Raw genomic sequence first — 225,633 nt, 5'->3', positions numbered from 1 at the left:
TGGCACGTGCTGGAGCAGGACCGCGTGATGCTCGAAGAGATGGAAGCCGACGCCAACCAGCACGAGAACCTGTACCAGCACGACCTGGGCATCGTTCGCCTGCGCCGCCACATGCGCAATCTGGCGCAGGCGCAGCTGGCGGAAGCCGGTGCGAGCGCCGTAGCTGCCTGACAGGGGAGAGAGCTTCGCCATGTCTTCTCCAACGCTCAACGCCCTGGTGCACACCATGCGCTACGAGGCCGACGGCATCGTGAGCGTCGAATTCCGGCCGGCCACGCCAGCGGTGGATTTCCCCGCCTTCGAGGCCGGCTCACATATCGACCTGCACCTGCCCAACGGGCTGGTGCGCAGCTACTCGCTGTGCAACCCGTCGAGCGACCGCCAGCGCTACGTGGTGGGCGTGCTCAACGACCGCAAGAGCCGCGGCGGCTCGCGCTACGTGCACCAGCAGCTGCGCGTGGGCATGACGCTGCCCATCTCGGCTCCGCGCAACAACTTCCGGCTGGAAGAGGGCGCCGAACGCTCGGTGCTCGTGGCTGGCGGCATCGGCGTCACGCCCATCTGGTGCATGCTGCAGCGGCTGGTGGCCATCGGCAAGCCGGTGGAGATCGTCTATTGCGCACGCACCCGCAAGGAAGCGGCCTTCTGCGATGCCATCGAGGCATTGGCGAAGGAGAAGTCGGTGCAGCTCACCTGGCACTTCGACGACGAGAAGGGTGCGCCGCCCAACCTCGTCGAGCTGCTGTCGGGCAAGGGCGCCGCCAGCCACTACTACTGCTGCGGGCCCACGCCGATGCTCGATGCCTTCGAGAAGAGCTGCGAGCAGCTGGGCTACGCCAACGCGCACATCGAGCGCTTCGCCGCCGTACAGGTGGAGGCAGGCGCCGCCGCGCAGGCCTGCGTGGTGGAGTGCGCGAAGAGCGGAAAGAGCGTGGAAGTGCCGGCAGGCAAGTCGATCCTCGACAGCCTGATCGATGCGGGCCTCAACCCCGACCACAGCTGCAAGGAAGGCGTCTGCGGCGCCTGCGAGACGGCCGTGCTCGAAGGCGAGGTCGACCACCATGACGGCATCCTCACCAAGATCGAACGTGCGTCGAACAAGACCATGATGATCTGCGTCTCGCGCTGCAAGGGCGCGCGGCTGGTGCTGGACATCTGAACAGGGCCCCAGGCCGACAGAAGAAAACCAACCGAGACAAATCAATGAAAAAGTACCTGATCGCGCTGGCTGCGGCCAGCGGGGCTGGCGGAGCGCTGGCCCAATCTTCCCTCACGCTCTTCGGCGTGGTCGATGCGGCCGTCACCTACACCAAGGGCAGCGGCCCCGGTTCGGCCCACAAGACGCAGCTGACCAACAGCGGCAACATGTTCAGCCGCCTCGGTTTTCGGGGCACGGAAGACCTGGGCGGTGGCTACTCGGCCAACTTCTGGCTGGAGATGGGCCTGCAGAACGACAGCGGCACGGGCTTTCCGTCGAACACGAACAACCAGGCCAGCGGCAACGGACCGGCGGGCGTGCTGAGCTTCAACCGTCGCTCCACCGTGAGCCTCGCGGGACCGTTCGGCGAGGTGCGGCTTGGGCGCGACTATGTGCCGGCCTTCTGGAACACGGCCATCTTCGATCCCTTCGGCACGGGTGGCGGCATCGGCGCCAACCAGATCTACTTCTCTGGCCTGGGCGGCCTCGTCGCACCCACGGGCACGCGTGCGTCGAACAGCATCGGCTATCTGCTGCCGGCCAACCTCGGCGGCTTCTACGAGCAGGTGATGTACGCGATGGGCGAGAACGACTCGAACTCCGTGCTGCCCGGCACGCGTGTGTCGAACAGGCACGACGGCGACCACACCGGCGCACGCCTGGGCTACCAGAGCGGCGGACTCAACATCGCGCTGGCCACGGGCCGCACGCGCTACGCAAGCGGCGACCTGCGCGTGACCAACCTCGGTGCCTCCTACACCTTCGATGCCTCGCTCATGAACCTCAAGCTCACGAGCGAGCTGTACAAGGAGTCGAAGGGCACGACCGATGCCAAGGGCGTTCTGGTCGGCTTCCAGCTGCCCATCGGGCCCGGAGAGATCAAGGCCTCGTACGCGCGCTACCGGCTCGAGCCGGCCGGCGCGGTGCTGAAGCCCACTTCGTCGAAGCTGGCCATCGGCTACGTGCACAACCTCTCGAAGCGCACGGCGCTGTACGCCACCATCGCGCGCATCAGCAACAGCAACGGTGCATCGCAGGCCCTCTCGGGCGCGATCACCGCGCCGAACCGTGCCTCCAGCGGCACCGAGTTCGGCATGCGCCACATGTTCTAGGCGCACGCCTTCATCACCTTCACCCCGGCAGGACTGGCCATGCAGAGCAGCAGCAACAACAACAGCGGCAAGAGCTTTCGTTGGTACGGCGTCATCACGCTGTTCGTGATCGTCGCCATCTCCTACGTGGACCGCATCAACATCGCGGTGCTCATCACCGACGCGGCCTTCCTGAACCACGTGGGCCTCGCCGCCACCGATCGCGTGAGCCAGGGCTTCCTGGCGACGGCCTTCATGCTGGGCTACGGCGTGTCTGCCTTCGTGCTCACGCCGTTCTGCTCCGCGCTCTTCGGCGTGCGGCGCAGCCTGGTCTACGGGCTGATCCTCTGGGGCGTGGTGACCTGGGCCTCGCCGATGTTCGACAGCTACGGCATGCTGCTGGCGTCGCGCGTGCTGCTGGGCGTGTCGGAGGGGCCGCTCTTCTCGCTGGCCTCCGCGTACATCAAGGCGCATTTCCGAAGCGACGAGAACGGCAAGCCCAACGCCTTCGTCAACATGGGCACGGGGCTGGGGCTTGCCATCGGCTATCCGCTGGTGGGCTGGCTGCTCACGCAGTTCGCGTGGGACAGCTCGTTTCACGTGCTCGGCGTGCTCAACATCGTGCTGGGCATTCCGCTGGTGCTGGCCTTCGTGCGCATGCCGCCGGGGCATGCCGACGGCGTGAAGCCGTCCTCGTTCGGCGAAGCGATGGCGCGCGTGGGCGGCATCGTGAAGGGCGCGCTGCAGACGCGGCACCTGTTCGTGGTCACGCTGCTCACCTCGGCCGCGCTGGCCTATCTCTGGGGCAGCAGCAACTGGCTGCCGACCTACCTGCGCGAGGCGCGCGGCTTCTCGATGCGCGAGATGGGCTGGCTGGCATCGCTGCCGCAATACGCCACCGTGCTCGCGGTGTTCGTGGGCGGCGTGCTCATCGACAAGGTGGGGCGCGAACGCGTGCCCTTCATCTTCATGGGTGCGAGCGTGGGCGTGGCGCTGTCGGTGCTCATGGCCATCAATGCGCGTGACCCGTATGTGGCGGCGTGCTGCCTGGTCGCGGCCAACTTCTTCTGGGGACTGCAGAGCCCGGCCATCCCGAGCACGGTGCAGTACTGCTCGCGGCCCGAGCACACGGCAAGTGCGTTCGGCGTGACCAACGGCGTGGGCAGCCTCGTGGCGGGCTTCATGCCCGCGCTGATGGGCGGCGTGATCGGCGCGATGTCGCATGGGGCAGGTGCGGGCCCCACGGCAGCGGCTTCGTCGGCCTCGGGTTTCTTCGCGGGCTTTGCGCTGCTGATCGGCACGCAGGTCGTCGTGTTCGGCTGCGGCTTCATGCTGTGGCTGCGCGACCGCTCGCGCAGCGCGCACACAGTCTCTGGTTCACAGCTTTCATAGGCTTTTCGAAGGCTTGTACCTTCGTACTGTCGTGGTCGGGTCACAGTGCGGCGACCCGATTTCCGTCATCTGCGTGAGCAGGTGTTTCGGCGGCGGAACCATCTTCGTATTGCATGGCGTGCGTTGCATGCCATGACGCCATTCGGCCTATCGCGCGCGAACATTTTGAGAAAGAAAAGTTCCGCGATTCGTTGAGCACGCAGCGGCCATCAGCTACAACTGCGTGACATCAATGGACGAGGGAATGCGCGTGAAATCAACGACAAGAGCCGCAGCAAGTCTTGCCATCGCCAATACGGCCAGCACTGTTTCCGCTTCGAGGAAGTGCGTCGCGCCGACGATGCGCATGCACTGACGAAGGCCTTCGCGCTACAAGCCCGCCTCCGCACCCATCACCCCGCGATTGCCGGGAATGGAACCTCTTACGCCACGAATCCTGGGACCGCCGCTTCGCGAGCGGTGTGACCCTGCATGACTGTGTGGTCCTGACGAACGCCTGAGTTCGCCGGGAGGGCACCGTGTTGCCCGTTTCTTCCGATTCCCCCGTTGTTCATCTCACTCATCACCGCGCGCGTCATGCGCATCGCAGGCTATCCGCCGGCGCATGCGGGGCGGCGCATGTTTCTTCTTACCAAGAGTACTCAGAGGCGATCATGAAAAGATTCAATACACCCGTGGTCAATCATCTTGCCATCACCGCAGTGACCCTTGCCGTTCTCACGGCTTGCGGCGGCGGCGGAGACAGTGGTGGCGCTTCGTTGGGCGGTGCAGGCGTTGGCCTCAGCGCACCTTCGGACCAGGTCGTTTCCGCTCCCGTGTCCGATCCCTCCGCCAAGGCACCGGACGACGGAGTGCCCAACTCGGCGAACAACGCGGTCGCCGCCGTCGACCGTTCTGCCAGGCCGATGGAACTGCCCGACACCGTCTGGCCCAGCAACTACAAGCTGTGGTTCCGTCCCGATGCCGCGCTCAAGACCTTCGTGGGCCGCGGCGACGTGGAGATAGAAGTGCTCAAGCCGGTCGACGCCATCGTCGTCGCGGCGCATAACCTGAACTTCGCGAAGGGCCGCACCACGCTGCGCAAGGTGTCGAATCCTTCCGAGGCGATACCGCTGATTCCCACGCCGCAGACGCTGGGCGACTTCGTGCAGCTGCGACTGAACGACGGCCAGATCGCGAAGGGCAAGTACCTGCTGCACATGGAGTGGGACGGCAAGATCCAGTTCTCCGACGCAGAGTACTGCCCGCCGGCCGAGGTGGCACGCAACCCGTTCTGCTCGGCTGCCACCGGCATCTTCAAGGTCGGCCTCTCCACGCCCGAAGGCGTGAGCAGCGATGCCATCGTGACGCAGGGCGAAACCAACTACGCGCGGCAGTGGTTTCCGGGCTGGGACGAGCCGGCCTTCCGCCATACCTTCGAGATCTCCGCCGAAGTGCCGGGCGACTGGAAGACGGTGTCCAACGGCGCGCAGATCGAGGCGACGAAGCTGCCCGACGGCTACCAGCGCGTGGCTTTCGAGAGGACGCCCTCGATGCCGATGTACCTGACCTTCTTCGGCGGCGGCAAGTTCGACATCCTGGCCGACAAGTTCAAGAACCCGCTCGACGGCAGCGAGATGCCGCTGCGCTGGTTCACGCCACCGGGCCGCTCCGACTGGGCCAAGTTCGCGATGGAGTGGACCAAGGTGTCGATGGACTACTACTACAACTACACCGGCATTCCGCTGCCGTTCAAGAAGTTCGACACCGTCGCCGCCAACGACAGCTACGACAACAAGCCCAACACCGGCTTCGGCGGCATGGAGAACTGGGGCTCGATCTTCGAGTTCGCCGACTCGGTGCTCACCAAGCCGGGCGACACGCCCACGCTGTACTCGGTGACGGTGGTGACGCACGAAGTGGCGCACCAGTGGTTCGGTGACCTGGTCACGCTCGACTGGTGGGACAACGTGTGGCTCAACGAGTCGTTCGCGCGCTGGTTCGAAAGGCGCACCACGATCAAGTTCCACCCCGAGTACTACAGCTTCTCCGACTACGTGCTGGACAAGCACAACGTGATCGTGGCCGACCTGAAGAACACGGCCGTGCCGGTGCAGCGCAACCTCAACGACGCGGGATCGTTCGGCTTCATCAGCCCGTCGATCTTCGTCTACAACAAGGGCAGCCACGTGCTGGAGACCATCCAGAACTACATCGGCGAGGAGGCGATGCAGAAGGGCCTACGCATCTACCTGAAGGACTACGCCTACGGCAACGTCACGCCCTCGCGCCTGTGGAGTTCGCTGGAGAAGGCCAGCAACGGCAAGAAGGTGAGCGAGATCGGCGACAGCCTGATCCGCCAGACCGGCATTCCGCTGCTCACGGTGGACGCGCAGTGCGCGGGCAACAGCACCTACGTGAACATCACGCAGGAGTCGTTCCCCAACCAGAACCTGTATCCGGCCTCGACGTGGACCATTCCCGTGACGCTGGCCTACGGCGACTCGATGGAGCAGCGCAAGACCTTCGTGATGTCGAACAACAGCACGCAGCTCGAACTGCCGGGATGCACGGCCGTGCTGGCCGGCCCGACCGGGCAGGACTACTACGTGAGCAACTACAGCGCCCAGTCGTGGAGCGCGCTGCTGGCCAAGGCGCAGAACTTCGCGGGCAACAAGCCGCTGCTGCTGAACATCGAGCGCGACGCGTTCCGCCTGCTGGGCGTGGGCCGCATCACGCAGGCGCAGTACGACCAGATCAAGGGCGTGCTGAACCTGCCCGCGCCGCTGCTGGCCAAGACGCAGGTGAGCGAGCAGAAGATGGCGGCGGTGGCCACCGGTGCGGAGAAGGAGGAGTACCCGCATGCGCTGCGCTTCCAGGGCAGCCTGAAGCTGCGCGACAACGAGAAGCGCTGAACCGCGTTGCCTGAAACCGGCGCGCGCCGCCCGCACCGCGGGCGGTGCGCGCCCTCTGGACAAGGACAGTCATGAACACAGCATTGAAATGGATGGCCGCCGGGGCAGCGGCCCTGCTGCTGGCCGGCTGCGGAGCGGACAGCGGCAGCAGCAGCAGCGCACCCGAGGCCGAGCTGGTCGGCACCTACGCCGTGAAGCAGAACGGCGCGCTCAAGGAACTCATCAGGATCGAGAAGCAGGGCGACGGCTACGTGATGCGCGACAAGGTACGCACGGCCGAATGGAGCGAGCCCAAGATGACGATGAAGCCCGTGACGCGCGAGCACTGGACCCGCATCACCACGGACAAGGAGAACACCGCCTTCGTCGGCGTGGCGAGCGAGCAGCTCGGCATCTTCAAGGTGCCGGCCGGCTGGCAGAAGAACGGCTTCAAGACCTCGACCGGGTACTTCCTGTTCTATTCGCGCGGGCCGGTGGAGGCGTACAAGCTCTGAGGGCTCGCTCAGGCGGCGGGCGCCACGCTCGCGCCTTCGATGCGGTGGCGCTTCAGCGCATCGGCCACGAAGCCGCTGGCCTTCATCTCCTCGACGAAGGCCGCGAGCAGCGCCTGCGCTTCGGCACCCCTGCTGGCGGGCGTGCCCATGGCCTGCTGGATGACCATGAAGCGCCCCGGCAGCACGCGCACGCCGGGCGCGCGCCGTGCCTCGCCTTCGAGCATCTGGCGGATGCCGGCTGCCACTTCGACTTCGCCGGCACGCAAGGCCGCCAGCGCAGGTGCCGCGCCCTGGAGTCGCACGATCTCGGCCGCCTTGATCTCGCGCGTGAGGAACAGGTCGTAGGCGCTGCCGGAGCCCACGGAGATGCGATTGCCTTGGGCATCGACCTGTGCGTTGTCCTGGAACGCCGAGGCATCAGGCACGAGGTAGCTGCCCTCGATCAGCACGTAGGGCGCGGTGAACAGCAGCCCCTCGCTGCGCGCCGGGTCGATGGCGAAGAAGCCGATGTCGGCCTTCTCGTTCTTCACCGCGTCGACCGAGGCGGCGGCCTTCTCGAACACCACCAGCTCGATGCCCACGCCGAGCCGCCGCGCGAACTCGCGCGCCAGGTCGACGGATACGCCAACGGGCTCGCCGGTGGCCGCGTCCTTGTTGGCCAGGATCGGGTTGCCCAGGTTGATCGAGGCGCGCAGCGTGCCGCCTGGCGCGAAAGTTGAAACGAGGGCGGGCGTGATCGTCGGCTGCTGTGTCATGGCGTTGCGGCATCGATGGATGGAGATGCCGCCAGTTTACGGGGAGCCCCTCAGGACCCGGCCGGCGTCACGATGCCTAGCGAACCCAGCGGCCCGAGCGGCAGCCGCACCGTGACGCGCAGGCCCGGCCCCGTGCCGGTGTCGCCGAGCGCGATCGCGCCGCCGTGCGCATCGACCACCGAGCGCACGATGGCCAGCCCGAGGCCGCTGCCCGTTTGCGTCTGGTCGGGGTCGCGGAAGAAGCGATCGAAAACGCGCTCGCGCAGCGCCGGCATGATGCCCGGCCCCTGGTCGCATACCGTCAGCACCGCCAGGTCGCCGTCGCGCCGGATGCCCACGCTCACCACCGAGCCGACGGGGCTGTACTTGGTGGCGTTGTCGATCAGGTTGTCGATCATCGAGACCAGGCTGTCGCGGTCGCCCATGATCTCGACGGGTTCGTCGTCCACCAGCTCGATCTCGACCTCGCGCACGTGGGCGAGGGCCGAGAGCGCCGCCAGCCGTTCCTGCACCAGGTCGTCGAGCCGCAGTGCGTGCGGCGCCGAAGCCTGGGCGTTGCTGCGCATGAGCCGCAGCAGCTGGCCCACGAGGCGCTCCGCGCGCGCGTTGCTGCTGAGCACGCGTGCGAAGAGTTCGTCCTGCCGCTCGGTCGGGATGTGCTCGACGAGCAGCGACTGCAGCGCCTCGACGTTGACTCGCATCGCCGCGATGGGCGTGCGCAGCTCGTGCGCCGCATCGGCGATGAAGCTCTGCTCGCGCGCGATGCTGGCGCGCAGCCGCTGCATCAGCGCGTTGAAGTTCCTCACCAGTGGCCGCAGCTCGTCGTGGCGCGGCAGCGTGGACACGGGCGCGAGGTCGTGCGGGCCGCGCGAGGCGATCTCGTTGGCCACCTTGCGCCACGGCCGCAGCGCGAGCCGGATCGACAGCCATGCGGGCAGCAGCAGGAAGGGAATGCTGATCACCAGCGGCAGGATGTAGTAGCCGCGCGACTGGAAGGTGAGCCACATCTGCACGGTGCCGGGCGTGACCAGCGTGACGCGCGTCTTGCCCGTGGGCGACTCGATGGTGCGGGCGCGCCAGCTCTTGCCGTCGGCCTCCACCGTCTCGCCGATGTCGGGGCGGGTGTTGGCGATGCCCGCCGGCAGGCCGCTCGAGCGGTAGACCTCGCGGCCGTTCTGCCAGACGATGACGCTCGGCGACATGTAGGCATCGTCGCCGTTGCCGAAGCCGTTGCGCAGGGCGATGTCCATCGCGCGCAGGCTCTCGTACTGCCTGGCGGGCTGGTCGGTGAGATTGCGCGCGACCACCAGCATGCTGCGCTGCGTGGAGTCGATGACGGACAGGTCGTCGGTGAATGCCGAGCCCAGCAGCAACCCGACTGCCAGGCTCCACAGCAGCGTCATCATCGCGATCTGCGCGAACATGAGGCGGCGCACCAGCGAAGGCCGCCGGACGCGGCGCCAGCCGCTGCGCAGCAGCCTGGCGGGTGCCGACGCGATGGCCGCGACCAGCTCGCTCATGCACGCTCCAGCGGCTGCTGGGCCGCGAAGTAGATCACGTAGCCGATTCCGCGCACGGTGCGGATGTAGCCGTCGCCGATCTTGCGGCGCAGGTTCGAGACATGCACGTCGAGCACGTTGCTGCCCGGGCCCTGGGCGTGCGCTGTGCCCTGGGAGCCGGCCAGCACGAGCTGCTCGAGCGCGCGCCGCGCCACCACGCGGTCGGCCCGCCGCACCAGCAGGCTCAGCAGCCGGAATTCGCTGCGCGACAACGCGACGGGCATGCCGTCGACGCGCACGCGCTGGGTCGGCTCGTGCAGCCAGAGGCCGCGGATCTCGAAGGTCGCGCCGTCGCCGCCGTAGCTGCGCCGGGCGAGCGCCCGCACGCGCGAGAGCAGCTCGGCCAGCGCGAAGGGCTTGACCATGTAGTCGTCGGCGCCGCTGTCCAGGCCCTGCAGGCGGTCGTTCAGGCCGTCGCGCGCGCTGAGGATCAGCACCGGCAGCCGCGTGCCGTCGCGCCGCAGCCGTTCGAGCACCGCGAGGCCGTCGCCGTCGGGCAAGCCCAGGTCGAGCAGCAGCAGGTCGCAGCCTTCGGCCTCGAGGATGCGCAGCGCCTCCTCGACGCGGCGCACCCACACCACCTCCATCCCCTGGGTCTGCAAGGCGACGCGAATGCCGGTGGCGAGATCGAAATCGTCTTCGGCCAGCAGGATCTTCATGGCGGGCAATCTACCCGGCGAAGCTGAAGGAATCCCAAAGAAACGGGGGCGCCGGCGCGGAGGACGGCAGGTGGCAAGGCGACGGATTTTTCAGCAGACCTTCATCTATGCGCCGCACCATGCGGGGTGTCCGTCAGACATCGTCAAGAAGAAGAGAGATACCGATGAGCCTTTTCGAAGCGCGCCTCTTCGCCGGGAACTTCCGTTCGCCGCAAGCCCATTCCTCGCTGCTGGCTTCGTATGCGCATGTGCTCGCGCGATGGCCGGTGCCGCACGAAAGCCGCTACGTGGAAACGCGCTACGGCCGTGCGCACGTGCTGGCCTCGGGGCCGGCCTATGCGCCGCCCGTGGTGCTGCTGCACGGCGGGGGCGGCAACGCCACCACCTGGGTCCACAACATCGAACGGCTCGCGGGTTCGCTGCAGGTCTATGCGGTGGACATCATCGGCGACGCCGGCCGCACCGAAGGGAAGCGGCCCCTGACGGAAGACACGTACTGCAACTGGCTCGAGGACGTGCTGATCGGCATCGGCCGGCCCAAGGTGGGGCTGTGCGGTGCCTCCTTCGGCGCATGGCTCGCGGCGGCGTACACGCGCCAGACGATGCGGCGGGTTTCCAAGGTCGCGCTGCTGGCGCCGCCGAATCTCGAGTCGCTGCGCATCGGCACCGTGCTGCGCGCCGGGCTTGCGGCGGCGTTCCCGAGCGAGCGGCAGGTGCGCGCCTTCCACGCGCTGGTGTCGTCGCCGATGGCGCCCGAGCCGCCGCCGTGGGCCATGGACGACCTGCTCGTGCGCTGGCGCTGCCAGCGCGGCAGTCCCCGCCCACCGGGCCGCATGACCGACGCCGACCTTCGCGCGCTGCCGAAGGGCTCCCTGCTGATGCTCGGCGAGGACGAGGTGCTGTACGACCCGATGCGCGCCCGCGCCCGGGTGAACGCCCTGGCGCCGCATGTGCGCGTCGAGCTCCTGCCCGATGCGGGCCACACGATCGCCTTCGACCAGGCGGAGAAGGTCGGCGATGCGCTGGTCGAGTTCTTCCGGCGCGACGGCTGGACGCTCTGACGGTGCGCGGTCAACGCGCCGTCAGCGGCTCCAGCCCGGTCTTGGCGATGGTGGGCGCGGCTGCGGGCGAGTTGAGGTAGCGGATCAGCTGCCGCGCCGCGTCGGGCTGCTTCGAGGCGGTGGCGATGCCGGCGGAGAACACCGTCACGCGCTGCACCTCGGCCGGCAGCGGGCCGATGTAGTCGATGCCCGCGATGGGCAGCAGCTCGCTCACCTGCTGCAGGCCGAGTGCCGCGTCGCCGCGCGCCACCACCGAGCCGACGCGCTCGCTCAGGATGCGCTTGCTCTTGGGCTTGACCTGGTCCTCGATGCCGAGCTTCTTGAGCAGCTCGGTCTCGTAGTAAGTGCCGCTCGCGCTGGCCGAGTAGGCGATGGAGGGCGCGGCGATCAGCGTGCGCTTCAGCGCATCGACCGTGCTGATGTCGGGCTTGGGAGCGCCCTTGCGCACCGCGAAGCCGATGGCCGAGCGCACCAGGTCGACCTGGCTGCCGGGCACCACCTTGCCCTGCGCCACCAGCGCATCGAGGGCGGGGCGCGCGAGGATCACCACGTCGGCCGGCTCGTTGCGCGCGAGGCGGCTGGGAATGGAATCGTCGGCGTTGCCCATCGAGGCGCCGTAGGCCGTCTTCACGCTGCGGCCGCTGCTGCGTTCGAACTCGGGGCGAAGGTCGTTGTAGGCGGCGGTGAAGCCGCCGGAGGTCATGACGTGGATGTCGGCGCCGCCCGCGGGCCTGGCGCTGCCGCCGAGGCTGCCGCAGCCGGCGAGTGCGAGGGCCGCGACCAGGGGGAGGGCCGCGCGGCGGGTGAGGGTGCGAAAAGAGGAAAGGGGCTTCGTCACGATGTCTCCAGGAGGAAGAGGGTTGCGGCGTGGTTGCCGTCTGCCTCTGTCATCGTAGAAGCCGGGGCTGTCATTCGGCCTTCAGCGAATTCGGGGTTATCACTGAGCCGCGGGCTCGTCGGGAGTGCTTTTGCCTGCGTCCGTAGCGGGGAGCCGCCCGCGCCTCGCCAGCCCTTCGCGCAGCAGGAACTCGACCTGCGCGTTGGCGCTTCGCAGTTCCTGCGCGGCGAGGCGCTCGATCTCGGCCCAGAGGGCCGGATCGATGCGCAGGGGATAGGCTTTCTTGCCGGGACTGGCCATCGGGTGGGTACGGATCTGAGGGCGTGTACGGCTCGCGCCTCAGGTGTAGAGCGTACCGGTGTTCACCACGGGCTGCGTCTCGCGGTCGGAGCACAGCACCACCAGCAGGTTCGACACCATCGAAGCCTTGCGCTCGTCGTCGAGCACCACGAGGTTGCGCTCCGACAGCCCCTTGAGCGCCGCCTCGACCATGCCGACCGCGCCCGCCACGATCTGGTGCCGCGCGCTCACGATGGCCACGGCCTGCTGGCGGCGCAGCATCACCTGCGCGATCTCGGGAGCGTAGGCGAGGTGGGTGAGCTTTGCATCGAGCACTTCGACGCCCGCGCTGGCGAAGCGCTGGTTCAGCTCGGCCTTGAGCGCGTCGGCCACCGTGTCGAGCCCGGCGCGCAGCGTGGTTTTTTCGCTCGGCAGGTCGTCGCCGCTGTCGTAGGCGTAGAGGGTGGCGAGGTGGCGGATGGCGGCTTCGGCCTGGATGGCGACGAACTTGTTGTAGTCGTCGATCTCGAACACCGCCTGCGCCGTGTCGTAGACCCGCCAGACCACCGCCGCGCCGATCTCCACCGGGTTGCCGCGCTTGTCGTTCACCTTCAGCGGCGGCGTGTTGAGGTTGCGCGCGCGCAGGGAGATCTTCTGGCCGCTTTGCAGAGGGTTGGTCCAGCGCAGGCCCTCGGAGCGGTCGGTGCCCTGGTATTCGCCGAAGAGCGTGAGGATGATGCCCTCGTTGGGCTGCAGCATGTAGAGACCCGGGACCAGCACCAGGCCGACCACGATCAGCAGGATGCTCATGGGCAGCGGCATCAGGCGCTGCACCATCGCCCAGACGCCGACTGCAATGAGCAGCAGCGCCACCGCGGACACGCCGTAGCCGTTGATGGACCGGTAGGGGCGCTCCTTGCGGACCGGGCGGGAATTGGCGGGGGATTTTTCTTGCACGGGGTCCTCCTAAAAAGTGATATCACTCTAATATCTTTTTGAGGCCAGTCAAGATGTTTTCGATTTCCCGACGACCGCTCCGGATTTCCGTCGTCGCCGCGCTGGCGGCGAGCCTGCTCGGAGCCGCGCCGGCCGGCGCCACCTCGTGCGCCGGCCGCATCTCTTTCCTCGATGCGGTCGCGGAGGCACGGGGCGAGCCACGCGCCCGCGTGCTCCGGGCGAGGGTGGTGCCCTTCGACCTGGGCGTGCCGAACTACACGCCACCGCCGGACTCCTTCATGTTCGAGCCGGTCGAGTTCCTCGATGGCAGGCCCGCCGGCAAGGCCGCGGGCCGCTTCATCGGCAACGGCGTGCTGCACTACATGCTCAACGCGGCGCCGCCGGGCCGCATTGAGCCGCTGCCGCAGGGCTCCGAATGGATCGTGCTGGCGTGGGACAACGGCGAGGGCACGCTGAACGTCGGCCCCTGCGGCTCTATCCTCGAAGTCCGGGGCAGCGCGGTGCATGGCTTCATCCGGGGCGCGCCGACCAGCATCGACACGTCGCAGACCATGCCGCTGCGCGAGCTTCGCCGTTCGCTGCCGGCGCCAAGGTAAATACAGTTCGCTTTACCCCCGCTTTACGGGTTCGCAACGCAAGCGACAGCCGCTGCGCCTGAAATGCGCGGTGGCCCTTCGGAGGGCCGGCACCGAAGGACTCCAGCCATGGCGATGAACCGCTCCCTGCAACGCCTCGCGCTCGCCGCGGCCCTTGTCGCCGTGAGCGGCCACGGATTCGCGCAGTTCGGTGGAGGCGGCGGGGGCATGGGCGGCGGCCGACGAGGCGCGCGGCCCGACAGCTCCACCAGCCCGCGCTCCGGCGACGGCCTCAACACGCCGGCCACCGCGTCGGCCAAGGTCCGCGACAAGCTCTACGACCTGCGCGTGCAGCTCATGATCACGCCCGAGCAATCGCCGTTGTGGGACCGCTTCTCGGATGCCGTATGGGACATCGCCAGCCGCACCGGCATGGCCGCCGCGCCGCCAGCGGACGACCTGAGCGCGGTGCAGTTCGCGCAGCAACGCGCGGCGCAGGCGCAAGATCGCGCCCGGCGCATGCAGGCGGTGAGCGACTCGCTGTCGAAGCTCTACGACGCGATGACGCCCGAGCAGCGCCACACGGCCGACCAGAACCTGCCGGCCGTCATCCCTTGAGACTTCGCGGTCAGTCGACGAGATCGAAGCAGCAGCCCGCGTAGTAGGGCTTGTCGCCGCCCTCGACGAAGGGCACCTCGATGGGCTTGCCCTCGTTGCGCCACACGTCGCGCTTCCTGTAGCCGGAGCGCGCGAGGTCGGCCAGCAGCTCGTCGTGGTGCTGGATGCGGTAGGGGCACACCGCGATGCCGATGCTGTTGAGCGTGTAGATCGTGCGCTCGGGGTGCACGGCCGTGGTGTTCATCACGATGCGCCGGGGCTTCACCGACAGCGAGGAAAGGATCGCGTCCATGCGCACCGGCAGGTACTGCAGGCTGCCCGACACGTACAGCACGTCGCAGCCGCTCGCATCGCGGTAATCGGTGGTGAAGCTCAGCTGCTCGGTCGCCTCGCGCTTGACGGCCATCGCGCGGCCGCTCTCGACCACGCCGGGCACGTCGCACACCGTCCAGCGCAGCGTGTCGGGGTAGCTCAGCACGCGGCGGAAGGCGTAGTACTTGATGCCGACGTGCCCGCCCAGGTCGAACACGCGCGTCATGCCCGCATCGATGGAGCGGCCCAGCCAGAAGAGGCCGGGGTAGTCGTAGAAATAGATCTGCGGGCTGTAGAGCTCGCCTGCGTCGGCGTTGGCATAGCCCACGGCCTTGCTGGAGGGCGCTCCGGCCTCGGCCGCGGCGAAGCTCTCGAACGAGCCCATGAACAGGTTCTCGTCCGTGTTGTTCAGGAACTTGCGCTTGTAGGCACTTTCGCGCGGCGGAAACTGCAGAAGGCTGGACAGCATTTCTTTCTCCGGTGGCTGGCCCATTCTGGGCGCAACCGGCGCTTTCGGGCGCTATAGCCCAGTGCCGTTGGGGCAGTTACCCCATGGGGGTTACATACCGCTGGCCAGCGCCGCCGCCGCCGCGCGCGTTTCCACGCCCAGCTTCTCGAAGATGTGCTCCAGATGCTTGTTCACCGTGCGCGGGCTGGTGCCCAGGATCTCTCCGATGTCGCGGTTCGTCTTGCCCTTGGCGAGCCACGACAGCACCTCGGTCTCGCGCGGCGTGAGGGCCGCGTCGGCCAGCCGGGCGGCCGGGCCTTCGCGCTGGATGGCGAAGAGCAGCATCGTCTCGCCGAGCGCCGCCGCGCCCAGATTGCGCACCGACAGCCGCATGCCCGTCGCTGTTCCGACGGCGATGGCCGCACCCGGCGAGAGCGCTGCTTCGAGCGACGCCGGCAGCAGGCCCGGCGCCACCGGCTCTTCGAGCGCGTGCAGCCACAGCGCGGCCTGCGGCGAGCGCCACGCGACGCGCCCGCGCGTGTCGACGAACACCACGCCCATGCCGGCCACGTCCACCGCGTCGCGGGCCATGCGGGTGATGCGCGCGTTGCGCGCGTGCGTGTGCAGCCGCGCCAGCACCTCCTGCGCGCGGATCGGCTTCACCACGTAGTCGACGCCGCCGCACTCGAAGCCTTCGACCACGTGCGTGGTTTCCGAAAGCCCCGTCATGAAAAGCACCGGGATGTGCGCCCACGCAGGGTTGGCCTTGATGCGCCTGCAGGTCTCGAAGCCCGAGAGGCCCGGCATCAGGCCGTCGAGCAGGATCGCGTCGGGCACAACCAGCTCGAGCCGCTGCAGTGCGGCCTCGCCGTCGGCCGCCACCAGCACGGTGTAGCCGCTGGCCTCCAGCGTGTCGCACAGCATGCCGAGGCTGCTCGGGGCGTCGTCCACCACCAGCACGACGGGGCGTTCGGACGATGACGATTCAGGAGGCGAGGGTGTCTGCATCTTCGGCGAGTGCGTTGCGGAGTTTGTCGAGCTCGAATCGCGCGACCATGCCGCGCAGCCATGTGCAGGTCGAGGCCGCCGCGGGCGATGCGGCGGCCAGCCGGTCGAGCGTGGTGTGCAGGCCGCGCACGTGGCCCATCTGCGCGAGGCGCATGAGTTCGGCGCGTTCGTCTTCGGAAAGGGCGAACTGGAGCGGGCGCGGCTGCGCTCCCTGTTCGTCGTTCTCGGTTGGTCCCATGGCGTCACCCGCCGCGAGCCATTCGAGGCCCAGGTGCCGCTCCAGCGTTGCGATCAGCTCCGACTCGATCACCGGCTTGCCCACGAAGGCCTGGCAGCCCGCCGCGCGCAGCCGCTCGCCCTGGTTCTCGAACATGTTGGCCGAGACGATGATGATCGGGATGTCCCCGAAGCCCGAGGCGCGCACCGACGCGGCCGTCTGCCAGCCGTCCATGTCGTCCATCGTCAGGTCGAGCAGGATGGCCGAGGGCAGCTCCTCGCGCAGGCTGTCGAGGCACTCGGTGCCGCTCGCGGCCTCGCGCACCTCGAAGCCCAGCGGTGCGAGCATGCCGGCGAGCATCTGGCGCTGCACGGGCTGGTCGTCCACCACCAGCAGCGTGCGGCGCGCGCCGATGTAGCCCGACACCGGCTGCCGCAGCGCGCCGGCCTTGCCGGCCTGCGGGCCGGGGTCGGCCACCTCGCGCAGGTACACGCGCACGCTGAAGGTGCTGCCCTGCGACGAGGTCGACGCCAGCTTGAGCTCGCCGCCCATCAGCGAGGTGAGCAGCCCGGTGATGGTCAGGCCCAGCCCCGTGCCCGGCTCGCCGCGACGGCGGCCCGCGGCGCCGCGCTCGAAGGGCAGGAAGATTCGCTGGTGGTCCTGCGGCGCCACGCCGATGCCGGTGTCGACCACGTCGAAGCGCAGCACCTCGCGGCGAGCATCCACGTGCAGCGTGACGGTGCCGCTGTCGGTGAAGCGCACCGCGTTCGTCAGCAGGTTGATGAGGATCTGCCGTAGCCACTTCGCATCGGCATGCACCCAAGGCGGCGGCCGCCCCGCGTGCGTGTAGACGAAGGCCAGGCCCTTGTTCTCGGCCTGGGGGCGGACCATGTGCACGAGCTGGTCGAGAAAGGCCGGCAGCGCCAGCGGCGCGGGTTCCAGCTGCAGCCGCCCGGCCTCGATGCGCGCCAGGTCGAGCAGGCCGTCGATCAGGCCCAGCATGTGCTCGCCGCTGCGGTGGATGGTCTGCACCGCCTCTCGCGGCGGCGTCACCGCATCGCCCTTGAGCAGGATCTGCGAGTAGCCCAGGATGCTGTTGAGCGGCGTGCGCAGCTCGTGCGTCATGCCGGCCACGTAGCGGGTCTTGGCCTGGTTGGCGGCTTCGGCGGCTTCCTTGGCGGTCTGCAACGCGGCGTCGGTGCGGCGGTGTGCCTCGATCTCCAGCGCCAGCAGGTTGTTGTGGCGGTTCGATTCCTCCTGCGCCATCTGGCGGCTCTCGCTGCCCAGCACCACCCACCACGCGGCCACCGCGGCCACCACGGAAAGCAGCGCGAACACCTTCAGGAAGGCCGTGGCCATGACCGGATCGCTGGTGCCCGCCAGCGCCTCCTGCGCATAGACCACGCCCACCACGGTGGCCAGCAGCGCGATGAGCGACGTGGCCACCAGCAGGTAGTGCGCCACGCGGAAGTTGAGCCGCGCCGACAGGGCAGGCGGCAGCAGCGCCTGCAGCCAGCCGCTCATCTGCTCGGCGGCGCGTGAGTCGGTCTTGCAGCGGTCGTGGCAGCGCGACTCGAGCGTGCAGCACAGCGAGCAGATCGGCGCGCTGTAGGCCGGGCAGTGCGCCATGTCCTCCGACTCGAAGCTGTTGTCGCACACCGAGCACTTCACGCCCTGGCCCGGCTTCCAGCGCTCGATGTCGTTGCGCGCGAGGTAGTAGCGCCCGCGCGTGCGCCACGCGAGCAGCGGCGACAACGCCATGGCCGTCGCCAGCGCGATGAAGGGCGAGAAGGCTCTGGCCCAGTGCCCCAGCGCGCCCGAGTAGGCGAGCATGGCCAGCGCCGCCGCCACCAGCATCGACACCAGACCCACCGGGTTGATGTCGTACAGGTGCGCGCGCTTGAACTCGATGGTGCGCGGGCTCCAGCCCAGCGGCTTGTTGATGACCAGGTCGGCCACCAGCGCGCCGACCCAGGCGATGGCGATGTTGCTGTAGAAGCCCAGCACGTGCTCCAGCGCGGCGAACACGCCCAGCGCCATGAGCAATATCGCGATGACCACGTTGAACACCAGCCACACGACGCGCCCCGGGTGGCTGTGCGTGAGCCGCGCGAAGAAGTTCGACCACGCCAGCGAACCCGCGTAGGCGTTCGTCAGGTTGATCTTCATCTGCGACACCAGCACGAACAGCACCGTGATGCCCAGCACCCAGGCCGGATCGCGCAGCACGTACGAGAAGCCCGTGAGATACATCTGCGTGGGCTCGATCGCATGGTTGCCCGGAATCTCGTGCTGCAGCGCCAGGAAGGCGAGGAACGCGCCGCCCATCATCTTCAGCATGCCCGGCACGATCCAGCCCGGCCCCGCGACCAGCACGGCCGTCCACCAGCGCACGCGGTTGGCGGCCGTCTTCTCGGGCAGGAAGCGCAGGTAGTCGACCTGCTCGCCGATCTGCACCACCAGCGAGAAGGCCACGGTGGCGGCGGCGCCGAACATCAGCGGGTCGAAGCCGCTGCTGTCGGAAGTGCGGCCGACCAGCCCGGTGAAGTCGGCGTACAGCTCGGGCTTCTTCACCAGCACCGCGATGAAGGGACAGACGAACAGCACGATCCAGATCGGCTGCGTCCACAGCTGCAGCCCCGAGATGAGCGTGATGCCCCGCGCCACCAGCGGGATGATGACGATCGACGACACCATGTACAGCAGCCACAGCGGCCAGTCGAGGTACATCTGCAGCGCCAGCGCGAGGATGGCCGCCTCCAGCGCGAAGAAGATGAAGGTGAAGCTCGCGTAGATCAGCGATGTGAGCGTGGAGCCCAGGTAGCCGAAGCCCGCGCCGCGCGTGAGCAGGTCCATGTCCACGCCGTGGCGCGCCGCGTAGTACGAGATCGGCAGGCCCGTGAGGAAGGTGATGAGCCCGACCACGAGGATGGCCCACAGCGCGTTCGAGAAGCCGTAGCTCAGCGCGATGGCCCCGCCGATGGCCTCCAGCGCCAGGAAAGAGGTGGCGCCGAAGGCCGCGTTGGCCACGCGGAACTCCGACCACTTGCGGAAGCTGCGCGGCGTGTAGCGCAGCGCGTAGTCCTCCAGCGTCTCGTTCGCGACCCAGGCGTTGTAGTCGCGGCGGATGCGAAAGATCTTCTGTCCGGAGACGGATTGCATGGCGGGTTCTCGCGGCGGCGGTGGCATGGGGCGGGTACAGCAAGAAGCGCTCCCTGTGCCCCTTTCGTGATGACTTCGGCCGATGTCTGGCTCGCGAGTCTGCAGGCAGGGCGGACCTCCGCCGCTACGTTGAATGACGTATTCGCGCAAACCCGAGTGATTTCTAAAGTTCCAGCCATGGTGCTCGGGGCACCGTCCGATGCACTGCGATGGTGCGCGGCCTTCCTTTCCAACAACCTGCCTGGAGTTTCCTGATGTCGCGTGATTCCGATCTTTCCCTCGATGCCCTGGCATTGCGCCGCCGCCGCCTGCTGCAGGGCGCCGCCGCGCTGCCCGTGATGGGCCTGAGCGGCCTGAGCTTCGGCCAGGGCCAGTTCCCCACGGCCAAGGTCAACACGACGAAACTCGCCGTGACCGACACCGAGGTGACGGTGGGCCAGCTGCACTCGTCCACCGGCACCATGGCCATCTCGGAGACCGGCTCCATCCAGGCCGAGCAGCTCGCCATCGACCAGATCAACGCCATGGGCGGCATCCTGGGCCGCAAGATCAAGGTCATCAAGGAAGACGGCGCCTCCGATTGGCCGACCTTCGCCGAGAAGTCGAAGAAGCTGCTGGTCAACGACAAGGTCGCGGCCGTGTTCGGCTGCTGGACCAGCGCCTCGCGCAAGGCCGTGCTGCCGGTGTTCGAGAAGGAGAACGGCCTGCTGTACTACCCGACCTTCTACGAAGGCCTGGAGCAGAGCAAGAACGTGATCTACACCGGCCAGGAGGCAACGCAGCAGATCATCTGGGGCCTGGACTGGGGCGCGAAGGAGAAGAAGGCCAAGACCTTCTTCCTGGTGGGCTCCGACTACATCTGGCCGCGCACCTCGATGAAGATCGCGCGCAAGCACATCGAGAACTTCCAGAAGGGTTCGGTCAAGGGCGAGGAGTACTACCCGCTGGGCCACACCAACTTCAACTCGCTGATCAACAAGATCAAGGTGGCCAAGCCTGACTGCATCTTTGCGGCGGTGGTCGGCGGCTCGAACGTGGCCTTCTACAAGCAGCTGAAGGCCGCGGGCATCACGGGCGACAAGCAGTTCCTGCTGACGCTGGCCGTAACCGAAGACGAGATGACCGGCGTGGGCGGCGAGAACTTCGCGGGCTTCTACTCGTCGATGAAGTACTTCCAGACGCTGGACAACGCGAACAACAAGAAGTTCGTGGAAGCCTTCAAGGCCAAGTACGGCAAGGACGCCGTCATCGGCGACGTGACGCAGGCGGGCTACCTCGGCCCCTGGCTGTGGAAGGCAGCGGTGGAGAAGGCCGGCAGCTTCGACGTCGACAAGGTCGTGGCCGGCTCGCCGGGCATCGAGCTGAAGACGGCGCCCGAGGGCTACGTGAAGCTCGACGCCAACCACCACCTGTGGAGCAAGGCGCGCATCGGGCAGGGGCAGGCGGACGGCACCTTCAAGGTGGTTGCCGAATCGGCCGAGCTCATCAAGCCGGATCCGTTCCCGAAGGGCTACCAGTAAGCCTGCTTTGCTCCCTCCCCCGCTGGGGGAGGGCAGGGGTGGGGGCAAGCGGCGCTACCACTGGGCATGCCCTGCCTGCCCCCATCCCAACCTTCCCCCAGAGGGGGAAGGAGCCAACACCACAACCCCGGAACAACTAGCCATGACTCTGTCGGACATGCTGAACATCGGCCTCATGCAGGGCTTCGCGGGGCTGAGCCTCTTCGCGGTGCTGCTGCTGATGGGGCTGGGCCTGGCGATCATCTTCGGCCAGATGGGCGTGATCAACATGGCGCATGGCGAGTTCATGACCATCGGCGCCTACTCGATCTACCTGGCCGCGCGCGTCACCGAGAGCCTCGCGCCCGAGTTCATGCCGTACTACTTCCCGATCGCCATCGCGCTGGCCTTCGTCTTCGCCTTCATCGTCGGCTGGATCGTGGAGTGGGTGCTGATACGCCATCTCTACAAGCGCCCGCTCGACACGCTGCTGGCCACCTGGGGCGTGAGCCTGGGGCTGCAGCAGATCTTCCGCACCTTCATCGGCCCGAAGGAAGTGAGCCCGACGCTGCCCGAATGGCTCATGGGCTCGTGGACGCCGCACGAGGGCCTGGACATTCCGATCAACGGCCTGTTCGTGCTGGCGCTCACCGCGCTGGTCACGGGCGGCGTGCTGATCGCGCTGCACAAGAGCCGCTGGGGCCTCAGGGTGCGCGCCACCGTGGCCAACCGCACCATGGCCAACGCCACCGGCATCGACACGAAGAAGACCGACCGCCTGACCTTCGCCATCGGCTGCGGCATCGCAGGCGTGGCGGGCGCGGCCTTCACCACCATCGGCTCGACCGGGCCGACCTCGGGCTCGCTCTACATCGTCGACGCCTTCCTGGTCGTCACTTTCGGCGGCGCGGCCAGCCTCTTCGGCACGGTGGTCTCGGCCTTCGGCATTGCGCAGACGCAGTCGGTGTCCGAGTTCTTCATGACCGGGTCGATGGCCAAGGTGCTCACGCTGTCGCTGATCGTGCTGATCCTGATGATGCGACCGCAAGGCCTGTTCGCAGTGAAAGTGCGACGTTGAACCCGATTCCTCTTTGGAGAACGTTCCGATGAATTTCATCAAGGCCTCGATCCAGCGCTACCAGCTCGGAAGCCTCCTGCTGCTGGTGCTGCTGCTCGCGGTGGTGCTGCCGCTGTCGCTCGACATCTTCCGCCTCAACCTCGTGGGCAAGTACCTCACCTATGCCTTCGTGGCAGTGGGTCTCGTCATGGTGTGGGGCTATGGCGGCGTGCTGAGCCTGGGGCAGGGCGTGTTCTTCGGCATCGGCGGGTACGCGATGGCGATGTTCCTCAAGCTCGAAGCCTCCGACCCGGTGTCGACCAAGATCCAGACCACGCCCGGCATCCCGGACTTCATGGACTGGAACCAGATCACCGAGCTGCCCACGCTGTGGCTGCCCTTCAAGAGCCTGCCGCTGAGCCTGGCGCTGGTGGTGCTGGCGCCGATGGCGCTGGCCTGGCTCGTCAGCTTCGCGATGTTCAAGCGCCGCGTGGGCGGGGTGTATTTCGCGATCATCACGCAGGCGGTGGCGCTGATCTGCACGGTGCTCATCATCGGCCAGCAGGGCTACACCGGCGGCGTGAACGGCATGACCGACCTGAAGACCCTGCTGGGCTGGGACACCCGCACCGACAGCGCCAAGTACATCCTCTACTACGTCTGCGTCGGCCTGCTGGTGGGCAGCATCCTGCTGTGCCGCTGGGTCCAGACCAGCAAGCTCGGCACGCTGCTGCTGGCGATGCGCGACAAGGAAGACCGCGTGCGCTTCTCGGGCTACGACGTGTCGAACTTCAAGGTCTTCATCTTCTGCCTGGCGGCCGGGCTCTCGGGCATCGGCGGCGCGATGTTCGCACTGCAGGTGGGCTTCATGTCGCCGAGCTTCGTGGGCATCGTGCCGTCCATCGAGATGGTGATCTTCTGCGCGGTCGGCGGGCGCATGAGCCTGGTGGGCGCGGTGTACGGCGCGCTGCTGGTGAATGCGGGCAAGACGCTGTTCTCGGAGAGCTTTCCGGATCTGTGGCTGTTCCTGATGGCCGGCCTCTTCATCGGCGTGACGATGGCCTTCCCGATGGGGCTTGCCGGCGTGTGGGAAGAAAAGATCCGCCCGTGGTGGAAGTCGCGTCGCCAGGCGCTGCGCGAAGCCGCGGTGAAGCCGCCGGTTATTCCTGCGCCCGCGCCGTCCACCGCATCGACCACGCCCGAACCGACGCTGCCCGAAGGCGTCGGCAGCCAGCGCGCCTGACCGGAGCCAGCATCCATGAGCAACACCGACTTCGCGCTCGCCGTGGAAGACCTCACCGTCTCCTTCGACGGCTTCAAGGCCATCGACGACCTGACGCTCTACATCGACCGCAACGAGCTGCGAGTGATCATCGGCCCCAACGGCGCGGGCAAGACCACGCTGCTCGACCTGATCTGCGGCAAGACGCGCGCCAGCGCCGGCAGCATCAAGTTCAGGAACACCGAGCTCACGAAGATGGCCGAGCACAAGCGCGTGCGGCTGGGCATCGGTCGCAAGTTCCAGACGCCTTCCATCTACGAGAACCTCAGCGTGTTCCAGAACCTGGAGGTGTCGTTTCCCAAGGGGCGCTCGGTGTTCGGCGCGCTGGCCTTCAAGTGCGACGACGAGGTCAAGTCCAGGGTGCAGGCGGTGGCCGAAGAGATCGGCCTTGCCGATCGCCTCGACACCGAGGCCGGCCTGCTGAGCCATGGCCAGAAGCAGTGGCTCGAGATCGGCATGCTGCTGATGCAGGAGCCCGAACTGCTGATGCTCGACGAGCCCATCGCCGGCATGAGCGCGCGCGAGCGCGAGCTCACGGCCGACCTGCTCAAGCGCATCTGCCAGAACCGCGCCGTGATCGTCATCGAGCACGACATGGCCTTCGTGAAGCAGATCGCGCACAAGGTCACGGTGATGCACCAGGGAAAGATCCTGGCCGAAGGGCCGATGGAGAAGGTGCAGGCCGATCCGAAGGTCATCGACGTCTACCTGGGGCACTGACATGAGCAACATCAATCTCAAGGTCGAGGACCTTCACGTCGCCTACGGCCAGAGCGAGGCCCTGCACGGCATCTCGTTCGATGGCCATGCCAACGAGACCGTGGCCATCATGGGCCGCAACGGCATGGGCAAGACCACGCTGTTCAAGAGCCTGATGGGCGTGCTGCCGCTCAAGAGCGGGCGCATCGAGGTGGCGGGGCAGGACGTGTCGCGCGACGAGAGCTTCCGCCGCGTGGCCAAGGGCATCGCCTACGTGCCCCAGGGCCGGATGATCTTCCCGACGCTGACGGTGGAGGAGAACATCCAGACCGGACTGGAGAACTCGAAGACCCGCCGCATCCCGGAGGAAATCTACGCGCTGTTCCCCGTGCTGTGGGACATGAAGAACCGCAAGGGCGGCAACCTCTCCGGCGGGCAACAGCAGCAGCTGGCCATTGCGCGCGCGCTCGTCACCGACCCCAAGGTGCTGCTGCTGGACGAGCCCACCGAGGGCATCCAGCCTTCGATCATCAAGGACATCGCCAAGGCACTCAACGAGATCCGCAAGCTGCGCGGCATCACCATCGTCGTGTCCGAGCAGGTGCTGAGCTTCGCGATGGACGTGGCCGACCGGCTCTTCGTGATCGAGGGCGGGCGCCTGGTGCACGAGACCGCGCGCGACAAGACCGACGTAGATCACATCAAGGCCTATCTCTCCGTTTAACCACAACCCAACCAGGAGCCACTGCAAATGACGGACACGCTGATCAAGGTCGACCTGACCAAGCCGCCCACCGAGAACGAGATGATCCACAACCGCTGGCATCCGGACATCCCGATGGCCTGCTGGGTCAACCCGGGCGACGACTTCATCCTCGAGACCTTCGACTGGACCGGCGGCTTCATAAAGAACAACGACAGCGCCGACGACGTGCGCGACATCGACCTGAGCACCGTGCACTACCTCTCGGGCCCCGTTGGTGTGAAGGGCGCGGAGCCCGGCGACCTGCTGGTGGTCGACCTGCTCGACATCGGCGCCAAGCAGGACAGCCTCTGGGGCTTCAACGGCTTCTTCTCGAAGAAGAACGGCGGCGGCTTCCTCACCGATCATTTCCCCGAGGCGCAGAAATCGATCTGGGACTTCAAGGGCATGTTCACCAGCTCGCGCCATGTGCCGGGCGTGAACTTCGCGGGCCTCATCCACCCGGGGCTGATCGGCTGCCTGCCCGACAAACCCATGCTCGACATGTGGAACGAGCGCGAAAAGGCGCTCATCGCCACCGACCCCGATCGCGTGCCCGGCCTGGCCAACCCGCCTTTCGCGGGCACGGCCCACATGGGCAAGATGACCGGTGAGGCGAGGGCGAAGGCCGCCGCCGAGGGTGCGCGCACCGTGCCTCCGCGCGAGCACGGCGGCAACTGCGACATCAAGGACCTGTCGCGCGGCTCGAAGGTGTTCTTCCCGGTGTACGTCGACGGCGCGGGCCTGAGCGTGGGCGACCTGCACTTCAGCCAGGGCGACGGCGAGATCACCTTCTGCGGCGCCATCGAGATGGCCGGCTGGGTGCACATGAAGGTGTCGCTCATCAAGGGCGGCATGGCCAAGTACGGCATCAAGAACCCGATCTTCAAGCCCAGCCCCATCACGCCGCAGTACAACGACTACCTGATCTTCGAGGGCATCTCGGTGGACGAGAGCGGCAAGCAGCACTACCTCGACGTGAACGTGGCCTATCGCCAGGCCTGCCTGAACGCCATCGAGTACCTGAAGAAATTCGGCTACTCGGGCGCACAGGCCTATTCGATTTTGGGCACGGCACCCGTGCAGGGCCACATCAGCGGCGTGGTCGACGTGCCGAACTCGTGCGCCACGCTGTGGCTGCCCACGGGCATCTTCGACTTCGACATCAACCCGAGTGCGGCGGGCCCGATGAAGATGATCGACGGCAGCATCAGCATGCCGCTGTCTCCCGACCTGCGTTGAAAGGCGGCAAGGCATGCCCACCTACGACTACGCATGCGGGCATTGCGGCGGCTTCGAAGCGCTGCGGCCTTCGGGCCTGCGCGACGAGCCCGCCGCCTGCCCCGACTGCGGAAGTGCTTCGCCGCGCGTGCTGTCGGCCGCGCCGCGTCTCGCCTTGATGGCCTCCGGCACGCGCCGCGCGATGGAGACCAACGAACGCTCGCGGCACGAGCCCGTGAGCTCTCGCGACTACGCGCGGCTCAGGCATCCTGCGGGCTGCGGATGCTGCGGTTCGGGCAAGCGCGGCGCGACGGTGACGGCGGCCAACGGGGCCAAGGCCGCGCCTTCGAGGCGGCCGTGGATGATCAGCCACTGAGGCTGCCTGCTGGGGCCAACCCCCATTGACGGGTTTCTTTTCAAGGCCCTGATTGTTTCAATCCCGTGAACGCCGCGGTTCATTTTGTGGGCGTTTTTCGGGGCTGATCAGGATCAAACTTCTCCTCACCAACCAACCGATTGCCCTGAAGGAGATTGAAATGAATGCCTCGAAGATCCTCGCCGCTGCTGCCCTCTCGCTCCTGGCTGCCGCCGGAGCCCAAGCAGAAACCTACGACGGCGTGCACGTCGTGAACTCTTCGGTGACCCGCGCTGAAGTCGCTCCGCAAGCCGCTGCCGCCGCTCGCGCCGGCAACGAATACAGCGAAGCCTCTGGCGCCGGTGCACAGACCTTCACGTCGACCGCCAACCGCGCGACCGTGCAGGCCGAAGCCGTTGCCAAGGCACACGACCCGCTCGCCAGCCTCGACCGCCGCGCGTTCTACCGCGACGAAGTGCCAGCCGCCTACAAGAAGCCCAGCGTGTCGTTCACGCGCCAGGCTGGCCTGTAAGCAGTTCCGGCAAGCCGATGCATGCTTGTCGGCTGACATTGGGCGAATGAAGAAGGGGCCTGAGGGCCCTTTCTTCGCGTCCGCATCGCTGTCGGTGCAAGGACCTACAGCGTTTCACCTTCCTTGAGCACGCCCGCATTGCGCAGCGCGGAGTCCAGCCATCTGGCCGCCGTGTTGCCTTGCTTGATGGCTTCGATGCGCGCGTCCTCGTCCTCCACCTTCTTCTGCGCCGCCTGAAGAAGCGCTTCCACCTTCTCCCGCTCGACGACGACCACGCCGTCCGCATCGCCGACGACGAGATCGCCGGGGCGCACGGCCACTCCGCCGACCGACACCGGATGCCCGATGCGGCCCGAGGCCAGCTTGGTCGGGCCGTTGGGATTGGTGCCCACCGAGAAGACCGGGAAGCCCATCTCGTCGATCTCCACGCTGTCTCGCACCGCGCCGTCGATCACTACGCCGGCGATGCCGACCTGGCGGCAGGCGTTCATCATGATCGTCCCCATGAGCGCCGCGCTCTGGTCGCCCTTGCCGTCGATCACGAGCACGTCGCCGGGCTTCGCGAGCGCGATGGCGGCGTGGATCATCAGGTTGTCGCCCGGCCGCACTTCCACCGTGAGCGCGCTGCCCGCCAGCTTCATCCGGTGGCGCAGGGCCTGGATGCGGCCGTGCAGGGCGCCGCGGCGACCCGCCACGTCGGCGAGGATGGCCGGCTGGAAGGCCGAAGCCTGCCGGACGAGATCGGAAGAGACGCGCTCGAAGTCGCGAACGATGTCTGGAAGCTGGTTCATGTTCATGTTCTGGTTTCCGCTCATTCGGCCTTGACGTCCGCGTCCTTCACCACGCGGCCCCACTTGCGCTTGTCCGCCGCCAGGAAGGCGCGGAACTGCTCCGGCGTGCTGCCCACGGGCTCGAGGCCGTCGGCCGCGAGCCGCTTGGAGATCTCGGGCATCGCGAGCACCTTGGCGATTTCGCGCTGGATGCGCTCGACCACCGCCGGCGGCGTGTTCTTCGCGGCGCAGATGCCGGCCCAGGTCACGGGGTCGAAGTCGGGCACGCCGGCTTCGGTCACGGTCGGGATTTCCGGAAAGGCCGCCAGCCGGCGCGGGCTGGCCACCGCCAGCGCGCGCAGCTTGCCCGAGCGGGCGTACTGCATCGAGCTCACGGGCTGGTCGAAGATCATCGTGACCTGGCCCGCGATGAGGTCCGTCATGGCCTGGCCCGTGCCCTTGTAGGCCACGTGCACGATGTCGATGCCCGCGCGGCTCTTCAGCATCTCGCCCGCGAGGTGTCCGCCGGTGGCGGTGCCTGAGGAGGCGAAGTTGATCTCGCCCGGCTTCTGCTTCGCGTAGGCGATGAGCTCCTTCACGCTCTTCACCGGCAGGCTCGAGTTGACCAGCAGCATGTAGGGCGCATTGACGATCTGCGTGACCGGCACGATGTCCTTCTCGGAGTCGAAGGGCATGCTCTTGAGCACGTGCGGCTGGATCGACAGCGTGCCCGTGGTGCACATCAGCAGTGTGTGGCCGTCGGCGGGCGCGGCGAGCATGGCCGATGCCGCGATGTTGCCGCCGGCGCCCGGCCGGTTGTCGATCAGCACCTGCTGCCCGAGCCCTTCGGCCAGCTTCGGCGCGATCAGGCGCGCCACCACGTCGTTGGAGCCACCCGGCGAGAAGCCCACGAGGATCTTCACCGGCTTCGACGGAAAGGAGTCGGCGGCCCAGGCGTGGGTGGCGCCGAGCCAGACGGTGCCCGCGGCGAGTGCCGGCAGCAGCTTGAGAAGGGAGCGGAGTTTCATTGCAGTTCCTGGAGTTCCTGGTCGAAGGCTTGGCCCGAGAGCTCCTCGCGTGCCCGCGCGATGCGCCGGCAGCCTTCCAGCAGCTGTTCGGTGCTGGCGGCGAAGGAGAGGCGGAAATGAGTCGGCACGCCGTAGGCGCTGCCCTGAAGCGCGGCGAGGTCCTGCGAGTCGAGCAGGTGCATCACCCAGTCGTCGCTGTTCTTGATCGCGGCGCCCTTGCGGTTGCGCAGCCCGAAGAGCGCGCTGCACGAGGCGAAGATGTAGAACGCCCCGTCGGGCACGTCGCAGCGAATGCCGTCGATGGCGTTGAGCGCCGCGACCACCGTGTCGCGGCGCTTCTGGTATTCGCGCCGGTTGGTGGCGATGGTGTCCTGCGGCCCGGTGAGCGCCGCGATGGCGGCGGCTTGCGCGATCGAGTTCGGGCCGGAGGTGCTCTGCGACTGGAGCTTGACCATGGCCTTGATCAGCGCGGAAGGCCCCGCGCCGTAGCCGATGCGCCAGCCTGTCATCGCATAGGCCTTCGAGACGCCGTTCACCGTCAGCGTGCGGTCCTTGAGGTCGGGCGCCGCCTCGGCCATGGTGGCGAATTCGGTGTCGCCGTAGATCAGGTGCTCGTAGATGTCGTCGGTCAGCACCCAGACGTGCGGATGGCGGCGCAGCACTTCGGCCAGCGCCTGGAGCTCGGCGCGCGTGTAGGTCGCGCCGCTCGGGTTGTTCGGCGAGTTGAGCATCAGCCAGCGCGTCCTGGGGGTGATGGCGCGTTCCAGGTCGGCGGGCTGCAGCTTGAAGCCCGATGTGGCGGGGCAGTCGACGAAGACCGGAACGCCGCCTGCCAGCAGCGCGATGTCGGGGTAGGACACCCAGTAGGGCGCCGGCACGATGACCTCGTCGCCCGCAGCCACGGTACACATGAGCGCATTGAAGATCACCTGCTTGGCACCCGTGCCGACGATAATCTCGCCCGGCGCGTAGGCCAGCCCGTTCTCGGTCAGGAACTTGCCGGAGATGGCTTCCTTGAGCGCGGGCGTGCCGCCCACGTCGGTGTAGCGGGTCTGGCCGGCGGACATGGCGCGGATGGCGGCCTCCTTGATGTGCTCGGGCGTCTCGAAGTCGGGCTCGCCGGCGGTCAGGCCGAGGATGTCGCGGCCCGCGGCGCGCAGCTCGCGGGCCCGCTGGCCGGCCATGGAGCTGGGAGACGGTTTGATTCGGTTCAGGCGTGGTGCGATGTGAAGCATGCACGCAGTATCAAAGTGCGTGCCTCGCAGGACAAACGAGAAATCGGACCGGCGCGGTATTCCTTTTTTTCCTGGCGACCCATGGGCGTACATTCCGCTGGCATGAACTTCACCTTCAAGCAGCTGGAAGCCTTTCTCTTCAGCGCCAAGCTCCAGAGCTTCAGCGCCGCGGCGGTGAAGCTGCACACCACGCAGTCGGCCATTTCCAAGCGGCTGGCCGAACTCGAGGATTCGCTCGGCGGCCCCTTGCTGCATCGCACCTCGCACGGGCTGGAACTGGCCCACGCCGGCCGAGAGCTGTTGCCGCTGGCGGAAGAGGCTTTGCGGCTGTGGCAGCGCATCGAGCACGACATCAGTGTCGACAAGACGCTGCGTGGCACCTTCAGGGTGGGCGTGACGGAGCTGATCGCGATGACCTGGCTCACGCGCCTGATCCAGCTGCTGCAGAAGCTGCATCCCGAAGTGACGCTCGAGCCGGTGGTGGACGCGGGGCTCACGCTCTTCGAGCGGCTGGAAGCCAACAAGCTCGACCTGACCATCATGCCGGGCATCTTCTGGGGGCAGGCCTTCGAATCGGTGAAGGTGGGGCAGGTGGACCAGGCCTGGATCGCGAGCCCGCGCCTTTCCATTCCCAACCGCGCATTGAAGCCGCACGAGTTCGCCGACTACCCGGTGATCGAGCAGCCCGCCGGCGCCTCGAAGAACAGGTTCTACGAAGCCTGGCGCGCGGAGCACGGCTTCCGCTTCGGCAAGGTCATGCTGACGAACAGCACCACCGTGCTGCGCGAACTCACGATCAGCGGCTTCGGCATCAGCCAGCAGGCGCTGGACTACGTGCGCCCCGACATCCGAAGCGGCCTGCTGCGCATCGTCAGGAGCGACCCGATGCCGCCGCCGCTGGTCTACAGCGCCGTCTACCGGCGCGACAGCTCCAGCCCGGCGCTGGCGCGCATCGTCGAGCTGGCCGTGAAGACATGCGACTTCACCCTGCGGGCGAGCCAGCACGAGGTGGCGCCTCCGGCTCCGCCCAGAGGCTCGGGCTCGACGGTGCGGCAACGCGCAGTGCGCCAGGGCGTGGTGAAGAAGCCCGCGAGGAAGACGCGGCGCTAGCTTTCCTGCTGGCTATTGGAAAATATACGCATTGAGTATATATTCGCGGCTCATGAACATGCCGCAGCAAGTACTTCTCCGCGACGCGATGCGTCAACTCAACATGACGCGCGACGCTTTCGCGGAGCGCATCGGCAGCCGGAGGAGGGCGCTCGACGCCTGGCTTCTCCCCGACGAATCCAATGAATTCAGGGCCATGCCCGAGGTCGCGCGGCGCTTCGTGAGCGAAATCCTAGCTTCGGACGGTCGGCGCAGTGAATATACGCAAAGCGCACATGAAGGCGCCCTGCGAAAATCGATGGCGGTCGAAGGCTCGCACCACCTGCTGTCGGTCAGCCAGTTCAACCGCGACGCCATCGACGAGCTGTTCCAGCTGGCCGACGTGATGCAGCCCATCGCGCGCCGCCGCAAGGTCAGCCGCGTGCTCGAGGGGGCGGTGCTGGCCAACCTGTTCTTCGAGGCCAGCACGCGCACGCGCGTGAGCTTCGGCGCCGCGTTCTGCCGGCTGGGCGGCTCGGTGTGCGACACCACGGGCTTCACCTTCTCGTCGATGGCCAAGGGCGAATCGATCTACGACACCAGCCGCGTGATCAGCGGGTACGTCGACGCCATCGTGGTGCGGCACCCGGAGCGGGGCTCGGTGGCGGAGTTCGCGCGTGCCACCAACGTGCCCGTCATCAACGGCGGCGACGGGCCGGGCGAGCACCCGAGCCAGGCGCTGCTCGACCTGTACACCATCCAGCGCGAGTTCTCGCGGCTGGGCAAGCTGGTCGACGGCGCGCACATCGCGATGGTCGGCGACCTGAAGTACGGGCGCACGGTGCACTCGCTCATCAAGCTGCTGGCGCTGTACAAGGGAATGAAGTTCACGCTGATCTCGCCGCCTTCGCTGGCCATGCCGGCGGAGATCGTCGAGGCCGTGAGCCGCAACGGCCATGTGGTCGAGACCGCTGCCACGCCGGCGCAGGGCCTGGCCGGCGCCGACATCATCTACGCCACGCGCATCCAGAAGGAGCGCTTCGCGAACGACGAAGTGCTGGAAGGCTTCGACAACGCCTTCGAAATCAACCGCGCGCTCGTCGAATCGGCCTGCAAGCCCGACGTGGTCGTGATGCATCCGCTGCCGCGCGACAGCCGCCCCGGCTCGCACGACCTCGGCGTCGACCTGAACAACGACCCGCGCCTGGCCATCTTCCGCCAGACCGACAACGGCATCCCGGTGCGCATGGCGATCTTCGCCACGCTGCTGGGCGTGGACAAGCTGGTGAGCCGCTCGATGCGCGACGCGGCCTGGACGCCGCCCTCGCACATCGGGCCGGACGACAGCGTCTTCCACGGCCTCGACTGATCGAGGCCGCCGCTCGCGCGAGCCTCAGGCGTGCGCGAGGATGTTGACCAGCTTGCCGAACGGATCGCGCACGTAGAAGCGGCGCACGCCCCAGGGCTCGTCGGCCGGTCCGTATTCGATGGCGAAGCCCGCGGCCTTCATGCGCTCGAAGGCTTCGTCCACATCGTCGACCTCGATGGACAGCTCGGGCACCGGCGTGCCGGAGCCGCCTTCGGATGCGAAGCTGAGCTGCACCGTCATGCCGGCCTGCGAGCCGTAGGTCTGGATCCAGCCGTGGTCCATCAGCAGGTCGAGGCCGAGGATGTCCTTGTAGAAGACGGCGGCGCGCGCAGGCTCCGGCGTGGCGAAGTTGGCGACGAGGCGTTTGACTTTCATGGGGGGGTATTCCTGATCCTGAAGGTGCGGGCATGGCCGTTGCACTCGGCGTGCAGCAGGTCGCCCTCGATGCGGATGCCCGTCCATCTGTCGACGTGGCCGTCCGAGCCGGCGATCTCGATACCGTGCGGGGACACCACGCGCCAGCTGAAGACAGGCCCGGCCACCGGTCCGTTCTTCATGCCGATGGTGGCGACGACGCTGCCGCCCGTGCGGAAGCAGTAGGTTCCGATGTCGGTGTCGGAGACGAGGTCCAAGGTGCGATCGAGGGGGAGCGGGGTGGCGGTCATGCGTGAGTTCTGCGTCCGTTCTACGTGTGGGCCGGAGCCTGTGGCGCCAATTGTGCGAACCCGGGCACGCGCTGACAACGAATGGATGTCGAAGGTACAGGCGGCCGATGGTCCGAGGCGTTCGCGAAGATTCTTCTGGGTGTTGTGCTCGCCTGGTTCGCGTCGACGAACCCTAGATGAAATCCAGCCACTCCCTTGCCTTGCGGGTTCCATAGGCAATTGCAGCATCGATGTCGTCGAAGTGCCATTCAGGGGCAGCCCGGCCATTGGGTGTGACCAGCGACAGGAACGCTGCTTGCGACCTTTCCGACGTGACGACCACCACGGGAAACGGCGGCTCGCCAGGATCGCTGCCCGAGTCCCGGAACTGAGCGATGTCGTCGAAGACCTGCAGCAGCGTGTTGCCCCATCGGTAGGTCATGGCGCGAAAGTCGAGAATCACGCAATCGGCATCGAACGCCTTGAGACCATGCAGGGCGCTGGTGGCGATGTAGGCGCCGTGGCCATTGCCGAGGCTGCCATCGGGGTACTCGCCGTCGAAGGAAACGACGAGCACCGTCCGGTGGTCGGTCTCTGTCCGGTCGACCAGGAAGAAGCGGCAGCTGAGGCCTTTGGGAACAGGCGGTGTTGCTTCGACCAGGGTGAACTGCTTCATCTTTCGCTGTCTTTCATGTCTTGCTTGCGTTTGAGGCGGTAACGGCGCTGGCCTTGTCCCGGAAGTCACGCCGGTACCTGACGAAGCCCTTCTTCCTCGAACCCGTGAAGCCACACTGCTCGAAGAAGCGATGTGCTTCGTCGCGCTCCATGGCGCTCTGCAGCATGCTCTTGGAGCATCCGAGATCCGAGCATGGCAAGCCGCCGAATATAGAGCCGCCGTGTCTTGTTCGATCTCATGCCAAACCGCCACCGAGCCCGGGTAAGCTCGCGGCCCATGAAGCGCAACAGCACTCCCAGATCGACCGGCGGCAAGGCTTCTGCAGCCGGTGGCAAGACCTCCGCGGCCCCGGCGGCAGCTCCCGTTCCCGTGGCGCCCGGCGTCCCTGTATCCGCCGTGCTGGCGCGCATCCAGACGCTGTGGTCATCGCTCGGGCCGGTGGGCCAGCGCATCGCCGACTTCATCGTGAAGAACCCGCGCGAGGTGGTGCACATGTCGGTCAGCGAGGTGGCCGAGCGCACGGGGTCGAGCGAGGGCAGCATCGTCGGGCTGTGCAAGAACCTCGGCGCCACGGGCTTCCAGCAGATCAAGATCGCGCTGGCGCAGGAGCTGGTGCGGCCGGTGCAGTTCATCCACGAAGACCTCGATCCGCAGGACAACGCCACGGCGGTCATCCGCAAGATCTTCCAGAGCAACGTGCAGACGCTGCACGACACCGAGGCCACGATCGATGCGAAGGCGATGGAGCGGGCGGTGAAGCTGTTTCGCGAGGCCGAGCGCATCGAGATCTACGGCATCGGCAGCTCGGCCACCATCGCCGAGGACGCGCACTACCGCATGCTGCGCATCGGCCTGAACGCCAAGGTGGTGGTCGACTCGCACGTGCAGGCCATCAGCGCCTCGCTGACCGATGCGAAGACGGCGGTGCTGACCATCTCGCACTCGGGCAGCACGCACGAGACCGTCACGGCCACGCGGCTCGCGAAGGAGGCGGGCGCGTCCACGGTGTGCATCACCAACTTCGGCAAGTCGCCGATCCAGGCCTTCGCCGACGTGCTGCTGTTCACGATGGCGCGTGAGACCAGCTTCCGCACCGAGGCGATGACCAGCCGGCTCGCGCAGCTGGCGATCATCGACGTGCTGATCGCCTGCCTCGCTCTGTCGGACTACGACACCTCGGTGCGCACGCTGCGCCAGACCTTCGACGTGCTCTCGCTCAAGCGGTACTGAGGCGGCACCGCCACGGCCGCCGGCCTGGCGACGAGCCCGGCCACCGACGGCGCGGCGGCACCGGGGGCGTGTCCCACGATCACGCACGCCATGCCCAGCCGCGCGGCGCCTTCGCCGTCGGTGAGCGGGTTGTCGCCGACCACCACCGTGTCCTGCGCCCGGGCGCCCAGGCAGCGCAGTCCTTCCTCGAACAGCAGCGGTGCCGGCTTGCCGATCACGCGCCATGGCTGCACCCCGCTGGCCGCGACCACGGCCGCGAGCAGCGCGCCGGTCTCGGGCACCACGCGGCCCTGCGGGCCGGGGTGCGTGGCGTCGGCGTTGGTCACGACCAGCCGCGCGCCGCGCAGCAGCTCGTTCACGACGAGCGCGAGGCGCGCGTGGCTGAAATGCATGTCCAGCGCGAGCAGCACGAAGTCGGCGCCGGCCTGCACCAGCCTGCAGCCCTGCGCGAGCGCATGGCGCTGCAGGGCGGGGCTCGCGGCCATCATCACGCGGGCCCCGGGGGGCTCGCGCGCCAGTTGCCGCACGGCGAGTTCGCCAGCCAGCACGATGCGCGCCGGCGGCACGTTCAGGCCCAGGCGGCGCAGCCGTTGCGCGAGGCCGCGCGCGGTGTGCGTGGAGTTGTTGGACACGATGGCGTAGCGCCCCTCGAAATGCGCGAGCAAGGCAGCAGCGCCGTCGATCGCCTCCTGCTGGCGCACCAGGGTGCCGTCGAGGTCGACGAGCAGGTGGCGGGCGCGAGCGAGTTGCGGGTCGATGCCGTCGGGTTTCGCGGTCTCTTGTGTGTTGTGGTCCGTGCTCATGGCGGCGCATTGTATTGAATATTGCTCAGTGAAATTTTGAATTTGGAATGAGCAAATTTCACTGACTTGTCATCTTGGATTCCTAGAGTTCCGGGCATCGCCTCGACAACATCGTCCCGAACGAAGGAATCCCTCCATGAAGAAGCTCCTGGCCATCGCGGCCGCCGCCATCTCGCTGTCCGCAGCGCTGTCTTTTCCCTCGCACGCCCAGGCCGTGGCCGACGGCTCGCGCGAGCGTCCGCTGCGCGTGCTGCTGATTCCGGCCGACGGCGGCACCGAGTCGGGCACCAAGGCCGACTACGCACCGGTGTTCAACGCCATCACGCGCACCACCGGCCTGAACTTCGACCTGAAGGTGGGCCAGTCGTACGGCGCCGTGGTCGAGGGCATGTGCAACCAGTTGGCCGACATCGCCTTCTTCGGCCCCGTGTCGTACGTGCAGGCCCACAAGCGCGGCTGCGCGCAGCTGCTGGCCGTGGGCGTGGAGAAGGGGGCTTCGGTGTACTACGCCGGCATGTTCGCCAAGGCCAATGCCCCGATCGCCGGCATCAACGACGTGAAGGGCAAGCGCGTGGCCTTCGGTGACGTCAACTCGGCCTCGAGCTTCACCTTCCAGGTCGCGATGCTGATGGACGCGGGCATGGACCCCGCGAAGGACCTCTCCGCCATCCGCATGACCGGCAGCCACGCCAGCAGCCTGGCCGCGCTGGTGCAGGACCAGGTCGACGTGGCCTCGCTCTCGTTCGATTCGTTCGAGAAGGCCGTGAAGCAGGGGGCCGTCGATCCGAAGACGGTGAAGGTCGTCGCGAAGAGCATGGCCATTCCGTACCCGCCGCTCGCGCTCAACTCGAAGCTGCCCGAGCCGCTGAAGGCGAAGCTCAAGGACGCCTTCGCCACCGTGAACAAGGCACCCGGCGTCACGCCCGACATGATCCGCGGCTACGGCGGCGGCAAGATCGACGGCTACGACACGAAGTTCTCGGAAGACGAGTTCAATGTCGCCGCCGAGAAGCTGGGCCTGCTCACCGACGAGCTCAAGGGCCGCATCCTGGCCAAGGCCGCGCAGCGCTGAGCACGCAAGGCGGGCAAGTCATGCTGAATTTCGAATCGGTCGCGATGCGCTACGCCGACGGCACGCAGGCGCTCGGCGGCGTCTCGCTGCAGGTGCCGGCGGGCCAGTTCTGCGTGGTGCTGGGCTCCTCGGGCGCGGGCAAGTCGACGCTGCTGCGCATGGCCAACGGGCTGGTGAAGCCCACGCAGGGCTCGGTGCAGGTAGAGGGCGTGCGCATCGCGGCCGATTCGCTGGCGCGCATTCGTCCGCGCATCGGCATGATCCACCAGCAGTTCAACCTGGTGCTGCGCTCCACCGTGGCGCAGAACGTGCTGGCCGGCGCGCTGCCGGCCATGTCGACGTGGCGCGCGCTGCTGGGGCTCTTTTCCGAGGATGCGCGGCGCAAGGCCTGCGGCTTGGTCGAGTCGGTCGGCCTGCAGGAGCAGCACCTGCTGCGCCGCGTGAGCGAGCTTTCGGGCGGACAGCAGCAGCGCGTGGGCATCGCGCGCGCCTTCATGCTCGACCCGCCGCTGGTGCTGGCCGACGAGCCCGTGGCCAGCCTCGACCCGCAGACCAGCCACGACGTGCTCTCGCTGCTGCGCCGGCAGGCCCGCGAGCGCGGCACCACGGTGCTGTGCAGCCTGCACCAGATCGAACTGGCCTGCGAGTTCGCCGACCGCATCGTCGCGCTGCGTCACGGCGCGGTGGTGTTCGACGGCGCGCCTGAGGTGTTCCGGCCCGAAGTCTTCGACGCCGTGTACGGGCGTACTTCTGCCGGCACACGGTCCGTCAACACGGTGGACCCCGAAGCCGTGCTGCCGCTGCACCCCGGCGTGCTGGAGCTCGTGCAATGAACCGGCCCGCATCCGCCTGGGAGCTTCCGCGCCCGTTCGGCGCGCGCAGCCTCGCCGTGCTGCTGATCGTGCTGGTGGCCGGCTTCTTCGCCGGCCAGCGCGTCGAGATGGGACGCATGCTCTCCCTTACCGGCGAGGGCGTGCTCGCCGCGGTCGGCCTGCGCGAGCAGTCGCAGGTGCTCTCTGGCCTCGGGACCATCGCGCGTTCGCTGTTCCCCCCGCAGGTTTCGGAGCGCACCGAGACCGCGCGCATCGAGGGCTTCGACCGCAACCGGCTGCCCTGGTTCGCGCATGTGGAGACCGTCGAGACGCGCGAACCCAAGCTCAATCCGCAGACGCTGCAGATGGAGGAGGTGATCGACGCCCGCGAGGTGCTGGTGGAGCCCTTCGGCTACCTGTGGCACGTGGCCGTGAAGATGCTCGAGACCTTCGAGATCGCCATCTGGGCCACGCTGCTGGCCATCGTGCTGAGCGCGCCGCTGGCGTGGTGCAGCGCGAAGAACTACACGCCGAACCGTATCGTCTACACGCTGGCGCGCAGCGTGGTCGGCATGTTCCGCGCGGTGCCCGAGCTGGTGAGCGCGCTGTTCCTGGTGCTGGCCTACGGCTTCGGCCCGATCGCCGGCGTGCTGGCGCTCGCTCTGCACTCGGCGGGCTTCCTCGGCAAGTTCTACGCGGAAGACATCGAGACCGCCGACGACAAGCCGCAGGAAGCGCTGCGCGCCATCGGCGCCAGCAAGCTCAAGGTGATGCGCTTCGCGGTGCTGCCGCAGGTGATGCCGCAGTTCATCGCCTACACGCTGTACGTGCTCGACCGCAACGTGCGCATGGCCACCGTGGTGGGGCTGGTGGGCGCGGGCGGCATCGGCCAGGAGCTCAAGGGCCGCTACGACATGTACAACTACGCGCACGTCGGAACGATCCTGATCGCGATCTTCCTCACCGTGCTGGTGCTCGACCGTCTCGCAGCGCGCCTGCGCAGCCGCTATGCCTGAGCCCTGATCTCCCTGTGCGGGGATGTTCACGTCCCTCGCGCGCCACCTCCCGATTTCTTCGATCCGGTGCAACCCCGAGGGAACTGCCCGGCCCGGCTTCGCCCCTGCTTCTCTTCGATCAAAGGAAATTGTCATGACTCCACGAGCTTCCCGCCATGGCCTCGCCGCTTCGGCCGCGGCCGGTCTTCTTCTGTGCCTGAGCCTTGCCGCGTGCGGCGGTGGAGGAGGCGGTGGCGGCGGCGTGGCTGTGATGCCGCCCACCGGCACCACGCCTCCGACCACCACGCCGCAGCAGCCCGACCAGCCGGCGGCCCCGGCCCTGAAGTGCGCGCCCTGAGCAGCGTCTCGCTTCCTCCATCGACACGTCCTCCGTTTCTTCCGTTCTGTTCCCGCGTTGAAAGACTCCTCATGAACAACACCAACCGTCGCGATTTCTTCCGCAAGTCGGCCGGCGCCGTCGGCGCGGCCTCGGCGCTCACCATGCTGCCGCCCGCGATCCGCAATGCGCTCGCCGTCGAGGCCGCCGTCGACACCGGCACCATCAAGGACATCAAGCACGTCGTGATCCTGATGCAGGAGAACCGCAGCTTCGACCACTACTTCGGCACCATGCGCGGCGTGCGCGGCTTCGGAGACCGCTTTCCGATTCCGCTGTCCAGCGGCAAGCCGGTGTACTTCCAGCCCAATCCCGCCGGCGGCGCCGAGATCCAGCCCTTCCGGCGCGACTCCCGCATCAGCAACGCGCTGATCGGCTCCGGCACGCCGCACAACTTTCCCGACCAGCAGGCGGCGTGGAACCAGGGAAAGATGGACCGCTGGATCCAGTTCAAGAACCAGGCGACGATGGGCTTCTACATGCGCGAGGACATCCCGTTCCAGTTCGCGCTGGCCGACGCCTTCACCATCTGCGACGGCTACCACTGCTCCATCCTCACCGGCACAGACCCGAACCGCATCGTGTTCTGGTCGGGCTCCAACTTCAACCCGGAGCTGCGCAAGAAGGGCATCAACAGCACCGACACCGATTCCGAGCCAGTCAACTCGCGCTGCTGGCCGAGCCCGTCGAGCTGGGTCGCCGGCAGGGCGCAGCAGGCCGACGGCTCGGGCCAGGTCGACCCCGGCACGGGCGCCTACAACTACAAGTACGTCAACAACTCCTTCAAGTGGGACACGCTGCCCGACCTGCTGCAGAAGGTCGGCATCAGCTGGCACATCTACCAGAACATGAACAACAACTGGACGGGCGCCATGCACGGCTGCCTGGCCTTCCAGAGCTTTCGCACCGCGCAGCCGGGCTCGCCGATCTACGAGCACGGCCTGACGGGCGGACCCGCCACGGCCGACGGCGCCGTCAACTTCCTCGCCCAGCTCCGGCAGGACGTGATGAACGACACCCTGCCGCAGGTCTCGTGGGTGCTGCCCACGCAGGCGCTGGCCGAGCATCCCGGCAGCAGCGAAGGCGTGGCCGGCGCTGCCGACTTCATCTCCGACGTGCTGGCCGCGCTGACCTCCAACCCTGCGGTGTGGAGCAAGACGGCGCTGTTCGTGACCTTCGACGAGAACGACGGCTTCTTCGACCACCTCGCGATGCCGGCGGTGCCGTCGTACGACGCCAGCGGCAACCTGATGGGCAAGTCCACCGTGCCGCTGGACGGCGAGTACTTCGACGCTTCCGTGGGCAGCTACCTGAACGCAGCCGACACCACCAGCGGCAAGATCCGCCCGTGGGGCCTGAGCTCGCGCGTGCCGATGTACGTCGTGTCGCCGTGGAGCAAGGGCGGCTGGGTCAACTCGCAGGTGTTCGACCACACCTCGGTGGCCCGATTCCTCGAGAAGCGCTTCGGCATCACGGTGGATGCCATCAGCCCGTGGCATCGCGCGGTCTGCGGCGACCTCACCTCGTGCTTCGACTTCGTGAGCCCCAACGACCCGGTCGTCCCGAAGCTGCCCGACATGAGCAACTTTCCCGCGATCAACGCGGCGCAGAAGCTCCTGCCCACGGCCCCCGTGACCCAGGCGCCGGCCACGCCGCAGCCGCTGTACCAGGAGACCGGCACGCGCTTCTCGCGCGCGCTGCCCTACGAGCTGCACACCAGCGCGCGCGTCGAGTCGCGCGGCATCGTCTCGCTGATCTTCAGCAACACCGGCGAGCAAGGCGCGGTGTTCCACGTCTACGACAAGCTGCACCTGGACCGCATTCCGCGCCGCTACACGGTGGAGGCCGGCAAGCAGCTCACCGACTACTGGAACGCCGCGGCCAGCGACAGCGGCAAGTACGAGCTGTGGGTGTACGGCAGCAACGGCTACGTACGCACCTTCAAGGGCGACGCGCTCGCCGCCGACACCGCGGGCTTCAAGCCCGAGGCGCAGGTCTGCTACGAACCTGCCACCGGACAGGTCTACCTGAAGGTGCACAACAGCGGCACGGCGGCGGGCACGGTCAGCGTGCAGTCGAATGCGTACCGCACTGACGGCCCCTGGCCGCTCGACGTGGCGCCAGGCGCCACCGGCACGCTGCACTGGAACCTGGACGGCAGCGGCCACTGGTACGACTTCACCCTGACCGGCGCGAACTTCGAGCGCCGCTTCGCGGGCCGCGTCGAGACTGGCAAGCCCGGCGTGAGCGATCCCGCCATGGCGCTGCACCTGAAGGCCTGAGCGGGCTCCCACCAGCAGAGGCAGACTTCATGAAGAAGAACAACAAGGGGTGCGTTCCGGGCGTCGGAGGCGCACCGGGCGCACCAGGCGCAGCGAGCACAACGAGCGGACTTGTCGCACTCGGACTCGCGGTGGCGCTCGGTTCGGCCGCAGGCACCGCCGCGGCGCAGCCGGTCACCTGGGACCCGGCCAAGGGCAACCTCGGCATCGGAGACGGCACGGCCACCACGGGCGTGACCGGCAGCAACAACCAGGCGATCGGCAAGGGCGCCGGCAACAACGTCGGCACCAACTGGAACCTCGCCATCGGCGAAGCCGCCGGCACCGGCGTGAGCGGCGGCAACGCCAACACGGCCATCGGCTTCAACGCGGGGCAGAACGTGAAGGGCGGATGGAACCAGGCCATCGGCCGCAGTGCGGGCCAGAACGTCACCGGCAACTACAACAACGCCACCGGCTTCTGGGCCGGCACCGACGTCACGGGCTCCTACAACAGCGCGTACGGCACCAACGCCGGGCGCACCGTCACGGGCAGCAACAACATCGCGCAGGGTAACGGCGCGGGCAACAACGTCAGCACCAACTGGAACCTGGCCATCGGCGAGGGCGCGGGCACCAACGTGTCGGGCAAGAACGCCAACCAGGCCATCGGCTACTACGCGGGCACCAACGTGGTCGGCGGCTGGAACCAGTCGATGGGCCGCAGCGCGGGCCAGAACGTGACGGGCGACTACAACAACGCGGTCGGCTTCTGGGCCGGCACCAACGTCACCGGCACCGGCAACGAGGCCTACGGCAGCAACGCGGGGCGGGACGTGGTCGGCAGCGGCAACCAGGCCTACGGCGGAGACGCCGGCCGCAACGTGAACGGCAGCAACAACATCGCGACGGGACAGGGCGCGGGCTCGGGTGTCACGGGCTCCGGCAACCAGGCTTCCGGCGCGATGGCCGGCGCGCAGGTGCAGGGCAACAACAACGTCGCGATGGGGCAGGCCGCGGGCGGCGGCGTGCAGGGCAGCCAGAACCTGTCGTTCGGCAACGCGGCCGGCCAGGCGGTGGTGGGCAGCGGCAACCTGGCGCAGGGCAACGGCGCGGGCCGGCAGGTGAGCGGCAGCGGCAACATCGCCATCGGCAACGACGCGGGCGTGTACGTGAACGCGAGCCAGAGCATCTCGCTGGGTGCCGCGTCGCGCGCGAGCGCCGACAACGCGATCGCGCTGGGAAGCAACGCGGCCGCGACGCATGCCAACAGCATCGCGCTGGGAGCGGGCAGCGCGACCACGCGCGGAGCGCAGTCGGCCTACACCGCGATCGGGCTGGCGGGCGTGCAGTCTTCCGTGGGCGAGGTTGCGCTGGGCAACCGGCAGCTCACCGGCGTGGCGCCCGGCAGCGCGCCCACCGATGCCACCAACGTCGGCCAGGTGCAAGGCATGGTGAAGGACGGCGTGGCCACGGCCAACGCCTACACCGACAGCGTTGCCGCGCAGGGCCTGCCGCTGGGCAAGGCCTACACCGACGCCATGGCGGGCCGGCTGCAGAGCCAGATCGACGACAACGCGCGCCGCGCCTACGCCGGCATCGCGGGCGTCGCAGCGATGGAGGCCGCGCCGATGGTGCCGGGCAAGATCAGCTATGCGGTCGGCCTGGGCAACTACCGCAGCGAGAGCGCGCTGGGTGGCTCGATCCGCCACACCACGCAGGACGGCCGCTACAGCGTGACGCTGGGCGTGGGCGCGAGCAGTTCGGGAGTAGTGACGCGCGTCGCGCTGACGGGCGTGTTCGACTGAAGATGCCGCATTCGCCGAAGTGGTTTCTCACGCCCACCTAAGCGAACTCTCACTGCCGCCTAAGCGGACTCTCACCGGCCGGTAATTGCCGCGTCCTAGAGTGAAACATCGTCATCACTCAAGGAGACAGCCATGAGAGTTCGTACCGCAGCCCTGTGCGTCGCAGCCGTGCCCGCGCTGGCACTGGCGTCGATTGCCTATGCGGGCGGCCGCGCCGATCCCGACTATCCGCAGGTCTCGCATTCGAGCCAGTCGCGCGATGCGGTCGCCGACGAAGCGGCGCGCGCCAACAACGGCATCCATGCGACGGAGGTCATGGAATCGCAGGTGCAGCCGTCCGTGTCGGGCATGGACCGCGCGCAGGTGCAGGCCGAGGCGATTCGCGCGAACACGGGCATCCATCCGACCGAGGTCATGGAGTCGCAGGTGGCGCCTCCCGTGGCGTCGGCGAACCCGCAGGGCTCGTCGGTCGCGCACGCGATGAGCGAGTAGGACGCGGCGTTGCCGGTCTTCAGTCCCGCGTGAGCACGAAGCGCTTTCGGATGCCGCTCGCGGCCGAAGGCGCCACCCACAGGTCGAACTCGCCGGGCTCCACCGTGGGCTTCATGTCGCGGCCGATGAACGACAGGTCATCGGCCGTGAGCGTGAACTCGACGACTTCCGATGCGCCCGGCGCGATGCTCAGCTTGCGGAATCCCTTGAGCTCGCGCACCGGCCGCGTCACGCTCGCGGCGCGTTCGCCGATGTAGAGCTGAACCACTTCCTCGGCCTCGCGCGCACCCGTGTTGGTGACGGTGGCGCGCACACGCAGCGTGCCCGACAGCGGCATGCGCTCGGTGCTGAGCTCCACGCTGTCGTAGCGCACCGGTGCATAGCCGAGGCCGAAGCCGAAGGGGTAGAGCGCCTCGTTCGTCGCGTCGACATAGCGGGTCTTGAAGGCGGTGTCTGGCGCGTTCTCGGGCGAGGGGCGGCCGGTGCGCTTGTGGCCGTAGTAGTAGGGCACCTGTCCGGCCGTCTGCGGGAAGCTCACGGGCAGGCGGCCCGAGGGATTGAAGTCGCCGAACACCACGTCGGCGATCGCGTTGCCCGTCTGCACGCCGAGGAACCATGTGACGAGAATGGCGCGCGCATTTCGCACCGCGCCCTTGAGCGCCATCGCACGGCCGTTGCTCAGCAGCACGACCACCGGCTTGCCCGTGGCGGCCACGGCCTCGGCCAGGTCCTGCTGCGCCTGCGGCAGGCCGATGTCGCTGCGCGAGCGCGCCTCGCCCGACATCTTCTGGCTCTCGCCGATGGCCAGCAGCACCACGTCGGCATCGCGCGCTGCGGCCACCGCGGCGTCGATGCCACCGGGCAGCGCCGACTCGATGCCCGAGCCGCGCACCACGTTCACTGAAGAATTCGGGCCCAGCGCCGAGCGCAGCCCCTGGTCGATGCCCACCGGCGCCGACTGCCCCGGGAACAGGCTCCACGCGCCCATCAGGTCGATGGTGCCTTCGGCGAAGGGGCCGATCAGCGCGATCTTCGTACCGGCCTTGGGCAGCGGCAGCAGCATGCGATCGTTCTTCAGCATCACGATGGAGCGGCGCGCGCTCTCGCGGGCCAGCGAGATGAATTCGGGGTTCTCGGGGCGCTGCGAGGCGGGCAGCCCGTCGAGCCCGCGCATGGGGTCGTCGAACAGGCCCAGCTTCTGCTTGACGCGCAGCACGCGGCGAACCGCATCGTCGAGCCGCGACATCGGCACCTCGCCGGAGGCCACGAGATCGGGCAGGTAGCGCATGTAGAGGCCGCTCTGCATGCTCACGTCGGTGCCCGCCATGAAGGCCTGCTTGGCGGCCTCGCGCGGATTGGCGGCGTAGCCGTGCTCCACGAGTTCTTCGTCGGCCGTGTAGTCGGAGACCACGAAGCCACGGAACTTCCATTCGTCGCGCAGCACGCCCGTGAGCAGTGCGGGGTTGGCGGTGGAGGGCACGCCGCCGATCTCGTTGAAGGCGCTCATCACCGACAGCGCGCCCGCGTCCAGCGCCGCGCGGAACGGCGGCAGGTACACCTCGCGCAGCGTGCGCTCCGAGATGTCGCTCACGTTGTAGTCGAGCCCGCCCTCGGCCGCGCCATAGGCCGCGAAGTGCTTGGGCGTGGCCAGCATCGAGTCGGGCCGGGAAAGATCCGTGCCCTGGAAGCCGCGCACCCGCGCGGCCGCGAACTGCTTCGCGAGAAAGACATCCTCGCCCACGCCTTCGAGGCCCCGGCCCCAGCGCGCATCGCGCGCGATGTCGACCATCGGCGCAAAAGTCCAGCGGAAGCCGTCCGCCGTGGCCTCCACCGCCGCCGCGCGGGCGGTGCGCTCGGCCAGCGCGGGCTCCCAGCTGGAGGCCTCGGCCAACGGCATCGGGAACATCGTGCGAAAGCCGTGGATCACGTCCGCGCCGAAGATCAGCGGAATGCCCAGGCGCGACTCCCTGATCGCGATCTGCTGCAGCCGCCGCTTGCCCTCGAGGCCCGCGTTGTTGAAAAGGCCCGTGAGCCGGCCGGCCCGTACGTCGGCCGTTTCCTGCTGCGCGTTGCGCCAGCCGGCCTGCGGGTTGTTGGGCGTGTCGATGTCGGCGGGGCCGTACAGGCTGAGCTGGCCGGCTTTCTCCTGCACCGTCATGCGGGAGATCAGGGCTTCGATGCGGGCGTCTGCGTCCTGCTGCTGCTGGGGTGCAGCAGTCGTCGCATCGGGTGCGGCCGATGCGGAGGGCAGGAGGAGCGCGAGGGAGAGGAGGGCGCAGGCGGGGGCGAGAGAGCGCGCCGGATGGCGCGGGAGTCGGACGTGCATGGGCTCCTATTCTGCAGACATCGGGAATCGCCCTTGGATGGTGGGTCTTGGTGCAGGTTGTTGCTGGATGTGACGCGGGGCATCGTCAGGCGTTGATCGGGCGCCAGAGCCGGTTCGCGGGTTGCTGCAACGTGAACCGTGCGGCCTGTGCCGATGGGAGGGGAGAGAGCGGCAGAGCGAGCATCGATGCCAAGGCTTGGAGAGTCTCGCGGCGGGTGGGGGCTTGTGTTGGCGTCATTGCAGGTTGATTCATTTGATTGCGACCGCACTGGCCGGTGCACCGGGCACGGCTACGCGGAACTTGAGGCCGTCGAGAAGCTTGTCCCACAGTGCGACAGCTTCTTCGTCGTTGAGTGAGGAGGCTGGTGCCGCGCCCACTCGGTCCGAAGCCACCTTGGTGGACATGGCTACGTTGAGGTTGCCAGGGCGCGCAACGCTGCCGCCGTTCTCGCCGATGAACATCCACTCGAAATCGTGGAAACCCTCGGCGGCGCGCACCAGCGATTCTTCGCCATTCCAGCCATGGACCTTCTTCTTTCCCTCGCGCAAGGTCGTGAGCTTGGGGTAGCTGCTGCCGGCCTCGCGCTTGCGGTCGGCGATGAGCTTGAGCAGGCCGTAGCTGTTGCTGGGGGAATTGGTGTTGACGGTCTGGTTGCTTTCGACGCTGAACACCACGTCGGGCAGGGCGGCCATGTGCAGGCCGACCTGAGTCAAGACATTGCCCTTGGCTCCGTCGATTCGGGTGAAGCCGTATTCATGGCAAAGGCCCTGATCCGTGGGAACCTCGTCGGGCTCGCGTGCGCGCAGATTGCTGGCGAGCTCGACAGCATCTCGAAGGATCGAGTCCGGGGTCACGTTGTAGCTCTTGGCCGTCGCGTCGCCTCCAACAAAGATGTGCGGGCCTACGACGTAGTAGACGTCAAAGCTCTCCAGTCCATACTTGGGCGCGAGGTCATCGTCGTAGGACCGAATCAACCAAGTGTTTGGTGCTGGTCCGGGACCAACGAAATTGATCCTGGCCGTCTTGTCCTTTGCGAGGATTCTTGCCTGTTCGGCGACCAACACTTTCTCGATGTCATTGGCTTGATTCGGCAACGTCGGAAAGTCGCGTCCGAATGCCAGCCTCGAATCTATTGGTGCGGTCAGTGCATAGCGTCCGAAGCACAGCATCTTGGTGCGCTCGAACAGTTTCTCGATGCGTCGGTTCATGGGCAGTGGTGTATGAGTCGTGTCGAGATCCGTCTGCTGCTTTATCTCTTGATGGCGATCGCCTCGGCTGGTGCACCTGGCACGGCCACTCGGAACTTGAGGCCATCGAGCAGCTTGTCCCACAGTGCGACAGCTTCTTCGTCGTTGAGCGAAGAGGCTGCGGCGGCGCCCACGCGGTCTGATGCCACCTTGGTGAACATCGCCGCTTGCAGCAATGCCGGGCGCGCGACGTTGCCGGTTTCACCGATGAACATCCATTCGAAGTCGTGCGAACCATCGGCTTCGCGGACCAGCGACTCCTCGCCGTCCCAGCCGTGGACTTTCTTCTTGCCCTCGCGCAGCGTCGTCAGCCTGGGATAGCTGCTGCCGGCGTCTCGCTTGCGATCGTTGATGAGCTTGAGCAGGCCGTAGCCATTGCTGCCCTTCGTGCTCTGGCTCTGGTTGCTCTGGACGCTGAACACGACGTCCGGCAGGGCCGCCATGTGCAGGCCGGCCTGGGACAGGGCCGGACCGCGGGAGCCATCGACACGGGTGAAGCCGTATTCATGGCAAAGGCCCTGATCCGTAGGAACTTCGTCGGGCTCGCGTGCGCGCAGGTTGCTGGCCGTTTCGACCGTGTCGCGGAGAATCGACTCCGCGGTCGCGCCATTGTCCGTGCCCCGGCCGCTCATGAAGATGTGTGGTCCGACCACGTAGTAGATGCGGAAGCCTTCCAGATCAACCTCTCTAGCGGATGCGCTCTTGAACGATCGGATCAGCCAGGTGCCCGGTGCGGGGCCTTTCCCGAAGTAGGTGATCTTGGCGGTCTTGTTGTTGGAGAGAATCTTCGCCCGCTCCGCCTCCATCACCTTCTCTATGTCGTTCGCCTGGTCGGGGAGCGTCGGAAAGTCGCGCCCGAACGCCAGTCTCGAATCTACCGGTGCGGTCAATACATAGCGCCCGAAGCAAAGCAGCTTGGTGTGCTCGAACAGTTTCTCGATGCGTCGGCTCATGCAGAAAATCCTCGTCTTCAGGGGTGGTAGGGGAGTTCAGTTCTTTTCGGACCACCATTGGGTGTCGAAGTCGGCCGCGATGCGCACAATGCCGTAGAGCGTGGCTGCGCTGGCGTTGGCGTCGCTGTAACTGCCCTGGTGGTCGTATCCGGCCTGCACGAACTTGGCTTTCGCACGCACCTTCGCGGCGCTGCGCTCCACGGGCACCGTGCCGTCGCTGGGTGTCATCGGTGGCTGGAGCTTGAGCTTGAGGACTTCGCCCCGGTCGCCTCTGACCCGCAAGGTGCCTTGACCATCGTCACCTTGGTCTCCGGGCAGCAATGTCCAGGTCAGTGGATCTCCGGCGATGGCAGGGTCTCCATCCACCACGCGCCACACCAGGTCGTTCCAAGCGGGTTGGCTCGGATCGCTGCCGTAGTGTGCGTACGTGCGCTGATGGAAGGTGTCCTGGATCGTGTCGGCAAAGCGCATGGCCTCCTTGATGCGCTCTGTCGTTGCCTTCGGACCGATCTGCTCTTCGGTCTTTCCGCCTCTATCCGGAGGCAGCCTTATCTGCCCCGCCGGATCGATCCAATCCGGATTGATCAACCTCCACCACTTGTCCCGGTCGAGCGTGTAGATCTCGCTCACCGCGTCACTGCTGGGCCATTTCGCCAGGAACTTGCCGTTGTCGTCCTGCACCTGCAGCCACTGCGTGCCATAGGCGGCCGCCGGCAAAAGCTCCAGGCCGCCTTGCGCATTGGCCAGCACGGCCGTCACTTCCTCGCCGTTGTCGCCCAGGACGCTCTGCGTGATGCCACCCACCAACTGGGACTTCAGATGCCACCAGGGCTTGTTGCTGCCCTCGAAGCCCGCGCGCATGCGCTTGTACGCGGCGGCCGCGCCGGTGGTGGGCATCACCCCGTGCACCACGCCCAGAATGCGATGCCTGATGCCGCCGTAGTCCGCATGCATCATCGCCCGCGCCAGGATGCCGCCCATGCTGTGCGTGACGACGATGACGCCGGGGCAGTCGAAGCCGTTGTGGTTGTAGGTGTCGATCAGCAGCTCGATCTTCTTCGCAAGCTGCTTGCCTTCCTCGCCGTTGCTCCTGAGCCAGTTGTAGCCGAAGGCATGCACCGGGTACCAGCATTCGCCGATCTTGCGAATGTCGTCCTCGCTCAGCGGTTGCGCGTCGTGGACGCCGAAGCTCGACGGTGGCCGGCCGATCAGCGCCTCGGGGTTGCTCTTGTCGAGCCATGCCGGTGAGACGACGTACTTCTTGCCTTCCCGTCGCAGCATGTCGTTGAGCTGGCGCTCCATCAACTGCAGGATGCTGCCGTAGGCGTCGAACATCACTTCGCTCCATCCCCGTGCGCGGGCCTTCTGCGCGGCGGTGAAGCTTTGCTGGTTGCTCGCCAGCGGGTGCGTCGGGTCGGCCTTTGGATCGGTGATGAGCAGCTTGCTGACATCGCCCAGGTCGTCGGGCACGTTGTCGTGGCGCTGGTCGGAGCTGATGGTCGCGGAGCCCGTGGCATCGAAGCGGCGGCCTTGCTTGCCTTCGATCTTTTCGTCGGTGACCTTGTAGCGATCGACCTCCACCTCGTCGGGGTCCAGCCGCATCTGGCGGGCCGCCGCGCTTGCGTTGCGCCGCGAGAAGGCATCGCCTTTCTTGTCGGGCGACCACGAGAGGTTGTCGCTGCGCTTGAGCAGCGCCTGCCGCTCCCGGGACAGTCGCAGGTTGCTGCCCATGATGCCGGGCAGGAACACGATCGGGATGAGCTTGCCCGGAGGCACGCGCACGCGGATCTTTCTCCTGTCGTCGAGCGGCGTCGTCACGGCGGTGACCTCCGCGAAACCGCCCAGACCCAGGCTGAAGTCCAGCCAGATGTCCTCTTCTTCTCCCTGTACCGCCATCACTTTGTCCTCCCGAGCCATCGCACCTTGTAGACCTCCGGGCCATCCGATCGCTGCTGCCGCGTGGTGCCGTCGGTGCTTGTGACCTCGCCGCCTTGCCGGCCCGGCCCCGTCGTCTCGCCGGAAGGCGCAGCCCGCGAGCTGGGCTCGCCGTTGCGCAAGAGCTCGAAGCGCTGCCTTGCCGCGAGGGTGTCCTTTTCATCGACGTGATGAAACATGACCTCCTGGTCGAAGCGCGTCTGGACGTCCCGGTTCATCTTGTCGGGCGTGCGGCTGTCGGGCTTCACGAAGCTGTGCGTGGTCGCATGCGCCCGCCAGATGCCCCGAGTGCCGTGCACGATCCCCGAAGCGTTCCAGCAGGTGTAGCTGGACCCACCGTTGATCACGACTTCTTCGGCTGCCGTGATAGTGATCCGGTCGGCCTCCTGCCGGATGTTCATCTTCGCAAGCACGTTGATGCTGTTCTTCAGCGCCGCGATGTCGATGTCCGCATTGCCCGCCACCAGCTTCATGCCGGCCTTGTAGGCGAACATGCGCACCGCGTTCCTCGCCGAAACCAGGAAGCTCTTCGCACTGGCGACGCTGGTGTGCCCGCCGCTGGTGAGCGCGTTGTGTCCGCCGCTCGCGAAATGGCTTGAGCCTTGTGCGGTGGTCTGTATGCCGCAAGGGCTGGCGAGCGTCAGGTGCGGCTGGTCGAACTCTGGGAACTCACCTTGCGCGGCGCCGCCGGTCTTGCCCCTGATCGCATCGTTCTGTTGCTTGAGTTCCCTGGCGACCTCGCTCTGATCTCTTTCCTCGTGGGCCTTGGCAGCCAGCGCTATCTGCGACATGCCTTCGTGCACGTCGCGCGCCTGCGTGAGCCGCGCGATGGTCTCGCCCATGTCGGTGATGTGCGCCCGCGCGTTCGGCCGGGGCTCGGTGCTCACCAGCAGACCACGCGCGGCGCGCAGTGCGCCGTGTCCATCGGTGCGCAGCTCGAAGCCCTGGCCGCGATCGTCCTTGCGGCCGGCGGTGTCCTCGATGCGGCCTATGTGCCCGAGGCTGAGGCTGCTGCACTGGTGGTCGCTCTTGAGCTGCGCCTGCACCTTGCTCGCGCTGTCGTCGAGGGCCAGGTGGTTGCCGCGCAGGCCGCCTCCGAGTTCGCGGCTGCGGATGCCCATCAGATGAGTCTGGGCGGGCAGCTTCCATGCCGGCATTTCGTCGGCGTTGTGGACACGGCCCACGACGATCGGGCGGTCGGGGTTGCCGTTGAGGAAGTCGACGACCACCTCCTGCCCGATGCGCGGCAGCGCCGCCGTGCCGAACTGCGCGCCGGCCCAGCCGTGCGACACGCGCAGCCAGCACGAGGAGTTCTCGTCACCCTGGCCCAGGCGGTCCCACTGGAACTGCACCTTGACGCGACCGTACTGGTCGGTCCAGATTTCCTCGCCCGCCGGGCCGACCACCACGGCCGTCTGCGGACCGCCGGTGCGGGGCTTCGGCGTGATGCGCGGCGGGCGCCACGCGAAGCTGGTGGGCTGTGCATCGAAGGCGAAGCGCTGGATGGAGCCGCCCGATGTGCCGGCCGTGCCTTCGCTGGCGCGCAGGTTCTCCTGCAGGTGATAGGCCACGCCGAGCACCAGGTGCTGGCGGTTCTGGTCGTCACGCGGATGGCCGGCAAGCCGCAGCGTGTGGCCCGGCGCCAGCGAGCGCAGGTTGGACCGCCCGGAGACGAGGCTGCGCGCGCTCAGCTGTTCCTCGTTGCGGATGCCGGCGTAGATTTCGCCGTCGCCGTTCTGCAGGTAGTGGCCGGGCCACTCGAAGACTTCATGGCCGTCGTGATCGTGGCCCGGCGGCATCTGGCGCCGGCTCTTCAGGTCGGCCTTGGGCTTCTCGAAGTCGTAGTCGTCGGTGCAGTGGTGGCCGGAGCGCAGGTCCTCGGCCATTTCCCAGGCATAGATGCGCTCGGCCGGCTCCTCGCCGCCGGTCATGCCCGACTGCTCGCGCGGGTGGTAGCGCACCGTCTCGCCGCCGGGCAGTGGGTCGTGCGAGCCGGCGATGTCGTCCGCGAGCACCAGCACGTGCTGGGCGGCTTCGTGCCGGAAGTAGTAGCAGATGCCCTCGTGCTCGCACAGGCGCGACACGAAATCGAAGTCGCTCTCGCCGTACTGCACGCAATAGCTCCACGCCCTGTAGTTGCGTGTGAGCTTCTGCTCGAAGGGGTGCCCGTAGCGGCCGAGCACCTCGGCCAGGATCTCGGGAACGCTGCGGTCCTGGAAGATCCTGTAGTCGTGCCGCTTCGAGGCTAGCCAGAACCACGGGCGCAGCCTCATCGCGTAGAAGCAGTGCCGCGCGTCTTCCCGCACGAGCCCGAAGCGGGTGACGATGCCTGCGAGATGGCGCGTGCCGCCGTGCCCGGTCTGCATCGACACGGTGGCCGTCTTGCCGAGCAGGGCCTTGGGGTCGATGGCGTTGCTGCTGCCCAGCAGTTCGACGTCGAAGGCGTAGGCCCGGCTCAGCGCCTCGCGGCCGACCAGCCGGTGGAATTGCAGCGCCTCGCCCATGGGCGTGGCAATGGTGACGCGACGGCCGGCCAGGATGGGCTTGGGCACGAGAGATCCTCCCTGAATAGTCGACTGCTCGACCGAAAATAGTTTTTTCGGATTATTCGAGCGAGCGATTCGAGGGGGATGACGAAGCGCGGAAAGCAGGGAAATGCGTGAAGAAATGCTCGCGGCAAACGCAAGGCGCGGCCATTTCCATGCCGCGAGGAATAAATGGCGACCGCTTCAGGCCACCCGGTTCAGCAGCGGCTCGCCGCGCACCCAGCGCCGCAGGTTGTCGAGAAACATGGTGGCCACGCGCGCCTCGTTGCCGTCCGAATGGCCGGCGGTGTGGGGCGTGACGATCACGTTCGGCAGGTCCCACAGCGGCGAGCCCGCCGGCAGCGGCTCGTGCGCGAACACGTCGAGGTAGGCGCCGCTCAATGCGCCGTTGTGCAGTGCATCGATCAGCGCCGCTTCGTCGACGACTTCACCGCGCGAGACATTCACCAGCCGCGCCCCCGCAGGCATCAGCGCGAGCGCCGCCGCATCGACGAGGCCGCGCGTGCGTTCGCTCAGCGGGCAGGCCAGCAGCAGCCAGTCGGCGCGCGGCAGCACCGTGTGCAGCTGCTCGTAGCTGAAGCTCTCGTGCGCCGGTGCCGCGGCCGCGGTCTCGCTGCCGCGCACGGACACGACGCGCAGGCCCAGCGCCGCGAGCAGCGCGCCCAGCCCTTGCCCGATCGGTCCCCAGCCGACGATCACGGCGGTCTGCCCCGCAAGGTCGCGCGGCAGGCCGCTGCCTACCAGCGGCGACCATGCATGCGCGCGCTGCGCGGCCATCAGCTGTGGAAACTGCCGCGCCAGCATCAGCACGCCCGCGAGCGCGGTCTGCACCACCACGCCGGCATTGGCGCCGGAAGAGGTCGTCACTTCCACGCCGCGCGCGCGCAGCTCGCCGTACACCGGCCGGTCGGCGCCCGCCGAATGCGCGTGCACCCAGCGCAGCGAGGGCGCATTGCGCATCGCGTCGTGAAAGGCCTGCGTGTGCGGCAGCACCTCGTGCTTGGTCGACAGGCCGGTGACGTCGCGCGAGACGAAGGCGACGTCGGCATCGTCGCCCGGACTCACCAGTACGTGCGTGCGCTCGCCGAGTGCGGCACCCAGGTCGGACGCCGCCTGCGCGACGGCTTGCGCGCTCATCAGGATGCGCAGGGGCGGGGTACTCGTCATCCGGCGCTCACTCGGCGGTCGCGCCCGATTCGCGCACGATGGCCTTCCACTTCTCGTACTCCTGGCGCGTGAACTTGCCGAACTGCTCGGGCGTGCCGCCCACCGGGTCGGCGCCCTCGCGGATCATCTGGGCTTCGAGCGAGGGCAGTGCGTCGCTCACCGACTTGTTGAGCAGCGCGATCACCGGCGCAGGCGTGCCCTTGGGCGCGAAGAAGCCGAACCACGAGCCGGCGGAGAAGTCGGCGAAGCCCTTCTCGGCGACCGTGGGCACGTCCGGCAGCGAACGCGAGCGCTTCTGGCTGCTCACCGCGATGGCGCGCAGCTTGCCCGCCTTGATGTGCGAGATGACGGAAGGAATGGTGGCGAACATGAACTGCACGCGGCCCGCGAGCAGGTCGTTGAGCGCGTTCGCGCCCTTGTAGGGAACGTGCAGCATGTCCGCGCCCACGCGCTTGCCGAGCATGTAGCTCGACAGGTGCGACGAAGTTCCGATGCCGGTCGAGCCGTAGTTCAGCTTGCCCGGGTTGGCCTTGGCGTAGGCGATGAACTCCTCCAGCGTCTTTGCGGGCACGGCAGGGTTGACCACCAGCACGTTGGGCACGTCGGCGATCTGCACCACCGGCACGAGGTCGGTGAGCGGGTCGTAGGGCAGGCTCTTGTAGAGCGTCTGGTTGACGGCCATGGGGCCGACAGAGTTGACGATCAGCGTGTAGCCATCGGCCGGCGCGCGCACCACGAACTCGGTGCCGATGTTGCCGCCGCCGCCGGGCTTGTTGTCGATGACGAAGGGCTGGCCGAGCTTTTCCGACATCTGCTGCGTCACCGCGCGCGCGAGGATGTCGGTGGTGCCGCCGGCCGTGAAGGCCACGACCACGCGCACGGGCTTGTTCGGATAGGCCGTCTGTGCGGCGGCGCAGGCAGCGGTGGCGAGCAGTGCCGTGGCGCAGAAGAGCCGGCGCATGAAAGGGAAGGAAAGCTTGTCTCGTGTCATTGTTGTTCGTCCTCGTGGGAGTTGGCTGAAGCGGATGGAGGGAGGCTCAGTCGCGGAAGCCCGGGTCCATGCGGTCGAGCTTGCGCAGCAGCGCCGGCCATTCCATGAGCCCGTAGGGCCTGCGGGTGCCGGGCTGGTAGTTGTTCCAGGTCTCTTCCAGGATGTGCTGCGGCACCGCCTTGAGCGGCGAGTTGCACGACATCGCGCCGATCTGCGCGCGGCAGGCCAGCTCCAACCGGTGCATCCAGTTGAAGGCCTCGCCCACGCTGCGGCCCACCACCAGCGCGCCGTGGTTGCGGAAGATGACGGCCTCGCCGTCGCCCAGGTCGGCCAGCAGCGAGGCCTGCTCCTCGGTGTTCAGCACCACGCCCTGGTAGTCGTGGTAACCGATCTTCAAAAAGCGCATGGCGGTCTGCGTGAGCGGCAGCAGGCCGCATTCGAGCGAAGAGACCGCCATCGACGCCCAGCTGTGCGTGTGGATCACGCAGGCCACGTCGGGCCGCGCGGCGTGCACGGCGCTGTGGATCACGTAGCCGGCCTTGTTGATGCCGTAGTCGAGCTCGCCGAAGTCTGGCTTCGACAGGATGTTGCCGTCCTGGTCCACCTTGATGAGGCATGAGGCGGTGATCTCCTCGTACATCATCCCGTAGGGGTTGATGAGGAAGGCGCCTTTCTCGCCCGGCACGTGCGAGGAGATGTGGTTGGCCATCATGTCGGACATGCCGTAGAGGTCCACCAGCCGGTAGCAGGCGGCGAGGTCGACGCGGGCCTGCCATTCGGCTTCGGAGCATTGCCCCTTCATCGATGGAATCCGGAGTACGCCGGGTTGTGTCATGGGTCTTTCCTTCGCGGGTGAGTGTTCAGTCGGAGCCGAGTTGCAGGCGGCTGGGCAGGCGCTTCTCGATGGCGAACTTCAGCAGCGCGGCCGAGCGGAAGATGCCGTGCGCGAACTTGCCGTAGGGCAGCGTGAGAAAAAGCGCCATCACCACGCCCAGGTGCACCGCCAGCAGCAACGCCATGAAGCGGGTGTCGCGCCAGGCCAGCAGCGCGAGGCCGGTGAGGCTGGTGAGCAGCAGCAGCGCGATGAAGCCGCGGTCCATGGGGCGCTGCGCGGCGTCGCCGTGCGCCGGGTCGCGCCGCAGGTTCAGCCAGAGCAGGCCGATGGGGCCCACCACGAGGCCGATACCGCCCGCGGTGCCCAGCAGCACCGGCAGGCTGGTGAATGCATAGGGCGCGTGAAGGCCGAGCAGGTAGTGGTAGAGCGTCGCCACGCAGGTCGACGCGAAGCACAGCATGAAGCCGTAGAAGGTGAAGTGATGGAAGCGCCTGCGCCACAGGGTGAAGCGGTCGTCCTCGTTGTTGCAGCCTTGGCCGTGGCCGCCGTCCAGGTACTTCAGGCGCAGCGCGTCGTGCGCGGCCTCGGCGCCGGCGGATGTGCGCACGCCTGCCACTTCGGCGCGCGGGTTGTCGCGCGAAGGCGATACATCGCGCCAGAAGCGGCGCACGCCCATGGCCAACGCGAACATCACGAAGAGGAACACCGCGCCGAACACCAGCGCGAGCAGGTTGTGCGGAAAGATCGCGTAGAAGTTGCCCGCCATCGGCTCGTGCAGCAGCGAGCCCGACATCGCCACGGCCAGCACCAGGAAGAGGGCGAGTCCGCCCGCCAGTGCCAGGGCGACCGTGAGGCCGGCCCTGCGGTACAGCGCGCCCATCGCGGGCGGCCAGGCGTAGTCGTGGTAGGTCTGCATGCGCACCTGCACCATCGCCTGCGGCACGTTCACCGCGAACTCGTGCGGCGGCGCGTACTGGCAGGCATGCAGGCAGGCGCCGCAGTTGTGGCACAGGTTGGCAAGGTAGTGCGTGTCGGCCTTGTTGCCGAAGTCGAGCCGGCGGGTCATGGCTGGGAACACCGCGCAGAAGCCTTCGCAGTAGCGGCAGGCGTTGCAGATCTGCAGGATGCGCGCGACTTCTTCTTCGCCGGCGCTCAGCGGCAGCGCGGGGGCGATGGGAATCACGCGCTGCGCGGGCGTGCCCTCGGCATCCGCTCGGGCGCGTGCGACGAGATCAGTGAGCTGCTGCAAGCGCGGCCTCCTTGTCGTTCTTCGTGGAAGCCCGTGCGGCCTTCGCCGCCTGTGTGCCTGCGATGCGCCCGAAGGCCGTGCCGATGCTCATGCCTACGCCCGCGGTGTAGCCCTTGCCCAGCACGTTGCCGGCCATCATCTCGCCGGCCACGAAGAGGTTGGGGCTCGCACGGCCGCCGAAGCGCACGGCCGCCGTCTCGTCCACCTTCAGCCCGAGGTAGGTGAAGGTGATCCCGGGGCGCAGCGGGTAGGCGTGGAAGGGCGCGGTGTCGATGGGGCGCGCCCAGTGCGTCTTGGCGGGCGCGATGCCTTCGGTGCGGCAGTCGTCCAGCGTGGTGTGGTCGAAGCGGCCGACGCGGCATGCGGCGTTGTAGTCCTCCACGGTGCGCACGAAGGTGGCTTCGTCGAGGCCGATCTTGCGTGCCAGCTCGCCGAGCGTGGCCGCCTGAGTGCCGGGAAACACCGGCGGCATGAAGCGCCCGACCGCCTTCTGGTCGATGACCGACCACGCGATCTGCCCCGGCTGCTGCGCCACCAGCCGGCCCCAGATGGCGTAGCGCTTGGGCCAGAAGTCCTCGCCCTCGTCGTAGAAGCGCTTCGCCTCGCGGTTGACCACGACGCCCAGCGACACGCAGTCGATGCGCGTGCAGATGCCGCCGTCGTACAGCGGCGCGCGCGCGTCGATGGCCACCATGTGGCCCTGCGAAGGGTCGCCGATGCTGTCGGCGCCCGCTTCGATCATGTGCTTGAGCAGCACGCCCTGGTTGAAGCGCGTGCCGCGGATCAGGAAGTTGTCGGCCGGCCACTCGCCGCGCTCGTTCCGCCCCCATGCCTCGCGCAGCCATTCGCGGTTCGACTCGAAGCCGCCGGCGGCCAGCACGCAGCTCTTCGCCTCGATGCGTTCGTCGGCTTCGGTTCGCACGGCGACGAAGCGGTCGCCGTCGAGCTCCACCGAGGCAACCGGCGTGTCGTAGCGGATCCGCACGCCGAGCCTCTCGGCGCTGCGGAAATAGGCGTTCACCAGCGCCTTGCCGCCGCCCATGAAGAAGGCGTTGGTGCGCGCCACGTGCAGCGCGCCCGACAGCGGGGGCTGGAAGTGCACGCCGTGGCTGCGCATCCAGTCGCGGCAGTTCGACGAAGCGCGGATCACCAGGCGCGCGAGGTGCTCGTCGGTGAGGCCGCCGGTCACTTTCAGCAGGTCCTGCCAGTATTCCTCTTCGGGGTAGGCATCGACCAGCACGTCCTGCGGCGCGTCGTGCATGCAGCGAAGGTTGCGCGTGTGCTGCGAGTTGCCGCCGCGCCATGCCTTGGGCGAGGCTTCGAGCAGCAGCACCGAGGCGCCTGCCTCGCGGGCCATCAGGGCGGCGCAGAGGGCGGCATTGCCGCCTCCGACGACCAGTACGTCTATCACTCGTGGGTCTCCTTGGAATCAGGAGACTCTAGGCAAGCCGGCCTTCAGGCGAAAGGCCGGTTCGGGCAACGGGTGTTCACGTTTCGAGAAGACTGGCGCCGGCCCAGCGGCCCTCGCGCACCAGCGCGCGCGCCGTCTCGGCCACCACCACGCGCGTGGCCAGCGCGGCGGGGGAGAGCTCGTCGTCCGACAGGCTCACGAGCAGGTTGCGGCGGCCCACGTGCGCGTCGGCGATCTGCGTGAGTTGCAGATCGTCGCGGTCGTGCCGCGCGGTGGCGGCGCCGGGCTGGATGGTCGCGCCGTGGCCGGCGCGCACCGCGTCCATCAGCAGCGCGAGGCCGTCGACCTCGGCCACGATGCGCGGCGAGATGCGTGCCCGCGTGAAGGCGGCAGTCAGCGTGGCGCGCAGGCCGTGGCTGCCGCTGGGCAGGATGAGCGGCAGGTCGGCCAACTGCGACAGGCGCACGCGCGCACCGGTGGGGCGCTGTGCCAGGGTGGGCGATGCGATCACGAAGAGCTTCTCGGCCAGCAGCGGCGTCACGCTCCAGCGTCGCGGGGTGTCGGTCTGGAACAGCACGGCCAGGTCGAGCTGCCGCGCCTGCAGCATGGTCGTGAGATGGCCCGAGAGCGCTTCGACCATGTGCAGCCGCACATCGGGGTAGCGCTCGCGCATGGCGCGCATCAGCGGTACGCCGAGCACCGTGGCGGTGGTGGGCGCCAGGCCCACGCTCACGTGGCCCGAGAGCCGTGCCTGCTGCGCCGCGAGCACAGCGTCGTCGGCATGGCGCAGCACGAGCTGCGCCTGATGGAGAAAGGCCACGCCGGCATCGGTGGGCACCACGCCGCTGGAGCTGCGCTTGAGCAGCCGGGTGGAGAGCTCGCCCTCGAGCCGGCTGATCTGCTGGCTCAGCGCCGAGGTGACGACGCCCAGCTCGACCGCGGCGCGGCCCATGCTGCGAAGCTCGCAGACCTTGACGAAGTAGCGCAGTTGCCGGAGTTCCATCCGCCGATCATCGCGCAGGCGCGGTCGCCGGTGCGGGCCGGCGCAGCAGCAGCCAGCCGAAGAGCGGCGCGGTGATGTACATCACCACCGAGTAGATGGCCGCCGGCAGCGCCAGCGGGAAGCTGCCGAGCACGCTCGCCGCGATGAAGATCGCCAGCGTGGAGTTGTGGATGCCGATCTCGTAGCTGATGGCGGTGGCCAGCGGCTTGTCGAGCCCGGCGGCGCGGCTGAGGTAGTAGCCCGCCAGCAGGCTCAGCAGGTTGAACAGCAGCACTGGAATGCCGATCTGCGCGAAGGTGTCGGCCATGGTCTTCCACTCGTTGGCGATGGCCAGCACCGTCACCACCGCGAGCACCACGCCGCTGAAGATCTTGGTCGGCTTTTCCATGCGCGCCGCGAAGCCCGGCCGGCGCGACGCCACGAACATGCCCAGCGCCACCGGCACCAGCACGATGGCGATCACCTCCATCAGCTTGCGCGTCTGCAGCGGCACCACCTGGCCGCCCTGCGCGAAGTGGCCGATGGCCCAGTTCGCGATGAGCGGCAGCGTGACGATGGAAAGCAGCGTGTTCACGGCCGTGAGCGAGATGTTCATTGCCACGTTGCCGCCGAACAGGTGCGAGAACAGGTTGGCCGAGATGCCGCCGGGCGAGGCCGCGAGCAGCATCAGCCCGATGGCGAACACCGGCGACAGCCCGAAGCCCGTGATGATCGCGTAGCACGCCAGCGGCAGGCCGACGACCTGCAGCACGAGCGCGATGGTCACGGCCTTCGGGTGCTTGAAGAGGCGCCTGAAGTCGGCGAGGGAAAGCGAAAGCCCGAGCCCGAACATCACGAGCGCGAGCGCGCCGAACAGGAAGCGGGTGACGATGACGGTACTGTCCATGGATCTGTCTCCTCGTTGGTTCTTCTTTTTTTGTAGTTGTTGTTCGCGTGGCAAAAAAATGGCCGCCAGCACCTGTCGCGCAGGCGCTGGCAGCCGTGGAAACCGGGACCGACGAAGGTCTTACTGCTTGTAGCTGTCGTCGATGCGGTCGAGCTTGCGGATCAGCGACGGCCAGACGAACTGGCCGCCCATGCCGCCGGTCTGCACCTTCATGGCCTGGCCCACGCCTTCCACGATGCGCGGGTCCACGTGCGTGAGTTCGCTGCCGCCCGACTGCGCCGCGATCTGGATCTGGCAGGTGGCCTCGAAGGTGTACATCGAAAGGAAGGCGTCGGCAATGGTCTTGCCGCAGGTCAACAGGCCGTGGTTGCGCAGCATGAGGAAGTTCGCATTACCCATGTCGGCCTGCAGGCGCGGCTTCTCGTCGTCGCGGAAGGCCACGCCCTCGTAGTCGTGGTACGCCAGCGAGGCCAGCACGAAGGTCGACTGCTGGCTGATGGGCAGCACGCCGTTCTTCTGCGCGCTCACGGCGATGCCGGCGCGCGTGTGGGTGTGCAGCACGCACTGGATGTCTTCCCGCGCGGCGTGCACTGCGCTGTGGATCACGAAGCCCGCCGGATTCACGGGGTAGGGCGAGTCGATGATCTTGTTGCACTGCTGGTCGACCTTGACCAGGCTCGACGCGGTGATCTCGTCGAACATCAGGCCGTAGGGGTTGATCAGGAAGTGGTGCTCCGGGCCGGGAATGCGCGCGCTGATGTGCGTGAAGACGAGGTCGCTCCAGCCGTGCAGCGCCACGAGGCGGTAGCAGGCGGCGAGGTCGACGCGCAGCTGCCACTCCTCGGCGGAGACGAGCTTCTGGATTTCGGGTTGGGCGAAGGCGTTCATGGGATTGGTCCTCGGATGGGGTCAGGCGGCCGCGGGCTCGGTGAGCGCGGCCTTGTAGATGCTCTGCTTCGGCTGCGCCATCACGCGACGCAGCATGGGCTCGAATTCGCCGATGGGCAGCGTCTCGGCCTTGGGGTCGAAGGCGGGGTTGTCGTAGAGCGCGCAGAACTCGGCCGTGCGCTCGTAGTGCGGGTGGCCCTTGAAGTTGTCGCGCATGTCGCGGTCCAGGCCGATGTGGTGGAAGAAGTAGTGGCCCTGGAAGATGCCGTGGTTTTGCACCATCCAGTGGTTGGCCTCGCTCACGAAGGGCTTCAGGATGGCCGCGGCGATGTCGGGATGGTTGAAGCTGCCGAGCGTGTCGCCGATGTCGTGCAGCAGCGCGCACACCACGTATTCCTCGTCGCGGCCGTCGCGCAGCGCGCGGGTGGCGGTCTGCAGCGAGTGGGTGTAGCGGTCGACCGGGAAGCCGCCGTAGTCGCCCTCGAGGATCTGCAGGTGCTTGATCACGCGCGCGGGCAGGCCGCCCGCGAACTGCATGAATTCGCCACCGATCAGCTGCCAGTCTTCGCGCGTGCTTTCCTGCATGCTCTTGAAACTTGCGCGTGCGTTCATCGCCGGAGTCTCCGTTCTTGTCTTGTGGGGAACTGGTCACTGTATGCCTGCGCTTGACCATCAACTGTCAAGAATTTGACAATGCGGGGTTCTGGTAAACCCCCGTTCCCTCGTCATTCCTCCTTCATGGCCACCTCCCCGAAACCGCGCCTTTCCACCGCGCACCGTGCCGCGCTGGAAGGCAATCCGTGGTTCATGAGCATGCCGCGCGCCCAGCGCGAGGCGCTGGTAGCCGCGGCGGAGCTTCACCACGTGCGGCGCGGCGCGATGGTGTTCCGCCAGGGCGACCCCATCCACGCCACGGACGGCGGCTTCTACGGGCTGGTGGCGGGCACGATCAAGATCTCCTCGCTGCGGCAGGACGGCCGCGAGGCCATCCTGGCGGTGCTGGAGCCCGGCAACTGGTTCGGCGAGATCACGCTGATCGACGGCTCGCCGCGTACCCACGACGCCACCGCGCTGGAAGCGCTCGACCTGCTGGTGGTGCCGCCGGCCGCCTTCGTGCAGCTGATGCGCGAGGTGGTTTTCTCCAACGCCATCGCCGCGATGCTGGCGGCGCGCGTGCGCATGCTCTACGGCCTCGCGGAAGACGCCACGCTGCGCAGCCTGCGCGCGCGCGTGGCGCACCGGCTGCTGGTGCTGGCGCGCGGCGACGCCACGCAGTCGGTGCACCTGCGGCACGAGCTGCAGCTGCCGCAGGAGGCGCTGGCGATGATGCTCGGCGTGACGCGCCAGACGCTGTCGAAGGAGCTCAACGCGCTGGCGGCCGAAGGCGTGGTCGCGCTGGGCTACGGGCGCATCGAGCTGCTGTCGCTCGATGCGCTGAGGAAGCTGGTGAGCATGGGCTAGGGGCGCACGCCGTCTGCGGCCTCGTCGTCGGGCATCGACCCCGTTTCCGGCTTGGCCCCTGTCTTCGCCAGCTTGCGCGAGGGCTGGTCGAGCTTGTCGCCCAGCACGCGCCGCACCACCACGTAGAACACCGGGATCATCAGCAGCCCGAGGAAGGTCGCGAACAGCATGCCGCCGGTCACGCCCATGCCGATCTCGTGCCGCGAGACCGCGCCCGCGCCGCTGGAGACGATCAGCGGGAACACGCCGAGGATGAAGGCCAGCGAGGTCATCAGGATCGGGCGCAGCCGCAGCCGCGCGGCTTCGAGCACCGATTCGTACAGCGTCAGCCCGCGCTGCTGCGCCTCGACCGCGAACTCCACGATCAGGATCGCGTTCTTCGCCGCCAGGCCTATCACCGTCACCAGGCTGATCTTGAAGAACACGTCGTTCGGAAAGCCGGCCAGCCAGCAGAAGGCGATCACGCCCAGCATGCCCAGCGGCACCACCAGCAGCACCGCCACCGGAATCGACCAGCTCTCGTACAGCGCGGCCAGGCACAGGAACACTACTACCACCGACAGCACCAGCAGCAGCGTGGCCGAGTTGCCGGCCTGCTGCTCCTGGTAGGACAGGCCGTTCCAGTCGTAGCCGAAGCCCGGCGGCAGTTCGTTGCGCACGATGTCCTGCAGCGTGGCCATCGCCTGCCCGGTGGACGTGCCGGGCGCCGGGTTGCCGACGATCTGCACCGCCGCGTTGCCGTTGAAGCGCTGCAGCGCGATCGGCCCGGTGCCCCACTGGGCCTTCACCACGCTCGACAGCGGCACCATCGCGCCGGCGCTGCCCGCCAGCGTGCTCGGCGTGTACACGCGGTCGAGCGCCTCGGGGCCCATGCGGAAGGGCGCGTCGGCCTGCATGTACACGCGCTTGATGCGGCCGTCGTAGCGGAACTGGTTGACGTTGGTGGGGGCCAGCAGCATCGCGACGCCGTTGTAGACGTCCGTCAGCGTCAGCCCGAGCGCATAGGCCTGGGCGCGGTCGACCGCGATCTGCCACTGCGGCGCGTCAGGCAGCACGTTGGGCCGGATGCCCGACAACGTCGGGTTCTGGCCGGCCTTTTCCACCAGCGTGCGCGAGGCCTGTGCCAGTTCGGCGCGCGACTGGCCCGCGCGCGCCTGCAGGAACATGTCGATGCCGCCGAGCTGGCTCAGGCCGCGGATGGCCGGCTGGTTGAACGCGATGGCCTGCGCGTCGGGCAGGCCGCGCAGCGCGCGGGTGATCTCGGGAATGAGCTCCATCGCGGTCTTGCTTCGCTGCTCCCACGGCTTGAGCTTGACGAAGACCGTGCCGGCGTTCTCCGCGTTGCCTGCAAAGCCGAAGCCCTGTGCCTGGAAGATCGCATCGACGCTCGCGCCCACCGGGCTTTTCAGGATGCGCTCGCGGATCTCCGCCATCACGCGGTCGTTGCGCTCCAGCGTGGCGCCGGGCGGCAGCGTGACCGACACCAGCACCGAGCCCTGGTCCTCGCCCGGCACGAAGCCGGTGGGCATGCGCGCGTAGAGAAAGCCCGTGAGCACCGTGACCAGCACGAAGGCCAGCATCCAGCGCGGCGCGTGGCGCAGCGCCCAGCCCACGTGGCCGTTGTAGGTGCGCGCCACCCAGTCGAAGAGGCGGTCGAAGCCGCGGAAGAGGGCGTTCTTGCGCGCGTGGTCGGTGGGCTTGAGCAGCGTGGCGCACAGCGCGGGCGTGAAGGTCATCGCCAGGAAGGCCGAGCAGGCCATCGACAGCGCGATGGTGAAGGCGAACTGCGCGTAGATGATGCCGGTGGCCCCGGGCTGCAGCGCGGAAGGCACGAACACGGCGGTGAGCACCACCGTGATCGCCACGATGGCGCCGGTGATCTGCCCCATGCTCTTGCGCGTGGCCTCCCGGGGCTCCAGTCCTTCCTCGGTCATGAGCCGTTCGACGTTCTCGATCACCACGATGGCGTCGTCCACCACGATGCCGATGGCCAGCACCATGCCGAACAGCGTCAGCTGGTTGAGCGAGAAGCCCAGCAGCTGCATGCCGGCGAAGGTGCCCAGCAGCGCCACCGGAATCACCAGCGTGGGGATCAGCGTGGCGCGCAGGTTCTGCAGGAACACCAGCATCACTAGGAACACCAGCACGATCGCCTCGAACAGCGTCTTCACCACCTCGGTGATCGATGCGGTGATGAAGGGCGTGGTGTCGTAGGCCACCGTCCAGCGCACGCCGGGGAGGTCGCGCACCAGCAGGTCCATCTGCTTCTTGATGGTCTCGCCCACCTGCAGCGCGTTGGCGCCCGGTGCGAGGTTGATGCCCAGGCCGCCCGCCGGCTTGCCGTCGAGCAGGGCGCGCTGGCCGTAGGTCTGGGGGCCGAACTCGACCCGCGCCACGTCGGACAGGCGCACCACGGTGCCGTCGTTGTTGGCGCGCAGGATGATGTCGCGGAACTGCTGGGGCGAGGTGAAGAGGGTGTCGGCGGCCGCGGTGGCGGTCACCTCCTGTCCCGGCGCTGCCGGATCGGCGCCGAGCGAGCCGGCGCCGAACTGCGCGTTCTGCGCCTGCACCGCGGTGAGCACCTGGCTGGCGGAGAGGCCGTAGGCCTGGAGCTTGTCGGGGTTGAGCCACAGCCGCATCGCGTATTCGGAGCCCGGCGTGATGGTGCTGCCCACGCCGTCGATGCGCGCGATCACCGGCAGGATGCGCGAGGCGATGATGTCGTTGAGCCGGCCGGAGTCGATCGTCGGATCGTCCGAGATGAGCTGCATGAACATCAGGATGTCCGGGCTCGCCTTGGCCACCACCACGCCCTGCTGCGTAACCTGCGAGGGCAGCAGCGGCTGTGCCAGCTGCACCTTGTTCTGCACCTGCACCGCGGCGGTGTCGGGGTTGGTGCCGGTGGCGAAGCTCAGCGTGATGGTGGCGGTGCCGTTGGCTCGCGAGGTGGAGCTGAAGTACAGCAGGTTGTCCAGGCCGATGAGCTGCTGCTCGATCACCTGCGTGACGGTGGTTTCCATCGTCTCGGCGCTGGCGCCGGGATAGGTGGCTGTCACCGTGATCTGCGGCGGCGCGACGTTGGGGTACGAGGCGATGCCAAGCCGGCTCACGGCGATGGCGCCGACCAGCGAGATCAGGATGGCGACGACCCAGGCGAAGACCGGGCGGTCGATGAAGAACTTCGGCATGCGGGCGGTCCTTCAGCGAGCGGGGGCGGATGCCGGTGCGGCCGGAGCGGGCACGTTCACGGGCACGGGTGCCGGTGGCGGCGGCTGCCAGTCCGAAGCCTTGACCTCCCTGCCGGGCGCCGCGCCCTGCAGGCCGCTCACGATCACGCGGTCGCCGGCGGCGAGGCCGCTCGTGACGATCCAGTCGCTGCCGCGCGCCGTGCCGGCCTGCACGTTCTTGCGCAGCACCTTCGCGTCGGGCCCGACCACCAGCGCGTAGGCGCCGGCCGTGTCGCGCAGGATCGCGCGCTGCGGAACCAGGAACACCTGCTTCTGCTCGCCGAGTTCGGCCGAGAGCGTGACGTAAAGGCCTGGCAACAGCGCCTGCTGCGGATTGGGCAGCCGCGCGCGCAGGTTGACCGCGCCGGTGGCCGCGTTCACCACCGCGGCCGTGAAGTCGAGCGTGCCCGGGTGCTCGTACGGCGCGCCGTTGGGCAGCCTGACCTTCACCTGCACCCGGTTCTGCTGCGCGAGCGAAACGCGGCCCTGCGCCTGAGCCTGCCGCAGCGCCATCAGCTCGTCGGCGCTCACCGTGAAGTTGACGTAGAGCGGATCGATCTGCTGCACGGTGGCCAGCAGCGTGCCGTTGGCACCGCCGTCGCTGGTGCCGTTGCCCACCACCGCGCCCACCGTGAGCTGCTGCTGGCCGGCGATGCCGTCGATGGGCGAAGTGACCTTGGTGTAGCCGAGGTTGAGCCGCGCGGTGGCCACGGCCGCCTCGTCGGCGCGAACCCTGGCGGCGGCGCTGCGTTCGGCGGCGTCGGAGTTGTCCACGGTCTGCTGCGAGACCGAGCCAACGGGCAGCAGCTGCCTGTTGCGCGCGGCGGTCACGCGCGCGTTGGCCAGCGTGGCCTGGTCCTGCGCCAGCACGGCCAGCGCGTTCTCCAGCTGCGCGCGGTAGAAACCGGGGTCGATCTCGAAGAGCACCTGCCCCTGCCTGACATTGGCGCCTTCCACGTAGGTGCGCCGCTGCAGCACGCCCGACACGCGGGCGGTGACGTTGGCGCTCAGAAAGGGCGAGAGCCGGCCGACCATGTCCTTGACCAGCGGCACGTCGCGCGGCTGCACGGCGATCACGCCGACCTCGGGCGGCGGCGGGGCGGGCGGGGCGGTCTGCGGGCCGCAGGCGGCCAGCAGCGTGGCGGCCAGTGCGATGCCGGCCGCAAGGCGCCAGCGCGTCGATGAATGAAGAGAGTGGATGCGCATGGCGGCTAGGGCGTCGTGTGCGGTGTCGCGGGTGTGGATGAGGAGGCCGTGGCGGAAGATGGCGCGGAGGCAGGGGTGCCCTGGGCTTCGTCCCATTGCCAGCCGCCGCCGAGGTTCCGGATCAGCGTGACGCTGCTCTGGGTGAGCAGGCCCTGCGTGTCGCGCAGGTTCTGCTCGGCGGTGAGAAGCGCGAGCTGCTGGGTCAGCAGCTCGAGTTCGCTGGTGCTGCCGGCGCTGCGCTGTGCGCGCGCGCTGGCGAAGAGCTGCTGGTTGCGCTGCAGGATGGCGCCGAAGGCTCGGGCCTGGCCCTGCAGCTGCTGGTAGGACGCGAGGCTGTCCTCCACGCTCTGGAATGCGCTCAGCACGGCCTGCCGGTAGTTGGCCGCGCTCTGGTCGTATCCGGCGCGCGCGCTTTCCAGCGCGGCGCTGCGCGCACCGCCGTCGAACAGCGTGCCCGCCAGCGCGGGGCCCACCGTCCAGAAACGGTGCGGCGCGGTGAAGAGCTGCGACAGGCTGTTGTTGCGGTAGCCGGCCTGCGCCGACAGCGTGAGCGATGGGAAGAAGGCCGCCTGCGCGACGCCGATGCGCGCATTGGCGGCGGCGGCGTTGCGCTCCGCCGCCACCACGTCGGGACGGCGGAGCAGCAGCTGCGAGGGCAGGGCCAGCGGCACCGGCGGCAGCGCGAAGCGGTACTCCGGCTGCGGGGCGAGCGCGAAGGCCGCCGGAGGCACGCCGGTCAGCACCGCGATCGAGTGCTCGTACTGGGCGCGCGCGGCGCGCGAGGCGGCCAGGGCGGCGATGGACGACTCCAGGTTGTCCTGAGCCACCAGCACCTGGTCGGCAGCCACCAGCCCATGCTGGAAGCTCGCGCGGGTCATATCGAGCACGCGGGCGTGGATGCGCTCCTGCTCGCCCAGCAGCGCGATGTCGATGTCGAGCTGGCGCAGCGCGAAGTAGCTGTTAGCCAGCGTGGCGGCGATGGACAGCCGCTGCCCGGCCAGCTGCGCGCCCGAGGCCTGCGCGCTGCCCCGGCTCGCCTCGACCTGGCGCCGCACCTCGCCCCACAGGTCGGGCTCCCAGCTGGCCGTGGCGCTGGCGCTGACCTGCGTGGACAGCAGGCTCGACTGCGTGCCGCTGCCCGACGAGCCGCCGGTACTCGCGAGGTTGCGGCTGCGGCTCGCCGAGGCACCGAGCGAGAGCACCGGATAGAGGCTGGCTTCGCTCGCCGCCACCGTGGCGCGCGCGGCGCGGTAGGAAGCCTCGGCCGCCGCGATGTTCTGGTTGGCCTGCAGCGCGCGCTCGATGAGCGAGCCCAGCACTTCGTCGCCGTAGGCGCTCCACCAGGTGCCCGGCAGCACTGCCTGCGGGTCGGCCTGCGTGCGCTGCCAGGTGATGCCGTCGTCTTCCTTGAATGACGCGGGAATGTCGATGGCCGGCCGGCTGTAGTCCGGCCCGAGCGTGCAGCCTCCGAGCAGGAGCGCCAGGCCAAGCGTGAGGCCGGTTGCGAGGCCGGGTGCGGGAGCATGCTTTCGGCGTACTTGCCTGGCGGGAGGCGGCGCCGCGCGTGCGGCGCAAGCTTTTCTTGCGTCGATGTCGTTCATCGGTTTCTTCGCTTCGGGGAAGGAGCGGGCAATCTATGAGGCGTGGTTTATAGAACTTTTATGCAACTGTTAGGCCAGCGTTAAGGCAGCCCGTCTTCCCCGCGCTTGGGCGACGGGCGTGGTTGTTCACATGCCGACAAGCTGCGCGGCGTATAAGTGCGCGTCGGCCGCCGGCCGACGAGTCCCGCACCGGCCGGAGCCATCAAGAGCGGACGCCGGTGCGGCCATGCACGGTAGACATCACAGGAAGGCAACCAATCATGAGCAACAAACCGACAGTCGTTCTGGTCCACGGTTTCTGGGGCGGCGCGGCCCACTGGGCCAAGGTCATCGTGGAGCTTTCGCGCAAGGGGCACACGGGAATCCGCGCGGTGGAACTGCCGCTGACCTCGCTCGCGGACGATGCGCAGCGGCTGCGCAAGATGGTGGCGCAGGTCGACGGCCCGGTGCTGCTGGTCGGCCACTCGTACGGCGGCGCGGTCATCACGCAGGCGGGCGACCTGCCCAACGTGACGGGGCTGGTCTACATCGCGGCCTTCGCGCCCGATGCGGGCGAAAGCCCCGGCGGCATCACGCAGGAGCACCCGCCGGTGGCCGTGCCCAACCTGGCGCCCGACAGCGACGGCTACCTGTGGGTCAAGCCGGAGAAGTTCCACGAGAGCTTCTGCCAGGACCTCACGCCCGACGAAGGCCTCGTGATGGGCGTGACGCAGAAGGCGCCGCTCGCCAGCACCTTCGGCGATGCGATCACCGCGCCGGCGTGGAAGAAGAAGCCGTCGTGGTACCAGATCTCCAGCGACGACCGCATGATCGCGCCGGCCAACCAGGAGCGCATGTCGGCGCGGCTGGGCGCGAAGAAGGTCATCACGCTGGCGGCCAGCCATGCCTCGCTGGCGTCGAAGCCCGTCGAGGTGGCGGCGCTGATCGACGAGGCGGCGAGCGCCGGCTGATTGCGCCGCGAGCAGTTCAGGACGCGCACTCTCCAGTGCGCGTGCGCTGCCGTCGCGCGCCGGCTTGCCACCCGATTACAGCGACCGAGCCCGCGGCCGCGATCACCATCAGCACCGCCGCGGCGATCACCGCGAAGAAGCCCTTGTCGAACGCAGCGTGCGCGAGCGACACGAGCTGCGTCGCCGCATGCGCCGGCAGGCTCTCCGCGGCCAGCAGCGCGGCGTCGATGCCGTCGCTGGCCGAGGCGGGCACGGCCAGCGTCCGCGGAATGACCAGCGCGGCCGTGTAGCTCGAAGAGAGCACGCTGCCCAGCAGCGCCACGCCGAGCACGCTGCCCAGTTCGTACGACACCTCCTCGACCGACGCGGCCATGCCCGCGCGGTCTTCCGGCGCGTTGTTCATGACGGCGTTGGAGGCGGCCGTCATGGTCGCTCCGACGCTCATGCCCAGCAGCGCCAGCACGGCCACCCGCGCGAAGCCCGATGCCTCGACGGTCAGCGCAAGCCCGAAGAGCGCCACGGCAGTGGCGGCCAGGCCCAGCACGATGATGCGGCGCGAGCCGATGCGCGCCAGCAGCAGGCCCGCGATTGGCCCGGCCACGAAGGCGGCCAGCGGAATCGGCAGGATGGCCAGGCCCGCCTCGAGCGGCGTGAGGCCGGTCACCAGCTGCAGCCGCTGGCTGAACACCAGCTCCACACCCACCAGCGCAGCCGAGGCTACGGTGGCGGCGATCACGCCGCTGGAGAAGTGCGGATTGCGGAACAGGCTGAAGTCGATCAGCGGTGACGTGCTGCGGCGCTGGCGCCGCACGAAGAGAAGCATGGCGACGATCGACAGCGTGCCGCTCGCCACGGCCATCGCGAGCGATGGCTCGGGCTTCGCGAATTCCTTGATCGTCAGCACCAGACAGACCAGCGCGGCGAACACCTGCACCGATCCGACGAAGTCCCACGGCCTGCGGCTGGTGGCGCGCTGGCCCGGGAGCAGCCACAGGCCCAGCACCAGCGACACCAGCACCACCGGCACGTTGATGAGGAAGACGGAGCCCCACCAGAAGTACTCGAGCAGGACGCCGCCCACCACCGGGCCGAGCGCCGCGCCGCCGAAGGCCACCGCGGCCCACACGCCGATGGCCAGCGCGCGCTCGCGGTCGTCGGTGAAGGCAAGGCGGATGATCGCCAGCGTGGCCGGCATCATCATCGAGGCGCCCAGACCCAGGAAGGCGCGCGCGGCGATGAGCGCGCCCGCGTCCGGCGCATAGGCCGCGCACAGCGAGGCCGCGCCGAACACGGCCAGCCCCGCGATGAACATGCGCTTGTAGCCCACGCGGTCGCCCAGCGCGCCCATGCCCAGCAGGAAGCCTGAGACGACGACGGTGTAGGCGTTGATGATCCAGAGCTTGGCCGAGGCCGACGCGCCGAGATCGTGCGTGAGCCTGGGCAGCGCGGTGTAGAGCACGGTCATGTCGATCACGATCAGCAGCAGCGCCGTCGAGACGATCAGCAGCGTGATCCACTTTCTCGTGTTGTTCGTGGTGTGCGTCATGGCTCAGGCCTCCAGCTCCTTGAGCATCGTGATCGACACCGGCGTGCAGCCGCGTGCCGCGAAGAAGCGGTGGGCGCCTTCGTTGCCGATGCCGCTTTCGAGAAAGAGGCGGCGGATGCCGCGCGGCTTCAGCTCGGCGCAGATCCAGTCGAACATCAGCCGGCCCACGCCGCTGCCCTGGCGGGATGCGTCGACGACGAGGTCGTCGAGCGTGGCGAAGGGGCGCGAGGCCAGTCGGGCCTCGTCGATGGAAACGAACGCGACGGCGGCCAGTGCGCCGCTGTCTTCATCGTGCGCGGTCGCGATCAGCGAGCTCGATGCGGCAACGGGCTGCGCGAGCGCGTGGCGCACCTGCGCGCCCAGCACCTCGACCAGGTCGGGGCGCCACTCGCCGATCGCGACGGCGCGCTGCTCCTGCAGCTCGGAGTGGGAGATGTAGCGGGGGCTCAGTTGCTTCATGAACAACTCGACGATGGCCCGCTCCCTGGCGGGATCGCTGCACCACTCGATTCGCAGCGGCGCCTTTGTTTGACGGGGATCTTTCAGCATGGGCGCCATGTTGCACCATTAAAATGGATGGATAAAGATGAAATCCATCTGAAAATCAGATGGATGGGGTTATGCATCGAGTTCAGGAGCACCGCATGGAATGGACCGTCGACCAGTTGCGCCAGTTCGTGACGACCGCCGAGTGCGGCTCGTTCTCGGCTGCCGCACGTCACCTCGGCAAGGCGCAGTCGGCCGTGAGCACAGCCATCGGGCTGCTCGAGGTGGACCTCGGCGTCGCGCTCTTCGACCGCTCGCGCAGGAACGCGCAGCTGTCGGAAGCCGGGCAGGTGCTGCTGCTCGAAGCGCGCGAGCTGCTGCGCCAGGCCGAGCAGCTCGACCAGCGCGCACGCTCGCTCAACGCGGGCAACGAGGCCGCGCTGTCTCTGGCGCTCGACGAGGCGCTGCCGTACACCGCCATCGCCACGCTGATGCGCGAGATCTCGGTGAAATTTCCCAGCCTCGAACTCACGCTGCTCAATGGCACGGCCACCGAGGTGGCCGACTACGTCGAGCAGGAGCGCGCCAGCGTCGCTTTTCATTTCGACAGGGGACCGGTGCGCGCGAGCTTCGACCAGCGGCACATCGGCACCGTGCCGCAGGGCGTGTTCGTCGCCAACGGCCATCCGCTGGCCGACGGGCGCGTGGTGCGGCGCAAGGACCTGGCCCGCCACCGGCAGCTGCTGATGCATGCCGACGACGTGCACGAGGTGGCCTACAGCCCCAGGGTCTGGCGCTCCGACAGCTTCTACAGCACGGCCGAGATGGTGGCCGACAAGCTCGGTTGGGCTGTGCTGCCCGTCAATATCGCGCACTACGAGGGCTTCAGGCAGGCGCTGCAGGAGGTGCCTTGCCCCTCGCTGGCGCTGCCGAGGCTGTCGGTGCGCATGCTGTGGCTGCAGGGGCGTCAGCCAGGAGCGACGGCGAGCTACGTGCAGAAGCGCTTCACCGAACTGCTGCGCGATACGCCGGCCTGACGATCCGCGCGAAGCGGATGCGAAAGCGGACTACCGCAGCACGCGGCCGTCGGCGGAGATGCTGATCAGGTCGATGTTGCGCACGCTGTCGCGCAGGCCCGGGCGCAGGTTGATGCGGAAGCCGCCCACGTCGTAGTCGGTCATGCCGGACATCACGCGCTGCAGGCTCGCCGTGTTGAAGCCCTTGCCCGCGCGGCGTACGGCCTCTCCGGCCGCTTTTGCAGCGATGAAGCCTTCGAGGCCCTCGTACGACGCGGTCTGGTCGGAGTTGTCGACGGCTGCGAGGTACTCCTTGACGATCGGAATCGCCGAGGGCCGGGGCGAGGGCACCACCTGCGAGATCACGATGCCGCCGATGTCCTTGCCGAGCGTGGCGTACAGCGGGTCGATGCCGACGATGGAGAAGGCCATGAAGCTGCCCGCGTAGCCGCTCTTGCGCAGCTTGCGGATCGCGTTGGCCGTGGTGCCCGAGAGCGACACCAGCACGATGGCCTGCGGGGACTGCTTCTGCACTTCCTTCAGTGCCGCGTCGAGCTTGTCGCCGCTGGCCGGCACGAGCGCGGTCGCGACCAGCGGCGTGAGCCTGAGTTCGGTGATGGCCTGTTCCACGGCCGCGAGCCCGGCGCGGCCCATGGCGTCGTCGTCGCCCACCAGCGCCACGCGCGTCTGCCCCACGGTGGCGCACTGCCTCACGATCTTCAGGGCCTCGTCGATCATGCCGGGGCGCACATGGAACACGTTGGGGTGTTCGGCGCCGCGCAGCGTGTCGGAAGCCGCGAAGGGCGCGAACAGCAGGCTGCCCTGCTGCGTGGCGACGTTCGCGCCGGCCTCGCTGCTGGCCGTGCCGACGAAGCCGAAGAGCATGTCGGCCTTGTCGGCGGTGAGCAGGGTGCGCGCATTGGCGGTGGCGCGGGCCGCGTCGTAGCCGTCGTCGAGCTGCAGAAGCTTGAGCTGCAGGCCGCTGGCGGCGTTGCGTTCGTTGAAGCTGCTCACCGCGAGGCGGCTGCCGGCGGCGAAGGCGGTGCCGATTTCCGAGGCACTGCCCGTCAGCGGCACCGATTGCCCGAGGAGCACGACGCGCGCTCCGCCCGCCGCCGGCGTCCGCGTGGCCTGCGCCATGACGGGGTGGGTAACCCCGATGCCGCTTCCCAGCATCAGCGCGCCACATGCCTTGCCCAACCATTCCCTGCGTGACCTGTTCATTGGACACCTTCTTTCACATTAGTAAAAAAGTGTAGCAATATCGGGGCCAGGGTGGAAGGCGGCAAACGCGCGGGTGGGGTCAGCCTCCCTTGACGTAACTGGCGAGATGCTCGCCGGTCAGGGTGGATCGCTTGGCGACCAGGTCCGAGGGCGTGCCCTCGAAGACGACCCGGCCGCCGTCGTGCCCCGCGCCGGGGCCGAGGTCGATGAGCCAGTCGGCATGCGCCATCACGGCCTGGTGGTGCTCGACCACGATGACCGACTTGCCCGAATCCACCAGCCGGTCGAGCAGGCCCAGCAGCTGCGCTACGTCGGCGAGGTGCAGGCCGGCGGTCGGCTCGTCGAGCACGTAGATGTCGCCTTTCTCGGCCATCTGCGTGGCCAGCTTGAGCCGCTGGCGCTCACCGCCCGAGAGCGTGGTGAGCGGCTGCCCGAGCCGCAGGTAGCCCAGCCCCACGTCGGCCAGCCGCTGCAGGATGGCGTGCGCGGCCGGCGTGCGGGCCTTGCCGTCGCCGAAGAAGGCCGCGGCCTCGTCCACCGGCATCGCCAGCACCTCGCTGATGTCGCGCCCGCCGAAGCGGTATTCCAGCACCGAGGCCTGGAAGCGCTTGCCGCCGCATTCCTCGCAGGTGGTGGCGACGCCGGCCATCATCGCCAGGTCGGTGTAGACGACGCCAGCACCGTTGCAGGTGGGACAGGCGCCTTCGGAGTTGGCGCTGAATAGCGCCGGCTTCACGCCGTTGGCCTTCGCGAAGGCGTTGCGGATCGGGTCGAGCAGCCCGGTGTAGGTTGCCGGGTTGCTGCGCCGCGAGCCGCGGATGGCGCCCTGGTCGATGCTCACCACGCCCGCGCCGGCCGGAATCGATCCGTGCACCAGCGAGCTCTTGCCCGAGCCCGCCACGCCGGTGACGACCGCGAGCACGCCGAGCGGAATGTCGACATTCACCTTGCGCAGGTTGTGCGCCGTCGCGCCGCGTATCTCGAGCTTGCCGGTCGGCTTGCGCACCTTCTTCTTCAGCGTGGCCCGGTCGTCGAGGTGCCGGCCGGTGACCGTGCCGCTGGCGCGCAGGCCCTCGATGCTGCCTTCGAAGCACACGCTGCCGCCCGCCGTGCCCGCGCCGGGCCCGAGGTCGACGACGTGGTCGGCGATGGCGATGACCTCCGGCTTGTGCTCCACCACCAGCACCGTGTTGCCCTTGTCGCGCAGCCGCAGCAGCAGTTCGTTCATGCGCTGGATGTCGTGCGGATGCAGTCCGGTGGTGGGCTCGTCGAACACGTAGGTCACGTCGGTGAGCGAGGAGCCGAGGTGGCGGATCATCTTCGTGCGCTGCGCCTCGCCGCCCGAGAGCGTGCCCGAGGGCCGGTCGAGCGAGAGGTAGCCCAGGCCGATCTCCACGAAGGAATCGAGCGTCGCCGCCAGCGCCTCGAGCAGCGGCGCCACCGAGGGCTCCTTCAGGCCGCGCGCCCACGCGGCCAGGTCGCTGATCTGCATGGAGCAGGCGTCGGCGATGCTGATGCCCTTGACCTTCGACGAGCGCGCCGCCGCGCTGAGCCGCGTGCCGTCGCACTCGGGGCAGGTGGAGAAGGTCACCACGCGGTCGACGAAGGCGCGCACGTGCGGCTGCATCGCCTCCACGTCCTTCGAAAGAAACGACTTCTGGATCGTCGGGATCAGCCCCGCGTAGGTGAGGTTGATGCCGTCGACCTTGATCTTCGTGGCTTCCTTGTAGAGCAGGTCGTGCAGTTCGTTCTTCGTGAACTTGCGGATCGGCTTGTCGGCATCGAAGAAGCCGCAGCCGCGGAAGATGCGGCCGTACCAGCCGTCCATGCTGTAGCCGGGAATCTTGAGCGCACCTTCGTTGAGCGACTTGGCGTCGTCGTAGAGCTGCGACAGGTCGAAGTCGGTGACGGAGCCCCGGCCCTCGCAGCGCGGGCACATGCCGCCGATGCGATTGAAGGTTTCCTTCACGGTCTTCGTCTTCGCGCCGCGCTCGATGGTGATGGCGCCGGCCGCGCTGACCGAAGGCACGTTGAAGGCGAACGCGCCCGGCGGGCCGATGTGCGGCTTGCCCAGGCGGCTGAACAGGATGCGCAGCATCGCATTGGCGTCGGTGGCGGTGCCCACCGTGGAGCGCGGGTCGGTGCCCATGCGCTGCTGGTCGACGATGATCGCGGTGGTCAGGCCGTCGAGCACGTCGACATCCGGCCGCGACAGCGTGGGCATGAAGCCCTGCACGAAGGCGCTGTAGGTCTCGTTGATGAGCCGCTGCGACTCGGCCGCGATGGTGCCGAACACCAGCGAACTCTTGCCCGAGCCCGAGACGCCGGTGAACACCGTCAGCCTGCGCTTCGGGATCTCGATGCTGATGTCCTTCAGGTTGTTCTCGCGCGCGCCGTGCACGCGGATCATGTCGTGGCTGTCGGCGGCGTGCTGCGCGGAGGGCGCAGTCGTCGCTGCTTTCGCTGTCTTTGTCGCTGTCGTGGTCTTCCTTGCTACCTTCGTGCTCATCGGTTCTCCGCCTCAGCGCAGTTGCTGGATGCGGATCATGCTGCCCGCGGGGTCGCGCACCGCGCAGTCGCGAACGCCGTAGGGCTGGTCGGTGGGTTCCTGGACGATCTCGGTGTCGCTGGCCTGCAGCTTCGCGAAGGTGCCTTCGAGGTCGGGCGTGGCCAGAAGGATGGCGGCGTAGGTGCCCTTGGCCATCATCTCGGCGATGGTGCGGCGCTCTTCGTCGGTTATGCCGGGGTAGGCGGCCGGCGGCGCGAGCACGATGGACACGGCGGGCTGGCCCTTCGGGCCGACGGTGATCCAGCGCATGCCGCCGTAGCCGACGTCGTTGCGGACCTCGAAGCCGAGCAGGTCGCGGTAGAAGGCGAGGGAGGCTTCGGGGTCGTTGTGCGGAAGAAAACTGGCGTGAATGCTGAGGTTCATGGTGTCGTCCGGTCGTTGTGTTGTCGGGGAGCGCTCAGTCTAGATGTGGCACCACCACCGGCGCTTCTCGATTCCTGATCGGTCGCGTGACCTGTTTTTCCACGCACGAGGGCATTCCCGCGGTCTGCAGCGCGGCCTGGCGCTTGTAGGCGCTGGGCGGCATGCCGACAAGCTCCGTGAAGCGTGTGCTGAAGGTGCCCAGCGACGAGCAGCCGACCTCGAAGCAGACCTCGGTGACGCTGAGGTCTCCCCGGCGCAGCAGCGCCATCGCGCGCTCGATGCGCCGCGTCATCAGGTAGGAATAGGGCGACTCGCCATACGCGAGCTTGAACTGGCGGCTGAGGTGGCCCGCCGACATGTGCACGCCGAAGGCGAGGGCCTCGACGTCGAGCGGCTGGGCGTATTCGCGGTCGATGCGGTCACGAACGCGGCGCAGCCGGGCCAGTTCGCGAAGATGCAGTTGCTCGGCGTCGGGTTTGCTGCTGGTCATCCGCGGGATCGTGCCATGCCGGACCGGCAGGCTCAACCCGGCAGCCCCGCCGGCCGGGGCGGGGGCGGGCAGATGCGGGGGAGGGTCAGGCCTTGCGCTCGAACACCAGGTCCCACACCCCGTGGCCCAGCTTGATGCCGCGGTTCTCGAACTTGGTGAGCGGGCGATATTCGGGCTTGGGCGCGTAGCCCTCGGCGGTGTTGCGCAGCAGCGGCTCGGCAGCCAGCACCTCGAGCATCTGCTCGGCATAGGGCTGCCAGTCGGTGGCGCAGTGGATGTAGCCGCCGGGGCGCAGGTGCTGCGCGAGCTTGGTCACGAAGCCGGGCTGGATCAGCCGGCGCTTGTTGTGGCGCTTCTTGTGCCACGGATCGGGAAAGAACACGTGCACGCCGGCCAGCGTGCCGGGCTGCAGCATGTGGTCGAGCACATCGACGGCGTCGTGCGCGCAGATGCGGATGTTCGACAGCTGCTGCTCGCCGATGCGCTTGAGCAGCGCGCCCACGCCGGGCTCGTGCACTTCGCAGCAGAAGAAATTGGTGTCGGGCAGCACCGTCGCGATGTGCGCGGTGGCCTCGCCCATGCCGAAACCGATCTCCAGCACGGTCGGGCCGGCGCGGCCGTCGAAGGCTGCGGTCAGGTCGATCGGCTCGGGCTTGTAGGGCACCAGGTACAGCGGGCCCAGTTCGGAGAAGGCGCGCGCCTGGCCCTCGGTGGTGCGGCCGCCGCGCTTGACGAAGCTCTTGAGGCGGCGGTGCAGCGGATGGGGCTTGTCGGCGCCTTCGTCGGCACCCTCGTCATTGCCCGGAGGGAGGTCGTTGGACACGGTTTCGGAAAGATTCATCACGGGCGCGAATTGTAGAGATCGCGCCATTGGGGCACCCAGCCGGCCAGCGCCGAGGGGCAGTCGGCGGCCGTGGCGGGCTGCAGGCCCAGCGCCCGTGCGGCGGCGTCGAGCGCGGCCAGCGCGGCTGCCGGGGAGCCGGTATCGATGGAGGTGGCGCCGTTCTGTTTCGACAGCTTGTCGCCGTCCGCGCCGCGCACCAGCGGCGTGTGCAGGTAGCTGGGCGTGGGAAAGCCAAGCGCGCGCTGCAGCAGGATCTGGCGCGCGGTGTTGTCCGTGAGGTCCTCGCCGCGCACCACGTCGGTCACGCCCTGTTCGGCGTCGTCGACCACCACCGCGAGCTGGTAGGCCCAGGGGCCGTCGGCGCGGCGCAGCACGAAGTCGCCGACCTCGCGGCTCACGTTCTGGCACTGGCGGCCCAGGCGGCGGTCGACGAAGCACAGCTCGCCGCCGGCGGCTGCATCGTCGCCGTCTTCCTCCCACGGCACGCCGGGCGTGGGCGGGAGGTCGGCCTCGAATTTCTCCGTGGCAAAGCGCCATGCGCGCGCGGGCTTGCCGTGCAGCCCGTCGCGGCAGGTGCCGGGGTACACGCGTTCGCCGTGGCGTTCGTGCCGATGGCCGAGCCGCGCGAGCGCCTCGTTGATGTCCTTGCGCGAGCAGCCGCAGGGGTAGGCCAGCCCGCGCGCCTTCAGCCGATCGAGTGCGGCCTCGTAGCGGTCGGTGCGCCGGGTCTGCCAGACGGGGGGCTCGTCGGGCAGCAGCGCGCAGTCGGCCAGCTGCTGGAGGATGTGCTCGCCCATGCCGGGCAGGCAGCGCTCGGTGTCGGCGTCCTCGATGCGAACCAGCCAGCGCGCCTGCGGCCCGCGCGCGCGCACATCGAGCCAGCTCGCGAGCGCGGCCACCAGCGAGCCCGCGTGCAGCGGGCCGGTGGGCGAGGGCGCGAAGCGGCCGGTCTCCCTCATCTCCCGGTCAGATCACGTCGAGCGCGAGCGACAGGCCCGAGAGGAAGGCGTCTTCCACGCGATGGCCGGTGCACCAGTCGCCCGCGATGCCGATGCGGGCCTTGGCGTCCCAGAGGTGGGTGGTGCCCACGGGCACCTGGGTCTGGGCCTCGTTCCAGCAGATGGCCTGGGCGTGGGCCGGCGTGGCGTGGATGCCGGTGATCTCGGCGAAGGCGCGCAGCAGCTTGGCCTCGATGCGCGAGGGCGCGTCGCGCAGGTGTTCCTCCGACCAGGTCGCGCTGGCCTGCAGCGTCCAGCGCTCGATCGGCTCGCGCCCGGGCTTGGACGATTCGCGCGCCAGCCACGCCACGCGGTGGTGCGTGCTGCGCGCCGCGTTCCACTGCGGGCCGAGGTGCGACATGTTGGGCTGGTTGGCCTGCGGGTAGGCGATCATCAGCGTCCAGCAGGGCGCGATGCGCACGGGTTCGATCTTGCGCGAGAGCGTGGCCGAGAGCTTGCCGTCGCCCAGCAGCGCGCGGGCGCCGGCGGGTGGCACGGCGAGCAGCACGGCGTCGAAGCCCGAATAGACGTGGCGCGAATCGTCGGCGCCGGTCGTGCGCAGCTGCCAGCGCTTCGGGTCGAGCGCATCGGGCTCGATCTGCGTGACCTGCGTGCCGGTGACGAGGCTGTCGCCCAGCGGAGCGGCCCAGCGGGTCACCAGCGACTCCATGCCGGGCTGGGCCACCCAGTGCGGCTCGAGCGAGGGAAGGGCAGCCTCGGCCACGCGGCCGTGGGCATCGAGCACGCGCACGAGGTTCGCGCTCCAGCGCTTGCTGGTGCCGGGCGCGCTTTCGAGCGCCAGGGCGAAGCGCGGATCGCGCACGGTGAAATATTGAGCGCCGCTGTCGAAGCGGCCGAAGGCGGTGTCCACGCTGGCCATGCGTCCGCCGGCTGCGTCGTTGCGCTCGAACAGCGTGACCTTGTGGCCGGCCTGCGCCAGTGTCCGCGCGCAGGCCACTCCGGCGATGCCGGCGCCGACGACGGCGTAGTGGCGGGAGGAGGAACGGGAAGAGGAGGAGGGAGGAGGCGAAGAAGACGGGGCGGCTGGAGTTCGGTGGCGGTCGGCGGCGGCCTTGGCCGGTTTCTTTGCAGTTGCGCGAGTGCTCATGAACGACTCTTTTCTTCTGGATGGAATGCGGATGGATGTGTCTGCACTCTACATCGGTCCGGCGGCCGCTTCGCCTGAGGGCACACCCTTAGCGGCGTTGCGCGATCCTCGGCAATACTCGTCGGCCCCGTCGATGAAGCACGGCTGCCTCATCGCCCCCGATGCCGTTCGAGCAGCGCGCGCCGCGTGCCTTCGTGCTCGAACTGCGCCAGCCACCATTCGAGTGCCCGGCCGGGTTTGCCGGCACTGCGCACGCGCCATGCGCAGTGCAGCTCACCCCGCGGCGGCTTGCGCTCGGTCTGCAGCTCGACCAGGTGCCCGGCCTCGATGTACGGCCGCGCCATCGGCTCGGGCAGGAAGCCGCCGCCCAGCCCGTGCAGTTGCGCCGCGATCTTGGCCTGCATGCTCGGCACGGTGAGCACGTCCTGCCCGCCCACCAGATGCACCGTGAGGCCCGGTGCCTGACGGGCCGAGTCGGCCGCTGCCACCGCGCGGTGCTGCCGCATCACCGTGTCGCTCAGCGGCTGCGTGATGCGCGCCAGCGGATGGTGCGGCGCCACCGCGTAGACGAAGCTCAACTCGCCGATCGGCCGGCTGCGGATGCCGGTGGAGGTGAAGGCCAGGCTCGCGGCGTCGAGCACCGCGCCGATCGCGAGGTCGGCTTCGCCGGAGGTCAGGGCCTCGATGGTGCCCATCAGCGTCTCGTCGCGCAGCTTCAGCCGCGTGGGCGGCTCCAGCGCGAAGAAGGCGGTGGCGAGGTCGAGCAGCGGATCGCGCGCGATCACGCTGTCGACCGCGATGGTCAGCATCGGCTCCCAGCCGGTGGCCACGCGCTTGACGCGGTTGGCCACCGCGTCGATCTCGTTGAGCAGCCGTTCGGCCTCGCGCAGCAGCTCGGCGCCGGCCTCGGTCAGCCGGGCCTGGCGGGCGCTGCGGTCGAACAGCAGCACGTCGAGCGCGTCCTCGATCTGGCGCACCCGGTAGCTCAAGGCGCTGGGCACGAGGTTCAGCGCGCGCGCCGTGGCGGCGAAGCTGCCGGTGCTGGCCACGGTCTGGAGCATGGCGAGGGCGTCGGGGGTCAGCACGTCTCTGGGACTGGGCATCGTGGCTCCATTGATCAAAATATTTGAATGGTGCCATCAAACCGCAGCGTCTTTCCGAGGAGGGTGGCGGCCCAAAATTCTTCTCATCCGCTGCGCATCCGGCGCGGCATACGAAAAAGGCCCGACACCCCACCGGGGCAGGGCAGAAGGAGCAAGACGATGTTGCAAGTCCGTAAATCTCAGGAACGCGGTTATGCCGACCATGGCTGGCTGCGCTCGTTCCACAGCTTTTCATTCGCCAACTACTACGACCCGGCCCACATGGGCTTCGGCAACCTGCGCGTGATCAACGAAGACCGCGTGGCGGCGGGCGCCGGCTTCGGCACCCACGGTCACAAGGACATGGAGATCATCAGCTACGTGCTCTCGGGCGAGCTGGCGCACAAGGACAGCATGGGCAATGTGGAGAGCATTCCGCCCGGCGACGTGCAGCGCATGAGCGCGGGCCGCGGCGTGATGCACAGCGAGTTCAACCACAAGGCCGACGAGACCACGCACTTCCTGCAGATCTGGATCCTGCCGAACGTGCGCGGCATCGAGCCCGGCTACGAGCAGAAGAAGTTCAGCGACGCCGAGAAGCGCGGCAAGCTGCGCCTGGTGGCCTCGCCAGACGGCAGCGAAGGCTCGGTGAAGGTGAACGCCGACGCGAGCCTGTACGCCGGCCTGTTCGACGGCGATGAAAAGGCCAGCCTGGCGCTCGACCCGAAGCGCAAGAGCTACGTGCACCTGGTGCGCGGCGAACTGGAAGTGAACGGCCAGAAGCTCTCCGGCGGCGACGCCGCGATGCTCGAAGGCGAATCGCAGGTGACGCTGGGCGCGGGCAAGGACGCCGAAGTGCTGGTGTTCGACCTGGCCGCCTGATCTTTCCCCCTTGCCGGGCGCTGGCCGCCCGGCTTTTTTTCACCTTTCTCTCTTTTCCAATCCAACAACCGAGGAGTTTTCAACCATGGCAACCGCAAACACCGCACCCAACCCCGCGCAGGACACCCTGGCCCTCATCGGGCGCATCCTGATCGCCTACCTGTTCGTTCCCGCCGGCATCAGCAAGCTCCTGGGCTTCGGGGGCACCGTCGGCTACATCACCTCCGTCGGCCTGCCGCTGCCCGAGGTTGGCGCGGTCATCGCGATCGTCGTGGAGCTGGGCTTCGGCATCGCGCTGCTGCTGGGCTTCAAGACCCGCTGGACGGCGATCGTGATGGCGATCTTCACCGTCGCGGCCGCGCTGTTCTTCCACAAGTACTGGTCGGCCCCTGATGCGATGAAGATGATGCAGCAGATCAACTTCAACAAGAACATCGCCATCGCCGGCGGCCTGCTCGCCCTGGCTGCCTTCGGTCCCGGCCGCTTCAGCATCGACAAAAAGTAAGCTCTCCCCCAGGCTTCGCGCACTCCGTGTCGCTTCGCCAGCCCCCTCGCCGGGGGCAACACCCGAGGCCCGGCAAAGCCGGTTCCTCGGTGTTCGCGAAGGGGCACCTTCCCCATCGTTCATTCAGGAGAAACATCCCATGGCAAACATCGTCGTCGTCTTCCATTCCGGCTACGGCCACACCCAGCGCGTGGCCCAGGCCGTCGCCGACGGCGCGGGCGCGCAGCTGCTGGCCATCGACGCGGACGGCAACCTGCCCGAAGGCGGCTGGGAGCTGCTGGCCGCGGCCGACGCGATCATCTTCGGCTCGCCGACCTACATGGGCGGCGTGAGCTGGCAGTTCAAGAAATTCGCCGACGCGTCGTCGAAGGTCTGGTACACGCAGGGCTGGAAGGACAAGCTCTTCGCCGGCTTCACCAACAGCGCCACCATGAACGGCGACAAGGTCACGACCATGACCTACCTGTGGACGCTGGCGATGCAGCACAGCGGCATCTGGGTCAGCATGGGCATCCTGCCGAGCAACAGCAAGGCGGCGACGCGCGACGCGCTGAACTACGTGGGCGGCTACGGCGGCCTGCTGACGCAGTCGCCGTCGGACGCGAGCCCGGCCGAAATGCTCAAGGGCGATTTCGACACCGCCCGTGCTTTCGGTGAGCGCATCGGCACGGTGGCAAGATCGCGAGGCTAGAACTCACCCCCAGGCTTCGCGCACTTCGTGTCGCTGCGCCAACCCCCTCGCCGGGGGCGACACCCGCGGCCCGGCAAAGCCGGTTCCGCGGTGTCTCGCGAACGGACTGCGACGAACGAAGCCGACCAATCACTCACGGAGAACACGATGACCGACGCCACCCCCGAAACCCGACTGCTCAAGCCGCACGACAAGGACCTCGGAGGCGGCTTCAACGTGCGGCGCCTGCTGCCGGCGGCGCAGCAGCGCTCGGTCGGTCCCTTCGTGTTCTTCGACCATTTCGGCCCGGCCACCGAGCAGCCGGGCACCGAGCACGACGTGCGCCCCCATCCGCACATCGGACTCTCGACGGTCACCTATCTCTTCAAGGGCGCGATGATGCATCGCGACAGCCTCGGCAGCGTGCAGGAGATCCTGCCCGGCGCCATCAACTGGATGACCGCGGGCCGCGGCATCGTGCATTCCGAGCGCAAGCCCGAGCGCCTGAAGGCCGACACCTACGTGAACCACGGCCTGCAGCTGTGGGCCGCGCTGCCGCAGGCACACGAGGAGATCGAGCCCAGCTTCGAGCACACGCCGGCCGACGCGATCCCCGAGCTGATGGAGCAGGGCGTGGCGGTGCGCGTGCTGGTGGGCGAGGCTTTCGGCGCCCGCTCACCGGTGAAGACGCTCTCGCAGACCGTGTATCTCGACATCGCGCTGCCCGCGGGCGGCCGCTTCGAGCTGCCCGCGCTGGCACCCGAGCTTGCGGTCTACGCGGTCGATGCCGATCTCGCGGTGAACGGCGAGCAGGTTCCCGTGCACTCCATGGCCGTGCTGCCGGCCGGGCAGGGCGCGGTGCTCACGGCCAGCGCTGCCGCGCGGCTGGTGGTGATCGGCGGCGAGCCGCTCGACGGCCCGCGCTACATCACCTGGAATTTCGTCTCGAGCCGGCGCGAGCGCATCCTCGAGGCCGGTGCCGACTGGGCCGCGCAGCGCATGGGCCACGTGCCCGGCGAGACCGAGTTCATTCCGCTGCCGGGCAAGCCCTTCGGCGTGCGCGAGCCCGACACGGGCACCACGCCGCTCTGAACCGCCCCGGGCCGGCCTGTCTTGCGAGGACGGTAAGCTCCGCCCCGCAAGCGGCGATCGAGGGGATCGCCGTCCCAACGACATCCCCAGAAAGGGAGCAAGGCAAATGGCAGTCTTTCGTACACCCGAGGTTGCACCGGGCGAATACGGCGATCTCTTCGAGTTCCTGATGAAGGAGCTGAAGCTCTTCAAGCGGCAACTGGTCCTCATGCTCAAGCACGTGCAGACCGGCGAGTCGATGGTCTACCAGCAGGCCTGGTACGACTTCCACCTGAAGGACAGGCTCACGCAGCTGCTCAAGGCTGACGACTACGCGGCCGTCGCCGAGCTGCCGATCAACAAGGAAGGCCAGACCGGCATCTACATCGAGACGCGTTACGTGAAGAGCGGCAAGCTCGTGGGCATGCAGCTCGTGGAGGCCCGGCCGCACGAGGGCGGCCGCTATGTCGGCCTGACGCCGGCCTCGGTGTTCACCGATGCCGACGGCGAACGCCTGCTGGCGTTCGCGCAGAAGCTCAAGTAGGCGGCGAACGGAAAACCACAGACATGAAAAAGGCCCGCGATGCGGGCCTTTCTTCTTGCTGATGGCTGACTACTTGCCGCTGATCGACACCGTCTCGGCGGGCGGTGCACCTTCAGGCGTCTTGGGCAGCTCGACCACGCCCTTGCGGCCACCGCGACCGCGCCACGCGGAGTAGCTCACGCCCAGCAGCAGCAACGCGCACAGCCCGATGAAGGTGGCGCTGATCGGCCGCGTCACGAACACCGACATGTCGCCGCGCGACAGCAGCAGGGCGCGGCGGAAGTTTTCCTCCACCATCGGCCCGAGCACGAAGCCCAGCAGGATCGGCGCGACCGAGAACTCCAGCGTCATCAGCACCGCGCCGACGATGCCGAAGACCAGCACTTCCCAGATCTGGAACAGGCTGTTCTGCGTGCTGTACACGCCGGTCGCAATGAAGAACATCGCGGCCGGGAACAGGTACTTGTAGGGCACCTTCAAGAGCTTCACCCACACGCCGATCAGCGGCACGTTCAGGATCACCAGGATCACGTTGCCGATCCAGAACGAGGCGATCAGGCCCCAGAAGATGTCCGGATGCTCGGTGATGAGCTGCGGGCCGGGCTGGATGCCCTGGATCAGCAGCGCGCCGAGGATCAGCGCCATCACAGCGTCGCCCGGGATGCCCAGGCTCATCGTCGGGATGAAGTCGACCTGCGTCTTCGAGTGCGCCGAGGCCTCGGGGCCAGCCACGCCTTCGATCATGCCGGTGCCGAAGCTGTTGGGCGTCTTCGACACCTTGCGTTCCAGCGCGTAGGCGATGAAGGTGGTGATGGTCGGGCCCGTGCCCGGCATCGCGCCGAACACCGTGCCGACGATGGTGCCGCGGATCATCGCGGGGAAGGCGCGCTTGAGCTCTTCCTTGCTCGGGCGCATGTCGCTGAGCTTGAGCGTGCCGGTGTCGCCGATGGTCTTCATGCGGTTCACGTTGAGCAGGAAGTCGGCCACGCCGAACAGGCCCATCGAGATCGCCACCAGCTCAAGGCCGTCGCTCAGCTCGGGCAGGCCGAAGGCGAAGCGGAAGCTGCCGCTGTTCACGTCGGTGCCGACCACGCCGCACAGCAGGCCGAACAGCGTCATCGCCACGCCCTTGAGCGGCGAGCCGCGCGACATGGTGGAGCCGGCGAGCAGGCCCAGCAGCATGATCGAGAAGATCTCGGTCGGGCCGAACTTGAACGCGATCTGCACCAGGAGCGGCGAGGCGAAGATCATCACGATGATGCCGACCGAGGCCGCGAGGAACGAGGCGATCATCGTCACCCCCAGCGCGACGCCGCCCTTGCCCTGCTTGGTCATCGGGTACCCGTCGAGACAGGTCACCGCGTGCGGCGGGTGCGAAGGCATGTTCATCAGGATGGCGCCGATGGCGCCGCCGTACTGCGAACCGTAGAAGATGCCGGCCAGCATCAGGATGGCGGGCACCGGATGCATCACGTAGGTGAGCGGCAGCAGGATCGAGATGGCCTGCAGCGCGCCCATGCCCGGCAGCACGCCGATCAGGTTGCCCACCAGCACGCCGAAGAAGGACCACATCAGGTTCGAGCCCTGGAAGGCCACGCCGAAGCCGAACCAGAGGTCGTGGAGCGATTGACCGATCATGGTGTCAGCCTCCCCACTGGAACAGGGGCAGCTGAAGCTTCAGCGCCCACCAGAAGACCACCACCGCGATGAAGCACATCGCGAGCGAAAGCAGCAGCGCCTCGGTCAGCGTGTTGTCGCGGTCGCCGAGCGCCGAGATGAACACGATGGCGAAGGTCGCAGGCAGCAGTCCGCCGTATTCGCCGAAGAGCAGGAAGGCGAGGATGCCGAGCACGATGCAGATGCAGCCGCGCAGGTCGGGCATGCCGCCCGGGTGGCCGTGCGAGGCGGCTTCCTCGCTCGCGCCGCCATTGCCAGCCTTGTCGCCGCGCGCGGAAATTGCGATGAGCAGTCCGGTGAGCGCCAGCAGCGCGCCGAGCGCGACGGGGAAGAAGCCCGGGCCCATGTGCGCGAGCTCGCCCACGCGGTAGCCGACGCCGGCATACACGGCTGCCAGCCCGACCACGATCAGCAGTGCGCCGCCGTAGTAGTCTTTCTTGAATTTCGAAGCGGGCCGGGGCGCGTGCGAGGCCGGATCTTCACCGAGCTGGTGCTGCATAAGTCTCCTTCGTTTGGAAGGAGCGCAGTCTAGGAATCGAGACTTTCAATCCCCTTTCGGGAGAGGTCCGTACAGCCTTGCGGGCCGCAAAATACGTGTAATCACGTACCGGCGTATCGGGTGAAACCCTTGCAAAAACGGGGCTCGAGCCGCGCCTGCAGTTGCGCCTTGCGACGCAGTTCAGGCAGCGCGAAGAGGCAGCCTCAGCGTCGCGCGCAATCCGCCGCCGTTGGGCCTCTCGGGCATGTCGGCGTTGGAGAGTTCGATCTCTCCGCCGTTGCGTCGTGCATAGCTGCGCGCAATGGTGAGCCCGAGTCCGGCGCCCTGCGCGGCACCGGTGGTCGAGGATGTGTCGCGATGGAAGCGCTCGAACACGCTCTCGCGCCGTTCGGGTGCGATGCCCGGTCCGCTGTCGCACACCTCGGCCAATGCGTGAGATGCCTCGCGCCTGACGGTCACGGTGATGTTGCCGCCGCGCGGCGTGTACTTGATGGCGTTGTGCACGAGGTTGGCGAGCACCTCGTGCAGCTCCGCGGCATTGGCCGCGACGGGGAGCACGGGCGCGTCGTCATCGTCGCCGGCCTCGTCCGTGCCGTCGGCTTCGTCGCCGACGATGTCGCCGCGCGCATCGACCCAGCCCAGGTCCTGGTCGTTCTCGCGCGCGAGCGGCAGGTATTGCAGCACCACGCCGCGTGCGATCGCGTTGAGGTCGGCGATGGCCGGCTCCCCGGCGGGCGCGGCTTCGTCTCCGGTGGTGGCATGGGCGAGCGCCAGCAGCTGCTCGCTCAGGCGCCGCGTGCGCGCGAGCTGCGCGACGATGGCGTGCAGCGATTCGCGCATGCGCGCCGGATCGGTCTCGCGCACCGCGTAGCCGGCCTGGATCGACAGGATGCTCAACGGCGTGCGCAGCTGGTGCGAGGCATCGGCCAGGAACTGCGACTGCTCGGCCACCATGCGCCGGTGGCCCGCGATGTGGTGGTTGACCGCATCCACCAGCGGCGCGACTTCGCGCGGCACGCCGCCGGCGTCGAGCGGCGTCAGGTCGTCGCGCGGGCGTTCGCGCAGCGAGCGGCGCAGGCGCTCCAGCGGGCGCAGCGTCCAGGCCACGCCCAGCCACACCAGCAGGGCGGTCACCAGCACCATGCGCGTGTCGCGCAGCACCTCCTGGCGCAGCGTCTCGGCCTGTGCCCGGGCGCGCGGGCCGGTGCCCTCGGCCGCCTGGATCAGCACGCTGTAGGCGACGCCGGGATGGACGTTGTCGTAGACCGTCTGCCGCAGCGCGGCCACGCGCACCGGGTGGCCCTCGTGCTCCGCGTCGTAGAACACAGGCGTGCCGTCGGGCGGGCGCTGCGCGGGGCGTGGCAGGCCGGGCACGCCCATGAGCGTGGTCTCGGGCGAGTTCACGTCCAGCGCCTCGCCCTTGGGAATGCGCTGCACGCCGACGTGCAGATACTTGTAGCGCAGCCGCGTCGACTCGAACATCGCCTGGATCGAGAACGGCTCCTGCACGCGCACGCTGCCGTCGCTCGCGACCACGATACCGTTGGCCAGGGCCTGCACGGGTTCGAGCAGGCTCTGGTCGTAGGCGACCACGAGCGAGTCGGTCAGGGTCTGGTAGTCGTTCCAGCTGTCGAGCGCCAGCAGCGCGACGATGCCGGGCAGCAGCAGCGCGAGCAGGCGCGCGCGGATGCCGAAGCGCTGCGGCTGCGGCGCCTCAGTCGCCTTCGCCGGGGAGTCGGGTGCTGGCCGGGGCTGAGGAACCATCGGCAATGCTCTCCAGCATGTAGCCCAGGCCGCGCACGGTGACGATGCGCACGTCGCTGTCCGCGAGCTTGCGGCGCAGCCGGTGCAGCACCACCTCGATGGCGTCCGGGCCGGCGGTGCTGTCGTTGGTGAACACCTTGGCGAAGAGCTGCGACTTGCCCACCGGCGAGCCGCTGCGCAGCAGCAGGGCGGTGAGCGCGGCCTGCTCGCGCGGCGTGAGCGACAGCAGCGTGCCGCGCAGCGTGAAGGCGCGGCTCTGGCTGTCGTACGAGAGCGAGGCGCATTGCAGGCGCGGGTGCTGCTTGCCGCGGCTGCGTCGCACCAGCGCCGACAGGCGCGCCTCGAGCTCCTCGAGTTCGAAGGGCTTGGTGAGTAAGTCGTCGGCGCCCAGGTTCAGGCCGCGCACCCGGTCCTGCAGCGCGCCCTGCGCGGTGAGGATCAGCACCGGCGTGCGGTCGTCGGCGGCGCGCATGTCGGCCAGCACGCTCAGGCCGTGCTTGTCGGGCAGGCGCAGGTCGAGGACGATGGCGTCGTATTCGGTGCCGGCCATGAAGGCTTCGGCGGTGCGCGCGTCGGGCGCATGGTCGGGCACGAAGCCGCTCTGGGTGAGCGCGCGGATCAGCCACGAGGCCATGTCCAGTTCGTCTTCCACCAGGAGGATGCGCATGGGAGGAGGCCTGTCGCGTCTTGTCGTCGCTGTCGCCGTTATTGCTTGATGGCGAGGTCGGGGTCTTCCGAGGCGCGGGCGCTGGCGCGCGCCGAACGCGCGCTCAGGTCGGGCGCCAGGGCCTCGCGGCCGTCGAAGACGAAGCAGTCGCCCTTGTAGTGCGCGCCGCCGACTTCCTCGAAGTACTTGAGGATGCCGCCTTCGAGCTGCAGCACGTTCTCCACGCCTTCCTCGTGCATCAGGATGGCAGCCTTCTCGCAGCGGATGCCGCCGGTGCAGAAGCTCACCACCGTCTTGCCCTTGAACTCGTCGCGGTGCGCGCGCAGGGCGGGAGGGAATTCGGTGAACTTGTCGATGCGCCAGTCGATGGCGCCCTCGAAGCTGCCGTAGTCGACCTCGAAGGCGTTGCGGGTGTCGAGCAGTGCGATCTCGCGTCCCTCGTCGTCATGGCCCTGGTCGAGCCAGCGCTTGAGCGTCGGGGCGTCCACGCCGGGCGCCCGGCCGGCGGCGGGGCGGATGGCGGGGTGGTCCATGCGGATGATCTCGCGCTTGAGCTTCACCAGCATGCGCCGGAAAGGCTGGCCGGCCGACCAGCTCTCCTTGGCCTCGAGGTCGGCGAAGCGGGCGTCGGCGCGCAGATGGGCCAGGAAGGCCCGCACGCTGTCGGCCGTGCCGGCCAGAAACAGATTGATACCTTCGGGCGCCAGCAGGATGGTGCCCATGAGCCCCAGGGCCTGCGTACGCTCGCGCAGGTCTTCGCGCAGCACGGGGCTGTCGTCTATGGCCACGAACTTGTAGGCCGCGATATTCAGAATCTCTTGCACGGGGCGGGATTTTAGGTGCCGCCGGAATATCGCCCGGGCGCGGGGCCTCTGCCGGGCCTCGGCGAGGTGCGGCGGAGGGCAATTTCAGGGATTGCCAACCCACATCGTGGAGACGCTGCTTTCTACAATGCAAGCATGTTTGTTCACCTGCGCCTGCACACCGAGTTTTCCGTCGTCGACGGCACCAACCGAATCGACGATGTCGTCAAGGCCGCCGCTGCCGACAAGCAGCCCGCGCTGGCCATCACCGACCTGAACAACCTGTTCGGGGCCGTCAAGTTCTACAAGCAGGGCCGGGGCAAGGGCGTCAAGCCCATCGTCGGCGCCGAGGCCTTCGTTGACGGGCTGGGCAAGGAGCCCGGCGCCCTGACCCGCATCGTGCTGCTGGTGCAGAACATGGAGGGCTACCTCAACCTGTCCGAGCTGCTGGCGCGGGCGTGGACGCAGAACGTGGGCCGGGGCCAGTCGCAGGCGGCCTGCAAGCTCGAATGGCTGCAGGAGCTATCGGGCGGGCTGATCGCGCTTTCGGGCGCGCAGGCAGGGCCGCTGGGGCAGCCGTTGCTGCAAGGGCAGGGCGAGCGTGCCGCCGAGCTGGCGCTGCAACTGGCGGGCATCTTCCCGCACCGCTTCTACATCGAGCTGCAGCGTGCGGGCCGGCCTGAAGACGAGCCGCACGTCATCGCCGCGGTGCAACTGGCGGCCCGGCTGCACCTGCCGGTGGTCGCCACGCACCCCGTGCAGTTCGCCGAGCGCGAGGACTACGAGGCGCACGAGGCGCGCGTGTGCATTTCCGAAGGCGAAATCCTCGGCAACCCGCGCCGGGTGCGCCGCTTCACCGAGGAGCAGTACTTCAAGTCGAGCGCCGAGATGCAGGCGCTGTTCGCCGACGTGCCCAGCGCACTGGCCAACACGGTGGAGATCGCCAAGCGCTGCAATCTGACGCTGGTGCTGGGCAAGCCGCAGCTGCCGGACTTTCCGACGCCCTTCATCGCCGAGGGCGTGCGCATGCCCATCGACGACTTCTTCCGCCAGGAGTCGTTCGACGGCCTCGAGTTGCGCCTGAAGCATCTCTATCCCGACGAGGCCAAGCGCGACGCCGAGCGCCCGCGCTACGTCGAGCGGCTGGAGTTCGAGATCAACACCATCCTGAAGATGGGGTTCCCAGGCTACTTCCTGATCGTGGGCGACTTCATCCAGTGGGCAAAGACCAACGGCTGCCCCGTGGGCCCGGGCCGGGGCTCGGGTGCCGGCTCGCTGGTGGCCTACGCGCTGAAGATCACCGACCTCGACCCGCTCGAATACAAGCTGCTGTTCGAACGCTTCCTGAACCCCGAGCGCGTCTCGATGCCCGACTTCGACATCGACTTCTGCCAGGGCAACCGCGACCGCGTCATCGACTACGTGAAGGACAAGTACGGCCGCAACGCCGTGAGCCAGATCGCCACCTTCGGCACCATGGCCGCGCGCGCGGCCATCCGCGACGTGGGCCGCGTGCTCGATATGAGCTACATGTTCTGCGACGGCATCAGCAAGCTGATCCCGAACAAGCCCGGCATGTCGGTCACGCTGCAGTACCCGCCCGAGAAGAAGATCGAGGGCGACAAGAACAACTACGCCATCGAGATGGAGCCGCAGCTCGCGGAGCGCATCGAGAAGGAAGAAGAAGTCAAGATGCTGGTCGAGCTCGCGCAGAAGCTCGAAGGCATGACCCGCAACATCGGCATGCACGCCGGCGGCGTGCTCATCGCGCCGGGCAAGCTCACCGACTTCTGCCCGCTCTACCAGCAGCCCGGCAGCGAATCGGCCGTGAGCCAGTACGACAAGGACGACGTCGAAGCCATCGGCCTCGTGAAGTTCGACTTTCTGGGCCTGGCCACGCTCACGATCCTGGAGATCGCGCGCGAGTTCATCATGAAGCGCCACAAGGGCCAGGAGAACTTCGCGTTCGAGAACATCCCGCTGAACGACGGGCCCACCTACAGGCTCTTCTCCGACGGCAAGACCGAAGCCGTGTTCCAGTTTGAAAGTCGCGGCATGCAGGGCATGCTGAAGGACGCTCGCCCCACGCGCCTGGAAGACCTGATCGCGCTGAACGCGCTGTACCGCCCGGGCCCGATGGACCTGATTCCCAGCTTCGTGGCGCGCAAGCACGGCCGCGAGGACGTGGAGTACCCGCACCCGGCCGTGGCCGAGATGCTCTCCGAGACCTACGGGATCATGGTCTACCAGGAGCAGGTGATGCAGACCGCGCAGATCCTGGGCGGCTACTCGCTCGGCGGCGCCGACCTGCTTCGCCGCGCGATGGGCAAGAAGAAGCTCGAGGAGATGGCCGAGCACCGCGAGAAATTCCGCGCGGGCGCGCTCAAGACGCACGGCATCGAGCAGGACAAGGCCGACGAAATCTTCGACTTGATGGAGAAGTTCGCGGGCTACGGCTTCAACAAGTCGCACGCCGCCGCCTACTCGCTGCTGGCGTATCACACGGGCTGGCTCAAGGTTCACTACACGGCCGAGTTCTTCTGCGCCAACATGACCGTGGAAATGGACGACACGGACAAGCTCAAGCTGCTGTTCGAGGACGCCCAGAAGAACTTCGGCATCACCTTCGAGCCGCCGGACGTGAACCGCGGCAACTACCGCTTCGAGCCGGTCACCAACAAGATCATCCGCTACGGCCTTGGCGCCGTGAAGGGCACGGGCCAGCTCGCGGTCGAGGCCGTGGTGCGCGCGCGCGAGGAGGGTGGGCCGTTCAAGAGCCTGTACGATTTCTGCGTGCGCATCGACCGCCAGCGCATCAACAAGCGCACCGTGGAAGCGCTCATCAAGGCCGGCGCCTTCGACGCCATCCAGCAGAACCGCGCGTCGCTGGTCGCCTCGCTGGACCGCGCCTTCGAATTCGCCAACGCGACGGCGGCCAACGCATCGCAGGTCGACATCTTCGGCGACTCCGAGCATGGCTCCGCCACCGCCGAGCCCGACCTGGTCGACGCCACGCCCTGGGGCGTGAAGGAACGCCTGACGCTGGAGAAGACGGCCATCGGCTTCTACCTCTCGGGCCACCTGTTCGACGAGGTCTCGCACGAGGTGCGGCGCTTCTGCAAGCGCGAGATCACCGACCTGCTCGACAGCCGCGACCAGCAGGTCATTGCCGGCATCGTGAGCGACTTCCGCGTCATCAACGGCCAGCGCGGCCGGCTGGCGATCTTCAAGCTCGACGACAAGTCGGACTCCATCGACGCCACGGCCGACGAGGCGCTCATCAACGCCAACCGCAACACGCTGAAGGACGACGAACTCGTCATCGTGAGCGGCCGGCTGCAGCCCGCGCGCGGCGGCTTCGAGGCGCGCTTCCAGGTGCAGCAGGTGTGGGACCTGGCCTCGGCGCGCTGCCGCTTCGGCAAGTTCCTGCGCGTGGCGGTGAACGGCAAGGCGCCCGACATCGCGCGCCTCTTGAAGGACTTTCCGCCGCGCACCGAGCAGACCGAAGTCGGCGACCTGATCCAGGGGCTGCCGGTGCGGCTGTCGATGGCACGTTCGGGCGCGCAGGTCGAGCTGCAGCTGGGCGACCGCGCGAAGTTCTTCCCGACCGACGCGGCCCTGGCCAGCTGGACCGCGCAGGCGGAAGCGGGCAAGGCGCTGATCGTCTACGACTGATTTCTGCCGGCGCGATGACAAGTGCCCGGCGGGCGTGGGCTCTTTGAGGCCCTCGCTACGATGCCTCTCGCTTTTCAATCATGAAGCTCAGGAGGATCCCGCCATGAAGAAACAGTCCCTCGTCGTTGCCCTGGCCCTGGCATTGCCCTTTGCCGCCTCGGCCCAGTACACCGGCCCGAGCGCTCAGCCGGCAGCTGGATCGGGCACGCCGTATGCCGGCCCGAGCACCGTGCCGACGATGAGCGTCAAGCAGCTGCTCGACACCGGCAAGGACGACCAGCACGTCACGCTGCGCGGCTTCATCGTGTCGCACGACGGCGGCGAGCACTACACCTTCGCGGATGAAACCGGCCGCATCAAGGTGGAGATCGACGCCAAGCATTTCCCGCCGGGCGTGAAGATCGACGACAAGGTGCGCGTCGAGGTCACGGGCGAGTTCGACAAGGACCTGATCGGCAGCAAGGTCGAACTCGACGTGAAGCGTCTCAGCGTGCTGCGCTGATCTCCTCCTTGGACGCAGCCCCGGCCTTCGCCAGGGCCTGCTCGATCTGCTCGAGCACCGCGTCGGGCTCGTGCAGCCAGTCCTTGCCCAGCACCTGAATCACCCGCCAGCCGAAGGCATCGAGGATGCGCGGGCGCGAGACGTACCGCTCCAGCACGTTGCGGTTCTCGTAGTGCGTGGCGGTGTCGACCAGGATGCCGAGCGCGTAGTGACCATCGTTCGGGGATGAACCGGGCGTGCGCAATGCCAGGTCGCAGCGGAAGCGCGACTGCCCCACCTGTTCGTCCACCGCATGGCCGCGCGCACGCAGCGCGGCCGCGATCTGCGCCGTCACCTCGTCGGCCCGCGCATGACGCGGACCGCCACTGCCGCGCGTGAGCGGGTTCATGCCTTCGAGCACTCGCCTTGCCGTGCCCGCGTCGCCGCGCGAGAGGCATTCCGAATAGCGCAGGAAATTCTTCAGCGCGGCCGCGCCCTCGTTGTGGTCGTTGGTGATCGCCTCGTGCCGGATGGTCGAGACCACCGCCATGTGATGTCGCGCGCGGCTGAAGATCACGTTGAGCCGCTTCTCGCCGCCGCGCTGATTGATCGGGCCGAAGTTCATCAGCATGCGGCCCTCGGGATTCGGCCCGTAGCAGATGCTCAGCAGGATGACGTCGCGCTCGTCTCCCTGCACGTTCTCCAGGTTCTTGATGAAGAGGCCGCAGAACTGGTCGTCCTCCTCGCGCACGTACTCGGCCTCGAGCCGTGCAGCGAAGGCGCTGTCGACGGAGGCCAGCGCTTCCAGCTCTTCCTCGATCTCGCCCTGCTGCGCTTCCGAGAAGGCCACGATGCCCAGGCTCAGGCCGGTCTCGCGGCGCAGCAGCTCGCGCACCAGCTGCGCGATGTGGCGCGCCTCGCCTTCGTTCACGCGGTTCTCGTACACCGCGTCGGTCACGCGGTGGAAGCTGATGGCGCGCGAGAGCAGCGCGTCGGCCTGTGCGGCCGCCGATGCGTCCGAGGGGCTGCGCGACTGCACCAGGATCTCGTCGCGCTCCGGCGCCGGCAGGCTGCGGTCGGGAATGGTGTAGAGGTTGCCCGCGTAGAAGGCCGCGTTCGAGAAACCGATGAGCGACTCGTAGCGGCTGCGGTAGTGCCACGCCAGCAGCGTGGCGGGCAGGTTGCGCGCGCCCTGGTTCAGCAGGCTGTCGGCGTCGAGCACCACGGCGATGCGGTCGCCTTCCTCCTCGACAGAGACGGTGTCGTCCTCGGGGTCGCGGCCGGACGAGAAGAAGCTGGTCGGCGGCAGCTGCATCTCGTCGCCCACCACGATGATCTGCGGCGCGCGATACAGCGCGGGCACGGCTTCCTCCACTGGGATCTGGCTGGCCTCGTCGAAGATCACCACGTCGAACAGGTCGGCCGCCAGCGGCAGCGTGTCGGACACCGACAGCGGGCTCATGAGCCAGATCGGCTTCATGTCGCGCACCACCTGGCCGGTGTCGCCGCTGGCGAGTTCGCGGATCGCCTTGTAGCGCATGGTCTTGCCGAACTCGTGCTCGAGCTCGCGGCGGCCGGCGTTGTAGCTCTTCTTGAAGAGCTTGCCCTCGGCGTCGAGCTGGCTGGCTGAAAGAGCGCTCTTCTGCACATGGTCGCGGAAACGCTGCCGCACCGCGGCGGCGAGCGTGCGGGCGTTGCGCTCGAGCAGCTTGCGCTCGGCCTCTGCCAGCCGCTGGGCGTGGCGCGCGAGCGCGGCGCCGTCGAAGCGCGGGAGCCAGCGTTCCGTGCGATAGACGCGCTCCAGGCTCTCGCGCGCCACGGCGTACTCGATGGCATCGGGCGGCAGCGGCAGGGTGCGCAGGGCCGTGGCGACGGCGGGGTCGGCCTCGGCAAGTTCCTGCAGCGGCACCAGCACGGAGGGCAGGGCGTCGGCCTGTTCGCGCAGGGTGCGAGCCAGCTTTTCGAGCGCCTCCAGCGGCTGGCCGGCGGCGTCGTGCAGCAGTTCGCGCAGCAGGGCGTCGAGCGTGTCGACGCGCGCGCCGGCGGCGGCAAGCTGCTCGACGCTGCGGGTGGCGGCGCTGGCGCCGGTGCGCAGATGGGCCTGGAATTCCGCGCGCAGGCCGGCGCTGCCGTCGGGACTGCGCAGCGCCTGCAGTTGCTGCACGAAGGCTTCCGGGTCGGCGCAGCCGTAGTCGGCCTCGATCCGTGCCTGGTGCTTCTGCACGGCGGCGCGGGCCGTGTGCTCGGCCAGCAGCTGTTCGAGGATCTGGCTGGGCTGCGGGCGCACCGCATGGGCCGCGAAGTTGTAGCGCCGCTTGAGTTCGCCGTTCAGGCGCCACCACGAGGGCTTGAGCCAGCGCAGCAGGGAGCCCTGCTGGGCGCGGGCCTGCGCGAGGCCGGCCTCGGTGTCGGCGGGCGTGAGCTTGTCGTGCCATTGGGCGGTGCGCTGGAGTGCTTCGTCCAGCGCCTGCGTCAGGCCGCGGCGCTCGGTCATTGTGTTGCCGAGCGCGAGGCTGTCGGCGTGCGTGCCGTCGAGCAGGCTGAGCTGTCCGCGTGCGGCCAGCGAGGCTACGCGTCGCGCATCGGCCACTACGGCCAAGGCGTCCGCCCATGTGGCGCGGGCTTCGGCGAGCGGCGGCCAGGCGCCGGCCAACGCATCGCGGCAGGTGCCGCTCGAATCGGCGGCGCGTTCGGAGAGTTCGACCAGCTTCGCCAGCGGCTTTTCCTGCCGCAGCAGCGAGGGCGCGAGCTGCGCGAACGCGTGCTGCGCAAGGCTCGCCGTGCCCAGGCTTTCGGTCACGGCCAGGTGCAGGCGCGAGATGAGTTCGGCATGGCCGCGCCATGCGGCGAAGGCGGGCAGCGCCTCGGCCTGCAGCGGCGTCAGCGCCGGGTCATGCGGCTTGAGCGCGATCAGCCGAGAGACCAGCTCGCGCAGCGTCACTGCGATATGTGCCGGCACCTCGCGCATTGCGGCGTCGAAGCGTTCCAGCGCGCGCAGGTCGAGTTCCATCGCATCGACCAGCTGGCCGCGTTCGGCGCTTTCCTGCGCCAGCTCCTCGGGGGCTTCGAGCCAGTGCTCGTAGGTCTTGCGCAGGTTCTGCACGAAGGCCTTCTTGTCGCCCTGCGAGTCGTGGATCATGCAGCACAGCTCGTCCAGCCCCTGCTGGCGCAGGCGGTGGAACACCACGTCGATGGCGGCGCGCTTCTCGCACACGAAGAGCACGCGCTTGCCGCGCCCCACGTAGTCGGCGATCAGGTTGGTGATGGTCTGCGACTTGCCCGTACCCGGAGGACCTTGAATGATGTAGCTGGTGCCCGTGCGTGCCAGCGCGACGGCGGCGGTTTGCGTGGCATCGGCCTGCACCACGGGCCACTGCTCGGCCAGCGGCAGCGAGGGCGGCGCCTCGGCATCCACCTGGCGCGGCTGAAGCGAGAACACGCGGTCGAAGGCTTCGTTGGCGATGCCCGACTCGGCCAGTCCCGAGTAGTCGCGCACCAGCGACATCTTGCGGTGGTTGAAGTTGCCCAGCGTCACGGCCGTGAGGTCGATGTCCCACTGGTACGGGTTGCCGGTGCTTTCGCGCAGCTCGATGGTCTTGCGTTCGGTTTCGGCCGAGGCGGCGGCGGGAGCCATCTGCGGCGCGCGCGGCTGCGGCCTTGCGCCGACGGCGTCTCGCACCGGCAGCGGCACGCCGCGCACGCGCGCGTGGAAGAGCTGCAGCCCCAGCGGACGGAAATCGTCCTGCGCGTAGCTGAAGTCGTGCACCGCCGTCGGCAGCGCCGACGTGGCGCGCACGCGGGTGCGGCGCTTGAACTGTTCGAGCCGCTGTCGCGCGCGCTGGTGGATCAGCGCGATCTCGGGCTGGCGCACCAGCCGCAGCTGCACGCCGGGCTCGCTCTGTGCGATCTGCGCGGCGAGCTGGGCGTGGAACTGCTCGATGGTGGTCTCGCGCAGGTCCACCGTCTCGGGCAGCACGATGCCGTAGAGCTGGCGCAAGTGGTGCCGCAGCGTGGGGTTGACCTGCGCCTCGCTGGCCGAAGCCTCGAGCAGGTACTGGTCGCGCACGCCTTTCTTGCGCGTGAGCTCCACCGGCAGCATCAGCAGCGGCGACGCGATGCGCTCGGCCGCGTCTTCCTTGAGGTTGTGCCAGCGCAGGAAGGCGATGACCAGCGACAGCTGCGAGAAGCCGTATTCGGAGCGATCGCGCCGCGCCTCCTGCAGGATGCGGTCGAGCGCGCCGGGCAGGTAGGGCTGGTCCTCGAAGCGCAGCCAGCGCGCCAGCGGCACGGGGCTGCACGCGGTGATGTCGGAGGCGAAGCGGCCGCCCCACAGGCAGAGCTGGTCGATGCGGATGCTGTGCATGTCGACCACCAGCGGCACGCTCGCGATGGTGAGGTTCACGTGCGCCTGCGTGGGCTTGAAGTACAGCAGCCGGTTGCGCCGCGACAGGTCGAACAGTCGGTCGCGCAGGTGCAGCTGGATCGCCTCGCGGCGCTGGCCGGCGCCGTCCTTGACGGGAGCGATGCGTTCCAGGCCCAGGTCCAGCGGCTGGTCGCGGTAGGTTTCGAGGCGGCGGATCACCGAGGGCAGGTCGCGCGCGCGCTCATGGCGGTCGAGCGCCGTCATCTCGAAGATCACCGCCGCCACCACCGGATGCAGCCGGCGGTTGAGGTTGAACAGGTTGTCCCGGTTCGCGACGAAGCGGCCCAGCTCTTCGCCGTCGTTGAAGTCGAGCCCGCACGAAAGGCTGGCGAGCACCTGGCCCAGGCACAGGATGTCGCTGAGCGCGTCGTGATGCGCGAAGCGTTGCTCCCAGGCGCCGTAGCCGGGCAGGTAGACCGGGCGCGTGGGCAGTGCGTCGGGCGCGGCGTCGGCCATGAGCATGAGGTTCTCGACCGAGAAGCCGGCATCGGCGTCGATGGTCACGCGCTGTTCGCCGACCACGCGCAGAACCGACGTGGCTGGCTGCTCCAGCGGCGCGATCGCTTCGAGGTTGCGGCGCGGCTCGGTGCCTTCGGGCTGCGCGAGCGCGAGCGCCGGGGCCTCGGTGACGCGGTAGGCAAACGCGCTGCCGAGGGCGGCGACCTTGCCCTGCTCGTGCAGGGCGGACACCTCGCGCAGCAACGGCAGCGCGAGCTTGAGCACGTCGTCGGTCTGCAGGCCGCCGTGCGCGTCGGCGGCGTCGATCAGTTGCAGCAGGGGGGCGGATGCCTGTGTCGTCATGTGGTCGCGGCTTGCTGGTGCTGGGACTGCGCCTTGTCGAGCAGGGCGGCGGCTTCGCGCTTCACGCGCGTGAGGTTGCGCTTGGGAAAGCGCATGTCCTTGACCACGCGCTGCTCCAGCGGCCCCGCGCAGCCCAGTGCTTCCGCGATGCCGAGCGCGGCGGCCAGGGTGACGTCGTCGAGCTCGGGGTCGGCCGCGACGAAGTCGACCAGCACGCTGGCCAGGTAGTCGTGCAGGCCGGCGGGCACCTCCTCGGGCGGGGGCATGGCCGAACCGGGCGGCTTGAAGTCGGGGAAGAAGCGGCGCGCGTGCGCCAGCAGCGGCTCCGACTGCAGGAAGGGCCGCTGCAGCAGCTGCGCGATGGTGGCACGCGTGATCGCGCCCACGCGCTGCTGGCCGAGGATGTCGAGCGTGCCCATGTCGAGCGGGCCTTCGAGCGCGCCGGCCAGCCATTCGTCGGCATCGGGCTCGCGGTCGGTCCACAGGCGCAGCGCACGGGCGCGCACGAACACTTCGGGGTGGCTCGTGCCGCGCGTCTGCATGTCGGGCGCGGCGCAGATCTCCTCGGCCTGCTGCAGGTAGCTGGCGGCGTTGACCTGGCTCAGGCCGGTCTGCACTTTCACCAGCGCGCTCACCGCCGGTTCCAGCGCGCCGCAGGCCACGCAGCCCCCGCGATCGGCAAAGGCTTCGGTGTAGAGCGCGTAGCGGCGTGCCGCCTGCAGGTGGCTGGCATCGGCGCGCGGATCGGCCGCGGTGGCGTTCAGCAGCCGGTCGACGACGTGGTACCTGCCGCCGTCGAGCTCCCACAGCAGGTAGTGGGCCAGCTCATGACCCAGCACGGCCTGCATCTCGGCGCCCTGCAGGCGCTCCAGCAGCGGGCCCGAGAGCACGATGTGCGCCTCGCCGGGCATGAAGTGGATCGCGGCGTTCATCGCGCCGTCGCCCGCCTGGTAGAGCGTGACGGACGCGGTGATGCCCAGGCGCTGCGAGGCGAGTTGGGCGTGCGAATGCAATTCGGGGTGCGCGGCCGCGTCGAGCCGGTAGGAGTTGCGCAGCAGTTCGGCGCGCACGGCGGCGGCGTGCTCCTCGCGCGCCTCGGCGGAGGCGGCCCAGCGCCAGACCTCGGGCTCGTTCGCCTCCAGCCATGCGGCCAGGGCGCGCTGGTAGGGCAGCGGAGTCAGGTCCTCGAGGCTTACGGCAGGGGTGGTTTCGACCATGTCAGGAGCGCCGGCAACAAATGTTGCCGACGATCCTAAACGAGCATGGAGGCAGCTCGGTTCAGTGCGCCATCGACGTCACGGCGAGATCGGGCACCACGTTCATGATGCGCAGCGTCTGCTGCACCACCTGGCTGAACACCGGCGCGGCCACGAGGCCGCCGAAGTACTTGCCGGCGCTGGGCTCGTCGACCATCACCGCGACGATGATGCGCGGCTTGTCGATGGGCGACATGCCCGTGTACCAGGCGCGGTACTTGTTGCTCGCGTAGCCCTTGCCCACCTGCTTGTGCGCGGTGCCGGTCTTGCCGCCCACCGAGTAGCCCACGGTCTGGGCCAGCGGCGCGGTGCCGCCGGGCGCGGCGGCCATGTGCATCATCTGCCGCACCTCGCTGGCCACCAGCGGCGAGAACACCTGCACGCCGGCGGGTTCCTCGCCGTGGTTCTTCAGCAGGCTGATGGGGATCACCTCGCCGTCGTGCGCGAAGGCCGTGTAGGCATGCGCGATCTGGAACAGCGACGCCGACAGGCCGTAGCCGTACGACATGGTGGCCTGCTCGATCGGCCGCCACGACTTCCACGGCCGCAGCCTGCCCGTCACCGCGCCGGGGAAGGGTGTCTGCGGCTTCTGGCCGAGGCCCACGGCGGTGAGCGAATTCCACATCTCCTGTGCCGACATGCGCTGCGAGATCTTGGTCGCGCCGACGTTGCTCGACTTCTGGATCACGCCCTCGACCGTGAGCACGCCGAAGTTCTCGTCGTCGTGGATGGTCGCGCCCGAAACGGTGATGCGCCCCGGATTGGTGTCGATGATGGTCTTGGGCGTGACCCGGCCCAGCTGCAGCGCGGTGGCGACGGTGATGGGCTTCATCGTCGAGCCGGGCTCGAACACGTCGGTCATCGCGCGATTGCGCAGCTGCTCGCCGGTGAGGCTGTGGCGGTCGTTGGGGTCGTAGCTCGGGTAGTTGGCCATGGCCAGCAGCTCGCCCGTCTGCGCATTCACCACCACCACGCTGCCGGCGCGCGCCTTGTTGGCGATGACGGCGTCGCGGATCTTCTCGTAGGCCACGAACTGCACCTGGTCGTCGATGCTGAGCTGGATGTCGTGGCCGGGCGTGGGCGGCACCTGGTCCTCGGTGTCCTCCACGATGTGGCCCAGCCGGTCCTTCAGCACGTGGCGCGAGCCGGCCTTGCCGGCCAGGTCGTGGTCGAAGGCGAGTTCGATGCCTTCCTGGCCGATGTCTTCCACGTTGGTGAAGCCCGCCAGGTGCGCCGCCGCCTCGCCCTCGGGGTACTGGCGACGGTAGTCGCGGCGCAGGTAGATGCCCTTGATGTTGAGCGCGGCAACCTGCTTCGCCACGGGCTCGTCGACCTGGCGCTTGATCCAGACGAAGCTCTTGTCCTCGTCTTCCAGCTTCTTGTCGAAGTCCTTCTGCGGCATGCCGAGCAGCTTCGCGGCCTGCCTGAGTTTTTCCTGCGTGGCCGGGTCATCGCGCTCGATGTCTTCCGGAATGGCCCAGATGCTGGGAGCGGGGATATCCGAGGCCAGGATCAGCCCGTTGCGGTCGAGGATGCGGCCCCGGTTTGCCGGCAGCTCCAGCGTGCGCTGGTAGCGCACCTCGCCCTGGTGCTGGAAGAAGTCGTTGGCGAAGATCTGGACGTAGGCTGCGCGCCCGGCCAGCAGCAGGAAGCCGAAGGCGACGCTGGCCACGATGAACTTGCTGCGCCACACGGGAGTGGGGCTGGCGAGCAGGGGACTGCTGCCATAGCGGATGCGGCCGTTGGGGGTCATGAGCCTCGATTATCGAGTTCCGGGTGACGTGCAAGTCACCCGGAAGGGGCCCGTTTTCTTAGCTGCGCGTTAGGCGCAGGCTGGAAATCAGCGCTTGGGTCGCAGCGTGACGATCAGCGACGGGAAGATGCGCCCATCGGTGTCGCGAGGCAGCTTGTCGGTCTTGCGCAGGCCGCGCTCGGCGGCGTCGTCCCAGCCGGGCAGGCCGCTCGACTTGCTGAGCTTCACGCCGACGATGGTGCCGTCGGGTGCCAGGCTCACCTCGAACTCGGCCGCCGGGTTGCCGTTCACGGTGTCGGCATCGGGGAAGGTGATGTTCGGGCGCACCGCGGCGGCGATGCGGCCGGCATAGCCGCTGGACGGACCGGACGTACGTTGGGCCGTGCCGCGCGAGTCGTCGCTGCCGGTGGCATTCGCAAGGCCCTGCATGCGCTTGAGCGCGGCGGCGCGGTCGGCGGCTGCCTGCTTCGCGGCGGTCTCGGCCTTCTTCTGCTCTGCCTGCTTGGCCTCGGCTTCCTGCTGCTTCTTCTGCTCGGCCAGCTTCTGCTGCTGTTCCTTCTTGCGCTGGGCTTCGTCCTCGGCGCGCTGCTTGGCCTCGAGCTCTTTTTTCTTCTGCTGCTGTTGCCGCTCGAGCTCGCGCTCCTGCTGTTCCTTCTGCTCCTTGAGCTTCTTCTCGCGCTCGAGGGCGATGTCAGGGGCTTTCGGTGCGGGAGCGGGCTCGGGAGCCTTCGCTGCAGGCGGGGGCGGCGGTGCGGGGGCGGGCGGCGGTGGCGCGGGAACGGGAGCGGGTGCCGGCGGTGCCTGCAGGCGGGGAGCCGCCTGCTGCACCGTGGAAGACCACAGCTCCGCATCGACGGCGCCTTCGTCGGCGTCGCTGCGCCAGCGCACGCCCCAGGTCAGCGCAGCGATCAGCAGGCCGTGAGCGATGAGCGCCAGTACCAGTGCACGCCCAGTACCGCGCTGCGGCGGCGGTGCGAACTCGGGGCGATCCAGTGCGAGCGACATGCCTTATTTGCCGCCCGTGGTCGTGACGGACAGGCCCACGCGCTCGATACCGCTGCGCTTGAGCTGGTTCATCGCCTTCACGACGGTCTCGTACTTCACGGCCTTGTCGGCGCTGATGACCACCGGGCGCTGGTCGTCGCCGCCCTGGGCCTGCTTGGCGGCCGAGCCGATCTGGGCCATGGGAATCGAGGTGCCGCCCGTGCCGGTGGACGGGTCCTTCTTGATCTGCACTTCGTCTTCGCTCTTGATGACGATCTCGATGGGCTTGTCGGGCTGCTTGCTGGCGCGGTCGACCGAGGGCAGGTTGATCACGCTCGGCGTGATGAGCGGCGCGGTGACCATGAAGATGATCAGCAGCACCAGCATCACGTCGATGAACGGGACCATGTTGATCTCGTTGATCGTCCGGCGGCCGCGGCCCCGGGATGAAACGGCGGGCATGCGCTGCGCCTCCGTTCAGCGGTTGGCCGGAGCCACCGAGGAGCCCGCGCCGCCGGCGGCCGGGTTGGCCGACAGGTTGCGCTGCAGGATGTTGGAGAACTCCTCGATGTACGTTTCGAGGGCGATGGCGATCTTGTCGATCTCGCGGGCGAAGCGGTTGTAGCCCACGACCGCCGGAATGGCGGCGAAGAGGCCGATGGCGGTGGCCACCAGCGCCTCGGCGATGCCGGGGGCCACGGTGGCCAGCGTCACCTGTGCCAGGGCGGCAAGGCCGGTGAAGGCATGCATGATGCCCCATACGGTGCCGAAGAGGCCCACGTACGGAGAGACGGAGCCGACGGTGGCCAGGAAGGAGAGGTTCTGCTCGGCCGCATCGAGTTCGCGCTGGAAGCTCGCGCGCATCGCGCGGCGGGCGCCGTCGAGCAGCGTGCCGGCGTCGGTGACGTGGCGCTCGCGCAGCTTCTGGTACTCGCGCATGCCGGAGGCGAAGATGCGCTCCATGGGGCCGGCGAACTTGGCGTTCTGCGCGGCGGAGGCGAAGAGTTCGTTGAGGCTGGTGCCCGACCAGAACTCGCGTTCGAAGTCGTCGTTGAGGGCCCGCATGCGCCGCAGCGCGAAGTACTTGCGGATGATCGCGGCCCAGCTTGCGATCGAGACGATCACGAGCAGCAGCACGACCAGTTGCACCACGAAGCTCGCATGGAGCAGGAGATTGATGATGGAAAGGTCTTGGTTCATGGCTTGAAAGGTTGAGTCATGGAGCCGCTGTAGCGCTCGAGGGTTCCCGTCACCTGTTTCGGGATGCGTGCGGGCCGCAGTGTGGCCGCGTCCACCCATCCGATGCGGATCGTGCCTTCGCACAGCAGGACGGGTTCGGAGGTCCCCGTTCTCTCCTGCTCTGTTTTCGATAGCACGCGCTGTCCGATTATCAGTGACGCGGTGCCCAGTTGTTGAAGGTCGGCCGTAACGAGCAGTTCGTCGTCCAGCCGCGAGGGCCGATGGTATTTGAGCTGCGTCTCGCTCACCACGAACTGGCCGCCGGTTTCTTCGCGCAGCTTGCGCTGCTCCACGCCCAGGGAGCGCAGCCACTCGGTGCGGCCGCGCTCCATGAACTTCAGGTAGTTGGCGTAGAACACGATGCCGCCGGCGTCGGTGTCTTCCCAGTAGACGCGGATCGGGAACGCGTAGCTCATCGGGCCCGGTTCTCTGCCATCGCCCGCAGGCGTTCGATGGACTCCTGGAGATGCGCCATCGAGCTGGCAGTGGAAAAGCGCACGAACTTCGCGGTCTCGGCGGTGCCGAAGTCGCGACCGGGCGTGACGGCGACATGGGCGCGCTTCATCGTCTCGAAGGCGAAGTCCCAGCTGCCCGAGATGCCCAGCTTCTCGGCGAAGGACGTGCAGTCGGCCCAGGCGTAGAAGGCGCCGTCGGGCACCACGGGCACGTTCAGGCCCAGCGCGTTCAGCTGCGGAATGAACCAGTCGCGGCGCGCCTTGAACTCGGCGCGGCGGCGTTCGTACTCGGAGATGCTCTCGTCCTCGAAGCAGGCCAGCGCGGCGTACTGCGACACTGTGCTCGCGCAGATGAAGAGGTTCTGCGCCAGGCGCTCGACGACCGGCACCAGCACTTCGGGCACCACCAGCCAGCCGAGGCGCCAGCCGGTCATGTTGAAGTACTTGCTGAAGCTGTTGATGCTGATGACGTTCTCGTCGATGGCCAGCGCCGTCTGCCCGAAGGCGTCGTCGTAGGAGAGGCCGAGGTAGATCTCGTCGATCAGCGTGATGCCGCCGCGCTTGGACACCACCTCGTGGATGCGGCGCAGTTCGTCGGGCGCGATGGAGGTGCCCGTCGGATTCGAGGGCGATGCCAGCAGCACGCCGCGCGTCTTGTCCGTCCAGGCGGCCTCGACCTTGGCGGCCGTGAGCTGGAAGCGTTCCTCGGCCGTGGTCGGCAGCAGCACCGCCTTGCCTTCGGCCGCGCTCACGAAGTGGCGGTTGCACGGATAGCTCGGGTCGGGCATCAGGATCTCGTCGCCCGATTCGATCAGCGCGAGACAGGCCAGCTGCAGCGCGGCCGAGGCGCCGGCGGTGACGACGATGCGGCGGGCCGGCACGTCGACGTTGAAGCGCTGCCGATACCAGGCGCTGATGCGTTCGCGCAGGTGGTCGAGGCCGGTGGCCTGCGTGTACTGCGTGGCGCCGGCTCGCACCGCGCGGGCGGCGGCTTCCTGCACCAAGGGCGGGGCGGTGAAGTCGGGCTCGCCGATGTTCAGGAAGATCATCGGCCGGTCGGTGTGGGCGACCTCGCGGGCGAGCACGCCGGCGGCCTTGGCCACTTCCATCACATAGAAGGGCTCGATGCGCTGTGCGCGCGTGGAAATTCTCATCGCACCCCCAGGCTGCGGCGCTGCGCGCCTTCGCCAACCCCCTCGCAAGCGAGGGGGCGAGCGCCTTCGGGCGGCCGTGCGGCGCTCCTCATGCTCGCGCTTTCCCCGAAGCGCGGTCCGCTTCCACTTCGAGCGGCCGAAGCTGCGGCGCCAGCCCGTTGAGCACAGCATTCACGTACTTGTGGCCATCCGTGCCGCCGAACTCCTTGGCCAGCTCGATGCACTCGTTGAGCACCACGCGCCACGGCACGTCGGGGCAGTTCTGGAATTCGTACACGCCGATCCACATCACGGCGTGCTCGATGGGCGAGATCTCCTCGAACTTGCGGTCGAGCAGCGGGCGGATCAGCGCGTCGAGCTGTTCGGCGCCTTCGATCGAGCCGTGCAGCAGCGCGTCGTAGTGCAGCGCATCGGCCTTGTGGAAGCCCGCGAGGTCGCGCGTGAAGTGGTCGATGTCGGTCGGATCGTTGCGGCCCACCAGGTGCTGGTAGAGCGCCTGCAGCGCGAATTCGCGCGCACGGGTGCGGTTCGACTTGGCCGAAGCCTTGCGCACGCCGGTGCTGGTGAGGCCCGCGCGCGACTGCTTGGGCTTCTCGCCGGCGGCCTTCAGGGCCTTGAGGGACTTGGAGCGGTCTTCGGTCATGAAAGGGTGGCCAGCAGTTGCGCCATCTCGACAGCCACGCGGGCAGCGTCGCGGCCCTTGTCGGTCTGGCGGGCGACGGCCTGTTCGAGGTTTTCGGTGGTGAGGATCGCGTTGGCGATGGGCAGGCGGTAGTCGAGCGCAACGCGGCTCACGCTCGCGCCCGATTCGTTGGCCACGAGTTCGAAGTGGTAGGTTTCGCCGCGGATGATGCAGCCCAGCGCCACGAGCGCGTGGTAGCCGCCGCGCTCGGCCAGCGCCTGCAGCGCCACGGGCACTTCGAGCGCGCCCGGCACCTGCAGGTGGTGGATGTCGCTGGCGGCCACGCCCAGCGCCTCGAGCTCCGAGAGGCAGGCCGAGGCCAGCGCGTCGGTGATGTCGGCGTTGAAGCGCGCCTGCACGATGCCGATGCGCAGGCCTTTGCCGTTGAGCGGCGTCGTTTCGCCCTTGTTTGAACCTTGCATGGTCTTTCAGTCTTTCGTGAGGTAGCCGGCGATTTCGAGGCCGTAGCCCGCTGCCATGCTCGGCATGCGGCGCGGCGTGCCCAGCAGGTTCATCTTGTGCACGCCGCATTCGCGCAGGATCTGCGCGCCGATGCCGTAGCTGCGCAGGTCCATGCGGCCGCGCTCGGGTGCCTGCGCGGGGCGCGCGGTGCCGTCGAACTGCGCGAGCAGCTCGCCGGCGGTCTCGCCGCAGTTCAGCAGCACGGCCACGCCCTTGCCCTCGTTCGCGATGTGCGAGAGGCTGGCGTCCAGGCTCCAGGAGTGCAGCGAGCGGTTGATTTCGAGCGCGTCGAGCACCGACAGCGGCTCGTGCACGCGCACCGACACGGTCTCTTCGGGCGTCCACTTGCCGCGCACCAGCGCGAGGTGCACGCCGTGGCTGGGCTTGTCGAGGAAGGCGTGGGCGGTGAAGGTGCCCCAGGCGGTCTGGATCTCGCGGCAGCCGACTTTCTCGACCAGCGATTCGACACGGCTGCGGTGCTCGATGAGGGCGGCGATGGTGCCGATCTTGATGCCGTGCTCGGCCGCGAAGATCTGCAGGTCGGGCAGGCGGGCCATGGTGCCGTCTTCGTTCATCACCTCGCAGATCACCGAGGCGGGCGAGCAGCCCGCCATGGCGGCGAGGTCGCAGCCGGCTTCGGTATGGCCGGCGCGCATCAGCACGCCGCCGTCCACCGCCTGCAGTGGGAAGATGTGGCCGGGCTGCACCAGGTCGGCGGCCACGGCATTGGGCGCCACGGCGGCCTGCACGGTGCGTGCGCGGTCGGCGGCCGAGATGCCGGTGGTCACGCCTTCGGCTGCCTCGATGGAAACGGTGAACGCGGTCGAATGCTTGGCGCCGTTGCGCTGGACCATCGGCGGCAGCTGCAGCCGCTCGCACATCTCGCGCGAGAGCGTCAGGCAGATCAGGCCGCGTGCGTGGCGGGCCATGAAGTTGATGGCCTCGGGCGTGATGTGGTCGGCCGCGATGACGATGTCGCCTTCGTTCTCGCGGTCTTCCTCGTCGACGAGGATCACCATGCGGCCGGCGGCGAGCTCGGCCACGATCTCTTCGACCGAGGAGATCGGGGCTGGAGCGCGCGCGGCGCGGGAAGCGGCGCCGATCGGCGTGACGGAGGCGTTCATTTGGAGATGTCCTTGGATGGAGTCGGTGTGAGCACGCCCGCCTGAAGCATGCGCTCCACGTAGCGCGCCACGGTGTCGATTTCTAGGTTGACCTTCGAGCCGGCCTTCAGGCTGCCCAGGGATGTGTTCTCGACGGTGTGCGGGATCAGGTTGATGCTGATCTCGGCGCCGTCGGCGATGTCCTTGACGCTGTTGACCGTGAGGCTCACGCCGTTGATGGTGATCGAGCCCTTGTAGGCGAGGAAGCGGGCCAGGGCGACGGGTGCGACCACGCGCAGCTCCCAGCTTTCGCCGACCGGCTCGAACCGGCTGACGCTGCCGATGCCGTCCACGTGGCCCGACACGATGTGGCCGCCGAGGCGGTCGCTCGCGCGCAGGGCCTTCTCGAGGTTGATGCGGCTGCCTTCGTCGGTCAGGCCGGCCGTCTTGTCGAGCGATTCGGCCGAAATGTCGATGGTGAACTGCTGGCGCTCGGGAGCGAGCGTGGTGACGGTCATGCATGCGCCGTTGAGCGCGATGCTGTCGCCGAGACCGACGTCGTCGAGGTAGCCGGCGGGCACCTCGATGCTGAGTCTCTTGCCGTGGGAGGAGGTGGTGCCGAGGTCGTGGATGGCGGCGATGCGCCCCACGCCGGTGATGATTCCGGTGAACATCCGCGCATTTTCGCAGAGAACGAAGGGGCTTCGCGGCGGGCGGGCTAGAAGGCGTCCCTTCCGGCCACCCTGGCCACGATCCGCAGGTCGGGGCCGACCTGCCCGAGGCTGCGGAATTCCAGGGGCAATGCGCCCGCCAATTCGGTCAATGGCCCGCCGGCGTGGATGCCGGAGGCGATATCCAGTCCGTCGCCGATCAGTTTCGGCGCCAGATAAACCAGCAGCTCGTCGACCAGGCCTTCGCGAAGCAGGGAGCCATTGAGCTTGTGCCCGGACTCGACGTGCAATTCGTTGACTTCGCGGCGGGCGAGATCCTTCAGCATCGCCGCCAGGTCGACCTTGCCCTGTGCGTTGGGCAGGCAGGTGACGGTGGCGCCGCGCGCCTCGAGGGCGGCGGCTTTCTGTTCATCCTGTACCGCGGCGTAGATCCAGACCGCGCGGCCGGGCATGAAGAGCTTCGCGCCCGGAGGCGTCTGAAGCTGGCTGTCGACCACCACCAAGCGCGGCTGTCGCGTGGTCTGCACAAGGCGCACGTCGAGCCTGGGATCGTCTTCGATCACCGTGCCCACGCCGGTCAGCACCGCGCTGGCGCGGGCCCGCCAGGCGTGGCCGTCGGCGCGTGCCGGCTCGGACGTGATCCACTGGCTCACGCCGTTGCGCAGGCCGGTCTTGCCGTCGAGCGAGGCCGCGACCTTGAGCCGCACCCACGGCGTCTTGCGGACCATGCGGCTGAAGAAACCGAGGTTGAGTTCCCGAGCCTCATCGGCGCCAGGGCCGACCTCGACTTCGACGCCGGCGGCGCGCAGCCGACCGAAGCCTTGACCCGCGACCAGCGGATTGGGGTCGGCCATCGCCGCCACGACCTTGCCCACGCCGGCCGCGACCAGCGCATCGCAGCACGGGCCGGTACGGCCATGGTGCGAGCAGGGCTCCAGCGTGACCCAGGCAGTTGCACCGGCAACCGAATTGCCTTGCGCCGCCGCGTCGCGCAGCGCCATGACCTCCGCGTGCGGGCCGCCGACCTGTTGGGTGTGACCCTGGCCGATCACCGTGCCGTCGGGAGCGACCAGCACGCAGCCGACGCGTGGATTCGGATCGGTTTCCGGGCCGGCCTGGCGCGCGAGATTTAGCGCCTGAATCATGAAATTTGGATTTTCTTTTGTCATTCTTTTGTTAAATCAAATTCGCTGCAAATGTGAATTCGGAATCGATCGAAAACAATTCGCCTTCGATCTATTTGTTTTGACCGTTTGTCGTGCGAATTCCTTTTGGCGGGAAATTGCATAAATAGAATTCGCGGCCATTTCAATCAGGGAGAAACGCCAGTCCGGCACGTGGTGCAAGGCGACAGGCGGCACGACATGGAAAACAAGGGATTCTGCGCGTCCGAGCGGGGCTTCACGCTCATCGAGATGATGGTCGTCATAGTACTGATGACCGTGCTGCTGGCGATGGCGCTGCCCAGCTTCACCGGCCTCATCGAACGGTATCGGGTCGAGGGCATGGCCAACGCGCTGGTCGCGAGCGTGAGCCAGGCGCGAGCCGAGGCGGCCCGGCGCGGGACGACCGTGACCATCCAGCAGCGCGCGGAGTGCAGGGGCCGGGACTGGAGCTGCGGCTGGGACACGCTGGTCGCAAGCGGAAGCACCAGCGAAACCCTCAAGCGGCAGGACCCCGACGGCCGGGTCGCGATCGAGAAGAACACGGGCGGCGCCATGTCGTTCGACGCGATGGGCTATTCGACAGGCGCGACCAGCTTCGGCTTTCGCCCGTCGGACAGCGACAGCTCGCCCAATGCCGTCGCGGTGTGCCTGTCGCTCGGCGGGCGCGTCAAGCTGGTGAAGGGGGGCGGATCGTGCTGATGCCGGGCGCTTTTACCCGCCGGCCGGGCGGCGCGCAGGCGGGCTTCTCGATGATCGAGGCCCTGGCGGCGCTTCTCGTGCTCTCGCTAGGACTGCTGGCACTGGCCGGCTTCCAGATCCGCGTGCTGACCGACAGCGTCGGCGCGAGCAACCAGAACATCGCCATGCAACTGGCCGGCGACATGGCCGACCGCATCAGGGCCAATCCCGTAGCCGGTGCCTCAACGGTCAGCCCCTACGTGGCCGACTGGTCGCCCGCGGGTGAGGACGAACCGAAGCCCTCGTGCGTGAGCGCCGGTGCCAGCTGCAATGCCGCCGAGCTTGCGGCGCACGACCTGTGGAGCTGGAAGCACGCGGTGGCGGCTGCGCTGCCCGGCGGTCTGGCCGACGTGCAGGGCAGGGCGGCAGCCGGCGGCATGCTGTTCATGCACATTGCCTGGGACGAACCGGCGGTGCTCAATCCGATCGCCCCCGCCCCCGGTTGGCAGTGCCCGACGGGCAAGGCCTGTCTCGAAGTCTCCGTCGCGGTGCCGCAGCCATGAACCGCAAGTCGATCGCGCCCGAGTCGCGGCAGGCGGGCTTCACGCTGGTCGAGTTCCTGGTCGCGCTGATCATCGGCATGCTCGTCGTGCTGGCCGCCATCGCGACCATGCTCGGCACGCGCAGTACCGCCATGACGGGCGACGACGTCAATGCGCTCAACCAGTCGTCGGCCCTGGCGTTCAGGCTGCTGGGGCAGCAGATCCGGCAGGCCGGATACATCCCCATCGATGCCACCGAGCCGCTCTACTACTTCAGCGTAAGCCCCGGCAAGGGCACCAATCTCACGGGCGAGCCGGCCTTCTTCGCGATCCGGGGCGTGGAGTCTCCCGGCGGTGCGGAGAGCGACAGGCTCAAGCTCGGCTACGCGCCGAACCCCGACTACTTCAAGGACTGCCTGGGGCAGGAGCCCGGGCGTGCATCGGGCGGCGGGTACGACGCAGCCGACCCTGCCGCGTCGGGCAATGCGAGGCTGATCACCAGCGAGTTCTCGGTGGACAACAAGGGCGTGCTCAGGTGCCGCGGCAGCGGCAATGCGACGCCGCAGCCGGTCATCGACGGCGTCGAGCGTTTCGACGTGATGTATGGCGTCAATGCGAAGGCCGGGAGCCAGCAGGTGGTGCGCTACGTGACGGCCGACGACGTCACGGACTTCAACAGCGTCCGCACGGTGCGCATCTGCCTTCAGCTCGTCGGTACCTCGAAGAGCAACCCCGGCGGCAGCCATACCGACTGCGACGGGCAGTCGCGCACAGGCAGCGACGGCAGGCTGCGGCGCGTCTATACGGCGGTGTTCTCGCTGCGCAACGACCTGGGGGCGCTATGAGATCTAGATCGCTCCGCGGTCCTGCTGGCGAGCGCCCGACGCAGCGTGGCTTTTCGCTCTTCATCGTGATGATCATGCTGCTGCTCTCGGCGCTGCTGGTGATCGGCGGCGCGCGAACGGCCCAATTGCTCGAATCGGTGGCGGGCAATCAGCGCGAATACCAGCGTGCCTTCGAGGCGGCCGAAGCCGCACTGCTGGATGCGGAGCGCGACATCCGGCAGCTGGCCTTCGATTCCGCGAGCAAGACCTATGTGGCGTGCGCGGCGCTTGCCGCATCGCGCTGCCGCAAGGCCGAAGACGGCCGCGTCTTCCCCGACCGCGACACCGGCTGGGTGACCGCCTACATGAACGACGGGGCCGACAGCTGTGCGCGAGGCATCTGCTACTTCTCCGCGCTCGATTCGGTGGCGGCCGCCTCCGGCAGCGAGGCCTACCGGTTCTGGACCCGCGATGCGTACAGGGACGGGCACGCGTCTTATGGGCAGTTCACCGGAGCGCCCGATGCCGGCAGCCCGGCGCTGATGGGTGCCAGGTACTGGATCGAGGTCATCGACCGAAGGAACAGCAAATATCCGCTCTACCGGATCACAGCGGTCGCGACCGGCGCGCGCTCGCCGAGCCTGACGGGCGGCACGCGGGTCGAACTGCAGGCGTCCTTCGACCCGGACCCGGTCAGAGGGGTGAATTGAGCATGGCGGGAGGGATACATATGAGCATCACCGGAATTTCGAAGAGGACCACCGTGTGCGGACTTGTCTTGGCACAGTCCATCGGCTGCGCCGCGCCGTATCCACTGGCGCAGGTGCCGCGCAACACCGCGGTCAAGGAGCCGGCGCCCAACGTGATCGTGTCGGTCGACAACTCGGGCAGCATGGATTTTTCATCGCGTGCACCCGATGGAAATAGCTCGGTCGTCGGAATCCCCTCTCGAATGGAAGCGCTGAAGGCCGCCTTGAGAGAGAACTTCGCGGAGGCCAACATTCCCAACGACCGGATCCGCCTTGCCTGGCAGGCGATGAACGTCGACAGCCGCAACAGCAACGACAACAACTGTGTCGGCTTCTTCGGGGACACCTCGCCAGGCCGCTACCGGGCAGGCAAATGCCGTATCGGAGGCGGCAGCAATGCGAACCTGATGCGTTCGCTGGACGGCGCGCATCGCGCCAATTTCATGGCCTGGGTCGATTTGCTGGTTCCTTACGGCGGAACGCCCCTGCACGCCATGATGACCCGCGCCGGCGAATACATGAAGACCACCGGCAGGTTCAGTCCGTATTCGGACGATCCGGGAGTGGAGGGGGCCGCGACGTCGGGTTGCCGCAGGTCCTTCCACATATTCATGACGGATGGCGACTACAACCTCTTCGGATTCAACCAGGATCCCAATGAACTCAACATGCCGGCCATCGGCAACGAGGACGGGACGCGCCGCGTCCTGCCCGACTCCGTGGCCTATGTGCCGCGCGCGCCCTACAAGGACAACGTTGGCGCCGTCCACGACGTTGCCAACTGGAGCAAGGATGCGTGGTGGGGCAACTGGACGCCCAAGACCGAATACCGCCCAACCCTGGCCGACATGGCCTTCCATTACTGGGCCAGCGACCTGCAGCCGGGTATTCCGAACAATATTCGGAAGATCGTTGCCGAGGCCGGCACCGTGGCGGTCGGTTCGGAGGCAGTCCCCGAGTACTGGAATCCGAAGAACGATCCGGCCGGCTGGCAGCACCTGACGACCTACACCATCGGATTCGGCGCTGCCTCTTCGTGGGCAGGCGTTCCCGTAATTTCGTCGGGAGCTGCACAGCCTACCTACAGCGGCGACTATGCGCGGTTGGTCGACGGCACGGTCGCATGGGCGGACCCGTTGGCGAGCACGCTGGGGATGCAAGCCTGGAATACTTTCAACGGTGGCAGCGGGTACTACCAGGAGAAATCTTCCAACGCCGCCGCCCTGCGCATGGACCTGTGGCACGCCGCGCTCAACAGCCGCGGCACCTTCACGCCGGCCTCGAACGCCCGGGCGCTCGACAGCGCCTTCAAATCGATCCTCGGGCAGATCATGACCGACACGCGCCTTCCGCTGACCTCCATCGCCGCCAGCGGCTCCAGGGTGTCGACAGGCACGACCGTCTACCAGGCCGGCTACGACTCCGCAGACTGGTCGGGCACGCTCACCGCCACGAGGTTCGGCGCCGACGGCAGGCTGGCATCCTCGTCCGTCTGGTCTGCGCGCGATCTGCTCGACGCGCGCATGGCGACGCCGGGAGCGCACGGCAGCGATCGCAAGGTGCTCAGCTTCTCGGGCACGACCGCGGCAACGGCCACCCGTGCCGCGACCAGCGGCTCCGGCGTGCCGTTCCGGTGGAGCCGCTTGAGCAACGCGCAAAAGGATGCGCTCAAGGGCAGCACCGACACCGACACGGCAAGCACGGCGCTGGGTCAGGGCGTGCTCGACTTCGTTCGCGGCGACCGCAGCAACGAGGGCACCGGCCTGGGATTGCGCAAGCGCGCCCACGTGCTCGGCGACATCGTGGGCTCCGGTGTCTGGTACGCCGGAAAGCCCAGGAGCGGCTTCACCAACGACGCCTACGCCAGGTTCGCCGCGAGCGTTGCCCGTGCGCCGATGGTCTACGTCGGCGCCAACGACGGCATGCTGCACGCCTTCAACGCGTCGACCGGCAGGGAAGAGTTCGCCTATGTGCCCGAAGGCCTCTTCGGCACGGCCGAAGCGCCGGGGCTCAAGCGGCTCAGCGAGGGCGCCTACTCGCACAGGTACTACGTCGACGGCAGCGCCTTCGTGGCGGACATCTACATGGGCAGCAGCGGGGCGACAACCGCCTCCAGGGTCACGGACGCCGAGAAGGCGGCACAGTGGAGGTCCCTGCTCGTGGGCACGCTGGGAGCGGGCGGCAAGGGCTACTTCGTGCTCGATGTCACCAGGCCCGAAAACATCGAGGAGAGCCAGGCGGCCAGCGTGGCGCTGATCGACACGACCGCGCTTGCCGACGAGGACCTTGGCCATCAGTTCCAGCAACCCGCGCTCGATTCCTTCTCCGGGCGAGCGCTGCAGGTGGCGTTGCTGAACAACGAGCGCAAGGCCTTGATCCTGGGCAACGGCTACAACAGCAAGAGCGAGAAGGCCGTGCTGTGGATCCAGTATCTCGACGGCGACAAGGCGATCCTGAAGATTCCCGCGCCAGCCATGCAGAGGGCCGGAACCGGCAACGGCCTGTCCGCGCCGCGCCCGGTGGATCGTGACGGCGACGGCAAGGTCGACCTCGTCTACGCCGGAGACCTGCTCGGCAACCTCTGGAAATTCGACCTGAGCAACTCCGACAGCCGCAAGTGGAAAGCCACCATGGGCCCGGTCGCCCCGAAACGTTCGACCGCTGCCGCATCCAGCCTCGACAACAAGCCGCTGTTCGCGGCCGGAGCCGCGCAGCCGATCACGGCGGCGCCGGTGGTCGTCGGGCATCCGCGTGGCGGCTACATGGTGGTTTTCGGCACCGGGCGGCTGTTCGCCTCCAGCGACGAAGGCTCGACCGCCGACCAGTACCTGTACGGCATCTGGGACCCGGCCAACGGGAACACCGGCACCGCGACGTTGACCGACCTCGTGGCGCAGACGATCGGCACCACTCCTGTCGAGGAAGCCGATGTCGCATTGCGCACCGTCTCCCGCAGAGGCGTGAGCTACACCGGCTCCGACGCCAGGCGCGGCTGGCACCTGAAGCTGCCGAGGGCAGGGGAACGCATCGTCTATCCCGGTGACGTGCTGGGCAGCGGCGTCGGGCTGTTCTCGACCACCATTCCCGGCTCGAGCAGCAATTCGATCGATTGCACTGCCGGCACGGGCGACGACGGCTGGTCGCTGGTGGTCGACTTCTTCAGCGGCTCAGCCCCCGAGGGCATCGCCTACACCAGCTCCGGAGCGGTGGGGGCCTATCTAGGCTTCAGGAATCGCTCGGGCAGGGACGACATCGTCTTCGAGCCGCAGGACCGGGAAAAAGGCAAGGACGTGATCTGCAATGCCGCTGGCGACTGCAAGACGCCGAAGCGGCCGGACATCGTGCGCCGCTTCGGCTGGCGCAGCCTGATCTCGACGAACTGAAGACCAATCCATGAAAAAGCACCCAAGGCCACAGGCTGGCAAGCGGACGTACTCGCGCGGCTTCACCCTGATCGAACTCATGGTCGTGGTGGTCGTGATCGGCATCCTCGCCGCCATCGCCTATCCGAGCTACACGCGCTATGTGCTGAGGGCCAAGCGGGCCGACGCGAAGCAGCAATTACTGCAGGCTGCGCAATGGACCGAGCGCTACCTGACTGCCAATGGCGGATATCCGCCCGCCAGCGTCGCGCTGCCGGCGGGGCTGAGCCAGTCGCCGTCGTCAGGCTCGGCCAGCTATGTCATCAGCTACGGCACGAGGACCGCGACCACCTACACCCTGCGAGCCGTGCCGCAAGGGGCGTCGAGAGGCGATGAATGCGGAACGCTCACGGTGAACCAGCAGGGCGTCAAGCTGGCGGCCGGCCGCGTCAGCGCCTCGGATGCGCTGGTGCAGCTCTGCTGGAACCGCTGAACGCGGGCAGGAAGATGAAGGGTGAGGGGGAGTGTGCGGCTCAGATGTCGCGCAGCAGCTGCCTGAACTCGTCCACGTCCTCGAAGCTGCGGTAGACCGAGGCGAAGCGCACGTAGGCGACCTTGTCGAGCTTCTTGAGTTCGCGCATGACGAGCTCGCCGACCTTCGTCGAATCGATTTCGCGCAGGCCGCTGGCCAGCAGCTTCTGCTCGATGCGCAGCAGGGCGTTGTCGATCTGCTCGATGCTCACGGGGCGCTTGCGCAGCGCCAGCATCATGGAGGCACGCACCTTGGTCGAGTCGAAGTCGGCGCGGCTGCCGTCCTTCTTCACGACCACGGGAAAGTTGACGTCGGGCCGCTCGTAGGTGGTGAAGCGCTTGTCGCAGGCGCTGCACTGGCGGCGCCTGCGGACGAAGTCGGCGTCTTCCGAAACGCGGGTCTCGACGACCTGCGTTTCAAGATGGCCGCAAAAGGGGCATTTCATGCGGCCACGTCTTCTTCTACTGTCTGGAAGGAATCAGCGGTAGACAGGGAAGCGGCTCGTCAGGGCGTGAACCTTGGCGCGCACGGCTTCGATGTTCGCCGCGTCGCGCGGGTTCTCGAGCACGTCGGCAACCAGGTTCGCGGTGATGCGAGCCTCTTCGTCCTTGAAGCCGCGGGTGGTCATGGCGGGGGTGCCGATGCGCACGCCGCTGGTGACCATCGGCTTTTCCGGGTCGTTGGGGATCGCGTTCTTGTTGATCGTCATGTGGGCGCTGCCCAGCACGGCTTCGGCTTCCTTGCCGGTGATGCCCTTGGCGCGCAGGTCGACCAGCATCACGTGGCTCTCGGTACGTCCGCTCACGATGCGCAGGCCGCGCTGGGTGAGGGTCTCCGCCACGATCTGGGCGTTCTTGACCACCTGCTGCTGGTAGGTCTTGAACTCGGGCGACATCGCTTCCTTGAAGGCGACGGCCTTGGCGGCGATCACGTGCATCAGCGGGCCGCCTTGCAGGCCGGGGAAGATCGCGCTGTTGATGGCCTTCTCGTGCTGCGACTTCATCAGGATGATGCCGCCGCGCGGGCCGCGCAGGCTCTTGTGGGTGGTGGAGGTGACCACGTCGGCGTGCGGCACCGGGTTGGGGTACACGCCCGCGGCCACGAGGCCGGCGTAGTGGGCGATGTCGACCATGAAGATCGCGCCGACGTCCTTGGCCACCTTGGCGAAGCGCTCGAAATCGATGCGCAGCGAGTAGGCCGATGCGCCCGCGATGATCAGCTTGGGCATGTGCTCATGCGCCTTGCGCTCCATCGCGTCGTAGTCGATGGCTTCGTTGGCGTCCAGGCCGTAGCTCACGACGTTGAACCACTTGCCGCTCATGTTCAGCGGCATGCCGTGGGTCAGGTGACCGCCTTCGGCCAGGCTCATGCCCATGATGGTGTCGCCGGGCTTCAGGAAGGCGAGCATCACGGCCTCGTTGGCCGAGGCGCCGCAGTGCGGCTGCACGTTGGCGGCGTCGGCGCCGAAGATCTGTTTGATGCGGTCGATGGCCAGCTGCTCGGCCACGTCGACGTGCTCGCAGCCGCCGTAGTAGCGCTTGCCCGGATAGCCTTCGGCGTACTTGTTGGTGAGCTGCGAGCCCTGGGCTGCCATGACGGCCGGCGAGGCGTAGTTCTCGCTGGCGATCAGCTCGATGTGGTGTTCCTGGCGCGCGTTTTCGGCTTGAATCGCAGCCCAGATTTCGGGATCGGTCTGTTCGACCAGGATATTGCGTTGGTACATGGCAGTCCTTTGAAGACGAGGTCCTTGTTCTTCAACCAAACAAGGGCTGCCCAGGCGAACGGCTGAACGCCTGTTGTGGCCAGGCGGCACGCTTCCCAGTGGTATTCCACGTCAGCGCGTGGCACCTTGTTTGGGTGCTGCGCCTATCGCCAGTCGCGTACCGGCCGAGTGTAGCTCAGGAGCCCACACCCGGACCGCAATGTTCCTTCTTCAGGAAACGGAAGAAAGCAGGGCCACCTTGGCCGGCTCGGAGCCTTCCTCGCGCTTGGCCGGAGGCACCGCCACGGGGATGGGCTGCGGGCGCACGGTCGGCGGCGTGACCGTCGACGGCGCGCGGCCGTTGGCCACCTGCAGCAGGCGCTCGTGCTCGGCCATCACCTTGGCGGCGTAGCCGCCGTCGTCCTCGAGGTTGGCCGCGCCCACGTAGTAGCGCAGGCCGCCTTCGAGGGAGCCGGCGCGTGCGATGCATTCCTGCAGCACCTTCACGCCGACGCGCATGTTGGTCACGGGGTCGAACGCGGTGAGCGTGCCGCCCGCGCTCTCGTACTTGTCGCCGTGCACGCGGGTCATGACCTGCATCAGGCCCTGTGCGCCGACCTGGCTCTGGGCGAAGGGGTTGAAGCTGGATTCGACGGCCATGATCGCGAGGATCAGCGTCGGGTCGATCTTGGTGCGCTTGCCGATGCCGTAGGCCTCGGCCACCAGCACGCTCAGCGGCTCGGCGGCCACGCGGTATTTCTTGCTCAGCCAGTAGGCCACGGCGGCCTGCTGCTTGGGCAGGTCGGCGGGGCTCGCTGCCGTGGTGCGCTCGATGGCGGTCGGCTCGAGGTCGGTGGCTTCGGGCGCGGGCTTGCGCGACTGCAGCCAGCCCATCAGCTCCTCTTCGCCGGTCTTGCGCAGGTCGGGCCGCGCCACCAAGGCGAGGGCCGCGAACACGATGGCCAGACCGACCAGTGCGAACCCGTTGTGGGTTATTTCAAAAAAGCCGTCTGCCACGTCGGACACGAAAGTCCGTAGCCCGCGGGCCGTGACATCAAACGCCTTGTTCATCGCTCTTCCTTTCTGTGCGGCACCCGAGTCGCAACGCCATGGAAGGCGAGGGATGAAGGCGGCGGCGCTTGGATTGGTACGAATCAGGCTCCGCGCATGGAGTGAAGGGTTGGTTGGGAGCGCGGCGGCCTGATCAAGCCGGGGGAATTCGGCAGCGGATTCAGGTGGCCCCTCTGCGTCGGGCAGTCAGGGCAGCGCGGATTCTAGCGTGGCTAAATACCCGGTCAAGCATAAGTATTTGTTTTCTTATGCTAATAGATGTTTAAAAAATTGGCTCCCGTAGAGGCGTTTAGGCTTACGGGAAATCCCTTTGTAAAACACGTTTGCAATCGGAGGGAGCGACGCCTAATCTGGACGGGCCTGGCTTTTCAGGCGTTCTTCCGAGGCCCGGGAAACCCGAGGTGCAAGTCCGAGGGTTCAGCGGTCGAGGAGTCACGGTGGCAATCTCTTGCTGCCAGCACGGCGGGAACCATTGACTTCCGGTCGCGCGAATCGATGGCATGGGTTTTGTGCCCGCCATCAAGCCCGGTGACAAGACATTCCGTCGACTCACCGGGCTTTCTTCATCTGGGAGATCCGATGAAGGCCTTTCTCCGGTAATTCTTCCGGGACGGGGCCTGCGTCCTTTCTGCGTACGTAGCGTTGGCGCATGTTTGCGGCACACTCCAGCGATGGACGTAGCTACGATCAAACAGAACAAATGGGTGCGGCGTGGGATCGTCGCGTTGCTGGCGCTACTTGCTTTCTGGGTCATCGCCTGGCTGGCCGTTCCGCCGATCGCCAAGAGCCAGCTCCAGAAGATCGCGAGCGAAAAGCTCGGCCGGCAGGTAACAGTCGGCAAGATCGACTTCAAACCCTGGACCCTCGAACTCGCGCTGAACGACCTGCGCATCGCCACCGCCGACGGCAGCAAGCCGCAGGTGGCCATCAACCGCATCTATGCCGACGCGGAGCTGCAATCGATCTTCCGCCTTGCGCCGGTGATCGACGCCGTCACCGTCGACGGCCCGGCCATCCTGCTCACGCACCTGGCGGACGGCAAGTACGACATCGACGATATCCTGGCCAAGCTCTCGGCCGGCCCGCCGCCCGACCCGAACGCCAAGCCTGCGCGCTTTGCCATCTACAACATCGCGATCAATGGCGGCTCCGTCGACTTCGACGACCAGACCGTCAAGCGCAAGCACGAGCTGCGCGACTTCGTGCTCAAGGTGCCTTTCCTGAGCAACCTGGATTCCAAGCGCGACATCAATACGGAGCCCAAGCTCGCCTTCGCGCTCAACGGCAGCAAGTTCGATTCGGCCGCCTTCACAACGCCTTTCGCCGACAACCGCAAGACCGACGCCCATGTGCAGTTCAAGGGGCTCGACCTCGCGCCTTACCTCGGCTACATCCCCGGCGGCCTGCCGGTGAAGCTGCAGGCGGGCAGCCTCGATGCCGACCTGAAGATCGGCTTCGAGCAGGGCGCGACCACCGGCCTGAAGATCACCGGCACGGTCGAGGCCCACGCCACCAAGGTGGCCGATGCGCGCGGCCGCGACCTGCTGGCCTTCGAGTCGCTCAAGCTGGCACTGGCCGACGTGCGGCCGCTGGAGTCGGTGTTCCACCTGAGCGAGGTGGCCCTGGCCAATCCGCAGCTCGCCGTGGCGCGCGACGCGGCCGGCAAGCTCAACCTGCTCGCGACCGACCCGGCTACCGGAGCAGCCGAGAAGGTCGCCCCGCCGCCAGCCGCGGCAGCGAGCGCGCCGGCGGCTGGCAAGCCCGCGCCGAAGCCGGCGCTGAAGGTGCAGGTGGACAAGGTGGCGCTGAACGGCGGGCGCATCGGCTGGCGCGACGAAACCGTCAACCCTGCGGCGGCGGTCGACCTGACCGACCTCGGCATCGATGTCGCGGGCGTCACCTGGCCGACGGAGAAGCCGGCCGAATTCAGCGGCAGTACCGCCATTGCCGGCGCCTCGCTCAAGTTCAAGGGCAACGCCACCGACAAGGTGGCAGACGTGCAGACCGAGGTCGACGCGCTGCCGCTGTCGCTGGCTGCCCCCTACCTGGCGCAGAGCCTGGAGCCGACGCTCGACGGCAAGCTCAGCGGCCAGATCGACATCGCCTGGGCCCAGCCCGACCTGAAGTTCAAGGCCCGCCGCCTGTCCGCCGACGGGCTGGCGCTGACCCAGGGCAAGACTGCCCTGGCCAGCGTCGGGCGCTTCGAGCTGGTCGACGCCGAGGCCGACATGACGAAGCACACGCTGAACGTGGCCTCGTTCACCGCGACCAACCCCAAGGTGCGCGTGGAGCGCGACAGCGAGAAGCGCTGGATGTTCGAGCGCTGGCTCAAGACGCCTGCCGGCGGCGGCACGAAGGAGGCCGAGGCCAAGGTCGCCGCGCCCAAGCCCGCGGCCGCCGAAACGCCGCAGCCGGGCGCCAACACCAAGCCCTGGGCGCTGACCATCGGCACGCTGGCGGTCGACAACGGCGCGCTTTCCTATTCGGACAAGGCCAGCGCGACACCGGTGACGGTCGAAGTCACGGCCTTCAAGCTGCATGCCCAGAAGCTCGCGCCCGAAACCAGCACGACTTCGCCGCTGGAGGTTTCGGGCCGTATCGGCTCCGGACGCTCTGAACCGGGCCGCTTCGACTACAAGGGCAACATCGTGCTCAAGCCGCTCGCGGCCGAGGGCAGGGTGGAGGTGGTGTCGTTCCCCGCGCATACCTTCAAGGCCTACTACGCCGATGCGCTCAACGTCGACATCCGCCGCGCCTTCGCGAGCTATCGCGGCACGGTGCGCTACGCGACCTCGCCTGCGGGCATGAGCGTCAAGCTGTCCGGCGACACGGCGCTCGACGACTTCCGCGCCAACAGCGTCTCGCTGACCCAGTCGCCCGGCTTCGACCGCAACAACAACCAGCTGCTGAGCTGGAAGACCCTGAGCCTGCGCGGCCTGCAGGTCAGCATGGCGCCCAACGCGCCTCCGAACGTGGACGTGCGCGAAACCACGCTCACCGACTTCTTCGCCCGCGTGATCGTCGACCCCACCGGCCGCCTCAACCTGCTGAGCCTGACCAAGAAGGGCGAGGCCGAAGCGACTGCGGCTGCCGCGGCTGCCGGCGAGGCCAGCACCCGCAAGGGGCCGGGCGGAACGACCACCACGACGACTGCCCGGGCGACGGCACAGCGGCCCGCCGGCCGCGCGGTGTCGGCGGAAGAAATGGTCGGCGGAGCGCCCGAACCCGCCAAGCCGGCGGCCACCGTCGCGGCGGCACCCGCACCAGCGGCGACCGACGCAGGGCCGGCGCCGGTCATCAACTTCGGCCCGATGAGCCTGGTCAACGGCAAGATCGACTTCACCGACCTGTTCGTCAAGCCCAACTACTCGGCCGACCTGAGCGAGCTGACCGGCAAGCTCAGTTCCTTCTCGTCGAACCCGCCCAAGGGCGAGAGCGGCCGGCCCGCGCTGGCCGACCTCGAACTGCGCGGCAAGGCCCAGCAGACCGCGGCGTTGGAAATCACCGGCAAGCTCAATCCGCTGGCCAAGCCGCTCGAACTCGACATCACGGCCAAGATGCGCGACCTCGATCTGGCGCCGTTGTCGCCGTACTCGGTGCGCTACGCCGGCCACGGCATCGAGCGCGGCAAGATGAGCATGGACGTCAACTACAAGGTCGCGCCCGATGGCCAGCTGACGGCAACCAACAAGCTGGTGCTCAACCAGCTGCAGTTCGGCGACGAGGTGGCCGGCTCCACCAACAGCCTGCCCGTGAAGCTGGCCGTGGCGCTGCTGGCCGACCGCAACGGCGTGATCGACGTCGACCTGCCGCTCAGCGGCTCGCTCAACGATCCGCAGTTCAGCGTCGGCCCGCTGATCTGGAAGGCCGTGGTCAATCTGGTCGTGAAGGCTGTGACCGCACCGTTCAGTCTGCTTACGGGCGGTCTGGGCGGCGGCAGCGGCGAATCGAGCGCCATCACCTTCGAGCCCGGCGGTTCCGAACTCAGTGCTTCCGCCAAGGAAAGCCTCGACAAGGTCGCCAAGGCGCTGACCGACCGGCCCACGCTGCAGATGACCGTGGTCGGCACCTCCAGCCTCGAGAAGGAGCGCGACGCCTACCAGCGCCAGCGCGTGCGCCAGCTCGCCTACGCCGAGAAGCGTCGCGTCGCGGTGCGCGGCGGCCAGACCGGCACCGACGTGCCGCCCGTCACCGACGCCGAATACCCCGAACTGCTGACCGCCGTGTACAAGCGCGCCGACATCACCAAGCCGCGCAACATGGTCGGCCTGGCCAAAGACCTGCCGCTGCAGGACATGGAAAAGCTGCTGTTCGCCAGCGTGCCGGTCGACGAGGAGTCGATGCGCCAGCTCGCCGTCGAGCGTGGAGCGGCCGTGCGCGACTACCTGCTCTCGAAGAAGCTGCCGAGCGAGCGGCTCTTCCTGGGCGCGGTGCGTACCAGCGCCAGCGGCAGCGACTGGAAGCCGGGTGCCGAGCTCAGCCTGACCATGAAGTAACCCGATACCGAACGGGCGGGCGCGATCGGGCCCGCCGACTTGGTTTTTTCCTCCGGCTTGCTATATATGTAGTCCGTCGGCTCCACCACCCACGACCCCGCGCGCGTCTCCGTTTCGGTACGGATTTCTGCGGGCGACCGCAAGTGGGTGAAAATGTCGATGTGCGCCGGCCTTTGCCGGCGCCTTCGCTTTCTCTACCAAGACAACGATTTCGCGCAGTGACCTCTACTTCTTCCAAGCCACACGACATTCAGGCCCTCGACACGCTCACCGGCGGCGCCTTCACCGCGCCGACTTCCGGCGAGCGCGCCGCGCGCATCCGCGACTGGCTCGCGGGCAACCCGGCGCCCGAGCAGATGCAGGAAGTCTTCAAGGAACTGAGCGGTCGTGACAAGGGCGCCGCGCGCCTGCTGCGCGAAAAGCTCGACGAACTCAAGCGCGCCAAGGGCCAGGAGGCGATTGCCGCCGAATGGGCACAGAAGGCGGAAGCCCTCGTCGCCCAGTCCAAGCTCAACATCGCCGACGCGCTCGCCTGGCAGCGCGACGCCGCCAAGGCGGGCGCTCCGCTGTCGCGCGAGCCGCTGGCCGGCCTGAAGCTCAAGCTGTCCGAGCGCGTCAAGGGCATCGAAGACCTGCAGCATCGCGCGCAGGTGCACCGCGAAGCCGCGGTGCTGCTGGCGCAGCGCTTCGAAGTGCTGTCCACCAAGGGCTGGCAGGACGCCCAGGTTGCCGAGGAATCGCTGCGCGCCGACGTGACGCACTGGCAGCAGCAGGCCGCCGAGATAGTCGCCGATACCAACTGGAGCAGCCTCGACGCCAAGTTCGCGCCGCAGCTCGAATCCTCCAAGTCGCAGCTGCTGGTGGTGTCCGACGCCTTCCACAGCGCGCTGGCGCAGGCTGTTGCCGCCGCCGCCGATGCCGCGGCACCGCTGCCGCCCGTGCCCGTGTGGGCCGACGAACTGCGCGCCGCGCGTGGCGAGGTCGTGGCGCCCAAGCCCGCTGCGCCCGCCCGTCCGGCCGCGCCCAAGGTCGACCCGGCCGTGCGTGCCGCCGCGCAGGATGCCGTTCAGGTCGCGCTGACCAAGCTCGAGCAGGAAACCGCCGAAGGCCACGGCAAGGCCAGCGCCGGCGCGGCCGCCGCGCTGCGCGCCGTGCTCAAGGAGCATGGCAAGCTGGTCGAGGCCCCGCTCGAAGCCCGCGTGCATGCCGCGCTGGTGGCTGCCGGCGAACTCGAAGGCTGGCAGCGTTGGAGCGCCGACAAGGTTCGCGAAGACCTCGTCGCCAAGGCCGAGGGGCTGCTCAAGCGTCCCGAAGGCCAGGCCCTCGGCGGCCGAAAGATGCAGGAAACGCTGCGCTCCCTGCGCGACCAGTGGAAGCAGGCCGACCAGGGCGGCGTGCCCAACCATGCGCTCTGGAAGCGCTTCGACGAAGCCTGCAACGAAGCCCACAAGGTGGTCGAGGCCTGGCTCGAGAAGGTCCGCGCCGATGCGGCCGAGCACCGCGCCCTGCGCGTCGCGCTGATCGAGGAGGTCAAGGCCTGGGCTGCCGAGCATGCCGGCGCCACCGACCTGAAGGCGCACAACCGCGCGCTGCACCAGTTCGCCGACCGCTGGCGCGACGCCGGCCATGTGGGCGAGAAGGTGTTCGCCGAACTGCAGCCGCTGTGGAACGAAGCCTTCGGCGCCGCCCGTGCACCGTTCGAGACGGCGCAGAAGGCCAGCGTCGAGCGCCGCCAGGCCATGATCGCCGAGGCGACCGAACTCGGCGCGCAGCCGGTGCTGCGCATCGACGCCGTCAAGGCGCTGCAGCAGCGTTGGCAGGCCGAGGCGCAGAGCGTGCCGCTCGACCGTCGCCATGAACAGAAGCTGTGGGACGCCTTCCGCGCGCCCATCGACGAAGCCTTCAACCGCAAGACCGCCGAGCGCGAGAAGGCGTCGGCCGCGATGAACGCGCACGACCGCCACGTGCTCGAGGCATCCAAGGCGCTCGACGCGGCCAACGCCGGCGGCGATGCGCAGAAGATCCGCGCGGCCATTGCCGGCCTCGAAGCCGCGCTGCGTGGCGAGGTGCCGCCGCCCGCTCCGAAGGCCGACGGCCCGTCGGTCGGCGCGACCGAGGTCGTGGCGCCGGGGCAGGCAGCTGCCGAATTCAGTGAAAGCGCCGAACAGGCGCCCAGCCCGAGCGACGCGGAAGCATCGCCCGGCACGCACGCCGATCCAGCCGCGGCGCCCACCGCTTCGACGGACCTCGTGGCGCCTGCAGACGGTGCCGACGCTTCGGCACGCACCGATGGCGCGGCGCACGACTCCGGCGAGGCTGCCGCAGCCGTCGAAGCACCGGCCGCGGCGCCGAAGGCCGCGCCCAAGCCCGTCGTGGCGATGCGCGGCGACGACCGTCCGAGCAGCAAGAAGGCCGAGCCGGCACCTGCCGCGCGCGGCGGGGCCGGCGGCCGCTTCGGCGACCGCCGCGATGGCGGCCGTCCCGGTGCCGGTGGCCCGGGTCGTCCTGGCGGCGATCGCGGAGATCGTGGAGCCCCTCGTGGTGGCGACCGCGGCGCGCCCGGCGGCCGTTTCGGCGATCGTCCTCCGCGCGAAGACCGCGGCCCGCGCCTGGGCGACGCTGCCTTCCGTGCACAGCGCGAAGCTCTCGAGCGTGCCGACATGGCGCTGCGCAAGCTCGCGGCGCAGGCCCATGGCGAAGCCCTGACCCAGGTGCTGGGCGCCTGGGAGCAGCGCGACGCCAGCCGTCTGCCGAGCATCCAGGAACTGGGTCGCGCGGTTACGCCGGCCGTGCGCAGCGGCTGGTCGCAAGCCATCGGCTCCGCGCCGACGGCTGCGGCGAACGATGCCGCCGAAGCGCTGCTGCGCCTCGAAATGGCTGCCGAGGTGCCGACGCCCGCCGAGCAACTCGACGCGCGTCGTGCACTGCAGCTCAAGCTGCTGACGAAGCGCGGCGACCCGGCGCCTGCCCAGACCTGGGGCCAGGACGCCGGCAAGGTGCTGGCCGCAGCCCACGATGCCGCCAGCGCGCGACGTCTGCAGAACGCGCTGAAGGCGCTGCTGCGGAAGTAAGGGAAGAAGGCAGCCTTCGGCCATGAAAAAGGCGCCCTGCGGGGCGCCTTTTTCATTGGCGCGTCAGCGCCGATGCCGAGTTTCTCTCAGACGTTCTTTCAGACCTTTTCGCCGATGGCCGGTGTCTGCACGGTGCCAGCCTGCTCGGCCAGATAGCTGTCGCGGATCTTGCGCCGGGCGAAGAGGCCGCCGATGCCAAGCAGCAGGGCGATGGCGCCGACGATCAGCGTGCCCTTGTCCGTGGCGCTCGATGCCGCGGCCTTGTCCTTCACTTCCATGATCTTCTGCACATCGGCCAGCGACACCACGGGCTTGCCCTTGAGCTTCACTTCGTAGACCAGGTTGTTGTCCGAAGGATCGACGCGCACCTCGACGGCCTCGTCGATCAGCGGCTCGAGCTTGCTGCGGCCCACCGCGTAGTCGACGCGCCATTTCTCCGTGTTGCCGTCGGCCAGCTTGGCGTCGAGCACGAAATAGCGGCGCGTGGTGCTGCCGCCGCGGCGGCGCTTGGTGGTCTCGGTGACTTCGCTGCCGCTGACGATCGTGCCGCTCTTCGCGACCAGGTCTTCCACGGCGGTGCCGTGCGTGTCCGAGCTCGCCTTGAACTGCGCATATCCCGCCCAGCCCAGGATGCCGATGCCGAACACCAGCGCGATCCACGCCTTGCCCGTCAGCTGATAGAACCAATCCCTCATGTTGTTTACCTTTTTGGTGAGTTGATAACCCATCAATGGTAAGGGTTGTGATGCTATCGAATCGGTAGCTGAAGAGCGAGATTGGGCGAGGGATTAGAGCCTTTTAGGCAGAAAGAATTCATCGAAGATCGCGAGCACGCCGGGGAAGTCGCGGGCGAAGTTCGGGCGGTTCACGAAGTAGGCCTCGCAGGCCACCGCGAAGAACTCGCTGATCGACGTGGCGCCGTAGGCATCGAGCCACGGCGCCTCGGTGCCGAAGCGCTCCGCCTTGATGGTCTGCTCGCGGAAATCGTCATAGGCGGGCTGCAGCACGGCCATCCAGGCTGCGCGGGCCGCGCGCGAATTGCGCTGGCCCGCGAAGCCGGGCGGCAATGGCGGGCAGCCGTTGGCGTCGCCGCCGCGCATGTCTATCTTGTGGGCGAACTCGTGGATGACGACGTTGTAGCCGCGCTCGCTGGTGATGCTGCTGGCCAGCACGTCGTCCCAGCTCAGCATGACGGGACCGCGGTCCATGGCCTCGCCGGCGACGACTTCGCCGTATTCGTGCACCACCTGGGCTTCGTCGATCACCTTGCGCCGCGCCACAACCTCGGAGCGGTGCACGACGATGCCGACGAAATCGTCGTACCAGTCCAGTCCGCCCTTGAGATGCAGCACGGGCAGCACGGCCTGCGCCGCGATGGCCAGTGCCACTTCGTTGGTGATGGTGAAGCCCTTCGCGCCGTGGAATTCCTTGTCGCGCAGGAATTCGGCGGTGAGCGTTCGCAGCCGCTGGCGGTCGGCATCCGGCAGCGCTCCCAGGAAGGCATAGCGCCTGAGCGTGGCCTGCCAGGCGGCTTCGGGAATCGGGGGCAGGGCGCGCAGGCGGCGCAGCCACTTGAACATTGCTGGCGGCGGCGCGGCTAGCGCAGGTCGACGCGCTGTGCGCCGGCGGCGGACAGGCAGAGGAGTTGCGCGCGCGGCGGATGCGCGTCGGCATCCCAGTCGCTCAGCACGATGCGGCGCAGGCCGTTGCCCAAGTCGTGGTCGGCCGGGCGGTGCGTATGGCCGTGCACCAGCGCATGGGCGTTGGCGCGATGCAGCCAGTCGCGCGCCGCGGCGGTATCGACATCGGCCCAGACCATCGACGGATTGCGCTTGCGGTCTTCGCTCTGCACGCGCATGGAGCGCGCGAGCGCGCGGCGCTCTTCCAGCGGCCGGGCGAGGAATGCGGCCTGCCACCCGGGCGTGCGCACCTGCGCGCGGAACTTGAGGTAATCGGTGTCCTCGAGGCAGAGGATGTCGCCGTGGCTCAGCAGCCAGCGCCGGCCGTGCAGCACCAGCACCGTCGGGTCATCGAGCAGGGTGAGGCTGCATTGCGCGGCGAACGCGGCACCGACGAGAAAGTCGCGGTTGCCGTGCATGAAGAACACCGGCAGCCGCTGCGCGGTCTGGCGCAGGAGTTCGGCGCATTGCGCCTCGAAGCCGGGCTGGGTGGCGGAATCGTCGCCCACCCACACCTCGAACAGGTCGCCGAGGATGATGAGGGCGTCCGCCGGCGTGGTCTGCAGGTAGCCTTGCCAGGCCTCGAAGGTGGCTGGCTCGCCGGCCTGCAGGTGCAGGTCGGAGATGAGGTCGACCGTGCGCCATGCGGGCGGCGCCACCAGCTCCGAAAAGGCCGGGTTCGCCACCGTGCTCATGCCGCCGCCGCTGCTGCCGAGCCGAGCCGATCGCCGGTCATTCGGCGATGACGACGGCCTTTTCGATCACGACGTCCTCGAGGGGCACGTCGTCATGGAAGCCCTTGCGGCCGGTCTTCACGCCCTTGATCTTGTCGACCACCTCGGTGCCCTTGGTGACCTTGCCGAACACGGCATAGCCCCAGCCCTGGGCCGTGGGGGCGGTGTGGTTCAGGAAGCCGTTGTCGGCCACGTTGATGAAGAACTGGGCGGTGGCCGAGTGGGGCGCGCTGGTGCGGGCCATGGCCACGGTGTAGTTGTCGTTCTTCAGGCCGTTGTTGCCTTCGTTCTGGATCTCGGCGTCGGTGGGCTTCTGCTTCATGCCGGGCTCGAAACCGCCGCCTTGCACCATGAAGCCGGGGATCACGCGGTGGAACACCGTGTTGTCGTAGTGACCCTTCTTCACGTACGCGACGAAGTTCTCGGCCGACTTCGGCGCCTTGTCGGCGTCGAGTTCGAGCGTGATCACGCCGAGGTTCTTGATGTGCAGTTCGATTTGGGGATTGCTCATGAGAGGACTCCTACTTGAAAGGGATTACTTCGCCACCACGGTGGCGGACTTGATGGTGACGGCCTCGAGCGGCACGTTCTGCATGCCGCCCTTGTTGCCGGTGGCCACCGCGCGGATCTTGTCGACCACATCGGTGCCGGCAACGACCTTGCCGAACACGGTGTAGCCGTAGCCATCGGGGTTGGGGGCGTTGAGCGAGTCGTTGTTCTTCACGTTGATGAAGAACTGCGAGGTCGCCGAGTTGGGGTTGCCGGTGCGGGCCATGGCGATCGTGTACTTGTCGTTCTTCAGGCCGTTGCTGGCTTCCAGCGGAATGGGGGCGCGCGTGGACTTTTGCTGCAGGTCGGCCGTGAAGCCGCCGCCCTGGATCATGAAGCCGTCGATGACGCGGTGGAAGACCGTGCCGTCGTAGTGCTTGTCCTTGACGTACTGCAGGAAGTTCTCGACCGTCTTGGGCGCCTTGGCCTCGTCGAGCTCGATCACGATGTCGCCGGCCGAGGTGGCGAGCTTGACGCGCGGCGTTGCCGATTGCGCGTGGCCGGTGGCGGCGAACGCGAAGGCTGCGGCCAGCACGAGGGCGCCGCGGCGGCTGAAACGGGAGAGGGAGTTGATCGTCAAATGGAGCTCCGTTTGCGGATGAGGGAACGGGGCCGCGCGGTGGGCGCCATTGCGGCGTCCGGGACGGCGGCGACTGGCTGCTTACTTGCTGGTGCGGCCGACCGGCTTGCGGATGACCACGGGCGCCGCGGGCAGGGCCGCCGCCTCGGCCTCGGTCTTCGAGGTGAAGATCTGGCGGATCAGCGCGAGCTTGGGCGCGACGCTGGCGTTGGTGCTGGCGAACTGCTGGGCGCGCACGTATTCCTGTGCCGCGAGACGCGCATACACGTCGCCGAGGTTTTCGTGCGCCGTGGCGTAGTTCGGGTTGAGCTTGAGCGCCTGCTCGAGGGCGGCGCGCGCCTGGTCGAACTTGCTCTGCGACGCATATAGCGCGGCCAGGTTGTTGTAGGGCTCGGAAAGCTCGGGGAAGTCCTGCGTGAGCTGCGTGAAGGCGATGATGGCCTCGGCCTGCTTGTTCTGCTCGGTGAGGATCACGCCGCGCAGGAAGCGCATCTGCGGGTCGCGCGGCTTGCCGGCGATGTAGGTGTCGGCCTTGGCGAGCGCCTCGTTCGACTTGCCCTGGCGCAGCAGCGCGTTCACGTCGTCGTACTCGTTCGCATGGGCTGCGGAGCCCCAGAGGCCGAACAGCAGTGCGAAGGCAATGGAGAGTCTGGAGAATGCGGCGTGCTTCATGAAGCCTCGACGGAAATGGGGGGAGATGAAGGCTTGCGGGCTTGGGGAACACCCGGACGCTGCGCGGTGGCAGCCGTTTATACTTGCCCGGATTGTAGCCGAGGGGCCATGTCGACCCCCTCGCGACCACAGTCCCCGTCACCCCTGAAAAACACCGTCTTTCGCCCGTGCCGCACGCGCGCGAAATGACGCTTTCCGAATCTCATGAGTCTGCGCATCTACAACACGCTGTCGCGTGAATTGGAGGATTTCTCCCCATTGCAACCGGGAAAGGTGCGCATGTACGTCTGCGGCATGACGGTCTACGACTACTGCCATCTCGGCCATGCCCGATCGATGATCGCCTTCGACATCGTGCAGCGCTGGCTCAAGTCGAGCGGCTTCGACGTGACCTACGTTCGCAACATCACCGACATCGACGACAAGATCATCCGCCGCGCCGTTGAAAACGGCGAGAGCATCCGCGCGCTGACCGACCGCATGATCGACGCGCTGCACGAGGACGCCGACGCGCTCGGCATCGAGCGCCCCACGCACGAGCCGCGCGCCACCGACTACATCCCGCAGATGCTGTCGATGATCGGCACGCTCGAGAAGAAGGGCCTGGCCTATCGCGCCGAGAACGGCGACGTGAACTATGCGGTGCGCAAGTTCCCGGGCTACGGCAAGCTCAGCGGCAAGTCGATCGACGAGCTGCATGCCGGCGAGCGCGTGGCCGTGCTCGACGGCAAGGACGATCCGCTCGACCCGGTGCTCTGGAAGAGCGCCAAGGCCAGCGAACCCGAAGAGGTGAAGTGGGCCAGCGAGTTCGGCGCGGGCCGCCCGGGCTGGCACATCGAGTGCTCGGCCATGGCCTGCGAACTGCTCGGCGAGACGCTGGACATCCACGGCGGCGGCGAGGACCTGCAGTTCCCGCACCACGAGAACGAGATCGCGCAGAGCGAAGGCGCGAACGGCAAGCCGCTGGCCAACTACTGGATGCACAACGGCTTCATCGTGACCGACAACGAGAAGATGTCCAAGAGCCTGGGCAACTTCTTCCTGATCCGCGACGTGCTCAAGAAGTACGACGCGGAGACGATCCGTTTCTTCGTGCTGCGCGCGCACTACCGCCGTCCGCTGAACTACAGCGACGTGCACCTCGACGATGCACGCGCCTCGCTCAAGCGGCTGTACACGGCGCTCGACCTCGTGGCCCCGGCCGACGTGAAGGTCGACTGGGCCGACCCGCACGCAGCGCGCTTCAGGGCCGCGATGGACGAAGACTTCGCGACGCCCGAGGCGGTGGCGGTGCTCTTCGAGCTGGCGGGCGAAGTGAACCGCACGCAGTCGGCCACGCAGGCCGGCCTGCTGAAGGCGCTGGGCGGCTGCCTGAACATCCTGCAGGGCGACCCGAAGGCCTTCCTGCGCGCCGGAACAACGCTCGACGAAGCCACCATCCAGTCGAAGATCGACGCACGCGCCGCCGCCAAGGCAGCGAAGAACTTCGCCGAAGCCGACCGCATCCGCCAGGAACTCCTCGAGCAGGGCATCGTGCTCAAGGATTCGCCCACGGGCACGACCTGGGCGGCTGCGCAGTGAACGGAACGACGAACCCCATGCCCGCCCCCAGGAAGTCCAGCGTCACGATCTACACGCCGGACTATTGGGAGGAGGCATGCAAGCATCTCTCCCGGAAAGACCGCGTCATGAAGCGGCTGATTCCGAAGTTCGGCGACGCCTGCCTGGAGTCGCGCGGCGACGCGTTCACCACGCTCGCGCGCAGCGTGGTCGGCCAGCAGATCTCGGTGAAGGCCGCCCAGTCGGTCTGGGACAAGTTCGCCGCGCTGCCGCGCAAGCTGACGCCGGCCAACGTGCTCAAGCTCAAGGTCGACGACATGCGCGGGGCGGGGTTGTCCGCCCGCAAGATCGAGTACCTCGTCGACCTGGCCCTGCATTTCGACTCGGGCCTGGTGCACGTCGATGCATGGAAGGACATGGACGACGAGCAGATCATCGAGGAGCTCGTGGCCATCCGCGGCATCGGCCGCTGGACGGCCGAGATGTTCCTCATCTTCCACCTGATGCGCCCGAACGTGCTGCCTGTAGACGACCTGGGGCTGCTCAACGGCATCAGCGTCAACTACTTTTCGGGCGATCCGGTCAGCCGCAGCGATGCCCGCGACGTCGCAGTGGCCTGGGCGCCTTATTGCAGCGTGGCGACTTGGTATATTTGGCGATCGCTGGATCCCGCTCCAGTCGCGTACTAGCAACACCCCCAGGCTGCGCGCACTTCGTGTCGCTTCGCCAACCCCCTCGAGGGGGCAACACCTAAGGCCCGGCAAAGCCGGATCCTTGGTGTTCCTGGAATGAGAACGCGGCGGATCGACGGGCAGCAAACTGAAATAAACAGGAGAAGACGTTGGCGAAACGAACCTTCCTCGACTTCGAGCAGCCGATTGCCGAGCTCGAAACAAAGATCGAAGAATTGCGTTATGTGCAGACCGAATCCGCGGTCGACATCTCTGAAGAAATTGATCAGCTCGGCAAGAAGAGCCAGCAGCTCACCAAGGACATCTACAGCGACCTGACGCCCTGGCAGATCACCAAGATCGCACGGCATCCGGAGCGCCCCTACACGCTGGACTACGTCAACGAAATCTTCACCGACTTCGTCGAACTGCACGGCGACCGTCACTTCTCGGACGACCTGTCGATCGTGGGCGGTCTCGCTCGCTTCAACGGCGTGCCCTGCATGGTCATCGGTCATCAGAAGGGCCGCGACACGAAGGAGCGCACCGCGCGCAACTTCGGCATGAGCAAGCCCGAGGGTTACCGCAAGGCGCTGCGTCTGATGAAGACGGCCGAGAAGTTCAAGCTGCCGGTGTTCACCTTCGTGGACACGCCCGGCGCATACCCCGGCATCGACGCCGAGGAACGCGGCCAGTCGGAAGCCATCGGCCGCAACATCTTCGAGATGGCGCAGCTCGAGGTGCCGATCATCGTCACGATCATCGGCGAGGGCGGCTCCGGCGGCGCGCTGGCCATCTCGGTCGGCGATCAGCTGCTGATGCTGCAGTACTCGATCTACTCCGTGATCAGCCCCGAAGGCTGCGCTTCCATCCTCTGGAAGACAGGCGAGAAGGCGCAGGAAGCAGCCGATGCGCTGGGCATCACCGCGCATCGCCTGAAGGCGCTGGGCCTGGTCGACAAGATCGTGAACGAGCCCGTCGGCGGCGCGCACCGCGACCATCGCCAGATGGCGGCTTTCCTCAAGCGCGCCCTCAACGACGCCTTCCGCCAGGTCAGCGACCTGAAGCCGAAGGAACTGCTGGAGCGCCGCTACGAGCGCCTGCAGAGCTACGGCCGCTTCAACGACACCAAGGCCGAGAGCAGCGGCAGGTAATACGCGGGCGCTGTCATGAACTCCGCTTTCGAACGCGCCATTGCCGCGTTCGAGCCGGCGCACTGGCCGCTGGCGGTGGGGTTCAGCGGAGGCGCCGATTCGACGGCCTTGCTCGCTGCCTGCGCATTGCGCTGGCCGGGGCAGGTGGTCGCTTTCCATGTGCATCACGGGCTGCAGGCCGCGGCCGACGGATTCGAGCAGCATTGCCGCTCGACCTGCGAGCGGCTGGGCGTGCGCTTGATCGTCCATCGCGTCGATGCGCGGCATGCGCAAGGCGAAAGCCCTGAAGATGCGGCACGGCGCGCACGCTATGCGGCGTTTGCGGAAATGGCACGCAACGGGGAGGGCGGGGCAGCCGTCCGATCCGTGGCGCTCGGGCACCATGCCGACGATCAGGTCGAGACGCTGCTTCTTGCATTGTCGCGCGGCGCGGGGTTGCCGGGGCTGGCTGCCATGCCGGCGCATGCGCAGCGCAACGGGCTCGACATTTACAGGCCGCTGCTCGGGGTCGCGGGCGCCGAGATCCGCGAATGGCTGGCCGGCCGTGACCTCCAGTGGATCGAGGATCCGACCAACGACGACGCGCGCTACACGCGCAACAGGATCCGCTCCGTGCTGCTGCCCGCGCTGGAGCAGGCCTTTCCCCAATTCCGCGCCACCTTCGCGCGCAGCGTGGGCCACGCCGCACAGGCCCAGCAGCTGCTGAACGAGCTGGCGGCCCAGGACCTGGAAAGCGTGGGGAGCCCGCCGCGCATCGCCACTCTGCAGACGCTGACGCGCGCGCGCCAGGCCAACCTGCTGCGCCACTGGCTGATGCAGTCGCACGGCTGCGCGCCCAGCGCGGCGCAGCTCGACCAACTGCTCGACCAGGTCCGCGCGTGCGTCACGCGGGGGCATCGCATCCACCTCAAGGTGGCCGCCGGCTTCGTCGAGCGGAAGGGCGATTTCCTGCATTGGTACAATGCCCCGCCCTCGCCGAAGACTTCGCTCTGACCGCTTGCAGGGCGTCGCCTATCCAGCGGCCCTTTTCTTTTCTCTGAATTCACCCATGGCATTGATCGTTCACAAATACGGCGGTACGTCGATGGGCTCGACCGAGCGCATCAAGAATGTCGCCAAGCGCGTCGCCAAGTGGGCGCGCGCAGGCCACCAGATGATCGTGGTTCCGAGTGCCATGAGCGGCGAGACCAACCGCCTGCTCGGCTTGGCCAAGGAACTGGCGCCCAGCAAACCGGGCGTGGCCCACAACCGCGAGCTCGACATGCTGGCTTCCACCGGCGAGCAGGCTTCGTCGGCCCTGCTGGCCATCGCGCTGCAGGCCGAGGGCGTCGAGGCCGTGAGCTACGCGGGCTGGCAGGTTTCGGTGCGCACCGACAACTCCTACACCAAGGCACGTATCGAGAGCATCGACAACGAGCGCGTGATGGCCGACCTGAACGCCGGCAAGGTGGTGGTCATCACCGGCTTCCAGGGCGTGGACGACGAGGGCAACATCACCACGCTGGGCCGTGGCGGCAGCGACACTTCGGCCGTGGCCATCGCCGCGGCGATGAAGGCGAACGAATGCCTGATCTACACCGACGTCGACGGCGTCTACACGACCGACCCGCGCGTCGAGCCCGATGCGCGCCGCCTGACCACCGTGAGCTTCGAAGAGATGCTCGAGATGGCGAGCCTGGGCTCCAAGGTGCTGCAGATCCGCTCGGTGGAATTCGCCGGCAAGTACAAGGTGCCGCTGCGCGTGCTTTCGAGCTTCACGCCGTGGGACATCGACATCAATGAAGAGGCCAAGTCCGGCACGCTGATCACTTTCGAGGAAGACGAAAACATGGAACAAGCCGTCGTATCCGGCATCGCATTCAACCGCGACGAAGCCAAGATCTCGGTGCTCGGCGTGCCCGACAAGCCGGGCATCGCGTATCACATCCTCGGTGCCGTGGCCGACGCCAACATCGAAGTCGACGTGATCATCCAGAACCTCAGCAAGGACGGAAAGACCGACTTCAGCTTCACCGTCCACCGCAACGAATACGCGCGGACGATCGACCTGCTGCAGTCGAAGGTGATGCCCTCGCTGGGCGCGACCGAAGTGGTCGGCGACACCAAGATCTGCAAGGTCAGCATCGTCGGCATCGGCATGCGCAGCCACGTGGGCGTGGCGAGCAAGATGTTCCGCGTACTGAGCGAAGAGGGCATCAACATCCAGATGATCTCGACCAGCGAAATCAAGACTTCGGTCGTGATCGATGAAAAATATATGGAATTGGCAGTGCGCGCACTGCATAAAGCCTTCGATCTGGATCAGCCGGGCGCCTAAGTAGTGGCATAATCTCGGCTTCTTTCAGGAACTGTGACCGAGTGGCCGAAGGTGCTCCCCTGCTAAGGGAGTATGGGGTGTAGAGCCTCATCGAGGGTTCGAATCCCTCCGGTTCCGCCAAGTTGATGAAGCCCCGTTGATCGTTTGATCGACGGGGCTTTTTCTTTTGCCCTGTGGCAGATCGGGTCGCCCAGCCTAGCGCTTGCCCGAAGCCTGGGCCTTGCGCATCTCGGTGGTCGTGACGCCCGCGAAGCCCCAGTTGTCGGTGTCGATCTCCTCGATGGTGATGTGGGTCCACTCCGGCGGCTTGTGCAGTACGCGCTCCAGCGTCTCGGTGACTTCCTTGATCACCTGGGCCTTCTGCTCGGCGGTGTTGCCCTCGCGGGTGATGCGGATGCTGACGAATGGCATGGTGTCTTTCTCCTTTTTGACGTGCGGATGAAGGATGAAAAAAAGCGCCTCAGCGGCCCGCGCTGAAGCCGCCGTCGACCGGAAGCACGGTGCCGGTCACGAAGTCCGCGTCGACCAGGTAGAGCACCGCGTCCGCGATCTCGCCCACGCTTGCGATGCGATTGAGCGGCGCCAGCTTGGCCAGGAAGTCGTGCGACTGCGGCGCATGCATCGGCGTATCGACCAGGCCCGGCGCGACGGCGTTGACGGTGATGCCGTGCGGTGCCAGCTCGAGCGCCAGCGCGCGCGTGGCATCGTTGACGCCGCCCTTCAGCGCGACCGCCAGCAGCGCGGGCACGCCACTGTGCGGCTGCATCGCCAGCGCGGCCGTGATGTTGACGATCTTCCCCCGCTTGCGCCCGATCATGTGGCGGGCCGCCTCCTGCGACGCGTACAGCACGCCCTTCAGGTTGGTGCCGATCTGTTCCTCGATCTGTTCGGGCGTGAACTGCACGAAGGGCTGTGCGGCAAAGATGCCGGCGTTGTTCACCAGCACGTCCACCTTGCCGAAGCGGGTGATGGCTTGCTCGAAGACATTCTTCGCGGACTCGGGCCGGCCGGCATCACCCGCGACGGCGAGGAAGCGGTCTCCCGCATCGAGCGTGCGGGCCGCGGCCTGCAGGCGATCGGCGGAGCGGCCGGTGCCGACCACGTTGTAGCCCCGCTTCAGGAAGGCATCGGCCAGGCCCAGGCCGATGCCGCTGCTGGCGCCGGTGATGACGACGGTGTTCTGTTCAGACTTGCTCATGGAGTACCTCGGATGGGTTGGGTTTCAGGGAGGCCGGTAGCTTTTTTCAGTGCGCCCACCGGTTGAGTGGGACTTTATTGACAACGTCATGCGCAAAAAATAGGCTCCAGAGCACTTGTATTGATACATGGCGTAATGAATATGCATCGGCAATTCGACGACGTGCTGCTGGGCAGCATCGAGCTGTTCTGCCTCGCCGCGGAGTCGGGCAACTTCACCGCGGCAGCCAGCATCGCGGGCGTCACGCCCGCGGCGGTCAGCCGGTCGGTCTCGCGCCTCGAAAAGCGCCTGGGCGTGCGCCTGTTCGTGCGCTCCACGCGCAGCAGTCGCCTTACCGAGGCAGGCCGGGAGTACTTCGAGCAATGCCGTGCCGCGCTCCAGCAACTGGTCGAGGCGGAGCGCAAGGTCACCGGCGAACAGGTGCAGCCCAGCGGCACCATCCGCATCAGCGCACCCACCACCTACGGGCACCACCGCCTGCTGCCGCTGCTGCCCGCGTTTCGCGCGCAGTACCCGCTGATCCGCGTGGAGGTGCACGTCAGCAACCGCAACGTCGACTTTCGCGAAGAGAACTTCGACGTCGCGATCCGCCTGCGGGCTCAACCCGATTCGACGATGGTGGCCCGGCACCTCGAAGACGCCGAACTGGTCGTCGTCGCCAGCCCCGGCTACCTTCAGCGCGCGGGCCGGCCCGCCACGCTCGCGGACCTGGCGCAGCACGAGTGCATCCAGTTCGACCTGCCCAGCAGCGGCAGGCAGATCGCGTGGCTGTTCATGGAAGACGGCCGCGAGAAGGAAGTCTTCTCCACGGGCCACTACAACTGCGCGGAGGACGTGCTCGCCGGCGTGACCCTGGCCAAGGCCGGAGCGGGGCTCTTCCAGGCCTATCGCTTCACGGTCGAGAAGGAGCTGGCCAATGGCGAGCTGGTCGAGGTGCTGCAGCCCTTCGGCGGGCGTTCACGTCCCGTCAGCCTGATGTATCCGCACGGCCGCCTGCTGCCATCGCGCGTGCGGGCATTCATCGACTTCCTGGCGGAGCGCGGGCAGGGCGAGACTCCCCCGTCCTGAGCAAGGCATCGGCTTGCGCGCCTGCCTCACGCACCGGACAGCTCGGGAAAGCCGGCCAGCACCGTCCTGCAGCGGTCGCAAAGCATTCCCTGCTCGGCATCGGTGTCGTCATGCACCGAGGCGTCGTGCCTCCAGCACCTCATGCAGCGCAGCGACGCGGTGCGCCTGACCTTGACGTCGACCTTGTCGGCCTCCTTCAAGGCCACGTCGGCAACGATGAAGATCGACGCCAGCTCGGCGCGCAGGAACGAAAGCGATTCGACGATCTCGGCAGGCGCCTCGATGACAACGCTCGCCTCGCCCGATCGGCCGATGCTCCCGGACGAGCGGACATCCTCGATGGCCTTCATCACGCTCGGTCGGAGCTGCCTCGCGTGCCGCCAGAACTCGGCAGCCTCCGGATCGTTCGTAACCGGCGGCACGGCCTCGTCCCAGGTGTGGAGGAACACGCTGTCGTCCCCGGCGGACGATTCGTGCAGCACCCCCCAGGCTTCCTCGGCCGTGAAGCTGAGGATGGGGGCCACGAGCAGCAGCAGGTTCTCCAGGATGACGTGCAGCGCCGTCTGCGCGGAGCGCCTGTCGCGGCTGTCGCGTGCGCTGGCGTACAGCCGGTCTTTCAGCACGTCGAGATAGAAGCCGCCGAGTTCGTCGGCGCAGTAGCCGTGCACCAGCCGTGTGACGGCCACGAAGTCGTAGTCGCGATAGCCCTTGCGGCATTGCTCCGCGAGTTCGCGGCAACGGGCCAGAGCGTGCCGGTCGACGCTTTCGAGATATTCCACGGGCACCCGGTCGGTACCCGCATCGAAGTCCGAAACGTTCAGCAGCAGGAAGCGGATCGTGTTGCGGATGCGCCGGTACATCTCGACGACGCGGTCCAGGATCTCTTCCGAGACGGAGATGTCCGTCGAGTAGTCGGTGCTCGCGATCCACAGCCGGATGATCTCCGCGCCCCGCGTGCCGGCCACCTGCTGGGGGCTCACCGTGTTGCCCAGCGACTTGCTCATCTTCTTGCCGTTCCCGTCGACGGCGAAGCCATGGGTCAGCACGGCCTTGAACGGCGCGTGGCCGTCCGCCGCGCAGCCCGTCATGAGCGAGGAGCCGAACCAGCCCCTGTGCTGGTCGGAGCCCTCCAGGTACAGGTCCGCCGGATGGCCGTGCGCGTCGGGGCGCCGCGGGTTCCGGTAGACGGTTGCGTGGATGGAGCCGGAGTCGAACCACACGTCGAGGGTATCGGACAGCTTCTCGAACTCCGACTCATCCACGCCCAGGTCCGCGGGACTCAATCGAGTCCAGGCGGAAATTCCTTCGCGCTCCACGCGCCGCGCCACTTCCTCGATGAGGCGTGAGGTCTCGGGGTGCAGCGAGTTGTCGCTGCGCCTGACGAAGAAGGCGAGGGGAACGCCCCAGGCGCGCTGCCGCGAGACGCACCAGTCGGGCCGCCCGTCGATCATCGCCTCCATGCGCGAGCGGCCCGAGGCGGGGTAGAACGGCACGTCCCTGATCGCCTCTCGCGCGGTCTCGCGCAGCGTGCGCGCATCGCCCGTCGCGGGATGGTCCATGGCAATGAACCATTGCGTCGTCGAGCGGAACAGGATCGGCGTCTTGTGGCGCCAGCAGTGAGGGTACGAATGCTCGATGCGCTCCTGCCTGAGCAGCGAGCCATCCGCCTTCAGAATTTCGAGAATGGCCTTGCTGCCTTCCTCGAGCGACATGCCGCCGATGGCAGGCAGGCTCGCCACGAAGCGGCCGGCACCGTCGATCACGTTGTCGCCGGCGATGCCGAGGCCGCGGCACAGCTCGAAGTCTTCCGCGCCGTGCGCCGGCGCGAGGTGCACGAGGCCGGTGCCGGTCTCCAGCGAGACGAAGTCGGCGGCCACCACGGGCACGCCGACGTCCTGCAGCGGATGCTTCAGCACGAGCCCGACGAGGTCGGCGCCCGGCGCGACCGCGCAGAGCTCGTGCTCGACACCGAAGGACTGCAGCAGCTTGCCGCCGGTCTCCGCCGCCATCACCAGCATGCCGTCGGGCGAGTCGTACAGGCCGTAGCTGGCCTGCGGGTCCAGGCCTACGGCCGCGTTGCCGGGCAGCGTCCACGGAGTCGTGGTCCAGATCACCACGCGGGCCTGCCTGCCGGGCGCGATGGCAAGGCTGAAGCGCGCCGCGAGGTCGGCCGCATCCACGACCCGCTGCCCCACATACGCGGTCGTCGATCGCTTGTTCGCATACTCCAGCTCCGCCTCGGCCAGGGCCGACTGGCAATCGACGCACCAGTTCACCGGCTTCTGGCCGCGAAACAGAAGGCCGCGTTGCCGGATGCGGTCGAGAAAGCGGATCTCGTTGGCCTCGGTCTCGAAATCCATCGTGCGAAAGGCGTTGTCCCAGTCGCCGAGCAGGCCCAGGCGCAGGAAGTCCTTCTTCTGGCTCTGCGTCTGCGAAAGGGCGTATTCGCGGCACAGCTGCTGCACCTGCTCGGTCGGCAGGCCCCGGCCGTTCATCTGCTCGATGCGGTGCTCGATGGGCATGCCGTGGCAGTCCCAGCCGGGAATCCACTGCGAGTCGAAGCCGTCGAAGAAGCGGCTCTTGAAGACCATGTCCTTGAGCACCTTGTTCACCGCGTGCCCGATGTGGATGTCGCCGTTCGCATACGGCGGGCCGTCGTGCAGGATGAACGGCGGGCGTCCCGCCGCCGCGGCGCGCATCCGCTCGTAGATGCGCAGCCGCGCCCAGCGCTCGACCAGCGCCGGCTCGCGCCGGGGCAGGTCTCCCTTCATCGGGAACGGGGTCGTCAGCAGGTTCAGGGTGCTCTTTAGATCTGGCATGTGGCGTGGTGTTTTCTTTTTCGAGAGGGACGATTTATTGATCGATTGATTGGTCGAGCGATCGGTCGCGTCGGCCTCAGTCCCTGTTGCGCAGGGCCGAGCCGGCGGCCAGCAGCGCGACCAGGCTGGCCGCCGCCGCGAACACCACGTACCAGGCTGGAGCGAGCGGATTCCCGGTCCGCGCGATCAGCGCCGTTGCAATGAACGGCGCGAAGCCTCCGAAGATCGTGACAGCGAAGTTGTAGGCAATGGAGAGACCCGTGGACCTCACCTCCGGTGGATAGAGCTCGGCCATCGCAGCGGGCGCGGGGCCGGTGAAGCCGGCGATCAGCACCGCGAAGACCAGCAGCACGATGGTCAGGGTCGACGGGTTGGGCACGGCCGTGAGGAGCCACAGCGCCGGATAGGCCAGCACGAGGATCGCGGTGGCGAAGCCGATCAGCAGGGGCCTGCGGCCGATCCGGTCCGACAGCGCGCCGAAGAAGGGCGCCAGCACCACCAGCACCATCAGCCCCGCGCCGTTCGCCCACAGCGACACGCTCTGCGGCAGCTTCAGCGTGCGCACCGCATAGGTCGGCATGTAGACGAGGAAGAAATACGTGCACACCGTCCACACGATGGTCACGCCGAAGCCGGCAATGATTTCCTTGCGGTAGGAGCCGAGCGCCCGCTTCAGCGGGGAGGCCTGGCCGTGCTGGCCCTGGGCCGCCTTGGCCTGCACGAAGCTCTCCGACTCCTGCGTCCGGGTGCGGATGTACCAACCCACTGGGCCGATGACGAGTCCGAACAGGAACGGAATCCGCCATCCCCACGCCTCGAGCTGCTCGGGCGTCAGCACGTCGGTGAGCGTCGCGCCGAAGACCGAACCCAGAAGCAGCGCGCCAGCCTGACTCGCCTGCTGCCAGCTTGCGAAGTAGCCCCTGCGCCCCTTGGGCGCGTGCTCGACGAGGAATGCCGTCGCGCCACCGACCTCGCCGCCGGCGGAGAAGCCCTGGATCAGCCTCGCCACCACGATCCACGCAGGTGCCCAGAGGCCCGCGTCGGCGTACGTCGGCGCGAAGCCGATCATGGCCGTGCCCAGCGCCATCAGCAGGATCGTGGTGGACAGCGCAGCCTTGCGCCCGCGCGAGTCGCCGAGCGCGCCCAGCACGATCGCACCGATCGGCCGCATCACGAAGCCCACGCCGAAGGTCGCGACCGTCAGCAGCAGAGAGGAGGTCTCGTCGCCCGTGGGGAAGAAGAGCCTTGAAATGGTGAGCGCGAAGAAGCCGTAGACGGCGAAGTCGAACCACTCCAGCGTGTTGCCGATGACCGCCGCAAGAATCGTCCGGCGCCTGGCGTCGTGGGTCTGCACGCCTTGCGCCACGTGGGCGCCGGGGGCGAGCGGGGAGAAGTTGCTGGTGGCGTCCGCCAGCGCGGCTGCGTCGATGTTTTTCATGCTGTCTTGAGGGTTGAAGTGAGACGGGCGGCGGGCTTGGCCAGCGCCCAGGCGCCGGCCGACTGCATGAAGCGGTCGGCCGCCTGCAGTTGCGATGCGGCGATCCATTCGTCGGGCTGGTGGGCCTGGGCGATGGAGCCCGGGCCGCACACCACCGTCGAGATGCCGACCTGCTGGAAGAAGCCTGCCTCGGTGCCGAAGGGCAGCTCCGCCTCGGGCCAGAGGGCGCCGAGCTCGCGTGCCACCGAGACGGCCGCGTCGTTGTCGCGCGCCGAGAGCGCCGGCACGCCTGCGACCTGCGAAGCCTCGACAGTGACGCCCGCGGGAAGGTCGGCCAGCGCTTCGCGGACCGTGCTGCGAACGAGCTCGGCCGTCGCTTCGTCCTTCGGGCGGAACTCCCACAGCACCTCGCAGCAGCCCGGCACGATGTTGATTGCCGTGCCTCCGTCGATGCGGCCGATGTTGATCGTGGCTTCGCCGCCCTGGTCCGCCAGGCGACGCCGCAGCCCGGCCAGGCGGGTGACCAGGTATGCCGCCGGCTCGATCGCGCTGGCACCGAGCGACGGGTCGCTCGAATGCGCGGGCAGCCCGGTGAAGATGGCCCGGTGCCCGAAGAAGCCGCGGTGCCTCACGCCGACCCGCATTTCGGTCGGCTCGCCGATGATGGCCAGCGCAGGCGCCGGCACCTGGGCCTTCAGTTGCTCCACGAGCTGCGGAACGCCGAGGCAACCGATCTCCTCGTCGTAGGAGAAGGCCAGGTGGATCGGCCGGCGCAGCCGTTGCCGCCGCCATGCGGGCACGGCCGAGAGACTGGCGGCGATGAAGCCCTTCATGTCCGCCGCGCCGCGGCCGTGGAAGCGGCCGTTGCGCTCGGCCAGCGCGAAGGGACTCGAAGTCCAGTTCTGGTCGGTCACGGGCACGACATCGCTGTGCCCCGAGAGCACCATGCCGCCGGCAATGTCGGGACCGATGCTGGCGAGCAGGTTCGCCTTTCGCTTGTCGTCGCTGTGCACGAGCTGCACCTTGACGCCGTGCCCCGCGAGGTAGTCGGCGATCCAGTGGATCAGGTCGAGGTTGGAGCGATGCGAGGTCGTGTCGAATGCCACCAGGGCGCGAAGGATCTCGATGGTGTTCATGCGACACGCTCGGCGAGAGTGTTGTTGCCGCCGCCGCGGACGCCGCCGGCCGGATGCAAGGGTTGCCCGGGCTGTGCGGGATGTCCGCCCAGCCGCTCCTGCACCAGCTGCATGGCTGCGGAATGGGTCGGCGTGCCGGTGCGGGAGGCGAGTTCGAAGATCCGCTGCAGCGTGGCGCCGATGCCTTCCACCTGCGCATCCACCTTCGCGGCGTTGAAGCCCTCGTGCTCCGACGCCACGCGGATCAGGCCGCCCGCGTTGATGACGAAGTCGGGCGCGTACAGGATCTCCCTGTCGCGCAGCTGCCTGCCGTGCTCGTCGCGCGCAAGCTGGTTGTTGGAGCCGCCCGCGATCACCCGGAACTTCATCTGCGGCAGGGTCCGGTCGTTCACGACGGCGCCCATCGCACAGGGCGCGAACACGTCGGCCTGCACGGCGTAGATCGCGTCGGGTTCCACCACCAGCGCATCGAATTCGGCGGAGGCCTTGTGCGCGAGCGTCGCGTCTATGTCGGTCACCACCAGGTGCGCGCCTGCATCGGCGAGCAGCCGGCAGAGGTTCCAGCCGACGTTGCCCAGGCCCTGCACGGCCACCGTCAGCCCGCGCAGGTCGCGACCGAGCCGGTGCGCGACGCTGGCCACGATGCCGTGATAGACGCCCAATGCAGTGGTCGGCGAGGGATCCCCCGTGCCGCCCAGTGCCACCGGCAGGCCGACCACGTGCCGCGTGCTCTGCCTCACCCAGGCGAAGTCGTCGACGGTAGTGCCCACGTCCTCGGCGGTGATGTAGCGGCCGCCGAGGCGGTTGACTGCCACGCCCATGGCCCGCAGCAGCTCGGGCGTCTTGCTCTTGCGCGGATCGCCGAGGATCACCGACTTGCCGCCGCCCAGACCCAGCCCGGCGGCCGCGGCCTTGAAGGTCATGCCGCGCGACAGCCGCAGCACGTCGCGCAGGGCGGAGGCTTCGTCGGCGTACGGGTACATCCGGCAGCCACCCAGCGCCGGCCCGAGCCGCGTGCTGTGGATGGCGATGATGGCCCGCAGCCCGACCTTGTCATCGGATATGAAAACGACCTGCTCGTGGTCCGCGAAAGACTCGGTGGAGAAAACTGTCATCTGGTGCTTCTTGGATTTCGTGTGAACGAGCGCGGACCGGCTTCAATGCAAGGCCGCCGCATCAATGCCCGCGAAAGCAGGCTAGGAACAGCAACAGGCGACGTAGTCGTAGTAGAAGCTCCACCGGACGGACATCGAGATCCATGCCCGATAGAGGAAGGACTTCAGTGCTTGCTTGGCGAAATGATTGCGTCATGTGTTGGCCTCGCTTTGAGGTGCAGCATGACAGGTAGATTCGCCGCGATATTGGCGAAAATTTCTGCCTGATAAAGATCAGGCGGCAGATGACGGAGAATGGCTCGTCTCGCTGCTGAAGCCAATCTCTTCGAGAAGCCTTTGGTACTCGGTGAGTCCGAGGTTCTTCAAGGATTGATGATTTTCAGGTTCGACAATCATGCTGCTGTCGAAAAATTCGAAAACCATCGATTCAGCGAAGCGGTCGCTTGAAAGTTTGAATGGTGAATCCGAAGTTCCATCGGGAACCTCCGGTCCTGCATTCGGAATCAGGCAAGTCCAGACAAGACCGTGCCGCTCGACCGCAGGGAACATCGTGACCTTGAAGCAGTCCGCCGTCTTCGGCGCGAGCTTCTCCGGCACCTTCGTGCACTGGCCGTCGGAGCCGAATCGCAGGCCGTGATAGGCGCAGACGAGTTCTTCGCCCTCGACGCGGCCGCCGCTCAGCGGCAGCCCGCGATGCGGGCACATGTCGCGGCCGACGCGGATGCCGTCGGGCATCCGGTAGACGACCAGCCGCAGGTTCAGCACCATCACCTGCCGGGGCCTGGCAAGCGCATCGTCGGCCCGGCAGACCGGAAACCACTGCCTCGCGAGAATGGGCCAGTCCTGTTCCGCGTAGGTGCAGTTCGAGGGCAGGAAGCCCTCGGGCAGGGGACGGGAGCTGGCTGCTTCGAGTGGTGCTTCGGCCGGCATGTCTTTCCGCCTACTTGAGCAGGCCGATCCGGATCCTGCGGTTGTGCTGCCCCTTGTTCTCGATCTTCAGGATGCGCAGCGGCGCCGATTGCGAAGTCTTCGCGAGATGCGTGCCGCCGCAGGCCTGCCGGTCGAGACCGACGATCTCGATGATGCGCGTGGTGCCGTCGTCCTGGGCAGGCGGCGCGACCGAGCGGCTGCGCAGCACGCCGGGCTCGAGCGAGAGCGCCGCCGCGTCGAGGTACACGGCATTCACCTGCAGGCCGTCGGAGATCAGGCTGTTGAGCTGGGGCTCGAGCTTGCGCAGCTCGTTGTTGTCGACGGAGGGCAGGTCGAAGTCGATGCGAGCCGTGCCGTCGGCGCCCATCTGCACGCCCGTCACCAGCGAGCCCTCGAAGCGCTGGTAGACGAGCGCGTTGAGGATATGCAGGCCCGTGTGCAGCTGGCTCATCATGAAGCGGAAGTCCTGGTCGACGCTTGCGACCACCTTGTCGCCGGGGGCCTTGCCGATGTCCGATTCGTCGAAGACGTGCCAGGCGTTCCTGCCTTCCATCTCGATGCGGTCGATCTTCACTTCGCTGCCGTTCCACTGCAGCGTGCCGCGATCCGCCAGTTGCCCGCCGCCGCCCGGATAGAAGTAGGACTTGTCGAGAAGAACTGCGTTCGGCCGGCGTGCGATGACGTCGGCCTCGAACTGGAGGCGGTCGGGTTCGATGTGGCAAAGATACTGGGACATGAATTCCTCGGGTTGTGCGGGATGCTTGATTGCTTTCTCAGGAAAAACGACGGGCCGTCACGATGCCGACCAGGATCACCACGGCGCCTACGAACTCGGTGACGCTCAGGTACTCGTGGAACAGATAGGCCCCGAACACGGTGGCTATGACGGGCTGGATCAGCAGGGTGATCGACGACATCGCGGCAGGCAGCTTGGCCAGCGCATAGGCGATGAGGCCCTGGCCGCCGACGTGCGAGACGACGGCCAGCGCCACCAGCATCAGCACGCCGTGGAGCGTGTGCGGCACGAGCGATTCGCCGCGCAGCAGCGTGATGGGCAGCAGCACGATGAAGGTGCCGACGCTGCTCCAGGCCATGACGGTCATCGTCCGGTAGTTGGAGCGCACGAGGCTCACCGCCAGCAGATAGGAGCCGTAGAAGACGGCAGTGAGCAGCCCCAGCAGGTTGCCCGCCATGTAGCTGGAGCCGAAGTCGAGCCGGTGGCCTATGAGGATGAACGCGCCGGTCAGCGCGAAGAGCATGCCGAACAGGAAGCCCGGCTTGAACCGCTTGCCGAGGAAGATCCTGGAGCCGAGGACCACGAAGATGGGCGCGAGGTTGGCCAGCAGGTTGGAGTTGGCCAGCGTGGTCAGCGTCATCGACCAGTGATAGAGCGCGAGGTTTCCCGAGAAGATGAAGCCAACGAGGATGAGCTTCACCGGAATGGCCGGCATGCGCTGCTGCCGGTCGGCGGGGGCGATGTTCGCGGGTACGGGTTCGGCCCTTGCCGCGAGCATGTCGAGCAGGAAGAAGATCGGGATCGCGAGCGCCACCCGGTAGACCGCGCTGGCGGTGGGAGGCAGTTCGCTGTGGCGCAGGAAGACGCCGCCCAGTGCCAATGCCGCCGCGCCCAGCAGCAGCGCGACGAACGAGAAGAAGCTGCTCTTCGAGGCAGCCGGTAGTGCGATGGTTGTCGTCATGTTCTGTTCGATACGACCGGGTCTCCATCGGTCGTATCGCTCGGTTTGTTGTGAATGATCTGGAGGACAGACATGGCGAAGGCGAGAAGCTAGGGCCGTAGTAGCGGCTCTTCGAATCCTTCGATCACCATGAGCTGCATGTCGACCGCGGCGTCTTTTCGCAACCCTCTTGCGTGGGTGTATTCGGGCGATTCGTAGAACTTCCTCGCCGCGTCCGCGGTCTTGAACTCGACAAGAACCACGCGCCTGTCGTCGTGAGCGCCTTCCAGGTGCATGCGCTCGCCTCCCCGCGTCAGGAACCTGCCGCCGAACTTCTCGACGATGCCGGGCGTGAGTTGCTTGTACTCGTTGTACTGGTCCGGATTCACGATGGACATCCGGCCAATCAGATAGGCGACCATGTGGCTACCCGACTCGCTTCAATGAACGCTGTGTCCGAGCGCGGAGAAGACGTCGTCGGCCGCCGTCAGACGTAGGCCACCTTGCGCTGCTGCGCCTGCGCCGCGACGCCGGACTGCAGCAGGGCCGCGTCCAGGATGTCCCAGAGGCCGGTCAGCGAATCGAGGAAGTCGTCAGCGCCTTCGATGACCAGGTGCGCGTACTCCGTCTTCAGCGCGAGCTCGACGGCGGTGCGCGCGTTCTGCTCGTGGTGCTGCTCGGCGCCGACTTCGCCCCAGTGCTCCAGCAGGTAGTGCATCTCGGGCACTTCGAGATCGGCGTTGTAGATGCCGCTGTCCACCAGGCAGTACTTCTCGCCGGGGATCAGCTGCTGGTTCGAGATCATCTCCAGCGCCAGCGTGGTGCCGAGGTTGCGGTAGGTGTTCTCGATGTCCGTCAGCTTGCGGTGGTCGAACACGCCGATGGCCTTGCGGACCTGGGTGGTCAGGCCGGTCTCCATGTCGTAGCCGGGCAGGGAGCCGAGCAGCTGGTCTGAGAAGGCCTTCAGCTTCGCCTCGACCTTCTCCTGGTTGTAGAGGTCCGCGAAGACGGGCTGCTCGGCCGACTGGTTGACGATGTAGCCGGCCATCGTCGCCAGCTCGGGGCCATGGCCCGATTCGCTCTCGACGATTTCCTCGAGCAGCTCGCTTTGCCTGTGCAGCCCGTGCGCCTTCAGTGCATCGGGGAAGGCCCATCCAGGACGCGTCGACGCGCAGAAGCTCTGGATCTGGTGGAAAAGCGCCCCGACGACGGGCGGCTCCGGTTCGACCTTCGCCCAATTCTTGAAAATCGGGTGCGAATAGCAACGATGACTTTTAACTCTTTCGACCAGATCGGAAATGGTAACGCTCATTTCTTTCTCCTAATTACGGTTGGTTAAAAAATGCCACGAGGAAAAACGGAAGAATTGAATTTCTTGATTACTTGCTTGCCATCAGCATGCGCCCTCCAGGGTGATCGAGTACTTCGATCCGCACATTGGAAAATCCCGCGCGGAACAATTTTTCAGTCCACTCTTCTTCGCTAAGAAGACGCCTGGACATGAAATGGTTGTGAAGGTGGTTGAATGCCGCCGCGAACGGCTTTTCCCAATTCGACTGGGCGACGGGAATTGCATCGACGATGATCAGAGTGCCCTTGATCGCATAGGCGCAGCAGGCGCGCAGCAATGCGTCGAGCGTCGCTTCCTCGGCCGGAAGCAGGTCGTGCATGACGAAGCCCGCGTGGATGATGTCGGCGTCCTTGATGAGGGACGCGTCTTCCACGAGCACCTGGATGGGGGCCGTCACGAATTGCAGCCGGTCGCTCATGCCGGCGTCCTTGGCGGCCTGCACGGCCTGCTCGGTGGCCGATGCGCTCAGGTCGATGCCCACGCCCGTGGAGCCCGGGATCTTGCGCAGCATGCGGATCAGGAAGCCGCCGGAGCCCGATCCAAGATCCACGATTTTCTTTGGTGCCATCGCGACGATGGCGTTCTCCGGCTGGGGATAGAAGGACTTTTCCCCCATCCACTTCGACGTGCGGGCGACCAGGCCGCCGCTGCGCGGGTACTTGGCCTGAGCTTCCTCGTTGCGTTCCGAGAATTCCTTCGCGTTGTTGATCAGGGGCGCGCAGGCGCGAAGCGCCCAGGAGAGGTACCCGACCTCGTTGATCAGCTCGTCGAAATTGCTGCCGACCTTGTAGGTGGGCGGTGCCTTGGTGCCGAGGTCCTCGATGATGCCGGCCTTGCTCAGCGAATCGAGGTAGGCCGAAATGACCGATTCCTTGATGCCGCAGGAGCGGGAAGCGGCTGCCGCGTCCACGATCGGCGATTTCTGGAGGAAATCGATGACTCCGTATTCAGCGCCTATTTCCAGCAGGATTGCAGAACCTGCGAGGGAAGAACCAGTAATGCCGCGATCAACATTTTGCATGGGTCACCTGTGGGTTAAACACTATTGAAAACGAACTGATTACTTTGCAATGGCCGAAACCATTTAGTTGCACGATAGTCAGGGTGCCGGAGGCCGTATTGGTAAAAATTGCGGCACAGCAGCAAGAGCCAAAAAAGAGAGCCGAAAGAATTCGGCCGGCCTGGCGAGGCCGGAACGGACGAGGTAAAGCCGACCCGGCGCGCTCATGTCGCGCGAGGCGGTATTGGGAAAAGTGAAGGCCCCGGCGCGTATCGCGGGGGCGAGTCAGGCTCTCGGCCTCTCAGTTGATCCGCGCGCGGACGTACTGCAGAGGCGTCATGCCGAAGGTGCGCTTGAAGTGCCGGGTGAGGGCACTCTGGTCGTAGAAGCCGCTCGCGACCGCGGCCTCGATCAGGGGGCGGCCCGCGGTGAGAAGACCGATGGCGGCCCTGAGACGCAGCTGCGTCAGGTACATGTGCGGCGTCAGGCCGATCGTCCGGTTGAATGCGCCGATCAGCTGGAAGGGCGTGAGGTCGGCCGCGGCCGCCATCTGCTCGAGGGTCAGGCGTTCCGCGAAGGCATCGCGCAGCAGTTCCAGCACCGGCGCGAGCACGCTCGCATCCGCCGGCACCGGAAGCACGCGCTGGCCCGGTTGCGCGTGGTTCTGGAAGAGCGTTCCGAAGCTATGGACGAAGAGCTCCTGCTGTCGCAGCGGATCCCATTGGCCGCTGTCTCCGTCGAAGGCCCGATGCAACTCCAGGAAGCAGGCAATGAGTTCCGGGTCGTCGTAGATGTTGGAACCAAAGTATCGGGTCTGGTCGACTCCCAGCGTGCTCATCAGGTGCCTGATGCCCGGGTCGGCCAGGTAGAGAGCCCGGTATCGCCACCGGTTGCTGCCGCCCATGCGGCCCGAATGGGGCTCGGAAGGGTTGAAGACGAGCAGCGCCTGCTGATGCGCAATGCCGGTGCGGCCGCGGCTCTTGAATTCCGCGCCTCCCACCTCGGTGACCGCGATCACGAAGGAATGGTGCACGTGCGGCGCGTATTCGTGCGTGGTGAAGTCGGCGTGCAGCATGTCCATGCCGGGGATGCCGGATGCATGCCAGTAGCGCGACGTGTTCAGAGGGTCCAGCTTGGCCAACGAATACCTCCGTTTGGATCAGCGGTTGCAACGCACCCTTCGTTCAACCGGTCGATGGCACCTGAATGGTGAGCAAGGCCGTCTCGTTCCGGTGATTACAGCGCGATCTTGGGTGAAGCGGGAAGCTTCCGGTCGCGGTGACTCGATTCAAGCAAACGCTATGCCATTTTGCGGGCCGTCTGCATTCCGTCCGCGTTCCGTTCGAACGCGATGCGTCGCACCGGGAAAGATCAGGTTCACGAATCGCGGCGAATGATTCACCATGCTGCGCGGCGCAAAGCCATTCCATGGAGATCTTCATGAACATGCCTCTCGAGAGCACAGAACTGGCGTTTCAGTTTTCGCTGGCCGACGGCGTCGAAACGCACAAGGTATTCAACCAGGCCGAGCCTTGCATCGGCCACAACGCGTTCACGGGCGACGTGGCTCTACGGGAACTAGCTCGCAAGCATGCACCATGGAGCATTCCGAACGCGACGGCCGTGGGTGCATTGGCAGGCGACGAACAGGTGCAGGACCTCGCTCGGCTCGCCAACGAGCACAACCCCCAACTGCGCACGCACGACCGCTTCGGCAACCGGCTGGACTGGGTCGAGTTCCATCCCGCATGGCACCAGCTGATGAGCCTGGCCTTTGCGCATGGCGTGCCAAGCCTTGCATGGACGACCACTGAACACTCGGGCCACTTCGCGCGCGCGGTGCTGAGCTACCTGTGGAACCAGGTCGAGAACGGCACTGGCTGCCCCACCGGCATGGCGTACGCTGCGTGCGCCGGTTTCGAAGGGCGGCCGGAGTTCGCGCTGTGGCGAGAGAAGACGCTCTCGGGCCGGTACGACCCACGCCGCCTGCCTCTTTCGCAGAAGACCGGCGCGGTGATCGGCTATGCCATGACCGAGAAGCAGGGCGGCTCCGACCTGCGCCAGACGCAGACCACGGCGGCCTTCGTCGGCACCGACAACGGCGTGCAGGTCTACAGCATCACGGGCCACAAGTGGTTCTTCTCGGTTCCGACTTCCGACGGCTTCTACACGCTGGCACGAACGCAATCGGGCGTGAGCTGCCTCTTCGTTCCGCGCTTCCTGCCGGACGGCAGCGCCAATCGCGTCGCGGTGCAGCGGCTGAAGGACAAGTGCGGCAACCGCTCCAACGCATCGAGCGAGGTCGAGTTCAACAAGACCTGGGCGATGCTGGTCGGCGAGGAGGGACGCGGCATCCGAGAAATCCTCACGCACGCGCACCTGACGCGGCTGGACTTCGCGGTCGGCTCGGCCGGCCTCATGCGGCAGGCGCTGACGCTGGCGATAGGCCACGCATCGACGCGCGACGGCTTCGGCCGCCGCATGGCGGACCTGCCCATGCAGACCAACGTGCTGGCCGACCTCGCGCTCGAAAGCGAAGCGGCCATGCTGTCGGCGATGCGCGTCGCGCGCGCGACCGACGGCATGGAATCGAACGAACGCGAGCGGCTTCTGGCCCGCGTGGCGACACCGGTGGTCAAGTACTGGAACTGCCAGCGTGCGACGTACTTCGTCTACGAGGCATTGCAGGTGCACGGCGGCAACGGCTTCATCATGGAGAACCCGATCGCGCGGCTTTATCGCGAGGCGCCGCTCAACTCGATCTGGGAAGGCACCACCAACATGATGTGCATGGACGTGGTGCGCGCGCTGGGACGCGAGAAGGGCGCGCTCGAAGTCTTCCTCGACGAGGTGTCGGTACCGCAGGCGGCGGGCAACGCCGCGCATGCGAAGTTCATCGCCAGCCTGCGCGACGATCTCGGTGCGGGCGCGATCGACGAGGGCAACTCGCGAGCCATCGTGACGCGCATGGCCCTTGCGCTCCAGGCGAGCGAGATGCTCAGGCACAGCGACGGCGCGGTCGCGCAGCGCTTCATCGAGTCGCGCCTTGGAGGCCGGCATGCCGGCGTGATCGGCACGCTGGCCGACGGAGCCGACCTGCGAGACATCGTCTCGCGCGCGGCGCTCAACGAGCAGTGACCTCCGGCGGATCGTAGGCCCGGATCGGAGGCAGCGCTTCGTCGAAGCGCTCGATCTGCACGGTGCTCAGCTGTCCGGCGCATCCCTGCGCCAGCGACGATGTCCCGATGTCGCGGGTGAGAACGTTCGGATTGCCGTGCGCGCACATCGGCCTGTTCCTGGCGTCGAGCACGGGGTCATACCAGGCGCCCGTGGGCAGCTGCACGACGTCTTCGCGCATGTCCGTGCACAGGTGCGCGCTGGCCAGGCAGGCGCTGATCTCGTTGAAGAGACGGACGATGTCGCCCTCGCGGATGCCGCGCGCGGCCGCCGCCGAGGGGTGCATGGTGCAGACCTCGCGCCCGTTGCGCTTGCTGGCCTGGCTGTGAGCGCCGAAGTCGAGCTGGCTGTGCAGCTTGGTGTGCGGCTGGTTGGCCACGAGCCATAGCGGATGGACCGCGTCAGGCGCGAACTTCGGCGGCAGCCACGCCGGATGGCCGGGACAGTCCGCGTAGCCGAAGCCCGCCACCGTGGGCGAGCTGACCTGGATCCTGCCGCTGGGCGTGGCCAGCCGGGCTCCTTCTGGATCGTTGCGGAAGGCGCGCAGGATGCCGCCGTCGTCCTCCCGCTGCGGCAGCGTGATCTCGCCGCGCTGCCAGAAAGCCTGGAAGTCCGGCGCTTCGAGGCCGAGTGCCTCGAGGCCCGCGCGCGTGCGCTCGTAGAGGTGCGCGAGCCATGCGCGCGTGTCGCGCCCCTCGCTGAAGGCTTCGAGCCCGCCCAGGCGCCGAGCCAGGTCGCAGAAGATGTCGTAGTCGTCGCGCGCGAGCCCGTGGGGCTCGCAGACGCGGTGCATGGCCACCATCAGCGGATCGGTGGGCGTGGCGCCGATGTCCTCGCGCTCCAGGGTCATCGTGCAGGGCAGCACGATGTCGGCGTGGCGGGCGGTGGCGGTCCATGCGATCTCGTGCACGACGAAGGTGTCGAGCGTGCGGAAGGCCTCGCTCAGGCGCCGCAGATCCTGGTGGTGATGGAACGGGTTGCCGCCGGCCCAGTAGGCGAGCCGGATGTGCGGATAGGTATGGCGCTTGCCGTTGTAGTCGAAGGGCTGGCCGGGGTTCAGCAGCATGTCGCTGATGCGGGCCACCGGAATGAACGCCTTGACCCCGTTGTCGCCCTGGGGCAGCGCCGAAGTGGGGACGGCGTTGTTGCGCTTGCCGTAGTGCGCCAGGGTGCCCAGGGCGTAGTTGTAGCCGCCGCCGGGCAGCCCGGGCTGGCCGAGCGCGGCGGCCAGCACCGCGCCCATCCATACGGGCTGCTCGCCGTGCTCGGAGCGCTGCAGCGAATGCGAGACCACCACCAGCACGCGCTTGCCGACCAGGTCGCGGGCCAGCTGCGTCAATTGCGTCGCGGGCAGTCCACAGATGGGGGCGGCCCAGTCGCAGCTCTTCGCGATGCCATCGCTGCGCCCCATGAGGTAATCCTCGAAGGCGCTCCAGCCGTCGCAATAGCGTTCGATGAAGTCGCGGTCGTGCGAGCCGTCGGTCACCAGCTGGTGGACCAGCGCGAGCATCAGCGCGGTGTCGGTGCCCGGCACGGCGCTCAGCCATTCGAAGGCAGCCTCCTCGGGAAGATCGCTCTTCAGCGGGCTGATGGAGACGAAGCGGCAGCCTCGTGCCGCGGCCGCGCGCATGGACTCGCGCTCGACGTGCCGGCTGATCCCGCCCGAGGCCACGCGCGAGTTCTTGAGCGCCATGCCCCCGAAGGCCAGCACCACGTCGGTGTGCTCGACGATCTGCTCCCAGGTCACGTTGCGCCTTGCCACTTCCTCCATGGTGCCGATGACGTGCGGCAGCATCGGGCCCGAAGCGCCGGCGCTGTAGCTGTTGACCGAGCGCACGTAGCCACCCAGCGTGGTGTTCAGGAAGCGGTGGACCTGGCTCTGCGCGTGGTGAAAGCGCCCCGCGCTGGACCAGCCGTAGGAGCCGCCGAAGATGGCCTCGCAACCGTGCTCGCGCTGCACGCGCCGCAGTTCGGCCGCCAGCCGGTCCAGGACCTCGTCCCAGGCCATGGGAACGAAGCTGTCCTCGCCGCGCCGCGCATCGGGGCCCGGTCCGCGCTCGAGCCAGCCACGGCGCACCATGGGCGTGGTGACGCGTGCGCGGTGATGAACGGCCGTCGCGAAGTTCTCGATCAGCGGATTCGGGTCCGGGTCGCCGGGGTGCGGCCGCACGACGAGCGCGCCGTCTTTCCAGCCCGCGGAGAAGACGCCCCAATGGGCGCTGTGCGGGCGCATGGCGGTGCCGGGTTCCGGCGCAGTGATGGACGACGAGGGCACCTGCGGGTCACTCCACCTTGAGATTGCCGCGCTCCACGCCGCGCCTGTAGTTGGCGATGTCCTGCAGCACGAAGTCCCTGAAGGCGGTGCCGGTACGCGTCGCTTCCTGGGCGCCGTCCGCGCGGTACACGCGCAGCACCTCGGGCGCCTGCATGGCCTGCTTCACGGACTGGGCGATCTTGTCGATGACGGGCTTGGGCGTGCCCTTGGGGGCTGCCAGGCCGTACCACTGGGTCATGACCACGTCGATGCCCGATTCCTTGAGCGTGGGCACGTCGGGCATGCCCGGGATCCGCTTCTCGCTGCTCACTGCCAGCAGCCGCAGCTTGCCGCTGCTGATCTGTCCCATCAGCGGCGTATAGGGCGCGAAGAAGCTGTCGACCAGCCCACCCATGAGGTCGGTCATGACCGGGCCCGATCCCTTGTAGGGGATGTGGAGGATGTCGAGGTTGCCCTGCTGCTTGACCATTTCCATCACGATCTGCGCCGCGCCGCCGGCACCGGTGGATGCGTAGGTGAGCTTGCCGCCCCTGGCTGCGGCGATGTAGTCCTGGATGGTCTTGATCTTCGAGTTGCCGCTGACGACCAGCCCGTAGGGCGTCTCGACCAGCTGGCTGATGAAGACGAAGTCGTCGGGCACCTTGTAGGGCAGGTTGGGGCGTATGGCGGGCGCGCTGCCGACGTTGCCGCTCATCGCCAGCAGCAGGGTGTATCCGTCGGGCTTGGCCTGCGTCATCAGCTCGGCCGCGATGTTGCCGCCCGCGCCCGGCTTGTTGTCGACCACGATGGGCTTGCCGATGTGCTTGCCCAGCTCGTTGGCGATGGTGCGGCCGTAGAGGTCGCCGCCTCCGCCCGGAGGAAAGCCGATCAGCAGCCGGATCGGCTGCTCGGGATAGCCGGCGGCCATGGCCACCGTTGCGGCGCCTGCCAGGCATGCCGCGGCGAGCATGCGGAAGCAGCGTCCGATCGAAGGGATTCTTTGCACGGGTGTCTCCAGTCTGTTCTTGTGATCGCTCGATGGGGGCTCAGGCCGCGCCGGTAGCGATGGGCGCGCCCGGCTGGGCGCTCCATTCACTCCAGGAGCCGGGGTACAGCGCCGCGCCCCGCAGTCCCGCGACTTCCATCGCCAGCAGGTTGTGGCAGGCGGTCACGCCCGAGCCGCATTGGTTGATGAGCTGCGCGGCGGGGCGGCCGCCGGTGATGGCGTCGAACTCGCTGCGCAGCAGGGCCGGTGCCTTGAAGCGGCCGTCCGGGCCCAGGTTGTCCTTGAAGAGGCGGTTGCGCGCGCCGGGAATGTGCCCGCCCACCGGGTCCATCGTTTCGTTCTCGCCGCGGAAGCGATCGGGTGCGCGGGCGTCCAGCACCAGCCGCTGCGTGTCGTCGATGTTGGCCAGGACCTCGTCATAGGACACCGTCGCGACCAGCGGAGCCTTCAGGCTGAAGCTGCCCTCGGGGCGCGGTGCCGGCTTTTCGGTGTCGAGCGCGTGGCCGGCGGTCTTCCAGGCGGCGATGCCGCCGTCGAGCACGGCGACCTGCCGGTGCCCGGCCCAGCGCAGCATCCACCACAGGCGCGCGGCGTACATGCCGCCGGCGTTGTCGTAGGCCACCACCTGCGCGTCGGCGTTCAGGCCCATCGCAGCCATGGTCCTTGCGAAGGCTTCGCGCGAGGGCAGGGGGTGGCGGCCGTTGCGTCCGGTCTTGGCGGCGGACAGCGCGTGTTCCAGGTGCAGGTAGAAGGCGCCGGGGATGTGCCCTGCGTCGTAGGCGCGCTGACCCGCCTGCAGGTCCGTGAGTTCGAAGCTGCAGTCGAGCAGCAGCAGCGCGGGGTCTTGCTTCTGTGCCGCGGCGAGTTGGTCGGGGGAAATCAGGGTGTCGAAGATCATGGAGGAGAAGAGTCGGTGAAAGGTGCGGGAGGAAGGGGCTGCGTGCCTCGCCTAGGGCGAGATCTCCTTGAGCAGGGCGGGCGTGGCGGCGCCCTTGTAGCGCGCGATGTCTTCCTGGATGAACTTGCCGAAGCCGTCCATCGGCAGGTTGTGCTCCGTGGCTGCATCGCGCCGGATCGCGTCGCGCACTTCCGCCGTGGCGAGCGCACGGCCCAGGTGGTCGGCCAGGTACTTCACCACCGGCGCGGGCGTGCCCGCCGGCGCGACCAGCCCGTACCACTGGGTCACGGGAACGTTTACGCCCAGCTCCTTGAAGGTGGGCACGTCGGGAATCGCGGGGTTGCGCGCATTGCCCGTGATGGCGAGAAGGCGCAGTTGCCCCTGGCGCACCTGCCCGACCAGCGGCGAGGCGGTCGCGAAGAAACAGTCGACCTGGCCGCCCAGCATGTCGGTGATGGCGGGGCCCGAGCCACGGTAGGGCACGTGCAGCATCTCGACGCCGGCTTCCTTCTTGACCATCTCCATGCCGATGTGCGCGGCCGCGCCGGCGCCCGTGGAGGCGAAGCTGAGCTTCTGCGTGCGGGCCGCGTCGAGCAGTTCGCGCGCCGTCCTGAAGCGCGAGTTGTGGGCGACGAACAGGCCGTGCGGCGCTTCCAGGATCAGCCCGACGGGCGTGAAGTCTTCGGGCACCTTGTACGGGATGGCCTGCGGCCTGATGGCGGGCGCCACCGCGAGGTTGCCGCTCATCGCGAGCAGCAGCGTGTAGCCGTCGGGCTTCGCCTTGGCCACCGCGTCCGCCGCGATGTTGCCGCCGGCTCCGGCGCGGTTGTCGACGATCACGGGTTGCCCCAGCGTCTTGCCGAGTGCGTTGGCGATCAGTCGGCCGTACAGGTCGCCGCCCCCGCCGGGAGGGAACCCCACCACCAGCCTGACCGGCTGCTCGGGATAGGCGGCGAATGCCGGCATGGCCGCCAGGCCCAGCAGGCCGGCCAATGCCAGCGCCATGCGGCGTCGGCGCATGGTTGCGCTTGCAAAGGTTGTCATGGGCTGTCTCCGTTTTGCTCTTGTGGGTGCCGTTCGGCGATTCAGGCGCGGCGGCTCAGTCCTGCAGCCAGGCTTTTTGCTGCTCGATGACGCGGTCGACGGTGGCGCCGCACTGGCCCAGGTACTGCAGCGGATCGGTGAGGTCGCGGATCTCGGCGTCGCTCAGCAGCTTCGAGAGGCCGGGATGGCTGCGCATGGCGTCGGCGAAGTCGAGCTTCGACGTGATGCCGTGCATCGAGGCTTCATAGATCCATTCGTGCGCGGTCTGCTTGCCCACGCGCTCCGACAGTTCCAGCATGACGCGCTCGGACAGCAGGTAGCCGCGCATCCGGTCGAGGTTGGCGGCCATCGCGTCGGCGTTGACCTTGAGGCCGGCCAGCAGGTTCTTCGCCTGGAACAGCATGGCGCCGGCGATCATGCAGCACTCGGGCAGCGCCTTCCATTCCATCTTCCAGGCGATGCCATCGCGTTCGCTCTCCTGGACCATGCCCTCGACCATCATCGCGGCGTTGTAGCGCAGCGGGCGCGACAGCCCGGCCAGGTTCTCGGCCGATGTCGGGTTGCGCTTGTGCGGCATGGTCGACGAGCCCAGCTTGCCGTCCGAGAAGCCTTCTTCCACTTCGCCGAATTCGTTGCGCTGCATGTTGAAGAGTTCGTTGCCGATCTTCGAGAGCGTGGCACCCAGCATGGCCAGCAGGTTGGCGTACTCGGTGAAGCGGTCGCGCGCCGGCGCCCAGCTGATGGCGGGCGTGCCCAGGCCCAGCTTGTCGAGCATCAGGTGTTCCAGTTGCTCGGCCTTCGGGCCCAGCGATGCCTGGCTGCCCACGGCGCCGGCCAGCATGCCCACCAGCACGCGCGGGGCGGCCTGCACGAGCCGCTCGTGATGGCGGCCCAGCTCGTCGAGCCACACCGCGCACTTGTGGCCGAAGGTGATGGGCAGGGCCTGCACGCCGTGCGTGCGGCCGGCCATCGGAACGTCGCGGTGAGTGGTCGCGAGACGGGCGAGCTCCTTGCCGACCGCCTTGATGTCGCGCAGCGCCACGGCGTGAAACTCCTTGAGCTGCAGCGCCACGCCGGTGTCCACCACGTCCTGCGTGGTGGCGCCGTAGTGCACCCACTCGCCGTTTCCCTTCGAGCAGCGTGACTGCAGCTGCTTCAGCGCGGGCACCAGCGAGTGCTTGATGCGGCGGATCTCGGCCGACATCGCGGCGATGTCGATGTTCTCCACCTGTGCCTGCATCGCGATTTCGCGTGCGGCGGCCGGCGGGATGATCCCCAGCTCGGCCTGCGCGGCGGCCAGCGCGGCTTCGAAATCGAGCCACTTCTGCACGCGGTTCTCCTCGCCGAAGATCCTGCGCAGTTCGTCGGTGCCCCACAGGTGCTGGAGCGATTGCATGTCGAAAACGGAAACGGGCATGTGAGTCCTGAAGTGCTAGAGGGAAGAAGGGCGCGAGGTGGCGACGGGCAGGGGCAACACTCGCCCCGGATTGAAGGTGTTCGCGGGGTCGAGCGCATGCTTGATGCGCGCCATCAGTTCCAGCGCGACGGGCTGCTTGTATTGCAGGAAGGCCTCCTGCTTGAGACGCCCGATGCCGTGCTCTGCGGAGATCGAGCCCTGCATGCGCGCGGTGATCGCATGCACCACGTCGTGCACGGCTTCCTCGCGCGCGCGGAACGCTGCGTCGGACATGCCGGGCGGCTTGCTCTGGTTGTAGTGAAGGTTGCCGTCGCCCACGTGGCCGAAGCAGACCACGCGAATGCCGGGAAGCAGGCCTTCCAGCGCGGCGCCGGCTTCGGCGATGAATTCGGGGATGCGCGACACGGCGACGGAGATGTCGTGCTTGATCGACGGTCCGTCGAGCCGCTGGGCCTCGGGCACGTGTTCGCGCAGAGCCCACAGCGCATGGGCCTGCTGGCCGGATGCGGCGAGCACCGCGTCGAGCACGAGGCCTTGCTCCATCGTGCCGGCGAGTGCGTCTTCCACCGCGGGCGTCGGGTCGAGCAGGGCGGAGGTCTCGGAAACGTCGAACAGCACGGCCCAGGCGTGCACGCCCGCCAGCGGGTCGCGCATGCCGGGCGTGCCGTGCGCGAGCACCTGGGCCAGCGCCTCGCGTCCGATCAGCTCGAAGGCCGTCACCCGTTCGCCGACGGCGTCGCCCAGGCGGGCCAGCAGTTCCACGGCTGCCTGCGGATCGCGCACGGCCACCCAGCCGGTGACGACCTTGTCCGGCCTTGCATGGAGCTTGAAGGTGGCCGCCGTCACGATGCCGAGCGTGCCTTCACCGCCGATGAACAGCTGCTTCAGGTCGTAGCCGGTGTTGTCCTTGCGCAGCGCTCCCGATGCGTCGAGCACGCGACCGTCCGCCAGCACGACCTCGATGCCCAGGGTCAGGTCGCGCGTGTTGCCGTAGCGCAGTACCTGTTCGCCGCCGGCGTTGGTCGAGACCACGCCGCCGACCGTGGCGCTGCCTTCGGACGCCAGCGAAAGCGGAAAGAGCCGGCCGGCGGCGGCAGCGGCTTCCTGCGCCGCGAGCACGGTGCAGCCGGCTTCCAGGGTCATGCTGTTGTCGAGCGGGTCCACGCGGCGCACCCTGGTCATGCGGTCGAGGCTCAGCACGACTTCGCGGCTCGACGCGTCCGGCGTGGAGCCGCCCACCAGCCCAGTGTTTCCGCCCTGCGGCACCACGGGAACTCCCCATGTCGCGCACAGGGCGACCACGCGCGAAACCTCCTCGGTGCTCGCAGGCCGCACGACGGCTCGTGCGGCGCCAGGGTAGTTGCGGCGCCAGTCGCCGACGTAGCGCGCCGTGGATGCGTCGTCGGTGAGCACGTGGGCCGCGCCTGTGATTGCACGGAGCTCTTCGACGAATGGATCGGCAGGGTTCGACATGGATTGCGCGCTTCCGCGATGGCTGCGCCGCTGGGCGGCGGGTTGTCTCTTCGTTTTCTCGTTTGTTTCAATGAATAAAACAAACTTCAATGAATGAAACTGTAGGATCGCAGGCGGCAACTGTCAACCCGGATAATCCGCAGCCCGGAGCGCCCACCATGAAAAACCAAGAAATCGATACCGCAGCGTCCGTCGGACCCAAGCCTCCCGCCGGAGTGCTGGAGCGGGGCATTTCCATCCTCGAGTGCTTCAGCGAAGACCGGCTGCGCATGTCCCTGCGCGAGCTGGCCGAGTGCACGGGCCTGGACAAGGCCACGCTGCTGCGGCTGCTCGGCGTGCTGACGCGCGCCCGGATGATTCATCGCTTCGACAGCGGCAGCTACGCGCCCGGTCCGGCGTTGCTGCACATGGGCATGCTCTACCGCAGCACCTTCGACCTCGGCACGCGGCTGCAGCCGGTGCTGCACGAGGTGATGCGGCAGACCGGCGAGACCGTGGCCTTCTACATCCGCAGCGGGGAAGAGCGTGTGTGCCTCTACCGTGAGAACACGGCCAGGGAGGTGCGCCACCACGTCGAGGTGGGAACGCGCATTCCGCTCTCCGCCGGCGGTTCTTCGGCCCACATCCTCCTGGCCTTCACCGGCGGCACCACGGAGCATCAGGCCGAGATCGATGCGAAGGGCTATGCGATGACGCGCGCCGAGCGCGTCGCCGAGATGGCATCGGTCGCGCTTCCGGTGTTCGACGGCGATGGCACCTTTCTCGGCGCGCTGGTGGTCATCGGCCTGGCGTCGCGCCATAGCGTGGCGGCCCAGCGCAAGGCCGCGGAGATCGTGCGGCACGAACTGGCCCTGCAGGGGTTCGCCAGCAAGGCCCCGAGCGGCTGGAGGCCGGTGCAGGCCTGACGCCGGGGCGCGGTCTCAGCGGCCGAAGAGTTCGGGCGACGGCAGGCAAGGCTCGTCGTCCCGCGATGCATCTGCGAAGGTGGCGCACCAGTCGGAGGTTCGCACGGCCTGCGCATCGGTCATCGCCGGGACGAATGCGCGCATGCGTGCCTGCAGCTGCGGCCAGTCGAAGGGGTCTTCCGGATCTCCCCGGCGCAGTTCGCGCAGCGAGCTGAAGCTGCGGCCGTCCTGCATCGTGATGGTCACGCGGGCGGGGCGTTTCCGCGGAAAGGCCCGCTGGAAGCCGTCGTCCGTCGCGACATGCACGCGTTCGGCCAGCGCGAGCAGCGTCGGCGAGTGCAGGTCGGGCGTCTCCATGTCCTCGATGCCCAGTCGGCCGCTCAACAGCAGGGTGGCCATCACGTAGCGCAGGCAGAAGGCTGTCTCCGCCGCCTTGGACGGCCAGTGCACGCCGGCGATCTTCAGCGCGTGCGGGAAGATGGTCACGTCCACCGACTCGATCTCGTGCGGCGCGAGGCGGTGCCTGTCCATGATTTCGCGCGCGGCATCCAGCGGGGTGAACAGCTGGGCGCAGCAGGGCCAGGCCTTGATGGTGGCGGTGTTCAGCCGTTCGGGCGCGTCGAGCTCGCCGTCCAGCGCTGCCAGCGGGCCGTCTCCTTGCAGGAGTGCGTAGAGGCCGCGTCGCCCGGTGACGAAGGCACGCGCGCCGGGGAAGCCCGCCTGCGCAGCCCATGCGGCCATCATGCCGTTGCGCACGGCGAAGGCCGGGTGCAGCGACTTCGATTCGTGCGCCTCGTCGTCCACCAGTTGCCACAGGCCGGCGGATTGCGTCGCCGCGATTCCCATCGCGTGGTGCAACTGCGTTTGCGGCAAGCCCAGTGCAACCGCGCTCGCGGCCGCCGCGCCCACGCAGCCGGCGGTGGCGGTGGCGTGGAAGCCGGCGGCGTGGCGCGTGCCCAGTACTTCGCCGACGCGCAGCGCCACCTCGTAGCCGGCAATGATCGCGTCGGCAGCTCGCCGCATCGGCAGCGGTTGTGTCGCGGCCAGCGCCATCACTGGCGAGATGGCGACCACGCCAGGGTGCAGCATCGCGGCGCGGTGTGCGTCGTCGATCTCGCGCAGATGGGCGATGCCGGCGTTGGCGAAGCCCGCGGCCAGCGGCTGCAGAGAGGGGCCACCGAAGACCGGAGCCGGGCCTTGCCCCGGCATGCTGGCGGCGGAAAGCCGGTGCAACGCGGTCGCGCCGGCCATGCCGATCGCGGACCACCCGGCGGTGAACCAGTCGAGCATGGCCTGCGCCAGGCGGTCGCGGGTAGCTTGGGCAAGAGGGCGGCCCTGCATGGCCGCGAGGTGGGCTGCCAGGACCGATTCCGGATCGCGGGTCATATAATTTATTTCGTTCAATGAAATTGCTTTCATTATATGAACCGAGCCGAACTGACGATCCAGCACTTCTTCGACCCTGCCACCTCGACTTTTTCCTATCTGGTCGATGACGGTGCAGGCTCCTGCGCGGTCATCGACCCGGTGATGGGCTACCAGGCGAATTCGGGGCGGACCGACCCCGCCCCGGTGGACGCGGTGGCCGAGGCGATCGCGCGACGAGGGCTGACATTGCAATGGCTGCTGGAGACGCATGCGCATGCCGATCACCTTTCGGGAGCGCCGTATCTGCGCAAGCGCTTCGGCGGCACGCTGGCAGTGGGCAGCGGCATCACCGCGGTGCAGCGGGTGTTCCGGGGCGTCTTCAATGCCGAAGACCTGGCGGTGGACGGTTCGCAGTTCCAGCATCTGTTTGCCGACGGCGAGGCATTCCGCATCGGCCGGCTGCAGGCCCGGGCTCTCCACGCAGGCGGCCACACGCCCGCGGACGTGGCCTATCTCGTGGAGGACCCGGCCGGAGGGCCCGCGGCAGTGTTCGTGGGAGACACGCTCTTCATGCCCGACGTAGGCACGGCACGCTGCGACTTTCCCGGCGGCGACGCACGCCAGCTCTATCGCTCCATCCAGCGGCTGCTCGCGCTGCCCGGGGACACCCGTCTCTACCTTTGCCACGACTACCCGCCTGCCTCGCGCGAGCCGGCGCCCGGCACCACCGTGGCCGCGCAAAGGGAGGGCAACATCCACGTGCGCGACGGCATCGGCGAAGAGGAGTTCGTGGCCCTGCGCCGTGCGCGCGACGCCACGCTGGCGATGCCGGCCCTGATGCTGCCCTCGGTCCAGGTCAATGTCCGCGCCGGGAGTCTTCCGCCCGCCGAGGCCAACGGCGTTGCCTATCTGAAGATTCCCGTCGATCGGCTGTAGTCGGCCGTCCGGCGCGGCTTGTCCCTCAAGCCGCCTGGGCCTCGCGCCGCAGGGGCAGCCACAGCACGAACCGCGTTCCCGTCGGCCGGGATTCCCAGTCGACGGTGCCGTGGATCGAGCGAGCGCGTCGCCGCTGGTTCTGCAGGCCGCGGCCGGACGAGGAGGCCATTGCCTTGTCGATGTCGAAGCCCTGTCCGTTGTCCTCGATGGTCACGGACACGCCCGCGCCGTCGAACGAGGTGGCCACGCGGATCTCCGTCGCGCGCGTGTGGCGCAGGATGTTCGAGATGCTCTCCTGCACGATGCGCAGGATGTGCAGCGCGCTCGACGGGTCCAGCCATTCCAGCGCGGGCAGTTCCTGCACTTCCCAGCGCAGCGAGACGCCGGTGCCTTCGAGGCGAGGTTCGAGCCGGTAGCGCAGCGTGGCCAGCAGCAGGAGCACGTCGGCCTCCACCGGCTCCAGCGAGTCGAGCGTGAGCTTCAGGTCGTCGAGGCAGCTCTTGAGGATCTGCGAGACCTTGTCGTCGCTCATGCCGCCGCCCTCTACCGAGCGGATGGCGCTGATCAGCGAGGAGCCCAGCCCGTCGTGCATGTCCTGCATCAGCCGCTGGCGCTCGTCGCTGATGGTCTGCCGGCGCTCGATTTCGCGCAGCCGGCGGTGGCTGACTTCCAGCTCGGCTTCGCGCTTCTGCAGGCGCTGCGCGAGGCTCGCGTTGAGCTGCTCGACTTCGCCGATGGCGTGCATGTAGCGGCGGTACATCAGCACGCCGAACACGCTGAAGGTGACGGCGTTGGTGTACGCCCCGAGGTACCAGCCCTCGGGGCTGATGAAGTTGTTCTGCAGCAGCCAGTCGGTGACGCCCAGCAGCACGCAGATGCCGATGCCGACCGCGACCAGCCGGCCTTCGGTGGACCGGCGCCACGCGCTGACGGCGCCGACCAAACAGACTGCCGTGCCCATGAGCGCCGCGATCGCGTAGATCAGCGGCGTCACCTGCGGCGTGTTCTGCACGATGGCCAGACCGGGAATCGTGACGATGCCGATGGCCGCCGTCGTCACGACCACGCCGCGGGTGAGCCATGCGAGCTGCCGCCCATGAAGCTGCCGCAGGAAGAAGTGCACGACCATCACCAGCCAGAAGAGCGAGTTGACGGTCAGCCATGCGAACCAGTCGTTGAGGACCGGCAGGCTCACGTAGAAATGCAGCCCCCGCATGAAGGAAGTGGCCGCGAGGTTGAAGAAAAGCAGGTAGCCCGTCTCGTCGCGGCGCCTGAACCACACGAAGAGCGCGAACACGCCCACTGCCATGAATGCCGCGCCGAGCATCGCGGGGAGCTCCTGCTGCAGCCACTGGCGCATCCCGTGGCGGCCCCTCAGTGCGTCGACGGGGCCGAGCCACAGCGACGAGAGTGCCACCTGCGCGCTGCGGGTGTGCTCGAGGCGCAGCAGGATCTCGCGGGGCGGCGCCTTGCCGACGCTGTTGTCGTCGAGCTGGACCCACAGCGGAGTGCGGGTGCTGTTCCAGAGCGGGCCCGACTGCTGCGCACGATGGACCAGCTGGCCGTCGACATAGACCGCGATGGTGCCGTCGGTCTTGATGCGCGCGCCGTACAGGGCCAGCGGCCCCGGGCCCGCGTGCAGGCCGCGGGTGCTCAGCCTGATCCAGGTGGTGCGTGTCGTGGTGGTCGAGGTGTTCTCGGCCTGGCTCAGCAGCGCGATGGGGAGTGCCAGGGGTAGCTCGACCGGCTTCCATCTGTCCGGCAGCGTGCTGCTTTCCTGCGTGGGCGGCGGGGCGCTGAAGCCCGATGCGTCGTCGACCTGCCAGTCCGCCCTGGTCAGGTGCTGCAGCGCGTCGGACTGCTGCAGGCCTGTCGCCCCGACCAGGAAGACGCCGATGATGCCCAGCAGCGCTATCGAAATGACGAGCACCACGTTGGCGAAGAAGGGCGCGGGACGGTAGTTCAAGAGGTGCAGGGGCATGGGCCGCGTCCGGAGCCGACGCGAGGCATGTAACCTATTTTCTCACTTTGTAACCATCCGGAAGCAGTTTTGCTCCCTTGGGGTTTTCAGCGTGGCGGCTGTTGCGACAGGATCCATTGCGACAGGGCGCGTGCTTCGGCCTCCGAAACCTGCGTCTGCCTGGGCATGATCACACGGCCCCATGTGCCCACGCTGCCGTCGCGGATCTTCCCGGCGAGGCGCGCCGCGGCTTCGCCGTCGCCGCGGTAGCGCTCGGCGATCTGCACGAAGCCCGGGCCCACCTGCTTGTGGACGAGGCCGTGGCAGGCCATGCAGGCGTTCCTGCGGGCCAGGTCGGCGGGTGTCGTCTGCTGGGCTGCAGCCGTTTTCGGAGGTACTGCCAGGACGGCTGTCAGGGCAGCGGCGGCAAGGGCGGAAAGGAATGTGCCGGGGGTCTCGATCTTCATGTGGCGGGTGTGACTTCTGCAGGGCATCGTCGCATGTGCCGGGCAGGGTGCCGTCGTCGTGCATTCACGACAAGGTGATTCAAGAGTAACTATATGTATGGTTAAATCCGCGCAACTATCGCGAAGAAGAAGAGGGATTGCATGAAGCTGCTGCTGAGCATTGCGTTCGTCGCCGTGGCCCTGGCCGGTTGCGCCAGTGCACCGACCACGCCCACGGAGCCCGGAACGGGCAGGGGCACTTCCTATGTGCCCATGGTCGCCATGGAAGGCGTGGACAAGGTTCGCTACGACAACGACGTGGCCGACTGCCGCACCGCCGCCAATCGCATCTCGGCACGCAGTGAAACCGGCGATGCCATGTGGGGCGCGCTGGGCCTGGGGCTGATCACCGTGCATGGCCAGGGCATCGTGGCCGCTGCGTCGTACACCGGCATCACCGCCGCCATCATCGACTGGAACGGCCGCCCCAGCTCCGAACTCATCGCCGAGCACCAGCAGATCGCCATCGTGCATTGCATGGCCAAGCGCGGCTATCGCAACCTCGATCCCAACGTGCGCGACTCGTTCTACGGCAACACCTTCGACCCGGGCGTCATCGTCAAGCCGCGCCGCACGGGCGTCGACACCTACAACGTCGAGACGCTGGCCAAGGCCGGCCGCTGCAACATCCAGCCGCGCGCCGAACTCACGGCCAAGGGCCCCGGCTACGAAACCTACAACGTGCCTTGCGACAACGGCGGAACCTGGGCGGTGCGCTGCGAGTTCGGCAAGTGCCGCGTGCTGGCGCAGGCGGTCATCCGCCGTTCCTGAGCCTGAGTTCCGGGCCGGGCCGCTTCGCCGGCCCCGGGCTCACTTGACGATCATGCCTTTGAGCGCCGGGTCCGGCGGCGGGGCCTTGAGCTTCATCTGACGCATCGTCTTCACCAGCAGTTGGGCAATCATCACGTTGCGGTGCCGCTTGCTGTTGGCGGGCACCACGTACCAGGGCGCATGCTCCGTCGACGTGGCGGCCAGCGCGTTCTGGTAGGCCTGCTGGTAGGCGCTCCACTTGGTGCGCACTTCCAGGTCGTCCATGCTGAACTTCCATTGCTTGCCTGGCGTGTCGATGCGCGCCTGCAGGCGCTCGCGCTGCTCGTCCTTGTCGATGTGCAGCATGCACTTGACGACCACGGTGCCGGTCTCTGTGAGCAGCCGCTCGAAGTCGTTGATCTGCGCGTAGCGGCGCTTCGCCTCGGCCTTGTCGATCCAGCCTTCGACCACGGGCACCAGCACGTCCTCGTAGTGGCTGCGGTTCCACACCATGATCTCGCCGGTGCGCGGCACCGCTGCGTGGCAGCGCCAGAGGTAGTCGCGCGCGCGTTCGTCCACGGTCGGCGCCTTGAAGGCCGTCACGCGCACGCCCAGCGGCGAGGTGCGCGAGAACACCCAGCGCACGGTGCCGTCCTTGCCGCTGGTGTCCATGCCCTGCAGCACCAGCAGCAGCTTGCGCCGGCCTTCGGCATTCAGCAGGTCCTGCAGTTCGTCGAGCTCGACCGCCAGCGCGTCGACTTCGGCGCGCTGCGTGGCTTCGTCGCCTTCGCAGAAGGGCGTGTCGCCGGGGTCGACGTGCGAGAGCTTGAACTTGCCGCCGACGCGGTATTTCTTGAAGCTGGCCATGAAGCGGGACTCCGTGAAGAACAACGAAGCCCACAGCGTAAGCGATCGACCCGGCGGACGGCCGTCAGCGCTCGTCGTCCTCGGGCGGCAGCGAGGCGCTCCAGCGGCTGTCCCAGTCGGTGTGCCGGCGCACCGCGCCGTCGAGCTCGCGCCGGTCGCGCTTGGTGGGGCGGCCCTGTTCGATGGCCAGGGCCGGCTCGATGCCCGCGCGGCGCATTTCCCTGAACGCAGCCTGTGCCGCCAGGCTCTCGGCCGTTTCCTCGTAGAGCTGCTGCGCCACCGGCGCCGGCCCGCGCTGGCCGCTGAGGCCGCGCACCGTAACGGTCCGCGTCAGCGGGCCCATGCGCATGGCGACGGTGTCGCCGGCCTTGACCTCGCGCGAGGCCTTGGCGATGTCTCCGTTCACCTGCACGCGGTTCTTGCCGATTTCCTCCGCGGCCAGCGAGCGCGTCTTGAAGAAGCGGGCGGCCCAGAGCCATTTGTCGATGCGCAGACGGTCCATGAATGTGGGGAAGTGGAGATCAGGAATTGTGCCGCGAGACGGCCCGCTACAGCGGCCGGTGCGGCGGCTGGTACAGCGGCAGGCGCACGACCGCGTCCAGTCCGATCACGCGCTCGGCGCCGCCGGGCGCGCTCCGGTTGTCGAGGCTGATGCTTCCTCCCAGCGCCAGCACGATCTCGCGGCAGATCGCCAGGCCCAGCCCCGAGCCGCTCGACGTGCTTCCCGCCGCGAAGGGCGCGAACAGGCGCTGCCGCAGTTCTGGCGAGATGCCGGGGCCGCAGTCGCGCACGACGAGCACGGCGTCGGGGCCTTCCGCGCGCACAGCCACCGACAGCGCGGCGCCCGCCGGGCTCTGCTTGATCGCGTTGTGCAGCAGGTTGCGCGTGAGCTCCTGCAGCATCCACTGGTGGGCGCGCACCGGCACGGGCTCCTCGATGGCGAGCTCGAAGTCGAGCGCCTTGGCGGCCACCAGCGGCGACAGGTCGAGCGCGATGTTCCGTGCAACGTCGCCCAGGTCGAGCGTCACCGATTCCGGCTGCTGGCGCAGCTGTTCCACCTTGGCCAGCGACAGCATCTGGTTGGCGAGCGTGGTCGCGCGGTCCACGGTGCCGCTGATTTCCTCCAGCGCCTGTTCGGGCGCCACGTCGCCGCGCTGCGCCGACTGCACCTGCGCCTTCAGCACCGCCAGCGGCGTGCGCAGCTGGTGGGCGCTGTCGCGCACGAAGCGCTTCTGGTGGTCCAGCAGCCGCTGCAGGCGGCCCATGACCTGGGTGGTGGCGTCGACCAGCGGGCGCAGCTCGCGCGGCGCGTCGGGCGCGTCGATGGGCGAGAAGTCGTCGGCCTGGCGCTTCTCGATGGCTTCGCCCAGTTCGCGCACCGGCCGCGTGGCGCGCTGCACCACGAACACCGTGACCAGCGCGATCACGCCCATCAACAGCAGCTGGCGCCACAGCATGTCGACCAGCAGCTTGCGCACCAGCGTCTCGCGCAGCTCCAGCGTCTCGGCCACCTGGACCACGGCCATGCCGCGGCCGGTCGCGCTCGCCACCGGCTGCAGCAGCACCGCCACGCGCACCGGCTGGTTGCGGAACTGCGCGTCGTAGAAGTCGACCAACGCCGCATAGGCGCTGCGGTCCGGGATGCGACCGCGCCAGAAGGGCAGCTCGGCGAAGCCGGAGATCATCTCGCCGTCGAGTGCCGAGACACGGTAGAAGAGACGGCTGCGGTTGTCGGCCTCGAAGGCCTCCAGCGCGGAGTAGGGCACGATGGCCCGCAGCCGCGCCATGTCGTCGTAGCCCTCCACGTCGAGCTGCTCGCCGATGGTCTTGGCCGAGGCAAGCAGGGTGCGGTCGTAGGCCGTGGTGGCCGCCGCCAGGCTTTGGCGATACAGGCTCACGCTGTTGATCACGATGAACACGGCCACCGGCGCGAGGATGCCGAGCAGCAGCCGGGCACGCAACGAGATCGCACGGGTCATCGAACGGGCTTGCGGCGTGTCATGTCTCGGGGCGCAGGAGATAACCCAGCCCGCGCATCGTCATCAGCACGGCGCCGGTGCCCACCAGCTTCTTGCGCAGCCGGTACACCACCACCTCGATGGCCTCGTACTGCACGTCGGTCTCGCCCGGGAACACCAGCTCGAAGAGGCGTTCCTTGGTCACGGCATGGCCGGGCTTCATCATCAGCGCCTTCAGCAGCGCCAGTTCGCGCGGCGTGAGTTCGAGCAGTTCGGCGCGGTTGTATATGGCACCGTTGTCGGGCTCGAAGCGCAGCCCGCCGATCTCCTGCGGGTTGAGACCCGCGTCCTGCCCGGCAACGCCGTGGCTGCGTCGGCGCAGCGCGCGGATGCGGGCCTCGAGTTCGTCGAGGTCGAAGGGCTTGGGCAGGTAGTCGTCGGCGCCGGCGTTCAGGCCGACGATGCGGTCGCCGACGGTGCCGCGCGCCGTCAGCAGCAGCACCGGCGTGCGCAGGCCTTCGGCACGGGCCTGGGCCAGCACCTGAAGGCCGTCGACGTTGGGCAGGCTCAGGTCGAGGGCGACCACGTCGGGCTCGATGGCACGCCATTGCGCGACGGCCTCGGCGCCGTCGCCGCAGACGCGCACATCGATCCGGCGGCGCCCGAGGGTGCGCTGCAGGGTGATTTGCATCGATGGGTCGTCTTCGACCAGCAGCAGCTTCATACGGTGGCGTCGGGGGTGCGTACTTTGGTGTTTTCCCCAGTCTGGCGGACAGCCAACTGACAGCGGGGCGGCGCATGATAGCGCTCAGCTAAAAGTCAGCTTCCTTTCAAATTCCTTCCAATCCAGGAGACACGCATGCGTCGCGACACCTTTCTGAAGTCACTGGCCGCACTGGCCGCCGCCGGGGCCCTGCCACTGTCCGCGCGGGCGGGCGCCAACGTCAAGATGATGATCCCGGCCAACCCGGGTGGCGGCTGGGACACCACCGGCCGCGCGCTGGGCAAGGCGCTGACGGACGCGAAGGTCGCCGACACCGTCACCTACGACAACAAGGGCGGCGCTGCCGGTGCGCTGGGCCTGGCCCAGTTCGTCAACGGCTCCAAGGGCGACGCCAACGCGCTGATGGTCATGGGCTCGGTCATGCTGGGCGGCATCATCACCGGCAAGCCGCCGGTCAACTTGTCGCAGGCCACGCCCATCGCGCGCCTGACCACCGAATACAACGTGTTCGTGCTGCCGGCCAACTCGCCGTTCAAGTCCATGAAGGACGTGGTCGAGCAGCTCAAGAAGGACCCGGGCAGCGTCAAGTGGGGCGGCGGTTCGCGCGGATCCACCGAGCACATCGCCGCGGCCATGATCGCGCAGAAGGTCGGCGCCGATCCGTCCAAGATCAACTACGTCGCCTTCCGTGGGGGCGGTGAGGCCACCGCCGCCATCCTGGGCGGCAACGTCACCATCGGCGGCAGCGGCTACAGCGAGTTCGCCGAGTACATCGCCGCCGGCAAGATGAAGCCCATCGCCGTCACCTCCGCGCAGCGCCTGCCGGGCGTGAACGTGCCCACGCTGAAGGAGCAGGGCATCGACGTGGAGATCGGCAACTGGCGCGGCGTCTACGGCGCTCCCGGCATCTCGGCCGAGCAGCGCAAGGCGCTGACCGACATGGTGCTGGCCGCCATGAAGAGCTCGTCGTGGGCCGAATCGCTCAAGAAGAACGACTGGACGCCGGCCGTGCTGTCGGGCGAAGCCTTCGCCAAGTTCGTCGACGACGACTTCGCGAGCCTGCGCGCCATCATGACCAAGTCCGGCATGGTCTGAACAAGGCTCGCCCCCAGGCTGCGCGCACTTCGTGTCGCTTCGCCAACCCCCTACCGGGGGCAACACCTGAGGCCCGGCAGAGCCGGTTCCTCGGTGTTCCTCGAAGGGGCTCTCTTTCCCCTGAATGCGGGAGCAAAAAATGGCAACTCCAGACTCCTCGGCCCCGCCGCAACCCGCGGTCACCTGGCCGCAAACCCTGGTCGGCATCGGCGTGCTGGTGACCGGCATCGCGCTGGCCTTCGGTGCCATCGGCATTTCTTCCGACGCGGGCTACGGCGGCGTCGGCCCCAACTTTCTGCCCTGGCTGGTGTCCGTGGTGCTCATGCTGTGCGGCGCCTGGATCCTGTGGGAGGCGCGCACCGGCGGCTTCCGCGAGCTCGACGCTCCCTCTGGCGCTGAACATGCCTACTGGCCCGGTTTCATCTGGGTGTCGGCGGGCCTGCTGCTCAACGCGGCGCTCATCACCACGCTCGGCTTCATCCTGAGCTGCACGCTGTGCTACCTGCTGGCCGTGCAGGGGCTGCGCCGCGCGAGCGGGCAGGCCGGCGTGAACGCACCCCGCACCTGGGTGACCGATTTCGTCACCGGCGCAGTCATTTCCGCACCGGTGTTCTGGATGTTCACGCAATTCCTGGCCATCAACCTGCCTGGCCTGACCAACACCGGGTGGATCTGACATGGAAATCTTCAACGCACTCATGGCGGGCTTCGCGGCCGCCATCACCCCCGTCAATCTGCTCTGGTGCCTGGTCGGCTGTGCCCTGGGCACGGCCGTGGGCGTGCTGCCCGGCATCGGCCCGGCCGTGGCGGTGGCCATGCTGCTGCCCATCACGGGCAAGGTCGACATCACGGCCTCGATGATCTTCTTCTCGGGCATTTACTACGGCGCCATGTATGGCGGCTCGACCACTTCCATCCTGCTGAACACGCCCGGCGAAACCGCCAGCATGGTGACGGCGATGGAGGGCAACAAGATGGCCAAGAGCGGCCGCGCGGGTGCGGCGCTCGCAACGGCGGCCATCGGCTCCTTCGTGGCCGGCACCATCGCCACCGTCATCGTCACGCTGTTCGCGCCCTTCGTGGCCGACTTCGCGGTCAAGCTCGGCCCGCCGGAATACTTCCTGCTGATGCTGCTGGCCTTCACCACGGTGAGCGCGGTGCTCGGCAAGAGCACGCTGCGCGGCATGACGGCGTTGTTCGTCGGCCTCGCGGCCGGCTGCATCGGCCTCGACCAGATCTCGGGCCAGGGCCGCTACACCGGCGGCATTCCCGAACTGCTCGACGGCATCGAGATCGTGCTGGTGGCCGTGGGCCTGTTCGCCGTGGCCGAGGTGCTGTACGCCGTGCTGTACGAAGGCCGGGTGGTCGAGGGCCAGAACAAGCTCAGCCGCGTGCACATGACCAAGCGCGACTGGAAGCGCTCCATTCCCGCGTGGCTGCGCGGCACCGCCATCGGCACGCCCTTCGGCTGCATCCCGGCCGGTGGCACCGAGATCCCGACCTTCCTGAGCTACGCCACCGAGAAGAAGCTCGCGAAGGACGCGGAAGCAAAGGCCGAGTTCGGCACCTCCGGCGCCATCGAAGGCGTGGCCGGCCCCGAGGCCGCCAACAACGCCACGGTGACGGCCGCGCTGATCCCGCTGCTCACGCTGGGCATTCCCACCTCGAACACCACCGCCATCCTGCTGGGCGCGTTCCAGAACTACGGCATCCAGCCGGGCCCGCAGCTCTTCACCACCTCGGCCGCGCTGGTCTGGGCGCTGATCGCGTCGCTGTACATCGGCAACGTGATGCTGCTGGTGCTGAACCTGCCGATGGTCGGCCTGTGGGTCAAGCTGCTGAAGATCCCGAAGCCCCAGCTCTACGCCGGCATCCTGATCTTCGCGACGGTGGGTGCCTACGGCATGCGCCAGAGCGCGTTCGACCTGTTCCTGCTGTACGCCATCGGCATCCTGGGCGTGGTGATGCGCCGCTTCGACTTCCCGACCGCTCCCGTGGTGGTCGGCATGATCCTCGGCCCGCTCGCCGAAGCGCAGCTGCGCAACGCGATGTCGATCGGCGAGGGCAGCGCGGCGGTGTTCTTCCAGCGCCCGATGTCGATCACGCTGATCGTCATCGTTGTGGCCGTGCTGATCCTCCCGCGCCTGGCCAAGCGCATGAGCGAACGCAAGCTGGCAAAGCTGGCGCAGATGGACGCCTGAGTCTTTTCTTCGTCATCATCGGGAAACCGGATGCTGTCAGCATCCGGTTTTTTCGTTTTTGGGTACCGCTTTTCCCCACATGCACTCTCCGCCCGGTACGGCGGGGAGTGCAGTGAGGTATTCAGTGAGTCCCCAGACCCTTGCCTGGCTCCTGCTCGCCGCGAGCGTCGCGGCGGAGGTCGCCGGCACCATGGCCCTTCGGTTTGCCGAGGGCTTCACCCGCCTTGTTCCCTCTGTCGTCACCGGCGCCTGCTATGCCGCCGCGATCTGGCTCATGTCGCTCGCGGTGCGCGAGCTCGGCGTGGGGTTGAGCTATGCGGTCTGGGCCGGCAGCGGCACGGTGCTGATCGCCGTGCTCGGCATGATCTGGCTCGGCGAGCCCGTCACGCTGCCGCGGATCGCCGGAGTGGCGGCGATCGTCGCGGGCGTGATCGTGCTCAACCTCGAGGCGCGCTAGCGGCTCGGTGCCGCGGGCGTCTCGACCAGGTCGTCGTCGATGTGCGGATCGGCCGGCTGCCCGCGCAGCCTGCGCACGGTGCGCCTGATCCAGTGCTCGATGTCGTCGATGTAGGTGAACACGGCCGGCACCACCAGCAGGCTCAGCACGGTGGAGGTGATCAGCCCGCCGATCACCGCCATCGCCATCGGCGAGCGGAAGCTCGAATCCGCCGTGCCGAAGCCCACCGCAATGGGCAGCATGCCCGCGCCCATGGCCAGCGTGGTCATGATGATGGGCCGCGCGCGCTTGTGGCAGGCGTCGCGCAGTGCGTCCCAGCGGTTCATGCCGTGGTCGCGTCGCGCCACGATGGCGTACTCCACCAGAAGAATGGAGTTCTTCGTGGCGATGCCCATCAGCATGATCAGCCCGATCAGCGAGGGCATCGACAGCGCCTTCTGCCCGATCAGCAAGCCCACGAAGGCGCCGCCCAGCGCGAGCGGCAGCGCGCACAGGATCGTCACCGGGTGCAGGAAGTCCTTGAACAGCAGCACCAGCACGATGTAGATGCACAGCACACCGGTGAGCATGGCCAGGCCGAAGCTGGCGAAGAGCTCGGTCATCACTTCCGCGTCGCCCACCTCGGCGATGCGCACGCCCGGCGGCAGCTTCTCGATCGACGGCAGCTTCTGCACCGCGTCCTTCGCGTCGCCCAGGCCCACGCCCGAGAGTTCGATCTCGAAGTTCACGTTGCGCGAGCGGTCGTAGCGGTCGATCACGGCCGGACCGCCTTCCATGCTCAGCGAGGCCACCTGGCTCAGCATGACCGGCCCGCGCGTGCCCGGTACCGACAGGCGCCCGAGCAGGTCGATGTCCTTGCGGGCCGAGTCCTCCAGCTTCACCACGATCGGCACCTGCCGCTGGGCCAGGTTGAGCTTGGCCAGCGACTGGTCGTAGTCGCCCAGCGTGGCCACGCGCAGCGTCTCGGCGATGGCGGAGCTGGTCACGCCCAGGTCGGCGGCGCGCGCGAAGTCGGGGCGCACGGCGATCTCGGGGCGGATCAGGCTCGCGGTGGAGGTGATGTTGCCCAGGCCGGGAATGGTGCGCAGGTCCTTCTCGACCGCGCTCGCCGCGCTGGCCAGCGCCACCGGGTCTTCGCCCGTGAGCGCCAGGATGTACTTCTCGCCCGAGCCGCCCAGGCCCACCGTGCTGCGCACGCCGGGCAGCGTCTCGAGCGCCGCGCGGATCTGGTTCTCGATCACCTGCTTGCGCGGGCGGTCGCCGCGCGGGTCGAGCTTGATGGTGAGCGTGGCCTTGCGCGTCTCGGGCGTGCCGAAGTTCGCGAACGGGTCGCCGCCCGCGCTGCCGCCGGCCACCGTGGTGTAGACGCTCTTCACGTGCTGGATCTTCATCACGCGGTTGCGGGTTTCCTCCGCCGCCGCGGTGGTCTGCGCAAGCGTGGAACCGGGCGCGAGCGAGAGATAGATCTGCGTCTGCGAGTTGTCGTCCGGCGGAATGAAGCCGGTCTTGAGCAGCGGGATCATCGCCAGCGAGCCGAAGAAGAAGAGGGTGGCCAGCACCATCGTCTTGAAGCGGTTGTGCGTGCTCCACTCCACGGCGCGCATGTACCAGCGCAGCCAGCCCGGCTCCTTCTCGGCGCCGACCACGGGCTTGAGCATGTAGGCCGCCATCATCGGCGTGAGCACGCGCGCCACCACCAGCGATGCGAACACCGCGAGCGAGGCCGTCCAGCCGAACTGCTTGAAGAACTTGCCGGCCACGCCGCTCATGAAGGCCGTGGGCAGGAACACCGCGATCAGCGTGAAGGTGGTGGCGATCACCGCCAGCCCGATCTCGTCGGCCGCCTCCATCGCTGCCTGGTAGGGCGTCTTGCCCATGCGCAGGTGGCGCACGATGTTCTCGACCTCCACGATGGCGTCGTCCACCAATATGCCCACCACCAGCGACAGCGCGAGCAGCGAGATCACGTTGACCGAGAAGCCCAGCAGGTGCATGCCGATGAAGGCAGGGATCACCGACATCGGCAGCGCGATGGCCGAGACGAAGGTGGCGCGCCAGTCGCGCAGGAACAGCCACACCACCACCACCGCCAGGATGGCGCCCTCGTACAGCAGGTGCAGCGAGCCGTTGTATTCCTCTTCCACCGGGTCGACGAAGTTGAAGGCTTCGGTCAGTTCGATGTCGGGGCGGGAGGCGCGCATGTCGGCCAGCGCCTTCATGATGGCGTGGCCCACTTCGACCTCGCTGGCGCCGCGGCTGCGCGCCACTTCGAAGCCCACCACCGGCTTGCCGTTGAGCAGCGCGGCCGCGCGCGGCTCGGCGATGGTGTCGCTGACGCGTGCCACCTGGTCGAGGCGGATGCGGCGGCCGTCGCTCAGCACGATCTGCATGTCGGCGAGCTGGTCGGCCGACTTCACGGTGGCCATGGTGCGCACCGGCTGCTCGCTGCCGCCCAGGTCGAAGCGGCCGCCCGCGCTCTCGGTCTGCACCTGGCGCAGCTGGCGCGAGATGTCGGCGGCCGAGGCGCCCAGCGCCTGCAGCTTGCCCGGGTCGAGGTCGATGTGCACCTGGCGCGTGACGCCGCCCACGCGGTTCACGGCGCCCACGCCGGGCAGGGCGAGCAGCTTCTTGGTGACGTCGTTGTCGACGTACCAGCTCAGCGCCTCGGCATCCATGGCCGACGAGGCGATGGTGAAGGCCAGCACCGGCTGCGCCGCGAAGTCGAGCTTGGTGACCACCGGGTCGCGCACGTCGGCCGGCAGGTCGGCGCGCACGCGCTGCACGGCGGATCGCACGTCGTCCACGGCTTCCTGCACGGGTTTCTCGAGGCGGAATTCGACGATCAGCGTGGCGGCGCCGTCCTGCACCTTGGTGGTGATGTGCTTCAGGCCCTGCACCGTGGCAATGGAGTTCTCGAGCTTGCGCGCGACGTCGGTCTCCAGCTGCGAAGGCGCGGCGCCGGGCAGCGAGGCCGAGACCGTGACGGTCGGCAGGTCGATGTCCGGAAAGTTCTGCACCTTCATCGCGTTGAACGACAGCAGCCCCCCGAAGGTGAGCAGCACGAACAGCATCACCGCCGGAATCGGGTTGCGTATGGACCAGGCGGAAACGTTCATGGGCGTGTTCCTTTGAATTTCTTCTGCCGTTGCTTACCGGGCGGTGGCGGCGGAGGCCGCGGACTTTGCCGGCTGCGCCGCGGCTGCGGGCGCGGGTGCGGGTGCATCCACCACGCGCACCAGGTCGCCGTCGTTGAGGAAGCCCGCGCCCTGCACGATCACCTGGGCGCCGTCGGGCAGCGCGCTGGTGATCTCGATGCGGTCGTTCAGGCGCCGGCCGGTCTGCACCTTTAGCTGCGACACCTTGTTGTCGGGCTTCAGCAGGAAGACGTTGTTGAAGCCGTCGCGCGGCACGATGGAGCTTTGCGGCACCGTCGGCGCGGTGCTGCGGCCCAGTTCGAAGTCGCCGCGCGCGAACATGCCGGCCTTGATGCCGGTGTTCTGCTGCACGTTGGGCAGGTCGACATACACCAGCGCCGCGCGCGTCTGCGGATCGACTGTGGGCGCGACGCTGCGCACCTTGCCGCGCACCTGCGCGCCGCTGGCGCTGACCACGAAGGCGGTGGTACCCACGGCAACGCGGCTGAGCTCGGCCGAGGTCACTTCGGCGCGCCATTCGAGGCGGCCCTGGCGGATCAGGCGGAACAGCTCGGTGCCGGCCGACACCACGCTGCCCACCGTGGCGGTGCGCGCGGAGATCACGCCGTCGTCGGGCGCCAGCACCTGCGTGTTGCGCCCGCGCACCTGCTGCGCGGCCAGCACGGCCTCGGCAGCTTCCACGCGTGCCTTGGCGGTCTGCTCGGTGGTCTGGTACTGGTTGATCTGCTGCTGGCTCAGCGCGCCGGTGGCCTGCAGCGTGCGCGCACGCGCGGCGTTGCCCGCCGCGTCGGCCGCGGTGGCGCGGGCTTCGGCCAGCGAGGCGCGCGCCTGCGCGATGTCGGCCTGCACCGTCTCGGGCGAGAACACGGCCAGCACCTGGCCCTTCTTCACCAGGTCGCCCACGTTCACGCGCACTTCGGCCAGCTTCAGGCCGTTGGACTCTGAGCCGACCACGGCCTCCTGCCAGGCGGCCACGTTGCCGTTGGCCGCGAGCGTGAGCATCAGCTCGGTGGCCTCGGGCCTGGCGACGGTGACGGTCAGCGCGGGCTTGGGCGAGGCGGCGCCGTCCTTGGCCTTGGCTGCCGCTGCGGGTTCGGCGGTCTTGTCCGCCGGCTTGCCGCGCGTCATGAAGAAGATCGCGGCGATGACGACGACCAGCGCGGCCAGCGCGATGGCGAGGGTGGAACGCTTCATTGTTTTCATGGCGACGTCGCGACCTTGGCGGTCGGTGTGGTGGTCATTGAGGTCGATTCGGAAGAGGAGGGTGCCGCGGCGGACTGGCGGTTCCAGCCGCCGCCCATCGAGCGATACAGCGCCACCCATGCCTCGGTGCGCTCGCGCTGCAGCGTCACGCGCGCGGTCTGCGCGGTGAACAGCGTGCGGCGCGAATCCTCCAGCTCGAACAGGCTGGCGAGGCCGCTGCTGTAGCGCGCCTGCGTGGCATCGAAGGAGGCCTGGTAGTTCTTCACCGCGGCATCGGCGTCGGCAGTGCGGGTGTTGGTCGCGTCGAGGTTGACCAGCGCCTCCTCGACTTCGCGCACCGCCTGGCGCACGTTGGCCCGGTAGAGCGACACGGCCTCGGCGTAGCGCGCCTTGGCCGCGTCGGCGTTCGCCTTGCGCGAGCCGCCGTCCAGCAGCGGCACGGTCAGCGCAATCGGGCCCACCGTCCAGGTTTCGAGCGACTGGTGCACGCCGCTCACGCGGTACTGCGTGCGGCCGATGGAGCCCGACACCGTGAGCTTGGGATAGCGCTCAGCCTCGGCCGAGCCCACGTCGGCACTGGCCGAAGCCACGCCGAGTTCGGCCGCGTACACGTCGGGGCGCTGCGAGATCGCCTCGGCAGGCACGCTGGCGATGCTGCCCACTGCCGGCAGCGGGCGCTGCGCCGGCGCGGCCGCGAGCTTCTGCTCGAGCGTGGTCTCGTCGATGCCGCTGAGCGCGACCAGCGCCTTGCGCTGCACCGCGCACTGGGCGCGCTGCTGCGTGAGGCGGCCCGATGCGTCGGAGGCGCTGGCGCGGGCGAGCGCCGCGTCTGCAGGTGCCGTGAAGCCGGCCTTCGCCGACAGATCGGTGAGCCGCGATGTCTCGGCGCGGGAGCGTGCGTCCGATTCGGACACGCGCAACTGCTGCTGGCAGGCGCGCTCGGCGAAATAGGCGTTGGCAGTTTCTGCCGCCACAGCGACGCGGGCGTCGTGCCACTTGGCATTGGCGCTGCTCTGCTTGGCTTCGGCGGAATCGCGATCGGCGCGCAGGCGGCCGAACAGGTCGGCCTCCCACTTCGATTGCAGGCCGGCCTGCAGCGTGGTGATCGGCGTGCTGCTCGAGAGTCCGCTGCCGCTGCCCGAGCTTCCGCTGGACAGCCCCACGGGGCCGCGGCTGGCCGATGCGGTGCCGTCGAGGCTCGGCAGCAGCGCGGCGCCGGCCTGCACGCGCGTGAAGCGTGCCTCGGCCACGCGTGCCGCGGCGCTCGCGACGTTGGGGCTCGCGGCCTCGGCGGCGGCGATCAGCTCGACCAGCAGCGGATCGTCGAGCTGGCTCCACCAGTCGGCCAGCGAGGCCAGCGAGCCGCCGTGGGGCAGGGGCGCGTGCCATTGCGCGGGCACAGGCGCCTCGACCTGCGCGGGCGGACGCGTCAGCGCGCAGCCCGAGAGGCCGATGCCCAGGCAGACGGCGGCCAGCAATTCGAGTCGGAGTTTTCTCATTGTTTCTTCTGCTTTCTCTCGGCGCGCCGGCGGGTCGCCTCGACCTCGACCAGCGCCAGCGCATAGGCAGTGAGGCGATCGGCCCAGGCATCGATGGCGCGCGGCGTGCGCAGCAGCGAAGGGCGGATGGCCTCGATGAAGTCCTGGCTCACGTAGAGCTGCATCGACAGCCCGGTGATCGCGAAGGTCAGGCGGTGGATGTCGTCGTCGGCCCGCTCCACCTTCAGGTGGCGGCACAGCAGGTCGGCGATGGCGCGATGCGGCCCCTTGATGTCGCGCTCCAGCTCCTCGGCCCAGCGGCTGGTGGGCTCCAGCATCTCGCGCATGTGCAGCTGGATGCACTGGCGCACGATCTCGCCCTGCTTGAGCGGGTCGATCATCGACACCATGCAGGTGCGCAGCGTCTCCTCGAGCGACTGGCCGGGCGCGTTGCAGGCGGCGATGAGGTCGCTGGAGTCGCCGCCCATCGGCTCGCTGAAGGTGGCCGCGTACAGCCCCTCCTTGTCGCCGAAGTAGTAGCTGATGGCCGAGATGTTGACCTCGGCCTCGCGGGCGATCTCGCGCGTGGAGGTCTTGGCGAACCCCTTCTGCGCGAAGAGCCGCAGCGCGGTGTGGAGCAGCCGGTGGCGTGCCTCGGCACCGTCTGCGCGCGGTGCGCGGCGAGGTGCCTGGGGGATCGGATCTCTCGCATTCATGGCCGGCATTAGACCATGTACGAAATCAAACGTTTGATTTACTTAACGTTTGCTGAAGGGTCTTCCGGAAAGCCGAGGAACCTGAGCGCTTGCTGAAGGCGAGGGGTGCGGGGCCGGCCCTGCATCGGCTCCGTACCGGGGCGCGCTACGATCCCGCCATGCCCGCCGCTCCCTCTACCGCAACGCCCTCGCTGCCTTTGGACGCAGAAGGAATTCTCGCGCTTGCCGCGCGCTCGATGTTTCATTTGTTTTCGAGCATCAGCCAGGGCATGTTCCTGGTCGACAGCACCGGACGCATCGTGTGGGTGAACGAGGGCTACCGGCGCTTCCTGCCGGCACTGGGCTTCTCGTCCATCGACGAGTTCATGGGCCACATGGTGGAGGACGTGATTCCCAACACCCAGATGCGGCGCGTGCTCGAGACCGGCGAGCCCATACTGGTCGACCTGCTGACCAACAAGGCCGGCACCTTCGTCGTGAGCCGAATCCCGCTGCGCGAGGAGCCGGCGGGCGGCGAGGGCGGCATGGGCAAGGTCATCGGCGCCATCGGCATCGTGCTGTTCGACCAGCCCGAGACCACGCTGCAGCCGCTCATCAGCAAGTTCGCGCTGCTGCAGCGAGACCTCGACGATGCGCGGCGCGAGCTCGCGAGCCAGCGCAACAACCCTCTCTACCAGCATGCTGCCGACGGGCAGCGGCGTTCCAAGTACACCTTCGCGAGCTTCATCGGCAGCAGCCCCGCCGCGGTGGAGGTGAAACGGCATGCGCGGCGCGCGGCGCAGTCGACCAGCCCCGTGCTGCTGCTGGGCGAGACCGGCACCGGCAAGGAACTGCTGGCGCATGCCATTCATGCCTCGTCCGCGCGCGCCAGGGGCCAGTTCGTCAGCGTGAACATCGCGGCCGTGCCCGACACGCTGCTCGAAGCAGAGTTCTTCGGCTTCGCGCCCGGCGCCTTCACCGGCGCCGACCGCAAGGGCCGCGAAGGCAAGTTCAAGCTGGCCGACGGCGGCAGCCTGTTCCTCGACGAGATCGGCGACATGCCGCTGGGCCTGCAGGCCAAGCTGCTGCGAGCGCTGCAGGAAGGCGAGATCGAACCGCTGGGCTCCAACAAGCTCGTGCCCTTCGACGCGCGCGTGATCGCCGCCACCTCGCGCGACCTGCCCGAACTCGTGCGGCGCGGCCAGTTCCGCGAAGACCTGTACTACCGCCTCAACGTGCTGCCGCTGCGCGTGCCGCCGCTGCGCGAACGGCGTGCGGACATCCCCGCGCTGGTCGAGGCACTGGGTGAAGACATGGCACTGCGCAGCGGCGAGGCTCCGCCCGAGCTGACACCCGACGCGCTCGCACTGCTGGCGGGCCAGCACTGGCGCGGCAATATCCGCGAGCTGCGCAACGTGCTGGAGCAGGTGACCATGCGAAGCGACTCGCAGCGCATCGACGCCGTGCAGCTCGAACGCATCCTGCGCGAGGCCGGGCTGGAGCAGATCGAGCTGCCGGCCACTTTGCAGAGCGCGCACGATGCCGACGAAGAAGCGGCGTTGCTGCGCCCGCTGGCTCAGCAGGTGGCCGAACTGGAGCGTAGGGCGATCGCGGCGGCGCTGGCCTCCACCGGCGGCAACAAGCTGGCGACGGCGCGGCTGCTCGGGATTTCGCGTGCGACCTTGTACGAGCGGATGACTAGCCAGGAGCGGTCGGCGTGAATCCGTTGCTCGCCATGCGCCAGTCCTGACGCGTGCAGGTCGGGCGATACTCGCCGCCCGAACAAACGTCGCCGGAATCCGATGAACAAAGCCTTCTCCCGAACAGTCGCGGGTGTCGCCCTCTACGCTGCCGTTGCCAGCTTCGCCAACGCCGCACCCCAGTGCTCCAGCGACGCAGTCGTCCGCGCGAAGAAACTCCTGACCTTCCATTTCGGCGAAGACGAGCGCATCAGCATCAGTCCCGACGTGAAGGAGCTGCCGTCCATCCGCAATCCCGCGAACAGCAAGCAGCAATTCAAGGTGCTCGAGGTCTGGGGATCGATCTACAAGGGCAACTATCGGATGAGGCTGATCTACTTCGTGTCGGGTGCCGACTGCACGCTGATGGGCCAGGAAGTCCTGGAGTACGCGAGCCTGTGAGCATCAAGGCACTGCGCTCCACCTTCGGGCCGAACTGCCATTGGTGCGGCCTGCCCATGGATTTCGACGAGCCCGCGGGGCGGCCGGAGTCCGCCACCATCGAGCATCTCGTCGACTCGACCTTCGGCGGCATTCGCTCATCGAAACACCGTCGGCTGGCGCACGCGGCGTGCAACCATGCGCGCAACGAGTTCCGCATGCAGGCCGAGCGCCAGTTCGAGCAGTGGATCGCGCAGCGCCGAGCCTCCGCGAAAACCCTGACTGAAAATCAGACAAATGTTTGAAATTCAGGCAATGCAAGTGTTCTGAATTCAGCCTGACGGCGTTTCTCCCGAATGAAGAAACGTTTGTTATCAATGGCTTAGAGGATGGCACGGAGTGTGCAATATTCAGTCACCTTTTTCAGGAGACAAAGAATGAACCGTCGCCACCTCGTCGCGCTGGCAGCGCTCGCCACCTGTGCCGCAGCCGCCCCGGCATGGGCCCAGTCCAACGAAATCCGCATCGCCCACATCTACAGCAAGACCGGCGCGCTGGAGGCCTACGGCAAGCAGACCCAGACCGGCTTCATGATGGGCCTGGACTACGCCACCGGCGGCACGATGACGATCAACGGCAAGAAGCTCGTGGTCATCGAGAAGGACGACCAGGGCAAGCCCGACCTCGGCAAGTCGCTGCTGGCAGCCGCGTATTCCGACGACAAGGCCGCGCTGGCCGTCGGCCCGACCGCCTCGGGCGTCGCGCTCGCGATGCTGCCCGTGGCCGAGGAATACAAGAAGATCCTGATCGTCGAGCCCGCCGTGGCCGATTCGATCACCGGCGACAAGTGGAACAAGTACATCTTCCGCACCGGCCGCAATTCGAGCCAGGACGCGATCTCCAATGCGGTGGCCGTCGACAAGCCCGGCGTGACCGTCGCGACGCTGGCGCAGGACAACGCCTTCGGCCGCGACGGCGTGAAGGCCTTCGGCGCCGCGCTCAAGAAGGCCAAGCTGGTCCATGAGGAGTACCTGCCGCCCACCACCACCGACTTCACGGCCGGCGCGCAGCGCCTGATCGACAAGCTGAAGGATCAGCCGGGCCGCAAGATCATCTGGATCGTCTGGGCCGGCGCGGGCAACCCGTTCAAGATCGTCGACCTCGACCTCAAGCGCTACGGCATCGAGATCGCCACCGGCGGCAACATCCTGCCGGCCATGGCCGCCTACAAGGCGCTGCCGGGCATGGAGGGCGCTGCCTACTACTACTTCGGCATTCCGAAGAACCCGGTGAACGAGGCGATGGTGTCGGCGCACTACAAGGAATTCAAGACGCCGCCGGACTTCTTCACGGCCGGCGGCTTCTCCGCCGCGATGGCGGTGGTGACGGCGCTGAAGAAGACCAACGGCGACACCAACACCAACAAGCTCATCAGCACCATGGAAGGCATGAGTTTCGACACCCCCAAGGGCAAGATGACCTTCCGCAAGGAAGACCACCAGGCGATGCAGTCGATGTACCACTTCAAGATCAAGGTCGACCCGGCGTTCGCCTGGGGCGTGCCCGAGCTGGTGCACGAGATCAAGCCTGAAGAGATGGACATCCCCATCAAGAACAAGAGGTAAGAACTCGCCCCCAGGCTACGCGCACTTCGTGTCGCTACGCCAACCCCCTACCGGGGGCAACACCTGCGGCCCGGCAAAGCCGGTTCCGCGGTGTTCCTCGAATTAATTTCAGTTTCGCCCCGGATGGCCGCCGGGCGAAGCGCCAGCCTGCGCCTTTTCGCGGCGGCGTGTTGTTCCCACGGCCGATTCGATTCGTCAGTCAGCAAAGCAAGCGTTCGATACCCACAACACAAGGAGACAGCGATGCCAGCGATGAAATGGAAGAACTGGAAGGGACTTGCCGCGGCCGCGGCAATGACGGTGGCGGCGCACGCCGCGCAGGCGGCGGTGCCGCTGCCTGCGCTCGGCGCCAACCCGGCGGAGGTGAGCGTGTCGGGCCTGTCGGCCGGCGGCTTCATGGCGGTGCAACTGCACGTGGCCTATTCGGCCACCTTCAAGCGCGGCGCCGGCGTGGTGGCGGGCGGCCCGTACTACTGCGCCGAGGGTTCTGTGGTCAACGCAACGGGGCGCTGCATGACGCACAGCACCAGCATCCCGGTGTCCTCGCTCGTGAGCACCACCAACAGCTGGGCCGCCAGCGGCGCGATCGACCCGGTGTCGAACATGAGCAACTCCAAGGTGTACATGTTCTCGGGCACCTCGGACAACACCGTCAAGCAGCCGGTGATGGACGACCTCAAGACCTACTACCAGAGCTTCGTGCCCGCGGCCAACGTCGCCTACAAGAACAACATCGGCGCGGGCCACGCGATGGTCACCGACGACTACGGCAGCGCCTGCAGCACCACGGCCGCGCCTTACATCAACAACTGCGGCTTCGACCTCGCGGGCGAGATCCTCACGCAGCTCTACGGCCCGCTGAACCCGCGCAACAACGGCACGCTCGGCGGCACCTTCACCGAGTTCAACCAGTCGGAGTTCATCAGCGGCCACGGCATGGCCGCCACCGGCTGGATCTACGTGCCGCAGGCTTGCACCACCACTTCGTGCCGCGTGCACCTGGTGCTGCACGGCTGCAAGCAGAACTACACCGACGTGAGCGACCAGTACGTGCGCAAGACCGGCTACAACCGCTGGGCCGACACCAACAACATCGTGCTGATCTACCCGCAGACCAGCACGGCGGCCACCAACAGCTGCTGGGATTGGTGGGGCTACGACAACGCCAACTACGCGAAGAAGTCCGGTCCGCAGATGGCGGCGATGAAGGCGATGATCGACCGCGTCACCGGCTCCTCGGGCGGCAGCGGCCTTCCGGCGCCCACCGGCGTGGGCACCTCGGGCGCCACCGCCAGCAGCATGGTGATCGCCTGGAACGCCGTGAGCGGCGCCAGCGGCTACAACGTGTACCGCGGCGGCAGCAAGGTCAACGCCTCGCCGGTGACCGCCACCAGCTACACCGACAGCGGCCTGGCCGCGTCGACCACCTACAGCTGGACCGTGGCCGCGCTGAACGCGAGCAATGTCGAAGGCACCATGTCGTCGGCCGCCACCGGCACCACCACCGGAGGCGGCAGCGGCGGCACCTGCTATACCGCCAGCAACTACACGCACACCATCGCCGGGCGTGCCTATGCCTTGTATGGCCTGACCTATGCGTACGGCTCGAACCAGTCGATGGGCCTGTGGAACATCTACGTGACGACCACGCTGAAGCAGACGGGCCCGAACTACTACGTGATCGGCACCTGTTGAGGCAGGCCGGTCTTCATTCCTGTTTTCCGATTCGCAATGACCAACAACGATGCTTGAGACCCGAGATCTGACCATCCGCTTCGGTGGGCACGTGGCCGTCAACAGCGTGAGCTGCGCCTTCGCGCCGGGCACGCTGACGGCCATCGTCGGCCCCAACGGGGCGGGCAAGACCACCTACTTCAACCTGATCTCGGGCCAGCTCAAGGCGAGCGCGGGCACCGTGTCGCTCGACGGGCATTCGTTGTCGGGCCTGTCCCCCTCCGCGCGCACGCACGCGGGGCTGGGGCGGGCCTTCCAGCTCACCAACCTGTTTCCCAACCTCACGGTGCTGGAGAACGTGCGCCTCGCGGTGCAGGCCACGCGCGAGGGCGCGCACCGGCGCGGGCTCAACCTGTGGAGCATCTGGAGCGACCACAAGGCACTGACCGAGCGCGCCGACCAGATCCTGGCCGAGGTGGCGCTGAAGTCGCGCGAGCACGCCACGGTGGCGAGCCTGCCGCACGGCGACCAGCGCAAGCTCGAGGTGGCGCTGCTGATGGCGCTGGAGCCCAAGGTCTTCATGTTCGACGAGCCCACGGCCGGCATGAACGCGGCCGAGGCGCCCGTCATCCTGGACCTGATCCGCAAGCTCAAGAAGGACAAGACCAAGACCATCCTGCTGGTCGAGCACAAGATGGACGTGGTGCGCGAACTCGCCGACCGCATCATCGTGCTGCACAACGGCACGCTGGTGGCCGACGGCGAACCGGCCGAGGTGATCGCCTCGCCGGTGGTGCAGGAGGCCTACCTGGGCGTATCGAAGGAGGCCGCATGAGCACGAACAATCTGCTGACCCTCGAGGGCGTGCACACGCACATCGGGGCGTATCACATCCTCCACGGCGTCGACCTCGCCGTGCCGCGCGGCCAGCTCACCATGCTGCTGGGCCGCAACGGCGCGGGCAAGACGACCACACTGCGAACCATCATGGGCCTGTGGCATGCATCGCAGGGCAGGGTGCGCTTCGGCGAGAAAGAAATCACCGCCCAGCACACGCCGCAGATCGCCGGCCTGGGCATTGCCTACGTGCCCGAGAACATGGGCATCTTCTCCGACCTCACAGTGAAGGAGAACATGCTGCTGGCCGCGCGCGGCGCGAAGAACGCGGCGCAGATCGACGACACGCGGCTGAAGTGGATCTTCAAGCTCTTTCCCGCGGTCGAGAAGTTCTGGAACCACCCGGCGGGCAAGCTCTCGGGCGGGCAGAAGCAGATGCTGGCCGTCTCGCGCGCCATCGTGGAGCCGCGCGAGCTGCTCATCATCGACGAGCCCAGCAAGGGCCTGGCGCCCGTGATGATCAACAACATGATCGACGCCTTCGCCGAGCTCAAGCGCAGCGGCGTGACCATCCTGCTGGTGGAGCAGAACATCAACTTCGCCCAGCGACTGGGCGACACCGTCGCGGTGATGGACAACGGCCGCGTGGTGCACGCCGGCTCCATGGCGGAGTTCTCCGCCGACGCGCAACTTCAGCAATCGCTGCTCGGACTGGCTCTATGAAGAAACTCGAATTCGACTGGCGGCCATTGCTGCTGGCCCCGATCCTCGCGCTCGTCGCGCTGCCGCTGACCGGCTCCTTCTCCACCTGGCTCACGCTCACCGTGGCGGGGCTGGCGATGGGCATGATCATCTTCATCATCGCCTCGGGACTCACGCTGGTGTTCGGCCTGATGGACGTGCTGAACTTCGGCCACGGCGTGTTCATCGCGCTGGGTGCCTTCGTGGCGAGCAGCGTGCTCGGCCTGATGGGCGACTGGACCGGCTCGGGCGAGCTGTGGCGCAACCTCGTGGCGGTGTTCCCGGCGATGCTGGTCGCGATGGCCGTGGCCGGCGCAGTGGGGCTGGCCTTCGAGCGCTTCATCGTGCGGCCCGTGTACGGCCAGCACCTGAAGCAGATTCTCATCACCATGGGCGGCATGATCATCGGCGAGGAGCTCATCAAGGTGATCTGGGGCCCGGCGCAGATTCCGCTGCCGCTGCCCGAGGCGCTGCGCGGCTCGCTGCTGGTGGGCGATGCGGCCATCAGCAAGTACCGCCTGCTCGCGGTGGCCGTGGGCGCCGTCGTCTTCGGCGTGCTGGCGTGGACGCTGGGCCGCACCAAGATCGGCCTGCTCATCCGCGCCGGCGTGCAGGACCGCGAGATGGTCGAGTCGCTGGGCTACCGCATCGGGCGCCTGTTCGTCGGCGTGTTCGTGGTCGGCAGCGCACTGGCCGGCCTGGGCGGCGTGATGTGGGGGCTGTTCCAGCAGAACCTGGTGCCGCAGATGGGCGCGCAGGTCAACGTGCTGATCTTCATCGTCATCATCATCGGCGGGCTGGGCTCGACGGGCGGGGCGCTCATCGGCGCGCTGCTGGTGGGGCTGATGACCAACTACGTGGGCTTCCTGCTGCCCACGCTCACGCAGTTCGCGAGCATCTTCCTGATGGTGGCCGTGCTGCTGTGGCGACCGCAGGGCGTGTACCCGGTGGCCAACCGCTGAAGAGGAGGGCGACAACATGTTCCTGAAACGACTCCTCTCCAACGACATGCCCCGCAGCCGGCTGCTTGCGCTGCTGCTGCTCGCAGTGTTCATCGCGCTGGCCTTCGCGCCTTTCATCTTCCCGGGCGTGAAGGCGCTCAGCGTCGCGGCCAAGATCCTGGTGTTCGTGGTGCTGGTTGCGAGCTTCGACCTGCTGCTGGGCTACACCGGCATCGTGAGCTTCGCGCACACCATGTTCTTCGGCATTGGGGCCTACGGTATCGCCATCTCGGCCTCTAGGCTCGGCCCCAACTGGGGCGCGGTGCTGGTGGGGCTGGGCGCGTCGCTGGCGATCTCGCTGGTGCTCTCGTTCGCCATCGGCCTGTTCTCGCTGCGGGTGCGCGCGATCTTCTTCGCGATGATCACGCTGGCCGTGGCCTCGGCCTTCCAGACGCTGGCCTCGCAGCTGTCCGACTTCACCGGCGGCGAAGACGGCCTGACCTTCAAGCTGCCCGAGCTGATCTCGCCGAGCTTCGAGTTCGCGGAAGAGCCTTTCCTCGGCGTCTCGCTCGACGGGCGGCTGCTTTGCTACTACCTGCTGTTCGTGGCGGCCGTGTTGCTGGTGCTTGCGCTGCTGCGCATCGTGAACTCGCCATTCGGCCGCGTGCTGCAGGCCATTCGCGAGAACGAGTTCCGCGCGGAGGCCATCGGCTACCGCGTGGTGGTCTACCGCACCACGGCCGCCGTGCTGTCGGCGCTGTTCGCCACGCTGGCCGGCGCGATGCTCGCGATCTGGCTGCGCTACAACGGTCCCGACACCTCGCTGAGCTTCGAGATCATGATCGACGTGCTGCTGATCGTGGTGATCGGCGGCATGGGCACCATCTACGGCGCGGCCATCGGCGCGGTGCTGTTCGTGGTTGCGCAGAGCTACCTGCAGGACCTGCTGCGCATCGGCAACGAGGCAGCGAGCGGCCTGCCTTGGCTGGCGGCGCTGCTGTCGCCCGACCGCTGGCTGCTGTGGCTGGGCGTGCTCTTCGTTCTTTCCGTCTATTACTTCCCCACCGGCATCGTCGGAAAACTGCGAGCGAGAGCGGCGCGATGAGCGACAACCACAACAATCAGATTCCACTCTCGCGCTATGCGCAGCTCGCGGGCCGCGAGATCCACTGGCTCGAATGGGGTGCGGCCGAGGCGCCCGTGGTCATCGCCTGGCACGGCCTGGCGCGCACCGGACGCGACATGGACGAGCTGGCGCAGCACTTTGCATCGCGCGGATTCCGCGTGATCTGCCCCGACACCATCGGCCGGGGCCTGAGCCAGTGGAGCCCGCTGCCCGACGAGGAATACACGCTCGCGTTCTATGCGCGCATCGCCAACGCGCTGTGCGACGAACTGCGGCTGGGGCGGGTGCACTGGGTCGGCACCTCGATGGGCGGCGCCATCGGCACCGTCTGCGCCTCGGGCCTGTTCGAGCCGCGCATGAAGGCGCGCATCGCGAGCCTGGTGCTCAACGACAACGCGCCCGAACTGGCGCAGCCCGCCATCGAGCGCATCCGCGCCTACGCGGGCAATCCGCCCGCCTTCGACACGGTGGCCGAGCTGGAGGCCTTCTTCCGCACGGTCTACAAGCCCTACGGCTGGCTCAGCGACGCGCAATGGCGCCGGCTGACCGAGACCTCCACGCGCCGCCTGCCCGACGGGCGCGTCACGCCGCACTACGACCCGGCCATGGTCCGGCAGTTCAGCGCGCACGACAACGACTACCTGATCTGGCCGCACTACGACGCCATCGAGGTGCCGGTGCTGTGCCTGCGCGGCGCCGAGTCCGACCTGGTGCTGCCCGGCGTGGTCGAGGAGATGAAGCGACGCGGCCCCGGCGTGGCCGGCAGGTTGCAGGTGATCGAAGTTCCTGCCTGCGGTCACGCTCCCGCGCTCAACGTGCCCGAACAACTTGAGCCCATCGAGGGGTTTATCCGCGCGGCCGGTCGCTGAGGCTGCGGCGGCGGGACAATCGCCGCCCACCTCAACCACCAGGCCGAGCAACAGGCCTCGAACATCATGGCGCTTTCGCTGTACGACCTCTCCGTGCCCGTCTTCGCGCGCGGCCTCGGCCAACTCACCCACCTGCTCGACAAGAGCCTGGCGCACGCCAAGGCCAACGGCATCGACCCCGCCACGCTGGTGGATGCGCGCCTCGCGCCCGACATGCTCACGCTGGTCGGCCAGATCCAGCGCGCGAGCGACGCCTCGAAGCTGGGCACGGCGCGCATCGCCGGCGTCACCGCGCCGAGCTTTCCCGACGAGGAGAAGACCTGGGACGACCTGGTCGTGCGCATCGCGAAGACGCAGGACTTCCTGGCGAGCGTCGACCGCGCGCTGATCGACGGCCACGAAGATCGCGCCGTGACCATCAAGACCCGCGAAGGCGAGGCGACCTTCACCGCGCAGCGCTACCTGCTGCAGTTCGCACTGCCGAACTTCTTCTTCCACGTGACCACCGCCTACGACGTGCTGCGCCACAAGGGCATGCCGATCGGCAAGATGGACTATCTGGGCAAGTTCTGAGTTCTGACCCGGGCGGCTCTTCACGCCGCCGGGACAAACTTCAAATTGCCGTGACACATGCGCACGCCCGGCGTGCGCCGCGAACAATCGCGCCTGACCGCTTTCGGTCTGGCATTCGAGCGAGGTTCGCGATCATGAAGATGTTGTCCAGAAGGGCGTTCTCGGGGTTGGCCGCCGGCTCCTCCGCGCTCGCGGCTGCCGTGGGTGGCGCGTGGCCGGTGCGCAGTGCGCTGGCCGTGTCGCCGGGCCTGCGCGACTACGGCAAGGCGCCCGAGTTCACGGGCATCGACAAGTGGCTCAACTCGGAGCCGCTCACGATGCAGGGCCTGGCCGGCAAGGTGGTGCTGGTCGATTTCTGGACCTACTCCTGCATCAACTGCATCCGCACGCTGCCCTACGTGGTCCGCTGGTACGAGAAGTACAAGGACCAGGGATTCGTGGTGGTGGGGGTGCATTCGCCCGAGTTCGCCTACGAGAAGTCGACGCGCAACGTGCAGGACGCGATCCAGCGCTTCGGCATCCGCTATCCGGTGGCGCAGGACAACGGTTTCGCCACCTGGAAGGCTTACAACAACCAGTACTGGCCGGCGTTCTACCTCGCCGACAGAAACGGACAGGTGATGCGGCAGCACTTCGGTGAAGGGGAGTACGCCGAGATGGAAGCCGCGATCGAGGCGCTGCTGGGGCGCAGGCAGCCGGCCTGAGCAGGGCGCCGAACTACTTCACCGGCTCGACGATGCGCCGCACCGCGGCCTTGCCCGCGGGCGTGAGCACCGGGCCGAGCTCGGCGTAGGGCACTTCGATGGCGATCTCACAGCCGGTGCCGTATTCGGGCTGCGAGAAGCGCATGCCCTTGGCTTCCAGCGTAAGGTCGTAGTGGGCGTCTTCCTCGTAGTTGGACTTGCAGTTCTCCTCGGCCTTCGACGGCTGGATGCCCGCGTACTTGAACAAGAAGCGGCGCAGCTTCGGCGGCATCGGGCCGCTTTCGGTGCCGGCGATCTGCCCCGGTGCTTTCTGCGGCGGCACCTGCGGGCGCGGGCCGAACCATGACCACGGGTCGACCTGCTTGCCCGTCTGCAGGTCCCACGTGCGGTAGAACCAGGAGATGCCGGCGCGGCCCGTGCCGGCCGCCCAGGTGTAGTTGCGGATGCTGAGCCACTGCGAAGTCCAGTATTCGGGCTCGGTGGTGTTCTCGTCCTCGGCGGGCACGCCGACCCGGCCGAGAAACTCGCGGCGCTTGTCGAAATATTCCTTGATCGTGTCATTGCCGGTGTCGAAGTCGCGGCGAAGCTCCTGGTTGATGGCCGCGAGCGTGGGTTCGGGGCCGGAGAGTTCGATGGTTTCCTGTCCCGCGAAGCGCAGCCGGCGGAAGCTGCGGCCGGCCGCGTATTCCTCTTTCTTGCCGGTCACGATCTTCGGCTGAGCTTCGAGCTGGCCTGCGTAGCCGTCGCTTCCGCAGGCCCTGTCGCCGCCCGTGGCATCGGCGAGGTCCAGCTTGATCGGCAGCGTGACGGGCGTGCCCTTCACGCTCTTCCACGTGCCGGTGAGCGTGTTGCCCCTGGCCGGGTCGAGCGACCACAGGCCGGTGTCGCCGGCTTCGTGCCAGAAGCTGTCCTTCTCGACGCGGCTCAGCGGGATCGCCGTCTTGTACTGCTTGTAGAAGTAGCTGCCGCTCGGAAACTCGGCGTTGAAGCAGGCCACGATGGCCTTGGTGCCGAGCGTGCCTTCCCATACGCCCCTGGGCACATCGACGGTACCGGCCGCGTGGGCCAGGAAGGGCAGCAGCAGGACAAGGCCGCCGAGGCAACGGGCTCGAAGATGTTTCGTCATGGCTTGCGTGCGGAGATCGAATACATGAGCGGAATGCGCGGCATGCCCTCGGGCGGCGCCATGCGGCGGCCACCGATGTCGCGCATGCCCTCGAAGGGCTTCCAGCCGTTGGCGTACGGGTACTCGTCGAGCCGCTCGATGACGAGCCCCGCCTGCGACAGCGCGGTCGTCACCTGGCCCACGCCCCAGGTGAACTCGAAGCTCGGGTGCGGGTTGGCGAAGTTCTCCACGCCGCGCTCGTAGCCCTCGCGGACCAGTCCGTCGCCGGATTCGGCAACGTAGTCGCCAACGCCTTCCTCGGGCACGGGGGCTTCGTTGAAGTAGTCGTAGTGGAACTTCCAGGCCGGGTCGAACACCAGCGCGAAGGGATGGAACTCGATGAACACGAAGCGGCCGCCTGGCTGGAGCACCTGTGCCACGCCGCGTGCCCAGGCGGCGATGTCGGACAGCCAGCACAGCGTGCCGTACGAACAGAACACGATGTCGAAGCGTTCGCCGCGTGCCTGCGCCTCGCGGAAGTAGTCGTAGACGTCCGAGCGGATGAAGCGCGCCGCGATGCCCGACTGCTGCGAAAGCCGCGTCGCGAAGCCGATGGCTTCGTCGGAGATGTCCACGCCCGTCACCTCGGCGCCGAGGCGCGCGATGCTCAGGCTGTCCTGACCCGCGTTGCATTGCAGGTGCAGCACACGCAGGCCCTTCACATCGCCGAGCAGGCCGGCTTCCTCGGGGAAGAGGGTGGAGCCGCCCTTGCGGAAGAAGGCGGCCTGGTCGCCCTTGTGGCTGTTGTGCGCGACGGTGGCCGCGTTCCACGAGAGCCGGTTGGCTTCGTGCAGATCCTGCTTCATATGGTTGGTGTTTTTTGCGTGGGCCAGCCCGCCAGGTTGCGTTCGGCGATGCCCGCGAGCGCGGTGATCCATGCCGGGCTGTCGTTGAGGCAAGGGATGTAGCTGAAGGCCTGGCCGCCGGCGTGCAGGAAGGCTTCGCGGCCTTCCATGGCGATTTCTTCCAGCGTCTCGAGGCAGTCTGCGGGGAAGCCTGGGCACACCACGTCCACGCGCTTCACGCCGGATGCGCCGAGCTCGCGCAGCGTGGGCTCGGTGTAGGGCTCCAGCCACTTGGCCTTGCCGAAGCGCGACTGGAAGGTCACGCGGTACTGGGTGCTCGAAAGGCCCAGGCGTGTCGCGAGCAGCCGGGCGGTTTCGGTGCACTGAGCCTGGTACGGATCGCCCAGTGCGATGTTGCGCGCGGGGATGCCATGGAAGCTCATCAGCAGCACCTCGCCGCGGCCTTCGGTCTTCCAGTGCTTCTCGATGCTCTGGGCCAGCGCGTCGATGTAGGCCGGGTCGTCGTGGTAGTCGTTGACGAAGCGGAATTCGGGCACGCGGCGTTGCTTGCGGCTCCAGGCGTTCACCGCGTCGATCACGCTCGCGGTGGTGGTGCCCGAGTACTGCGGATAGGCCTGCAGCACCAGCACGCGGGTCGCGCCTTCGGCCTGCAGCGCGTCGAGGCGGGAGGCGATGGAGGGGCTGGCGTAGCGCATTGCGTCGCGCACCGTCAGGCGGTGCCCGCGCTCGCCGAGCCATCCGGCCAGCAGCGTCGCCTGCTTCTGCGTCCAGACCTTGAGCGGCGAGCCTTCGCGCATCCAGATGCTCGCGTACTTGGCGGCCGACTTGGCCGGCCGCGTGCGCAGGATGATGCCGTGCAGGATCGGCGCCCAGACCGCCTTCGGAATCTCGACCACGCGCGGGTCGCCCAGGAAGTCGGCGAGGTAGGGGCGAACGGCGGCCGCGGTGGGGGCGTCGGGGGAGCCCAGGTTGCACCAGAGCACTGCTGTGCGCGGGGTACTCGGGGAGGCGTTCTCTTGGGTCGAAGGCATGCGATATTCTCGGGCATGACTTCCGCTTCCCCGGTGCCTGCGGGCGCCGCGCCTCTCGATCTCAAGCGCATCTCGGCGATCTCCCTGGACCTCGACGACACCCTGTGGCCGATCTGGCCGACTATCGAACGCGCCGAGGCCGTGCTGCACCAGTGGCTGCTGCGCGAGGCGCCCAAGACCGCCACCTTGCTGATGACGCCGGGCATCCTGCGCGAGTTGCGCGAAGCCACCGCCAAGGAGCGCTCCGATCTCGCGCACGACCTGAGTGCGCTGCGCCGCGAGTCGATCCGCACGGCGCTCGTGCGCGCCGGTGAAGACCCGGCGCTGGCCGAGCCGGCCTTCGATGCCTTCTTCGCCGAGCGCCAGCGCGTGACGCTCTACGACGATGCGCTGCCGGCGCTGAAGTGGCTCAGCGAGCGCTATCCGCTGGTGGCGATCTCGAACGGCAACGCCGACATCCACAAGACGGGCGTGGGCCGCTGGTTCCGCACCGCCTTCAACGCGCGCGCCTTCGGCAGCGGCAAGCCGCATGCGCCCATCTTCCGCGCGGCCGCGGCATCGGTCGGTCTGCTGCCCAAGGACGTGCTGCATGTGGGCGACGACGCCGAGCTCGACGTGGTCGGCGCGCTCAACGCCGGCATGCAGGCTGCATGGCTGGTGCGCGACGAGCGGCCCTGGGTGCACGGTGCGCGGCCGCAGTTGATCGTGCCCAACCTGCACGCGCTGTGCATGGCGTTGGGCGGCTGAGGCGTTAGCCGAAGACTGGTCTGAAGAAGCTGCGTTCGTAGCTGAGGATGCAGCGGGTTTCTTCCGCGTACTTGAATGCGGCCTGGCATTCCGAGTCCTGCATCGAGTCGGCGCGATATTGTTCGTAGGCGGCCAGGCTCGGAAAGCTGAACATAGCCAGCGCCACGTTGTTCGTGCCTTCCGACGGCAGGAAATAGCCGTGGTGCTTGCCGCCGAACTTCTCGACCAGAGGAATCCAGAGCCGGCCGTAGTGCTCGAATTCCTTGAGCTTGTAGGGATCGACGATGTAGCGCAGGTAGCAGGTGACCATGGCGGTTCGGTTGGTGGTGGGTTGAGGGAAGCGCAGGGGTATTGGCGCGGCGCCAGCGACGAGGCGCCGGGCTGACTATAGTTTCTCGTTCCCACCCACCCATCTCCCTTGCGGCCCCGCGCCGGGCAGGAAACCCGAAGTGCATCTCTCCAACTGGCTCATCTTCTGCAGCGTCACGCTGCTCGTCGTCTTCACCCCGGGGCCGGCCGTGCTGCTCGCGGTCTCGAATTCGATGAGCGTGGGCCCGCGACGGGCGATGATCAGTTCGCTGGGCAATGCGGCAGGGCTCTTCATGGTGTCTGCAGCCGCGATGGCCGGGCTGGGCGTGGTTCTTTCCACCTCGGCCCACGCCTTCATGGTGCTGAAGCTGGCCGGCGCCGCCTACCTGATCTACCTGGGCATCAAGCAATGGCGTAGCCAGGGCAGCGTGTTCGCCGACGTCCAGGGAAGTCAGGGCGCCGCCGCGCCGCGTTCGAGCTGGCGTCTGTTCGGCCACGGGATGACGGTGGCGCTGACCAACCCGAAGGGCATTCTTTTCTTCTCGGCGCTGTTCCCGCAGTTCCTGACGCAGGATGCGCCCATGCTCACGCAGTTCGCGGTGCTGACCGGCACCTTCGCCGCGGCCTCGGTGGTCGCGCATTCGTTCTACGTGCTGCTGGCCCGCCTGCTGCGCAAGCAGCTCTCCGATCCGCGCCGCACGCGCATCTTCAACAAGGTCTCGGGCGGAGCCTTCGTGCTGTTGGGGCTGAGCCTGCTGCGGCTGCGCAACAAGACGGCCTGATTCCGTTTTCCTCAGTCGAGCCCGAAACGCTCGCGCAGCGCCGCGCAGAAGTCGGCGGTGCCGCTGATCGAGAGGGTGATGGTGTCGTAGCGCGGGTCGTCCTCGCTAGATTCCTGCAGGTCGCAGTCCCAGGTCGCGCCTTCGTCGAGGGCGCCGCGCGCATCGGGAAACGTGGCCTCGGCCCAGGCCAGCACCCGGGCGATTTCGGCCCGCACTTCGGGCGTCCTGTCCGGCGAGGTCGATGCCATCGCGTCGAAGGTGCCGTGGCCTTCGGTGTCCTCGCTGTAGTCGAAGTCGAGGTAGCGCAGTTCGGTCGTCATGGGGCGAGTGCCTTGGCGGCGGCCAGTCCGCTGAGGACCGCGCCTTCGAGAGTGGCGGGGTAGGGGCCTTCGACGTAGTCGCCGCAGGCCTGCAGGCCAGGTGCGATGGCAGAGGGCGGCCGCGCGAGGCCCGGCGTGCAGGCGAAGGTGGCGCGCTTCTCGACCACGGTCTGCACCAGCTGCAGGTTCGATTGGCCCAACTGCGCGGCGGCTTGGGCGATGACCTGCTCTTCCAGGACCTCGCGTGAAGCTTCGTTCGCGCTCACGACCATGGCGAGCACGCCTTGCAGGCCGCCGAGCTGACCGCGGTCGAACGCGAACTGGGCTGGTGCCGTGGCTGGATCGCTGCGCAGCGCGAGCATCGGTTCGGCGAGCGGCGTCGCGCCGCGCACGTAGATGGTGGCGATGGCCTCGAAGCGCAGGGCCTCGGTGGTATCGCACCAAGGGGCCGCAGGCAGGCCGGACGCGCGGACCAGCCGCGCGGCATCCCACGGCGCACAGGCCAGCACGACCCGATCGAACGCTTCGCCGTCGACCTGCCATTGCCCGGCCTCGGTCGAAATGGCGCGGACGCGAGTGCCGATGCGCACGGTGGCACCCCGCTGCAGCAGCCACCGGATGGCGGCGTCGGGCAGCAGGGCGCCCAGATCGGCGCGCGGCAACAGCAGGTCAGCACCGCCGCTGCCGCTGAAAAGTGCGTCCTTCAGCACGCGCAGGAAGACTTCCCCGCTCGACTGCGCCACGGGCGTATTGAGCGCTGAAACGCACAGCGGCTCGATCAGCTCCCGCATCACGCGTGACGTGAGGTTGGTGCAGAGATCGGCGACCGTCGTGCCGCTGGCACAACGAAAGCCCGAGAGCCGCCAGCCGATCGCGGTGCGAAGCAGTGACGACCTGTCGCGCCACGTCCAGCCGCGCGCCGTGAAGATGCCCGCCAGCAGGTCGAGCGGTGCAGGCAGGCGAGGCAGCTTGAGGCCGCCGCCATCGGCAAAACGCAGCGAAAGAGGCATACGCAGCAGAGCACCTTCGACATCCACGCCGACATCGCGCATCAGCTGCAGCGTGGCTGTGTAGGCGCCGATCATGATGTGCTGGCCGTTGTCCAGCGCCAGCCCGTGCATGTTGTCGACCCGCCGCGCCCGGCCGCCCGGCATGTGCGCGGCCTCGAACAGCATGACGGCATGGCCGAGGCGCGTGGCCTCCACCGCGCAGGCGAGACCGGCCCAGCCGGCGCCGATGACGGCGACTCTCATGAGTGCAGGTACGCGGCGATGAAGCGGCCGCGATCGTCGTCCTCAGCCTCGCGACGCGATGGTGATGCGGCCCCACTTCCAGAAACACCGAGGAACCGGCTTTGCCGGGCCTCAGGTGTTGCCCCCGGTAGGGGGTTGGCGAAGCGACACGAAGTGCGCGGAGCCTGGGGGCGAGTCATATCCGCCCCAGCGCCTGGACCTTCCACGCCAGCCAGAACTTGCGCACCGGCGTCAGGCTCACGCGCTGGTTCAGCACCTGGAAGTTGTCGCGCTCGATCTCTCGCAGCAGGGTGCGGTAGATGCTGGCCATCATCAGGCCGGGCTTCTGCGAGCGGCGGTCGGCCAGCGGGAGCAGGGCGAGCGCCTCGTCGTAGGCGGCGTGGGCCCGGGCGGCCTGGAATTTCATGAGCTCGACGAAGCGCTCGGAGTGCACGCGGTTCAGGAGCTCGTGCGCCTTCACGTCGAACTTCTGCAACTCGTTCACCGGCAGGTAGATGCGCCCGCGCATGGCGTCCTCGCCCACGTCGCGCAGGATGTTGGTGAGCTGCAGCGCCAGGCCCAGCTTGTGGGCGTAGGCGGTGGTCTGGGTCTCGGTCTGGCCGAAGATGCGCGCCGCGACTTCGCCGACCACACCGGCCACTAAGTGGCAGTAGCGCGAGAGGCCCTGGAAGTCGAGGTACCGCGTCTGGTCGAGGTCCATCTGGCAGCCATCGATCACCTCGTTGAGCTGGCGCGCTTCGATGCCGTAGGCCGCGGTGTGCGGCATCAGTGCCTGCATCACCGGATGGCGCGGCGTGCCCGCGAACGACTGCGACACCTCGGTGCGCCACCAGGCGAGCTTGGTGGCGGCCACGCCGGGGTCGCTGACCTCGTCGACCACGTCGTCGACTTCACGACAGAAGGCGTAGAAGGCCGTGATCGCTGCGCGGCGCGGCTTGGGAAGAAACAGGAAGGCGTAATAGAAACTGCTGCCCGAGGCGGCTGCCTTGTCTTGCACGTATTGCTCGGGGGTCATCGGGGAGGCGCTGCTTTCATGGGCGCTGATTGTCTCCGCATCCGCACGGCCTTCCAGAGCAGCACCGGCGCGTCGGTCTTGCCGATGGCGGGGCGCTGCGAGAAGGTGTCGAAGCCCAGGTCCTCGATCTTGTCGAGGATGCGCAGGCCGCCCTGCACGACCAGGCGCAGCTCCCAGCCGGCGCGGCCCGGCAGGCGATGCACGAGGGGCGCGCCCCGGTGCATGAGCTCGCGTGCCCAGTAGACCACTACTGCTATCAGATTGATAGCTTCCTGCGGAGGCTCGGCGGCGGATAGCGGAGCGAAGACCTTGAAGTTCTCGGGCGTCAGGCCGCGCCGGTCGCAGTCGGTCAGCGGAAAGTAGAAGCGGCCGCGCGGCAGGTCGACGCTCGGGTCCTGCCAGAAGTTGATGAGCTGCAGCGCGCTGCAGATGGCATCGCTCTGCGCGAGGGCCGCGGCGTCGTGCACGCCGTAGAGGTGCAGCAGCAGGCGGCCGACGGGGTTGGCGGAGCGGCGGCAGTAGTCGAGCAGCTCCGCGCGGTCGGCGTAGGTGCCGCGGTCGCGGGTTTTCTCGATGTCCTGCACGAAGGCGCTCAGCAGGTCGGCGAGCAGGTCTTCGGGCAGTCCGTGGCGGGCGATGCTGTGGGCGAGCGGGCCGAAGACGTGGGGCCAGCGCGATTCGGGCGGTACTTCGCCGCGGGCGGCTGCGGCCAGCTCTTCACGGTAGGCGCGCAGATCGGCCAGGCGCTCGGCCGGCGAGGCGCTGCCTTCGTCGGCGATGTCGTCGGCGGTGCGCGCGAAGTGGTAGATGGCCGCGATCGGCGGGCGCAGGTGCGGCGGGCATAGCCACGAGGCTACGGGGAAGTTTTCGTAATGCGCCGGCGCAGCGGCGAGGTGGGGAGTGGCGGGCACGCCACGATTGTCAGCCACGACGCAATGCCCCGGCACTATGCTCGCAGCGTCGCCACTACGAACTCCCCGCTTCATGAAAGTATCCGCTCCGGCTTCCGGGTCCCAGGTTTCAGCGTACGGCGAGGCGGCGCACCCGACGGGCCCGGCGCTCATGGTGGCGGCGCTGGGCGTCGTGTTCGGCGACATCGGCACTTCGCCGCTCTACGCCTTCAAGGAAACGATGAACCCCGAGCACGGCGTGCCGTTCACGCCCGATTCGGTGCTGGGGCTGCTCTCGCTGATCTTCTGGGGACTGATGTTCGTGGTCACGCTGAAGTACGTGGTGTTCGTGCTGCGCGCCGACCACGACGGCGAGGGCGGCATCCTGGCGCTGCAGGCGCTCGCGCGCAGCGCCGTGGCGGGGCCGAAGACGAAGCCCTGGGTGTGGAACGCCATCGGGCTGCTGGGCCTGGTGGGCGCGGCCATGTTCTACGGCGACAGCCTGATCACGCCGGCCATCTCGGTGCTGTCGGCGGTCGAGGGGCTGGAAGTGCAGGCGCCGGTGCTGCAGCGCGCGGTGCTGCCGATCACGGTGGCGATCCTGATCGCGCTGTTCATGGTGCAGAAGAAGGGCACCGGCACGGTGGGCAAGATCTTCGGGCCGGTCATGCTGCTGTGGTTCATCGTGCTGGCCGCGGCAGGCGCATGGCAGGTGCTGCAGCAGCCGCAGGTGCTGGCGGCGCTCGATCCGCGGCGCGCCCTCGGCTTCCTGATCGAGCACCGGGCGCAGTCGCTGGCGGTGCTGGGCGCGGTGTTCCTGGCCTTCACCGGCGGCGAGGCGCTGTATGCGGACATGGGGCACTTCGGCGCAAGACCGATCCGGCTGGCGTGGCTCTTCATCGCGCTGCCCGGACTGGTGCTGAACTACTTCGGGCAGGGGGCGCTGGTGCTGGCGAACCCGGCTGCGATCGACAACCCGTTCTTCCGGCTCTTTCCCTCGTGGGGCGTGCTGCCGATGGTGGTGCTGGCCGCGATGGCGACGGTGATCGCCTCGCAGGCGGTGATCTCGGGTGCGTTCTCGCTCACGGCGCATGCCATGCGCATGGGCTACCTGCCGCGCATGCGGGTCATTCAGACATCCGGCACGGCCATCGGGCAGATCTACGTGCCGGCCGTCAACTGGCTGCTGATGGTGGGCGTGCTGCTGCTGGTGCTGGGCTTCCGCAGCTCCGGGGCGCTGTCGGCGGCTTACGGCATCGCGGTGTCGATCACGATGGTGACGACCACGCTGCTGGCCGGCATCGTGGCCTGGGGGCTGTGGCGCTGGAACAAGGTGGCGGTGGCGATCGGCGTGGCCGCATTCGCGGTGGTCGACCTGACTTTCGTGATCGCCAACAGCCTGAAGGTGGCCGAGGGCGGCTGGCTCACGCTGGCGGTGGCGGCCGTGGTGATGGTGCTCTTCACGACCTGGTCGAAGGGGCGCCGGCTGGGCCTGGAGGCGGCCGCGGCCGAGAGCCTGCCGCTGCGGCCCTTCGTCGAATCGCTGGCGCAGCACATGCCGCACCGGGTGAGCGGCACGGCCGTGTTCCTGAACCCCGACGCCACGGCGGTGCCGCATGCGCTGCTGCACAACCTCAAGCACAACCAGGTGCTGCACGAGCAGGTGATCGTGCTGCGCGTGCTGGCCTGCGACACGCCGCGCGTCGACGCGCGCATCCGCATCGAGGCCGAGCAGCTGATGGAGGGCATCTGGATGGTCACGGCGCGGCACGGCTTCATGGAGCGGCCCGACGTGCCGGAATTCATCCGCATCCTGGCGTACCAGAAGACGCTGGCGATCGACTCGATGAAGACGTCGTACTTCGTCTCGCGGGCCTCGGTGGGCGAGGAAAACCTGCCGGGCATGAACCCGATCCGGCGCGTGCTCTTCGGCTGGTTGCAGCGCAACGCGGGGCGTGCCTCGGACTATTTCGAGCTGCCCGACAACCGTCTCGTGGAGATGGGCCAGCGCACCTAGATTTCGCGGTCGGCAGGCCCTAGTGACCAGCGGGTCATTGACACTGGTTCACGTTTACCCTAGATTACTAACCAGTGGGTCAGTAATGGCCCGGTTCGTCCTTTCCAGGGTGTCTCATGACCGCTTCCGCCGTCTTCCCGTCCCGCCTCCGCAGTGCCGCCTGGCTACTGCTTCCCGCCATCTTTCTGGCTGGCTGTTCGCCTAAACCCGCAGCCGAGGATCCGGTCCGCGCGGTCAAGTTCGTGACCGTGGGGGCGAGCGAGTTCGACGCCCAGCCCGAGTTTTCGGCCGAGGTGCGCGCCCGGGTCGAATCGCGACTGGGCTTCCGCGTCGGCGGCAAGATCACCAGGCGGCAGGCCGAACTCGGCCAGCATGTGCAGGCCGGCCAGGTGCTGGCCCAGCTCGATCCGCAGGACTACCGTCTCGCCGCCGAAGCAGCACGCGCCCAGCAGGCCGCCGCGCTGACCAACCGCGACCTGGCAGCCGCCGACCTCAAGCGCTACACCGAACTGCGGTCGCAGAACTTCATCAGCGGAGCCGAGCTGGAGCGCCGCGAAACCACCTGGAAGGCCGCGCAGGCCCAGCTCGAGCAGGCGCAGGCGCAACTCGCCTCACAGGGCAACCAGGCCAACTACACGACGCTGGTGGCCGACGTGGCCGGCATCGTCACCGCCATCGAGGCCGAGCCCGGCCAGGTGGTGCAGGCCGGCACGCCGGTCGTGCGCATCGCGCAGGACGGCGCCCGTGACGTGGTGTTCGCAGTGCCCGAAGACCGGGCCACGCTGATCAAGACAGGCTCGCCCGTGACGGTGCGCGGCTGGTCCGGCGGCAACGAGCTGCAGGGCCAGGTGCGCGAGGTGGCGGCGAGCGCCGATGCGGTCACGCGCACCTACTCGGTCAAGGTGGCCATCGATGCCGCCACCGCGCCGCCGCTGGGTGCCACCGTCTATGCGCGTCCGCAGGCGCTGGCTCACTCCAGCGCCCCGGTGATGAAGCTGCCGACCAGCGCGCTGCGCCAGGAGGGCAAGGGCACTTCCGTGTGGGTGCTCGACAAGTCGACCATGACGGTGCGCTCGCAGCCCGTGCAGGTGGCCACGGCCGACGGCAACGAGGCCGTGATCGCCGGCGGCATCTCGCCCGGCATGATGGTCGTGGCCGCGGGCGTGCATGTGCTGTCGCCGGGTCAGAAGGTCACCATCTACCAGTCCAAGGAGGCGGCCGCGGCCGCCGCCAATGCCGGTGCGAAGGAGTCCGTGCAGCCGGTCACGGCCGTTGCCGCGACGAACAAGGAGATCGCAGCGGGTGCCGCCAAATGAGCGGCGGCGCGGCGAACCCCAACGACAAGCCCTCCGGCTTCAATCTCTCCAAATGGGCGCTGGACCACGCGCCCCTCACGCGCTACCTGATGGTGGTGCTGATGGTGCTGGGTGCGTTCGCGTACTTCCAGCTCGGACAGGACGAAGACCCGCCGTTCACCTTCCGCGCGATGGTGGTGCGGACCTACTGGCCCGGCGCCACCGCACAGCAGGTGGCCGAGCAGGTCACCGACAAGCTCGAGCGTACGCTGCAGGAGGCGCCGTACGCCGACAAGATCCGCAGCTATTCGAAGCCCGGCGAGTCGCAGATCATCTTCAACATCAAGGACTCGTCGAAGTCCACCGAGGTAGCGAACGTCTGGTACACGGTGCGCAAGAAGATCGGCGACATGCGCGCCACCTTGCCCGCCGGTGTGCAGGGGCCGTTCTTCAATGACGACTTCGGCGACGTCTATGGCGTGATCTACGCGCTGGAGAGCGAAGGCTTCAGCTACGCCGAACTCAAGACGCTGGCCGACGACGTGCGCCAGCAACTGCTGCGCGTGAAGGACGTGGCCAAGGTCGACCAGTTCGGCGTGCAGGACGAGAAGGTCTACATCGAGATCTCGCAGAAGCGCCTGGCGCAACTGGGGCTCGACTTCAATGCCGTGCTCTCGCAGCTCGGCTCGCAGAACGCCATCGAGAGCGCGGGCACGATCCAGTCGCCGCTGGACGTGGTGCAGGTACGCGTTGCAGGCCAGTTCACCAGCGTCGACCAGTTGCGCGAGATGCCCATCCGCGGCAGCTCGGGCAACCAGCTCAAGCTCGGCGACATCGCCGACATCCACCGCGGCTACGTCGATCCGCCCACGGTCAAGATGCACCACCAGGGCAAGGAAGTGATCGGCCTGGGCGTGTCGATGGCCAAGGGCGGCGACATCATCGCGCTGGGCAAGGCGCTGAAGGCCACCGCCGTCACCATCGAACAGCGCCTGCCGGCCGGCGTGAAACTGGCGCAGGTGCAGGACCAGCCGGTGGCGGTGGCGAGCTCGGTCAACGAGTTCGTCGGCGTGCTGATCGAGGCCGTGGCCATCGTGCTGGCCGTGAGCATCATCTCGCTGGGCCTGCACAAGGGCGGGCGCTTCGGCTGGTACGTCGACATGCGCCCGGGGCTGGTGGTGGCGATCACCATTCCGCTGGTGCTGGCCGTGACCTTCCTGGCGATGAACTACTTCGGCATCGGGCTGCACAAGATATCGCTGGGCTCGCTCATCATCGCGCTGGGCCTGCTGGTGGACGACGCGATCATCGCGGTCGAGATGATGGTGCGGAAGATGGAGGAGGGCTACGACAAGGTCCGCGCCGCCACCTTCGCCTACGACGTGACGGCCAAGCCGATGCTCACGGGCACGCTCATCACCGCGGCGGGCTTCCTGCCGATCGGCATCGCCAAGTCGGTGACGGGCGAGTACACCTTCGCCATCTTCGCGGTGACGGTGATCGCGCTGGTGCTGTCGTGGATCGTCTCGGTGTACTTCGTTCCCTACCTCGGCACGCTGCTGCTCAAGGTGAAGCCGCACGACCCCGATGCGCCGCCGCACGAGCTCTTCGACACGCCGTTCTACAACGCCTTCCGCTCCACCGTGAATTGGTGCGTGCAGCACCGCTGGATGACCATCGGCGCCACGGTGCTGATCTTCGCGCTCGGCATCTTCGGCATGGGCAAGGTGCAGCAGCAGTTCTTCCCGGATTCGAGCCGGCCGGAGATCCTGGTCGACATCTGGTTCCCCGAAGGCACCTCGTTCGCCGCGAACGAGGAAGTGGCCAAGCGGGTCGAGAAACGCGTCATGCAGGAGGCCGGCGTGAGCACCGTCAGCACCTGGATCGGCTCGGGCGTGCCGCGCTTCTACCTGCCGCTGGACCAGGTGTTTCCGCAGACCAACGTGTCGCAGCTGATCGTGCTCGCCAAGGACCTGAAGGTGCGCGAGACCCTGCGCATCAAGCTGCCGCAGGTGCTGGCGCAGGAATTCCCCGAGGTGCGCGGCCGCGTCAAGCTGCTGCCCAACGGCCCGCCGGTGCCGTACCCGGTGCAGTTCCGCGTGATCGGGCCCGACCCGGCGCTGCTGCGCGGCCATGCCGACGAGGTGAAGGCCGTGCTGCGCGACAACGCCAACATGCGTGGCGTGAACGACAACTGGAACGAGTCGGTGAAGGTCATCCGCCTCGAGATCGACCAGGCCAAGGCCCGCGCGCTCGGCGTGACGAGCCAGGCCATCGCGCAGGCTTCCAAGACCATGTTCAGCGGCACCACCGTGGGCCAGTACCGCGAGAACGACCTGCTGATAGACATCGTGCTGCGCCAGGCGCCCGACGAGCGCCAGGCCATCTCGGACATCGGAAATGCATACATCCCGACGACCTCGGGCCGTTCGATCCCGCTCACGCAGATCGCCAAGCCGGTGTTCACCTGGGAGCCGGGAGTGATGTGGCGCGAGAACCGCGACTACGCCATCACCGTGCAGGGCGACGTGATCGAAGGCCTGCAGGGCGCGACCGTGACGGCGCAACTGCTGCCGAAGCTGCGTGAGCTCGAGGCCGGCTGGGTCGCGGCCGGGCAGGGCGCCTATCGCATCGAGGTGGCGGGCGCGGTGGAGGAAAGCAGCAAGGGCTCGGCCTCCATCGTGGCCGGCGTGCCGATCATGCTGTTCCTGGTGTTCACGCTGCTGATGCTGCAGCTGCACAGCTTCAGCCGCTCGCTGCTGGTGTTCATCACCGGCCCGATGGGCATCGCCGGCGTGGCCGGCGCGCTGCTGGTGCTGAACCGGCCCTTCGGCTTCGTCGCGCTGCTGGGCGTGATCGCGCTGATGGGCATGATCCAGCGCAACGCCGTGATCCTGATCGACCAGATCGAGCTCGACCGCGCGGCGGGCGTGCCGGCGTGGGACGCGATCGTGGAGTCGGCGGTGCGGCGGCTGCGGCCGATCGTGCTGACCGCTGCCGCGGCGGTGCTGGCGATGATCCCGCTGTCGCGCAGCGTTTTCTGGGGGCCGATGGCCGTTGCAATCATGGGTGGGCTGATCGTGGCAACGGTGTTGACCCTGCTTGCCCTGCCCGCGATGTACGCCGCCGCGTTCCGCGTGAAGCGCGAGCCGGAAACGGTGCCGATTAGCGTCTAAAATCGCAGGCTGACCGATTTCAAGCGGATGGTCTTTGGCCCACGGGAATCCGTGGTGCGAAAAGCCCGTCCGCTTTTGCATTCACCTGAAAAAAGATTGGCATCGCGCGGGTGGCGAAATTGGTAGACGCACCAGGTTTAGGTCCTGACGTTCGCAAGAACGTGCCGGTTCGAGTCCGGCCCCGCGCACCAGCCCTGCACGTAGCCCGTTCTATCGAGCAGCAATGAAGCCCCGTTCCGCAAGGAGCGGGGCTTTTTCTTTTCCTTTTTTCCGCTCTACCAGTCGCTGCTGCTGCTGTCGCTGTCGCTGCTTCCGCTGTCGGAACTGCTGCTGCTCGAGTCGTCCCACGAGCTCGTGTCGCTGATGCCGAAGTTGTTGTCCACGAAGCTGCGATCGACCTGCCGCTCCGGCTCCGGATCGGACGAGGGCCAGAGGCTGCTGCCCATCCTGTCGTTGCCGGTGTCGTGGTGGCGGTGGTTGTTGAAGATGTTGGTCGTGTTGCCCCGATGGTCGTCGGAGCGGTCGTTCAGCATGTGGCGCAGCAGCTCGCCCGCGACCACCGCGCCGACGCCCGCCGCGGCGCCCGCGGCCAGTGCACCGCCGATGCCGGGGCCTTGGCTGGGGGTGGGAGGGGCGGAGCCGTAGTCCCTGTAGTCGTCCGTCCTGCCGTAGCCCATTGACGAATCGCTGGTGGGCCTGGAGAACCTGGTTCCGCTCCCGGCGGGGGCAGGCACCTCGAAGGTGGTGGCGCGGCGGCGCTGCTGGAAGACCACATAGGCGACGACGAACAGCGCCACGATGCCGATCGGCCCCCAGGGGATCGGGCCGGACGATGAGCCCGTATCCGTCTTGCCGGATGCCAATGCTGCAGCCGGGCTGGGTACGGGCGGTGGCTCGGGCTTGGTCTCGACCGGTTTCTCCAGCTTGCGTTCGAGCTTGGCGACCGACTCGGCCTTCGCGAACTTGAATCCGGGCGACAGCTCCTTGGCCAGGGCCAGTTCGTCCCTGGCATCGTCGAGCTCGCCCTTCATCGCAAGAAGCTCGGCGTGCACGTAGTGGGCCTTCGCGCTCTTCGGATGGTTCTTCAGCACCTTCGCGATCATCGCGTCGGCATCGGCCATCCTGCCGTTGCTTGCCGCTTCGTAGATCTGCTGGATGGTCGGCTCCTTCGCCGCTGCCGCCGGCGCCGCGGTGGTCTTGGCCAGCGCGGGCGAAGGCATGCCGAACACGAGGACCAGGGCGAAGGCGAGGGCGAGGGCGGCGAACAGTCGCTGGAAGAGGATGGGCATTCGTTCCTTGGGGAAATGTCGAATCGCAGCCACTGTAAAGGCGAAATCGGCCATGAATCCGGGCGTGGTGCGCAATCTCTGCTGCAGCTGGTCGCCGACCCGCTCAAAACGGGCGCTTCCAGCCGATTAGAATCATGGGTTGCCCAGTTTTGCAGGCGGCACGCGTGTGCCTCCGCATAAATCCCGCTAGCGCGTGCAAGTCCTTGATCTGTATCGGTAAAAAGACGCAGGCCCCGCGCAACAGCCCCCTCACAAGGAAGACATCATGACCGTGACCGTTGAAACTCTCGAGAAGCTCGAACGCAAGATCACGCTGACCCTGCCGGTCGGCACCATCCAGTCCGAAGTCGATTCGCGCCTCAAGAAGCTCGCGCGCACCGTCAAGATGGACGGCTTCCGCCCCGGCAAGGTGCCGATGAACGTCGTGGCCCAGCGCTATGGCTACTCGGTGCACTACGAAGTCATGAACGACAAGGTCGGCGAGGCTTTCTCGCAAGCCGCGAACGAAGCCAAGCTGCGCGTCGCCGGCCAGCCCCGCATCACCGAGAAGGAAGACGCACCTGAAGGCGAACTGGCCTTCGACGCGATCTTCGAAGTGTTCCCCGACGTCAAGATCAACGACCTGTCGGGCGCCGAAGTCGAGAAGCTGTCGGCCGAAGTCGGCGAAGACGCCATCGACAAGACCCTCGACATCCTGCGCAAGCAGCGCCGCACCTTCGCCCAGCGCGCGCAAGACGCCGTCGCTCAGGACAGCGACCGCGTGACCGTCGACTTCGAAGGCAAGATCGACGGCGAGCCCTTCCAGGGCGGCAAGGCCGAAGACTTCCAGTTCGTCGTCGGCGAAGGCCAGATGCTGAAGGAATTCGAAGACGCCGTGCGCGGCATGAAGGCTGGCGACAGCCGCACCTTCCCGCTGTCGTTCCCGGCCGACTACCACGGCAAGGACGTGGCCGGCAAGCAGGCCGACTTCCTCGTCACCGTGAAGAAGATCGAAGCCTCGAACCTGCCCGAAGTCAACGAGCAGCTCGCCAAGTCGCTCGGCATCGCCGAAGCCACCGTCGAAGGCCTGCGCGCCGACATCAAGCGCAACCTCGAGCGCGAAGTGAAGTTCCGCCTGCTGGCCCGCAACAAGAACGCCGTGATGGACGCCCTGGTGGCCAACGCCGAGCTCGACCTGCCGAACGCCAGCGTGCAGTCGGAAGTCAGCCGCATGGTTGAAGGCGCCCGCGCCGAACTGAAGCAGCGCGGCATCAAGGACGCCGACAAGGCCCCGATCCCCGACGAAGTGTTCCGCCCGCAAGCCGAGCGCCGCGTGCGCCTGGGTCTGGTGGTGGCTGAGCTGGTGCGTGCCAACAACCTGCAGGCCAAGCCCGAGCAGATCAAGGCCCACATCGACGAGCTGGCCGCCAGCTACGAGAAGCCGGCCGACGTGGTGCGCTGGTACTTCAGCGACAACAACCGCCTGGCGGAAGTCGAAGCCGTGGTCATCGAGAACAACGTGACCGATTTCGTCCTCGGCAAGGCCAAGGTCAACGAAAAGTCGGTGTCGTTCGACGAACTGATGGCTCAGCAGCAAGGCTGATTTCCGTCGCCGCCCGCTACGCCGATGGGGCTTGTGCTTTGCGGCACGAGCCCCATTTCACTCAGGCGTACAGTTCAGAAACAGCGAACGATTCCATTTCCCGGAGAGCAAATACATGAGCGCACAGGAAACCCAGGCCCTCGGCATGATCCCGATGGTCATCGAGCAATCCGGCCGCGGCGAGCGGTCGTATGACATCTATTCGCGCCTCCTCAAGGAGCGCATCGTCTTTCTGGTGGGCGAGGTCAACGACCAGACCGCCAACCTCGTGGTGGCCCAGCTGCTGTTCCTCGAGAGCGAGAACCCGGACAAGGACATTTCCTTCTACATCAACTCCCCGGGCGGCAGCGTGAGCGCGGGCATGGCCATCTACGACACCATGCAGTTCATCAAGCCCGACGTGTCGACCATGTGCCTGGGCTTCGCGGCCAGCATGGGCGCCTTCCTGCTGGCGGCCGGCGAGAAGGGCAAGCGTTTCTCGCTGCCCAACTCCAAGATCATGATCCACCAGGTGCTCGGCGGCGCACGCGGCCAGGCGACCGACATCGAGATCCACGCGCGCGACATCCTGCGCACCAAGGACCAGATGAACCGCATCCTGGCCGAACGCACCGGCCAGCCGCTGGAAAAGGTCAAGGCCGATACCGAACGCGACTATTTCCTCACGGCCGACGAGGCCAAGGACTACGGCCTGGTCGACCAGGTCGTCGCCAAGCGCGGTTGAACGCCGGCGCCGAGGGCGCCAAATGGCAAAAAACGGCGTTTTCCACACGGGAAACGCCGTTTTTGTTTAGTTATCATTGTCCCTACCCTGTAACGAGGCAAATGTCCATGGCCGATAAAAAAGGCTCCTCCAGCGAAAAAACGCTTTATTGCTCGTTCTGCGGCAAGAGCCAGCACGAGGTCAAGAAGCTGATCGCGGGCCCTTCGGTCTTCATCTGCGACGAGTGCATCGACCTTTGCAACGAGATCATCCGCGACGAACTCCCGGCGGGTGAGGAAGCGCGCGAGTCGCGCAACGACCTGCCGACGCCGCTGGAGATCAAGGCCAACCTCGACAATTACGTGATCGGCCAGGAGCCGGCCAAGCGCATGCTGTCGGTGGCCGTCTACAACCACTACAAGCGCCTGCGCCACAAGGAAAAGGCCAAGGGCGACGACGTGGAGCTCAGCAAGAGCAACATTCTGCTGATCGGCCCCACCGGCTCGGGCAAGACGCTGCTGGCGCAGACGCTGGCGCGCATGCTCGACGTGCCCTTCGTGATGGCTGACGCCACCACGCTGACCGAAGCCGGCTACGTCGGCGAGGACGTCGAGAACATCATCCAGAAGCTGCTGCAGAGCTGCAACTACGAAGTCGAGCGCGCACAGCGCGGCATCGTCTACATCGACGAAATCGACAAGATCTCGCGCAAGTCCGACAACCCCTCGATCACGCGCGACGTGTCGGGTGAGGGCGTGCAGCAGGCGCTGCTGAAGCTCATCGAAGGCACCATGGCCAGCGTGCCGCCGCAGGGCGGACGCAAGCACCCGAATCAGGATTTCCTGCAGATCGACACGACCAACATCCTGTTCATCTGCGGCGGCGCGTTCGCGGGTCTGGAGAAGGTCATCGAAAACCGCACCGAGGCCTCGGGCATCGGTTTCGGCGCTTCGGTCAAGAGCAAGCAGCAGCGCAGCATCACCGAGGTGTTCCGCGAAGTCGAGCCCGAGGACCTGATCAAGTTCGGGCTGATCCCCGAACTCGTGGGCCGCATGCCCGTGGTCGCATCGCTCGCGGAACTCAGCGAGGATGCGCTGGTACAGATCCTGACCGAGCCCAAGAACGCCGTGGTCAAGCAGTTCACCAAGCTGCTGCAGATGGAAGGCGTGGACCTCGAGATCCGCCCGGCGGCGCTCAAGGCGATCGCCCGGAAGGCGCTGGCGCGCAAGACCGGTGCGCGCGGTTTGCGATCGATCCTTGAACAGTCGCTGATCGACACCATGTTCGAGTTGCCGAACGCGACCAATGTCGACAAGGTGGTGGTCGAGGAATCGACCATCGACGAAAACAAGCCCCCGCTGCTCGTGTATCGCGAAGCGGCGAAAAAGGCTTAAAGCCAAAGACGCGAAGGATTTGCATGTCTGGCCACACCCCTCTGCCTCCCGAAGCCCTCGACCTGCCGCTGCTGCCGCTGCGCGACGTCGTGGTGTTTCCGCACATGGTGATCCCGCTGTTCGTGGGGCGCCCCAAGAGCATCAAGGCACTCGAACTCGCCATGGAGGCGGAGCGCCGCATCATGCTGGTGGCCCAGAAGGCTGCTGCCAAGGACGAGCCCTCCGTCGAGGACATGTTCGAGGTCGGCTGCGTCTCGACCATCCTGCAGATGCTCAAGCTGCCCGACGGCACCGTGAAGGTGCTGGTCGAGGGCCAGCAGCGCGCCCGCGTGAACCGCATCGATGACGGCGAGACCCACTTCTCGGCCAACGTGACGCCTGTCGAGGCGCCCGAAGGCGGCGAGAAGGGCACCGAGGTCGAGGCGCTGCGCCGTGCCGTGATGCAGCAGTTCGACCAGTACGTCAAGCTGAACAAGAAGATCCCGCCCGAGATCCTCACCTCGATCTCGAGCATCGACGATCCGGGCCGCCTCGCGGACACCATCGCCGCTCACCTGCCGCTCAAGCTCGACAACAAGCAGGCCGTGCTCGACCTCGACGACGTCAAGGCGCGCCTGGAAAACCTGTTCGGCCAGCTCGAGCGCGAAGTCGACATCCTGAACGTCGACAAGAAGATCCGTGGCCGCGTGAAGCGCCAGATGGAGAAGAACCAGCGCGACTTCTATCTCAACGAGCAGGTCAAGGCCATCCAGAAGGAGCTCGGCGAAGGCGAAGAGGGCGCGGACATCGAGGAGATCGAGAAGAAGATCAAGCTCGCGAAGATGTCCAAGGAAGGCCTGAAGAAGGCCGAGGGCGAGCTCAAGAAGCTCAAGCTCATGTCGCCCATGTCGGCCGAGGCCACCGTGGTGCGCAATTACATCGACGTGCTGATCGGCCTGCCATGGAGCAAGAAGACCAAGATCAAGCACGACCTGGCCAACGCCGAGGCGGTGCTCAACGCCGACCACTATGGCCTCGAGAAGGTCAAGGACCGCATCCTCGAGTACCTCGCGGTGCAGCAGCGCGTGGACAAGGTCAAGGCGCCGATCCTGTGCCTCGTTGGACCTCCGGGCGTGGGCAAGACCTCGCTGGGGCAGTCGATCGCCAAGGCGACCGGCCGCAAGTACACCCGCATGGCGCTGGGCGGCATGCGCGACGAAGCCGAGATCCGCGGTCATCGCCGCACCTACATCGGCGCGCTGCCGGGCAAGGTGCTGCAGGGCCTGAGCAAGATCGGCACGCGCAACCCGCTGTTCCTGCTGGACGAAATCGACAAGCTGGGCACGGACTTCCGCGGGGACCCGTCGAGCGCGCTGCTCGAGGTGCTCGACCCCGAGCAGAACCACACCTTCGGCGACCACTACGTGGAAGTCGACTTCGACCTGAGCGACGTGATGTTCGTCGCCACCTCGAATTCGATGAACATTCCGCCGGCGCTGCTGGACCGCATGGAAGTCATTCGCCTCTCGGGCTACACCGAGGACGAGAAGACCAACATCGCGATCAAGTACCTGCTGCCCAAGCAGATGAAGAACAACGGCGTGAAGGACGACGAGCTGTTCGTCACCGAAGAGGCCGTGCGCGACATCGTGCGCTACTACACGCGTGAAGCGGGTGTGCGTTCGCTCGAGCGAGAGCTGTCCAAGATCTGCCGCAAGGTGGTGAAGGGCCTGCTGCTCAAGCAGCTCACGCCCAAGGTCACCGTCAACGGCGCGAACCTCAACGAGTTCCTCGGCGTGCGCAAGTACACCTTCGGTCTCGCAGAGAAGCAGAACCAGGTCGGCCAGGTGGTCGGCCTCGCGTGGACCGAAGTCGGTGGCGACCTGCTGACGATCGAAGCGGTCACCATGCCAGGCAAGGGCGTGATCAGCCGCACCGGTTCGCTGGGCGACGTGATGAAGGAATCGGTCGAGGCCGCGCGCACGGTGGTGCGCAGCCGCTCGCGCCGGCTCGGCATCAAGGACGAGATGTTCGAGAAGCGCGACATCCACATCCACGTGCCCGACGGTGCCACGCCGAAGGACGGCCCCAGCGCGGGCGCAGCGATGACGACGGCCTTCGTGTCGGCGCTCACGGGTATTCCGGTGCGCGGCGACGTCGCGATGACGGGCGAGATCACGCTGCGAGGCGAGGTCACCGCCATCGGCGGCCTGAAGGAAAAGCTGCTGGCCGCGCTGCGCGGTGGCATCAAGACCGTGCTGATCCCGGAAGAGAACGCCAAGGACCTGCAGGAGATCCCCGAGAACGTGAAGAACGGCCTCGAGATCGTGCCTGTGAAGTGGATCGACAAGGTTCTCGAGATCGCTCTCGAGAAGCAGCCCGAGCCGCTGTCCGACGAGGAGGTTGCTGCGTCCGCTGCCGCGATGGCCGAACTGGCCAAGCAGCGCGCGCCGGCGCCGGCTTCGGAAGGTTCGGTCAAGCACTGACGAGCCCTTCGCAAAACTTGTGGAGCCTCGAAAAACTGGTATATAATTCAAGGCTCGAAACGCGGGAATAGCTCAGTTGGTAGAGCGCAACCTTGCCAAGGTTGAGGTCGAGAGTTCGAGACTCTTTTCCCGCTCCAGTTTTGAAAAAGGGAAGCAGCAGCTTCCCTTTTTTTCGCTAGTTCGATTTCGTATTTCTGCGTGGCGCGATAGCAAAGCGGTTATGCAACGGATTGCAAATCCGTCTAGTCCGGTTCGACTCCGGATCGCGCCTCCACTCTCTCGGTTCAACCAGATTCGACTCCGACTGCCAAGCCCCGCCAACCGACGTTGCCGGGGCTTGTTTTGTTTGGGTTATCGTCGATGTCCAACCTGACGCCCGGATGGTGAAATTGGTAGACACATCGGACTTAAAATCCGCCGCTTCCTTAATCGGGGCATACGGGTTCGACCCCCGTTCCGGGTACCACACTTACAAGGGAGCATTAGATGCCTCGCTACAACGCTCCATTTGAGATTCATGTGCACGGCGATGTGCCGCTGCGTTCGGACGTGAGCTTCGAGCAGATCCAGGAAGCGCTCAAGCCGCTGTGGAAATACGCCGGTGCCAAGTCGCTGGCCGATGGCGCGACCAGCAGCTACGAAGAAGAACCCGGCATCCGTTTCGAGCAGAAGGACCACGTGCTCCAGATGTGCTGGACCGTGGCAGGCGACGAAGACTTCCGCCAGGCACTCGACGAGATGTGCATGGGCCTGAACGAGCTCTCCGAGCGCGGAGCCGCCATCGAGGTCACCTTCTACGACACCGACTTCGACGAGGAAGAGGGCGACCCCGAGGAAGAATCGCGCGACGACTTCCTGATGCTGTTCGTCGGCCCGAACCCCGCCGCGATCATGCAGGTGCAGCGCGACCTGCTCGTGGAAGACGTCGTCAACCTCATGGAGCGTCACTTCGACGGCTCTGAGCTGGGCGGTGTGGTCGCCGAGATCGATCGGCTCTTCAGCGACCGTTTCGATGCACTCGTGAACTCGCTCGAGATCGGCAAGCGTCCGCGCGGCGCCGGTGGGTCGGGCAGCGGGGGCAGCGGCGGTGGACATGGCGGCGGCCGCCGTCCGCGTCACCTGCACTGATTCCGCGGCACTCCTCCGCGAAAAGACGCCACAACAAGACCCCGCCAGGCCGTCGCATGGCCCTGTTCCCCGCCTCGGCGCTGAGACCGGGCGTGCGCAAGCGCGAGGTGTTCGGCTGGGCGATGTACGACTTCGCCAACTCGGGCTACACCACGGTCGTCGTCACCGCGGTGTTCGCCGCCTACTTCGTGGGCGGTATCGCCAAGGGCGCTCCATGGGCCGCCTTTGCGTGGACGGCAGCGCTCAGCACCTCGTATGCCATCGTGATGCTCACGATGCCCGCCATCGGCGCATGGGCCGACCTGCGCGCGGCCAAGAAGCGGGTGCTCGTGCTGGCGACCATCGGCTGCGTCTTCGCGACGGCGGCGCTGGCCGTCACACCGAGCTTCTCGGGCGCTGCCGGAGTTGCGCTCGCGATGGCGCTGATCGTCGTCTCCAACGCCTTCTATTCCTACGGAGAGTCGCTCACCGGCGCCTTCCTGCCCGAGCTCGCCACGGCTGAGGGAATGGGCAAGGTGAGCGGGTGGGGCTGGGCCTTCGGCTATGTCGGCGGCATGTTGGCGCTGGGCATCTGCCTGGCCTACGTGCTGTGGTCTCAATCCAGGGGCCTGCCTGCGGCGCATTTCGTTCCGGTCACGATGCTGATCACGGCCGCCATCTACGGGCTGGCCGCATGCGCCACCTTCGCGCTGCTGCCCGAGCGTGCGCAGCCCAGGGCCGTCGATACCGGGCTCGGCGCATGGCAGCAGCTGCGCGCGACCTACCGCCAGGCGCGGGCATATCACGACTTCATGTGGCTGCTGGCATGCACGGTCTGCTACCAGGGCGGCGTAGCGGTGGCCATCACGCTCGCGGCCATCTATGCGGAGCAGGTGATCGGCTTCGTGGCGAGCGAGACGATGGTGCTGATCTTCGTGCTCAACATCGCGGCATCGCTGGGGGCCTTCGGCTTCGGCTACGTGCAGGACCGCATCGGCCACAAGGTCTCGTTGGCCGGCACGCTGGTCGCGTGGATCGCGGTCTGCGTCATCGCCGCGATGGTCACCACCAAGGGCGGCTTCTGGTGGGCCGCGACCATCGCGGGATTGGCCATGGGTTCGAGCCAGTCGGCCGGCCGCGCCATGACGGGCTACCTGGCGCCCCCGCTGCAGCTGGCGGAGTTCTTCGGCCTCTGGACCTTCGCGACGCGGCTGGCGAGCATCGTCGGCCCGCTGAGCTTCGGCGCCATCACCTGGATGACCGGAGGCAACCAGCGCATCGCGATCCTCTCGACGGCCGTGCTCTTCGTGGTTGGGCTGGTGCTGCTGCTGCCGATCGACATGCAGCGCGGCCGCCAGGCCGCGCTGCGCAACTAGCCAAGCCAGGCTTCGATCAGGGCAGCTTGTCGCCGAACAGGCTGTCGTTGGTCAGCGGCCAGCCGACCTCCGGCGCATAGCGCACCGTCCAGTTCGCCGGGTTCTTCACGCGGGCCGCGAAGGCAGCCAGATCGGAGCGGTCGAGCGAGCCGGTGTAGATCGCGTTGGTCTGGTTCGCGGGCATCACGGTGAAGCTGAACGCCGTGCCGGCCGTCGTGACGGCATCGGGAATGGTGCCTGCGGTACCGCCGAGCGTGATGGTCGCGAGATGGTTGCCGACGGCGGTGATCTGTCCGGCCACGCCGTCGCCCAGTCCGGCGATGGTGCCGCCCGCGATGGCGTAGACGGTTTCCGACTTGCCGATGCCGCCCGGCGACCCGAGCGTGAAGCCCTTGTCCGCGATCGGGTTGCCCGTGACGTCGGTCTGGATCGTCACGATGGTGCCTGCCGGCAGGTTCTGGTCGGCGTTCCAGAAGAAGGCCGTTTCATTGGTGATGCCGGCGAACTCGGTCGTGCCCGCCTTGCGGTCGCGGTCGGTGAACAGCACCTGCGTGCCGCCGTTCACTGCCTTCAGCAGCACGAAGGCATAGGCATCGGGCGCCTCGGCGTTGGCGGCCATGAAGAGCAGGTCGCCGGCCACCAGCGGCGTAGCGCCGGCAGTCGTCGTGAAGCTCAGCCTGGTGGCGTCGGAAATGCCAGTGAAGGCGTTGCCGGCGGCGTCGGTGATGGCGTTCGCGTCCACCGTGACGTAATAGCCGGTGCTGAGCTCGAGCGGGGCCGTCGGCACCAGCTTCAGCACGTTGAATGCCACCTGCAGGCGCGCGGCGGGACTGTTGGAGTGGAAGGTTTCGACGACGCTGCCGTCGGCCTTGCGCAGCACGATGCTGCCGGAGCCCAGACGCACGGCCTCGTTGAACGACAGCGTTATCGCGGTGTCGAGATTCACGCCCACGCGGCCGGTGGCCGGCATCGACTTCTTCAGCGTCGGGGCGGCGGTATCGACCCACGGCTTGCCGAGGTTCACGACGAAGCCGTCGAACTTCTGGTCGGCCGCGGGCAGGTCCTTGGACGCAGTCTTGCCGTCCCACTTGGTGTCGCCGTTGTCCAGCAGCAGCTGGACCTGCGTGCCGGCCTTCACGGGGCCTGGCACCTCGACGGTCGATTCGAAGCTGCCGCCCGTTTCCTTGCGCAGCGCGTCGAGGTCGTTCGACAGCTCCACAGGGGCGCTGTTCGGATTGCCATCCCACGCGAACAGTGCGAAGTTGCGGTCCACGTCCGGGCTCGCAGCGCCCGCGGGGCCGGCGACGATCAGGTAGTTGCCGTCGCTGCCCTTGTCGATCGAGCGGATGCCGCGGCCGCCCAGTTCGAGCTCGATGGGAGCGCCGAAGGTGGCTTGCGTGGCGGTGCCGGCGATCAGGGCTGCGTAGTTCTGCAGCGGCACGATCAGCGCCTTGGCGCGCACACGGGTGCCGGTCTGCGGCGCGCGGAAGCCGAGCCACAGTGCGGTGTCGCCGGGCGAACTGGTCATGCCTTCGATGGAGAAGCCGTCGACGCGCTCGGGCACGATGCCGGCCCCGGCCGACACCGCGAAGCCGAAGCGGTTGGCGCCGAGGCCGTGGCCGTTGCCGACGTCCCAGGCGATCAGCTGGGCCTCCAGCTGCGAGAACTTGCCGACATAGTCGAACGCGGTGGCCGCGCCGGTGCCGCTGACCTTCACGGCGAAGAGATGCGAGCGATCGGCGGCCGCGTCGGCGCCGTCCTTCTTGTTGCTGTTGGAGCCGGTGAGGTACAGCGTGTCGCCGATGCGCGTGCCGGCCTCCAGGTCGAGCTCCTTGGCCAGCTTCGGGCCTTCGAGCTCATAGCTCCATTCCTTCACCGCCGCGCCGCCGCCGCGCGGGTAGATGCGCAGCACGTTGGCTTCGTCGTCCGCCACGATCATGAAGTTCTCGGGCAGGGCGATGGCGGTGGATGCGTCCGAAGAGCCCTTGGTGGTGCCCGCATTGGGCGTGAACCGGGCCTTCGATACGAGCTGGTCGGGTTCGGCTGGGGGTTGCGTGGCCGGCGGCTGCGCGGGCGCTGGCGGGTTGGTGCTGGCGGGCGGCAGGAATCCGCCGAAGCCTGAGCCGCCGCTGCCGCCTCCGCAGGCACCCAGCATCAGCGCGAGCGCGCCGGCGAGCAGGAGAGGCTTGAAGGGGATGCGGGCCTGGGAGAGTGAGTTCATTGTGCGCGGCAATACTTTTTGACAAACCGCGCATGCTGGTACTTTTGTGTGACGGCCCCGTGAAAAATCGGCCCCGGGGTCAGGCCTGCGTCAGGGTGTCTGCTGCTGGAGCGACCTCGGCACCTTGTAGCGCTCGCCGTCGTAGCGCAGCGTGACGGTGTTGAACTTTGGAGGCAGAGCTTTTTCCACGCAGCCCTGGTCCTCCTGCTCCTGCGCGCGGCTCTGCAGCAGCGTGCGCGACAGCTGCAGGTCGGCAAAGCCGTTGCTGCCGCCCTTGCCGACCGACACCATGGTGCGCAGCTTCTCGAAGTGGCCGGTGCAGGTGGAATCCCACCCGCCATGGTCGTGGTCGAGTTCGATCTCCTGCAGCACCTGGCGCAGCTGCTTGCCGTGGTGCACGTAGAGCCGCACGGTCTCGCTGGCCAGCGGGTTGCCCGGCGCGTTGCTGCCGCGATAGCGAACGCGCAGCCCGAAGGCGCGCGCCTCGGGCGAGAGCACGTAGCGCGAGGTGTCGATGCGGATGTCCTGGATCGAGGTGGTGGCGTCCTCGTCGAGTGCCTCCGGCTGCATGAGCCGGCCGATCACGGTGTCGCGGTCGGTGTTGCCGTTGTCCGGGCGCTGGATCAGCAGGATCTCGAGGTCGAACACCTTGGCGCCGCGGTCGGTGGTTTCGCGCGGCATCGGCAGAACGACGATGCTGCGGCCCGGAAAGGCCGGCCAGATCTTGCAGGCCGCGAGCCGCTCGTCGAGTTGGCGGTTGGGATGCAGCTTGGCGTGCATGCGCTCGGCAAGGCCGCTCTCGCAGGCCGCATGGCTCAGGCCGGCCGTCGAAAGGCCCAGGAGGAAGAGGGCGCAGAAGGCGATGCGGCGCGGCAGGCGCATGGTTCGGTCGTCGTCCGGCTCAGGTCCGGCTTAGGCCGTGGCCGCGGCGGGAAGCCCGAGCCATTTCGCGGCCGCTGCCTCGAGCAGGGCGACGTCGCCGCTGCTCTGCAGTAGGAGACCGCCGCTGCCGCTCTCGGCAAGCCGGCCCGCGGACGCGAGAAGGCGCCTCGTCTGCTGCGCGACCGGCACGCCCGTGTCGATGAAGCGCAGCGTGGCCGGCGCATGCTTGCCCAGCTCGTCCTTCACCAGCGGATAGTGGGTGCAGCCGAGCACCACCGTGTCGACCTCGCCGGGCCCGTCGCCGAAGGGGCCGGCCTCGGCCATGTAGCGTTCGCTCAGTGCCGCGATGCCCGCCGAGTCGAAGCCTTCGATGGCCTTCACCAGCCCGTCGCAGGGCACCGGCCGCACGTCGGCGCCGCCCCCGAACGAGGCGCGCAGCGTGGCGTACTTGGCGCTGGCCAGCGTGCCGCGCGTGGCCAGCACCGAGATGTGCCCCGTGCGGCTTGCCGCCACCGCGGGCTTGAGGGCGGGCTCCAGCCCGACGATCGGCAGGTCGGGGTTCTCGGCGCGCGTCAGGTGGACGGCAGCGGTCGTGGCGGTGTTGCACGCGATGACGAGCGCCTTGATGCCGTGTTCGCGCCTCAGGTGCCCGATCACCCTGCGCGACTGCTCGATCACGTAGGCGTCGCCGCGTTCGCCGTAGGGCGCGTAGGCCGTGTCGGCGAAATAGACGAAGTTCTCCTGCGGGAGCTCGGCCCTCAGCGCGGCCAGCACGCTGAGGCCGCCGACACCGCTGTCGAAGACGCCTATCGGGCTCAACTCAGGCTTCTTCCATCATGATGGTCTTGAACTCGCCCGTGGCGATGCGCTTCTGCCACTCGGCCGGGCCGGTGATGTGCGCGCTGGTGCCGCCGGCGTCGACCGCCACCGTCACGGGCATGTCGACCACGTCGAATTCGTAGATGGCTTCCATGCCCAGGTCCTCGAAGCCCACCACCTTGGCGGTCTTGATGGCCTTGCTGACCAGGTAGGCGGCGCCGCCCACGGCCATGAGGTAGGCGCTCTTGTGCTTCTTGATGGCCTCGATGGCGACCGGGCCGCGCTCGGCCTTGCCGATCATGGCGATCAGGCCGGTCTGCGCCAGCATCATCTCGGTGAAGCCGTCCATGCGCGTGGCGGTGGTGGGGCCGGCGGGGCCCACGGCCTCGTCCTTCACCGGGTCGACCGGGCCGACGTAGTAGATGACGCGGTTGGTGAAGTCGACCGGCAGCTTCTCGCCCTTGGCCAGCATGCCCTGGATGCGCTTGTGCGCGGCGTCGCGGCCGGTGAGCATCTTGCCGTTGAGCAGCAGGGTGTCGCCCGGCTTCCAGCTCGCCACTTCGGCGGGCGTGAGCTTGTCGAGGTCGACGCGCTTGCTCTTCTTCTCGTCGGGAGCCCAGTTCACGTCGGGCCACAGGTCGAGCGAGGGCGCCTCGAGGTACACGGGGCCGCTGCCGTCCATCGTGAAGTGTGCGTGGCGAGTGGCCGCGCAATTGGGGATCATCGCCACGGGCTTGCTCGCCGCGTGCGTGGGGTACATCTGGATCTTGACGTCGAGCACGGTGGCCAGGCCGCCCAGGCCCTGCGCGCCGATGCCCAGCGCATTGACCTTCTCGTACAGCTCGACGCGCAGCGCCTCGACCTTGCTCAGCTCTGCGCCCGAGTTCTTCTTGGCCAGCAGCTCGTGCATGTCGAGGTCGTCCATCAGGCTTTCCTTAGCCATCAGCGCGGCCTTCTCGGCGGTGCCGCCGATGCCGATGCCCAGCATGCCCGGCGGACACCAGCCGGCGCCCATGGTGGGCACGGTCTTGAGCACCCAGTCGACCACGCTGTCGCCGGGGTTCAGCATGACCAGCTTGCTCTTGTTCTCGCTGCCGCCGCCCTTGGCGGCCACCGTGACCTCGAGCTTGTCGCCCGGAACGATCTCCGTGAAGATCACCGCGGGCGTGTTGTCCTTGGTGTTCTTGCGGTCGAACTGCGGGTCGGCCACGACCGAGGCGCGCAACGTGTTGTCGGGGTGGTTGTAGCCGCGGCGCACGCCTTCGTTGATGGCGTCGTCCAGGCTGCCGGTGAAGCCGCCCCAGCGCACGTCCATGCCCACCTTGAGGAACACGTTGACGATGCCGGTGTCCTGGCAGATCGGGCGCTGGCCGGTCGCGCTCATCTTGCTGTTGGTCAGGATCTGCGCGATGGCGTCCTTGGCCGCGGGGCTCTGCTCGCGCTCGTAGGCGCGTGCCAGGTGGGCGATGTAGTCGGCGGGGTGGTAGTAGCTGATGTACTGCAGCGCGGCGCTGATCGATTCGATCAGGTCGGCCTGCTGGATCGTGGTCGTCATGGTGGGGGGATTTTTTAGGAGTGTGGAAACGCCCCCCGATTATCTCAGCCGCCGCGCCTACCCCGCCTACCCCGCTTACCTTGCGGCGGCCCGGGCTTGCTCCACCCAGCCGTCGAAGAGTTGCCGGTGCACCCGTATCCAGCCGTCCGTGTGGCGCTCCACGTCCTGCTGCGTGTTGGCGCCCTGGCTCATGCGCAGGTTCTGGGCGTTGATGTCGCCGATCGGCAGCTTCATCACCTCGAAGAGCTTCGCCGCGGCCGGGTTCTTCTCGATGAAGGCCCGGTTGGCCACGATCTGCTCCTGGTTGGCCTGGAAGCCGTAGTTCCTGCCGTTGGGCAGCTGCGTATCGACGGCGTTGCCGCCCTGAGAGGACGAGAAGGGCACCTGCAGCCACACAACGTCGGCGCCGGGGCGCAGCACGGCGCTCACCCAGTAAGGCGTCCACGTGTAGTAGAGCACCGGCTTGTCCTGCCTGAAGCGGGCGATGGTGTCGGCCATCAGCGCGGCGTAGCTGCCCTGCCTGTGGGTGACGGTGTCGCGCAGCTGGTAGGCCGTCAGGTGGCTCTCGATGGCCAGCTCGCAGCCCCAGCCGGGGTTGCAGCCCGTGAGGTCGGCCTTGCCGTCGCCGTCCGTGTCGAACAGCTTCGCGATGGCCGGGTCCTTCAGCTGCGCGATGTTGGTGATGCCGTACTGCTCGGCCGTCTTGCGGTCGATCAGGTAGCCCTGCACGGCGCCGTCGGAGTACACGCCCTTGCGCCACAGCTTGGCGTCGCCGCCGCTGTTCTTGTAGAAGTCGGCGTGCAGCAGGCTCCAGTGGTTGGCCATGAAGGTGGCGTCGCCGTTGGCGATGGCCAGGTGCTCGGTGGCGGGCTCCAGGTCCTTCATTGGCTCGACCTTGTAGCCGAGCTTCTCGAGGCCGCGCATCACCAGCAGCGTCTGGAAGGCTTCCTCGGCGAGCGAGCTCTTCAGCGGCTGCACCGTGATGCCCTTGCCGGGCAGGTCGTTGGCGGCCTGGACGGCCACGCCCGAGGCCACGAAGGCGAGGGCCAGCAGGCCGCGTGCGATGAGTCTGGTCTTCTTGATCATGTGTGCGGGGCCTCCTGTCACTGGGCTTGCGTCGACAGGGCGGGTGCCGGCTCGGCATCCGCGCGGCCCGGTGCCACGGCGCGCTGCAGCATCCGCAGTGCAAGGCCCACCGGCCCCGTGTGCCACCAGCGGCGGCCGGCGGCGCGGCGCGACTTGCCCATGGCCTGCGTCAGGCGGTCCAGCGAGATCGCCAGCAGCACGATGCCCAGGCCGCCGACGGTCGCCAGGCCCATGTCGAGCCGGCCGATGCCGCGCAGCACCATCTGGCCCAGGCCGCCCACGGCGATCATCGAGGCGATGACGACCATCGACAGCGACAGCATCAGCGCCTGGTTGATGCCCGCCATGATCGACGG

General features: G+C 67.7%; 198 protein-coding genes, 5 tRNA genes and 1 riboswitch (2 of these 204 only partly in view). Of the genes, 87 read left to right on the top strand and 116 right to left on the bottom strand.

The genetic code is table 11. The features are described from left to right. The 4 genes in view from ABL840_RS24170 to ABL840_RS24155 are tightly spaced (at most 44 nt apart) and all read left to right on the top strand, a layout consistent with a single transcriptional unit that may run on beyond the window. Positions 1-171: the final stretch of an aromatic ring-hydroxylating oxygenase subunit alpha gene (locus ABL840_RS24170; RefSeq protein ID WP_093200587.1), read on the top strand. 879 nt of this gene lie to the left of the window's left edge; only the last 171 of its 1,050 coding nucleotides appear in the window; its start codon lies beyond the left edge, outside the window; its stop codon occupies positions 169-171. Between the two features lie 19 nt (positions 172-190). Then, positions 191-1,159: a PDR/VanB family oxidoreductase gene (locus ABL840_RS24165; RefSeq protein WP_093307429.1), complete on the top strand. Its 969-nt coding sequence runs from the start codon at positions 191-193 to the stop codon at positions 1,157-1,159. 44 nt (positions 1,160-1,203) lie between these two features. Then, a complete protein-coding gene (locus tag ABL840_RS24160) occupies positions 1,204-2,310 on the top strand; it encodes a porin (RefSeq protein WP_093307428.1) in 1,107 nt (368 codons plus the stop codon). Between the two features lie 39 nt (positions 2,311-2,349). Continuing rightward, complete coding sequence (locus ABL840_RS24155; RefSeq protein ID WP_093200579.1) at positions 2,350-3,681, top strand: MFS transporter; 1,332 nt, start codon at positions 2,350-2,352, stop codon at positions 3,679-3,681. Positions 3,682-3,894: 213 nt separating this feature from the next. Here the strand turns inward: ABL840_RS24155 and ABL840_RS24150 are convergent, their stop codons facing one another. Next, positions 3,895-4,029, bottom strand: a complete 135-nt coding sequence (locus ABL840_RS24150) for a hypothetical protein (RefSeq protein ID WP_256228536.1) — start codon at positions 4,027-4,029, stop codon at positions 3,895-3,897. A gap of 467 nt (positions 4,030-4,496) precedes the next feature. On the opposite strand from ABL840_RS24150, the gene ABL840_RS24145 reads away from it, so the two are divergent. After that, on the top strand, positions 4,497-6,575 hold the full coding sequence (locus tag ABL840_RS24145) for a M1 family metallopeptidase (RefSeq protein WP_418115993.1): 2,079 nt from the start codon (positions 4,497-4,499) through the stop codon (positions 6,573-6,575). Between the two features lie 71 nt (positions 6,576-6,646). Continuing rightward, positions 6,647-7,069, top strand: a complete 423-nt coding sequence (locus ABL840_RS24140; RefSeq protein ID WP_093307426.1) for a hypothetical protein — start codon at positions 6,647-6,649, stop codon at positions 7,067-7,069. 8 nt (positions 7,070-7,077) lie between these two features. Here ABL840_RS24140 and ABL840_RS24135 read toward each other — a convergent pair whose 3' ends face one another. From ABL840_RS24135 to ABL840_RS24125, 3 genes are read right to left on the bottom strand one after another with little or no spacing between them, the layout of a single operon-like run. Then, complete coding sequence (locus ABL840_RS24135) at positions 7,078-7,824, bottom strand: transporter substrate-binding domain-containing protein (protein WP_093307425.1); 747 nt, start codon at positions 7,822-7,824, stop codon at positions 7,078-7,080. 50 nt (positions 7,825-7,874) lie between these two features. Further along, positions 7,875-9,344, bottom strand: a complete 1,470-nt coding sequence (locus ABL840_RS24130) for a sensor histidine kinase (RefSeq protein ID WP_093307424.1) — start codon at positions 9,342-9,344, stop codon at positions 7,875-7,877. After that, positions 9,341-10,042, bottom strand: coding sequence for a response regulator (locus ABL840_RS24125; protein ID WP_093307423.1), 702 nt, complete (start codon positions 10,040-10,042; stop codon positions 9,341-9,343). Before ABL840_RS24125 ends, ABL840_RS24130 begins: the two co-directional genes overlap by 4 nt. A gap of 164 nt (positions 10,043-10,206) precedes the next feature. On the opposite strand from ABL840_RS24125, the gene ABL840_RS24120 reads away from it, so the two are divergent. Then, entirely contained in the window at positions 10,207-11,103 is an 897-nt protein-coding gene (locus ABL840_RS24120; RefSeq protein ID WP_176947655.1) for an alpha/beta fold hydrolase, read from the top strand. A gap of 10 nt (positions 11,104-11,113) precedes the next feature. Here the strand turns inward: ABL840_RS24120 and ABL840_RS24115 are convergent, their stop codons facing one another. From ABL840_RS24115 to ABL840_RS24105, 3 genes are all read right to left on the bottom strand, one after another. Further along, positions 11,114-11,941, bottom strand: coding sequence for a substrate-binding domain-containing protein (locus ABL840_RS24115; protein WP_093307421.1), 828 nt, complete (start codon positions 11,939-11,941; stop codon positions 11,114-11,116). A gap of 99 nt (positions 11,942-12,040) precedes the next feature. Then, complete coding sequence (locus ABL840_RS24110) at positions 12,041-12,241, bottom strand: hypothetical protein (protein ID WP_093200558.1); 201 nt, start codon at positions 12,239-12,241, stop codon at positions 12,041-12,043. Between the two features lie 39 nt (positions 12,242-12,280). Then, a complete protein-coding gene (locus ABL840_RS24105; RefSeq protein WP_093307420.1) occupies positions 12,281-13,177 on the bottom strand; it encodes an SPFH domain-containing protein in 897 nt (298 codons plus the stop codon). A gap of 53 nt (positions 13,178-13,230) precedes the next feature. On the opposite strand from ABL840_RS24105, the gene ABL840_RS24100 reads away from it, so the two are divergent. Together ABL840_RS24100 and ABL840_RS24095 are read left to right on the top strand one after the other, a co-directional pair. After that, positions 13,231-13,773, top strand: coding sequence for a hypothetical protein (locus tag ABL840_RS24100; RefSeq protein WP_093307419.1), 543 nt, complete (start codon positions 13,231-13,233; stop codon positions 13,771-13,773). Positions 13,774-13,881: 108 nt separating this feature from the next. After that, positions 13,882-14,370 carry a Spy/CpxP family protein refolding chaperone gene (locus tag ABL840_RS24095; RefSeq protein WP_176947654.1) on the top strand — a complete coding sequence of 163 codons (489 nt, stop codon included), beginning with the start codon at positions 13,882-13,884 and terminating at the stop codon, positions 14,368-14,370. 10 nt (positions 14,371-14,380) lie between these two features. Here the strand turns inward: ABL840_RS24095 and ABL840_RS24090 are convergent, their stop codons facing one another. The 3 genes from ABL840_RS24090 to ABL840_RS24080 all read right to left on the bottom strand — a co-directional run bounded on the left by ABL840_RS24090 (position 14,381) and on the right by ABL840_RS24080 (position 19,517). Continuing rightward, on the bottom strand, positions 14,381-15,151 hold the full coding sequence (locus tag ABL840_RS24090; RefSeq protein ID WP_093200547.1) for a TIGR04325 family methyltransferase: 771 nt from the start codon (positions 15,149-15,151) through the stop codon (positions 14,381-14,383). Positions 15,152-15,241: 90 nt separating this feature from the next. After that, positions 15,242-16,138, bottom strand: coding sequence for a response regulator transcription factor (locus tag ABL840_RS24085; RefSeq protein WP_093307417.1), 897 nt, complete (start codon positions 16,136-16,138; stop codon positions 15,242-15,244). Beyond that, positions 16,116-19,517 (bottom strand): ATP-binding protein, encoded by a 3,402-nt coding sequence (locus ABL840_RS24080; protein WP_418115992.1) that lies wholly within the window; start codon positions 19,515-19,517, stop codon positions 16,116-16,118. Before ABL840_RS24080 ends, ABL840_RS24085 begins: the two co-directional genes overlap by 23 nt. Before the next feature lie 254 nt (positions 19,518-19,771). Here ABL840_RS24080 and urtA point away from each other — a divergent pair, with 254 nt between their 5' ends. The 8 genes from urtA (at position 19,772) to ABL840_RS24040 (ending at position 26,904) form a co-directional block, all read left to right on the top strand. Next, positions 19,772-21,037 carry an urea ABC transporter substrate-binding protein gene (gene urtA, locus ABL840_RS24075; RefSeq protein WP_093200540.1) on the top strand — a complete coding sequence of 422 codons (1,266 nt, stop codon included), beginning with the start codon at positions 19,772-19,774 and terminating at the stop codon, positions 21,035-21,037. 142 nt (positions 21,038-21,179) lie between these two features. Continuing rightward, the gene (gene urtB, locus ABL840_RS24070; RefSeq protein ID WP_093200537.1) at positions 21,180-22,094 is read left to right on the top strand and encodes an urea ABC transporter permease subunit UrtB; all 915 of its coding nucleotides are present in this window, start codon (positions 21,180-21,182) and stop codon (positions 22,092-22,094) included. A gap of 28 nt (positions 22,095-22,122) precedes the next feature. Beyond that, on the top strand, positions 22,123-23,316 hold the full coding sequence (urtC, locus tag ABL840_RS24065) for an urea ABC transporter permease subunit UrtC (RefSeq protein WP_093307415.1): 1,194 nt from the start codon (positions 22,123-22,125) through the stop codon (positions 23,314-23,316). A gap of 15 nt (positions 23,317-23,331) precedes the next feature. Next, on the top strand, positions 23,332-24,075 hold the full coding sequence (urtD, locus tag ABL840_RS24060) for an urea ABC transporter ATP-binding protein UrtD (RefSeq protein WP_093307414.1): 744 nt from the start codon (positions 23,332-23,334) through the stop codon (positions 24,073-24,075). 1 nt (position 24,076) lies between these two features. Beyond that, complete coding sequence (gene urtE, locus ABL840_RS24055; RefSeq protein WP_093200530.1) at positions 24,077-24,778, top strand: urea ABC transporter ATP-binding subunit UrtE; 702 nt, start codon at positions 24,077-24,079, stop codon at positions 24,776-24,778. Between the two features lie 27 nt (positions 24,779-24,805). Next, positions 24,806-26,038, top strand: coding sequence for a formamidase (gene fmdA, locus ABL840_RS24050; protein WP_093200527.1), 1,233 nt, complete (start codon positions 24,806-24,808; stop codon positions 26,036-26,038). Positions 26,039-26,051: 13 nt separating this feature from the next. After that, positions 26,052-26,393 carry a zinc ribbon domain-containing protein gene (locus ABL840_RS24045; protein WP_093307413.1) on the top strand — a complete coding sequence of 114 codons (342 nt, stop codon included), beginning with the start codon at positions 26,052-26,054 and terminating at the stop codon, positions 26,391-26,393. A 160-nt stretch (positions 26,394-26,553) separates the two neighbouring features. Beyond that, positions 26,554-26,904 (top strand): alpha/beta hydrolase, encoded by a 351-nt coding sequence (locus tag ABL840_RS24040; RefSeq protein WP_093200522.1) that lies wholly within the window; start codon positions 26,554-26,556, stop codon positions 26,902-26,904. A gap of 104 nt (positions 26,905-27,008) precedes the next feature. On the opposite strand, the gene ABL840_RS24035 is transcribed toward ABL840_RS24040, so the two are convergent. Genes ABL840_RS24035 through ABL840_RS24025 form a run of 3 tightly spaced genes read right to left on the bottom strand, consistent with a single transcriptional unit; the run spans position 27,009 to position 29,937 of the window. Further along, positions 27,009-27,695: an RraA family protein gene (locus ABL840_RS24035; protein WP_418115991.1), complete on the bottom strand. Its 687-nt coding sequence runs from the start codon at positions 27,693-27,695 to the stop codon at positions 27,009-27,011. 20 nt (positions 27,696-27,715) lie between these two features. Next, a complete protein-coding gene (locus ABL840_RS24030; RefSeq protein ID WP_093307412.1) occupies positions 27,716-28,702 on the bottom strand; it encodes a Bug family tripartite tricarboxylate transporter substrate binding protein in 987 nt (328 codons plus the stop codon). Further along, a complete protein-coding gene (locus ABL840_RS24025; protein WP_093307411.1) occupies positions 28,699-29,937 on the bottom strand; it encodes a pyridoxal phosphate-dependent aminotransferase in 1,239 nt (412 codons plus the stop codon). The genes ABL840_RS24030 and ABL840_RS24025 overlap by 4 nt, the downstream gene beginning before the upstream one ends. 102 nt (positions 29,938-30,039) lie before the next feature. Here ABL840_RS24025 and ABL840_RS24020 point away from each other — a divergent pair, with 102 nt between their 5' ends. Both ABL840_RS24020 and ABL840_RS24015 read left to right on the top strand, forming a co-directional pair. Continuing rightward, positions 30,040-31,047, top strand: a complete 1,008-nt coding sequence (locus ABL840_RS24020; RefSeq protein WP_093200515.1) for a LysR family transcriptional regulator — start codon at positions 30,040-30,042, stop codon at positions 31,045-31,047. A 52-nt stretch (positions 31,048-31,099) separates the two neighbouring features. Continuing rightward, complete coding sequence (locus ABL840_RS24015; protein ID WP_093200512.1) at positions 31,100-32,395, top strand: aspartate carbamoyltransferase; 1,296 nt, start codon at positions 31,100-31,102, stop codon at positions 32,393-32,395. 24 nt (positions 32,396-32,419) lie between these two features. Here ABL840_RS24015 and ABL840_RS24010 read toward each other — a convergent pair whose 3' ends face one another. The 3 genes from ABL840_RS24010 to ABL840_RS24000 all read right to left on the bottom strand — a co-directional run bounded on the left by ABL840_RS24010 (position 32,420) and on the right by ABL840_RS24000 (position 33,715). After that, on the bottom strand, positions 32,420-32,770 hold the full coding sequence (locus ABL840_RS24010) for a VOC family protein (RefSeq protein ID WP_093307410.1): 351 nt from the start codon (positions 32,768-32,770) through the stop codon (positions 32,420-32,422). Next, positions 32,767-33,060, bottom strand: a complete 294-nt coding sequence (locus tag ABL840_RS24005) for a hypothetical protein (protein ID WP_093307409.1) — start codon at positions 33,058-33,060, stop codon at positions 32,767-32,769. Before ABL840_RS24005 ends, ABL840_RS24010 begins: the two co-directional genes overlap by 4 nt. A gap of 172 nt (positions 33,061-33,232) precedes the next feature. Further along, positions 33,233-33,715: a hypothetical protein gene (locus ABL840_RS24000; RefSeq protein ID WP_093307408.1), complete on the bottom strand. Its 483-nt coding sequence runs from the start codon at positions 33,713-33,715 to the stop codon at positions 33,233-33,235. Positions 33,716-33,991: 276 nt separating this feature from the next. Here ABL840_RS24000 and ABL840_RS23995 point away from each other — a divergent pair, with 276 nt between their 5' ends. Then, positions 33,992-34,945 (top strand): MurR/RpiR family transcriptional regulator, encoded by a 954-nt coding sequence (locus tag ABL840_RS23995; protein ID WP_418115990.1) that lies wholly within the window; start codon positions 33,992-33,994, stop codon positions 34,943-34,945. Here the strand turns inward: ABL840_RS23995 and ABL840_RS23990 are convergent. Further along, on the bottom strand, positions 34,882-35,748 hold the full coding sequence (locus ABL840_RS23990) for an HAD-IIA family hydrolase (RefSeq protein ID WP_093307407.1): 867 nt from the start codon (positions 35,746-35,748) through the stop codon (positions 34,882-34,884). The genes ABL840_RS23995 and ABL840_RS23990 overlap by 64 nt on opposite strands. Positions 35,749-35,884: 136 nt before the next feature. Between ABL840_RS23990 and ABL840_RS23985 the strand changes: the two genes are divergently transcribed. The 7 genes from ABL840_RS23985 (at position 35,885) to ABL840_RS23955 (ending at position 43,585) form a co-directional block, all read left to right on the top strand. Beyond that, entirely contained in the window at positions 35,885-36,820 is a 936-nt protein-coding gene (locus tag ABL840_RS23985; RefSeq protein WP_093307406.1) for a phosphate/phosphite/phosphonate ABC transporter substrate-binding protein, read from the top strand. A 20-nt stretch (positions 36,821-36,840) separates the two neighbouring features. After that, entirely contained in the window at positions 36,841-37,653 is an 813-nt protein-coding gene (gene phnC / locus ABL840_RS23980; RefSeq protein WP_093307405.1) for a phosphonate ABC transporter ATP-binding protein, read from the top strand. Then, positions 37,650-38,648 (top strand): phosphonate ABC transporter, permease protein PhnE, encoded by a 999-nt coding sequence (phnE, locus tag ABL840_RS23975; protein ID WP_093307404.1) that lies wholly within the window; start codon positions 37,650-37,652, stop codon positions 38,646-38,648. The genes phnC and phnE overlap by 4 nt, the downstream gene beginning before the upstream one ends. Positions 38,649-38,781: 133 nt before the next feature. Continuing rightward, positions 38,782-38,985 carry a hypothetical protein gene (locus ABL840_RS23970; protein ID WP_093307403.1) on the top strand — a complete coding sequence of 68 codons (204 nt, stop codon included), beginning with the start codon at positions 38,782-38,784 and terminating at the stop codon, positions 38,983-38,985. A 71-nt stretch (positions 38,986-39,056) separates the two neighbouring features. Then, positions 39,057-41,306 (top strand): phosphocholine-specific phospholipase C, encoded by a 2,250-nt coding sequence (locus ABL840_RS23965; RefSeq protein ID WP_093307402.1) that lies wholly within the window; start codon positions 39,057-39,059, stop codon positions 41,304-41,306. A 29-nt stretch (positions 41,307-41,335) separates the two neighbouring features. Further along, complete coding sequence (locus tag ABL840_RS23960; protein WP_093307401.1) at positions 41,336-43,093, top strand: YadA family autotransporter adhesin; 1,758 nt, start codon at positions 41,336-41,338, stop codon at positions 43,091-43,093. A 132-nt stretch (positions 43,094-43,225) separates the two neighbouring features. After that, positions 43,226-43,585, top strand: coding sequence for a hypothetical protein (locus ABL840_RS23955; protein WP_093307400.1), 360 nt, complete (start codon positions 43,226-43,228; stop codon positions 43,583-43,585). Between the two features lie 19 nt (positions 43,586-43,604). On the opposite strand, the gene ABL840_RS23950 is transcribed toward ABL840_RS23955, so the two are convergent. The 14 genes from ABL840_RS23950 to ABL840_RS23885 all read right to left on the bottom strand — a co-directional run bounded on the left by ABL840_RS23950 (position 43,605) and on the right by ABL840_RS23885 (position 61,635). Beyond that, entirely contained in the window at positions 43,605-45,911 is a 2,307-nt protein-coding gene (locus ABL840_RS23950) for a glycoside hydrolase family 3 N-terminal domain-containing protein (protein WP_093307399.1), read from the bottom strand. A gap of 249 nt (positions 45,912-46,160) precedes the next feature. Next, positions 46,161-47,120, bottom strand: a complete 960-nt coding sequence (locus ABL840_RS23945) for a T6SS immunity protein Tli4 family protein (protein WP_093307398.1) — start codon at positions 47,118-47,120, stop codon at positions 46,161-46,163. A 41-nt stretch (positions 47,121-47,161) separates the two neighbouring features. Further along, the gene (locus ABL840_RS23940) at positions 47,162-48,112 is read right to left on the bottom strand and encodes a T6SS immunity protein Tli4 family protein (protein ID WP_093429335.1); all 951 of its coding nucleotides are present in this window, start codon (positions 48,110-48,112) and stop codon (positions 47,162-47,164) included. A 36-nt stretch (positions 48,113-48,148) separates the two neighbouring features. Beyond that, a complete protein-coding gene (locus ABL840_RS23935) occupies positions 48,149-50,008 on the bottom strand; it encodes an esterase/lipase family protein (RefSeq protein WP_418115989.1) in 1,860 nt (619 codons plus the stop codon). Beyond that, on the bottom strand, positions 50,008-52,551 hold the full coding sequence (locus tag ABL840_RS23930) for a type VI secretion system tip protein VgrG (protein ID WP_093306419.1): 2,544 nt from the start codon (positions 52,549-52,551) through the stop codon (positions 50,008-50,010). The genes ABL840_RS23935 and ABL840_RS23930 overlap by 1 nt, the downstream gene beginning before the upstream one ends. A 225-nt stretch (positions 52,552-52,776) precedes the next feature. After that, positions 52,777-53,760: a D-2-hydroxyacid dehydrogenase gene (locus tag ABL840_RS23925; RefSeq protein ID WP_093306113.1), complete on the bottom strand. Its 984-nt coding sequence runs from the start codon at positions 53,758-53,760 to the stop codon at positions 52,777-52,779. A gap of 7 nt (positions 53,761-53,767) precedes the next feature. Continuing rightward, positions 53,768-54,751 (bottom strand): Bug family tripartite tricarboxylate transporter substrate binding protein, encoded by a 984-nt coding sequence (locus ABL840_RS23920; RefSeq protein WP_418115988.1) that lies wholly within the window; start codon positions 54,749-54,751, stop codon positions 53,768-53,770. A 46-nt stretch (positions 54,752-54,797) separates the two neighbouring features. After that, positions 54,798-55,586 carry a class II aldolase/adducin family protein gene (locus tag ABL840_RS23915; protein ID WP_093306114.1) on the bottom strand — a complete coding sequence of 263 codons (789 nt, stop codon included), beginning with the start codon at positions 55,584-55,586 and terminating at the stop codon, positions 54,798-54,800. 25 nt (positions 55,587-55,611) lie between these two features. Next, entirely contained in the window at positions 55,612-56,835 is a 1,224-nt protein-coding gene (gene tcuB / locus ABL840_RS23910; RefSeq protein ID WP_093306116.1) for a tricarballylate utilization 4Fe-4S protein TcuB, read from the bottom strand. Further along, positions 56,819-58,246 (bottom strand): FAD-dependent tricarballylate dehydrogenase TcuA, encoded by a 1,428-nt coding sequence (gene tcuA / locus ABL840_RS23905; protein WP_093306118.1) that lies wholly within the window; start codon positions 58,244-58,246, stop codon positions 56,819-56,821. The genes tcuB and tcuA overlap by 17 nt, the downstream gene beginning before the upstream one ends. A 76-nt stretch (positions 58,247-58,322) precedes the next feature. Next, a complete protein-coding gene (locus ABL840_RS23900) occupies positions 58,323-59,249 on the bottom strand; it encodes a LysR substrate-binding domain-containing protein (RefSeq protein ID WP_093306120.1) in 927 nt (308 codons plus the stop codon). A 7-nt stretch (positions 59,250-59,256) separates the two neighbouring features. Then, positions 59,257-60,135 carry a bile acid:sodium symporter family protein gene (locus ABL840_RS23895; RefSeq protein WP_093306122.1) on the bottom strand — a complete coding sequence of 293 codons (879 nt, stop codon included), beginning with the start codon at positions 60,133-60,135 and terminating at the stop codon, positions 59,257-59,259. 120 nt (positions 60,136-60,255) lie between these two features. Then, the gene (locus ABL840_RS23890; protein ID WP_093202892.1) at positions 60,256-61,023 is read right to left on the bottom strand and encodes a class II aldolase/adducin family protein; all 768 of its coding nucleotides are present in this window, start codon (positions 61,021-61,023) and stop codon (positions 60,256-60,258) included. Between the two features lie 21 nt (positions 61,024-61,044). Next, positions 61,045-61,635 carry an HD domain-containing protein gene (locus ABL840_RS23885; protein ID WP_093202889.1) on the bottom strand — a complete coding sequence of 197 codons (591 nt, stop codon included), beginning with the start codon at positions 61,633-61,635 and terminating at the stop codon, positions 61,045-61,047. 126 nt (positions 61,636-61,761) lie between these two features. Here ABL840_RS23885 and ABL840_RS23880 point away from each other — a divergent pair, with 126 nt between their 5' ends. Further along, positions 61,762-62,484, top strand: coding sequence for a Crp/Fnr family transcriptional regulator (locus ABL840_RS23880; protein ID WP_093202886.1), 723 nt, complete (start codon positions 61,762-61,764; stop codon positions 62,482-62,484). Here the strand turns inward: ABL840_RS23880 and ABL840_RS23875 are convergent. Genes ABL840_RS23875 through ABL840_RS23865 form a run of 3 tightly spaced genes read right to left on the bottom strand, consistent with a single transcriptional unit; the run spans position 62,481 to position 68,518 of the window. Next, positions 62,481-65,672, bottom strand: coding sequence for an efflux RND transporter permease subunit (locus ABL840_RS23875; RefSeq protein WP_093306124.1), 3,192 nt, complete (start codon positions 65,670-65,672; stop codon positions 62,481-62,483). The genes ABL840_RS23880 and ABL840_RS23875 overlap by 4 nt on opposite strands. A gap of 12 nt (positions 65,673-65,684) precedes the next feature. Further along, positions 65,685-66,917, bottom strand: coding sequence for an efflux RND transporter periplasmic adaptor subunit (locus ABL840_RS23870; RefSeq protein ID WP_093306125.1), 1,233 nt, complete (start codon positions 66,915-66,917; stop codon positions 65,685-65,687). 5 nt (positions 66,918-66,922) lie between these two features. Beyond that, positions 66,923-68,518, bottom strand: a complete 1,596-nt coding sequence (locus tag ABL840_RS23865) for an efflux transporter outer membrane subunit (protein ID WP_103893599.1) — start codon at positions 68,516-68,518, stop codon at positions 66,923-66,925. Between the two features lie 260 nt (positions 68,519-68,778). Here ABL840_RS23865 and ABL840_RS23860 point away from each other — a divergent pair, with 260 nt between their 5' ends. Further along, the gene (locus tag ABL840_RS23860) at positions 68,779-69,468 is read left to right on the top strand and encodes an alpha/beta hydrolase (RefSeq protein ID WP_093202877.1); all 690 of its coding nucleotides are present in this window, start codon (positions 68,779-68,781) and stop codon (positions 69,466-69,468) included. A 16-nt stretch (positions 69,469-69,484) separates the two neighbouring features. Here ABL840_RS23860 and ABL840_RS23855 read toward each other — a convergent pair whose 3' ends face one another. Together ABL840_RS23855 and ABL840_RS23850 are read right to left on the bottom strand one after the other, a co-directional pair. After that, positions 69,485-71,014: an MFS transporter gene (locus tag ABL840_RS23855; protein WP_093306127.1), complete on the bottom strand. Its 1,530-nt coding sequence runs from the start codon at positions 71,012-71,014 to the stop codon at positions 69,485-69,487. A gap of 3 nt (positions 71,015-71,017) precedes the next feature. After that, complete coding sequence (locus ABL840_RS23850; RefSeq protein ID WP_143042993.1) at positions 71,018-71,473, bottom strand: GNAT family N-acetyltransferase; 456 nt, start codon at positions 71,471-71,473, stop codon at positions 71,018-71,020. A 185-nt stretch (positions 71,474-71,658) separates the two neighbouring features. Here ABL840_RS23850 and ABL840_RS23845 point away from each other — a divergent pair, with 185 nt between their 5' ends. Beyond that, positions 71,659-72,537 (top strand): LysR family transcriptional regulator, encoded by an 879-nt coding sequence (locus ABL840_RS23845; protein WP_093306130.1) that lies wholly within the window; start codon positions 71,659-71,661, stop codon positions 72,535-72,537. 30 nt (positions 72,538-72,567) lie between these two features. Here the strand turns inward: ABL840_RS23845 and ABL840_RS23840 are convergent, their stop codons facing one another. The 8 genes from ABL840_RS23840 to ABL840_RS23805 all read right to left on the bottom strand — a co-directional run bounded on the left by ABL840_RS23840 (position 72,568) and on the right by ABL840_RS23805 (position 81,215). Next, positions 72,568-73,740 (bottom strand): ABC transporter substrate-binding protein, encoded by a 1,173-nt coding sequence (locus tag ABL840_RS23840; RefSeq protein WP_093202867.1) that lies wholly within the window; start codon positions 73,738-73,740, stop codon positions 72,568-72,570. Between the two features lie 79 nt (positions 73,741-73,819). Next, complete coding sequence (locus ABL840_RS23835) at positions 73,820-76,249, bottom strand: ATP-binding cassette domain-containing protein (RefSeq protein WP_093306132.1); 2,430 nt, start codon at positions 76,247-76,249, stop codon at positions 73,820-73,822. A 12-nt stretch (positions 76,250-76,261) separates the two neighbouring features. Beyond that, positions 76,262-76,672 carry a VOC family protein gene (locus ABL840_RS23830; protein WP_093306134.1) on the bottom strand — a complete coding sequence of 137 codons (411 nt, stop codon included), beginning with the start codon at positions 76,670-76,672 and terminating at the stop codon, positions 76,262-76,264. A gap of 34 nt (positions 76,673-76,706) precedes the next feature. Then, on the bottom strand, positions 76,707-77,162 hold the full coding sequence (locus ABL840_RS23825; RefSeq protein ID WP_093306136.1) for a helix-turn-helix transcriptional regulator: 456 nt from the start codon (positions 77,160-77,162) through the stop codon (positions 76,707-76,709). 85 nt (positions 77,163-77,247) lie between these two features. Next, a complete protein-coding gene (gene trmB, locus ABL840_RS23820; protein ID WP_093306138.1) occupies positions 77,248-78,003 on the bottom strand; it encodes a tRNA (guanosine(46)-N7)-methyltransferase TrmB in 756 nt (251 codons plus the stop codon). Beyond that, on the bottom strand, positions 78,003-78,965 hold the full coding sequence (gluQRS, locus tag ABL840_RS23815; protein WP_093306140.1) for a tRNA glutamyl-Q(34) synthetase GluQRS: 963 nt from the start codon (positions 78,963-78,965) through the stop codon (positions 78,003-78,005). The genes trmB and gluQRS overlap by 1 nt, the downstream gene beginning before the upstream one ends. 7 nt (positions 78,966-78,972) lie before the next feature. Continuing rightward, complete coding sequence (locus ABL840_RS23810) at positions 78,973-80,112, bottom strand: NAD(P)/FAD-dependent oxidoreductase (RefSeq protein WP_093202852.1); 1,140 nt, start codon at positions 80,110-80,112, stop codon at positions 78,973-78,975. Positions 80,113-80,261: 149 nt separating this feature from the next. Beyond that, positions 80,262-81,215 (bottom strand): LysR family transcriptional regulator, encoded by a 954-nt coding sequence (locus ABL840_RS23805; protein ID WP_093202849.1) that lies wholly within the window; start codon positions 81,213-81,215, stop codon positions 80,262-80,264. Between the two features lie 159 nt (positions 81,216-81,374). Here ABL840_RS23805 and ABL840_RS23800 point away from each other — a divergent pair, with 159 nt between their 5' ends. The 5 genes from ABL840_RS23800 (at position 81,375) to ABL840_RS23780 (ending at position 84,866) form a co-directional block, all read left to right on the top strand. Continuing rightward, complete coding sequence (locus tag ABL840_RS23800) at positions 81,375-82,076, top strand: pirin family protein (RefSeq protein WP_093202847.1); 702 nt, start codon at positions 81,375-81,377, stop codon at positions 82,074-82,076. 85 nt (positions 82,077-82,161) lie between these two features. Next, entirely contained in the window at positions 82,162-82,581 is a 420-nt protein-coding gene (locus ABL840_RS23795) for a DoxX family protein (RefSeq protein WP_093306142.1), read from the top strand. A 139-nt stretch (positions 82,582-82,720) separates the two neighbouring features. Then, positions 82,721-83,272 (top strand): flavodoxin family protein, encoded by a 552-nt coding sequence (locus ABL840_RS23790; RefSeq protein ID WP_093202842.1) that lies wholly within the window; start codon positions 82,721-82,723, stop codon positions 83,270-83,272. Positions 83,273-83,419: 147 nt separating this feature from the next. Continuing rightward, positions 83,420-84,343, top strand: a complete 924-nt coding sequence (locus tag ABL840_RS23785; RefSeq protein ID WP_093306144.1) for a pirin family protein — start codon at positions 83,420-83,422, stop codon at positions 84,341-84,343. A gap of 106 nt (positions 84,344-84,449) precedes the next feature. After that, complete coding sequence (locus tag ABL840_RS23780; RefSeq protein ID WP_093306146.1) at positions 84,450-84,866, top strand: hypothetical protein; 417 nt, start codon at positions 84,450-84,452, stop codon at positions 84,864-84,866. A 69-nt stretch (positions 84,867-84,935) separates the two neighbouring features. On the opposite strand, the gene ABL840_RS23775 is transcribed toward ABL840_RS23780, so the two are convergent. The 5 genes from ABL840_RS23775 to ABL840_RS23755 form a co-directional block, all read right to left on the bottom strand. Next, positions 84,936-86,504, bottom strand: coding sequence for a tripartite tricarboxylate transporter permease (locus ABL840_RS23775; RefSeq protein ID WP_093202834.1), 1,569 nt, complete (start codon positions 86,502-86,504; stop codon positions 84,936-84,938). 4 nt (positions 86,505-86,508) lie between these two features. Next, a complete protein-coding gene (locus ABL840_RS23770; protein ID WP_176947591.1) occupies positions 86,509-87,042 on the bottom strand; it encodes a tripartite tricarboxylate transporter TctB family protein in 534 nt (177 codons plus the stop codon). A gap of 180 nt (positions 87,043-87,222) precedes the next feature. Beyond that, positions 87,223-88,806 (bottom strand): sensor histidine kinase, encoded by a 1,584-nt coding sequence (locus tag ABL840_RS23765; protein ID WP_093306148.1) that lies wholly within the window; start codon positions 88,804-88,806, stop codon positions 87,223-87,225. Beyond that, positions 88,757-89,473: a response regulator gene (locus ABL840_RS23760; protein WP_093306150.1), complete on the bottom strand. Its 717-nt coding sequence runs from the start codon at positions 89,471-89,473 to the stop codon at positions 88,757-88,759. The genes ABL840_RS23765 and ABL840_RS23760 overlap by 50 nt, the downstream gene beginning before the upstream one ends. A 38-nt stretch (positions 89,474-89,511) precedes the next feature. After that, the gene (locus ABL840_RS23755) at positions 89,512-90,297 is read right to left on the bottom strand and encodes a sulfurtransferase (protein ID WP_093306152.1); all 786 of its coding nucleotides are present in this window, start codon (positions 90,295-90,297) and stop codon (positions 89,512-89,514) included. A 135-nt stretch (positions 90,298-90,432) separates the two neighbouring features. On the opposite strand from ABL840_RS23755, the gene dnaE reads away from it, so the two are divergent. Both dnaE and ABL840_RS23745 read left to right on the top strand, forming a co-directional pair. After that, the gene (gene dnaE, locus ABL840_RS23750) at positions 90,433-93,951 is read left to right on the top strand and encodes a DNA polymerase III subunit alpha (RefSeq protein WP_093202824.1); all 3,519 of its coding nucleotides are present in this window, start codon (positions 90,433-90,435) and stop codon (positions 93,949-93,951) included. Between the two features lie 103 nt (positions 93,952-94,054). Further along, positions 94,055-94,453, top strand: coding sequence for a YgiW/YdeI family stress tolerance OB fold protein (locus tag ABL840_RS23745; protein WP_093306153.1), 399 nt, complete (start codon positions 94,055-94,057; stop codon positions 94,451-94,453). On the opposite strand, the gene ABL840_RS23740 is transcribed toward ABL840_RS23745, so the two are convergent. The 13 genes from ABL840_RS23740 to ribD form a co-directional block, all read right to left on the bottom strand. Next, positions 94,437-99,656: an AAA domain-containing protein gene (locus ABL840_RS23740; RefSeq protein WP_093306155.1), complete on the bottom strand. Its 5,220-nt coding sequence runs from the start codon at positions 99,654-99,656 to the stop codon at positions 94,437-94,439. The two genes, ABL840_RS23745 and ABL840_RS23740, sit on opposite strands and share 17 nt — an antisense overlap. Next, positions 99,653-100,873: a SprT-like domain-containing protein gene (locus tag ABL840_RS23735; protein WP_093306157.1), complete on the bottom strand. Its 1,221-nt coding sequence runs from the start codon at positions 100,871-100,873 to the stop codon at positions 99,653-99,655. Before ABL840_RS23735 ends, ABL840_RS23740 begins: the two co-directional genes overlap by 4 nt. A 61-nt stretch (positions 100,874-100,934) precedes the next feature. Further along, positions 100,935-102,665: a peptidoglycan D,D-transpeptidase FtsI family protein gene (locus ABL840_RS23730; protein WP_093202814.1), complete on the bottom strand. Its 1,731-nt coding sequence runs from the start codon at positions 102,663-102,665 to the stop codon at positions 100,935-100,937. An 87-nt stretch (positions 102,666-102,752) separates the two neighbouring features. After that, entirely contained in the window at positions 102,753-103,670 is a 918-nt protein-coding gene (locus ABL840_RS23725; protein ID WP_093306159.1) for a cell envelope integrity protein TolA, read from the bottom strand. Positions 103,671-103,673: 3 nt separating this feature from the next. Then, positions 103,674-104,111, bottom strand: coding sequence for an ExbD/TolR family protein (locus tag ABL840_RS23720; protein WP_093202808.1), 438 nt, complete (start codon positions 104,109-104,111; stop codon positions 103,674-103,676). Between the two features lie 15 nt (positions 104,112-104,126). Next, positions 104,127-104,849, bottom strand: coding sequence for a protein TolQ (gene tolQ, locus ABL840_RS23715; protein WP_093202806.1), 723 nt, complete (start codon positions 104,847-104,849; stop codon positions 104,127-104,129). Next, positions 104,846-105,304, bottom strand: coding sequence for a tol-pal system-associated acyl-CoA thioesterase (gene ybgC, locus ABL840_RS23710; protein ID WP_093306160.1), 459 nt, complete (start codon positions 105,302-105,304; stop codon positions 104,846-104,848). The genes tolQ and ybgC overlap by 4 nt, the downstream gene beginning before the upstream one ends. Further along, positions 105,301-106,497, bottom strand: a complete 1,197-nt coding sequence (locus tag ABL840_RS23705; RefSeq protein WP_093306162.1) for a pyridoxal phosphate-dependent aminotransferase — start codon at positions 106,495-106,497, stop codon at positions 105,301-105,303. Before ABL840_RS23705 ends, ybgC begins: the two co-directional genes overlap by 4 nt. An 88-nt stretch (positions 106,498-106,585) precedes the next feature. Then, the gene (gene nusB / locus ABL840_RS23700) at positions 106,586-107,140 is read right to left on the bottom strand and encodes a transcription antitermination factor NusB (RefSeq protein ID WP_093306164.1); all 555 of its coding nucleotides are present in this window, start codon (positions 107,138-107,140) and stop codon (positions 106,586-106,588) included. Continuing rightward, positions 107,137-107,601 (bottom strand): 6,7-dimethyl-8-ribityllumazine synthase, encoded by a 465-nt coding sequence (gene ribH / locus ABL840_RS23695; protein WP_093306166.1) that lies wholly within the window; start codon positions 107,599-107,601, stop codon positions 107,137-107,139. Before ribH ends, nusB begins: the two co-directional genes overlap by 4 nt. Before the next feature lie 6 nt (positions 107,602-107,607). After that, a complete protein-coding gene (ribBA, locus tag ABL840_RS23690) occupies positions 107,608-108,765 on the bottom strand; it encodes a bifunctional 3,4-dihydroxy-2-butanone-4-phosphate synthase/GTP cyclohydrolase II (protein WP_093202794.1) in 1,158 nt (385 codons plus the stop codon). Then, the gene (locus tag ABL840_RS23685) at positions 108,762-109,418 is read right to left on the bottom strand and encodes a riboflavin synthase (RefSeq protein WP_093202792.1); all 657 of its coding nucleotides are present in this window, start codon (positions 109,416-109,418) and stop codon (positions 108,762-108,764) included. Before ABL840_RS23685 ends, ribBA begins: the two co-directional genes overlap by 4 nt. Positions 109,419-109,462: 44 nt before the next feature. After that, on the bottom strand, positions 109,463-110,584 hold the full coding sequence (ribD, locus tag ABL840_RS23680) for a bifunctional diaminohydroxyphosphoribosylaminopyrimidine deaminase/5-amino-6-(5-phosphoribosylamino)uracil reductase RibD (protein WP_093306168.1): 1,122 nt from the start codon (positions 110,582-110,584) through the stop codon (positions 109,463-109,465). A gap of 195 nt (positions 110,585-110,779) precedes the next feature. Between ribD and ABL840_RS23675 the strand changes: the two genes are divergently transcribed. The 6 genes from ABL840_RS23675 to ABL840_RS23650 all read left to right on the top strand — a co-directional run bounded on the left by ABL840_RS23675 (position 110,780) and on the right by ABL840_RS23650 (position 117,229). Next, positions 110,780-111,280 (top strand): GspH/FimT family pseudopilin, encoded by a 501-nt coding sequence (locus ABL840_RS23675; RefSeq protein WP_093306170.1) that lies wholly within the window; start codon positions 110,780-110,782, stop codon positions 111,278-111,280. Next, on the top strand, positions 111,280-111,822 hold the full coding sequence (gene pilV, locus ABL840_RS23670; protein ID WP_093306422.1) for a type IV pilus modification protein PilV: 543 nt from the start codon (positions 111,280-111,282) through the stop codon (positions 111,820-111,822). The genes ABL840_RS23675 and pilV overlap by 1 nt, the downstream gene beginning before the upstream one ends. Continuing rightward, complete coding sequence (locus ABL840_RS23665) at positions 111,819-112,646, top strand: PilW family protein (RefSeq protein WP_093306171.1); 828 nt, start codon at positions 111,819-111,821, stop codon at positions 112,644-112,646. Before pilV ends, ABL840_RS23665 begins: the two co-directional genes overlap by 4 nt. Positions 112,647-112,714: 68 nt before the next feature. Then, the gene (locus tag ABL840_RS23660) at positions 112,715-113,335 is read left to right on the top strand and encodes a PilX N-terminal domain-containing pilus assembly protein (protein WP_240651991.1); all 621 of its coding nucleotides are present in this window, start codon (positions 112,715-112,717) and stop codon (positions 113,333-113,335) included. A 68-nt stretch (positions 113,336-113,403) separates the two neighbouring features. After that, a complete protein-coding gene (locus tag ABL840_RS23655) occupies positions 113,404-116,757 on the top strand; it encodes a pilus assembly protein (protein WP_418115987.1) in 3,354 nt (1,117 codons plus the stop codon). A gap of 10 nt (positions 116,758-116,767) precedes the next feature. Next, a complete protein-coding gene (locus tag ABL840_RS23650; protein WP_093306176.1) occupies positions 116,768-117,229 on the top strand; it encodes a type IV pilin protein in 462 nt (153 codons plus the stop codon). Between the two features lie 40 nt (positions 117,230-117,269). Here ABL840_RS23650 and nrdR read toward each other — a convergent pair whose 3' ends face one another. From nrdR to ABL840_RS23635, 3 genes are all read right to left on the bottom strand, one after another. Further along, positions 117,270-117,713, bottom strand: coding sequence for a transcriptional regulator NrdR (gene nrdR, locus ABL840_RS23645; RefSeq protein WP_007836918.1), 444 nt, complete (start codon positions 117,711-117,713; stop codon positions 117,270-117,272). Positions 117,714-117,746: 33 nt separating this feature from the next. After that, positions 117,747-118,991, bottom strand: a complete 1,245-nt coding sequence (gene glyA, locus ABL840_RS23640) for a serine hydroxymethyltransferase (protein WP_093306177.1) — start codon at positions 118,989-118,991, stop codon at positions 117,747-117,749. Between the two features lie 41 nt (positions 118,992-119,032). Further along, a riboswitch (ZMP/ZTP riboswitch) is annotated at positions 119,033-119,158 on the bottom strand. Positions 119,159-119,201: 43 nt separating this feature from the next. Next, positions 119,202-120,041, bottom strand: a complete 840-nt coding sequence (locus ABL840_RS23635) for a lytic transglycosylase domain-containing protein (RefSeq protein ID WP_093202772.1) — start codon at positions 120,039-120,041, stop codon at positions 119,202-119,204. Positions 120,042-120,712: 671 nt separating this feature from the next. On the opposite strand from ABL840_RS23635, the gene ABL840_RS23630 reads away from it, so the two are divergent. Beyond that, on the top strand, positions 120,713-124,537 hold the full coding sequence (locus ABL840_RS23630; RefSeq protein ID WP_093306179.1) for a DUF748 domain-containing protein: 3,825 nt from the start codon (positions 120,713-120,715) through the stop codon (positions 124,535-124,537). A 218-nt stretch (positions 124,538-124,755) separates the two neighbouring features. After that, on the top strand, positions 124,756-127,608 hold the full coding sequence (locus ABL840_RS23625; RefSeq protein WP_093306181.1) for a DUF349 domain-containing protein: 2,853 nt from the start codon (positions 124,756-124,758) through the stop codon (positions 127,606-127,608). A gap of 98 nt (positions 127,609-127,706) precedes the next feature. Here ABL840_RS23625 and ABL840_RS23620 read toward each other — a convergent pair whose 3' ends face one another. The 6 genes from ABL840_RS23620 to ABL840_RS23595 form a co-directional block, all read right to left on the bottom strand. Then, positions 127,707-128,303 carry a hypothetical protein gene (locus ABL840_RS23620; protein WP_093202764.1) on the bottom strand — a complete coding sequence of 199 codons (597 nt, stop codon included), beginning with the start codon at positions 128,301-128,303 and terminating at the stop codon, positions 127,707-127,709. 93 nt (positions 128,304-128,396) lie between these two features. Then, entirely contained in the window at positions 128,397-129,188 is a 792-nt protein-coding gene (locus tag ABL840_RS23615; protein ID WP_093202761.1) for a zinc-dependent peptidase, read from the bottom strand. Positions 129,189-129,205: 17 nt separating this feature from the next. Beyond that, the gene (locus tag ABL840_RS23610) at positions 129,206-129,982 is read right to left on the bottom strand and encodes a UDP-2,3-diacylglucosamine diphosphatase (protein WP_093306183.1); all 777 of its coding nucleotides are present in this window, start codon (positions 129,980-129,982) and stop codon (positions 129,206-129,208) included. A gap of 37 nt (positions 129,983-130,019) precedes the next feature. Next, on the bottom strand, positions 130,020-130,532 hold the full coding sequence (locus ABL840_RS23605; protein WP_093306184.1) for a peptidylprolyl isomerase: 513 nt from the start codon (positions 130,530-130,532) through the stop codon (positions 130,020-130,022). Between the two features lie 24 nt (positions 130,533-130,556). Then, a complete protein-coding gene (locus ABL840_RS23600; protein WP_093306186.1) occupies positions 130,557-131,150 on the bottom strand; it encodes a peptidylprolyl isomerase in 594 nt (197 codons plus the stop codon). Positions 131,151-131,231: 81 nt separating this feature from the next. Beyond that, entirely contained in the window at positions 131,232-131,822 is a 591-nt protein-coding gene (locus ABL840_RS23595; protein WP_093202751.1) for a tetratricopeptide repeat protein, read from the bottom strand. A 204-nt stretch (positions 131,823-132,026) separates the two neighbouring features. Between ABL840_RS23595 and cysS the strand changes: the two genes are divergently transcribed. The 6 genes from cysS (at position 132,027) to ABL840_RS23565 (ending at position 137,644) form a co-directional block, all read left to right on the top strand. Next, on the top strand, positions 132,027-133,403 hold the full coding sequence (cysS, locus tag ABL840_RS23590) for a cysteine--tRNA ligase (RefSeq protein WP_093306187.1): 1,377 nt from the start codon (positions 132,027-132,029) through the stop codon (positions 133,401-133,403). Between the two features lie 17 nt (positions 133,404-133,420). Continuing rightward, the gene (locus ABL840_RS23585) at positions 133,421-134,071 is read left to right on the top strand and encodes a DNA-3-methyladenine glycosylase family protein (RefSeq protein WP_093306189.1); all 651 of its coding nucleotides are present in this window, start codon (positions 133,421-133,423) and stop codon (positions 134,069-134,071) included. Positions 134,072-134,223: 152 nt separating this feature from the next. Further along, entirely contained in the window at positions 134,224-135,207 is a 984-nt protein-coding gene (locus ABL840_RS23580) for an acetyl-CoA carboxylase carboxyltransferase subunit alpha (RefSeq protein ID WP_093306191.1), read from the top strand. 15 nt (positions 135,208-135,222) lie between these two features. Further along, entirely contained in the window at positions 135,223-136,200 is a 978-nt protein-coding gene (gene tilS, locus ABL840_RS23575) for a tRNA lysidine(34) synthetase TilS (protein WP_093306193.1), read from the top strand. Between the two features lie 55 nt (positions 136,201-136,255). After that, positions 136,256-137,524 carry an aspartate kinase gene (locus ABL840_RS23570; protein ID WP_093202738.1) on the top strand — a complete coding sequence of 423 codons (1,269 nt, stop codon included), beginning with the start codon at positions 136,256-136,258 and terminating at the stop codon, positions 137,522-137,524. A gap of 27 nt (positions 137,525-137,551) precedes the next feature. Next, a tRNA-Ser gene (locus ABL840_RS23565) sits at positions 137,552-137,644 on the top strand. Positions 137,645-137,719: 75 nt separating this feature from the next. On the opposite strand, the gene ABL840_RS23560 is transcribed toward ABL840_RS23565, so the two are convergent. Continuing rightward, a complete protein-coding gene (locus ABL840_RS23560; RefSeq protein WP_276318368.1) occupies positions 137,720-137,971 on the bottom strand; it encodes a tautomerase family protein in 252 nt (83 codons plus the stop codon). A gap of 13 nt (positions 137,972-137,984) precedes the next feature. Beyond that, on the bottom strand, positions 137,985-138,722 hold the full coding sequence (locus tag ABL840_RS23555; RefSeq protein WP_093306195.1) for an SDR family NAD(P)-dependent oxidoreductase: 738 nt from the start codon (positions 138,720-138,722) through the stop codon (positions 137,985-137,987). Positions 138,723-138,863: 141 nt separating this feature from the next. On the opposite strand from ABL840_RS23555, the gene ABL840_RS23550 reads away from it, so the two are divergent. Next, positions 138,864-139,790 carry a LysR family transcriptional regulator gene (locus ABL840_RS23550; protein WP_093306197.1) on the top strand — a complete coding sequence of 309 codons (927 nt, stop codon included), beginning with the start codon at positions 138,864-138,866 and terminating at the stop codon, positions 139,788-139,790. Positions 139,791-139,816: 26 nt separating this feature from the next. On the opposite strand, the gene ileS is transcribed toward ABL840_RS23550, so the two are convergent. The 11 genes from ileS to ABL840_RS23495 all read right to left on the bottom strand — a co-directional run bounded on the left by ileS (position 139,817) and on the right by ABL840_RS23495 (position 152,396). Beyond that, positions 139,817-142,609: an isoleucine--tRNA ligase gene (gene ileS, locus ABL840_RS23545; protein WP_093306199.1), complete on the bottom strand. Its 2,793-nt coding sequence runs from the start codon at positions 142,607-142,609 to the stop codon at positions 139,817-139,819. Positions 142,610-142,685: 76 nt separating this feature from the next. Continuing rightward, positions 142,686-144,047, bottom strand: coding sequence for an MFS transporter (locus ABL840_RS23540; RefSeq protein WP_093202725.1), 1,362 nt, complete (start codon positions 144,045-144,047; stop codon positions 142,686-142,688). Then, complete coding sequence (gene argE, locus ABL840_RS23535; RefSeq protein ID WP_093202722.1) at positions 144,044-145,183, bottom strand: acetylornithine deacetylase; 1,140 nt, start codon at positions 145,181-145,183, stop codon at positions 144,044-144,046. The genes ABL840_RS23540 and argE overlap by 4 nt, the downstream gene beginning before the upstream one ends. Next, positions 145,180-146,298 (bottom strand): Leu/Phe/Val dehydrogenase, encoded by a 1,119-nt coding sequence (locus tag ABL840_RS23530; RefSeq protein WP_418115986.1) that lies wholly within the window; start codon positions 146,296-146,298, stop codon positions 145,180-145,182. The genes argE and ABL840_RS23530 overlap by 4 nt, the downstream gene beginning before the upstream one ends. Before the next feature lie 273 nt (positions 146,299-146,571). Beyond that, the gene (locus tag ABL840_RS23525; RefSeq protein WP_093306201.1) at positions 146,572-147,228 is read right to left on the bottom strand and encodes a Rieske 2Fe-2S domain-containing protein; all 657 of its coding nucleotides are present in this window, start codon (positions 147,226-147,228) and stop codon (positions 146,572-146,574) included. A 10-nt stretch (positions 147,229-147,238) separates the two neighbouring features. Next, complete coding sequence (locus ABL840_RS23520) at positions 147,239-147,964, bottom strand: alanyl-tRNA editing protein (protein ID WP_093306203.1); 726 nt, start codon at positions 147,962-147,964, stop codon at positions 147,239-147,241. A gap of 37 nt (positions 147,965-148,001) precedes the next feature. Further along, entirely contained in the window at positions 148,002-148,925 is a 924-nt protein-coding gene (locus ABL840_RS23515; protein WP_093202714.1) for a DMT family transporter, read from the bottom strand. Positions 148,926-149,014: 89 nt separating this feature from the next. Next, the gene (locus tag ABL840_RS23510; protein WP_093306205.1) at positions 149,015-149,326 is read right to left on the bottom strand and encodes a DUF1330 domain-containing protein; all 312 of its coding nucleotides are present in this window, start codon (positions 149,324-149,326) and stop codon (positions 149,015-149,017) included. Positions 149,327-149,391: 65 nt separating this feature from the next. Next, positions 149,392-150,216 carry a hypothetical protein gene (locus ABL840_RS23505; RefSeq protein ID WP_093202709.1) on the bottom strand — a complete coding sequence of 275 codons (825 nt, stop codon included), beginning with the start codon at positions 150,214-150,216 and terminating at the stop codon, positions 149,392-149,394. Between the two features lie 67 nt (positions 150,217-150,283). Further along, positions 150,284-151,276 carry a class I SAM-dependent methyltransferase gene (locus ABL840_RS23500; RefSeq protein WP_093202706.1) on the bottom strand — a complete coding sequence of 331 codons (993 nt, stop codon included), beginning with the start codon at positions 151,274-151,276 and terminating at the stop codon, positions 150,284-150,286. A 280-nt stretch (positions 151,277-151,556) separates the two neighbouring features. Beyond that, the gene (locus tag ABL840_RS23495) at positions 151,557-152,396 is read right to left on the bottom strand and encodes an AraC family transcriptional regulator (RefSeq protein ID WP_093202703.1); all 840 of its coding nucleotides are present in this window, start codon (positions 152,394-152,396) and stop codon (positions 151,557-151,559) included. Positions 152,397-152,695: 299 nt separating this feature from the next. Here ABL840_RS23495 and ABL840_RS23490 point away from each other — a divergent pair, with 299 nt between their 5' ends. Beyond that, positions 152,696-154,393 carry an acyl-CoA dehydrogenase family protein gene (locus tag ABL840_RS23490; RefSeq protein WP_418115985.1) on the top strand — a complete coding sequence of 566 codons (1,698 nt, stop codon included), beginning with the start codon at positions 152,696-152,698 and terminating at the stop codon, positions 154,391-154,393. Here the strand turns inward: ABL840_RS23490 and ABL840_RS23485 are convergent. Genes ABL840_RS23485 through ABL840_RS23460 form a run of 6 tightly spaced genes read right to left on the bottom strand, consistent with a single transcriptional unit; the run spans position 154,380 to position 162,524 of the window. Beyond that, entirely contained in the window at positions 154,380-156,665 is a 2,286-nt protein-coding gene (locus ABL840_RS23485; protein WP_093306209.1) for a molybdopterin-dependent oxidoreductase, read from the bottom strand. The genes ABL840_RS23490 and ABL840_RS23485 overlap by 14 nt on opposite strands. A 49-nt stretch (positions 156,666-156,714) precedes the next feature. After that, positions 156,715-157,692 (bottom strand): Bug family tripartite tricarboxylate transporter substrate binding protein, encoded by a 978-nt coding sequence (locus tag ABL840_RS23480; RefSeq protein WP_418115984.1) that lies wholly within the window; start codon positions 157,690-157,692, stop codon positions 156,715-156,717. A gap of 40 nt (positions 157,693-157,732) precedes the next feature. Beyond that, complete coding sequence (locus ABL840_RS23475) at positions 157,733-158,590, bottom strand: sulfurtransferase (protein ID WP_093306213.1); 858 nt, start codon at positions 158,588-158,590, stop codon at positions 157,733-157,735. Positions 158,591-158,641: 51 nt separating this feature from the next. Then, positions 158,642-159,634 (bottom strand): Bug family tripartite tricarboxylate transporter substrate binding protein, encoded by a 993-nt coding sequence (locus ABL840_RS23470; RefSeq protein WP_093306215.1) that lies wholly within the window; start codon positions 159,632-159,634, stop codon positions 158,642-158,644. Between the two features lie 55 nt (positions 159,635-159,689). Next, complete coding sequence (purB, locus tag ABL840_RS23465) at positions 159,690-161,051, bottom strand: adenylosuccinate lyase (protein ID WP_093306217.1); 1,362 nt, start codon at positions 161,049-161,051, stop codon at positions 159,690-159,692. A gap of 15 nt (positions 161,052-161,066) precedes the next feature. Beyond that, positions 161,067-162,524 carry an FAD-binding oxidoreductase gene (locus tag ABL840_RS23460; protein ID WP_093306219.1) on the bottom strand — a complete coding sequence of 486 codons (1,458 nt, stop codon included), beginning with the start codon at positions 162,522-162,524 and terminating at the stop codon, positions 161,067-161,069. Positions 162,525-162,682: 158 nt separating this feature from the next. Here ABL840_RS23460 and ABL840_RS23455 point away from each other — a divergent pair, with 158 nt between their 5' ends. Beyond that, complete coding sequence (locus tag ABL840_RS23455; RefSeq protein ID WP_240651995.1) at positions 162,683-163,429, top strand: IclR family transcriptional regulator; 747 nt, start codon at positions 162,683-162,685, stop codon at positions 163,427-163,429. A 15-nt stretch (positions 163,430-163,444) separates the two neighbouring features. Here ABL840_RS23455 and ABL840_RS23450 read toward each other — a convergent pair whose 3' ends face one another. Further along, a complete protein-coding gene (locus tag ABL840_RS23450; RefSeq protein ID WP_093306220.1) occupies positions 163,445-164,815 on the bottom strand; it encodes an MmgE/PrpD family protein in 1,371 nt (456 codons plus the stop codon). Between the two features lie 36 nt (positions 164,816-164,851). On the opposite strand from ABL840_RS23450, the gene ABL840_RS23445 reads away from it, so the two are divergent. Further along, entirely contained in the window at positions 164,852-165,733 is an 882-nt protein-coding gene (locus ABL840_RS23445) for an MBL fold metallo-hydrolase (protein WP_093306222.1), read from the top strand. A gap of 25 nt (positions 165,734-165,758) precedes the next feature. Here the strand turns inward: ABL840_RS23445 and ABL840_RS23440 are convergent, their stop codons facing one another. Both ABL840_RS23440 and ABL840_RS23435 read right to left on the bottom strand, forming a co-directional pair. Then, complete coding sequence (locus ABL840_RS23440; RefSeq protein ID WP_418116375.1) at positions 165,759-167,699, bottom strand: ATP-binding protein; 1,941 nt, start codon at positions 167,697-167,699, stop codon at positions 165,759-165,761. Between the two features lie 101 nt (positions 167,700-167,800). Then, positions 167,801-168,160: a c-type cytochrome gene (locus ABL840_RS23435; protein ID WP_093202678.1), complete on the bottom strand. Its 360-nt coding sequence runs from the start codon at positions 168,158-168,160 to the stop codon at positions 167,801-167,803. A 141-nt stretch (positions 168,161-168,301) separates the two neighbouring features. On the opposite strand from ABL840_RS23435, the gene ABL840_RS23430 reads away from it, so the two are divergent. Then, positions 168,302-168,970, top strand: coding sequence for a hypothetical protein (locus tag ABL840_RS23430; protein WP_093306227.1), 669 nt, complete (start codon positions 168,302-168,304; stop codon positions 168,968-168,970). A 39-nt stretch (positions 168,971-169,009) separates the two neighbouring features. Here ABL840_RS23430 and ABL840_RS23425 read toward each other — a convergent pair whose 3' ends face one another. From ABL840_RS23425 to ABL840_RS23410, 4 genes are all read right to left on the bottom strand, one after another. Then, entirely contained in the window at positions 169,010-169,816 is an 807-nt protein-coding gene (locus tag ABL840_RS23425; RefSeq protein ID WP_093306230.1) for a PPK2 family polyphosphate kinase, read from the bottom strand. Between the two features lie 64 nt (positions 169,817-169,880). After that, the gene (locus tag ABL840_RS23420; RefSeq protein ID WP_093306232.1) at positions 169,881-170,318 is read right to left on the bottom strand and encodes an RNA-binding S4 domain-containing protein; all 438 of its coding nucleotides are present in this window, start codon (positions 170,316-170,318) and stop codon (positions 169,881-169,883) included. A 46-nt stretch (positions 170,319-170,364) separates the two neighbouring features. After that, positions 170,365-171,795, bottom strand: coding sequence for a sensor histidine kinase (locus ABL840_RS23415; RefSeq protein WP_093306234.1), 1,431 nt, complete (start codon positions 171,793-171,795; stop codon positions 170,365-170,367). 19 nt (positions 171,796-171,814) lie between these two features. Further along, on the bottom strand, positions 171,815-172,498 hold the full coding sequence (locus tag ABL840_RS23410) for a response regulator transcription factor (RefSeq protein WP_093202666.1): 684 nt from the start codon (positions 172,496-172,498) through the stop codon (positions 171,815-171,817). Between the two features lie 135 nt (positions 172,499-172,633). On the opposite strand from ABL840_RS23410, the gene ABL840_RS23405 reads away from it, so the two are divergent. From ABL840_RS23405 to ABL840_RS23390, 4 genes are all read left to right on the top strand, one after another. Further along, positions 172,634-173,593 carry a tripartite tricarboxylate transporter substrate binding protein gene (locus ABL840_RS23405; RefSeq protein WP_093202664.1) on the top strand — a complete coding sequence of 320 codons (960 nt, stop codon included), beginning with the start codon at positions 172,634-172,636 and terminating at the stop codon, positions 173,591-173,593. 139 nt (positions 173,594-173,732) lie between these two features. Then, positions 173,733-174,269 (top strand): tripartite tricarboxylate transporter TctB family protein, encoded by a 537-nt coding sequence (locus ABL840_RS23400; RefSeq protein WP_093306236.1) that lies wholly within the window; start codon positions 173,733-173,735, stop codon positions 174,267-174,269. A 1-nt stretch (position 174,270) separates the two neighbouring features. Next, complete coding sequence (locus ABL840_RS23395) at positions 174,271-175,794, top strand: tripartite tricarboxylate transporter permease (RefSeq protein WP_093306237.1); 1,524 nt, start codon at positions 174,271-174,273, stop codon at positions 175,792-175,794. 124 nt (positions 175,795-175,918) lie between these two features. Next, positions 175,919-176,251: a DMT family transporter gene (locus ABL840_RS23390; RefSeq protein ID WP_126468404.1), complete on the top strand. Its 333-nt coding sequence runs from the start codon at positions 175,919-175,921 to the stop codon at positions 176,249-176,251. Here ABL840_RS23390 and ABL840_RS23385 read toward each other — a convergent pair. From ABL840_RS23385 to ABL840_RS23370, 4 genes are read right to left on the bottom strand one after another with little or no spacing between them, the layout of a single operon-like run. Next, entirely contained in the window at positions 176,248-179,367 is a 3,120-nt protein-coding gene (locus tag ABL840_RS23385) for an efflux RND transporter permease subunit (RefSeq protein ID WP_093306239.1), read from the bottom strand. The two genes, ABL840_RS23390 and ABL840_RS23385, sit on opposite strands and share 4 nt — an antisense overlap. 33 nt (positions 179,368-179,400) lie before the next feature. Beyond that, on the bottom strand, positions 179,401-180,609 hold the full coding sequence (locus ABL840_RS23380) for an efflux RND transporter periplasmic adaptor subunit (RefSeq protein WP_093306240.1): 1,209 nt from the start codon (positions 180,607-180,609) through the stop codon (positions 179,401-179,403). Beyond that, a complete protein-coding gene (locus tag ABL840_RS23375) occupies positions 180,606-182,108 on the bottom strand; it encodes an efflux transporter outer membrane subunit (protein ID WP_093306242.1) in 1,503 nt (500 codons plus the stop codon). Before ABL840_RS23375 ends, ABL840_RS23380 begins: the two co-directional genes overlap by 4 nt. Further along, on the bottom strand, positions 182,105-182,803 hold the full coding sequence (locus ABL840_RS23370) for a CerR family C-terminal domain-containing protein (protein WP_418115983.1): 699 nt from the start codon (positions 182,801-182,803) through the stop codon (positions 182,105-182,107). Before ABL840_RS23370 ends, ABL840_RS23375 begins: the two co-directional genes overlap by 4 nt. A gap of 158 nt (positions 182,804-182,961) precedes the next feature. On the opposite strand from ABL840_RS23370, the gene ABL840_RS23365 reads away from it, so the two are divergent. The 12 genes from ABL840_RS23365 to ABL840_RS23310 all read left to right on the top strand — a co-directional run bounded on the left by ABL840_RS23365 (position 182,962) and on the right by ABL840_RS23310 (position 193,992). Beyond that, positions 182,962-184,503, top strand: a complete 1,542-nt coding sequence (locus tag ABL840_RS23365) for a sigma-54 interaction domain-containing protein (RefSeq protein ID WP_093306425.1) — start codon at positions 182,962-182,964, stop codon at positions 184,501-184,503. 81 nt (positions 184,504-184,584) lie between these two features. Further along, a complete protein-coding gene (locus ABL840_RS23360) occupies positions 184,585-184,923 on the top strand; it encodes a hypothetical protein (RefSeq protein WP_093306246.1) in 339 nt (112 codons plus the stop codon). After that, the gene (locus tag ABL840_RS23355) at positions 184,920-185,207 is read left to right on the top strand and encodes a hypothetical protein (RefSeq protein WP_093202641.1); all 288 of its coding nucleotides are present in this window, start codon (positions 184,920-184,922) and stop codon (positions 185,205-185,207) included. Before ABL840_RS23360 ends, ABL840_RS23355 begins: the two co-directional genes overlap by 4 nt. A gap of 132 nt (positions 185,208-185,339) precedes the next feature. Then, positions 185,340-186,527, top strand: a complete 1,188-nt coding sequence (locus tag ABL840_RS23350) for a substrate-binding domain-containing protein (protein ID WP_093202639.1) — start codon at positions 185,340-185,342, stop codon at positions 186,525-186,527. Positions 186,528-186,770: 243 nt separating this feature from the next. Then, entirely contained in the window at positions 186,771-188,222 is a 1,452-nt protein-coding gene (locus ABL840_RS23345) for a fibronectin type III domain-containing protein (RefSeq protein ID WP_093202636.1), read from the top strand. A 49-nt stretch (positions 188,223-188,271) separates the two neighbouring features. Beyond that, positions 188,272-189,036, top strand: coding sequence for an ABC transporter ATP-binding protein (locus tag ABL840_RS23340; RefSeq protein WP_093306248.1), 765 nt, complete (start codon positions 188,272-188,274; stop codon positions 189,034-189,036). Further along, on the top strand, positions 189,033-189,761 hold the full coding sequence (locus ABL840_RS23335) for an ABC transporter ATP-binding protein (protein ID WP_093306249.1): 729 nt from the start codon (positions 189,033-189,035) through the stop codon (positions 189,759-189,761). Before ABL840_RS23340 ends, ABL840_RS23335 begins: the two co-directional genes overlap by 4 nt. Then, positions 189,758-190,741, top strand: coding sequence for a branched-chain amino acid ABC transporter permease (locus ABL840_RS23330; RefSeq protein WP_093306251.1), 984 nt, complete (start codon positions 189,758-189,760; stop codon positions 190,739-190,741). Before ABL840_RS23335 ends, ABL840_RS23330 begins: the two co-directional genes overlap by 4 nt. Before the next feature lie 16 nt (positions 190,742-190,757). Next, a complete protein-coding gene (locus tag ABL840_RS23325; protein ID WP_093306253.1) occupies positions 190,758-191,825 on the top strand; it encodes a branched-chain amino acid ABC transporter permease in 1,068 nt (355 codons plus the stop codon). After that, positions 191,822-192,715, top strand: coding sequence for an alpha/beta fold hydrolase (locus ABL840_RS23320; protein WP_093306254.1), 894 nt, complete (start codon positions 191,822-191,824; stop codon positions 192,713-192,715). Before ABL840_RS23325 ends, ABL840_RS23320 begins: the two co-directional genes overlap by 4 nt. 66 nt (positions 192,716-192,781) lie before the next feature. Beyond that, positions 192,782-193,288: a DUF1993 domain-containing protein gene (locus ABL840_RS23315; protein WP_093306256.1), complete on the top strand. Its 507-nt coding sequence runs from the start codon at positions 192,782-192,784 to the stop codon at positions 193,286-193,288. 140 nt (positions 193,289-193,428) lie between these two features. Further along, positions 193,429-193,992 carry a thioredoxin family protein gene (locus ABL840_RS23310; RefSeq protein WP_093306427.1) on the top strand — a complete coding sequence of 188 codons (564 nt, stop codon included), beginning with the start codon at positions 193,429-193,431 and terminating at the stop codon, positions 193,990-193,992. 13 nt (positions 193,993-194,005) lie between these two features. On the opposite strand, the gene ABL840_RS23305 is transcribed toward ABL840_RS23310, so the two are convergent. The 3 genes from ABL840_RS23305 to hemH are packed head-to-tail and all read right to left on the bottom strand — an operon-like array spanning position 194,006 to position 196,994. After that, on the bottom strand, positions 194,006-195,118 hold the full coding sequence (locus ABL840_RS23305) for a hypothetical protein (protein ID WP_093306258.1): 1,113 nt from the start codon (positions 195,116-195,118) through the stop codon (positions 194,006-194,008). Beyond that, the gene (locus tag ABL840_RS23300; protein WP_093202617.1) at positions 195,115-195,963 is read right to left on the bottom strand and encodes a class I SAM-dependent methyltransferase; all 849 of its coding nucleotides are present in this window, start codon (positions 195,961-195,963) and stop codon (positions 195,115-195,117) included. The genes ABL840_RS23305 and ABL840_RS23300 overlap by 4 nt, the downstream gene beginning before the upstream one ends. Further along, positions 195,960-196,994: a ferrochelatase gene (gene hemH, locus ABL840_RS23295; RefSeq protein ID WP_093202615.1), complete on the bottom strand. Its 1,035-nt coding sequence runs from the start codon at positions 196,992-196,994 to the stop codon at positions 195,960-195,962. Before hemH ends, ABL840_RS23300 begins: the two co-directional genes overlap by 4 nt. 15 nt (positions 196,995-197,009) lie before the next feature. Between hemH and ABL840_RS23290 the strand changes: the two genes are divergently transcribed. Further along, a complete protein-coding gene (locus ABL840_RS23290; RefSeq protein ID WP_093202612.1) occupies positions 197,010-197,741 on the top strand; it encodes an HAD family hydrolase in 732 nt (243 codons plus the stop codon). A gap of 4 nt (positions 197,742-197,745) precedes the next feature. Here ABL840_RS23290 and ABL840_RS23285 read toward each other — a convergent pair whose 3' ends face one another. Next, positions 197,746-198,051, bottom strand: a complete 306-nt coding sequence (locus ABL840_RS23285; protein ID WP_093202610.1) for an NIPSNAP family protein — start codon at positions 198,049-198,051, stop codon at positions 197,746-197,748. A 139-nt stretch (positions 198,052-198,190) separates the two neighbouring features. Here ABL840_RS23285 and ABL840_RS23280 point away from each other — a divergent pair, with 139 nt between their 5' ends. Continuing rightward, positions 198,191-198,832 (top strand): LysE family translocator, encoded by a 642-nt coding sequence (locus ABL840_RS23280; protein ID WP_093202607.1) that lies wholly within the window; start codon positions 198,191-198,193, stop codon positions 198,830-198,832. An 11-nt stretch (positions 198,833-198,843) separates the two neighbouring features. Here ABL840_RS23280 and ABL840_RS23275 read toward each other — a convergent pair whose 3' ends face one another. The 4 genes from ABL840_RS23275 to hpnC all read right to left on the bottom strand — a co-directional run bounded on the left by ABL840_RS23275 (position 198,844) and on the right by hpnC (position 202,331). Continuing rightward, positions 198,844-199,152: a hypothetical protein gene (locus tag ABL840_RS23275; RefSeq protein WP_093202604.1), complete on the bottom strand. Its 309-nt coding sequence runs from the start codon at positions 199,150-199,152 to the stop codon at positions 198,844-198,846. Further along, entirely contained in the window at positions 199,149-200,405 is a 1,257-nt protein-coding gene (gene hpnE, locus ABL840_RS23270; protein WP_093306261.1) for a hydroxysqualene dehydroxylase HpnE, read from the bottom strand. Before hpnE ends, ABL840_RS23275 begins: the two co-directional genes overlap by 4 nt. Positions 200,406-200,580: 175 nt before the next feature. Then, a complete protein-coding gene (hpnD, locus tag ABL840_RS23265; protein ID WP_093202600.1) occupies positions 200,581-201,420 on the bottom strand; it encodes a presqualene diphosphate synthase HpnD in 840 nt (279 codons plus the stop codon). Further along, positions 201,417-202,331 carry a squalene synthase HpnC gene (gene hpnC / locus ABL840_RS23260; protein ID WP_093306262.1) on the bottom strand — a complete coding sequence of 305 codons (915 nt, stop codon included), beginning with the start codon at positions 202,329-202,331 and terminating at the stop codon, positions 201,417-201,419. The genes hpnD and hpnC overlap by 4 nt, the downstream gene beginning before the upstream one ends. Before the next feature lie 151 nt (positions 202,332-202,482). Between hpnC and ABL840_RS23255 the strand changes: the two genes are divergently transcribed. From ABL840_RS23255 to ABL840_RS23240, 4 genes are all read left to right on the top strand, one after another. Next, positions 202,483-204,327, top strand: a complete 1,845-nt coding sequence (locus ABL840_RS23255) for a potassium transporter Kup (protein WP_093306264.1) — start codon at positions 202,483-202,485, stop codon at positions 204,325-204,327. Between the two features lie 116 nt (positions 204,328-204,443). Further along, positions 204,444-205,643 (top strand): efflux RND transporter periplasmic adaptor subunit, encoded by a 1,200-nt coding sequence (locus ABL840_RS23250; protein WP_093306265.1) that lies wholly within the window; start codon positions 204,444-204,446, stop codon positions 205,641-205,643. Beyond that, positions 205,640-208,798 carry an efflux RND transporter permease subunit gene (locus ABL840_RS23245; RefSeq protein ID WP_093202590.1) on the top strand — a complete coding sequence of 1,053 codons (3,159 nt, stop codon included), beginning with the start codon at positions 205,640-205,642 and terminating at the stop codon, positions 208,796-208,798. Before ABL840_RS23250 ends, ABL840_RS23245 begins: the two co-directional genes overlap by 4 nt. A 104-nt stretch (positions 208,799-208,902) precedes the next feature. After that, positions 208,903-208,989 (top strand) — tRNA-Leu (locus ABL840_RS23240). An 84-nt stretch (positions 208,990-209,073) separates the two neighbouring features. Here ABL840_RS23240 and ABL840_RS23235 read toward each other — a convergent pair. Continuing rightward, entirely contained in the window at positions 209,074-210,087 is a 1,014-nt protein-coding gene (locus ABL840_RS23235) for a tetratricopeptide repeat protein (protein WP_093306267.1), read from the bottom strand. Between the two features lie 265 nt (positions 210,088-210,352). On the opposite strand from ABL840_RS23235, the gene tig reads away from it, so the two are divergent. The 9 genes from tig to ABL840_RS23190 all read left to right on the top strand — a co-directional run bounded on the left by tig (position 210,353) and on the right by ABL840_RS23190 (position 218,714). Next, positions 210,353-211,669: a trigger factor gene (gene tig / locus ABL840_RS23230; protein ID WP_093202586.1), complete on the top strand. Its 1,317-nt coding sequence runs from the start codon at positions 210,353-210,355 to the stop codon at positions 211,667-211,669. A 115-nt stretch (positions 211,670-211,784) separates the two neighbouring features. Next, positions 211,785-212,393 carry an ATP-dependent Clp endopeptidase proteolytic subunit ClpP gene (clpP, locus tag ABL840_RS23225; protein ID WP_093202585.1) on the top strand — a complete coding sequence of 203 codons (609 nt, stop codon included), beginning with the start codon at positions 211,785-211,787 and terminating at the stop codon, positions 212,391-212,393. A gap of 107 nt (positions 212,394-212,500) precedes the next feature. Further along, positions 212,501-213,766 carry an ATP-dependent Clp protease ATP-binding subunit ClpX gene (clpX, locus tag ABL840_RS23220; protein ID WP_093202582.1) on the top strand — a complete coding sequence of 422 codons (1,266 nt, stop codon included), beginning with the start codon at positions 212,501-212,503 and terminating at the stop codon, positions 213,764-213,766. Between the two features lie 23 nt (positions 213,767-213,789). Further along, positions 213,790-216,231 carry an endopeptidase La gene (gene lon, locus ABL840_RS23215; protein WP_093202580.1) on the top strand — a complete coding sequence of 814 codons (2,442 nt, stop codon included), beginning with the start codon at positions 213,790-213,792 and terminating at the stop codon, positions 216,229-216,231. Positions 216,232-216,292: 61 nt separating this feature from the next. Continuing rightward, positions 216,293-216,368, top strand: a tRNA-Gly gene (locus tag ABL840_RS23210). Between the two features lie 63 nt (positions 216,369-216,431). Beyond that, positions 216,432-216,505 (top strand) — tRNA-Cys (locus ABL840_RS23205). A gap of 100 nt (positions 216,506-216,605) precedes the next feature. After that, positions 216,606-216,697 (top strand) — tRNA-Leu (locus ABL840_RS23200). A gap of 20 nt (positions 216,698-216,717) precedes the next feature. Continuing rightward, positions 216,718-217,359: a DUF6806 family protein gene (locus tag ABL840_RS23195; RefSeq protein WP_093306269.1), complete on the top strand. Its 642-nt coding sequence runs from the start codon at positions 216,718-216,720 to the stop codon at positions 217,357-217,359. A gap of 56 nt (positions 217,360-217,415) precedes the next feature. Continuing rightward, positions 217,416-218,714 carry an MFS transporter gene (locus ABL840_RS23190; protein ID WP_093306272.1) on the top strand — a complete coding sequence of 433 codons (1,299 nt, stop codon included), beginning with the start codon at positions 217,416-217,418 and terminating at the stop codon, positions 218,712-218,714. Between the two features lie 16 nt (positions 218,715-218,730). Here the strand turns inward: ABL840_RS23190 and ABL840_RS23185 are convergent, their stop codons facing one another. The 6 genes from ABL840_RS23185 to proW form a co-directional block, all read right to left on the bottom strand. Next, a complete protein-coding gene (locus tag ABL840_RS23185) occupies positions 218,731-220,935 on the bottom strand; it encodes an Ig-like domain-containing protein (protein WP_093306274.1) in 2,205 nt (734 codons plus the stop codon). Positions 220,936-221,025: 90 nt separating this feature from the next. Further along, entirely contained in the window at positions 221,026-221,817 is a 792-nt protein-coding gene (locus tag ABL840_RS23180) for a hypothetical protein (RefSeq protein ID WP_093306276.1), read from the bottom strand. 30 nt (positions 221,818-221,847) lie between these two features. Beyond that, positions 221,848-222,636, bottom strand: a complete 789-nt coding sequence (murI, locus tag ABL840_RS23175) for a glutamate racemase (protein WP_093306278.1) — start codon at positions 222,634-222,636, stop codon at positions 221,848-221,850. 1 nt (position 222,637) lies between these two features. Continuing rightward, complete coding sequence (locus tag ABL840_RS23170; protein ID WP_093306281.1) at positions 222,638-224,191, bottom strand: fumarate hydratase; 1,554 nt, start codon at positions 224,189-224,191, stop codon at positions 222,638-222,640. 75 nt (positions 224,192-224,266) lie between these two features. Next, on the bottom strand, positions 224,267-225,277 hold the full coding sequence (proX, locus tag ABL840_RS23165) for a glycine betaine/L-proline ABC transporter substrate-binding protein ProX (protein WP_093306283.1): 1,011 nt from the start codon (positions 225,275-225,277) through the stop codon (positions 224,267-224,269). A 17-nt stretch (positions 225,278-225,294) separates the two neighbouring features. Beyond that, a protein-coding gene (gene proW / locus ABL840_RS23160; RefSeq protein WP_176947592.1) for a glycine betaine/L-proline ABC transporter permease ProW crosses the window boundary here: on the bottom strand, positions 225,295-225,633 show its 3' end. The gene runs 843 nt beyond the window's last position; 339 of the gene's 1,182 nt are visible here — the last part of the coding sequence; its start codon lies beyond the right edge, outside the window — the gene reads right to left on this strand; the stop codon is at positions 225,295-225,297.

Source organism: Variovorax sp. NFACC27 (assembly GCF_048301545.1).
GTDB classification, from domain to species: Bacteria; Pseudomonadota; Gammaproteobacteria; order Burkholderiales; family Burkholderiaceae_C; genus Variovorax; species Variovorax gossypii.
Note: the sequence above shows the minus strand (reverse complement) of the source record. Positions and strands in the feature narration are given on the sequence as shown.

What these genes read in the sequence shown, in the direction of transcription:
- ABL840_RS24165 (WP_093307429.1), top strand. Translation starts at nt 191, where the DNA reads ATGTCTTCTCCAACGCTCAACGCCCTGGTGCACACCATGCGCTACGAG.
- ABL840_RS24160 (WP_093307428.1), top strand. Translation starts at nt 1,204, where the DNA reads ATGAAAAAGTACCTGATCGCGCTGGCTGCGGCCAGCGGGGCTGGCGGA.
- ABL840_RS24155 (WP_093200579.1), top strand. Translation starts at nt 2,350, where the DNA reads ATGCAGAGCAGCAGCAACAACAACAGCGGCAAGAGCTTTCGTTGGTAC.
- ABL840_RS24150 (WP_256228536.1), bottom strand. Translation starts at nt 4,029, where the DNA reads ATGCGCATCGTCGGCGCGACGCACTTCCTCGAAGCGGAAACAGTGCTG.
- ABL840_RS24140 (WP_093307426.1), top strand. Translation starts at nt 6,647, where the DNA reads ATGAACACAGCATTGAAATGGATGGCCGCCGGGGCAGCGGCCCTGCTG.
- ABL840_RS24135 (WP_093307425.1), bottom strand. Translation starts at nt 7,824, where the DNA reads ATGACACAGCAGCCGACGATCACGCCCGCCCTCGTTTCAACTTTCGCG.
- ABL840_RS24130 (WP_093307424.1), bottom strand. Translation starts at nt 9,344, where the DNA reads ATGAGCGAGCTGGTCGCGGCCATCGCGTCGGCACCCGCCAGGCTGCTG.
- ABL840_RS24125 (WP_093307423.1), bottom strand. Translation starts at nt 10,042, where the DNA reads ATGAAGATCCTGCTGGCCGAAGACGATTTCGATCTCGCCACCGGCATT.
- ABL840_RS24120 (WP_176947655.1), top strand. Translation starts at nt 10,207, where the DNA reads ATGAGCCTTTTCGAAGCGCGCCTCTTCGCCGGGAACTTCCGTTCGCCG.
- ABL840_RS24110 (WP_093200558.1), bottom strand. Translation starts at nt 12,241, where the DNA reads ATGGCCAGTCCCGGCAAGAAAGCCTATCCCCTGCGCATCGATCCGGCC.
- ABL840_RS24100 (WP_093307419.1), top strand. Translation starts at nt 13,231, where the DNA reads ATGTTTTCGATTTCCCGACGACCGCTCCGGATTTCCGTCGTCGCCGCG.
- ABL840_RS24095 (WP_176947654.1), top strand. Translation starts at nt 13,882, where the DNA reads ATGGCGATGAACCGCTCCCTGCAACGCCTCGCGCTCGCCGCGGCCCTT.
- ABL840_RS24090 (WP_093200547.1), bottom strand. Translation starts at nt 15,151, where the DNA reads ATGCTGTCCAGCCTTCTGCAGTTTCCGCCGCGCGAAAGTGCCTACAAG.
- ABL840_RS24085 (WP_093307417.1), bottom strand. Translation starts at nt 16,138, where the DNA reads ATGCAGACACCCTCGCCTCCTGAATCGTCATCGTCCGAACGCCCCGTC.
- ABL840_RS24080 (WP_418115992.1), bottom strand. Translation starts at nt 19,517, where the DNA reads ATGCAATCCGTCTCCGGACAGAAGATCTTTCGCATCCGCCGCGACTAC.
- urtA (WP_093200540.1), top strand. Translation starts at nt 19,772, where the DNA reads ATGTCGCGTGATTCCGATCTTTCCCTCGATGCCCTGGCATTGCGCCGC.
- urtB (WP_093200537.1), top strand. Translation starts at nt 21,180, where the DNA reads ATGACTCTGTCGGACATGCTGAACATCGGCCTCATGCAGGGCTTCGCG.
- urtC (WP_093307415.1), top strand. Translation starts at nt 22,123, where the DNA reads ATGAATTTCATCAAGGCCTCGATCCAGCGCTACCAGCTCGGAAGCCTC.
- urtD (WP_093307414.1), top strand. Translation starts at nt 23,332, where the DNA reads ATGAGCAACACCGACTTCGCGCTCGCCGTGGAAGACCTCACCGTCTCC.
- urtE (WP_093200530.1), top strand. Translation starts at nt 24,077, where the DNA reads ATGAGCAACATCAATCTCAAGGTCGAGGACCTTCACGTCGCCTACGGC.
- fmdA (WP_093200527.1), top strand. Translation starts at nt 24,806, where the DNA reads ATGACGGACACGCTGATCAAGGTCGACCTGACCAAGCCGCCCACCGAG.
- ABL840_RS24045 (WP_093307413.1), top strand. Translation starts at nt 26,052, where the DNA reads ATGCCCACCTACGACTACGCATGCGGGCATTGCGGCGGCTTCGAAGCG.
- ABL840_RS24040 (WP_093200522.1), top strand. Translation starts at nt 26,554, where the DNA reads ATGAATGCCTCGAAGATCCTCGCCGCTGCTGCCCTCTCGCTCCTGGCT.
- ABL840_RS24035 (WP_418115991.1), bottom strand. Translation starts at nt 27,695, where the DNA reads ATGAACCAGCTTCCAGACATCGTTCGCGACTTCGAGCGCGTCTCTTCC.
- ABL840_RS24030 (WP_093307412.1), bottom strand. Translation starts at nt 28,702, where the DNA reads ATGAAACTCCGCTCCCTTCTCAAGCTGCTGCCGGCACTCGCCGCGGGC.
- ABL840_RS24025 (WP_093307411.1), bottom strand. Translation starts at nt 29,937, where the DNA reads ATGCTTCACATCGCACCACGCCTGAACCGAATCAAACCGTCTCCCAGC.
- ABL840_RS24020 (WP_093200515.1), top strand. Translation starts at nt 30,040, where the DNA reads ATGAACTTCACCTTCAAGCAGCTGGAAGCCTTTCTCTTCAGCGCCAAG.
- ABL840_RS24015 (WP_093200512.1), top strand. Translation starts at nt 31,100, where the DNA reads ATGAACATGCCGCAGCAAGTACTTCTCCGCGACGCGATGCGTCAACTC.
- ABL840_RS24010 (WP_093307410.1), bottom strand. Translation starts at nt 32,770, where the DNA reads ATGAAAGTCAAACGCCTCGTCGCCAACTTCGCCACGCCGGAGCCTGCG.
- ABL840_RS24005 (WP_093307409.1), bottom strand. Translation starts at nt 33,060, where the DNA reads ATGACCGCCACCCCGCTCCCCCTCGATCGCACCTTGGACCTCGTCTCC.
- ABL840_RS24000 (WP_093307408.1), bottom strand. Translation starts at nt 33,715, where the DNA reads ATGAAGCAGTTCACCCTGGTCGAAGCAACACCGCCTGTTCCCAAAGGC.
- ABL840_RS23995 (WP_418115990.1), top strand. Translation starts at nt 33,992, where the DNA reads ATGAAGCGCAACAGCACTCCCAGATCGACCGGCGGCAAGGCTTCTGCA.
- ABL840_RS23990 (WP_093307407.1), bottom strand. Translation starts at nt 35,748, where the DNA reads ATGAGCACGGACCACAACACACAAGAGACCGCGAAACCCGACGGCATC.
- ABL840_RS23985 (WP_093307406.1), top strand. Translation starts at nt 35,885, where the DNA reads ATGAAGAAGCTCCTGGCCATCGCGGCCGCCGCCATCTCGCTGTCCGCA.
- phnC (WP_093307405.1), top strand. Translation starts at nt 36,841, where the DNA reads ATGCTGAATTTCGAATCGGTCGCGATGCGCTACGCCGACGGCACGCAG.
- phnE (WP_093307404.1), top strand. Translation starts at nt 37,650, where the DNA reads ATGAACCGGCCCGCATCCGCCTGGGAGCTTCCGCGCCCGTTCGGCGCG.
- ABL840_RS23970 (WP_093307403.1), top strand. Translation starts at nt 38,782, where the DNA reads ATGACTCCACGAGCTTCCCGCCATGGCCTCGCCGCTTCGGCCGCGGCC.
- ABL840_RS23965 (WP_093307402.1), top strand. Translation starts at nt 39,057, where the DNA reads ATGAACAACACCAACCGTCGCGATTTCTTCCGCAAGTCGGCCGGCGCC.
- ABL840_RS23960 (WP_093307401.1), top strand. Translation starts at nt 41,336, where the DNA reads ATGAAGAAGAACAACAAGGGGTGCGTTCCGGGCGTCGGAGGCGCACCG.
- ABL840_RS23955 (WP_093307400.1), top strand. Translation starts at nt 43,226, where the DNA reads ATGAGAGTTCGTACCGCAGCCCTGTGCGTCGCAGCCGTGCCCGCGCTG.
- ABL840_RS23950 (WP_093307399.1), bottom strand. Translation starts at nt 45,911, where the DNA reads ATGCACGTCCGACTCCCGCGCCATCCGGCGCGCTCTCTCGCCCCCGCC.
- ABL840_RS23945 (WP_093307398.1), bottom strand. Translation starts at nt 47,120, where the DNA reads ATGAACCGACGCATCGAGAAACTGTTCGAGCGCACCAAGATGCTGTGC.
- ABL840_RS23940 (WP_093429335.1), bottom strand. Translation starts at nt 48,112, where the DNA reads ATGAGCCGACGCATCGAGAAACTGTTCGAGCACACCAAGCTGCTTTGC.
- ABL840_RS23935 (WP_418115989.1), bottom strand. Translation starts at nt 50,008, where the DNA reads ATGGCGGTACAGGGAGAAGAAGAGGACATCTGGCTGGACTTCAGCCTG.
- ABL840_RS23930 (WP_093306419.1), bottom strand. Translation starts at nt 52,551, where the DNA reads ATGGGCGAGGCGCTGCAATTCCACCGGCTGGTCGGCCGCGAGGCGCTG.
- ABL840_RS23925 (WP_093306113.1), bottom strand. Translation starts at nt 53,760, where the DNA reads ATGACGAGTACCCCGCCCCTGCGCATCCTGATGAGCGCGCAAGCCGTC.
- ABL840_RS23920 (WP_418115988.1), bottom strand. Translation starts at nt 54,751, where the DNA reads ATGACACGAGACAAGCTTTCCTTCCCTTTCATGCGCCGGCTCTTCTGC.
- ABL840_RS23915 (WP_093306114.1), bottom strand. Translation starts at nt 55,586, where the DNA reads ATGACACAACCCGGCGTACTCCGGATTCCATCGATGAAGGGGCAATGC.
- ABL840_RS23900 (WP_093306120.1), bottom strand. Translation starts at nt 59,249, where the DNA reads ATGGAACTCCGGCAACTGCGCTACTTCGTCAAGGTCTGCGAGCTTCGC.
- ABL840_RS23895 (WP_093306122.1), bottom strand. Translation starts at nt 60,135, where the DNA reads ATGGACAGTACCGTCATCGTCACCCGCTTCCTGTTCGGCGCGCTCGCG.
- ABL840_RS23890 (WP_093202892.1), bottom strand. Translation starts at nt 61,023, where the DNA reads ATGAACGCCTTCGCCCAACCCGAAATCCAGAAGCTCGTCTCCGCCGAG.
- ABL840_RS23885 (WP_093202889.1), bottom strand. Translation starts at nt 61,635, where the DNA reads ATGAACGCACGCGCAAGTTTCAAGAGCATGCAGGAAAGCACGCGCGAA.
- ABL840_RS23880 (WP_093202886.1), top strand. Translation starts at nt 61,762, where the DNA reads ATGGCCACCTCCCCGAAACCGCGCCTTTCCACCGCGCACCGTGCCGCG.
- ABL840_RS23875 (WP_093306124.1), bottom strand. Translation starts at nt 65,672, where the DNA reads ATGCCGAAGTTCTTCATCGACCGCCCGGTCTTCGCCTGGGTCGTCGCC.
- ABL840_RS23870 (WP_093306125.1), bottom strand. Translation starts at nt 66,917, where the DNA reads ATGCGCATCCACTCTCTTCATTCATCGACGCGCTGGCGCCTTGCGGCC.
- ABL840_RS23865 (WP_103893599.1), bottom strand. Translation starts at nt 68,518, where the DNA reads ATGAACGACATCGACGCAAGAAAAGCTTGCGCCGCACGCGCGGCGCCG.
- ABL840_RS23860 (WP_093202877.1), top strand. Translation starts at nt 68,779, where the DNA reads ATGAGCAACAAACCGACAGTCGTTCTGGTCCACGGTTTCTGGGGCGGC.
- ABL840_RS23855 (WP_093306127.1), bottom strand. Translation starts at nt 71,014, where the DNA reads ATGACGCACACCACGAACAACACGAGAAAGTGGATCACGCTGCTGATC.
- ABL840_RS23850 (WP_143042993.1), bottom strand. Translation starts at nt 71,473, where the DNA reads ATGAAGCAACTGAGCCCCCGCTACATCTCCCACTCCGAGCTGCAGGAG.
- ABL840_RS23845 (WP_093306130.1), top strand. Translation starts at nt 71,659, where the DNA reads ATGGAATGGACCGTCGACCAGTTGCGCCAGTTCGTGACGACCGCCGAG.
- ABL840_RS23840 (WP_093202867.1), bottom strand. Translation starts at nt 73,740, where the DNA reads ATGAACAGGTCACGCAGGGAATGGTTGGGCAAGGCATGTGGCGCGCTG.
- ABL840_RS23835 (WP_093306132.1), bottom strand. Translation starts at nt 76,249, where the DNA reads ATGAGCACGAAGGTAGCAAGGAAGACCACGACAGCGACAAAGACAGCG.
- ABL840_RS23830 (WP_093306134.1), bottom strand. Translation starts at nt 76,672, where the DNA reads ATGAACCTCAGCATTCACGCCAGTTTTCTTCCGCACAACGACCCCGAA.
- ABL840_RS23825 (WP_093306136.1), bottom strand. Translation starts at nt 77,162, where the DNA reads ATGACCAGCAGCAAACCCGACGCCGAGCAACTGCATCTTCGCGAACTG.
- trmB (WP_093306138.1), bottom strand. Translation starts at nt 78,003, where the DNA reads ATGAATCTTTCCGAAACCGTGTCCAACGACCTCCCTCCGGGCAATGAC.
- gluQRS (WP_093306140.1), bottom strand. Translation starts at nt 78,965, where the DNA reads ATGAGGGAGACCGGCCGCTTCGCGCCCTCGCCCACCGGCCCGCTGCAC.
- ABL840_RS23810 (WP_093202852.1), bottom strand. Translation starts at nt 80,112, where the DNA reads ATGAGCACTCGCGCAACTGCAAAGAAACCGGCCAAGGCCGCCGCCGAC.
- ABL840_RS23805 (WP_093202849.1), bottom strand. Translation starts at nt 81,215, where the DNA reads ATGCCCAGTCCCAGAGACGTGCTGACCCCCGACGCCCTCGCCATGCTC.
- ABL840_RS23800 (WP_093202847.1), top strand. Translation starts at nt 81,375, where the DNA reads ATGTTGCAAGTCCGTAAATCTCAGGAACGCGGTTATGCCGACCATGGC.
- ABL840_RS23795 (WP_093306142.1), top strand. Translation starts at nt 82,162, where the DNA reads ATGGCAACCGCAAACACCGCACCCAACCCCGCGCAGGACACCCTGGCC.
- ABL840_RS23790 (WP_093202842.1), top strand. Translation starts at nt 82,721, where the DNA reads ATGGCAAACATCGTCGTCGTCTTCCATTCCGGCTACGGCCACACCCAG.
- ABL840_RS23785 (WP_093306144.1), top strand. Translation starts at nt 83,420, where the DNA reads ATGACCGACGCCACCCCCGAAACCCGACTGCTCAAGCCGCACGACAAG.
- ABL840_RS23780 (WP_093306146.1), top strand. Translation starts at nt 84,450, where the DNA reads ATGGCAGTCTTTCGTACACCCGAGGTTGCACCGGGCGAATACGGCGAT.
- ABL840_RS23775 (WP_093202834.1), bottom strand. Translation starts at nt 86,504, where the DNA reads ATGATCGGTCAATCGCTCCACGACCTCTGGTTCGGCTTCGGCGTGGCC.
- ABL840_RS23770 (WP_176947591.1), bottom strand. Translation starts at nt 87,042, where the DNA reads ATGCAGCACCAGCTCGGTGAAGATCCGGCCTCGCACGCGCCCCGGCCC.
- ABL840_RS23765 (WP_093306148.1), bottom strand. Translation starts at nt 88,806, where the DNA reads ATGGTTCCTCAGCCCCGGCCAGCACCCGACTCCCCGGCGAAGGCGACT.
- ABL840_RS23760 (WP_093306150.1), bottom strand. Translation starts at nt 89,473, where the DNA reads ATGCGCATCCTCCTGGTGGAAGACGAACTGGACATGGCCTCGTGGCTG.
- dnaE (WP_093202824.1), top strand. Translation starts at nt 90,433, where the DNA reads ATGTTTGTTCACCTGCGCCTGCACACCGAGTTTTCCGTCGTCGACGGC.
- ABL840_RS23745 (WP_093306153.1), top strand. Translation starts at nt 94,055, where the DNA reads ATGAAGAAACAGTCCCTCGTCGTTGCCCTGGCCCTGGCATTGCCCTTT.
- ABL840_RS23740 (WP_093306155.1), bottom strand. Translation starts at nt 99,656, where the DNA reads ATGACGACACAGGCATCCGCCCCCCTGCTGCAACTGATCGACGCCGCC.
- ABL840_RS23735 (WP_093306157.1), bottom strand. Translation starts at nt 100,873, where the DNA reads ATGGTCGAAACCACCCCTGCCGTAAGCCTCGAGGACCTGACTCCGCTG.
- ABL840_RS23730 (WP_093202814.1), bottom strand. Translation starts at nt 102,665, where the DNA reads ATGACCCCCAACGGCCGCATCCGCTATGGCAGCAGTCCCCTGCTCGCC.
- ABL840_RS23725 (WP_093306159.1), bottom strand. Translation starts at nt 103,670, where the DNA reads ATGTCGCTCGCACTGGATCGCCCCGAGTTCGCACCGCCGCCGCAGCGC.
- ABL840_RS23720 (WP_093202808.1), bottom strand. Translation starts at nt 104,111, where the DNA reads ATGCCCGCCGTTTCATCCCGGGGCCGCGGCCGCCGGACGATCAACGAG.
- tolQ (WP_093202806.1), bottom strand. Translation starts at nt 104,849, where the DNA reads ATGAACCAAGACCTTTCCATCATCAATCTCCTGCTCCATGCGAGCTTC.
- ybgC (WP_093306160.1), bottom strand. Translation starts at nt 105,304, where the DNA reads ATGAGCTACGCGTTCCCGATCCGCGTCTACTGGGAAGACACCGACGCC.
- ABL840_RS23705 (WP_093306162.1), bottom strand. Translation starts at nt 106,497, where the DNA reads ATGAGAATTTCCACGCGCGCACAGCGCATCGAGCCCTTCTATGTGATG.
- nusB (WP_093306164.1), bottom strand. Translation starts at nt 107,140, where the DNA reads ATGACCGAAGACCGCTCCAAGTCCCTCAAGGCCCTGAAGGCCGCCGGC.
- ribH (WP_093306166.1), bottom strand. Translation starts at nt 107,601, where the DNA reads ATGCAAGGTTCAAACAAGGGCGAAACGACGCCGCTCAACGGCAAAGGC.
- ribBA (WP_093202794.1), bottom strand. Translation starts at nt 108,765, where the DNA reads ATGAACGCCTCCGTCACGCCGATCGGCGCCGCTTCCCGCGCCGCGCGC.
- ABL840_RS23685 (WP_093202792.1), bottom strand. Translation starts at nt 109,418, where the DNA reads ATGTTCACCGGAATCATCACCGGCGTGGGGCGCATCGCCGCCATCCAC.
- ribD (WP_093306168.1), bottom strand. Translation starts at nt 110,584, where the DNA reads ATGACAAAAGAAAATCCAAATTTCATGATTCAGGCGCTAAATCTCGCG.
- ABL840_RS23675 (WP_093306170.1), top strand. Translation starts at nt 110,780, where the DNA reads ATGGAAAACAAGGGATTCTGCGCGTCCGAGCGGGGCTTCACGCTCATC.
- pilV (WP_093306422.1), top strand. Translation starts at nt 111,280, where the DNA reads ATGCCGGGCGCTTTTACCCGCCGGCCGGGCGGCGCGCAGGCGGGCTTC.
- ABL840_RS23665 (WP_093306171.1), top strand. Translation starts at nt 111,819, where the DNA reads ATGAACCGCAAGTCGATCGCGCCCGAGTCGCGGCAGGCGGGCTTCACG.
- ABL840_RS23660 (WP_240651991.1), top strand. Translation starts at nt 112,715, where the DNA reads ATGATCATGCTGCTGCTCTCGGCGCTGCTGGTGATCGGCGGCGCGCGA.
- ABL840_RS23650 (WP_093306176.1), top strand. Translation starts at nt 116,768, where the DNA reads ATGAAAAAGCACCCAAGGCCACAGGCTGGCAAGCGGACGTACTCGCGC.
- nrdR (WP_007836918.1), bottom strand. Translation starts at nt 117,713, where the DNA reads ATGAAATGCCCCTTTTGCGGCCATCTTGAAACGCAGGTCGTCGAGACC.
- glyA (WP_093306177.1), bottom strand. Translation starts at nt 118,991, where the DNA reads ATGTACCAACGCAATATCCTGGTCGAACAGACCGATCCCGAAATCTGG.
- ABL840_RS23635 (WP_093202772.1), bottom strand. Translation starts at nt 120,041, where the DNA reads ATGAACAAGGCGTTTGATGTCACGGCCCGCGGGCTACGGACTTTCGTG.
- ABL840_RS23630 (WP_093306179.1), top strand. Translation starts at nt 120,713, where the DNA reads ATGGACGTAGCTACGATCAAACAGAACAAATGGGTGCGGCGTGGGATC.
- ABL840_RS23620 (WP_093202764.1), bottom strand. Translation starts at nt 128,303, where the DNA reads ATGAGGGATTGGTTCTATCAGCTGACGGGCAAGGCGTGGATCGCGCTG.
- ABL840_RS23615 (WP_093202761.1), bottom strand. Translation starts at nt 129,188, where the DNA reads ATGTTCAAGTGGCTGCGCCGCCTGCGCGCCCTGCCCCCGATTCCCGAA.
- ABL840_RS23610 (WP_093306183.1), bottom strand. Translation starts at nt 129,982, where the DNA reads ATGAGCACGGTGGCGAACCCGGCCTTTTCGGAGCTGGTGGCGCCGCCC.
- ABL840_RS23605 (WP_093306184.1), bottom strand. Translation starts at nt 130,532, where the DNA reads ATGAGCAATCCCCAAATCGAACTGCACATCAAGAACCTCGGCGTGATC.
- ABL840_RS23595 (WP_093202751.1), bottom strand. Translation starts at nt 131,822, where the DNA reads ATGAAGCACGCCGCATTCTCCAGACTCTCCATTGCCTTCGCACTGCTG.
- cysS (WP_093306187.1), top strand. Translation starts at nt 132,027, where the DNA reads ATGAGTCTGCGCATCTACAACACGCTGTCGCGTGAATTGGAGGATTTC.
- ABL840_RS23585 (WP_093306189.1), top strand. Translation starts at nt 133,421, where the DNA reads ATGCCCGCCCCCAGGAAGTCCAGCGTCACGATCTACACGCCGGACTAT.
- tilS (WP_093306193.1), top strand. Translation starts at nt 135,223, where the DNA reads ATGAACTCCGCTTTCGAACGCGCCATTGCCGCGTTCGAGCCGGCGCAC.
- ABL840_RS23570 (WP_093202738.1), top strand. Translation starts at nt 136,256, where the DNA reads ATGGCATTGATCGTTCACAAATACGGCGGTACGTCGATGGGCTCGACC.
- ABL840_RS23555 (WP_093306195.1), bottom strand. Translation starts at nt 138,722, where the DNA reads ATGAGCAAGTCTGAACAGAACACCGTCGTCATCACCGGCGCCAGCAGC.
- ABL840_RS23550 (WP_093306197.1), top strand. Translation starts at nt 138,864, where the DNA reads ATGCATCGGCAATTCGACGACGTGCTGCTGGGCAGCATCGAGCTGTTC.
- ileS (WP_093306199.1), bottom strand. Translation starts at nt 142,609, where the DNA reads ATGCCAGATCTAAAGAGCACCCTGAACCTGCTGACGACCCCGTTCCCG.
- ABL840_RS23540 (WP_093202725.1), bottom strand. Translation starts at nt 144,047, where the DNA reads ATGAAAAACATCGACGCAGCCGCGCTGGCGGACGCCACCAGCAACTTC.
- argE (WP_093202722.1), bottom strand. Translation starts at nt 145,183, where the DNA reads ATGAACACCATCGAGATCCTTCGCGCCCTGGTGGCATTCGACACGACC.
- ABL840_RS23530 (WP_418115986.1), bottom strand. Translation starts at nt 146,298, where the DNA reads ATGACAGTTTTCTCCACCGAGTCTTTCGCGGACCACGAGCAGGTCGTT.
- ABL840_RS23525 (WP_093306201.1), bottom strand. Translation starts at nt 147,228, where the DNA reads ATGCCGGCCGAAGCACCACTCGAAGCAGCCAGCTCCCGTCCCCTGCCC.
- ABL840_RS23520 (WP_093306203.1), bottom strand. Translation starts at nt 147,964, where the DNA reads ATGTCCCAGTATCTTTGCCACATCGAACCCGACCGCCTCCAGTTCGAG.
- ABL840_RS23515 (WP_093202714.1), bottom strand. Translation starts at nt 148,925, where the DNA reads ATGACGACAACCATCGCACTACCGGCTGCCTCGAAGAGCAGCTTCTTC.
- ABL840_RS23510 (WP_093306205.1), bottom strand. Translation starts at nt 149,326, where the DNA reads ATGGTCGCCTATCTGATTGGCCGGATGTCCATCGTGAATCCGGACCAG.
- ABL840_RS23505 (WP_093202709.1), bottom strand. Translation starts at nt 150,216, where the DNA reads ATGAGCGTTACCATTTCCGATCTGGTCGAAAGAGTTAAAAGTCATCGT.
- ABL840_RS23500 (WP_093202706.1), bottom strand. Translation starts at nt 151,276, where the DNA reads ATGCAAAATGTTGATCGCGGCATTACTGGTTCTTCCCTCGCAGGTTCT.
- ABL840_RS23490 (WP_418115985.1), top strand. Translation starts at nt 152,696, where the DNA reads ATGAACATGCCTCTCGAGAGCACAGAACTGGCGTTTCAGTTTTCGCTG.
- ABL840_RS23485 (WP_093306209.1), bottom strand. Translation starts at nt 156,665, where the DNA reads ATGCGCCCGCACAGCGCCCATTGGGGCGTCTTCTCCGCGGGCTGGAAA.
- ABL840_RS23475 (WP_093306213.1), bottom strand. Translation starts at nt 158,590, where the DNA reads ATGATCTTCGACACCCTGATTTCCCCCGACCAACTCGCCGCGGCACAG.
- ABL840_RS23470 (WP_093306215.1), bottom strand. Translation starts at nt 159,634, where the DNA reads ATGACAACCTTTGCAAGCGCAACCATGCGCCGACGCCGCATGGCGCTG.
- purB (WP_093306217.1), bottom strand. Translation starts at nt 161,051, where the DNA reads ATGCCCGTTTCCGTTTTCGACATGCAATCGCTCCAGCACCTGTGGGGC.
- ABL840_RS23460 (WP_093306219.1), bottom strand. Translation starts at nt 162,524, where the DNA reads ATGTCGAACCCTGCCGATCCATTCGTCGAAGAGCTCCGTGCAATCACA.
- ABL840_RS23455 (WP_240651995.1), top strand. Translation starts at nt 162,683, where the DNA reads ATGAAAAACCAAGAAATCGATACCGCAGCGTCCGTCGGACCCAAGCCT.
- ABL840_RS23450 (WP_093306220.1), bottom strand. Translation starts at nt 164,815, where the DNA reads ATGACCCGCGATCCGGAATCGGTCCTGGCAGCCCACCTCGCGGCCATG.
- ABL840_RS23445 (WP_093306222.1), top strand. Translation starts at nt 164,852, where the DNA reads ATGAACCGAGCCGAACTGACGATCCAGCACTTCTTCGACCCTGCCACC.
- ABL840_RS23435 (WP_093202678.1), bottom strand. Translation starts at nt 168,160, where the DNA reads ATGAAGATCGAGACCCCCGGCACATTCCTTTCCGCCCTTGCCGCCGCT.
- ABL840_RS23430 (WP_093306227.1), top strand. Translation starts at nt 168,302, where the DNA reads ATGAAGCTGCTGCTGAGCATTGCGTTCGTCGCCGTGGCCCTGGCCGGT.
- ABL840_RS23425 (WP_093306230.1), bottom strand. Translation starts at nt 169,816, where the DNA reads ATGGCCAGCTTCAAGAAATACCGCGTCGGCGGCAAGTTCAAGCTCTCG.
- ABL840_RS23420 (WP_093306232.1), bottom strand. Translation starts at nt 170,318, where the DNA reads ATGGACCGTCTGCGCATCGACAAATGGCTCTGGGCCGCCCGCTTCTTC.
- ABL840_RS23415 (WP_093306234.1), bottom strand. Translation starts at nt 171,795, where the DNA reads ATGACCCGTGCGATCTCGTTGCGTGCCCGGCTGCTGCTCGGCATCCTC.
- ABL840_RS23410 (WP_093202666.1), bottom strand. Translation starts at nt 172,498, where the DNA reads ATGAAGCTGCTGCTGGTCGAAGACGACCCATCGATGCAAATCACCCTG.
- ABL840_RS23405 (WP_093202664.1), top strand. Translation starts at nt 172,634, where the DNA reads ATGCGTCGCGACACCTTTCTGAAGTCACTGGCCGCACTGGCCGCCGCC.
- ABL840_RS23400 (WP_093306236.1), top strand. Translation starts at nt 173,733, where the DNA reads ATGGCAACTCCAGACTCCTCGGCCCCGCCGCAACCCGCGGTCACCTGG.
- ABL840_RS23395 (WP_093306237.1), top strand. Translation starts at nt 174,271, where the DNA reads ATGGAAATCTTCAACGCACTCATGGCGGGCTTCGCGGCCGCCATCACC.
- ABL840_RS23385 (WP_093306239.1), bottom strand. Translation starts at nt 179,367, where the DNA reads ATGAACGTTTCCGCCTGGTCCATACGCAACCCGATTCCGGCGGTGATG.
- ABL840_RS23380 (WP_093306240.1), bottom strand. Translation starts at nt 180,609, where the DNA reads ATGAAAACAATGAAGCGTTCCACCCTCGCCATCGCGCTGGCCGCGCTG.
- ABL840_RS23375 (WP_093306242.1), bottom strand. Translation starts at nt 182,108, where the DNA reads ATGAGAAAACTCCGACTCGAATTGCTGGCCGCCGTCTGCCTGGGCATC.
- ABL840_RS23370 (WP_418115983.1), bottom strand. Translation starts at nt 182,803, where the DNA reads ATGAATGCGAGAGATCCGATCCCCCAGGCACCTCGCCGCGCACCGCGC.
- ABL840_RS23365 (WP_093306425.1), top strand. Translation starts at nt 182,962, where the DNA reads ATGCCCGCCGCTCCCTCTACCGCAACGCCCTCGCTGCCTTTGGACGCA.
- ABL840_RS23360 (WP_093306246.1), top strand. Translation starts at nt 184,585, where the DNA reads ATGAACAAAGCCTTCTCCCGAACAGTCGCGGGTGTCGCCCTCTACGCT.
- ABL840_RS23350 (WP_093202639.1), top strand. Translation starts at nt 185,340, where the DNA reads ATGAACCGTCGCCACCTCGTCGCGCTGGCAGCGCTCGCCACCTGTGCC.
- ABL840_RS23345 (WP_093202636.1), top strand. Translation starts at nt 186,771, where the DNA reads ATGCCAGCGATGAAATGGAAGAACTGGAAGGGACTTGCCGCGGCCGCG.
- ABL840_RS23340 (WP_093306248.1), top strand. Translation starts at nt 188,272, where the DNA reads ATGCTTGAGACCCGAGATCTGACCATCCGCTTCGGTGGGCACGTGGCC.
- ABL840_RS23335 (WP_093306249.1), top strand. Translation starts at nt 189,033, where the DNA reads ATGAGCACGAACAATCTGCTGACCCTCGAGGGCGTGCACACGCACATC.
- ABL840_RS23330 (WP_093306251.1), top strand. Translation starts at nt 189,758, where the DNA reads ATGAAGAAACTCGAATTCGACTGGCGGCCATTGCTGCTGGCCCCGATC.
- ABL840_RS23325 (WP_093306253.1), top strand. Translation starts at nt 190,758, where the DNA reads ATGTTCCTGAAACGACTCCTCTCCAACGACATGCCCCGCAGCCGGCTG.
- ABL840_RS23320 (WP_093306254.1), top strand. Translation starts at nt 191,822, where the DNA reads ATGAGCGACAACCACAACAATCAGATTCCACTCTCGCGCTATGCGCAG.
- ABL840_RS23315 (WP_093306256.1), top strand. Translation starts at nt 192,782, where the DNA reads ATGGCGCTTTCGCTGTACGACCTCTCCGTGCCCGTCTTCGCGCGCGGC.
- ABL840_RS23310 (WP_093306427.1), top strand. Translation starts at nt 193,429, where the DNA reads ATGTTGTCCAGAAGGGCGTTCTCGGGGTTGGCCGCCGGCTCCTCCGCG.
- ABL840_RS23305 (WP_093306258.1), bottom strand. Translation starts at nt 195,118, where the DNA reads ATGACGAAACATCTTCGAGCCCGTTGCCTCGGCGGCCTTGTCCTGCTG.
- ABL840_RS23300 (WP_093202617.1), bottom strand. Translation starts at nt 195,963, where the DNA reads ATGAAGCAGGATCTGCACGAAGCCAACCGGCTCTCGTGGAACGCGGCC.
- hemH (WP_093202615.1), bottom strand. Translation starts at nt 196,994, where the DNA reads ATGCCTTCGACCCAAGAGAACGCCTCCCCGAGTACCCCGCGCACAGCA.
- ABL840_RS23290 (WP_093202612.1), top strand. Translation starts at nt 197,010, where the DNA reads ATGACTTCCGCTTCCCCGGTGCCTGCGGGCGCCGCGCCTCTCGATCTC.
- ABL840_RS23285 (WP_093202610.1), bottom strand. Translation starts at nt 198,051, where the DNA reads ATGGTCACCTGCTACCTGCGCTACATCGTCGATCCCTACAAGCTCAAG.
- ABL840_RS23275 (WP_093202604.1), bottom strand. Translation starts at nt 199,152, where the DNA reads ATGACGACCGAACTGCGCTACCTCGACTTCGACTACAGCGAGGACACC.
- hpnE (WP_093306261.1), bottom strand. Translation starts at nt 200,405, where the DNA reads ATGAGAGTCGCCGTCATCGGCGCCGGCTGGGCCGGTCTCGCCTGCGCG.
- hpnD (WP_093202600.1), bottom strand. Translation starts at nt 201,420, where the DNA reads ATGACCCCCGAGCAATACGTGCAAGACAAGGCAGCCGCCTCGGGCAGC.
- ABL840_RS23255 (WP_093306264.1), top strand. Translation starts at nt 202,483, where the DNA reads ATGGTGGCGGCGCTGGGCGTCGTGTTCGGCGACATCGGCACTTCGCCG.
- ABL840_RS23250 (WP_093306265.1), top strand. Translation starts at nt 204,444, where the DNA reads ATGACCGCTTCCGCCGTCTTCCCGTCCCGCCTCCGCAGTGCCGCCTGG.
- ABL840_RS23245 (WP_093202590.1), top strand. Translation starts at nt 205,640, where the DNA reads ATGAGCGGCGGCGCGGCGAACCCCAACGACAAGCCCTCCGGCTTCAAT.
- ABL840_RS23235 (WP_093306267.1), bottom strand. Translation starts at nt 210,087, where the DNA reads ATGCCCATCCTCTTCCAGCGACTGTTCGCCGCCCTCGCCCTCGCCTTC.
- tig (WP_093202586.1), top strand. Translation starts at nt 210,353, where the DNA reads ATGACCGTGACCGTTGAAACTCTCGAGAAGCTCGAACGCAAGATCACG.
- clpP (WP_093202585.1), top strand. Translation starts at nt 211,785, where the DNA reads ATGAGCGCACAGGAAACCCAGGCCCTCGGCATGATCCCGATGGTCATC.
- clpX (WP_093202582.1), top strand. Translation starts at nt 212,501, where the DNA reads ATGGCCGATAAAAAAGGCTCCTCCAGCGAAAAAACGCTTTATTGCTCG.
- lon (WP_093202580.1), top strand. Translation starts at nt 213,790, where the DNA reads ATGTCTGGCCACACCCCTCTGCCTCCCGAAGCCCTCGACCTGCCGCTG.
- ABL840_RS23195 (WP_093306269.1), top strand. Translation starts at nt 216,718, where the DNA reads ATGCCTCGCTACAACGCTCCATTTGAGATTCATGTGCACGGCGATGTG.
- ABL840_RS23190 (WP_093306272.1), top strand. Translation starts at nt 217,416, where the DNA reads ATGGCCCTGTTCCCCGCCTCGGCGCTGAGACCGGGCGTGCGCAAGCGC.
- ABL840_RS23185 (WP_093306274.1), bottom strand. Translation starts at nt 220,935, where the DNA reads ATGAACTCACTCTCCCAGGCCCGCATCCCCTTCAAGCCTCTCCTGCTC.
- ABL840_RS23180 (WP_093306276.1), bottom strand. Translation starts at nt 221,817, where the DNA reads ATGCGCCTGCCGCGCCGCATCGCCTTCTGCGCCCTCTTCCTCCTGGGC.
- ABL840_RS23170 (WP_093306281.1), bottom strand. Translation starts at nt 224,191, where the DNA reads ATGACGACCACGATCCAGCAGGCCGACCTGATCGAATCGATCAGCGCC.
- proX (WP_093306283.1), bottom strand. Translation starts at nt 225,277, where the DNA reads ATGATCAAGAAGACCAGACTCATCGCACGCGGCCTGCTGGCCCTCGCC.